This is a genomic window from Marinomonas sp. (assembly GCF_965225885.1).
Lineage (GTDB): Bacteria > Pseudomonadota > Gammaproteobacteria > Pseudomonadales > Marinomonadaceae > Marinomonas.
Map to the genome: position 1 here is coordinate 2,587,689 of NZ_OZ245329.1, position 230,686 is coordinate 2,818,374.

At 42.8% G+C, this 230,686-nt stretch carries 221 protein-coding genes, 3 tRNA genes, 4 rRNA genes and 3 pseudogenes (2 of these 231 only partly in view); 148 read left to right on the forward strand and 83 right to left on the reverse strand.

What is annotated here, in order from left to right; all coding sequences use genetic code 11:
- The 7 genes from rnd to ACO05V_RS12335 form a co-directional block, all read left to right on the forward strand.
- On the forward strand, nt 1-6 hold the end of the coding sequence (gene rnd, locus ACO05V_RS12305; RefSeq protein ID WP_421851656.1) for a ribonuclease D. It extends 1,137 nt beyond the left edge of the window; only the last 6 of its 1,143 coding nucleotides appear in the window; its start codon lies beyond the left edge, outside the window; its stop codon occupies nt 4-6.
- Between the two features lie 28 nt (nt 7-34).
- Nucleotides 35-328 (forward strand): YcgL domain-containing protein, encoded by a 294-nt coding sequence (locus tag ACO05V_RS12310; RefSeq protein ID WP_421851659.1) that lies wholly within the window; start codon nt 35-37, stop codon nt 326-328.
- A 17-nt stretch (nt 329-345) separates the two neighbouring features.
- Nucleotides 346-825, forward strand: coding sequence for a YcgN family cysteine cluster protein (locus ACO05V_RS12315; RefSeq protein WP_421851663.1), 480 nt, complete (start codon nt 346-348; stop codon nt 823-825).
- 70 nt (nt 826-895) lie between these two features.
- A complete protein-coding gene (locus ACO05V_RS12320; protein WP_421851667.1) occupies nt 896-2,767 on the forward strand; it encodes a VWA domain-containing protein in 1,872 nt (623 codons plus the stop codon).
- Entirely contained in the window at nt 2,760-3,542 is a 783-nt protein-coding gene (locus ACO05V_RS12325; protein WP_421851670.1) for a class II glutamine amidotransferase, read from the forward strand. Before ACO05V_RS12320 ends, ACO05V_RS12325 begins: the two co-directional genes overlap by 8 nt.
- 377 nt (nt 3,543-3,919) lie before the next feature.
- Complete coding sequence (locus tag ACO05V_RS12330) at nt 3,920-4,837, forward strand: hypothetical protein (RefSeq protein ID WP_421851673.1); 918 nt, start codon at nt 3,920-3,922, stop codon at nt 4,835-4,837.
- Nucleotides 4,838-5,221: 384 nt separating this feature from the next.
- Nucleotides 5,222-5,470: a hypothetical protein gene (locus ACO05V_RS12335; protein ID WP_421851676.1), complete on the forward strand. Its 249-nt coding sequence runs from the start codon at nt 5,222-5,224 to the stop codon at nt 5,468-5,470.
- A 96-nt stretch (nt 5,471-5,566) separates the two neighbouring features.
- On the opposite strand, the gene cysK is transcribed toward ACO05V_RS12335, so the two are convergent.
- Nucleotides 5,567-6,532 carry a cysteine synthase A gene (cysK, locus tag ACO05V_RS12340; RefSeq protein ID WP_421856955.1) on the reverse strand — a complete coding sequence of 322 codons (966 nt, stop codon included), beginning with the start codon at nt 6,530-6,532 and terminating at the stop codon, nt 5,567-5,569.
- 264 nt (nt 6,533-6,796) lie between these two features.
- Between cysK and hrpA the strand changes: the two genes are divergently transcribed.
- The 3 genes from hrpA (at nt 6,797) to ACO05V_RS12355 (ending at nt 12,641) form a co-directional block, all read left to right on the forward strand.
- Complete coding sequence (gene hrpA / locus ACO05V_RS12345; RefSeq protein WP_421851678.1) at nt 6,797-10,672, forward strand: ATP-dependent RNA helicase HrpA; 3,876 nt, start codon at nt 6,797-6,799, stop codon at nt 10,670-10,672.
- Between the two features lie 73 nt (nt 10,673-10,745).
- Nucleotides 10,746-11,597: an MlaA family lipoprotein gene (locus ACO05V_RS12350; protein WP_421851681.1), complete on the forward strand. Its 852-nt coding sequence runs from the start codon at nt 10,746-10,748 to the stop codon at nt 11,595-11,597.
- Between the two features lie 18 nt (nt 11,598-11,615).
- Entirely contained in the window at nt 11,616-12,641 is a 1,026-nt protein-coding gene (locus ACO05V_RS12355) for a GGDEF domain-containing protein (protein WP_421851684.1), read from the forward strand.
- Between the two features lie 19 nt (nt 12,642-12,660).
- Here the strand turns inward: ACO05V_RS12355 and ACO05V_RS12360 are convergent, their stop codons facing one another.
- The 6 genes from ACO05V_RS12360 to ACO05V_RS12385 form a co-directional block, all read right to left on the reverse strand.
- Complete coding sequence (locus ACO05V_RS12360) at nt 12,661-13,785, reverse strand: PQQ-dependent sugar dehydrogenase (protein WP_421851687.1); 1,125 nt, start codon at nt 13,783-13,785, stop codon at nt 12,661-12,663.
- Nucleotides 13,786-13,975: 190 nt separating this feature from the next.
- Nucleotides 13,976-14,497: a sugar O-acetyltransferase gene (locus ACO05V_RS12365; protein ID WP_421851690.1), complete on the reverse strand. Its 522-nt coding sequence runs from the start codon at nt 14,495-14,497 to the stop codon at nt 13,976-13,978.
- 85 nt (nt 14,498-14,582) lie between these two features.
- Complete coding sequence (gene tal / locus ACO05V_RS12370; RefSeq protein WP_421851693.1) at nt 14,583-15,533, reverse strand: transaldolase; 951 nt, start codon at nt 15,531-15,533, stop codon at nt 14,583-14,585.
- A 5-nt stretch (nt 15,534-15,538) separates the two neighbouring features.
- Nucleotides 15,539-16,564: a tRNA dihydrouridine(20/20a) synthase DusA gene (dusA, locus tag ACO05V_RS12375; RefSeq protein WP_421851696.1), complete on the reverse strand. Its 1,026-nt coding sequence runs from the start codon at nt 16,562-16,564 to the stop codon at nt 15,539-15,541.
- Between the two features lie 309 nt (nt 16,565-16,873).
- Nucleotides 16,874-17,071 carry a carbon storage regulator CsrA gene (csrA, locus tag ACO05V_RS12380; RefSeq protein WP_100188010.1) on the reverse strand — a complete coding sequence of 66 codons (198 nt, stop codon included), beginning with the start codon at nt 17,069-17,071 and terminating at the stop codon, nt 16,874-16,876.
- A gap of 142 nt (nt 17,072-17,213) precedes the next feature.
- Nucleotides 17,214-17,867, reverse strand: coding sequence for a LexA family protein (locus ACO05V_RS12385; protein WP_421851699.1), 654 nt, complete (start codon nt 17,865-17,867; stop codon nt 17,214-17,216).
- Between the two features lie 91 nt (nt 17,868-17,958).
- On the opposite strand from ACO05V_RS12385, the gene ACO05V_RS12390 reads away from it, so the two are divergent.
- The 7 genes from ACO05V_RS12390 (at nt 17,959) to ACO05V_RS12420 (ending at nt 21,969) form a co-directional block, all read left to right on the forward strand.
- Nucleotides 17,959-18,138 (forward strand): Cro/CI family transcriptional regulator, encoded by a 180-nt coding sequence (locus tag ACO05V_RS12390; RefSeq protein WP_421851702.1) that lies wholly within the window; start codon nt 17,959-17,961, stop codon nt 18,136-18,138.
- Between the two features lie 53 nt (nt 18,139-18,191).
- Nucleotides 18,192-18,515 (forward strand): hypothetical protein, encoded by a 324-nt coding sequence (locus tag ACO05V_RS12395; protein WP_421851705.1) that lies wholly within the window; start codon nt 18,192-18,194, stop codon nt 18,513-18,515.
- A gap of 80 nt (nt 18,516-18,595) precedes the next feature.
- A complete protein-coding gene (locus tag ACO05V_RS12400; RefSeq protein ID WP_421851708.1) occupies nt 18,596-19,066 on the forward strand; it encodes a hypothetical protein in 471 nt (156 codons plus the stop codon).
- A gap of 177 nt (nt 19,067-19,243) precedes the next feature.
- The gene (gene gvpU, locus ACO05V_RS12405) at nt 19,244-19,699 is read left to right on the forward strand and encodes a gas vesicle accessory protein GvpU (protein WP_421851711.1); all 456 of its coding nucleotides are present in this window, start codon (nt 19,244-19,246) and stop codon (nt 19,697-19,699) included.
- Nucleotides 19,700-20,031: 332 nt separating this feature from the next.
- Entirely contained in the window at nt 20,032-20,796 is a 765-nt protein-coding gene (locus ACO05V_RS12410) for a hypothetical protein (RefSeq protein WP_421851714.1), read from the forward strand.
- A gap of 318 nt (nt 20,797-21,114) precedes the next feature.
- Nucleotides 21,115-21,705: a Rha family transcriptional regulator gene (locus ACO05V_RS12415; protein WP_421851717.1), complete on the forward strand. Its 591-nt coding sequence runs from the start codon at nt 21,115-21,117 to the stop codon at nt 21,703-21,705.
- Nucleotides 21,706-21,843: 138 nt separating this feature from the next.
- Nucleotides 21,844-21,969 carry a hypothetical protein gene (locus ACO05V_RS12420; RefSeq protein WP_421851720.1) on the forward strand — a complete coding sequence of 42 codons (126 nt, stop codon included), beginning with the start codon at nt 21,844-21,846 and terminating at the stop codon, nt 21,967-21,969.
- 21 nt (nt 21,970-21,990) lie between these two features.
- On the opposite strand, the gene ACO05V_RS12425 is transcribed toward ACO05V_RS12420, so the two are convergent.
- Nucleotides 21,991-23,202 (reverse strand): IS256 family transposase, encoded by a 1,212-nt coding sequence (locus ACO05V_RS12425; protein WP_338269659.1) that lies wholly within the window; start codon nt 23,200-23,202, stop codon nt 21,991-21,993.
- A 754-nt stretch (nt 23,203-23,956) separates the two neighbouring features.
- Between ACO05V_RS12425 and ACO05V_RS12430 the strand changes: the two genes are divergently transcribed.
- Nucleotides 23,957-24,973, forward strand: a complete 1,017-nt coding sequence (locus ACO05V_RS12430; RefSeq protein ID WP_421851723.1) for an SMEK domain-containing protein — start codon at nt 23,957-23,959, stop codon at nt 24,971-24,973.
- Between the two features lie 590 nt (nt 24,974-25,563).
- On the opposite strand, the gene tnpC is transcribed toward ACO05V_RS12430, so the two are convergent.
- Genes tnpC through tnpA form a run of 3 tightly spaced genes read right to left on the reverse strand, consistent with a single transcriptional unit; the run spans nt 25,564 to nt 27,886 of the window.
- Nucleotides 25,564-27,165: an IS66 family transposase gene (gene tnpC, locus ACO05V_RS12435; protein ID WP_421856928.1), complete on the reverse strand. Its 1,602-nt coding sequence runs from the start codon at nt 27,163-27,165 to the stop codon at nt 25,564-25,566.
- Between the two features lie 35 nt (nt 27,166-27,200).
- Nucleotides 27,201-27,566 (reverse strand): IS66 family insertion sequence element accessory protein TnpB, encoded by a 366-nt coding sequence (gene tnpB / locus ACO05V_RS12440; RefSeq protein WP_421850368.1) that lies wholly within the window; start codon nt 27,564-27,566, stop codon nt 27,201-27,203.
- On the reverse strand, nt 27,563-27,886 hold the full coding sequence (tnpA, locus tag ACO05V_RS12445; protein WP_421850371.1) for an IS66 family insertion sequence element accessory protein TnpA: 324 nt from the start codon (nt 27,884-27,886) through the stop codon (nt 27,563-27,565). Before tnpA ends, tnpB begins: the two co-directional genes overlap by 4 nt.
- Before the next feature lie 95 nt (nt 27,887-27,981).
- On the opposite strand from tnpA, the gene ACO05V_RS12450 reads away from it, so the two are divergent.
- The 11 genes and pseudogenes from ACO05V_RS12450 (at nt 27,982) to ACO05V_RS12500 (ending at nt 35,860) form a co-directional block, all read left to right on the forward strand.
- The gene (locus ACO05V_RS12450) at nt 27,982-28,335 is read left to right on the forward strand and encodes a phage tail protein (RefSeq protein WP_421856958.1); all 354 of its coding nucleotides are present in this window, start codon (nt 27,982-27,984) and stop codon (nt 28,333-28,335) included.
- Complete coding sequence (locus ACO05V_RS12455; RefSeq protein ID WP_421851726.1) at nt 28,319-28,528, forward strand: tail protein X; 210 nt, start codon at nt 28,319-28,321, stop codon at nt 28,526-28,528. Before ACO05V_RS12450 ends, ACO05V_RS12455 begins: the two co-directional genes overlap by 17 nt.
- The gene (locus tag ACO05V_RS12460) at nt 28,519-29,538 is read left to right on the forward strand and encodes a phage late control D family protein (protein ID WP_421851729.1); all 1,020 of its coding nucleotides are present in this window, start codon (nt 28,519-28,521) and stop codon (nt 29,536-29,538) included. Before ACO05V_RS12455 ends, ACO05V_RS12460 begins: the two co-directional genes overlap by 10 nt.
- A 214-nt stretch (nt 29,539-29,752) precedes the next feature.
- Nucleotides 29,753-30,073 (forward strand): DUF1778 domain-containing protein, encoded by a 321-nt coding sequence (locus tag ACO05V_RS12465; RefSeq protein WP_421851732.1) that lies wholly within the window; start codon nt 29,753-29,755, stop codon nt 30,071-30,073.
- Nucleotides 30,027-30,530, forward strand: coding sequence for a GNAT family N-acetyltransferase (locus ACO05V_RS12470; RefSeq protein ID WP_421851735.1), 504 nt, complete (start codon nt 30,027-30,029; stop codon nt 30,528-30,530). Before ACO05V_RS12465 ends, ACO05V_RS12470 begins: the two co-directional genes overlap by 47 nt.
- A 368-nt stretch (nt 30,531-30,898) precedes the next feature.
- Nucleotides 30,899-31,783, forward strand: a complete 885-nt coding sequence (locus ACO05V_RS12475) for a hypothetical protein (RefSeq protein WP_421851738.1) — start codon at nt 30,899-30,901, stop codon at nt 31,781-31,783.
- 425 nt (nt 31,784-32,208) lie between these two features.
- Entirely contained in the window at nt 32,209-33,063 is an 855-nt protein-coding gene (locus ACO05V_RS12480; RefSeq protein WP_421851740.1) for a hypothetical protein, read from the forward strand.
- Between the two features lie 161 nt (nt 33,064-33,224).
- Nucleotides 33,225-33,479: pseudogene (locus tag ACO05V_RS12485) on the forward strand (transposase); the annotation flags it as partial.
- Nucleotides 33,480-33,486: 7 nt separating this feature from the next.
- Nucleotides 33,487-33,669: pseudogene (locus ACO05V_RS12490) on the forward strand (IS3 family transposase); the annotation flags it as partial.
- 197 nt (nt 33,670-33,866) lie between these two features.
- Nucleotides 33,867-34,637, forward strand: coding sequence for an AAA family ATPase (locus ACO05V_RS12495; protein WP_421851743.1), 771 nt, complete (start codon nt 33,867-33,869; stop codon nt 34,635-34,637).
- A 623-nt stretch (nt 34,638-35,260) separates the two neighbouring features.
- Nucleotides 35,261-35,860 (forward strand): antA/AntB antirepressor family protein, encoded by a 600-nt coding sequence (locus ACO05V_RS12500; RefSeq protein WP_421851746.1) that lies wholly within the window; start codon nt 35,261-35,263, stop codon nt 35,858-35,860.
- Between the two features lie 84 nt (nt 35,861-35,944).
- Here ACO05V_RS12500 and ACO05V_RS12505 read toward each other — a convergent pair whose 3' ends face one another.
- The 4 genes from ACO05V_RS12505 to ACO05V_RS12520 form a co-directional block, all read right to left on the reverse strand.
- Nucleotides 35,945-36,616: a hypothetical protein gene (locus ACO05V_RS12505; protein WP_421851749.1), complete on the reverse strand. Its 672-nt coding sequence runs from the start codon at nt 36,614-36,616 to the stop codon at nt 35,945-35,947.
- A gap of 113 nt (nt 36,617-36,729) precedes the next feature.
- On the reverse strand, nt 36,730-36,879 hold the full coding sequence (locus tag ACO05V_RS12510; protein ID WP_421851751.1) for a hypothetical protein: 150 nt from the start codon (nt 36,877-36,879) through the stop codon (nt 36,730-36,732).
- Nucleotides 36,880-37,165: 286 nt separating this feature from the next.
- Nucleotides 37,166-37,525 (reverse strand): hypothetical protein, encoded by a 360-nt coding sequence (locus tag ACO05V_RS12515; protein WP_421851754.1) that lies wholly within the window; start codon nt 37,523-37,525, stop codon nt 37,166-37,168.
- Between the two features lie 85 nt (nt 37,526-37,610).
- On the reverse strand, nt 37,611-38,465 hold the full coding sequence (locus ACO05V_RS12520) for an endonuclease I family protein (protein WP_421851757.1): 855 nt from the start codon (nt 38,463-38,465) through the stop codon (nt 37,611-37,613).
- 267 nt (nt 38,466-38,732) lie between these two features.
- On the opposite strand from ACO05V_RS12520, the gene ACO05V_RS12525 reads away from it, so the two are divergent.
- The 20 genes from ACO05V_RS12525 (at nt 38,733) to ACO05V_RS12620 (ending at nt 58,885) form a co-directional block, all read left to right on the forward strand.
- A complete protein-coding gene (locus tag ACO05V_RS12525; protein WP_421851761.1) occupies nt 38,733-38,957 on the forward strand; it encodes an SHOCT domain-containing protein in 225 nt (74 codons plus the stop codon).
- A gap of 25 nt (nt 38,958-38,982) precedes the next feature.
- Nucleotides 38,983-41,367: a phosphoketolase family protein gene (locus tag ACO05V_RS12530; protein ID WP_421856961.1), complete on the forward strand. Its 2,385-nt coding sequence runs from the start codon at nt 38,983-38,985 to the stop codon at nt 41,365-41,367.
- A complete protein-coding gene (locus tag ACO05V_RS12535) occupies nt 41,360-42,439 on the forward strand; it encodes a class I fructose-bisphosphate aldolase (RefSeq protein WP_421851764.1) in 1,080 nt (359 codons plus the stop codon). The genes ACO05V_RS12530 and ACO05V_RS12535 overlap by 8 nt, the downstream gene beginning before the upstream one ends.
- Nucleotides 42,439-43,155, forward strand: a complete 717-nt coding sequence (locus ACO05V_RS12540; protein WP_421851767.1) for an HAD family hydrolase — start codon at nt 42,439-42,441, stop codon at nt 43,153-43,155. Before ACO05V_RS12535 ends, ACO05V_RS12540 begins: the two co-directional genes overlap by 1 nt.
- The gene (tal, locus tag ACO05V_RS12545) at nt 43,152-44,330 is read left to right on the forward strand and encodes a transaldolase (RefSeq protein WP_421851770.1); all 1,179 of its coding nucleotides are present in this window, start codon (nt 43,152-43,154) and stop codon (nt 44,328-44,330) included. The genes ACO05V_RS12540 and tal (ACO05V_RS12545) overlap by 4 nt, the downstream gene beginning before the upstream one ends.
- A gap of 23 nt (nt 44,331-44,353) precedes the next feature.
- Nucleotides 44,354-46,516 carry a transketolase gene (gene tkt / locus ACO05V_RS12550; protein WP_421851773.1) on the forward strand — a complete coding sequence of 721 codons (2,163 nt, stop codon included), beginning with the start codon at nt 44,354-44,356 and terminating at the stop codon, nt 46,514-46,516.
- A gap of 158 nt (nt 46,517-46,674) precedes the next feature.
- Entirely contained in the window at nt 46,675-47,619 is a 945-nt protein-coding gene (locus ACO05V_RS12555; protein WP_421851776.1) for an IS1595 family transposase, read from the forward strand.
- The gene (locus ACO05V_RS12560; protein ID WP_421851779.1) at nt 47,613-48,854 is read left to right on the forward strand and encodes an efflux RND transporter periplasmic adaptor subunit; all 1,242 of its coding nucleotides are present in this window, start codon (nt 47,613-47,615) and stop codon (nt 48,852-48,854) included. The genes ACO05V_RS12555 and ACO05V_RS12560 overlap by 7 nt, the downstream gene beginning before the upstream one ends.
- The gene (locus ACO05V_RS12565; protein ID WP_421851782.1) at nt 48,851-50,116 is read left to right on the forward strand and encodes an ABC transporter permease; all 1,266 of its coding nucleotides are present in this window, start codon (nt 48,851-48,853) and stop codon (nt 50,114-50,116) included. Before ACO05V_RS12560 ends, ACO05V_RS12565 begins: the two co-directional genes overlap by 4 nt.
- Nucleotides 50,109-50,813, forward strand: a complete 705-nt coding sequence (locus ACO05V_RS12570) for an ABC transporter ATP-binding protein (RefSeq protein ID WP_421851784.1) — start codon at nt 50,109-50,111, stop codon at nt 50,811-50,813. Before ACO05V_RS12565 ends, ACO05V_RS12570 begins: the two co-directional genes overlap by 8 nt.
- Before the next feature lie 189 nt (nt 50,814-51,002).
- Nucleotides 51,003-52,475 (forward strand): F0F1 ATP synthase subunit beta, encoded by a 1,473-nt coding sequence (atpD, locus tag ACO05V_RS12575; RefSeq protein WP_421851787.1) that lies wholly within the window; start codon nt 51,003-51,005, stop codon nt 52,473-52,475.
- Nucleotides 52,450-52,866 (forward strand): F0F1 ATP synthase subunit epsilon, encoded by a 417-nt coding sequence (locus ACO05V_RS12580; protein WP_421851790.1) that lies wholly within the window; start codon nt 52,450-52,452, stop codon nt 52,864-52,866. Before atpD ends, ACO05V_RS12580 begins: the two co-directional genes overlap by 26 nt.
- Complete coding sequence (locus ACO05V_RS12585; protein ID WP_421851794.1) at nt 52,863-53,243, forward strand: AtpZ/AtpI family protein; 381 nt, start codon at nt 52,863-52,865, stop codon at nt 53,241-53,243. The genes ACO05V_RS12580 and ACO05V_RS12585 overlap by 4 nt, the downstream gene beginning before the upstream one ends.
- Entirely contained in the window at nt 53,233-53,589 is a 357-nt protein-coding gene (locus ACO05V_RS12590) for an ATP synthase subunit I (RefSeq protein WP_421851797.1), read from the forward strand. Before ACO05V_RS12585 ends, ACO05V_RS12590 begins: the two co-directional genes overlap by 11 nt.
- On the forward strand, nt 53,586-54,317 hold the full coding sequence (locus ACO05V_RS12595; protein WP_421851800.1) for a F0F1 ATP synthase subunit A: 732 nt from the start codon (nt 53,586-53,588) through the stop codon (nt 54,315-54,317). Before ACO05V_RS12590 ends, ACO05V_RS12595 begins: the two co-directional genes overlap by 4 nt.
- Before the next feature lie 17 nt (nt 54,318-54,334).
- Entirely contained in the window at nt 54,335-54,616 is a 282-nt protein-coding gene (locus tag ACO05V_RS12600) for a F0F1 ATP synthase subunit C (RefSeq protein WP_067217971.1), read from the forward strand.
- 3 nt (nt 54,617-54,619) lie between these two features.
- Nucleotides 54,620-55,432: a F0F1 ATP synthase subunit B gene (locus tag ACO05V_RS12605; protein ID WP_421851803.1), complete on the forward strand. Its 813-nt coding sequence runs from the start codon at nt 54,620-54,622 to the stop codon at nt 55,430-55,432.
- Entirely contained in the window at nt 55,429-56,961 is a 1,533-nt protein-coding gene (locus ACO05V_RS12610; protein ID WP_421851806.1) for an alternate F1F0 ATPase, F1 subunit alpha, read from the forward strand. Before ACO05V_RS12605 ends, ACO05V_RS12610 begins: the two co-directional genes overlap by 4 nt.
- A complete protein-coding gene (locus ACO05V_RS12615; protein ID WP_421851809.1) occupies nt 56,958-57,845 on the forward strand; it encodes a F0F1 ATP synthase subunit gamma in 888 nt (295 codons plus the stop codon). The genes ACO05V_RS12610 and ACO05V_RS12615 overlap by 4 nt, the downstream gene beginning before the upstream one ends.
- A 305-nt stretch (nt 57,846-58,150) precedes the next feature.
- Nucleotides 58,151-58,885, forward strand: coding sequence for a Crp/Fnr family transcriptional regulator (locus ACO05V_RS12620; protein ID WP_421851812.1), 735 nt, complete (start codon nt 58,151-58,153; stop codon nt 58,883-58,885).
- A gap of 14 nt (nt 58,886-58,899) precedes the next feature.
- Here the strand turns inward: ACO05V_RS12620 and ACO05V_RS12625 are convergent, their stop codons facing one another.
- Together ACO05V_RS12625 and ACO05V_RS12630 are read right to left on the reverse strand one after the other, a co-directional pair.
- On the reverse strand, nt 58,900-59,142 hold the full coding sequence (locus ACO05V_RS12625) for a DnaJ domain-containing protein (protein WP_421851815.1): 243 nt from the start codon (nt 59,140-59,142) through the stop codon (nt 58,900-58,902).
- A gap of 43 nt (nt 59,143-59,185) precedes the next feature.
- Nucleotides 59,186-59,389 carry a hypothetical protein gene (locus tag ACO05V_RS12630; RefSeq protein ID WP_421851818.1) on the reverse strand — a complete coding sequence of 68 codons (204 nt, stop codon included), beginning with the start codon at nt 59,387-59,389 and terminating at the stop codon, nt 59,186-59,188.
- Nucleotides 59,390-59,696: 307 nt separating this feature from the next.
- Between ACO05V_RS12630 and ACO05V_RS12635 the strand changes: the two genes are divergently transcribed.
- The 8 genes from ACO05V_RS12635 to ACO05V_RS12670 all read left to right on the forward strand — a co-directional run bounded on the left by ACO05V_RS12635 (nt 59,697) and on the right by ACO05V_RS12670 (nt 67,502).
- Nucleotides 59,697-60,113 (forward strand): DUF4398 domain-containing protein, encoded by a 417-nt coding sequence (locus ACO05V_RS12635; RefSeq protein WP_421851821.1) that lies wholly within the window; start codon nt 59,697-59,699, stop codon nt 60,111-60,113.
- Nucleotides 60,110-61,021 (forward strand): OmpA family protein, encoded by a 912-nt coding sequence (locus ACO05V_RS12640; RefSeq protein ID WP_421851824.1) that lies wholly within the window; start codon nt 60,110-60,112, stop codon nt 61,019-61,021. Before ACO05V_RS12635 ends, ACO05V_RS12640 begins: the two co-directional genes overlap by 4 nt.
- A gap of 209 nt (nt 61,022-61,230) precedes the next feature.
- A complete protein-coding gene (locus ACO05V_RS12645; RefSeq protein ID WP_421851827.1) occupies nt 61,231-62,637 on the forward strand; it encodes a YfcC family protein in 1,407 nt (468 codons plus the stop codon).
- Between the two features lie 73 nt (nt 62,638-62,710).
- Complete coding sequence (locus tag ACO05V_RS12650; protein WP_421851830.1) at nt 62,711-63,952, forward strand: arginine deiminase; 1,242 nt, start codon at nt 62,711-62,713, stop codon at nt 63,950-63,952.
- 73 nt (nt 63,953-64,025) lie between these two features.
- Nucleotides 64,026-64,970 carry an IS1595 family transposase gene (locus tag ACO05V_RS12655; RefSeq protein WP_421848107.1) on the forward strand — a complete coding sequence of 315 codons (945 nt, stop codon included), beginning with the start codon at nt 64,026-64,028 and terminating at the stop codon, nt 64,968-64,970.
- Between the two features lie 234 nt (nt 64,971-65,204).
- Nucleotides 65,205-66,203, forward strand: coding sequence for an ornithine carbamoyltransferase (gene argF, locus ACO05V_RS12660; RefSeq protein WP_421851833.1), 999 nt, complete (start codon nt 65,205-65,207; stop codon nt 66,201-66,203).
- A gap of 29 nt (nt 66,204-66,232) precedes the next feature.
- Nucleotides 66,233-67,162 (forward strand): carbamate kinase, encoded by a 930-nt coding sequence (arcC, locus tag ACO05V_RS12665; RefSeq protein WP_421851836.1) that lies wholly within the window; start codon nt 66,233-66,235, stop codon nt 67,160-67,162.
- Between the two features lie 52 nt (nt 67,163-67,214).
- The gene (locus ACO05V_RS12670; RefSeq protein ID WP_421851839.1) at nt 67,215-67,502 is read left to right on the forward strand and encodes a coiled coil domain-containing protein; all 288 of its coding nucleotides are present in this window, start codon (nt 67,215-67,217) and stop codon (nt 67,500-67,502) included.
- A 91-nt stretch (nt 67,503-67,593) separates the two neighbouring features.
- On the opposite strand, the gene ACO05V_RS12675 is transcribed toward ACO05V_RS12670, so the two are convergent.
- Together ACO05V_RS12675 and ACO05V_RS12680 are read right to left on the reverse strand one after the other, a co-directional pair.
- Nucleotides 67,594-68,928: a PQQ-dependent sugar dehydrogenase gene (locus ACO05V_RS12675; protein ID WP_421851842.1), complete on the reverse strand. Its 1,335-nt coding sequence runs from the start codon at nt 68,926-68,928 to the stop codon at nt 67,594-67,596.
- A 124-nt stretch (nt 68,929-69,052) separates the two neighbouring features.
- Nucleotides 69,053-69,946: a cation diffusion facilitator family transporter gene (locus ACO05V_RS12680; protein WP_421851845.1), complete on the reverse strand. Its 894-nt coding sequence runs from the start codon at nt 69,944-69,946 to the stop codon at nt 69,053-69,055.
- 75 nt (nt 69,947-70,021) lie between these two features.
- Here ACO05V_RS12680 and ACO05V_RS12685 point away from each other — a divergent pair, with 75 nt between their 5' ends.
- Nucleotides 70,022-70,195 (forward strand): hypothetical protein, encoded by a 174-nt coding sequence (locus ACO05V_RS12685; protein ID WP_421851848.1) that lies wholly within the window; start codon nt 70,022-70,024, stop codon nt 70,193-70,195.
- A gap of 34 nt (nt 70,196-70,229) precedes the next feature.
- On the opposite strand, the gene ACO05V_RS12690 is transcribed toward ACO05V_RS12685, so the two are convergent.
- Nucleotides 70,230-70,865 (reverse strand): hypothetical protein, encoded by a 636-nt coding sequence (locus ACO05V_RS12690; protein ID WP_421851851.1) that lies wholly within the window; start codon nt 70,863-70,865, stop codon nt 70,230-70,232.
- 255 nt (nt 70,866-71,120) lie between these two features.
- Between ACO05V_RS12690 and ACO05V_RS12695 the strand changes: the two genes are divergently transcribed.
- The 13 genes from ACO05V_RS12695 (at nt 71,121) to ACO05V_RS12755 (ending at nt 85,550) form a co-directional block, all read left to right on the forward strand.
- A complete protein-coding gene (locus ACO05V_RS12695; RefSeq protein WP_421851854.1) occupies nt 71,121-71,669 on the forward strand; it encodes a hypothetical protein in 549 nt (182 codons plus the stop codon).
- A 230-nt stretch (nt 71,670-71,899) separates the two neighbouring features.
- Nucleotides 71,900-72,346, forward strand: coding sequence for a translesion error-prone DNA polymerase V autoproteolytic subunit (umuD, locus tag ACO05V_RS12700; RefSeq protein ID WP_219702477.1), 447 nt, complete (start codon nt 71,900-71,902; stop codon nt 72,344-72,346).
- On the forward strand, nt 72,346-73,617 hold the full coding sequence (umuC, locus tag ACO05V_RS12705) for a translesion error-prone DNA polymerase V subunit UmuC (RefSeq protein WP_421851858.1): 1,272 nt from the start codon (nt 72,346-72,348) through the stop codon (nt 73,615-73,617). The genes umuD and umuC overlap by 1 nt, the downstream gene beginning before the upstream one ends.
- Nucleotides 73,618-74,023: 406 nt before the next feature.
- Nucleotides 74,024-74,491, forward strand: a complete 468-nt coding sequence (locus tag ACO05V_RS12710; RefSeq protein WP_421851861.1) for a helix-turn-helix domain-containing protein — start codon at nt 74,024-74,026, stop codon at nt 74,489-74,491.
- Nucleotides 74,492-74,577: 86 nt separating this feature from the next.
- Nucleotides 74,578-74,772, forward strand: a complete 195-nt coding sequence (locus ACO05V_RS12715; protein WP_421851864.1) for a helix-turn-helix domain-containing protein — start codon at nt 74,578-74,580, stop codon at nt 74,770-74,772.
- 144 nt (nt 74,773-74,916) lie between these two features.
- Complete coding sequence (locus ACO05V_RS12720) at nt 74,917-75,774, forward strand: 2Fe-2S iron-sulfur cluster-binding protein (protein WP_421851867.1); 858 nt, start codon at nt 74,917-74,919, stop codon at nt 75,772-75,774.
- Between the two features lie 50 nt (nt 75,775-75,824).
- Nucleotides 75,825-77,102 (forward strand): exonuclease subunit SbcD, encoded by a 1,278-nt coding sequence (gene sbcD, locus ACO05V_RS12725; protein ID WP_421851870.1) that lies wholly within the window; start codon nt 75,825-75,827, stop codon nt 77,100-77,102.
- Nucleotides 77,099-80,812 (forward strand): AAA family ATPase, encoded by a 3,714-nt coding sequence (locus ACO05V_RS12730; RefSeq protein WP_421851873.1) that lies wholly within the window; start codon nt 77,099-77,101, stop codon nt 80,810-80,812. Before sbcD ends, ACO05V_RS12730 begins: the two co-directional genes overlap by 4 nt.
- Nucleotides 80,813-81,127: 315 nt before the next feature.
- Nucleotides 81,128-81,853: a septum site-determining protein MinC gene (minC, locus tag ACO05V_RS12735; protein WP_421851877.1), complete on the forward strand. Its 726-nt coding sequence runs from the start codon at nt 81,128-81,130 to the stop codon at nt 81,851-81,853.
- A gap of 60 nt (nt 81,854-81,913) precedes the next feature.
- Entirely contained in the window at nt 81,914-82,723 is an 810-nt protein-coding gene (gene minD, locus ACO05V_RS12740) for a septum site-determining protein MinD (RefSeq protein ID WP_421851880.1), read from the forward strand.
- A gap of 1 nt (nt 82,724) precedes the next feature.
- Nucleotides 82,725-82,982 carry a cell division topological specificity factor MinE gene (gene minE / locus ACO05V_RS12745; RefSeq protein ID WP_110572897.1) on the forward strand — a complete coding sequence of 86 codons (258 nt, stop codon included), beginning with the start codon at nt 82,725-82,727 and terminating at the stop codon, nt 82,980-82,982.
- A 175-nt stretch (nt 82,983-83,157) separates the two neighbouring features.
- On the forward strand, nt 83,158-84,339 hold the full coding sequence (locus ACO05V_RS12750; protein WP_421851883.1) for a cytochrome-c peroxidase: 1,182 nt from the start codon (nt 83,158-83,160) through the stop codon (nt 84,337-84,339).
- A gap of 158 nt (nt 84,340-84,497) precedes the next feature.
- On the forward strand, nt 84,498-85,550 hold the full coding sequence (locus tag ACO05V_RS12755; RefSeq protein WP_421851886.1) for an aldo/keto reductase: 1,053 nt from the start codon (nt 84,498-84,500) through the stop codon (nt 85,548-85,550).
- Between the two features lie 119 nt (nt 85,551-85,669).
- Here the strand turns inward: ACO05V_RS12755 and ACO05V_RS12760 are convergent, their stop codons facing one another.
- From ACO05V_RS12760 to ACO05V_RS12770, 3 genes are all read right to left on the reverse strand, one after another.
- Complete coding sequence (locus ACO05V_RS12760; RefSeq protein WP_421851889.1) at nt 85,670-87,025, reverse strand: IS5 family transposase; 1,356 nt, start codon at nt 87,023-87,025, stop codon at nt 85,670-85,672.
- Nucleotides 87,026-87,229: 204 nt separating this feature from the next.
- Nucleotides 87,230-89,320: an elongation factor G gene (fusA, locus tag ACO05V_RS12765; protein WP_421851892.1), complete on the reverse strand. Its 2,091-nt coding sequence runs from the start codon at nt 89,318-89,320 to the stop codon at nt 87,230-87,232.
- A gap of 184 nt (nt 89,321-89,504) precedes the next feature.
- Nucleotides 89,505-90,674, reverse strand: coding sequence for a cation:proton antiporter (locus ACO05V_RS12770; RefSeq protein ID WP_421851895.1), 1,170 nt, complete (start codon nt 90,672-90,674; stop codon nt 89,505-89,507).
- A gap of 79 nt (nt 90,675-90,753) precedes the next feature.
- Here ACO05V_RS12770 and ACO05V_RS12775 point away from each other — a divergent pair, with 79 nt between their 5' ends.
- Nucleotides 90,754-91,965, forward strand: coding sequence for an IS256 family transposase (locus ACO05V_RS12775; protein WP_421856966.1), 1,212 nt, complete (start codon nt 90,754-90,756; stop codon nt 91,963-91,965).
- Between the two features lie 107 nt (nt 91,966-92,072).
- On the opposite strand, the gene ACO05V_RS12780 is transcribed toward ACO05V_RS12775, so the two are convergent.
- Nucleotides 92,073-93,968, reverse strand: a complete 1,896-nt coding sequence (locus ACO05V_RS12780; RefSeq protein ID WP_421851898.1) for a PhoX family protein — start codon at nt 93,966-93,968, stop codon at nt 92,073-92,075.
- A 484-nt stretch (nt 93,969-94,452) separates the two neighbouring features.
- On the opposite strand from ACO05V_RS12780, the gene ACO05V_RS12785 reads away from it, so the two are divergent.
- From ACO05V_RS12785 to cysN, 4 genes are all read left to right on the forward strand, one after another.
- On the forward strand, nt 94,453-94,695 hold the full coding sequence (locus ACO05V_RS12785; protein ID WP_421851900.1) for a hypothetical protein: 243 nt from the start codon (nt 94,453-94,455) through the stop codon (nt 94,693-94,695).
- A 15-nt stretch (nt 94,696-94,710) separates the two neighbouring features.
- The gene (locus ACO05V_RS12790; protein WP_421851903.1) at nt 94,711-94,917 is read left to right on the forward strand and encodes a hypothetical protein; all 207 of its coding nucleotides are present in this window, start codon (nt 94,711-94,713) and stop codon (nt 94,915-94,917) included.
- A gap of 237 nt (nt 94,918-95,154) precedes the next feature.
- Nucleotides 95,155-96,060 carry a sulfate adenylyltransferase subunit CysD gene (gene cysD, locus ACO05V_RS12795; protein ID WP_421851906.1) on the forward strand — a complete coding sequence of 302 codons (906 nt, stop codon included), beginning with the start codon at nt 95,155-95,157 and terminating at the stop codon, nt 96,058-96,060.
- 18 nt (nt 96,061-96,078) lie between these two features.
- On the forward strand, nt 96,079-97,692 hold the full coding sequence (gene cysN / locus ACO05V_RS12800; protein WP_421851909.1) for a sulfate adenylyltransferase subunit CysN: 1,614 nt from the start codon (nt 96,079-96,081) through the stop codon (nt 97,690-97,692).
- A 200-nt stretch (nt 97,693-97,892) separates the two neighbouring features.
- On the opposite strand, the gene ACO05V_RS12805 is transcribed toward cysN, so the two are convergent.
- Nucleotides 97,893-98,498, reverse strand: coding sequence for a siderophore-interacting protein (locus ACO05V_RS12805; protein WP_421851912.1), 606 nt, complete (start codon nt 98,496-98,498; stop codon nt 97,893-97,895).
- A 10-nt stretch (nt 98,499-98,508) separates the two neighbouring features.
- A complete protein-coding gene (locus tag ACO05V_RS12810; protein ID WP_421851915.1) occupies nt 98,509-98,955 on the reverse strand; it encodes a MarR family winged helix-turn-helix transcriptional regulator in 447 nt (148 codons plus the stop codon).
- Between the two features lie 207 nt (nt 98,956-99,162).
- Between ACO05V_RS12810 and ACO05V_RS12815 the strand changes: the two genes are divergently transcribed.
- The 14 genes from ACO05V_RS12815 (at nt 99,163) to nadA (ending at nt 110,004) form a co-directional block, all read left to right on the forward strand.
- The gene (locus tag ACO05V_RS12815; RefSeq protein WP_421851918.1) at nt 99,163-99,654 is read left to right on the forward strand and encodes a GreA/GreB family elongation factor; all 492 of its coding nucleotides are present in this window, start codon (nt 99,163-99,165) and stop codon (nt 99,652-99,654) included.
- Nucleotides 99,655-99,843: 189 nt separating this feature from the next.
- Nucleotides 99,844-101,616 (forward strand): aspartate--tRNA ligase, encoded by a 1,773-nt coding sequence (aspS, locus tag ACO05V_RS12820; RefSeq protein WP_421851921.1) that lies wholly within the window; start codon nt 99,844-99,846, stop codon nt 101,614-101,616.
- 163 nt (nt 101,617-101,779) lie between these two features.
- A complete protein-coding gene (gene ruvC / locus ACO05V_RS12825; protein ID WP_421851924.1) occupies nt 101,780-102,337 on the forward strand; it encodes a crossover junction endodeoxyribonuclease RuvC in 558 nt (185 codons plus the stop codon).
- Nucleotides 102,334-102,936 carry a Holliday junction branch migration protein RuvA gene (gene ruvA, locus ACO05V_RS12830; RefSeq protein WP_421851927.1) on the forward strand — a complete coding sequence of 201 codons (603 nt, stop codon included), beginning with the start codon at nt 102,334-102,336 and terminating at the stop codon, nt 102,934-102,936. Before ruvC ends, ruvA begins: the two co-directional genes overlap by 4 nt.
- A gap of 3 nt (nt 102,937-102,939) precedes the next feature.
- Entirely contained in the window at nt 102,940-103,953 is a 1,014-nt protein-coding gene (gene ruvB / locus ACO05V_RS12835) for a Holliday junction branch migration DNA helicase RuvB (protein WP_421851930.1), read from the forward strand.
- 9 nt (nt 103,954-103,962) lie between these two features.
- A complete protein-coding gene (gene tolQ, locus ACO05V_RS12840) occupies nt 103,963-104,643 on the forward strand; it encodes a protein TolQ (RefSeq protein WP_421851933.1) in 681 nt (226 codons plus the stop codon).
- On the forward strand, nt 104,643-105,071 hold the full coding sequence (gene tolR / locus ACO05V_RS12845; protein ID WP_421851936.1) for a protein TolR: 429 nt from the start codon (nt 104,643-104,645) through the stop codon (nt 105,069-105,071). The genes tolQ and tolR overlap by 1 nt, the downstream gene beginning before the upstream one ends.
- Nucleotides 105,071-106,009, forward strand: coding sequence for a cell envelope integrity protein TolA (gene tolA / locus ACO05V_RS12850; protein ID WP_421851939.1), 939 nt, complete (start codon nt 105,071-105,073; stop codon nt 106,007-106,009). Before tolR ends, tolA begins: the two co-directional genes overlap by 1 nt.
- Nucleotides 106,009-107,307, forward strand: a complete 1,299-nt coding sequence (tolB, locus tag ACO05V_RS12855; RefSeq protein WP_421851942.1) for a Tol-Pal system beta propeller repeat protein TolB — start codon at nt 106,009-106,011, stop codon at nt 107,305-107,307. Before tolA ends, tolB begins: the two co-directional genes overlap by 1 nt.
- A gap of 19 nt (nt 107,308-107,326) precedes the next feature.
- Nucleotides 107,327-107,905, forward strand: a complete 579-nt coding sequence (gene pal, locus ACO05V_RS12860) for a peptidoglycan-associated lipoprotein Pal (RefSeq protein WP_421851945.1) — start codon at nt 107,327-107,329, stop codon at nt 107,903-107,905.
- A complete protein-coding gene (ybgF, locus tag ACO05V_RS12865) occupies nt 107,905-108,696 on the forward strand; it encodes a tol-pal system protein YbgF (RefSeq protein ID WP_421851948.1) in 792 nt (263 codons plus the stop codon). Before pal ends, ybgF begins: the two co-directional genes overlap by 1 nt.
- Nucleotides 108,697-108,737: 41 nt before the next feature.
- Nucleotides 108,738-108,813, forward strand: a tRNA-Lys gene (locus tag ACO05V_RS12870).
- Between the two features lie 27 nt (nt 108,814-108,840).
- Nucleotides 108,841-108,916: transfer RNA gene (locus ACO05V_RS12875), tRNA-Lys, on the forward strand.
- A gap of 41 nt (nt 108,917-108,957) precedes the next feature.
- Complete coding sequence (nadA, locus tag ACO05V_RS12880) at nt 108,958-110,004, forward strand: quinolinate synthase NadA (protein WP_421851951.1); 1,047 nt, start codon at nt 108,958-108,960, stop codon at nt 110,002-110,004.
- A 22-nt stretch (nt 110,005-110,026) separates the two neighbouring features.
- Here the strand turns inward: nadA and ACO05V_RS12885 are convergent, their stop codons facing one another.
- Complete coding sequence (locus tag ACO05V_RS12885; RefSeq protein WP_421851954.1) at nt 110,027-111,544, reverse strand: hypothetical protein; 1,518 nt, start codon at nt 111,542-111,544, stop codon at nt 110,027-110,029.
- A 110-nt stretch (nt 111,545-111,654) separates the two neighbouring features.
- On the opposite strand from ACO05V_RS12885, the gene ACO05V_RS12890 reads away from it, so the two are divergent.
- Nucleotides 111,655-112,221, forward strand: a complete 567-nt coding sequence (locus ACO05V_RS12890) for a nitroreductase family protein (protein ID WP_421851957.1) — start codon at nt 111,655-111,657, stop codon at nt 112,219-112,221.
- A gap of 92 nt (nt 112,222-112,313) precedes the next feature.
- Nucleotides 112,314-112,401 (forward strand) — tRNA-Ser (locus ACO05V_RS12895).
- 64 nt (nt 112,402-112,465) lie between these two features.
- Here ACO05V_RS12895 and ACO05V_RS12900 read toward each other — a convergent pair.
- The 4 genes from ACO05V_RS12900 to yciH all read right to left on the reverse strand — a co-directional run bounded on the left by ACO05V_RS12900 (nt 112,466) and on the right by yciH (nt 116,381).
- Nucleotides 112,466-114,364, reverse strand: coding sequence for an alkaline phosphatase D family protein (locus ACO05V_RS12900; RefSeq protein ID WP_421851960.1), 1,899 nt, complete (start codon nt 114,362-114,364; stop codon nt 112,466-112,468).
- Nucleotides 114,365-114,421: 57 nt separating this feature from the next.
- Nucleotides 114,422-114,820: an acyl-CoA thioesterase gene (locus ACO05V_RS12905; RefSeq protein ID WP_421851963.1), complete on the reverse strand. Its 399-nt coding sequence runs from the start codon at nt 114,818-114,820 to the stop codon at nt 114,422-114,424.
- Nucleotides 114,821-114,843: 23 nt separating this feature from the next.
- Nucleotides 114,844-115,854, reverse strand: coding sequence for a GGDEF domain-containing protein (locus ACO05V_RS12910; protein WP_421851966.1), 1,011 nt, complete (start codon nt 115,852-115,854; stop codon nt 114,844-114,846).
- Nucleotides 115,855-116,036: 182 nt separating this feature from the next.
- The gene (yciH, locus tag ACO05V_RS12915) at nt 116,037-116,381 is read right to left on the reverse strand and encodes a stress response translation initiation inhibitor YciH (RefSeq protein WP_421851969.1); all 345 of its coding nucleotides are present in this window, start codon (nt 116,379-116,381) and stop codon (nt 116,037-116,039) included.
- 146 nt (nt 116,382-116,527) lie between these two features.
- Here yciH and ACO05V_RS12920 point away from each other — a divergent pair, with 146 nt between their 5' ends.
- Nucleotides 116,528-117,070 (forward strand): GNAT family N-acetyltransferase, encoded by a 543-nt coding sequence (locus ACO05V_RS12920; protein WP_421851972.1) that lies wholly within the window; start codon nt 116,528-116,530, stop codon nt 117,068-117,070.
- On the opposite strand, the gene ACO05V_RS12925 is transcribed toward ACO05V_RS12920, so the two are convergent.
- The 3 genes from ACO05V_RS12925 to ACO05V_RS12935 are packed head-to-tail and all read right to left on the reverse strand — an operon-like array spanning nt 117,042 to nt 119,350.
- Nucleotides 117,042-117,767 carry a pseudouridine synthase gene (locus tag ACO05V_RS12925; RefSeq protein WP_421851975.1) on the reverse strand — a complete coding sequence of 242 codons (726 nt, stop codon included), beginning with the start codon at nt 117,765-117,767 and terminating at the stop codon, nt 117,042-117,044. The genes ACO05V_RS12920 and ACO05V_RS12925 overlap by 29 nt on opposite strands.
- Complete coding sequence (locus ACO05V_RS12930) at nt 117,764-118,702, reverse strand: D-2-hydroxyacid dehydrogenase (protein WP_421851978.1); 939 nt, start codon at nt 118,700-118,702, stop codon at nt 117,764-117,766. The genes ACO05V_RS12925 and ACO05V_RS12930 overlap by 4 nt, the downstream gene beginning before the upstream one ends.
- Before the next feature lie 18 nt (nt 118,703-118,720).
- A complete protein-coding gene (locus ACO05V_RS12935; protein WP_421851980.1) occupies nt 118,721-119,350 on the reverse strand; it encodes an arylesterase in 630 nt (209 codons plus the stop codon).
- Nucleotides 119,351-119,376: 26 nt separating this feature from the next.
- On the opposite strand from ACO05V_RS12935, the gene ACO05V_RS12940 reads away from it, so the two are divergent.
- From ACO05V_RS12940 to ACO05V_RS12950, 3 genes are read left to right on the forward strand one after another with little or no spacing between them, the layout of a single operon-like run.
- Complete coding sequence (locus tag ACO05V_RS12940) at nt 119,377-120,060, forward strand: ABC transporter ATP-binding protein (protein ID WP_421851982.1); 684 nt, start codon at nt 119,377-119,379, stop codon at nt 120,058-120,060.
- Nucleotides 120,057-122,516 carry an ABC transporter permease gene (locus ACO05V_RS12945; RefSeq protein WP_421851985.1) on the forward strand — a complete coding sequence of 820 codons (2,460 nt, stop codon included), beginning with the start codon at nt 120,057-120,059 and terminating at the stop codon, nt 122,514-122,516. Before ACO05V_RS12940 ends, ACO05V_RS12945 begins: the two co-directional genes overlap by 4 nt.
- 60 nt (nt 122,517-122,576) lie before the next feature.
- The gene (locus ACO05V_RS12950) at nt 122,577-124,928 is read left to right on the forward strand and encodes a DNA polymerase II (protein WP_421851988.1); all 2,352 of its coding nucleotides are present in this window, start codon (nt 122,577-122,579) and stop codon (nt 124,926-124,928) included.
- Nucleotides 124,929-124,946: 18 nt separating this feature from the next.
- On the opposite strand, the gene ACO05V_RS12955 is transcribed toward ACO05V_RS12950, so the two are convergent.
- Nucleotides 124,947-125,723 carry a TatD family hydrolase gene (locus tag ACO05V_RS12955; protein WP_421851991.1) on the reverse strand — a complete coding sequence of 259 codons (777 nt, stop codon included), beginning with the start codon at nt 125,721-125,723 and terminating at the stop codon, nt 124,947-124,949.
- Nucleotides 125,720-126,904, reverse strand: a complete 1,185-nt coding sequence (locus ACO05V_RS12960) for an EAL and HDOD domain-containing protein (protein ID WP_421851994.1) — start codon at nt 126,902-126,904, stop codon at nt 125,720-125,722. Before ACO05V_RS12960 ends, ACO05V_RS12955 begins: the two co-directional genes overlap by 4 nt.
- A 114-nt stretch (nt 126,905-127,018) precedes the next feature.
- Between ACO05V_RS12960 and ACO05V_RS12965 the strand changes: the two genes are divergently transcribed.
- The 6 genes from ACO05V_RS12965 (at nt 127,019) to ACO05V_RS12990 (ending at nt 131,663) form a co-directional block, all read left to right on the forward strand.
- Entirely contained in the window at nt 127,019-127,954 is a 936-nt protein-coding gene (locus ACO05V_RS12965; protein ID WP_421851997.1) for a chemotaxis protein CheV, read from the forward strand.
- A 107-nt stretch (nt 127,955-128,061) separates the two neighbouring features.
- Entirely contained in the window at nt 128,062-128,865 is an 804-nt protein-coding gene (locus tag ACO05V_RS12970) for a TSUP family transporter (protein WP_421852000.1), read from the forward strand.
- A 177-nt stretch (nt 128,866-129,042) separates the two neighbouring features.
- Nucleotides 129,043-130,035 (forward strand): ferrochelatase, encoded by a 993-nt coding sequence (gene hemH / locus ACO05V_RS12975; protein ID WP_421852003.1) that lies wholly within the window; start codon nt 129,043-129,045, stop codon nt 130,033-130,035.
- Between the two features lies 1 nt (nt 130,036).
- Complete coding sequence (locus ACO05V_RS12980) at nt 130,037-130,774, forward strand: HAD family hydrolase (RefSeq protein WP_421852006.1); 738 nt, start codon at nt 130,037-130,039, stop codon at nt 130,772-130,774.
- Complete coding sequence (locus tag ACO05V_RS12985) at nt 130,771-131,142, forward strand: hypothetical protein (RefSeq protein WP_421852009.1); 372 nt, start codon at nt 130,771-130,773, stop codon at nt 131,140-131,142. Before ACO05V_RS12980 ends, ACO05V_RS12985 begins: the two co-directional genes overlap by 4 nt.
- A gap of 65 nt (nt 131,143-131,207) precedes the next feature.
- Nucleotides 131,208-131,663, forward strand: a complete 456-nt coding sequence (locus ACO05V_RS12990; RefSeq protein ID WP_421852012.1) for a topoisomerase DNA-binding C4 zinc finger domain-containing protein — start codon at nt 131,208-131,210, stop codon at nt 131,661-131,663.
- A gap of 22 nt (nt 131,664-131,685) precedes the next feature.
- Here the strand turns inward: ACO05V_RS12990 and ACO05V_RS12995 are convergent, their stop codons facing one another.
- Complete coding sequence (locus tag ACO05V_RS12995) at nt 131,686-132,567, reverse strand: TIGR01777 family oxidoreductase (RefSeq protein WP_421852015.1); 882 nt, start codon at nt 132,565-132,567, stop codon at nt 131,686-131,688.
- A gap of 168 nt (nt 132,568-132,735) precedes the next feature.
- Here ACO05V_RS12995 and ACO05V_RS13000 point away from each other — a divergent pair, with 168 nt between their 5' ends.
- From ACO05V_RS13000 to ACO05V_RS13030, 7 genes are read left to right on the forward strand one after another with little or no spacing between them, the layout of a single operon-like run.
- Nucleotides 132,736-133,143, forward strand: coding sequence for a sirohydrochlorin chelatase (locus ACO05V_RS13000; RefSeq protein ID WP_421852018.1), 408 nt, complete (start codon nt 132,736-132,738; stop codon nt 133,141-133,143).
- 39 nt (nt 133,144-133,182) lie between these two features.
- On the forward strand, nt 133,183-134,574 hold the full coding sequence (locus ACO05V_RS13005; protein WP_421852021.1) for a Wadjet anti-phage system protein JetA family protein: 1,392 nt from the start codon (nt 133,183-133,185) through the stop codon (nt 134,572-134,574).
- On the forward strand, nt 134,574-135,221 hold the full coding sequence (locus ACO05V_RS13010; RefSeq protein ID WP_421852024.1) for a DUF4194 domain-containing protein: 648 nt from the start codon (nt 134,574-134,576) through the stop codon (nt 135,219-135,221). The genes ACO05V_RS13005 and ACO05V_RS13010 overlap by 1 nt, the downstream gene beginning before the upstream one ends.
- A gap of 9 nt (nt 135,222-135,230) precedes the next feature.
- Nucleotides 135,231-138,647, forward strand: coding sequence for an SbcC/MukB-like Walker B domain-containing protein (locus ACO05V_RS13015; RefSeq protein WP_421852027.1), 3,417 nt, complete (start codon nt 135,231-135,233; stop codon nt 138,645-138,647).
- Nucleotides 138,648-138,658: 11 nt separating this feature from the next.
- Nucleotides 138,659-138,973 (forward strand): BolA family protein, encoded by a 315-nt coding sequence (locus ACO05V_RS13020; RefSeq protein ID WP_421852030.1) that lies wholly within the window; start codon nt 138,659-138,661, stop codon nt 138,971-138,973.
- 18 nt (nt 138,974-138,991) lie between these two features.
- On the forward strand, nt 138,992-139,294 hold the full coding sequence (locus tag ACO05V_RS13025; protein ID WP_421852033.1) for an STAS domain-containing protein: 303 nt from the start codon (nt 138,992-138,994) through the stop codon (nt 139,292-139,294).
- Between the two features lie 10 nt (nt 139,295-139,304).
- The gene (locus ACO05V_RS13030) at nt 139,305-140,456 is read left to right on the forward strand and encodes a SpoIIE family protein phosphatase (RefSeq protein WP_421852036.1); all 1,152 of its coding nucleotides are present in this window, start codon (nt 139,305-139,307) and stop codon (nt 140,454-140,456) included.
- A gap of 26 nt (nt 140,457-140,482) precedes the next feature.
- Here the strand turns inward: ACO05V_RS13030 and ACO05V_RS13035 are convergent, their stop codons facing one another.
- Nucleotides 140,483-141,127, reverse strand: coding sequence for a YecA family protein (locus ACO05V_RS13035; RefSeq protein ID WP_421852039.1), 645 nt, complete (start codon nt 141,125-141,127; stop codon nt 140,483-140,485).
- A 96-nt stretch (nt 141,128-141,223) separates the two neighbouring features.
- On the opposite strand from ACO05V_RS13035, the gene ACO05V_RS13040 reads away from it, so the two are divergent.
- The 4 genes from ACO05V_RS13040 to ACO05V_RS13055 all read left to right on the forward strand — a co-directional run bounded on the left by ACO05V_RS13040 (nt 141,224) and on the right by ACO05V_RS13055 (nt 145,038).
- A complete protein-coding gene (locus ACO05V_RS13040; protein ID WP_421852042.1) occupies nt 141,224-142,990 on the forward strand; it encodes a RecQ family ATP-dependent DNA helicase in 1,767 nt (588 codons plus the stop codon).
- A 35-nt stretch (nt 142,991-143,025) separates the two neighbouring features.
- Nucleotides 143,026-143,505 carry a SprT family zinc-dependent metalloprotease gene (locus tag ACO05V_RS13045; protein ID WP_421852045.1) on the forward strand — a complete coding sequence of 160 codons (480 nt, stop codon included), beginning with the start codon at nt 143,026-143,028 and terminating at the stop codon, nt 143,503-143,505.
- Between the two features lie 119 nt (nt 143,506-143,624).
- Nucleotides 143,625-144,464: a tRNA 2-thiocytidine(32) synthetase TtcA gene (ttcA, locus tag ACO05V_RS13050; protein WP_421852048.1), complete on the forward strand. Its 840-nt coding sequence runs from the start codon at nt 143,625-143,627 to the stop codon at nt 144,462-144,464.
- A gap of 10 nt (nt 144,465-144,474) precedes the next feature.
- On the forward strand, nt 144,475-145,038 hold the full coding sequence (locus tag ACO05V_RS13055) for a YfaZ family outer membrane protein (protein ID WP_421852050.1): 564 nt from the start codon (nt 144,475-144,477) through the stop codon (nt 145,036-145,038).
- 72 nt (nt 145,039-145,110) lie between these two features.
- Here ACO05V_RS13055 and ACO05V_RS13060 read toward each other — a convergent pair whose 3' ends face one another.
- Genes ACO05V_RS13060 through hemN form a run of 3 tightly spaced genes read right to left on the reverse strand, consistent with a single transcriptional unit; the run spans nt 145,111 to nt 147,831 of the window.
- Complete coding sequence (locus ACO05V_RS13060; RefSeq protein WP_421852053.1) at nt 145,111-145,653, reverse strand: adenine phosphoribosyltransferase; 543 nt, start codon at nt 145,651-145,653, stop codon at nt 145,111-145,113.
- Between the two features lie 24 nt (nt 145,654-145,677).
- Nucleotides 145,678-146,439: a fumarate/nitrate reduction transcriptional regulator Fnr gene (fnr, locus tag ACO05V_RS13065; RefSeq protein ID WP_421852056.1), complete on the reverse strand. Its 762-nt coding sequence runs from the start codon at nt 146,437-146,439 to the stop codon at nt 145,678-145,680.
- Nucleotides 146,440-146,460: 21 nt separating this feature from the next.
- Nucleotides 146,461-147,831 (reverse strand): oxygen-independent coproporphyrinogen III oxidase, encoded by a 1,371-nt coding sequence (hemN, locus tag ACO05V_RS13070; RefSeq protein ID WP_421852059.1) that lies wholly within the window; start codon nt 147,829-147,831, stop codon nt 146,461-146,463.
- A 184-nt stretch (nt 147,832-148,015) separates the two neighbouring features.
- Between hemN and ACO05V_RS13075 the strand changes: the two genes are divergently transcribed.
- Both ACO05V_RS13075 and tusA read left to right on the forward strand, forming a co-directional pair.
- Nucleotides 148,016-148,612 carry an alpha/beta family hydrolase gene (locus ACO05V_RS13075; protein WP_421852062.1) on the forward strand — a complete coding sequence of 199 codons (597 nt, stop codon included), beginning with the start codon at nt 148,016-148,018 and terminating at the stop codon, nt 148,610-148,612.
- Between the two features lie 18 nt (nt 148,613-148,630).
- Entirely contained in the window at nt 148,631-148,864 is a 234-nt protein-coding gene (gene tusA / locus ACO05V_RS13080) for a sulfurtransferase TusA (RefSeq protein ID WP_421852065.1), read from the forward strand.
- Nucleotides 148,865-148,936: 72 nt separating this feature from the next.
- Here tusA and ACO05V_RS13085 read toward each other — a convergent pair whose 3' ends face one another.
- The 3 genes from ACO05V_RS13085 to ACO05V_RS13095 all read right to left on the reverse strand — a co-directional run bounded on the left by ACO05V_RS13085 (nt 148,937) and on the right by ACO05V_RS13095 (nt 150,573).
- On the reverse strand, nt 148,937-149,530 hold the full coding sequence (locus ACO05V_RS13085) for a CBS domain-containing protein (protein WP_421852068.1): 594 nt from the start codon (nt 149,528-149,530) through the stop codon (nt 148,937-148,939).
- Nucleotides 149,531-149,579: 49 nt separating this feature from the next.
- A complete protein-coding gene (locus ACO05V_RS13090; RefSeq protein WP_421852071.1) occupies nt 149,580-149,885 on the reverse strand; it encodes a hypothetical protein in 306 nt (101 codons plus the stop codon).
- A gap of 271 nt (nt 149,886-150,156) precedes the next feature.
- The gene (locus tag ACO05V_RS13095; protein WP_421852073.1) at nt 150,157-150,573 is read right to left on the reverse strand and encodes a MaoC family dehydratase; all 417 of its coding nucleotides are present in this window, start codon (nt 150,571-150,573) and stop codon (nt 150,157-150,159) included.
- A gap of 67 nt (nt 150,574-150,640) precedes the next feature.
- Here ACO05V_RS13095 and ACO05V_RS13100 point away from each other — a divergent pair, with 67 nt between their 5' ends.
- The 7 genes from ACO05V_RS13100 (at nt 150,641) to yjjG (ending at nt 156,675) form a co-directional block, all read left to right on the forward strand.
- Nucleotides 150,641-151,285: an HAD-IA family hydrolase gene (locus tag ACO05V_RS13100; protein ID WP_421852076.1), complete on the forward strand. Its 645-nt coding sequence runs from the start codon at nt 150,641-150,643 to the stop codon at nt 151,283-151,285.
- 3 nt (nt 151,286-151,288) lie between these two features.
- A complete protein-coding gene (gene sppA, locus ACO05V_RS13105; RefSeq protein ID WP_421852079.1) occupies nt 151,289-152,311 on the forward strand; it encodes a signal peptide peptidase SppA in 1,023 nt (340 codons plus the stop codon).
- A gap of 179 nt (nt 152,312-152,490) precedes the next feature.
- Nucleotides 152,491-153,255: a hypothetical protein gene (locus ACO05V_RS13110; protein WP_421852082.1), complete on the forward strand. Its 765-nt coding sequence runs from the start codon at nt 152,491-152,493 to the stop codon at nt 153,253-153,255.
- Between the two features lie 53 nt (nt 153,256-153,308).
- Nucleotides 153,309-154,223, forward strand: coding sequence for a 50S ribosomal protein L3 N(5)-glutamine methyltransferase (prmB, locus tag ACO05V_RS13115; protein WP_421852085.1), 915 nt, complete (start codon nt 153,309-153,311; stop codon nt 154,221-154,223).
- A 3-nt stretch (nt 154,224-154,226) separates the two neighbouring features.
- The gene (gene aroC / locus ACO05V_RS13120) at nt 154,227-155,324 is read left to right on the forward strand and encodes a chorismate synthase (protein WP_421852088.1); all 1,098 of its coding nucleotides are present in this window, start codon (nt 154,227-154,229) and stop codon (nt 155,322-155,324) included.
- 82 nt (nt 155,325-155,406) lie between these two features.
- On the forward strand, nt 155,407-155,970 hold the full coding sequence (gene yjjX, locus ACO05V_RS13125; protein WP_421852091.1) for an inosine/xanthosine triphosphatase: 564 nt from the start codon (nt 155,407-155,409) through the stop codon (nt 155,968-155,970).
- A gap of 24 nt (nt 155,971-155,994) precedes the next feature.
- Complete coding sequence (yjjG, locus tag ACO05V_RS13130) at nt 155,995-156,675, forward strand: pyrimidine 5'-nucleotidase (RefSeq protein ID WP_421852094.1); 681 nt, start codon at nt 155,995-155,997, stop codon at nt 156,673-156,675.
- Nucleotides 156,676-156,895: 220 nt separating this feature from the next.
- Here the strand turns inward: yjjG and ACO05V_RS13135 are convergent, their stop codons facing one another.
- The 11 genes from ACO05V_RS13135 to ACO05V_RS13185 all read right to left on the reverse strand — a co-directional run bounded on the left by ACO05V_RS13135 (nt 156,896) and on the right by ACO05V_RS13185 (nt 169,144).
- A complete protein-coding gene (locus ACO05V_RS13135; protein ID WP_421852097.1) occupies nt 156,896-158,083 on the reverse strand; it encodes an MFS transporter in 1,188 nt (395 codons plus the stop codon).
- Between the two features lie 130 nt (nt 158,084-158,213).
- Nucleotides 158,214-158,345 carry a hypothetical protein gene (locus ACO05V_RS13140; RefSeq protein WP_421852100.1) on the reverse strand — a complete coding sequence of 44 codons (132 nt, stop codon included), beginning with the start codon at nt 158,343-158,345 and terminating at the stop codon, nt 158,214-158,216.
- Complete coding sequence (locus ACO05V_RS13145; protein ID WP_421852103.1) at nt 158,342-160,942, reverse strand: heavy metal translocating P-type ATPase; 2,601 nt, start codon at nt 160,940-160,942, stop codon at nt 158,342-158,344. Before ACO05V_RS13145 ends, ACO05V_RS13140 begins: the two co-directional genes overlap by 4 nt.
- A 32-nt stretch (nt 160,943-160,974) precedes the next feature.
- Nucleotides 160,975-161,385 carry a MerR family transcriptional regulator gene (locus ACO05V_RS13150; RefSeq protein ID WP_421852106.1) on the reverse strand — a complete coding sequence of 137 codons (411 nt, stop codon included), beginning with the start codon at nt 161,383-161,385 and terminating at the stop codon, nt 160,975-160,977.
- 159 nt (nt 161,386-161,544) lie between these two features.
- The gene (locus ACO05V_RS13155) at nt 161,545-162,834 is read right to left on the reverse strand and encodes an NAD(P)/FAD-dependent oxidoreductase (protein ID WP_421852109.1); all 1,290 of its coding nucleotides are present in this window, start codon (nt 162,832-162,834) and stop codon (nt 161,545-161,547) included.
- A 75-nt stretch (nt 162,835-162,909) separates the two neighbouring features.
- Complete coding sequence (locus tag ACO05V_RS13160; protein ID WP_421852112.1) at nt 162,910-163,359, reverse strand: YaiI/YqxD family protein; 450 nt, start codon at nt 163,357-163,359, stop codon at nt 162,910-162,912.
- Between the two features lie 117 nt (nt 163,360-163,476).
- The gene (locus ACO05V_RS13165) at nt 163,477-165,126 is read right to left on the reverse strand and encodes a 4Fe-4S dicluster domain-containing protein (RefSeq protein ID WP_421852115.1); all 1,650 of its coding nucleotides are present in this window, start codon (nt 165,124-165,126) and stop codon (nt 163,477-163,479) included.
- Between the two features lie 66 nt (nt 165,127-165,192).
- Nucleotides 165,193-166,962 carry an acyl-CoA dehydrogenase gene (locus tag ACO05V_RS13170; protein ID WP_421852118.1) on the reverse strand — a complete coding sequence of 590 codons (1,770 nt, stop codon included), beginning with the start codon at nt 166,960-166,962 and terminating at the stop codon, nt 165,193-165,195.
- 140 nt (nt 166,963-167,102) lie between these two features.
- Nucleotides 167,103-168,164: an AraC family transcriptional regulator gene (locus ACO05V_RS13175; protein ID WP_421852121.1), complete on the reverse strand. Its 1,062-nt coding sequence runs from the start codon at nt 168,162-168,164 to the stop codon at nt 167,103-167,105.
- A gap of 139 nt (nt 168,165-168,303) precedes the next feature.
- Nucleotides 168,304-168,657, reverse strand: a complete 354-nt coding sequence (locus ACO05V_RS13180) for a hypothetical protein (protein WP_421852124.1) — start codon at nt 168,655-168,657, stop codon at nt 168,304-168,306.
- Between the two features lie 61 nt (nt 168,658-168,718).
- Complete coding sequence (locus ACO05V_RS13185) at nt 168,719-169,144, reverse strand: cytochrome b562 (RefSeq protein ID WP_421852127.1); 426 nt, start codon at nt 169,142-169,144, stop codon at nt 168,719-168,721.
- 173 nt (nt 169,145-169,317) lie between these two features.
- On the opposite strand from ACO05V_RS13185, the gene ACO05V_RS13190 reads away from it, so the two are divergent.
- Nucleotides 169,318-169,557 carry a hypothetical protein gene (locus tag ACO05V_RS13190; RefSeq protein ID WP_421852130.1) on the forward strand — a complete coding sequence of 80 codons (240 nt, stop codon included), beginning with the start codon at nt 169,318-169,320 and terminating at the stop codon, nt 169,555-169,557.
- Between the two features lie 29 nt (nt 169,558-169,586).
- Here ACO05V_RS13190 and ACO05V_RS13195 read toward each other — a convergent pair whose 3' ends face one another.
- The 4 genes from ACO05V_RS13195 to ACO05V_RS13210 form a co-directional block, all read right to left on the reverse strand.
- Nucleotides 169,587-170,798 carry an IS256 family transposase gene (locus ACO05V_RS13195; protein WP_338269659.1) on the reverse strand — a complete coding sequence of 404 codons (1,212 nt, stop codon included), beginning with the start codon at nt 170,796-170,798 and terminating at the stop codon, nt 169,587-169,589.
- Nucleotides 170,799-170,921: 123 nt separating this feature from the next.
- On the reverse strand, nt 170,922-171,140 hold the full coding sequence (locus ACO05V_RS13200) for a hypothetical protein (protein WP_421852133.1): 219 nt from the start codon (nt 171,138-171,140) through the stop codon (nt 170,922-170,924).
- Complete coding sequence (locus ACO05V_RS13205) at nt 171,046-171,243, reverse strand: hypothetical protein (protein WP_421852136.1); 198 nt, start codon at nt 171,241-171,243, stop codon at nt 171,046-171,048. Before ACO05V_RS13205 ends, ACO05V_RS13200 begins: the two co-directional genes overlap by 95 nt.
- A gap of 60 nt (nt 171,244-171,303) precedes the next feature.
- The gene (locus ACO05V_RS13210; protein WP_421852139.1) at nt 171,304-171,924 is read right to left on the reverse strand and encodes a LysE family translocator; all 621 of its coding nucleotides are present in this window, start codon (nt 171,922-171,924) and stop codon (nt 171,304-171,306) included.
- Nucleotides 171,925-172,049: 125 nt separating this feature from the next.
- On the opposite strand from ACO05V_RS13210, the gene ACO05V_RS13215 reads away from it, so the two are divergent.
- Together ACO05V_RS13215 and ACO05V_RS13220 are read left to right on the forward strand one after the other, a co-directional pair.
- Nucleotides 172,050-172,889 (forward strand): AraC family ligand binding domain-containing protein, encoded by an 840-nt coding sequence (locus ACO05V_RS13215; protein ID WP_421852142.1) that lies wholly within the window; start codon nt 172,050-172,052, stop codon nt 172,887-172,889.
- A 279-nt stretch (nt 172,890-173,168) separates the two neighbouring features.
- On the forward strand, nt 173,169-175,067 hold the full coding sequence (locus tag ACO05V_RS13220; RefSeq protein ID WP_421852145.1) for a HAMP domain-containing methyl-accepting chemotaxis protein: 1,899 nt from the start codon (nt 173,169-173,171) through the stop codon (nt 175,065-175,067).
- A 97-nt stretch (nt 175,068-175,164) separates the two neighbouring features.
- On the opposite strand, the gene ACO05V_RS13225 is transcribed toward ACO05V_RS13220, so the two are convergent.
- Together ACO05V_RS13225 and rluC are read right to left on the reverse strand one after the other, a co-directional pair.
- Nucleotides 175,165-176,631 carry an anion permease gene (locus ACO05V_RS13225; RefSeq protein ID WP_421852148.1) on the reverse strand — a complete coding sequence of 489 codons (1,467 nt, stop codon included), beginning with the start codon at nt 176,629-176,631 and terminating at the stop codon, nt 175,165-175,167.
- A gap of 186 nt (nt 176,632-176,817) precedes the next feature.
- A complete protein-coding gene (gene rluC / locus ACO05V_RS13230) occupies nt 176,818-177,789 on the reverse strand; it encodes a 23S rRNA pseudouridine(955/2504/2580) synthase RluC (RefSeq protein WP_421852151.1) in 972 nt (323 codons plus the stop codon).
- 472 nt (nt 177,790-178,261) lie between these two features.
- On the opposite strand from rluC, the gene rne reads away from it, so the two are divergent.
- On the forward strand, nt 178,262-181,453 hold the full coding sequence (rne, locus tag ACO05V_RS13235; RefSeq protein WP_421852154.1) for a ribonuclease E: 3,192 nt from the start codon (nt 178,262-178,264) through the stop codon (nt 181,451-181,453).
- Between the two features lie 123 nt (nt 181,454-181,576).
- A complete protein-coding gene (locus tag ACO05V_RS13240) occupies nt 181,577-183,229 on the forward strand; it encodes a SulP family inorganic anion transporter (protein WP_421852157.1) in 1,653 nt (550 codons plus the stop codon).
- Nucleotides 183,230-183,337: 108 nt separating this feature from the next.
- Here ACO05V_RS13240 and aceF read toward each other — a convergent pair whose 3' ends face one another.
- Both aceF and aceE read right to left on the reverse strand, forming a co-directional pair.
- Nucleotides 183,338-185,260, reverse strand: coding sequence for a dihydrolipoyllysine-residue acetyltransferase (gene aceF / locus ACO05V_RS13245; RefSeq protein ID WP_421852160.1), 1,923 nt, complete (start codon nt 185,258-185,260; stop codon nt 183,338-183,340).
- A 96-nt stretch (nt 185,261-185,356) separates the two neighbouring features.
- Nucleotides 185,357-188,023: a pyruvate dehydrogenase (acetyl-transferring), homodimeric type gene (gene aceE, locus ACO05V_RS13250; RefSeq protein WP_421852163.1), complete on the reverse strand. Its 2,667-nt coding sequence runs from the start codon at nt 188,021-188,023 to the stop codon at nt 185,357-185,359.
- A 961-nt stretch (nt 188,024-188,984) separates the two neighbouring features.
- Between aceE and nadC the strand changes: the two genes are divergently transcribed.
- The 12 genes from nadC to ACO05V_RS13310 all read left to right on the forward strand — a co-directional run bounded on the left by nadC (nt 188,985) and on the right by ACO05V_RS13310 (nt 199,832).
- Nucleotides 188,985-189,833, forward strand: a complete 849-nt coding sequence (gene nadC / locus ACO05V_RS13255; protein WP_421852166.1) for a carboxylating nicotinate-nucleotide diphosphorylase — start codon at nt 188,985-188,987, stop codon at nt 189,831-189,833.
- 2 nt (nt 189,834-189,835) lie between these two features.
- Nucleotides 189,836-191,026 (forward strand): acetate/propionate family kinase, encoded by a 1,191-nt coding sequence (locus ACO05V_RS13260; protein ID WP_421852169.1) that lies wholly within the window; start codon nt 189,836-189,838, stop codon nt 191,024-191,026.
- A 46-nt stretch (nt 191,027-191,072) separates the two neighbouring features.
- Nucleotides 191,073-193,172 (forward strand): phosphate acetyltransferase, encoded by a 2,100-nt coding sequence (pta, locus tag ACO05V_RS13265; protein WP_421852172.1) that lies wholly within the window; start codon nt 191,073-191,075, stop codon nt 193,170-193,172.
- Between the two features lie 184 nt (nt 193,173-193,356).
- On the forward strand, nt 193,357-193,734 hold the full coding sequence (locus ACO05V_RS13270; protein WP_421852175.1) for a hypothetical protein: 378 nt from the start codon (nt 193,357-193,359) through the stop codon (nt 193,732-193,734).
- Nucleotides 193,735-193,805: 71 nt separating this feature from the next.
- Nucleotides 193,806-194,258, forward strand: coding sequence for a pilin (locus ACO05V_RS13275; protein WP_421852178.1), 453 nt, complete (start codon nt 193,806-193,808; stop codon nt 194,256-194,258).
- Nucleotides 194,255-195,205, forward strand: coding sequence for a GspE/PulE family protein (locus tag ACO05V_RS13280; RefSeq protein WP_421852181.1), 951 nt, complete (start codon nt 194,255-194,257; stop codon nt 195,203-195,205). The genes ACO05V_RS13275 and ACO05V_RS13280 overlap by 4 nt, the downstream gene beginning before the upstream one ends.
- Nucleotides 195,192-196,256 carry a type II secretion system F family protein gene (locus tag ACO05V_RS13285; protein ID WP_421852184.1) on the forward strand — a complete coding sequence of 355 codons (1,065 nt, stop codon included), beginning with the start codon at nt 195,192-195,194 and terminating at the stop codon, nt 196,254-196,256. The genes ACO05V_RS13280 and ACO05V_RS13285 overlap by 14 nt, the downstream gene beginning before the upstream one ends.
- The gene (locus tag ACO05V_RS13290) at nt 196,257-197,045 is read left to right on the forward strand and encodes a prepilin peptidase (RefSeq protein WP_421852187.1); all 789 of its coding nucleotides are present in this window, start codon (nt 196,257-196,259) and stop codon (nt 197,043-197,045) included.
- Between the two features lie 3 nt (nt 197,046-197,048).
- Complete coding sequence (gene coaE, locus ACO05V_RS13295; protein ID WP_421852190.1) at nt 197,049-197,660, forward strand: dephospho-CoA kinase; 612 nt, start codon at nt 197,049-197,051, stop codon at nt 197,658-197,660.
- A 26-nt stretch (nt 197,661-197,686) separates the two neighbouring features.
- A complete protein-coding gene (locus ACO05V_RS13300; protein ID WP_421852193.1) occupies nt 197,687-197,911 on the forward strand; it encodes a DNA gyrase inhibitor YacG in 225 nt (74 codons plus the stop codon).
- A 26-nt stretch (nt 197,912-197,937) separates the two neighbouring features.
- A complete protein-coding gene (locus ACO05V_RS13305) occupies nt 197,938-199,149 on the forward strand; it encodes a response regulator (protein ID WP_421852196.1) in 1,212 nt (403 codons plus the stop codon).
- Nucleotides 199,150-199,151: 2 nt separating this feature from the next.
- Nucleotides 199,152-199,832: a sensor histidine kinase gene (locus tag ACO05V_RS13310; protein ID WP_421852198.1), complete on the forward strand. Its 681-nt coding sequence runs from the start codon at nt 199,152-199,154 to the stop codon at nt 199,830-199,832.
- A 9-nt stretch (nt 199,833-199,841) separates the two neighbouring features.
- Here ACO05V_RS13310 and ACO05V_RS13315 read toward each other — a convergent pair whose 3' ends face one another.
- From ACO05V_RS13315 to ACO05V_RS13400, 18 genes and pseudogenes are all read right to left on the reverse strand, one after another.
- On the reverse strand, nt 199,842-200,465 hold the full coding sequence (locus tag ACO05V_RS13315) for a GntR family transcriptional regulator (protein ID WP_421852201.1): 624 nt from the start codon (nt 200,463-200,465) through the stop codon (nt 199,842-199,844).
- 13 nt (nt 200,466-200,478) lie between these two features.
- Complete coding sequence (locus ACO05V_RS13320; protein ID WP_421852204.1) at nt 200,479-201,624, reverse strand: benzoate/H(+) symporter BenE family transporter; 1,146 nt, start codon at nt 201,622-201,624, stop codon at nt 200,479-200,481.
- A 98-nt stretch (nt 201,625-201,722) separates the two neighbouring features.
- On the reverse strand, nt 201,723-202,439 hold the full coding sequence (locus tag ACO05V_RS13325; protein ID WP_421852207.1) for a ZIP family metal transporter: 717 nt from the start codon (nt 202,437-202,439) through the stop codon (nt 201,723-201,725).
- A gap of 123 nt (nt 202,440-202,562) precedes the next feature.
- Nucleotides 202,563-203,336, reverse strand: a complete 774-nt coding sequence (ehuA, locus tag ACO05V_RS13330) for an ectoine/hydroxyectoine ABC transporter ATP-binding protein EhuA (protein ID WP_421852210.1) — start codon at nt 203,334-203,336, stop codon at nt 202,563-202,565.
- Nucleotides 203,333-204,010, reverse strand: a complete 678-nt coding sequence (gene ehuD / locus ACO05V_RS13335) for an ectoine/hydroxyectoine ABC transporter permease subunit EhuD (RefSeq protein WP_421852213.1) — start codon at nt 204,008-204,010, stop codon at nt 203,333-203,335. The genes ehuA and ehuD overlap by 4 nt, the downstream gene beginning before the upstream one ends.
- The gene (gene ehuC / locus ACO05V_RS13340) at nt 204,007-204,669 is read right to left on the reverse strand and encodes an ectoine/hydroxyectoine ABC transporter permease subunit EhuC (RefSeq protein WP_421852216.1); all 663 of its coding nucleotides are present in this window, start codon (nt 204,667-204,669) and stop codon (nt 204,007-204,009) included. The genes ehuD and ehuC overlap by 4 nt, the downstream gene beginning before the upstream one ends.
- A gap of 18 nt (nt 204,670-204,687) precedes the next feature.
- Nucleotides 204,688-205,536 (reverse strand): ectoine/hydroxyectoine ABC transporter substrate-binding protein EhuB, encoded by an 849-nt coding sequence (ehuB, locus tag ACO05V_RS13345; RefSeq protein ID WP_421852219.1) that lies wholly within the window; start codon nt 205,534-205,536, stop codon nt 204,688-204,690.
- Between the two features lie 402 nt (nt 205,537-205,938).
- On the reverse strand, nt 205,939-207,150 hold the full coding sequence (locus tag ACO05V_RS13350; RefSeq protein ID WP_421856966.1) for an IS256 family transposase: 1,212 nt from the start codon (nt 207,148-207,150) through the stop codon (nt 205,939-205,941).
- A 217-nt stretch (nt 207,151-207,367) separates the two neighbouring features.
- Entirely contained in the window at nt 207,368-208,666 is a 1,299-nt protein-coding gene (locus tag ACO05V_RS13355; RefSeq protein ID WP_421852222.1) for an ATP-binding protein, read from the reverse strand.
- A gap of 79 nt (nt 208,667-208,745) precedes the next feature.
- The gene (locus ACO05V_RS13360) at nt 208,746-209,411 is read right to left on the reverse strand and encodes a response regulator (RefSeq protein ID WP_421852225.1); all 666 of its coding nucleotides are present in this window, start codon (nt 209,409-209,411) and stop codon (nt 208,746-208,748) included.
- Nucleotides 209,412-209,575: 164 nt separating this feature from the next.
- Nucleotides 209,576-209,734: pseudogene (locus ACO05V_RS13365) on the reverse strand (transposase); the annotation flags it as partial.
- Nucleotides 209,735-209,997: 263 nt separating this feature from the next.
- Nucleotides 209,998-210,112: ribosomal RNA gene (gene rrf / locus ACO05V_RS13370) — 5S ribosomal RNA — on the reverse strand.
- A gap of 245 nt (nt 210,113-210,357) precedes the next feature.
- Nucleotides 210,358-210,472 (reverse strand): 5S ribosomal RNA (gene rrf / locus ACO05V_RS13375).
- Nucleotides 210,473-210,918: 446 nt separating this feature from the next.
- Nucleotides 210,919-213,817: ribosomal RNA gene (locus tag ACO05V_RS13380) — 23S ribosomal RNA — on the reverse strand.
- A 413-nt stretch (nt 213,818-214,230) separates the two neighbouring features.
- Nucleotides 214,231-215,770 (reverse strand): 16S ribosomal RNA (locus tag ACO05V_RS13385).
- The 16S, 23S and 5S rRNA genes sit together here, the layout of an rRNA operon.
- A 376-nt stretch (nt 215,771-216,146) precedes the next feature.
- On the reverse strand, nt 216,147-217,664 hold the full coding sequence (locus ACO05V_RS13390; protein ID WP_421852228.1) for a fumarate hydratase: 1,518 nt from the start codon (nt 217,662-217,664) through the stop codon (nt 216,147-216,149).
- 170 nt (nt 217,665-217,834) lie between these two features.
- Nucleotides 217,835-219,538 (reverse strand): DUF2786 domain-containing protein, encoded by a 1,704-nt coding sequence (locus tag ACO05V_RS13395; protein ID WP_421852231.1) that lies wholly within the window; start codon nt 219,536-219,538, stop codon nt 217,835-217,837.
- Between the two features lie 63 nt (nt 219,539-219,601).
- On the reverse strand, nt 219,602-220,045 hold the full coding sequence (locus ACO05V_RS13400; RefSeq protein ID WP_421852234.1) for an HIT domain-containing protein: 444 nt from the start codon (nt 220,043-220,045) through the stop codon (nt 219,602-219,604).
- Between the two features lie 85 nt (nt 220,046-220,130).
- Between ACO05V_RS13400 and ACO05V_RS13405 the strand changes: the two genes are divergently transcribed.
- From ACO05V_RS13405 to wrbA, 4 genes are all read left to right on the forward strand, one after another.
- A complete protein-coding gene (locus ACO05V_RS13405) occupies nt 220,131-221,000 on the forward strand; it encodes an SMP-30/gluconolactonase/LRE family protein (protein ID WP_421852237.1) in 870 nt (289 codons plus the stop codon).
- Between the two features lie 72 nt (nt 221,001-221,072).
- The gene (locus ACO05V_RS13410; RefSeq protein WP_421852240.1) at nt 221,073-222,797 is read left to right on the forward strand and encodes a proline--tRNA ligase; all 1,725 of its coding nucleotides are present in this window, start codon (nt 221,073-221,075) and stop codon (nt 222,795-222,797) included.
- An 83-nt stretch (nt 222,798-222,880) separates the two neighbouring features.
- Nucleotides 222,881-223,225, forward strand: a complete 345-nt coding sequence (gene arsC / locus ACO05V_RS13415) for an arsenate reductase (glutaredoxin) (protein WP_421852243.1) — start codon at nt 222,881-222,883, stop codon at nt 223,223-223,225.
- 28 nt (nt 223,226-223,253) lie between these two features.
- Nucleotides 223,254-223,856: an NAD(P)H:quinone oxidoreductase gene (gene wrbA / locus ACO05V_RS13420; protein WP_421852246.1), complete on the forward strand. Its 603-nt coding sequence runs from the start codon at nt 223,254-223,256 to the stop codon at nt 223,854-223,856.
- A 122-nt stretch (nt 223,857-223,978) separates the two neighbouring features.
- Here wrbA and cysB read toward each other — a convergent pair whose 3' ends face one another.
- Entirely contained in the window at nt 223,979-224,953 is a 975-nt protein-coding gene (gene cysB, locus ACO05V_RS13425) for an HTH-type transcriptional regulator CysB (protein WP_421852249.1), read from the reverse strand.
- Nucleotides 224,954-225,061: 108 nt separating this feature from the next.
- Between cysB and ACO05V_RS13430 the strand changes: the two genes are divergently transcribed.
- Nucleotides 225,062-225,823, forward strand: coding sequence for a sulfite exporter TauE/SafE family protein (locus ACO05V_RS13430; protein WP_421852252.1), 762 nt, complete (start codon nt 225,062-225,064; stop codon nt 225,821-225,823).
- Between the two features lie 97 nt (nt 225,824-225,920).
- Entirely contained in the window at nt 225,921-226,997 is a 1,077-nt protein-coding gene (locus tag ACO05V_RS13435; protein ID WP_421852255.1) for a 3-deoxy-7-phosphoheptulonate synthase, read from the forward strand.
- 86 nt (nt 226,998-227,083) lie between these two features.
- Here the strand turns inward: ACO05V_RS13435 and nfuA are convergent, their stop codons facing one another.
- A complete protein-coding gene (gene nfuA / locus ACO05V_RS13440) occupies nt 227,084-227,665 on the reverse strand; it encodes a Fe-S biogenesis protein NfuA (RefSeq protein WP_421852258.1) in 582 nt (193 codons plus the stop codon).
- Nucleotides 227,666-227,915: 250 nt separating this feature from the next.
- Here nfuA and ACO05V_RS13445 point away from each other — a divergent pair, with 250 nt between their 5' ends.
- The 3 genes from ACO05V_RS13445 to ACO05V_RS13455 form a co-directional block, all read left to right on the forward strand.
- On the forward strand, nt 227,916-229,577 hold the full coding sequence (locus ACO05V_RS13445; RefSeq protein WP_421852261.1) for a nitrite/sulfite reductase: 1,662 nt from the start codon (nt 227,916-227,918) through the stop codon (nt 229,575-229,577).
- Nucleotides 229,561-230,037: a DUF934 domain-containing protein gene (locus tag ACO05V_RS13450; RefSeq protein WP_421852264.1), complete on the forward strand. Its 477-nt coding sequence runs from the start codon at nt 229,561-229,563 to the stop codon at nt 230,035-230,037. Before ACO05V_RS13445 ends, ACO05V_RS13450 begins: the two co-directional genes overlap by 17 nt.
- 123 nt (nt 230,038-230,160) lie before the next feature.
- Nucleotides 230,161-230,686, forward strand: the 5' portion of a protein-coding gene (locus ACO05V_RS13455) for a TIGR04211 family SH3 domain-containing protein (RefSeq protein WP_421852267.1). 143 nt of this gene lie beyond the right edge of the window; the window shows 526 of its 669 coding nt (coding positions 1-526); its start codon is at nt 230,161-230,163; the stop codon falls past the right edge of the window.

The window sequence follows — 230,686 nt, forward strand, 5'->3', positions numbered from 1 at the left end:
TCCTAAAATGGCGCAATATCGCCAAAGGTAAAATATGAAACAGCATTTAATCGTAGAAGTATTCCGCTCCAGCAAGCATGATGGAATGTACTTGTATGTGGAAAAAAGCAAAGGACTGAAGGACATTCCTGAAGAGCTTATGACTCGGTTTGGCAAAGGCATCAGTGCGATGACTATGCTATTAACCAATGAGAGTAAGTTAGCTCGAGCGACACCAGAAAACGTTACTAAAGGCATTCGTGAAAAAGGCTTTTATTTGCAATTACCGCCAGTGAAGGAAGAGTATTTGTTGGACTTATATAAAACGCCGACGCAAGCGGTTTATTAATTACTTGGATTCAAAGAATGATTGCAAAGCGTTACGAGCCTTTTTGGAAAACCACGCCGCTGGAGAAAATGTCTTCTGTTGAATGGGAGTCTATTTGTGACGGATGTGGCAAATGTTGCCTGCAAAAATTACAAGACGATGAAACCGAAGAGGTTTTTTATACTAATTTATCTTGCCATCAGCTCAATGTGGCTTCATGCCAATGTAAGGTGTATGACACTCGACAAGATAAAGTATCGACTTGTATTACGCTAACACCGGATCAGATTGATGAGTTTCACTGGTTACCTGATACCTGTAGTTATCGTGTACTGTATGAAACCAAAGACTTGCCGAATTGGCACCCTTTGGTGGTTGGTAGTGATAAAGAAATGCTTCGCCAAGGGCTAACCGTTCGCCATTATGCGGTGAATGAAAATACCGTTGATGAAGAAGAGTGGGAAACCCATGTTATTAAATGGGTGCATGGTATGCCGGAACCGTATGATGTAATTTGAGATCTCGGCTTAGTTACGGCAAATGGTCGCTAAATTCAGCAAAGTAAAGTAGTTCAAGGAGTTCGCAAACGTGAAGTGGTTGAAAATAAATACTGTGTTGTTAGTGGCTGTTTTATCCTTTTGGATGCCGTTGAGTAAAGCGGACACTCAGTTCCGTGTCATTGTTGATGCCTCTGGCAGTATGTTGATCAGTGATCCTGATAAGCTTACATCTGAGGCGTTGCGTCTTATTTCTAATCTTGCGCCTGAAGAAAAAGCCACACTAGGGATTTGGTTGTTTGGCGAGGAGCCTAGAGTGCTCTTACCTGAAGCCATCGTTAATAAAGCCAATAAAACTAAACTGGCGAGCTATGTAGATAGTTATGTGACGCAAGATGTCAAAACCGATTTAGAAGCCATTATCAAGCTTTTGTTGGAAACACCCGACTCGGGAAACCTAAAGCCTGGCTTTAATCGTCATTGGATTTTAGTTACTGATGGCATGGTAGACATCAGTTTGGAAGAGGCGGTGAACAAAGCTTCTCGTGATCGTATTCTTAATCAATTAACGTCTAAGTTAGAAGAGCGTGGTATTCATCTTCATACTATTTCTATGACGGGTTACACCGACAAAGCGTTACTTGAATCCTTGTCATTGCGCACTGATGCAACACACACTGAAGTCGCTATTCCTGAAGACTTATTGGACACATTTGACCGTATTTTCTCCCAAGCTTCACCCTCGGATGAATTACCATTCGATGGTAATCGTTTTACAGTGGACGATGCGATCCAAGAGCTTACTCTTGTTGTTTTCCACGAAAACGGTATACAGCCTCATATTGTCAAACCTGATGGAACACTGTTGTCTTTGGTGAGTAATAAAAATGTGTCGGTATCTACGTCAGATCATTACACCCTAATCACCATTCGTGCTCCATCTTCTGGTGAATGGCAAGTTAATAATGTCGATATTGATCGAAGTAGTATTCGCGTGATCACTGATTTAAGCGCCCAAGCAACGCCGGTTGCTCCCGTGATATTTCAGAATGAACCCATTTATTCCACTGTCGCTTTGTTTCAAAAAGACAAAGTGATAAAAGATGACAAAATATTGAGTTTATTGAACGTCAAGCAGACGTTAGTGCGTTTAAGTGGTGAGCAAAAAGAGACGATTTATTCTCATAAAATGGACAGAACGAACGGGCAGTTTAAGCAACACTTAGAAGGCATTACAGAAGCAGGTAACTATGAATTAGTTAGTCTAGTGGACGGAAAAACCTTCTCTCGACAATTGAGTCAATTTTTTACCGTTTATCCTGCTATCAATTTTGAAGGTGCGAATCCTAGCGGTAATTTGATTGCATTTTCAGCTAAACCAGTGAATTTGAAACTGAACATGCTGCGTTCTAATGTAAAACTTGAATTTACCTACAATAATGGCACCACAGAAATGGAAGATATGCCGCTTGTTGGGCAGGGTTATTGGGAAAAAATAATCCCAGTTTCAGCAAACGATAACGTAAAAGTTCGTGCGCAACTAATTGGCTTCACTCAAACAGGATTGCGTTTCGAATATTGGACGCCAGTTTGGCACTTTAATAGACAAGGAAATGACGCACCAACAGTTGGGCTAGGTGATGTCGCTCCAATGGGTAAGCTACTGATTCCAGTTGCCACATCCAACAAAGATGTGATGCCAATGTTGGTTCCGCCTTCTGTTTCAGTAGTCAATGAGGCAGATGAAAATTCAGACTCTCAGACTGAGGTTGCCGGAGAGACAAAAGAAGAATCGACGACGGATATGGTTTTAGATAAAGCTAATAGTCTGTCGACAACTGAATGGATTATGTACGCAGTATTAAACTTAGGTGGTATTGCGGTTATTGTTGGCGGTATATTTTTGTATCGTCGTATGAAGAAAAATCAATCCCTTAGAAGAGACGATCTAGACGATGTGTGAGTTATTAGGCATGAGCGCAAATGTGCCAACGGATATATGTTTTAGTTTTTCAGGATTGCGCGCTCGTGGCGGGCGCACTGGTCCTCATAAAGATGGCTGGGGAATGGCTATGTATCGTGATGGTGATGTGTGGGCGATTCATGACCCAAGGCCGAGTGCTGATTCGGACATGGCGGAAGTCATCAGTAACACATCGCTAAAATGCGACATTGTGATCAGTCATATTCGGCAAGCAAACGTTGGCGCTGTAAGTCTATTAAACACACACCCGTTTAATCGATTGTTGTGGGGAAAGACTTGGACTTACGCTCATAATGGTCAGTTAGAGTCGTCTGAATCTTTGCCAATAGAGCATTATCACCCATTAGGTAGTACGGACTCTGAGCGAGCATTTTGCTGGATCGTTGAACAACTCCAAGCACGTTTTTGTGATCAAGAGCCAACCCTCGCAGAAGTATCTGAGGCGCTATCAGCCTTAGCTTTGCAGCTCAAAACCATGGGAGTATTCAACATGATGCTCTCTGATGGCGTGCGTTTATATTGCTTTTGTACCACCAAATTACACTGGATCACCCGACGAGCACCGTTTAAAAAAGCCACCTTATCGGACGAAGACGTTATTATTGATTTCAAAGAAGTCACCACAGACAAAGATGTCGTCACCGTCATCGCCACACAACCATTAACCCACGACGAAACGTGGCAGCAAATGGAAGAAGGCGAATTGTGTGTATTTAAAGGTGGCGAAGTGGTTTGTCAGATTAAAGCGAACTAAAGTCTATTCCTCTTGAAGAAAGGGGAAGGTGGAAGGTGGGGGGCTACCCTTTGATGAGCTGATTTTTAGTATTAAAGCATTCACTGAAACACCTTCTAGTAATCCTAAATAACTCGCGTTATATTCGTTACTTAAAGGAATAAAACGTAAATAAATTTTCTTCTGAAATAATTTTTTTTATTTTTCTCAAAGTGCTTGAGCTCTCGTCCTACGGTAGGGCGGGTACTTTCTATTATGTGAAATGCTGTTTTTATTAGTTGAAACTGCTGGATTGATGATAATGTTCATTATTCAATAAATAAAATAGAAAAGCCAATTATTTTATATTCCTTAATTACTATAAAAAATTAAATTTATATGCCCTAATGAAGTGTCTAATGCCTAGAAAAATAAATCAAAAAATGGTTAAACTAAATTTTGTTTTTTTACCATTTCTTATTGTACTCATATTTGTTGTAGTCACTCTTACTACACTCAGGTGGGTTTTGGATGTCAAGTTAGGGGTCGTTGTAGTAAATAAATTTACTTTAGATTTTCATATTCCTGCGATTGTTACTGTGATATCGGTTCTTGTTTTTATGAGAAAACGTTTAAAGGTTCTTGATTTTAAAAAATGTTATTTGTCTGGGGGCTATATGATGTTTTTTATGATGATTGCCATATTATTTCCAGCCTGCTTTTCACAAAAAATCGTTTCATCTGCACCTTATGATTTAATAGAGTTCAATAAGGTCGACTCGATAAGCTCGGTTGACAGACAAAAATTTTTTAGGTTTAGCCAATACATAGTTGAACCTAAAAAAGCCGTTTATGGCATAGATTACAAAGTAAGCAGTAACCGTAATAATGACTTGACGATGGGTTTATACATTGCAGTACCATTTCAGTCCAAGGTAAATGCTTGGTACGGGCTTAGTTTTTATAAAAAAATTAGTAACCATTTAAACGATAAAGAAAAAAAATCTGAGCGCGATATTTTTATTCACGAAATAGAAAAGAAGTATTCAAAGCATGATTTTTACAATAAAACGTATTTTGAATTATTACCAGCGTCTAATGAACGAGATGGGTTAAAATCGATCATTAACCAAGCAAATCCTGATAGGAAGGGTCTTCCTGTTTATATATTGCGTCCTCATGAAAATGAATTTAATAACAAGGATAGCGGTACAATTAAAGATTTATTTTGGTCTACAGTAATGTCTATTTTGATAATTTACCTACTTCTCATCAAGCCTAAAGTTAGTTTTCAATATTTATCGAAAATTCGATCTAAAAATAGCCAAGTAAGTTGACCTAAAAAATCTGTAATGCAGGCCTGTCTTTTTGACTAGGAAATACTAGCGAGCTTTTGAGGGAAAACTTGCCATCAAATGAACATATTATATGAATCAAAACGGGTATTAATTATTTTAGAAATTAGACCTGCTTGTGAAAGTTGCGATAAAGACTTCGCACCAGATTCTATTGAAGCTTCTTTGCTGAAAGAGTAAATAGCAAATTTAGTATTGAAGAGTTTAAATTTTTTCAGGAAAAGCTGAACCATAAATCCAGTGACTAATAAATTCATGTGATAAGCGGTTTAAACAGATAAAAGAAAGGTTTTATAGCCAATCATTTTTCTCTCGCTTCGATTACTGTTATTCTAGCGCCATTATTGGTGTAACAGAGTAGAACGAATGATTAATGATAATGATGTAATTGAAACCTTGGATGAGCTTGAGACGTTTTTACGTTTGGTTGAGGTGGGTGGTTTAGGTCTGAACAATGTATCTGGTGTGGCGTTGGCGACGAACAATTCCAATGGTCGTCCATTTGTGGCAGTGCTCGACGATAATCAGCAGTTGGTGTTAGGGCGTTATGTGACCACCGATGTGTTTGAAAATGGTAAGGACATGGTTCGCTACGGTACGAAAAAACCGCATTAATTAGATATTCTTTCTGAGACTATTTAAGACAAAAAATCCCCGCTCAGATGCAAAGCTTGAGCGGGGATTTTTGTTTTCTAGCCGGATGGTCTTGTCTTATTGAACAAGTTCGTTATCAGTGAATTCACCTTCAAACAAAGCGGTAGATAAGTAACGCTCGCCGGAATCTGGTAATACGACGACGATTTTTTTGTCTTTAAATTCGTCTAGTTTGCTTAAGCGTTCTGCCGCAACGACAGCGGCGCCGCAAGAAATACCACACAAGATGCCTTCTTCACGCATTAGGCGTTTTGCCATAGCAATGGCGTCTTCGTTAGACACTTGCTCAACGCGATCCACGATGGAAAGGTCTAGGTTCTTCGGAATGAAACCTGCACCGATGCCTTGAATTTTATGTGGTGATGGAGTCGGATCTTCACCGTTCAGCGTTTGCGTAATAACCGGTGAGCTTGTTGGTTCAACCGCGACACTGATAATGGCTTTGCCTTGGGTGTTTTTAATGTAGCGACTCACGCCAGTGATAGTGCCACCTGTACCAACGCCAGCGACGAAGACGTCAATTTCACCATTGGTGTCTTGCCAGATTTCTGGACCAGTGGTTTTTTCATGGATTTCTGGGTTGGCTGGGTTTTCGAATTGTTGCAGCAATACGAAGTTTTCGTCTTGGGCAATTTCTTCGGCTTTGGCAATGGCGCCTTTCATGCCTTTTGCAGGTTCAGTAAGAATGATAGTTGCACCAAGGGCTTTCATGACTTGGCGACGTTCTACACTCATGCTGGACGGCATGGTGATAGTAATCGGATAGCCACGAGATGCCGCAACGAAACACAAGGCGATACCTGTGTTACCGCTTGAGGCTTCAACGATGGATTTACCTTTGCTCAGAATGCCTTTCTTTTCTGCATCCCACACCATGTTGGCGCCGATGCGGCATTTTACTGAGAAAGCTGGATTACGAGATTCGAGTTTTGCCCAAATATTTCCATTCCCGATACGGTTTAAGCGTACAAGTGGCGTGTTGCCAATGGTAAGAGAGTTATCTTCAAATACTTGATGAGACATACCATTTCCTTTTTGTTGTTGACCTGTCGTTAGTTGGTCTTTAGAAAGTAATAGCAACATCGTATTAGATGCGCCGCGAATGTTGTTCACTATAACCCTTAGGTTGGGATTGATGTTAGAATTTACAACTATATAGATAGAGGTTTTCGTACAACCACTTAGCTTCACTTGAAGCACTGTGCCAAGGCTTCTAATACAAACGGCGCTTTATTTATTGCCATTATTTTTTCCTGCGCCAAGTAAAAGGATACAAGTTTACCTATCATGCCGACAAATGCCGTAATGACGCGCGATCGTCATCTAATTGATCAAAAACAAGCGCAGCTTACCAAGCGTCAAAAGGACGGTTTACCTTTTGATCGTATGCAATCTGAAGTGAATGCGCTTATTGAAAAATCTGAGACTCTGTACCAAGCTCGTTTGTCTCGTATGCCAAAAATTACCTACGATGAAAGCTTGCCGGTTGCGGCTCGTGCTGATGAAATTATCAAGGCGATCCAAGAAAACCAAGTCATCATTATTGCGGGTGAAACGGGCTCTGGTAAAACCACGCAATTGCCTAAGATGTGTTTGCAAGCGGGTCGCGGTATTGCAGGCTTGATTGGTCATACGCAACCAAGACGAATTGCGGCGCGCAGCGTGGCAGAGCGTATCAGTGATGAGCTGCAAGTTAACCTTGGCGAGCAAGTGGGTTTTCAGGTTCGTTTCAGTGATGAAAGTAACGAAGAAACGCTAATCAAGCTGATGACCGACGGTATTTTGCTGGCCGAAATCCAACAAGACAAACGCCTTTATAAATACGACACCATCATCATCGATGAGGCTCATGAACGCAGTCTGAACATCGATTTCTTGCTTGGGTATTTAAAGCAAGTCTTGGCGGCTCGACCAGATCTAAAAGTGATTGTCACCTCGGCGACCATCGACGTTGAGCGTTTTTCTGAGCATTTTGAAAACGCACCTATCATCGAAGTATCAGGTCGAACGTATCCGGTTGAAGTGCGTTATCAGCCGTTGTTGAGCAAGTCTGACTCGGAAGAGCTGGATGAAGATCAAAGTATGGAGCAAGGCGTTTTGGATGCGGTAGAGCTGCTGATCGCCGAAGAGCGACAATCTGGTTATCGCGGCGCGGGTGACATTTTGGTGTTCTTGCCGGGTGAACGAGAAATTCGTGAAACCGCCGAGATTCTTCGTCGTGCCGAATTGCGCAGCACCGAGGTCTTGCCGCTTTATGCTCGATTGAGCGCCAGCGAACAACAACGTATTTTTAAATCCCATTCTGGTCGTCGTATTGTGTTGTCGACCAACGTGGCAGAAACCTCGTTAACGGTACCGGGGATTCGTTACGTGATTGATCCGGGCTTGGCGAGAATTAGTCGCTACAGCGTGCGTTCCAAAGTTCAACAGTTGCCGATTGAAAAAATCAGCCAAGCCAGCGCCAATCAGCGAGCAGGGCGATGTGGTCGTGTGGCGGACGGTATTTGTATTCGTTTGTATGACGAGGACGACTTTAACAATCGTGCTGAATTTACCGATCCAGAAATTTTCCGTACCAACTTGGCGTCGGTTATTTTGCAGATGGCCAATTTAAAACTGGGCGCCGTTGAAAAGTTTCCCTTCGTTGAAATGCCAGAAAAACGCATGATCAACGATGGTTATCGTGCCTTGACGGAACTTGGCGCTTTAAATAAAGAGCGACTGACGCCGATTGGACGTCAGCTGGCTAAGTTGCCAATTGATCCTAAATTAGGGCGAATTCTAATTGCCGCCGAGCAGCACAGTGTGCTCAAAGAAGTGGCGATTATTGTCAGTGCCTTGTCCATTCCTGATCCACGTGAACGGCCGCAGGATAAGAAAACTCAATCCGACCAAGCTCACGCGGTCGATAAAGACGAAGATTCAGATTTCGCTGTGTTTTTGAACTTGTGGGAACGTTTTGAAGAACAACGCCAAGCCTTGTCGCAGAATCAGTTGCGCCAATATTGCCGTAAGCAATTTTTGAACTTCATGCGCATGCGTGAATGGCGTGATATTCATCGACAAATCATGATTGCTTGTAAGCAGCTTGGCTTTAAAGAAGTGCAACACGAAGAGCGTCATTATGAGGCGATTCACCGTTCTTTGTTAGCCGGTATGTTTACGCAAGTCGCCAATAAGATGGAAGACAGCAAAGACATGCTTGGCTGTCGTTCCCGCAAGTTGTCGATCTTCCCCGGTTCTATGTTATTTAAAAAGCCACCTCAGTGGATTATGGCTGCGGAGCTGGTTGAAACCAGCAAACTCTACGCTCGTGTCACCGCGCGAATTGATCCTGCTTGGATAGAAGAATACGCCGCGCCTTTTGTGAAGCGTCAATACTTTGATCCGCATTTTGAGCGTAACCAAGGCCGCATCATGGCTCATGAGCAAGTCTCGCTTTATGGTTTGGTGATTGTGGCGAAACGCAGTATTGATTATGGCCATGTAAACCCTGAAGAAGCTCGTGAGATTTTTATTCGCTCTGGGCTGGTAGAAGGCGAGCTTCGTACTAAACAGGCGTTCTATCGTAAAAATAAAGCCTTGATGGAATCGTTAGAAACCCAAGAAGCCAAGTTGCGCAAGCGCGACATTTTGGTCGACGACGAAACGGTCTTTGCCTTCTATAATTCACGATTACCTGATCATGTGCGGAACTTAAAAAGCTTAGAGCATTTCGTTAAAACATCGCCCGATGCTTTATTGATGACTCGTGAGGATTTGATCAATCAAGATGTCAGTGTCGATGATTTTGCCTTCCCAGATTCCTTTGGATTAAATGGGGTGGCTTTACCGATTGATTATAAATTCGATCCCGGTCAAGAAGCCGACGGAGCAACCTTAAAAGTGCCTGTTGGCTTGTTACGTCAGCTGAGCTTAGAGGATTTAGGTTGGGCGGTGCCCGGTTTTATCAAAGAGCGTTGCGAAGCCTTGTTGCGTGCTTTGCCTAAGGCGTTGCGTCGTCGATTTGTGCCGATTCCACAGTTTGTTGATCGTGTTTATCCAAACTTATCGAAAGACAAAGGTGATTTATTAGAGCAGCTTAGTTTGCAAATTAAACGCGAAACGCTGATAGATATTCCGCTTAATGAGTGGAATGCCGAGAAACTTGATTCACACTTAACCTTGAACTTAGAAGTCGTGGACGAGCGCGGCAAGGTGCTTGGTGTAGGTAAAAACCTAGCACAGCTTCAAACTCAGTTTAGCGACTTGGTTGAAGAAAGCTTTGCGAAATTTGGTACCAAGCAGCATGAGCAAGAGGGTTTAACCTCTTGGCCAGAGCAGGGCATTCCTGAACGTCAAGAAATCAAGCAAGCGGGTATCAAGGTCACCGCTTTTCCGGCTTTAGTGGCGCAAGGCGATCATGTTTCATTGAAGATGTTTGATGACCAAAATACCGCGCTTGAAACTCATCGAAAAGGCGTGATCACCTTGCTTAAGCTAACCTTGAGCAAAGAAATGCGTTACTTGCAGAAGAATCTGCCGCACTTAAAAGAATCCATGCTGATTTTCTCTCCATTGGGTCAGAAAGAAACCTTGTTAGATGATTTGCTTAATGCGGTTTTAGACAAGGTTTTCTTGGATGGGCGTGCTTTGCCGCGAACGAAAGCAGAATTTGAAAGCTGTGTTATCGAGCATAAGCCACAATTAGTGAGCGTGGCGAACGATATGGCTGGACAACTTTATCGCGTATTATCGTCTTATCAAGGTGTGGCGAAAAGAATGAAAGGCAGTATTCCATTGCCTTGGACACGAATTTACGGTGATATTAAAATCCAATTAGAGCAGCTGATTTATCCGGGTTTTATTGGTAATACGCCACTGTTTTGGTTGGGGCAGTTGCCGCGTTATTTCAAAGGGATTGAAGTTCGATTAGAGCGTTTTCAAAATCATTTGAACAAAGAAAACCAATATGTGTCTGAGTTAGAAGGTCTTTGGCAAACTTACATGAGACAGAAAAAAGCCCATGACGAGAAAGCGTTGTATGATCCAGAATTGATCAAATATCGCTGGATGCTAGAAGAATACCGTATTTCTTTGTTTGCACAGTCGGTTGGCACGTTAGAGCCCATTTCAGAGAAGCGCTTGTCTAAACAATGGCAAGAAGTTAAAAAATTGGTTTGATTTTATAGCTAGGATTTTATTTTTTAGTCAGATGCTGTGTGTGAAGTAGTCTTATAAGTTAAGGATAGTGAAAATGTTTAAAGTAATGGGCACTTTTCTATTTGGCTCTATGTTATTGCTTGTGCAATCTTGTGCACAGGTGCCAGTAGAAACAAAAGAAGATCCATGGGAAGGTTTTAACCGTTCTATGTTTATCTTTAATGATGCTGTTGATGGGGCTGTTTTAAAACCTGTTGCCCAAGGATATAAGGCGATTACGCCGAATCCTGTACAAAAAGGTGTGAGTAACTTTTTCTCTAACCTTGGTGAGATCGGCAATATAGCCAATAATTTATTACAGGGTAAATGGGACGAAACAGCATCATCGACCTTTCGTTTTCTCATTAATAGTACAGCGGGTTGGTTTGGTATTTTTGATGTGGCCAGTGAAATGGGGCTAAAACAATACGATGAAGACTTTGGTCAAACCTTAGGGTATTGGGGCGTTTCATCTGGTCCTTATTTAGTTTTGCCATTCTTTGGTCCTTCTACAGTTCGTGACGGTTCCGGTTTAGTGGTTGATTACACGTACCTTGATGACAAAGAAATACTCGATCCGAATAGTGATGAAAGGCTCGGGCTGTTGGGATTAGATGTTATCGAAACGCGCGCCAGATTGCTCAGTGCTGAATCCTTGATCATAGGCGACAAATACAGCTTTATTAGAGATGTCTATCTGCAGAGTCGAGCTTACGAAGTATACGATGGCAATCCGCCACAGAAAAAGAAAGATGCCGAGGAAGTCAATCCAGCGGATGACAGTTGGGGGGATGAAGCCGCGAGTGATAGTTGGGGCGATGAGGCTACGAGTGATAGCTGGGGCGATGAAGAGGGCACTGCTTTGCCTGAAGATAATGTATCAGTTGATAGTAGCTGGTCTGAGTAATTTATTTGATGGTAGTGAATGAAAAAACAATTATCGACTTCTCATTGGTTCAAAGAAGACTCTTTTAGTAACTCATTATTAAGAGCTTTTTTACTCGTTATTGGCGTCTCTTGTTTGTTGTTGGTGGCGCTCAATATTTATGTGATGCAGTATTCTTTTGCCTTGCTTGAGTTTACTCTTTTAACTTTAACAGTCGGTGTCTGGTTTTGCCCTAAAGATTGGCGTTACTATCAATTGGCTACCTTTATTTATGTGGCTTTTATTTTCGGTTGTATCTTAGCTGGTATTGCTTTTTCTCCCTTATATTCTGGTAGGCAAGTCTGGGTATTTGTTTTCCCCATGAGTTCCTATCTTCTACTTGGTAAACGCGCAGGTTTTTGGTTTAGTAGTATTAGTTATTGCTTAGTCAGTATTATTCTCTTCGCGCGTTTTTATGAAGACTTTGGGTCTGATCTTGTTCGTATTTTTGTCAACATGACGTTTACCTATGTTTTTGTTTGGGGTTTAACATACGGTGCGGAATTAACTCATAGAAAGATGCTGCACACCTTAAAGAAAATAGCGACCACAGATCCTTTAACAGGATTAGCCAATCGACGTGGTGTTGCAACGAAATATCAAAATGAGCTTTCAAAAGCTGAAAAAAGTGGCGATGGATTGGCGTTTATTTTGATCGATTTAGATCATTTTAAAAAAGTAAATGACACCTTTGGCCATGAAGTAGGTGATGCAGTTTTAGTCGATTTTGCTAACCATTTAAGAGCTCATTTTGATGATAATGAGCATCTGTTTCGTATCGGAGGGGAGGAGTTTTGTGTGTTTATGCCAGCAGCACAGAGCAAAGATTGGGCTGAAACGTTTTGCCAATTTATTGATAACAATATTTTTCAGTTTGAAGGGCAGAGCATTCATTACACCGTGAGTATCGGCATATCGACCAGTAATAAAGAAGGTCGCGATTTTACACATTTGTATGCAATTGCCGACCAGCGTTTATATAAAGCAAAAAGTCTTGGTCGGAATTGTGTGGTCTTAACAGATTAAGGAGCATCGTAAATGCTCCTTAGCTGGCTTTCTTTAGGCTGCTATCGATAGCTAATGTGATTTTCAATAGTTTCCCTGAGTCCGTACCAATATAAAGTACGCCAGTTGAATCCTGAGCAATCGAGCGAAGGCGTTCATCTAAATGCTGAAGATAACGTGTTTCTGTTGTCTCGCCATTCTTGTCAATTTTGATTTTATTCAAATGTCTTAATGCCAGCGCAGTGGATAAAAAATCACCGCTCCAGTTCGAGAACAACATACCTTTGTAACGTATCAGGCTGCTTGGCGCGATAGAAGGAATAAACACTTTAGCAGGGTTGTTTATGCCATCTTTTGTGTTTCCTTCACCAACGCTGATTGGCCCCCAATATTCTTTGCCATAAGACACAATTGGCCAGCCATAATTTGCGCCGGGGCGAATCAGGTTTATTTCGTCACCACCTCGCGGGCCATGTTCATTCGACCAAAGTGTGTGAGTATCTGTGTCGTAAAATAGACCTTGAGGATTACGATGACCATAGCTCCAGATCTCATTGCGTATGTTTGCATGAGTGACAAAAGGGTTGTCCGCTGGAACGTGTCCATCTAAATTTAACCGAATTACGCTACCGGCATGGTTTGTTAAATCTTGAGCATTTTCACGAACGCCACGATCACCAACCGAGAAAAATACATGTTCTTGGTCGTCAAACGCAATGCGTCCGCCATAGTGTTTGGTTTCGCTGGTTGCTGAGTCTGTAACCAACAAATCGTGCCATTCGGTGAGTTTATTACCTGCCAGTTTTGCTCTGGCTAGCGTGGTTTTTGAACCGTCATCGGTTGGTTTTGAATAAGTGAAATATAACCAGCCTTGCTCTTTGAATTGAGGGGATTTTGCCACATCCAGCAAACCACCTTGGCCTCGGCTATCCACTTTGGGCAAACCCTTTAGGTCTTGCTTTTCACCAGTAATCAAATTGACTTTGTAAGCTGATCCTTTTTTGATTGTGACAATAGCTTCTTGATCATTTATTACGGCAATACCCCAAGGTATGCCATCAAATTGAGTGATTTGATTAACGTTCAGTGAATCGTCACCGATGACATCCGAGGCGCTAGCATTTAGCGCCATAAGGCTAGCTAATAATATAATCCAAGTTTTCATAGGGCGACCTCTTCTCGCTAATTTCAGTGCAGTATATAGAAAATAGACACAAGAAGAGGGCTTTGGAAGGGATTTCCTTAACTATTGCCGATTGCTTACCTAGTTGGATGAAGTATTCAGATCAGAGCTAATTAAGGCTTTAAGGAGTGATATTTGTTGGGATCGTGCAAAAAGTAGCTATCTCAACTCACTATTTAAAGTAACGTTCATTTTTAGCAACATGTCGAGTAACAACCGCATTAGCGGCAACAATCGCGTTATGACCAATCTCAATACCGGGAAGGATTTTTGCACCACCGCCGATCCAGACGTTATTGCCAATGGTAATAGGCTTGGCAAAACATTCGCCAGAGGCTCTTGCTTGGGCATCTCTTGGGTGATCGACCGTATAAAGGTGAACGCCAGGGCCGATTAACACATCATCACCAATATGAATTTTAGCGCTGTCTAAAAAGATGCATTGGAAATTAATAAAGACTCGTTCGCCAATATGAATTTGCGAACCATAATCACACTGAAAGCCCGGCTCAATCACCACGCTGCCAAACTTTGCAAACAAACGCGTAACGTGACGAAGATTGCCCTTGCTTGGGTGGGCATTGAATTTGGCACAGGCAAGGCGAGCGGCTTCGCGTCGTAATCTAAGATCAAGATCGATCCCATTAAATAGTTCACCTTGCACCATTTTTTCAAATTCCGTTGTCTCGTTCATCTTTTGTTCTTCTTGTTAAAAGTAAAAAACGCGACCTAGGCCGCGTTTTTAGTGTTCATAATACTAGCAAATGCCGTCGTTATGATTAAAGCATAGACGCCAAAGTAACTTCTAGTTTAGCCTGATCCGCTGCGAAGTTACGAATGCCTTCAGACAGTTTTTCAGTGGCCATTGCATCTTCGTTCATTGCCCAACGGAATGCTGTTTCTGTGATGGCAGCAGGAGCCGGTTTTACATCTGTCGTTGGTACCAATTTACGCTCAAGTCTGCCTTCGTCTTTTTTCAACTCTTCAAGCAGGTTAGGGCTGATGGTCAAACGGTCACAACCAGCAAGTTGTTCGATTTCGCCGATATTACGGAAGCTCGCGCCCATCACAACGGTTTTGTAACCGTGTTGTTTGTAGTAGTTGTAGATTTCAGTCACAGAAACCACGCCAGGATCAGTCTCAGCAGTGTATTCTTGGCCAGTCGATTTTTTGTACCAATCAAGGATACGACCAACGAATGGAGAGATCAGGTAAACGCCCGCTTCAGCACAGGCTTGCGCTTGAGCGAAAGAGAACAACAACGTCAGGTTACAGTTGATGCCTTCTTTTTCTAGCTCTTCTGCGGCTTTAATGCCTTCCCAAGTAGACGCAGCTTTGATAAGAACGCGGTCACGAGACACGCCAGCTTCTTCATAAAGTGCAATCAGTTTACGCGCTTTCGCTAGCGTTGCTTCTTTATCAAAAGACAAACGCGCATCTACTTCAGTAGAAATACGGCCTGGAACATATTTTAGGATTTCAGTACCAACAATAACGGCAAGCTTGTCACCAGCGTCTAAAATTTGCTGGTCTTTATCGTTGCTTTGCGTTTTTGCCCAAGCAATCGCTTGATCAAGGAAAGGGGCGTACTCTGGAATTTGTGCAGCTTTAAGCATCAAAGATGGGTTAGTTGTCGCATCTTGTGGTAAAAAGTCTTTGATTGCCGTGATATCACCGGTGTCGGCCACAATGGTCGTGAACTCTTTTAATTGAGATAACTTATTGCTCATTGCTCTTATCCTTTGCGTTGATGATTTTTGACCAATTCAATGGCCTCTAATAATACATTTACCTGTGCGTCAGCTTTGTGACCATTTTCAGACAAGTAGCGACGGAACTGTTTGCCGCCGGCTTCGCCCTGAAAAATACCCAAAATGTGTCGGGTTAGGTGCATCAAGCGTTCGCCTTCTTTCAGCTTGCGTTCAACATAAGGAACGAAAGCTTCTAGTGCCTCGTAGCGATCATTAACCAAAGCTTGACCGCCAAATAATACTTCGTCGACTTGGCTTAAAATCCATGGATTATGGTATGCCTCACGGCCAACCATAACGCCATCTACGTGCGCTAACTGTTCTTTGCATTCATCTAATGTTTTTATGCCACCGTTTAGAATGATTTCAAGGTCAGGGAAATCTTTCTTCAACTGATGCACATAGTGGTATTTCAACGGTGGTACTTCGCGATTCTCTTTTGGACTCAAGCCTTCCAAAATTGCATTACGAGCGTGGACAATAAAGGTCGTCACGCCAGTGGTGGCGACATCGCCAACAAAATCTCGTACCACGCTGTAATCTTCTTGGTCGTCTAAACCAATGCGGTGTTTGATCGTCACCGGAATATCGCAGTTATCCTGCATAGCGCGCATGGCCTCTTTTACCTTATCAGGGTAAGCCATTAAGCAAGCGCCAATTAAACTGTTTTGTACTCTATCGCTTGGGCAACCGACATTAAGGTTAACTTCATCAAAGCCAGCTTGCTGCGCCATTTTTGCGCATTTACCTAACGCAACCGCATCAGATCCACCTAACTGCAAGGCAATAGGGTGTTCGCAACCATCGTAACGTAAGAATCTTTCAGGATGATTGCCTTGCAGCAACGCGCCCGTCGTCACCATCTCGGTATAAAGCAGCGTATTTTTCGTCAATTTTCTAGCGAATACTCGGTAATCGCTGGTCGTCCAATCCATCATGGGTGCAATGGAAAATCGACGATCAAGCTCAGCGCTTGAATTTACTGGGTTAGACCCATTATCTAGTGACATTCTTCTACTATCGAATTAATTCAAAAAAGCGTCGCGACATAAGAGAGCAACTCCCTGCGACTGATGCACAACATTATGTCATAAAATTACAAGATATCTAAGAGTCTGAGGGAAACATTGAGGTTTAAAAGGCGAAAGTGAAAACAAACTTGTCGCGGCCATCAACCAACAAGCCAAGGCAAAACGTGTCTTCTTGATGACGTGATTACTACACGACTCCCGAAAAGGCGAAACCGCCTTAGCAGAATGGCGGCGCTTTTGCTTCTTTGTATTTTCCTAGGTTAGCCATGTTTCTATTTAGTAATGTCATCACGGCCAATAAGATTCAGGTTCTACTCTTTGTTTTTCTGCCGCAATGCGTTTATAAATTTCCTCGCGATGTACCGTCACATCTTTGGGTGCTGTTACACCGATTCGGACTTGTCCGCCTTTTATGCCTAAAACGGTTATTTGAATGTTATCGCCGATATTGATGGTTTCATTAGAGCGTCGAGTCAGAATTAGCACGTTATATATCCTTACATAGTTTATTTTTACAAATATAAAGTTTAGTAAAATATACTAAATTTTGTCAATAAAAATATACTGTGATTGAAATAGACAAAAACATAAATACTGGAGACGTGAAATTAAGCGGGCTGACTGCCCGCTAAAAGAGATATTTGGCTTCTACAACGACGCCAATAATTTGGCATTCATTATTAAATTCAGTGGGGCGATAATCTGGATTTAATGGTTTTAAATACGTTTGTCTGGCATCAATCACCAGTTTTTTGAAAGTGATGTCACGGGTATTGTTGAATTTTGCTACGACAAAACAATCGTTCTTAGCAGGAAGTTGTGGATCTACTAAAATCAAATGGCCTTCACCAATACTTGGGCCATTTGGAGAGATCATGCTGTCACCAACCACTTCTAGCCAAAATGCTTGCTGGCTTACAGTAGATGGGCCATGTTCCCATAGTGTGTCTTTCTCTAAAGACGAATAATTACTGTCTTTATCCCATGTTAAAGCCATTTCATGGCTAATAACGGGTATCGGTTTAGTGGTTGGTTGAGTGCTTTCGTGTGAGAGGCTCAACGCATGTGTATTTCTTGGTGTAGCGGTGATTCCTGAAAATAACCAGTTTGCATCACAATGTAGCGCCTTTGTGAGAGATACAATGTACTTTCCGCCAGGCGAAGAAATACCGTTGAGCCATTGACTGACAGACCCTTTAGTCGCACCCGTCATTCTCGCTATGTCGACGGCTTTTAGATTTTGCTCCGTCATTTTTTGTCTGATTCTATCTGAAATATCCATGTTAAGAATGCTAAACTATCTTGAGTTTATTTTTATTTACTTGTAGTGTTTATAAAAGTGAACTTTTGGTGGTTTTTCGTAAGGATTGGTTATGTATAAGGAAAAAGTGATTAAACACTTTGGGAGTCAGCGGCGTTTAGCGCAGTCATTAAACATTACTCGAAGCTCTGTTTCTCAATGGGGGTCAGTGATTCCAGAGAAGCAAGCTCTGAGAATAGAAAAGCTAACTCGTGGCGTATTGAAATACGATGCCAAGCTTTATTCGCGTTAAGCCTAGTCAATCACTGGAAAAGGTACTTTTTTGTGTTGTCAGGAAAGAAGACTGTGAGCGAGCTGCTTTTGGGCATTCAGGCTGATCCAAATATATTACGTACAGCTAAAGCCTTATCAAGATTAAGTAGCGAATACTCATCGACTATTCGTGAGTTTTACCGTGCCGGTTTACAAGAGACACCAAACTGCCGACAGCTTGTTACTACCTTGGAGCTAATAGACAACGCCATGAAGGATATAGGCACACTGAAAACGGTATCTCACATCCTTGACGCCCTCACGGCGGATATCAAATTTCACCATCTTAACTTTGATGTACAGCTTGCCATGCGCGTCCGTGAACAGTCTGTAAAACAGAAGAGCGATGCTAAATAACGAAGAAAGTGGTTTAACGCCTTAGTTGGTAGCGTAGACAAGACCCTCTTGGCTAAGCGGGCGCTTTCGTCTGGGTAAATATGGCCGACTTGCTGGCGGCAGGCGAAATAGGCGCGGCCGCAGGCGACATGGCAGGGGGCTTGGGTGGCGCAGCCGCTGGCGGCTTAGCCGGAGCCGCCATTGGTTCCGTTGTGCCCATTATCGGCACCGCCATTGGGGGAATCGTCGGCTCTATTGCTGGCGGCATGGGCGGCGGCTCTTTAGGAGAATGGTTAGGCGGCAAAATTGGAGGATGGTTTGAAGACGACAAAACCGACCAACCCGCACCCGAAGCCATCGCAAAGCAAAGCCAACAGCTACAAAACAACAACAAAAGCATCACCTTTGCGCCAACCATCCACCTAACACCCACAGGCAACCCAAGTTACGACCAACAAGTCAGTGACCAAGTGATAGAACGACTCAAAGCCGAATTTGCACAGGGAATGATGGGGAACATGGACGTCGCCGCAAGGGCCGATGGGAGCTTGACGGATAAGATAAGTTCATAATCGTGAGAATTGTAATTGGTTTGTAAGGTTTTTCTGGTGTATAAATAAAAGTCTACTAGGATCAATCAATAAGAATTCATGGCATCGAAATAAAGTTTTTTTGATAAATATGTAAATGTGCATGTGCACAAAAAAATATTTAGTTCACTTAATAGCAATTCATCATGGAGAATCGCAATGACTGAAAAATCGCAAGTAAGCGCTACCGACACAATTAAGAAACCCGATCAAACACAACCAGACTGGTACTTGCAACAGTTAGTCGATATGATAAATGGTAAAGAATATGAGCTTCCCATCACCTTATTCGTAAATGGTCTTATTGTTTCTGGTCAACTTACAAGTGGGCACAATTATTTCGAAGGGCTTGGGGAGCAACTAACGGAATTTTTTGGAGGCCCCTCTGACGATACTTCCAAAGCAGTCGCGCTCTTGACAGCACCCGCTGATATGTACACAAATGATGACGAAGATGAAGAAAAACCGTTGCCTCAATATATTCATTTAAATAAAGCAAGAGTTTTTACACCTGGACAACAACCAATTCCGTCTGAGGGTTCTTGGTGGCGTGGGCGCTTATCGAGTGTTGATGGTTTTCATTTTGGTTCTCTGTCAGCCCTAAAAGAACTGTAACAAGCCTCTAATGGTTTGGGTCAGATGGAGCTGATCTGTTTTTCATCTGATCCAAAGTTGTGAAGTGTTTTGAGGAAAATTCTTTTGGCTAGTGAGGCTAATGGACTATTTTGCATAGGGCTAACCTACTGATTTTATGTATATTATATAAATAGATGTTGACAAGGTTGTCAAATAGTTGAATATAGTCAGCATAACAGCTAAAATTCGTTTAAATTCAATTAATAGCAAAAAGTCAATCTTTGTTTTCTGCACTATCCCTTTATTTATACCTAAAGTGAGTAGTTAAGCTAAACGTAGATTTTGAATATTTGTAGCTTAGGGACTATGCTTTGACAATTGGCGTGTACAGTAAAGGGAAATTTGTTTCTGATTCGCAGATAACAGAAACAGGACCGAATAAAGAAATTATAAGAAAAATCCTAGATCCTGGCTTTACTAAAATTCAGAAAGGCATAAAGGTTAGAAAGAAAGGGAAGCCACCTATAAAAAAAACGGTACAATTTTCTGGGTCAGTTAAAGCCTACAGTTTTTTGTTAGAGGGTTTGATACACGACAGAAACCCTTTAAAGTACGAAGATAAAATTTTGACCCTTTGTCGTGGTGATGAGACTACACCGCCAATATCTTTTCAGTTCGTTTATCGTATTGATAAAGAAAAATATAGCTGGTCCTTTCTCGTAGACAAGACATTTAAAATTTATGAGACTGGTCTAATACCTGTTGATTGGAATCATATAGGAATGATTGGATCTGGTGGTGGAGCTATCTCAGTTCAAAATTCGCTTAGAGAAATCCTCAAAAAAGACGTTAACTCTAGAGGAATTGATGACTTATATTCCCTAGCTGAGATAGCGATAGGTCAAGATGATTATTGTGGAGGTAATATTATGAAGTGTGATGATATAAAGGAATTTTCAGCGGTGTATGGCGAGTCTCAGCTTAAAGCAGTAAATGATTTGTTAGGTAATGTAGCCGTTGGATGTGTAGCGGAAGCTCATATCAATACAGAATCAGCGATTCGTATTCTTCAGGATCAAGGTGTCGAGCTTAAAGTATATGAATCTCGGTTTAAACAAGCTCAAGCTCAAATCTAGGGCTTATTAATCACATTAAAACCCGCTAATGCGGGTTTTTTTACGTCTGGAAATCTTGTAATTTAAAAAATCTTGATCTAACATTCTCCTTGCACTGGCAAAATCCAGTGCCGGGATTAGTACCCCGTTTACACAGAGGCCTAAAACACGCAGAGCGTGTTTTTTTGTGGCCGAGATTTGCCTGTTATGGTGGGTCTTTGTTGGGCTAGCTTCGGCTAGGCCGTTCCTGTGGCGGTAGTACTAACCTGATTTAGATCCACCACCTTACTGAGATTAGTACCTCACGAGGTGGTTAACTTCATACACAGGAGGCCAAACATGGCTATGGACATTATCTCAAGCATTGACGCACCCGTTGTACAAATCACCAATAACCAAATCACCACGACTTCAACTGATCTCGCCAAATTCTTTGGCAAGCATCACAGAAACGTTTTACGCAAAATAGAAAGCCTTGAATGCAGTGCGGAATTTAGCGCGCTCAATTTTGAGCTGGCTGAATACAAAGATGAACAAGACAAGACTCGCCCTATGTATCGCATCACCCGCGACGGCTTCGTCTTCTTGGCCATGGGCTTCACCGGCACCAAAGCCGCCCAGTTCAAAGAAGCCTACATCAACGCCTTCAACCAGATGGAAAAACAGCTCCACGAGCAAAAACAACTTCCCGCCACCTCGGCCGACACTGCCGTACTGGAAACCGAGAAGTACAAATTGATCAACAACATCGTTACCTCTATGAAACTGGAAAGCAACCCCGTCGTCCTCCCCGCCAGCGACTTAAACGACATGGTACAAGCCATCCGCATGTACCAACAGCAAATCGCCCAACTACGCACACCAGACTGGGTAAACGACAACGTCGACCACATCAAAGAATACGCCAACCGCACCTTCCTAGACGAGTAAGCGACAAGCAACTAAAGCCCACGAAAGTGGGCTTTAGTTGTTGTTTTTATTGGGGTAAGGGAATAAGTTAAGTTAGGGGTAGATGTTGTTTAGCATCTATTGATAAACGTGACTGTTTAAGCGGACTGGGTATACAAAATGTTAGAAAAATTTGTAGGAAAAAATGTAAAAGTTGTGATGCGTGGATCTGATGGTGATTCTGTAAGTAGTTTTACAGTTCAAAGTGTTGAAGGAACATTGATATTTGTTGAGGGGACCCTGTAACAGATTCTGTGTAACTACCATTTAGTTAAGGTGCTTTTCGAGTCGCTCCTCGAACTCAATAATAAATCGACTCATCGCTTGGCGCCAGTTTTGAATGGGCATTGTCCATTTTTTACTGGCCTCTCTAATGGCAAGATAAACCATTTTCCTCGCAGAATCGTCGCTTGGGAAGACTTTACGTTTTTTAATGGCTCTACGGATGACACTGTTCAGTGATTCAATAGCGTTCGTTGTGTAGATCGCTTTGCGGATATCGTCAGGGTAACTAAACAGTGTATTAAGATTATGCCAGTGATTGCGCCACGATTTGGTGATTTGCGGGTATTGATCGTCCCAGACGCCTGCGAAACGATCTAACTCCAACAAGGCTTCTTCTTCCGTTGCAGAGCGGTAAACTTGCTTTAAGTCCGCCGTCACCGCTTTGTAGTCTTTCCATGATACATACTTCAATGAGTTGCGTACCATATGCACGATACACAGTTGAATGCTGGTTTGTGGGAAAACGGCATTGATGGCTTCTGGGAAGCCTTTTAGACCATCAACACAAGCGATGAGAATATCTTCTACACCACGCTGCTGAAGCTCAGTGAGGACGTTTAGCCAGAACTTAGCCCCTTCGTTCTCAGCAATCCACATGCCCATGAGTTCTTTATGACCGTCGGTGTTGATACCGAGTGCCAAGAAAATCGATTTATTGATAACACGCTTATCTTGGCGGATTTTCAACACAATACAATCAAGATACACAATGGGATAGATGGCATCCAAGGGGCGTGCTTGCCATTCAGTTACTTGCTCGATCACCGCGTTGGTAACACGTGATACCAGTGTCGGAGATATCTCAGCACCGTACCATTCATCGAAGGCATTGACGATGTCTCGGGTGCTCATACCTTGCGCGTAGAGCCATAGGATTTTATCGTCCATGGAAGTAAAGCGGGATTGGTGCTTTTTGACCAGCTTTGGTTCAAAAGAACCTTCGCGGTCACGAGGCGTATCCAGTTCAAACTCACCATCTTCCGTCTTAATACGCTTACTGTTCTTACCATTACGACTGTTGGTTGACGAGGATTTTTGATGTCTCTCGTAACCCAGATGCTCATCCATCTCTGCATTCAAGGCCGCCTCAACGGTAATCTTCTTCAGCATTTGGCTAAATTCGTTAAGATCCTCAGGCGTTTTAATGCCTTTGGCGGCTTCTTTTGCGAAGGCTTCCAGTTCTTTTTGGTTCATTTGCATCTACCTATCCTTAATTCTCTATAGAATATGTTGTGATAGGTAGTTACACAAAATTAGTTACAGTCTCGTTGAGGGTCCAGCGGGAGTTCTTAAGGCAATTAATACTGCTTCATCAAATTTCGTTGAGATTTCTACCAAATAAGTAGATTTTTTGGGGCTAGATATACTTTTATCAGCCCCAAACAATTCAACGAGCAAAAACAACTTCCCGCCACCTCAGCCGACACAGCCGTACTGGAAACCGAGAGCTATTCCCTTCAAGGAAAGTAACTGATCAACAACATCGTTACCTCCATGAAACTGGAAAGCAACCCCGTCGTCGTCCCCGCCAGCGACCTAAATGATATGGTACAAGCCATACGAATGTACCAACAGCAAATCGCCCAACTACGCACACCCGACTGGGTAAACGACAACATCACCCGCGTCAAAGATTTCGCCCAACGCAACTTTGTAGACTTCTAAGCGGTAAGCAACTAAAGCCTGCGAAAGTGGGCTTTAGTTGTTTTTAGGCTGGTAGGAAACGAGAAAGTCTTTTAGTATCAGTTAATAGAAATTTTCAGCGCAGACATAACGCGCTGTGGATAAATGAAATAACGCGCATACTCGTTTTTCCAGTTTTCACTTTTGTGAATAGCTTTATAAAACTTTTGCTATTCAATTGGTTATAAGGTTTTTTTGGGCAGTTTTGAAATTGTCTAAACGAGCATCCGCATTATTAAAATGTTACATTTCTAAATGGGGAATTATGTACTTATCTAAAGATAGAATTATAGATTCGATTAGTGAGCAGTTAATCAATTTATCAAAATTTGTGCTTATCAAAAACCAGATGGGCTTTACTGATATTAATAGTGGTGCCGAAGATTTCTTTTGTAATCTTTTAAATATGATTTATGGTCTTCAGTTGAGAAACATGAATGATTTGAAAAGCAATTACCCAGCTATTGATTTAGGAGATAAGCAAAGTCGAGTTTGCTTTCAAGTGACCTCTGAAAACACAAAAAATAAAGTTGAAAGAACTATTAAAAAGTTTGTAGACAATCAGCTTGATCGCGATTATGACTGGTTGGTTTTTCTTATTATTTCGGACAAAAACAAACCTAAAATTGAAAAAAAAGAAAACTTTGGGGTTGATGTAGTAGATGTAAAAGGTCTTATTTCTCAAATAAGTGGGATACAAGATATTAATTTAATAGAGAAAATCAATCAATACTTGGCTCAGAACTTGAGAACAAGCGCCCCAGTTACCAACAGCATACTTCCCACAAACATAACTCAAGCACATCTAGGGTTGAAGTACGAGAGCTTCATTGGTTCTTTTAATTTGAATCCACTTAATGAGTCTGACAACGAATATAAAAATCTACTAATCAATGCACTCGATGCTTTACAAAATATTTTTATGGGTCTGTCTCAGCCAGAAAGAGAGTATATATATTTTGTGATTTCAAATGGAAGGCTCCCTGAACGTGGAAGTGGCTTTTATAACGATACGTTATTAATACCAAGCTCGAAACTTGATCTTCATTTGTCAAAAAATACCGCCTTTGAGATTTATAAGTCGCTTAGTTTAAGCAATCTAGTTAACTACATAGCTGATTATCAGCCACATTCAGATTCTCCTTATATTCCATCTATCGAGGTGATCTTCTACGGGGAGTGTGAGACTAATTTATTTGTAAACATTAAGGATTTCTCAAAAAATAATGATTCATTACTTCGAGAAATAATTATTAGCGGAAATTTCTCTCTTTTATGCTAGCTCTGAGCTGACGAAATGTAACAAGGCAATTAAACGGAACTAAAACAGTTGGCTAAGTTTTGCTTTGCTACACTACACATTTTAGCCAACAATTTTAGTCCGCTTATTGCGGCGTTATATTCTAAAGAGAGTCCGGACTCTGACTAAAAACACCCCTTAACCCCAAACCAAACCCCCAAGCCCATCCCTGATGGGCTTTTTCGTTTCTGTCTTTCCATTTTAATTTAAGGAGTAATCATGCGTCAGATGATGTCGCTCGGTGGTTTTGTGTTTTCGCTGTAAGCGCCCTTAAATCAGCATTATTATCGTTTGTTTTGTGTCGTCGTAAATGATCCCTTAATGACCATTCATCGGTGTAAATGGATACTTGAGGTTGCATCAAGTATCAAAAAAGTTTAAGTTAAATAACAGACAGAGGGCGAACGGATTTGCCTACACCTCCAGGATGGAGGCTCTGTCTGTTTTCAGGAGGATTCAGGCTGCAAGGATGCAGCGGTAAGACCTTTCTTTTTTCTCTTCTTTATTTTGGTTGTTTCTGGTTTTCCATTTCGTTTTTTTACTGCATCCGTTTGCCGGATGGTTCTGCGTCTTTACAGCGCCGTTTTAACCTGCCAAGGCAGTAATGCTTCCAGTTTCTCAACCGTGTCGGCGCTAGCGATGTGTTGCAGAATATGCAAAATATACGCGTAAGGTTCTAGCCCGTTGGCTTTGGCCGTTTCAACGAGACTATACCAAGTCGCACTGGCATGAGCACCTTGTGAAGTGTCGGCGAATAACCAGTTCTTGCGTCCAATCGCGAAGGGGCGGATGGCGTTCTCAGCGAGAACATTACTAATGTGCAATTGCCCATCCTCACAGTACCCTGTCAGGTAGTCCGATTGGTTCAGGGTGTATTGGATGGCTTTATAAGTCAGTCCGTCTTTTAGAACGGTACCGACATTCTTGTTTAGCCATTCTTTAAAGGCGTTGAGAATAGGACGACTCTGTTCTTGACGTGCAGTTGTTTTTTCTTCGACACTCAGCCCTTTGATTTTCGTTTCAATAGCATAGAGCTTGCTGATACATCCTAAGGCCACGTCAGCTTTGGCTGGGACCGCGTTTTTACTTTTTGTCTTCGTTTTACCCGCCTTACTGGCTTCGACGAACTTTCTCCTAGCATGATCCCAACAGCCAATGCGCGTTAGGTTGTTTTCCCTACACACGGCGTTGTAACCCCCATAGCCGTCGGCTTGCAGCACGCCATTGAACCCATCGAGCAGGCGCACGGGCACTTTACCGCCACGAGACGGATCGTATTCAAAATGAATCACTGGTTTGTCCGGTGGGCCACCGCGAATGACCCACATCCATTTATCAGATTGGGCGGTTTTACCGTCTTCTTTAAGGACTTGGATGCGTGTTTCGTCACCTTGCAGGTAATTTGCCTCCAATTGCACTTCCCACAGTAAGTTCAGCAGCGGTTTAATAGGCTCATTGAGTCGGATCAGGTAATTCGCCATGTTGGTGCGATCCAGATGCGCCCCGTAGCGTTCGATCTGTTTTTCCAGGCGATACAAGGGCAAGCCATCGGCATACTTCCCCGCGATAATATAGGCTAATGAAGAAACGCTGACAGCACACTTGCCTAATGGATGAAGGGGACGTTCGGCTGAGCGGATCCGTTCCTGTTCATTCTCCTCTTGTTTGAAGACCGCCTTTTCCTGCCAGTATTCGAGGACCCTGACCTTGGCGGGAACGATATCCAACTCTTCTTTGACCTTACTGAAAAAAGTGGACGTGGCACCGACTTTTTCGTCTTCAGACAATCGCAGTTCTACCCGTACTCTAGGAAGCTTATCGGAGAAACCACGTTGGCGCTTGCGAGGTCGAAGCGTTTCTGGAAGCACCCCTTCAGGCAGTTGTTCAATGAGCGCGTCCATCGCCGCTTCGAGCTCTGCTTCATCAAACAGATCGATCTGATAAACAGATTTCTCGCTGCTGGCGGCAAACTTTTGTGCTTTGGCTAAGCGCAGTAATTCTTCTAACAGCTCGATTCGTTGCTTTCTTTCATCCAACAATTTTTCCTGATGGCGAATGACTTGATGATGGTCATCAAGAAGCTGGTCTTTCTGCGTCAGCAATTCGACCAGCTGAGTGTGGCTCAGGCCTTCATAGGAAATGGGGGTTGGGAATGGAGACGGCACTTTTTTCATGCCCAGCATTATAGCAAAACATAATTGAAAAGTGCTTATAAAACAGACTCATAATACAACTTTTTATGTCCTTTCATCCGCGATAAATCATAGCCATCCAGCAACCAATTGATCTGTTGTCCCGTCAATGACATGATCGCCTCGTCACCCTTCGACCAGCGGAACTTTTCCTCCGCTAAGGCTTTGTAATAGAGAACAAAACCGTTGTCTTCCCAGAATACGCATTTGATCTTGTTATAGCGTCGGTTGGTGAACGCGTACAATGCGCCATCGAAGGGATTGCGTCCCAGCTCTTGTTCGACAATCGCCGCCAACCCTAAAGCCGCTTTACGAAAATCCACCGGCTGGCGATAAAGATAGATCTCAGGCATCTCAACCGATGGGCGAAAATAGCGTGTCATGACGCCCATTCCAGCAACTGACGAACCAAGGCCAAATTGCCAGAATCAATGCCACGGATTTGTATCCCGCTAGGTAAAGATACCGATAAGCTGGATGGAGACTCTAGGATCGAGGGGGCTACTTTAACAAAACCAGACGCCTTGCCTTGTGACGTTGGGTTGGATTGTTTCTGGCACTTCTGCCGCCAATACATAAACTGCGAATAATTGAGATCCTGTTGTTTGCAAAACTGAGCGCCAGACAAGCCGGACTCGCCAGCGACTTTTACCTGTTCAAGCCAAAACTCAGAACGTGATTGAGAATCGGAAGGTTGATTCATAATAAACTCCTGCTAGTAAAAAAATAAACAGGCGTTAGGTTCTGAGATTATTCAATGGTCGGCAAGAATGCTGATTTAAGGGCGCTTACTTTTCGCTGAGCGAAGGCACGCCATACGAGGGTTTGCAGCGCACTAGCGACGGCGGTTGGGTCGCGGTGGCGCGATACGGTCAAAAGCCGATGAGCCAAAACACGGGCCAACAGTTGGAAAACATCACGGTCACAGGCACGTGGTTTCAAGGCGATGGCATGGCGAATCTCAACGCTTTACGCGCCTTACAAAACCAGCGAGCGCCCTTGGTGCTGGCCGATGGCTACGGCAACAATTTAGGCCAATGGACCATCAAACGCTTGCAAGAGAAGCAAGACAAGATCATCGACGACGGCACCGCCTTCGTCCTCGCGTTCACCCTAGAGCTAGAAGAGTACGCCAATGACAACCATTCGTAGCCGCGACGGCGACACCATTTCCAACATTCTGTGGATCGCCCTAAAACGCAACGACGACCAAGCGGAAGAAGCCTTGTTCGAACAAAACCCCGGCTTAGAAGCCTACGGGCCAGTGCTTCCCGCTGGCGTTGTTATTGACATCCCCACCGTGCCAAACAAAGCAGCCGAGACGGTAACCAACATATGGGACTAGACAATCCATCCAACTATTTGCCAAGAGTGCGCGTGAGCGGAGCAGGCGAGCGCATCATCAATAACCGCCTGACCTCGTGGGAGCGCATCGACGCCGCAGGTACCCAAAGCGACCAGCTCACCTTGCACATCGACACCACAGGGCAAACAGGCTTGCCGAAAGAGGGCGCGGTGCTTACGTGGCTAGAAGGCTACGGCGACAACCTCATCGACAAAGGCCAGTTCAAAATCACCCGCATCGTACCGAAGCTGTTTCCGCCCAGCGTCACCATCGTGGCCACCGCCGCGCCGTTTCAGGTAGAAGACAAGACCGGCTTTAAAGAGCGCCGCACACGCACCTTCGAAAACGTCAGCCTTGCCGACCTGTTCCGCCAAGTCGTCACGCCCCACGGATTCAGCCCACGGGTGGCCAAAGAGTTTGAAAGCGTCCTCCTCGAGCACATGGACCAAACCGACGAAACCGACAGCGCTTTCTTAACCCGCATCGCACGGGAACGGGACGCCATCGCCAAACCCGTCAACGAGCTTTACGTCCTCGCCAAACGGGGCCAAGTGAAGACCATCACAGGGCAAGCCATCCCGCCCGTGGTCGTCGGTGTACCCAGCCAGAATACACCGAGCGAGCTAGGGCAATTCATCAACTGCCAACTCGACCGACCCAGCCGCAGCGCCATCACCGGCGTCAAAGCCAACTGGACTAACAACAACACAGGGGAAGAACACACCGTACACGTCGGCACCGCACCGTATAAGAAACTACGCCAAAGCTACGACAACCCAACCACCGCCCAACAAGCCTGCCAAGACGACCTCATCAAAAGCCAACGCCAAGGCACCAGCGTCACCCTCGACTTACCAGGCAACCCCAAACTCGTCGCAGAAGGCATCCTCACCCTAAACGACACCTTCCCACCCGAAATGAAAGGCAACTGGTCCATCGACAAAGTCACCGCACGAGGCGACAGCAAAGCAGGGTACAGGTGTACCGTGGTGGCGAGTGAGGTTGTTTAAATGGTGCCATTTTGGCAACACATTGACATTGGTGTGAGTGTGGTGTCATAATGGCACCAAGCAGTACTTTTTCTGCTTTTCTTAAACTAACTAGGAGAAACGAAATGAAAAATCTAAATGTGAAAGCAGTAACTTAACAATTAATGGAGTTAATACGAAACAGAGAAAAATACAAAAATTTTGACCGAATTATAAGTAGGTCAAGGAGAAAGCGATGACTATATCTCATGTGCAAGAAAATGTGCGGCTCGTTGCTAGAGCGCCAAAAGATGTTCAAGAGATCATTACTAATGCGGCGGAGTTATCCGGTGCCTCAATGTCTCAGTTTATGATTGATGCAGCCTTAGATAAGGCAAAAGAAGTGGTAGAACGAAGTAGGCTGCTAATGTTGTCTATGGAAGGGGCTAACCGATTTTTTGAAGCATTAGACAATCCGCCAAAAATTCAACATCTAGATGACGCTTATCGAGCGCTAGAGGGTTATGAAAATGGCACTGTCACCTTTGAAAGAAAGCCACAATCGAAAACGCTTTGATTGTGGCAATGAGCGAATTAACAAATTTCTAAAAGAGTCTGCGAACAGTGCAGCAAAGCGAAATCTATCTAGAACGTTTGTTCTAGAAGGGAGTGATGAAACAGACATTGCGGGCTTCTACTCGCTCAGTAATATTGAGGTCAAAGTTCCTGTTCCTCATAAATTGTATAAGAAATACCCCAACCCATTACCCGGCGTGACATTAGCCAGAATGGGCGTGGATGAAGGTTACCAAAGGCAGGGCATCGCCAAAATCATGGTAATCGATGCAATGCGGCGAACCTTGCTGATAAACGAGAACATGGGTGTTGTTGGATTATTTGTAGACGCCAAAGATGATGATCTCGTTACATTTTATCAGAATCGCGGCTTCATCTTCCTTCAGAAGGAAGAACACACCTCCAAACTTTGGATGCCGATCGACTCCATTGTGCAATTCTTCAAAGATCGAAAATAATCATGAAGGCAGCAATCCATTGAGGGTTGCTGCCTTCATTATTTCTTGTCAAAAGCTGCCCTAAACGGCACCTTCCCACCCGAAATGAAAGGCAACTGGTCCATCGACAAAATCACCGCACGAGGCGACAGCAAAGCAGGGTATCGGTGTAGTGTTGTTGCGAGTGAGGTGGTGTGAATTTGGAGAGATTAAAAATTGCGCGCTTTATCTAAAAAAAATAGCGTCAATGCTCTTTTTTCTGGTTAAAAATAAAAAATGCTTTTAGAATCAGTCATAAGGATATTTGGTGTAAGATTAAAAATGGATTGATTTTTCATCTTACACCAAATAGCTAATTATTTTATAATGGATTTTTTGGGGTGTTTAATATGCAGTCATATTTTGATGAGGAAACTAAATCCCCTCTTTATCTTTGGTTTGGTGAGCATTTTGATATTATTGATAATAAGAAGGTTCATCTAAAAAATATACCATTGTTAAAAAACAATGAAACTGGAAAAGTATATTATCCGGATAAAACTAAACAAGTTATTGCGCATTACCTAAGTGAAGCGAAAAAATATAAAAAATCTGGTATTGATCTTTTTCCTAAAGAGTTGGGAAGCAAGAGGTATCCATACTCAGAGAGTTTTAAATTTAAATATTCTTCAATTGATTACGAGTTCATTCCCGGACTAGAACGTCCATGGAATGAAGGTTTTTTAACGCCAGTATATTTTAAGACAAGTGTGTTGAATAAGTACTCTCAGAATCCAGAGTATGAGCTAGATTTATTTTCGTCAACGTATGGGACTATTTCTTATAAGAGCGAGTGGAGTATTTCATTTGGTGTTAATAAAAACAAGCTTATAATTATGTGGCTTGGTGATATCGATGCTCTGCCAGAAGAAGAAAAGTACTATTTACGTTCTGAAAACACAGAATCAGTGCACTGTATCCATTCTGAGTTTTACAATGCTCAGATTGAAGTTGAGTGGACAGAACCAAGTATTGAAAGTCGAGTATTCGAACTGAGAAGTAAACTCTCTGCCTCAACTAATGATGCTCATGGTAAACCTCTTTATATGCTTGATGGCGAAGTGTCTGATGTGATTTCGAATCTAGACAAGCCGGTGTTTTGGGAAGATAAAAATGTTTCACCTGTTATAGAGTCCTTAAACCGAATATTTGTTGAATCAATAAACTCAAATGCGATTAAGTCTGTCCTAAAAGAAAAAAACCTGAACTTGATGTTAAAAATAAAAAAGGACTAAAAATATTCTCAGTTTATCTAGAACATATTCTAAATAAACAAAATTTCGAGCAATTAATGTGCCCATTTTTTGTACTTTATGACTTTAGAATATTAGTTTGTCACCTTCGTTCAAACGAATCGAGAGATGAGCTTTTAGCAAGAATTAATGAAAGGTTAGGGCTGCTAAAAGATAATCAATCTTATGAAAATATATACAATGCACTTTTTGTTGAAATGGAAAAGTCATATAATGAGATTGTAATGTGAATCTATTATAATTTTCTGAATTCGGAGTCATATGAAAAATATATTAGTTTTTCATCTGACCCCGAATTTATAAAGTAACTTTGATTCAGTTACTTACAGCGTCATTAGAACTTTTTTGAATCGTCTAAACGCGTATGTTCATTCTTAATTGTTATAAGTAAGTGATAAGGTTGCGAGATGAGTTTTACTGATGAAAAAATAAAAGTTCTTAAAAATCTTCTTTTTCAATACGATTTTTCAAAAGGTTTTACTAGTTACTACCCCGAAACCAAGATTACAGATGGAATGAGTGAAATAAAAGTCAATATTGGCATCGGTGGCTCTTCTTTACTTTCAAAAACAAGACTAAACGCAGAGGGACATTTAGCTCTATTTTCAATAGTTTTTGATTTTTTTGATGTTGTTGTGGATAAGAAGCTAGGAAAGAGTGATCTTTCTTTTTCCCAGAAAAACAGGTGTTTTCTTAAATTTAGCACAGGTGACACGATTGTAGATTTTATAGAAAAGAAGTCATTTGAAAGGGCTATAGAAATTAGGAATAAAATTGTACACAACAACCTAACTGTTAATGAAAATAAAGAATTAGTATTGCCAAATGGTAAAATTTATCCTGTATCATTATTTCCTGAAATTAACCGTTTACTTTTTAATGTGGCTATATATTGTTTAGATTCTAAACTTTATAGTTTGTATGATAAAAGTGCAGCGTTATCTTTATTCAAAAAAGTATTTAGTGATGAAAAAATCGTACACCTCTTGTGTGGGGACGTTGTCTCTAATATGAGTGTTTTATGTCGTTGTAAAGAGAATTATTGTGAGCAAAAAATACCAAAAGATAAGCCGCTATATGAGATTTTATCAAGAAAAATACAAGTAATGACGACTGACGAAAGTCTTATTTTCAAAGATGGTTTGTATCATGGTTATACATTTCTATTTGATTTAAATGGAGTAGAAGTTGTCTTACCAGCGGAACTGATAGATATCCATCGAGAGCGAACGTTAGAGGAGTTTTCAGAATGGACAAAGTAGTTTATTTATAACAAGGTGTTAACGCTTCCCACCGGAAATGAAAGGCAACTGGTCCATCGACAAAGTCACCGCAAGAGGAGACAGCAAAGCAGGGTACAGGTGTACGGTTGTTGCGAGTGAAGTGGTTTGAGTTTAATTTAACTCTGACCCTAATTATTCACAACGACTTCCGTAAAATGCTCACCAAAGTCACGATCGAAACCGCCCTCAATGTCGAGATGGATGATCATCTTGGTTACGATCGACATGAAAAAAACCATGCACCCAACAGTCGTAATGGGTTTACCTCCAAAACACTCAAGACCGAAGATGGCAGCTTTGTCGTCGACACGCCCCGCGACCGTAGTTTTGAACCCAAGTTAGTCCGCAAACACCAAACGCGCTTTGCGTCCATGGACGATAAAATCCTGAGGTTGTTGAGTGTTTTTTGGCAGCCTAAAACACAACTGGATATTTAAAGTACATCAGTCCACACGTCAGCATATGAGAAAAGATGCCGCAGTTTACATGAGGTATTACAACCTCGAAAGACTGCATTCGGCGAACAACGATATGTCACTGGTTGACTATGAAAATTCTCTAATAAAAGTGTCCAGTTTAGGTTGACCAGAACAGGTTTATTACAATGCTATTTTCCGAGTGCACACGTTAGCATCGAAACGGCATACCAGGTTCTACGAAGATTTATATTTAAAGACAGGCATTGAAGTCTTCTATGGAATCTGTCAAGTTGGTACGATAAGTCTTAAAGCCTTGGCTTGATTTAATAGGGTGAATCTGTGAGCTAGTTAAGTATGCATAGTATGGAACCGTTACCGTATCTAAAAGAGATAAAACTTAAAAAAAATCTGATTGAATCATTCGATCACTATCCTTTTTCAATAGCTGCTATTAAAGGGCTCCGTAGTATTGAATTTGGTAAAGATGTAACCATTTTCGTTGGTGAAAATGGTAGTGGTAAATCTACTCTTCTTGAAGCGATCGCTGTCGGCTTAGGGTTCAATGCTGAAGGTGGCTCCAAAAACTTTAGTTTTGGTACTAGGAAAACACATTCAGAATTACATAGTTATCTACGATTTTCAAGATCATTTAAGCGATACAATGATGGCTTTTTCCTGCGGGCAGAGAGTTTTTACAACGTAGCAACGCATATGGATGAACTTGATGAAGAAGTATATGATTTTGGGTACTTGCCACCGCCTCCCGAGATTAAAAACCGCTATGGTGGAAATTCTTTGCATAACCAGTCTCATGGGGAATCGTTTATTTCGTTATTATTTGAACGTTTTAGTGGGAATGGGCTATATATACTCGACGAACCTGAGTCAGCGCTTTCTCCTGCAAAACAATTAAGTGTATTGAGTCGAATGCGTCAGTTAGTTAATAACCAATCTCAATTTATTATGGCTACCCATTCCCCGATTCTCATGGCATATCCTGATGCTAAAATTTACCAAATAGATCAGTCAGGTATATATCCAATTCAATTTGAGGATACCGATCATTACCAAATTACGAAGGCATTTCTGAACAATCCTGAGCCTATGTTAAAAGAGCTATTTTTTAATGAATAGATTCACTGCTACTCCATAGATCGAAAGTTGAAAGGGTCGATAAATCGAATAGTTGGTAAAATTCAATCACGATAAAAGAGTCTTTAATCAGAAAAAATCCTGTAATTAATTCTGTGTAACTGAAAGGGTTTACAAATAGCCCACCAAGCGCTCTTCAAATTTGAGTTTGGGGTCAGATGAAAAACTATACTGTTTTTCATCTGACCCAAACCTCGATACCGATAATTTCAGTTTCTGTGGCCTACGAACCAAACATTAGTCCGTTTATTTTGAATGGTCGATTACACTGCGTTACACGAAGCGTTAAAAAAACGAGGGAGGGCAGGTAGGGAATAGATTATTGGATGTATCTCCATTGACCCCCGGCCAATCTTGATCTAGTATTTCTCTTGCACTGGCAAAATCCAGTGCCGGGAATCTCACCCCGTTTGTTACCGTAGCGGCCTAAAACACGCACCGCGTGTTTTTTTGTGGCCGGAGTCCGCCTGTTATGGTGGGTCTTTGTTGGGCCAGCTTCGGCTGGGTCGTTCCTACGGGCGGCAGTGAGATCCTGATTTAGATCCACCACCTTTGAGAATCTCACCTCAAAGTGTGGTCAAACTTTTGACCGTAGGAGGCCATAGATGGCTATGCAACTTATTACACTTCATACTCGCTCTATCAACGAGCAAACCCTCGATACCGTTAACGCTCGTGATCTTCACACCTTTCTTGAACTAGGCCGCGATTTCAATACTTGGATTAATGCTCGTATTAAACGTTATGGCTTTGAATTTGGCGTAGATTACACTTTTATTTCCCAGTCCCCCAAACGGGGGAGCGGGAATCGTGGCGCAACGAAAGAGTATTTCATCACCCTAGACATGGCAAAAGAACTGGCCATGGTCGAACGCAACGAAAAGGGCAAACAAGCCCGCCGCTACTTCATCGACTGCGAAAAACAGCTCCACGAGCAAAAACACCTTCCCGCCACCACGCCCAACACGGCAACCCTAGAAACCAGCTTCCAAGAAACAGAAAAGTACCAACTCCTCAACGACATGATTAAATCCCTGAAACTGGAAAGCAATCCCGTCGTCATCCCCTCTAAAGAACTCGTCGACCTAATCCAAGCCGTCCGCATGTACCAAGCCCAAATCGCCCAGCTCCGCACACCAGACTGGGTAAACGACAACATCACCCGCGTCAAAGACCTCGCCCAACGCAACTTCACAGACTTCTAAACGACAGGTTATTCCAATCAGTAAAAGCAAAGCCCACCGATGTGGGCTTTTTACATACCTTAGTGTTTAGAAATTAGTTTTTAGTTAGTTGAAACCAACTGAAAGCATTAGCATCCATGAGGACTCATCTCGTTTTTGATATTCAACTTGAGTGTAGCTTGCGGGGAGCGAGCTTCCTTCAGTGATGCCATATGCAAGTTCTTGTGTGCGATGCCAGACTTTTCCTATGCCAATATTAACGGATTTAAATGTATTGTCTTTAGTCGTTCCTTCTCGTCTTAACACCATCATAGCTCCTACACCGAACGCATCAAATACGTTAGAGTCTTCGCCAGCGACTCTTACACCTATATACATCCCTGGATGAGTCCAGTCCGAACCTAAAGCATCCCAAACATAGTTAGTAGTTAACCAGAGGCTTGTATTGGCACTGTATGAGTCGGTGACTACTACAATTTGGTCTGTTCCAGTTCCATGTAATACGGCATCTTTTATGTACGGGGTATTGTAGGATTCATACCCAATGCCAACGGAAAAATTAAAACCACCAATCTGAATATTGTTGATAGCTTCTTCCGTTTTTTTAGCCTCAGCAGCAGATTCAGCCGCCTCATTAGCTTTAATTTGAGCTTTCTCTAAAGTTTCATTTGCTTTCTCTAAAATAGCATTTGCTTTATCTTCAGGAGTTTCAGCAAAGCTAGTTATTACTGAGCAGCACAAGGCGGGGATTAAGAAGCGCGTTATCGTTTGCAGCATAAGAACATCCTTTTTAAGAAGTGGAGTACTCATAAGGCTTTATACTGCAAAGCCAACATTCAAAATAAAATGTAAACCATGTGTAAAGAATGATCAAATAATTTATTCGGTGACTATTCGTCGCAAACTAATGCTTCCTTTAGTACATCTTGAAGTTGCTCTAAACGCTCTGCTACGACATGCTGGCTTGGCTCTGGTATTGCTGAGATATCAGCAAGGGAAATGCATTCTAGGTCGGTGAGAAGTTGCTGTAGTTGTTCCATATTACAAGAGTTCGGGGTCAGATGAAAAATAGCACTGAATCTTCATTGACCACAAATAACTACGTCAAAGCTACGACAACCCAACCACCGCCCAACAAGACTGCCAAGACGACCTCATTAAAAGCCAACGCTAAGGTTCCAGCGTCACCCTAGACACAATTATTGGCTATATGGGCAACCTCAACTCGTCGCAGAAGGTATCCTCACCCTAAACGACACCTTCCCATCCGAAATTAAAGGCAACTGCTCCATCGACAAAACTTACTTCTTCGAAATATGATATTTGCTACCAATCTAATTTTTTATCAGCAGCCTCTACATTTTGGTTGTACATTATTTCAATCATTTGATAAGTACACATATCAACTCTGCCACAATAGTCATGAATAGCTCTATCAAGGATGTCGCGGTTCTTAGCTTTGGTTAGCCTTTTAAAAGCATCAAGATTTTCTTTCTCCATTAACCTAAGCATCACTTGCTGGCACATATCGACTGTACCGCAGTAGTCATGTTTAACTCTATTTGTGATGTAGGTAATAACTTCTTTTTTTTGTGCCTCAGACCCATCAAAATTCAAAGGGTGAACGAATTGCGCGTTTGCTAGAGAGGAAAATAATATGGTTGTTATTAGTAATATGAATTTCATTTTGCAAATCCTTCTGTAAGCATTCAGTGAACCTGAATAATCTTTGTTATATCCATTATGTCAGAAAACTGTAAGGTTGATGGTTTTAGTTTTCACATTTAGCCCCCCAAATCCCATCCACAAATTCAGGATGATCAATAAACGGATTTCGATTCCCCTGTAGCTCTTGCACTCGGTCGTTGCGGCGTTTTTCAAAGGCAGTAACGGCGAATGTATCGTTCCACGCTACGAGTGTACAAAGGTCGCCGATGCTGGGTTGGCCGCTTTGTTTGTCGTTGCCTTTGGTGATGATTAAGTCGGGCATGTTTTCTGGTGAAGCGTTGTCGCCAGTTTCGTATCGAGCCGCCATGTAAAAGACCATGCGGGCGATTTGGCCTTTGGCGCGGTCGGTTGGTTCGAAAGATTGTTTGCGTTTATCTAGGTAGGCGCCAGACAATACTTTGCTGCCGTCGGCCAGCTCATCGTATACCGGTTCGCCACCCATGCCGTAACCATAGTTACTGTGCGCACCGTTTAAATTACGATCAGCAGGGCGAAGGTGGTGCAGATCGGTGTAGCCGTCTTGGCTTTGTTTGGCAAAGCCGCGGGATTTTGGCCAAACGTGCTCTCTGTCCCACGCATCGTCTTTGCTTTTGCCTCGGTTTGCTTGGCTGATGTTTCTCACGTCATCTAGGTAAAGCATTTGTACTAGGCCGCACTTAGGTTTGTCATCTGGGCAGGCTGAATCGGTATAAACCAGTGCTTCCCACACGTCGATATTCTTGCCGTCGTACCAATCGGTATTCCCGCTTTGTGTGTATTTAAGTGGCTTTTGGCCATCGATGATGCTGTGCAGTTTTGCTTTAAGCGCATCGCCTGTTAACCCTTCTGTACCATCGTAATAACCCGCCGACGCATACGCTGAACACAACATAAGAAACACAAACAGACTGCGCCACATAATTAGCTCTCAAGATAAATAATGCAGCGGATTGTAGGGAAGTGCAGGGCGTTTAGATTCTGGGGATTTGAAAGGATTTGTTAGCAAGTGTGTGTTCTGCGTAAAGCATGATCTTAATCATATTAAATGGGCTTTTTCTTCTATCTTCGGTGCTGAATTTTTAAACGTTCGTTACCGCACAGAATCTCGTCTTCTTATCGTTATAGAGTGATCTATCGAGTTTGTTTGAAAGTCATCTGATTTTCGACGCTGAACATGGAGATTGATATGTATCACGAATATTGGAACGGCTGGGGTTGGGTATTGTGGATTGGTTTTTGGTTCTTGCTGATTTCTAGTTTTGGGCATTGGGGTTACAGCTATCGCTCGAATCGTCGTTACTTTGGGCTAGCCAATAAAACAGCGCTGGATATATTGAACGAGCGTTATGCTCGCGGTGATATCGAACAAGCCGAGTTTTCTCGTATCAAGAAAGAAATCGCCAGCAAATAAGAGGGAGCATCTCACTGTGCCAAAAATGACGATGCAAAGCGCAGCACTAGCGCCGGATCAACTGAGCTTAATAGACAGTTACTGGCGAGCGAGTAATTACTTGTCGGTTGGGCAAATTTATCTTCACGATAACCCGCTATTGGCGCGGCCTTTGGTGCTTGCCGATATCAAACGTATTTTGCTGGGTCACTGGGGCACGACGCCCGGTCAGAATTTTATCTACGTGCATTTGAATCGCATTATTAAGCAATACGATTTGAGCATGATTTACCTCTCAGGCCCCGGTCACGGTGGGCCTGCGGTAGTGGCTAATACCTATCTGGAAGGCAGTTACAGTGAGATTTATCCTGACATAAGCCAAGACACAATCGGCCTACAAAAACTGTTTAAACAGTTTTCTTTTCCCGGTGGCATTCCTAGCCATGCGTCGCCCGAATGTCCCGGTTCCATCCATGAAGGTGGAGAATTGGGTTATTCATTGAGTCACGCCTTTGGTGCTGTATTTGATAATCCAGATTTAATTGCAGCCTGTGTGGTGGGCGATGGCGAAGCCGAAACTGGGCCGCTGGCAACCGCTTGGCATTCCAACAAGTTTCTGAATCCTGTTAGCGATGGCGTGGTGTTACCAATTTTGCATTTGAATGGCTACAAGATTGCGAACCCTACGGTTTTGGCGCGCATCAGTCACCAAGAACTAGAGCAGTTATTTTGTGGTTACGGTTGGACGCCTATTTTTGTTGAAGGCAGCGATCCTGAATTGATGCATCAGATGATGGCGACGGCGCTCGACAAAGCCATTCGAGAAATCAAAGCGATTAAATTAAATGCCCAAGACAATAGTGTATTTGAACGTCCACGTTGGCCGATGATTATTTTCAAATCTCCAAAAGGTTGGACTGGCCCCAAGATAGTTGATGGCGTGCAGATAGAAGGCACTTTTCATGCTCATCAGGTTCCCATTTCTAATCCAGAGTCGAAACCGGAACATTTGCCATTAATAGAAGAATGGTTGCGCAGTTATCGTCCTCAAGAATTATTCGATAGCCTTGGCCGCTTGTTACCAGAGCTAGCTGAACTGGCTCCACAAGGTGAGCGCCGCATGGGCGCGAACCCTCATGCCAACGGCGGTTTGCTACTGAAACCCTTACAAATGCCAGATTTTCGTGACTACGCTTGCGAGGTGCCAAAACACGGTGTGCGCGGCGTTGGTGACACTCATGTGCTCGGGCCGTTTGTGCGTGATGTAGTCATGCTTAATCAAGACAATTTTCGAGTATTTGGTCCAGATGAAACCATTTCTAATGGGCTTGAGGCGGTATTCGAAACCACCAATCGACAATGGGAAGCGACCACAAATATTAATGACGAATACCTGGCGCCCACTGGTCGAGTGATGGAAATGCTCAGCGAACACCAGTGTCAGGGCTGGCTAGAAGGCTATTTACTCACGGGCCGACATGGCTTATTTAATTGCTACGAAGCCTTTATTCACATCGTAGATTCTATGTTTAACCAGCACGCGAAATGGCTAAAAGTTACCGCTGGTTTGTCTTGGCGACCTAAGATCGCTTCGTTAAATTATCTCTTGGCTTCTCATGTTTGGCGTCAGGACCACAATGGCTTTACTCACCAAGATCCGGGCTTTATCGATCACGTGGTGAATAAAAAAGCCGACATAGTGCGAGTCTATTTGCCACCCGATGCCAACTGTTTGCTTTCAGTGATGGATCATTGTTTGTGCAGCAAGCATTACGTCAATGTGGTTGTTGCCGGGAAGCATCCAGCGCCGCAATGGTTAGACATGGACGCCGCGGTCAAACATTGTGCGGCAGGTATTGGCATTTGGCAGTGGGCGAGCAACGACACAGGTTTAAATCAACATGACCAAACGGACGTGGTGATGGCCTGTTGTGGCGATGTTCCAACGCTGGAAACCTTAGCCGCGGTGTCTATTTTGCGAGAGCATTTGCCTGCGCTGAATATTCGTGTGGTGAACGTGGTGGACTTAATGAAACTTCAGCCACAAACCGAGCATCCACATGGTTTGAATGATGCCGAGTTCGACTTACTGTTTACTGAAAATAAGCCGGTTATTTTTGCCTTTCATGCTTATCCATCGCTGATTCACAAATTAACCTATCGTCGCACCAATCATCGCAATATCCATGTTCGCGGTTACAAAGAAGAAGGCACGATCACTACGGCCTTTGACATGACCGTATTGAATGACATGGATCGTTTTCACCTCGTAATGGACGTGATTGACCGACTACCGCAAACCGGCGTGAAAGGCGACGAGTTAAAACGCATGTTGAGCGAAAAACTGATAGAGCATCGTCAGTACATCAATGAATACGGTGTCGATATGCCGGAAATTCGCGATTGGAAATGGAGTAATAAGGATGAATGATTCGAGCTCATCAAGCCAGGCAATCGGCTCTACAAGTCACTTAATAGAAACCGCTAAGCGCTTGATGGCCGATGATAAAGGCCTGCTCGCGATGGACGAAAGTGTAGCGACATGCAATCGCCGCTTTGCCAAATTGGGTATCGCGCAAAGCTTAGACATGCGACGGGCTTACCGAGAATTAATAGTCACCACGCCTAGATTAAGCGATAGCGTCAGCGGCGTTATTTTGTTCGACGAAACCATTCACCAACACACTCAGGATGGTACGCCGTTCATAAATGTACTGATGGATGCCGGCATTATTCCCGGCATCAAGGTCGATGCTGGCGCTGTCGATATGGCGGGGCATCCGGGCGAAAAAGTCACCGAAGGCTTAGACGGTTTGCGCGAACGGCTGGAGGCTTATGCCCTGATGGGCGCGCGCTTCGCAAAATGGCGGGCGGTATTCAGCATTGATGTCGACGCTATTCAAACAAGGGTGATCGATAGAGTAACGCCATCTAAAGCCTGTATTGAAGCCAATGCTCATGCCCTCGCACGTTATGCGGCTTTGTGCCAAGAAGCTGGGATGGTGCCGATTGTCGAGCCTGAAGTGATGATGAATGGCAGCCATACCTTGCAACAATGTGCGCAAGTGACAGAAGCGGTCTTACATGCGGTTTTCCAACACTTAAATGAGCAAGGCGTTTTGCTAGAAGGCTTGTTGTTAAAACCCAGCATGGTGTTGCCCGGATTATGTTGTGCAGTACAGGAAAGTGTCGAAACCGTCGCTGATATGACAGTACATTGCTTGTTGCGAACTGTTCCTGCGGCGGTGCCAGGCATTGCTTTTTTATCCGGCGGACAAACGCCAGAACTGGCCTCGGCGCGTTTAAATGCCATGAATAACCGATACAAATCTCGCTTGCCTTGGGCGCTGACGTTTTCATTCTCTCGGGCGATTGAGCTGCCCGCGTTAGAAGTTTGGCTTGGGCAAGATGACAATGTTGAAGCGGCTCAAAAAGTCTTACTTCAAGGTGCGGCCAACGATAAAGCAGCGCGCCGCGGCGAATATTCCGTTGCGGCCAACTAATGGTGAATAGTAGAGCAATAGACGAGATTGTTTTTCTGCTGGATGTTGATAACACCTTGCTCGACAACGACCGCATTTTAGTGGAGTTGAGGGCGTTTTTAATTCGTGAAATTGGCGTGGAAAACAGCGTTCGTTATTGGGTGATATTCGAAACATTACGCAAAGAGCGTGGTTATGCGGATTATCTAGGCGCGCTGCAACAGTATCGCCTTGAACATCTTGATGATGCTCGCGGGCTCTTAATCGCTGAGTTCTTTCTTGATTATCCCTTTGTGGATCGACTCTACCCTAATGTATTGACACTCATTAAACATCTGCAAATCCTAGGTAAAACCGTCATTTTGACTGATGGTGAAGCCGTCCTGCAGCCGAGAAAAATCAAGCGTTCAGGGTTATGGGAGGCAGTGGATGGTCAGGTGCTGATTTATATCCATAAAGAAACCATGCTCGATGCGGTTGAGCAGCATTATCCAGCCCAGCGTTATGTGATGGTGGACGATAAATTACGTATTTTGACCGCCATGAAACGCGTTTTGGGAAGCCGGCTTACTACGGTTTTTCCAAAGCAAGGTCATTACGCCCACGATCCAGAAAAGACACATCCTTATCCAGCGGCCGATGTCACCATTGAACACATCGGCGAGCTGATTCATCACGATTTTTGCATTGGTCTTGACACTGTGAAAGCGCGTTCTGCGCCATCGGAGGCACTATGACTTTTATTAAAGACAGCGATCCATTTGAAGGCAGTAATCCTTTTGAAGGAATGGATACAACTAAGCAATTGCATATGCTCGGTCAAAGTATCTGGCTCGATAATATTACTCGCGAGCTGCTAAACAGCGGCACGCTGCAGCATTATATTGATCATCTGAATGTGACGGGGCTGACCTCGAATCCGACTATTTTTGATAAAGCGATCAAAGATGGTGATAACTATAACCAAGCCATCGCTGAAAAAGCCGCAAACGGTTTATCAGGTGAAGCGTTGTTTTTCGAACTGGCGCTAGAAGATTTAACCCGTGCGGCGGATTTGTTACGCCCCATCTTTGACAATACTGATGGTATGGATGGTTGGGTCTCGTTAGAAGTCTCGCCATTGTTGGTGAACAATACCGCTGGCACGGTTGCCGCTGCTGTGGATCTGCATAAACGTGCTCAGCGTCCAAATTTGTTTATCAAAATTCCCGGTACTCCAGCAGGCTTAGCGGCCATTGAAGAAACGATTTTTGCGGGTGTTCCCGTTAACGTGACCTTGCTGTTTTCTAGCGAGCAATATCTCGCCGCGGCTGAGGCTTATATGCGCGGTATCGAACGACGAATTGCAAAAGGACTTGATCCGAAAGTCGGCTCAGTCGCTTCGTTGTTTATCAGTCGTTGGGATGTTGCCGTCAATGACAGAGTGTCTTCTGACTTACGCAATCATCTTGGTATTGCCATCGCGCAACAAGCTTACAAAGACTATTGCGAACTACTGGCCGCGCCACATTGGCAATCGCTAAAGGCGGCTGGCGCCAACGCACAACGCTTGCTTTGGGCCAGCACGGGCAGCAAAGATCCAACGATTTCTGACTCTTATTACGTCTCAGCGCTTGCTGCGCCACACACCATTAATACGATTCCAGAAAAGACATTACTAAGCTTCTCTAAAGATGGCGCTTTGTCTAGCGTGATGTCGATTGATGGTGTTGATGCTGAAAGCAAGCTGTTGGAATTCGCCATAGAAGGCATTGATGTTGGCGCATTGGCTGATCAGCTCCAACAAGAGGGCGCAGACGCTTTTACTCAGTCTTGGAACGATTTATTGGCGGTGATTGAGCAGAAAAGTCAGCAAGTAAAAAACAGTACGTCAAAAAATAGCAAACCAGAAAACGACGAAGCGCCTTTTTAACGATTTTTTAGGAGTCAGCCAAAGTGAAACAGTTAATGCTCGACCAGCTTGCTATCAATACGCTGCGTACTCTGTCTATCGATGCCGTACAAAAAGCCAAATCGGGGCATCCCGGCACGCCAATGGATGCCGCGCCAACGGCGTATTGCTTGTGGCAGCGTTTTCTCCGTTTTGATCCAAAAGATCCTGAATGGCTGAATAGAGATCGCTTTGTGTTGTCATCCGGTCACGCCTGCGCTTTGTTGTATAGTTTATTGCACCTGACTGGTGTGAAAGCAAAGGGGGCGAGTTATCCAGCAGGCGAGCGCTTAGCGGTCACCATGGAAGATCTCAAACAGTTCCGCCAACTTGGCAGTCGTTGTACTGGTCATCCTGAACACGGCTGGACCAGCGGCGTGGAAACCACCACATGGCCGCTTGGGCAAGGCTTGGCGACCAGTGTCGGTATGTCTATCGCAGAACGCTGGCAGGCGGCGACCTATAATCGTCCTGATTATGCTTTGTTTGATCATAACGTTTATGCCTTGTGTGGCGATGGCGACATGATGGAAGGCATTAGCAGCGAAGCGGCTTCTTTGGCCGGGCATTTGAAATTATCGAATTTGTGTTGGATCTACGACGCCAATCACATCAGCATCGAAGGTTCCATTGATATCACTTTTAGTGAAGACGTGGGCGCGCGTTTCAAGGCTTACGGTTGGAATGTGGTGCGGGTGAGCGACGCCAATGATTTAACGCAACTAAGCACGGCGTATCAGGCGTTTCTTGATACAGAAGAGTGTCCGACTCTGATCATGGTGCAGAGTCATATTGGTTATGGCGCACCCCATAAACAAGATACCGCAAAAGCCCATGGCGAACCGCTTGGGACAGAAGAAGTGCGTCTTGCCAAAGAATTTTATGGTACCGACCCAGAATCCCAATTCGATGTAGCTGCCGGAGTGGTCGACCATTTCGCGGCGAATTTTGGTCAACGTGGTGAAAAAGCTCATGCTGAATGGCAAAAAACCTTTGCTGCCTATCATTATCAATATCCCGAATTAGCTGGGCAAATCACTCAGATGCAGCAAACGCATCTTCCTCAAGCTTGGGATTTTGGCTTGCCTACCTTCACGGCGGACGGTAAAGACATCTCGACACGTGAATCCTCAGGGCTGGTTCTTAATACCATTGCTCAACGAGTGCCTTGGTTGCTGGGTGGCTCGGCAGATTTGTCGCCTTCTACCAAGACGGAATTGTCTTTTGAATCCAATGGTAGCATGAGACAAATTGGAGAATTGAAGGCCGGAAAACCAACCAGTTCTGACTATTTTCAAGCGGACAATTACGCTGGACGAAACTTCCATTTTGGTGTGCGTGAACATGCCATGTGCGCCATCGGCAACGGTCTTGCCTTGTCTAAATTACGGCCTTATGTGGCGAGTTTTTTTGTCTTTACCGATTACTGTCGAGCGGCGCTTCGGCTCAGCGCAATGATGGAGTTGCCGCTAATTTCGATCTGGACACATGACTCGATCAGCATGGGCGAAGACGGCCCGACGCATCAACCCGTGGAACACCTTGCTGCCATGCGCGCCATGCCGGGAATCATGGTGATACGGCCAGCGGATGCGAATGAAGTGGTCGAAGCGTGGCGCGTTATTATGGCCAGTAATCATACGCCAGCGTGTCTGGTGTTAACTCGCCAAGCGGTGCCAACGCTGGATCGCTCTAAGTATGGCAGCGCCAGTGGTTTGGCTTTTGGCGCTTATATTGTTGCCGATGCGAAAGATGGCAAACCAGACGTCTTGTTATTGGCAACCGGCAGTGAAGTGTCGCTCTGTGTGGCGGCGTACGAACAATTAAAAATCGAAGGCATCAAAGCGCGCGTGGTCAGCATGCCATCGTGGGAATTGTTCGAAAGCCAGTTGCAGGATTATCGGGATCAAGTGTTGCCACCAGCGGTTCTCGCCCGTGTCGCCGTGGAAGAGGCGTCGACTTTTGGTTGGGAACGTTACACAGGTTGTGCAGGGGCAATCATTGGCATGCAATCCTTTGGCTTGTCGGCACCGCGAAAAGTGGTAGAACAGCATTTTGGTTTTGAGCCTGCTCATATTATCAAGGCCGCCAAAGCACAAATCGCCCGTCATGTTGGCTCATCGAGTCATCATAAAAGCAGGTTAACGTCTCTAAAGAGTTTGGAATAGATCATGACCAGCGCAAGCGATTCTAAAAAGACCAGCGAGCCGCTAATCGTTACGTCAGGCGTTACCTCAACGGTCACCTCAAAGATCTTTCTGATTACCACTCAAATTCCGCTCTTATAGACTATGCTTAAAGCCAGAACAGAACGGAGATAATCATCATGGCAAAGAATAAGGTTCAGTTTCAAAAAGGTCTTTCAATTCATGCTTTTATGTCGAAATTTGGTACTGAAGAGCAGTGCCGTAAACGACTGTTCGATATGCGATGGCCTGCTGGTTACCGCTGTGAATATTGTGGGTGTGATCAATATTGTGAGTTAACAGCAAGGCAACTCTATCAATGCAATCGCTGCCATCATCAAGGTTCACTAACATCTGGCACGTTATTTTCCTCCTCAAAATTGCCTCTTAAAGTCTGGTTTTTAGCCATTTATCTTATGACTCAAGAGAAAAATGGTATTTCTGCATTAGAGTTGTCTCGCCAGCTTGGTATTTCTTACAACGCCGCTTGGCGTATGAAGCATAAATTGATGCAAACCATGAAAGAGCGGGATGATGAAACGCCTCTAAAGGGTTGTATTCAGCTTGATGATGTTTACTGGGGCGGAGTTAGACGAGGAATACGAGGGCGTGGAGCAAAAGGAAAGCGTCCTTTTGTTGCCGCCGTCTCGATGAATGAAGAAGGGCACCCTATTGCTATGCGTTTTAGTGTTGTTACCGGGTTTAAAACAGAAGAATTAACCTGTTGGGCTAAAGAGCACCTTACTCCTCAATCGCTTGTTATTTCAGACGGTTTGGCCTGTTTTAAGGGGGTAGAAAGCGCCGATGTGTATCATCAAACCATCGTGACAGGAGGTGGATTTGAAAGTGTTGAGTTACCTTATTTTCAATGGGTAAACACAATGATTAGCAATGTAAAAAATGCGATGCACGGTACTTATCATGCGATCAACCTTAAGCATTTACCGCGTTATCTGGGCGAGTTTTGTTTTAAGTTCAATAGACGTTTTAATCTTGAAAACATGCTTGAGCAACTTATTTCCTCAAGCATCAGAACAGCACCAATGCCTGAACGGTTGCTAAAGTTAGCGGAGGTTCGATGGTAATCAAAAAGATCTTTGGTTTCACGCGTAACCACATTGGCCTTATTTTGCTGAGTATCGCTATTTTGGCCTTGGCGATAACGGTAGGGGTGCGTTTTATGTTGGGGCCAAGAGTCTTGTTAGAAACCGTGGTCCAGCGAGACTTTGTGCAAACTGTGGTTGCCAGTGGGCGAGTGGAAGCACCTCATCGAGTGGACATCGGCGTACAAATTACTGGCACAGTGCACGCCGTGCCAGTCGACGAAGGACAAAAAGTTGAGATCGATACGCCATTGATCGAATTGGAATCTAGTGAACTGCATGCGGTGGTTAGTCAGGCCGAGGCAGCTGTGAAATTGGCAACAGCACAGCTGCGTCAATTGCATGAAGTGCAAGCACCGATGGCAGAACAAGCCGTACGCGAAGGCAAGGCCAATCAAGTGGCCGCCTTGCAAAATTTGGCGCGTAGTAAAACCTTATTGAAAAAAAATCTGATTAGCCAAGCGAGTCTAGATGAAGCGGTACGTGCCGAGCAGGTGACTCGTAGCAAAGTTAGCAGTTTGCAATTGCAAATGATCAGCCTGCAAGCGAATGGTAGCCAATTCGCATTAGCCGAAGCGAGTGTTGCACAAGCTCAGGCAGGGCTTGAATTCGCTCAGGCAAAGTTGGCCTATACCATTTTAAAAGCGCCCATGGCTGGTGTGTTGATTACGCGCAATGTGGAGCTTGGCGACGTGGTGCAACCGGGCAAAATTTTGATGCAGCTTTCACCATCTGGTGAAACCGAAATGGTGGTGCAAATTGAAGAGAAAAACCTGCATTTGCTCAGGTTAAATCAATCTGCTTTGGCCTCGGCTGATGCTTATCCCGAACAGCTTTTTAGCGCCCAACTGGTGTACATCAACCCAGGAATAGACGCTGATCGAGGCTCGGTAGAAGTAAAGCTGCGCGTGGCTGAAGCACCTGATTATTTGCGCCAAGACATGACGGTCTCTGTGGATATTGAAGTGGCAAATCGCCGCGATGCTGTACTGGTTCCTAGTGATGCACTGCATGATGTCAATTCCGCCGCGCCTTGGGTGTTAAAGCTGGATGGCAATCAAGTTCATCGACAAGCCGTCACCCTTGGTTTACGCAGTGATGGCATGAGTGAAGTGCTAACAGGATTAAATGCTGGAGATCAAGTGGTGCCGATTGGTTCCGTTGCCATTTCCAATGGCGACCGTATTCGTCCACTGCAGCAAGCTGACTCGCTATGAGCGAGAAAGCATTAGAAACGAGCGAGCTAAAAAACTTACCCAGTTGGCAACCGTTTGAATGGATTGTTGCATTGCGTTTTTTAGGGGAAGGGCGCATTCAAACGGCGTTTATCATCAGCGGTGTCGCCTTGGGCGTGGCGGTGATTGTCTTTATGTCCGCCTTATTGCTTGGCTTGCAATCTAACATTACGACTCGTGTATTGACTGGACAAGCGCATATTCAGCTGTTGCCTCCCAAAGAGATAGTGCGGCCGCTACGTAGCAATGTGGATTCTGTAGAAGGCGCTATCATGCAAGCGCCGCCACAACGCACCAAAAGTATCGATCAGTGGCAAAGTATCGCGGTGCAAATTTCCAACATGGCCGATGTGACAGTGGTATCTCCCGCGGCGACGGGGTCGGCTTTTGTGGTGCGAGGCGATACCAGCCGCGCCATTTCTATAAACGGCGTGAAGCCAGATTTGTATTTTCAGATTATTGTCATGGCCGACAAAATTGTCAGCGGCACAATGAACCTGACCGGTTCAGACATTTTAATAGGCAGTGAATTAGCGAGTGATTTAGGGTTAAGCCTAGGCGACAAGCTGCGCGTAACTTCGGCAACTGGCGGTGACAACACCTTGACCATTTCGGGTATTTTTGATTTTGGTAATAAAGGCGCCAACTCACGCAGCACCTTTGTCGCCTTGCGAACAGCGCAAAGCTTATTGGGATTAGTGGGCGGTGTTTCTGTGTTGGATGTCAATGTGAAAGACATTTGTGCCGCCGAGATTATTGCCCAGCGCATTGAAGCCTCAACCGGAGTGCAAGCCGATAGTTGGATAAAAAACAACGCCCAGCTGTTCACTGCGATAGGCGCACAGCAAAGCTCAAATACCGTGATTCGTCTGTTTGTCGCGCTCTCGGTTGCCTTGGGTATTGCCAGTGTTTTGGTGGTTTCTGTGGTACAAAAATCACGAGAAATTGGCATTTTACGAGCGATGGGGATTACGCGCGGACAAATCTTGCGTATCTTTTTGCTGCAAGGCGGCTTGTTAGGTTTTGGTGGTGCGGTTATTGGTTCTTTATTGGGGGGAGGCGGATTATTAATTTGGCAACAAATGCTGCGTAACCCAGATGGTACGCCGCTTTTTCCTTTGGATTTGGAGCCGCCGTTGTTTATTAGTGCCTTATTACTGGCGACCTTAACGGGGTTGATTTCCGCCTTCGTTCCGGCCTTACGTGCCGCACGACTTGATCCAGTGGTGGCTATCCGTGGCTGAAAAAGTCAACAACAAAGACCTAGTGCTGCAAATGCAGGGTGTTCGCAAGTCGTTTAACGCAGGCTTACCGAATGAAGTGGAAATACTGCATGGTATTGATTTAACCCTAACACGCGGAGAATTTTGCGCCGTGGTTGGCCCGTCAGGTTCGGGCAAAAGTACCTTGCTGAATATTGTCGGGTTATTGGATCGACCAACCGAAGGTTCACTATCCATTTGTGATGAAGAAACTACTCACATGGATGATCACGCGCTGACTCGTATGCGCGGCCACAACATTGGCTTTGTGTTTCAATTCCATAATTTATTGGGTGCGTTTAGCGCCATTGAAAACGTCATGATGCCCTTACTGGGCGAGGCCGAATTTCCCAATCAAGCAATGACAGAGCGCGCCGCCATGTTGCTCGAAAGTGTTGGCTTAACGCCTTGGCGCGATCAACCGGCTTATCAGTTATCCGGTGGACAGCAACAACGCGTCGCTTTAGCGCGAGCACTCGCCATGAATCCCGCCTTACTACTCGCCGATGAACCCACCGGCAACCTCGACACCAAAAGCGCCGATGCGGTATTTGAACTACTGCGTAAAGTCAGCCGAGAACAAGGCATGACGGTGTTGTTTGTCACCCACGACCCGAATTTGGCGGCGCGCTGCGATAAGACCATTAAAGTGGTGGATGGCAAAGTAGTAGGTGACTAAAAGTGTTTAATGCCAAGCGAGTTAGTTAAAAATGACGTGTTAAAGAAGCGTCTTTGTTCGCTAGTGCACAGAGCCAACCGCTTGCTTCGAATAAACTTGTTACTGCCATTTCAGCGATTAGATCCTGCTATCAGATCTCTTTTATAAGATCGAAAGTATCAGATTCTAAATATAAGGTTTTTGCAGTATATGAAATCTACCACCAGGTCTCAAAATATCGGCACTGTGATTTCGATTCGCGGTAGTGTCGTGGATATCCGCTTTGACAATATATCGTCAGACAATCAACTGCCTCCGATTCGTACTTTATTACGCACTGGCAAAGACAACAGCATTGCCATTGAAGTGTTTTCCCAATTGGATGATCAGCGGGTACGCGGTATTGCGTTAACACCGACGCAAGGTCTCGCCCGAGGTATGCAAGTTGAAGATACTGGCGAGCCGCTACAAACACCCGTAGGCAAGGGGATTTTGTCGCGCATGTTTGATGTGTTCGGCAATGCCATTGACAAAAAAGACGCGCTGATCGACGTCGAATGGCGCTCGGTTCATAATGAACCACCATCGTTAGCACGACGTTCCACCAAAACCGAAGTATTCGAAACCGGCATCAAGGTGATTGATGTCTTAATGCCGCTAGAACGAGGTGGCAAAGCGGGCTTGTTCGGCGGCGCGGGCGTGGGCAAAACGGTCTTGCTGACCGAAATGATTCATAACATGGTCGGCCAACATGCTGGCGTAAGTATCTTTTGCGGTATCGGAGAGCGTTGCCGAGAAGGCGAAGAGCTTTATCGCGAGATGAAAGAAGCAGGTGTGCTGGACAACATGGTGATGATGTTTGGGCAAATGAACGAGCCACCGGGTGCGCGTTTTCGCGTCGGTCATGCCGCCTTGACCATGGCGGAATATTTTCGTGATGACGAACATCGTGATGTCTTGTTGCTGGTGGACAATATCTTTCGCTTTATTCAGGCGGGCATGGAAGTGTCTGGCTTAATGGGGCAAATGCCAGCGCGTTTGGGTTATCAACCAACCATGGGCACCGAGTTGTCTCAACTTGAAGAGCGCATTGCCAATACGGGCAGCGGCGCGATAACCTCGATTCAGGCGGTGTATGTGCCTGCCGATGATTTTACTGATCCTGCTGCCGTACATACTTTTTCTCACCTTTCTGCTTCCATCGTTTTATCCCGTAAACGCGCTAGCGAAGGGCTTTATCCCGCTATTGATCCTTTGCAGTCCAGTTCCAAAATGGCGACGCCGAGCATTATTGGCAAACGCCACTACGATCTCGCGCAAGAGATTCGTCGCACCTTGGCGCAATACAGCGAATTGAAAGACATTATCGCCATGCTCGGCATGGAGCAGCTCTCGCCCGAAGATCGCAAGGTTGTCGGACGTGCTCGCCGCTTAGAGCGGTTTCTTACTCAGCCATTTTTTACCACCGAACAATTCACTGGCATGTCTGACAAATTGGTCAGTCTTGATGATGCCTTAGATGGCTGCGAACGGATTTTGCGGGATGAGTTTGAAGACTATCCGGAAAGCGCACTTTACATGATTGGTGCGATTGACGAAGCCCATGAAAAAAGCAAACAAGCCTCAGAAGATAAACCAAAAACCGAGGAGGACGAGGATGCCACAAGCCTGCATGACGCTTAAGGTTTTATTGCCTCATAAAGTATTTAGCGAAGAACAAAAAGTGCTGCGAATCGTCGCGACCACACCGCAAGGAGCGTTTGGCATTTTACCGAATCGATTGGATTGTGTGGCGTCTTTGTCCGCAGGTATTTTAGTGGTGGAAGTGGCAGGCGAGGAAGAAGCCTACATTGCCGTAGATGAAGGCGTATTAGTGAAAGCCGGAGCGGATGTGCGGATTTCTGTGCGTAACGCCATGAATGGCATGGGATTAGAAGATTTACGCCACGCCCTAGAAGATGAGTTTATTCAGCTTGATGAGCAAGAACAAAAACTGCGTTCGGCATTGACCAAGATGGAAAGCGGTTTTGTTCAGCGTTTAGTGGCCTTTAAGCAGGATGCCAGTTTGTCATGAAAAACGATAAGGAAGACAAAAGCGCGCCCAAAACGGGCCGCAATCTAAACCGCTCTCTAAATCACAAATCGAAAAACAACTACAGCAAGCAAGTTGGCTCGGTCGCGGCGCGTAAGCTAAAAGCACAGCGACACGTGACCAAAACTGTCTGGTCTGGCTTGGGGATGATGGGGTTGGTCGGCTGGTCGATTGCGATTCCGACTGTGCTTGGTGCCGCACTGGGCATTTGGTTGGATGGTGCGTATCCCAGCGACCGTTCGTGGACGCTGGCCTTGCTAGTCGTTGGCCTGTGTTTAGGCTGCTTCAATGCGTGGCACTGGGTGCAAAAAGAAGACAAAGACATTCACCAACCGGAGGACAGCGACGATGTTAATTGATTTTGGTGACAACTTTTGGGGTGGCCTTGCCTATGCCATCTTGGTTGGCGTGCTATTAGGGATTTTTTATTTTGCAGGATTGTGGTGGACAGTGCGCCGATTGGGTTCCAGTCGCGTAGTCGCGCCGCTGTTTTTGTTCAGTATGTTGTTTCGCATCAGTGTTGTGATGGTGAGTTTTTATGTGTTTCTGGGTAATGACTGGCAGAAATTATTGTTAGCTTTACTTGGCTTTATGGTTTTGCGTTTGTTCGCGACGCGGCTGATTCGTTTGAAAGACAACCCTGTCATTATCAATCCGATTCACAGGCTTAAAGAAAAACATTCTCATACAGAAGAGCGTTTATGAACCTGACTCCAGATCTCATTGTGTATTGGCAAATGGGCTTTTTAAAGCTTAATGCCACCATAGTCTTTACTTGGTTGGTGATGTTAGTGCTGGTGGTTGGGTCGATTCTGATCACTCGAAACCTGTCTAACAATGTACAGCGTTCACGCTGGCAAAATGCGCTAGAAGTGGTGGTAATCACCATTAACAAGCAAATCGAAGAAGTAGGTTTAAGCCAGCCGCAAAAATACATCGGTTTTCTGGGAACCTTATTTTTGTTTATCGCTGTGTCTGCACTTTGCACCATTATTCCGGGTTTTGAACCACCGACAGGTTCGCTTTCCACCACGGCGGCGCTGGCATTGTGTGTGTTAATCGCTGTGCCGGTGTTTGGTATTCATGAGCAAGGCTTCGGCTCGTATCTGTCTTCCTATACCAAGCCAACCATCATTATGCTGCCGTTTAATATTATCAGCGAAGTGTCGCGAACCCTGGCGTTGGCGGTGCGATTGTTCGGCAATATGATGAGCGGTGCGATGATCATCGCGATTTTGCTGACTATTACGCCGTTCTTATTTCCCATTGTGATGACCTTGCTCGGTTTGTTAACCAGCATTGTGCAGGCTTACATCTTTTTCATTCTCGCCACCGTGTACATCGCCGCGGCGACTCGCTCCTCCAAAACACAAACGCAGAAAAAAGCAGTTCAACAACCAAAAACTCAAAAAACAAACGAATCAAAACTATGAATATTTACGGAGTAACTATGGACAGCATGACAATGATTGCAATGGTTTCGATTATTACCGCAGGGCTAACAATTGCCATCGGCGTAATCGGGCCATCATTAGGGGAAGGTAAAGCGGTAGCGACGGCGTTAACGTCATTGGCTCAACAACCGGATGCTTCGGCGACGATTACGCGAACCTTGTTTGTAGGTTTGGCGATGATCGAGTCGACGGCAATTTATTGTTTTGTCGTATCGATGATTTTGCTATTCGCCAATCCTTTTTGGAATTACGGCATTGCTCAAGCAGCAGGTCAATAAATCATGCTGATCGATTGGTTTACCGTCATTGCGCAACTGATCAATTTTCTGGTCCTCGTTTGGTTGCTTAAGCATTTCTTGTATCGTCCTATTTTGAACACGATTGACGCTCGTGAAAAACGCATTGCCGATGAACTGGCCGACGCCGATAGCAAAAGAGCCGAGGCGGAAAAACAGCGTGAAGCGTTCCAACAAAAGAACACGGAATTCGATCAACAACGTACGGCGCAGATGAACAAAATTGGCGAGGAAGCGAAAGCCGAGCGGACGCGATTGCTTGAAGAAGTGCGACAAGAGTCCGACGCGCTGCGCAGTAAGCTTGAGTTAGCGCTTAAAAACGAACAACTGAGCTTGAAAGATTCCCTAAGTCAGCGAGCACGAGAAGAAGTGTTTGCCATTGTTCGTAAAGCGCTTAGTGATCTGGCTGACACCAGTTTGGAAGCCAGTATGGCCGACGTTTTTGTGAAGCGTTTAGACGCATTAGCGGACGCTGAAAAGGCCAGTTTGCAAGCGACTTTTCAAGATTCGACTGAAGCATTAATCGTGCACACGGCATTTGACTTGCCTAAAAAACAAATCACCCAGATTACCAAGGCGTTACATGGCTTATTGGGCGATGGTGTGGCGATTGAATTTGCCACGGATGCTAATTTGATCAGCGGAATTGAGATCAATTCTCATGGCCAGAAAATTGGCTGGAGCATTGCCGATTACCTGACCACGCTGACCAAGCGAGTCAATGACGTGATGCTTTCTCATAATGCCGTTCAAGATCAAAGCCCTGAGCTTGAAAAAAGCCAAGAGCAGGCTTCATGATGTCGATGTTTGACGCGTTATTTGCTGATTTAAAACAGGCTCGGGAATCGTTCGAACCCGCTTTGTCACCACGAGAAATCGGCAAGATTACCAGTGTCGCCACGGGGATTGCCAAAGTATCTGGTTTGCCCAATGTTGGTTACGACGAGTTATTGCTTTTTCCCGGTGATATTTATGGCATCGCGTTTAATGTCGATGAAGACGAAATTGGCGTGGTGTTGCTTGGCGAATATTGGCATCTGCAAGCCGGTGATGAGGTCGAACGACTTGGTCACGTGGTCGATGTGCCGGTTGGCGATAACTTGATTGGTCGCATTATCAATCCAATCGGTAAACCTTTGGATGGCAAGGGCAATTTGGGAACTACCGAGCGTTTACCCATCGAACGACCTTCGCCAGCCATTATGGATCGATCTGGCGTGAGTGTGCCGTTGCAAACGGGCATTAAAGTGATTGATGCCTTGATACCAGTCGGGCGTGGGCAGCGAGAATTGATTCTTGGCGACCGACAAACCGGCAAGACGGCCATTGCCATGGACACGATTCTCAATCAGCGCGGCAAAAACGTTTTGTGTGTCTATTGTGCTATTGGCCAACGCGCGTCTGGTGTTGCCAAAGTTATTGCCACGTTGCGCGAACAAGGCGCGATGGAATATACGGTTGTGGTAGTGACAGAAGGCAACGAGCCACCGGGCTTGGCCTATGTTGCGCCTTATGCCGCGACCAGCATCGCGGAATATTTTATGGAGCAAGGTCGTGATGTACTGATTGTCTACGATGATTTGACGCATCACGCTCGCGCTTATCGTGAACTGTCTTTGTTGTTGCGTCGTCCACCAGGGCGAGAAGCCTTTCCCGGCGACATTTTTTATATTCATTCACGCTTGTTAGAAAGAGCGACCCATCTGAGCGAGGAACTCGGCGGCGGTTCATTGACGGCGTTGCCGATTATCGAAACCGAAGCGCAGGATATTTCGGCGTACATTCCGACCAATCTTATCTCCATTACCGATGGGCAAATTTACCTTTCGCCGGCCTTATTTGAACTGGGCATTTTACCCGCGGTTGATGTGGGGAAATCTGTGTCTCGTGTGGGTGGTAAAGCACAAAGAGCCGCGTATCGAGGTGTCACTGTGGATCTTAAATTGGCTTATGCGCAATTTGAGGAATTGGAAACCTTCGCGCGTTTTGGCGCGAGATTAGACGACGATACGTTGAAAATCATTGAACATGGTCGACGCATTCGAGCCTGCTTGAAACAGCCTGAATTTGCGCCCGTGTCCATGGCAGAACAAATCGCCGTGTTAGTCGCTTTGACCGCAGATTTGTTTGATGACATTGAGTTAGACAATATGCCCGCCGCAGAGCAAGCTGTTCGGGATGCTGCCGCGAATATCACCGATGATATTGTTGAGCGTTTAGAAAGTACCGATAAATTAAGCAAAGAAGATAAAGCCGTGATTTTAGAACTTGCACGCCAAGCGCTTGAAACCTTCAACACCGACACAGATTCAGGTGAGCCAAGATGACAGACAGTATCGCCAGTTTGCGTCACAAAATTACCAGCGCCCAAGACTTAGAATCTGTAGTGCGCAGTATGAAAACCATCGCGTCGTCGAGTATTGGGCAATACGAAAAAGCCGTGCATTCGCTCGATGATTATTATCAAAATGTGCAATTGGGATTGTCGGCGTGTTTGTCGCAAAGTACCCAATTAGAACAGCCTGCGGTAATCGTTAATCGATCTCAGAAAGACGCACCCGCCATCGGCGTGATTGTGTTTGGCTCGGATCAAGGCTTAGTCGGCCAATTCAATGAAGTTATGGTCGAGTTTGTGGTCGATTCTTTGGCAAAATTATCGGGCAATAAAATGCTCTGGGCCGTAGGCGAGCGGGTTGAGTCTCGCTTGATAGAGACAGATTTAAAGACCGAAGCAAGCTTTGAGTTACCCCATTCGATCAATACCATTACGGCATTAGTCGGCGAGATTTTAATCGAGCTGGAAGCAAAACGAGATCAAGGACTGATTGACCAAGTATTTTTGTTTCATCATAAGCCCGAAGCCAATTCGATTTCTCGTCCCGTGAGTCAGCAGCTTTTGCCTTTGGATGAAGCTTGGCAGCGAGAGCTTGTTGCTATTGATTGGCCAAGCAATAACCTTGTGGAAGTCATGCCAGATCAAGATCAAACACGTCGTGCATTTGTGCGTGAATATCTGTTTGTTAGCCTTTTTAGAGCCTGCGCGGAATCGCTTGCCAGTGAGAACGCCAGCCGACTTGCTGCCATGCAGAGAGCCGAAAAGAACATCGATGAGATACAAGAAAACCTCAATAAAACTTATCATCGTCTGCGTCAAAGTGACATCGATGAAGAATTATCCGATGTGTTATCTGGATTTAATGCGTTAAATTAGAATTTAGATCAAGATTTCAGTGAGTAAATCGTAGGTTGCGCTTTAATAAAGAGTAGTGTGTTCGCTAGCGCACAGAACTTTGAGTAATTAATCGATAGAAATGTCTTGAGATCATTGCACGATTACTGTGCTTGCCAATACTTTGTTAAAAATAGACTCAAAATGCTCATTTATAACCAATAAACTCTGCTTTTTCGTCTATTTTTGCCTCGTCTTGGCTTCGCTCGCGACTTCGTGAAACGGTCTCATTCTATCGCTTTTGTTGCGACCTGATTTTCACTTGAAAAATACTTAAGAATTATCCTATGCATGATGCAATCGATACGACTTTTTCGCCGTTACAGAATCATTTATTAGCCGCGCTTCCTGAGGAAGTGCAAACGCGAATATTTCCTTTTCTTGAGTTGGAAAAACTGGAATTAGGGCAGGTGATGTACGAAGCGGGCGACAAATTGGCTTATGTACACTTTCCTGTCGATGCCATTGTGTCTTTGCTTTACGTGATGGAAAGTGGCGCGTCTGCCGAAATTTCTGTGGTGGGCAATGAAGGTTTGGTGGGCGTCGCCTTATTTATGGGTGGCGAAAGTACGTCTAGCCGAGCGGTAGTGCAAAGCGCGGGACATGCTTATCGTTTAAAGGGCGGCATGTTAACGGAAGAATTTAATCGGCACGGCAAGCTGCTAGAGCTGATGCTGCGTTATACGCAATCCTTGATCACCCAAATGGCGCAAACCGCTGTCTGTAATCGCCATCATTCTATTGACCAACAATTGTGTCGCTGGTTGTTATTATCACTTGATCGTTTGCCCGATAACCATCTCACCATGACCCAAGAATTGATTGCTAATATGTTGGGTGTGCGTCGAGAAGGCGTCACCGAAGCCGCAGGAAAACTACAAAAGCTTGGGGTGATCGATTATCACCGAGGTCATATCACCGTGCTAGACAGATCGAAACTCGAAGAATTGAGTTGCGAATGTTACGCCGTGGTGAAGACAGAAACGGATCGTTTGTTGCCCTATGTGGTACTAAAAAAGTAAGCCTTATTCACTCATCAAAAATGGTGTTTTAACGTGATGACATCATTCATTGACGAGCTTCTGTCAGCCGATTGTTTGTTTGCTGGTTTCAGCGCCGCGTAGGCTTCAGTAATTTCTTTGAACAAGGGTTCGCAATTTGCCTGCTCAGAAATATCTGGATGGTATTTGTGGGCAAGCTTGCGGTAAGACTCCCTAATTTCTTTCGCCGATGCGGTGAGTTCAACTTCTAATGTTTCGTAATAATCATTGAATGGCATGGTCAGTTTCCTATCTATTTAGAAAGATGAACTCAAATATTTATTAAGTCGTTGCGAAATCAATAACTACTCGTGATGGAACATCACCATTTTCCAGATGCTTAAAGACATCGTTAATGGCAGGTAATGGCTGTAGCTCTATGTCGGCTTTTACTTTGCCTTCGGCGGCAAAGGCTAATGCTTCGGTCATATCTTGGCGTGTACCCACAAACGAGCCATGAATGGTGAAATCTGTTTGTTTATTCAACGTTTTTCAAAGTCTATTCCTATTAATTCACCTCGTCAGTGCGTTTGCGAACAGAGTCTATTATTAAGTGTTTTTATATTTATTTTTTTATTTGAGTTTTTTCTGGCTTATTTATTTATTTCTTTGTGTGTTGGCGTACATACAAGGTCTAAATAAGCCCTGTAGATTGACTAAGTTGTATTTAATTTAAAAAAGAGATTTTTTTAAATTAAAAGGGTGTAGATAGAGAAAGATATTTCATTGTTTTTATTTCAATGCCCTTTTTACTCATTTGAGCATATTTAAGGGATTTAAAAGGACACAAGGCATGAGTCAAATTATGCATAAATCGTCTATCTTACTGCGCCGTCATGTGCTGAAAGGCTCATCGTTGGTGGCTATGGTCGTTTTGCTGGCAGCTTGCTCGCATGACCCACAGCCCCAAATGTACAGCGCTTTACAGGCCGCAGAAACTGCCATTGCTGATGCTGACCGAAATGGTGTGAACGGTTATCCCTCACCTGAATTGGTAGAAGCACGAAATAAGCTGCAGCAAGCTCGTGTCGCGCTTGAAAAGGAAGAAATGCCTTTGGCTATGTTCTTAGCACAAGAATCAGAAGTCGATGCTGAATTGGCATCCGCTAAATCAACCTTGATCAAAGAGCAGCAGGTCAATGCTGAAATTGAAAAAGGTATTGACGCACTGAAACAAGAAATGGATCGCAATGTAGGAGCGGGCTCATGAGTGTATTAAATATTCGGTTTTATCAAGTGGCCAGTATGGCTACTTTGCTTGTACTTGCGGGTTGTGCAGGCCCTGCAGCGAAGCCAGAAGGCGTAGATACGGTTCGGGCTAAGTTGACGCACTTGCAGATGAATTCTCAGTTAATTCAGTCTGCACCGTTAGAGTTTAATGAGGCCGAACTGGCGGTTAAGGCGGCTGAAGAGCCAAGAACGGACAAAATGTTAGGTCGTCATTTAATGTTGGTTGCTGATCGCAAAGTGGATATCGCTGAAACGCGAGCAAGAAGCCGCATATTGGTTGGAGAGCGTGAGCAGCTAAGTCAACAACGTAACGAGGCTAAATTAGCGGCAAGAAATCGTGATGTTGCCATGGCGCGTGGTGATGCAATGAAGTCTAAAGCGGATGCGGAAAAGCTGCGCATGCAAGCCGATGCAGAGCGCAATCGCAGCCAAGAATATCAGCGCCAGCTTGGCGTACTCAATGCAAAAGCGACCAATCGCGGCATGATCATGACGCTAGGAGATTTATCCTTCGCGACCGGTAAAGCTCAGTTACAACCGAGTGTGTTGGTTGATCTCGACAAGTTGGTTGTCTTCCTCAATAAGTATGAAAATCGCAGCATCGTAATAGAGGGTAACACCGACAGCGTTGGCAGCGAGGCGCTTAATCTGAAATTGTCCCAACACAGAGCGACAGCAGTCAGAGATTATTTAGTCGGTAAAGGTATTAATTCTGGTCGTTTAACCGTTGTAGCGAATGGCGAGGGGAATCCATTAGATACTAACGATTCGAAGCTTGGTCGTCAGCATAATCGTCGAGTAGATATTGTCATTTCGAATACCGAAATGTCTAGACCAAAAGCGATATTGAATGATTTAGCGATTAATTCTGTCGAGTTTCCAGCTTAAATCATAAAAGAAAGTAAAGAGTGAGGCTTTTAAAAATAAGTCATTAGAAAATAGTTTAAAAATGATTTTTTTAAAGTAATTGCCTTGATGGTGCTTATTATCAAGGTGATTATTTTTATTTAATAAAAACATGATCTCGATCATATTTTTGAATGTTGTATTTGCGATTTTCATTTTGAAAATCGCCTGTTTTTCACAGGGTATTAATAATGGCATTTAAATTTCCAACCGCTTATACCATTCTGTTTTTGCTAATCGCTTTGGTAGCAGTAGGTACTTGGGTGGTGCCCGCTGGTCAATACGAACGCGTTGAAAATGTAGCGCTAGGCAAAGAAGTGCCTGTGCCGGGTACCTATCAGCAAGTGGATTCTAACCCACAAGGTGTGGTGGAAGTTTTCCTTGCGCCGATTGCCGGTTTTTATAATCCAGACAGTTACGAAGCCGCCGCCATTGATGTGGCTTTGTTCGTATTAATTATTGGCGGATTTTTAGGTGTTGTCACCAAAACCGGTGCGATTGATACGGGCATTTCCCGCGCAATGGTGAAGCTGAAAGGTCATGAAAAATGGATGATTCCGATTCTGATGGCGCTGTTTGCGATTGGTGGTAGCACTTATGGTATGGCGGAAGAATCGCTGGCGTTTTACGCCTTGTTGATTCCGGTGATGATAGCTGCCGGTTACGACTCGGTCGTGGTGGTGGGCATTATTTTGTTGGGCGCGGGCATCGGAACGCTTGGTTCCACCATTAATCCGTTTGCTACGGTGATCGCCGCTAATGCGGCTGATATTCCATTCACGCAAGGTATGTTTTTACGTTTCTTTATCTTGTTAACTGGCTGGTCGGCCTGCGTGGTGTATGTGATGCGCTACGCGGCAAAAATCAAACAAAACCCAGAACTGTCTATCGTTTCCGATCATAAAGCGGACATCGAAGCGCAATTTGGTCAAAAAGCCAATGCTGATGGGCAGACCATGCTGACGCTGAATCAGAAGTTGGTCTTGGTGATTTTCGCCTTAACCTTTGCGGTGATGATTTGGGGTGTATCAAGCCAAGGCTGGTGGATGGCAAAAATGGGCGCGCTCTTTATTGCTTCGTCTGTGTTGATTGGTTTTGTCACTTGGATGGGCGAAAAAACCTTCACCGAAGTCTTTATTAATGGCGCGCGAGATCTATTGGGTGTCGCCATCATCATTGGTATTGCTCGTGGCATTGTGGTCATCATGGACGCAGGTCACATGACAGATACCATCTTGCATTTGGGCGAAGAAAGCCTAAGCGGTTTGTCGAATGTGCTGTTTATCAATGTGATGTTTGGCATTGAAGTATTGATGTCGTTCTTTGTTCCTTCCTCGTCTGGTTTGGCGGTATTAACCATGCCAATCATGGCACCACTGGCGGATTTCTCTGGTGTGGGTCGGGAATTAGTCGTGACGGCGTATCAGTCTGCTAATGGCTTGGTGAATTTGTTTAATCCTACTTTTGCCGTGGTGATGGGCGGGCTTGCTATCGCCAAAGTACCTTACGAAAGATGGCTGCGCTTCATTTGGCCTCTGCTGTTGATTCTTTGCCTCATCATTATGGGCTCTCTCAGCGTTATCGCCTTAATCGGCTAAGCGGTTAATCAAGTAAGTAATTCAGTTCTCGATATCTCTTATCAACAGGATTTTCTCACTTTAAGGAAAAGCTATGATCGAATTTGGTGTTCACTCCGAAGTCGGCAAACTGCGTAAAGTCATCGTTTGCCGTCCAGGTCTTGCTCATTCTCGTCTCACTCCCAGTAATGCCGCAGAGTTGTTGTATGACGATGTGTTATGGGTTCAACAAGCACGTACCGACCACATGGACTTTTGCATGAAAATGGAAAGTCGTGGCATTAAAGTGTTGGAGTTTGGTCAATTATTAGAAGAAACCGTGCGCGATAAAGGCGCTCGAAATTGGATTCTTGATCGCCGTATTAACGAAAATCAAGTGGGCGTTGGCATGCTAAATGAGCTGCGTAGCTGGCTTGATGATATGTCGGCTGAGCAACTAGCTATTTATCTGATTGGCGGGATTTCCGTTCACGAATTGCCTTTTAAGCCTCATGGCATGTTTGGTAATTATCTCGGTGGTGATGGTTTTGTTATTCCTCCACTGCCTAATACTCAGTTTCCGCGTGATAACAGCAGTTGGATCTATAACGGCGTCACAGTCAATCCAATGTTTTGGCCAGCACGTCGACCAGAAACCTTGTTGGTCACGGCGGTGTATCGTTTTCATCCTGAATTTGCGCCAGCCTTTAACAATGGTGATTTCAAAATCTGGTGGGGCGATCCAGATCTGGATCATGGCCCAGCCACTGCAGAAGGCGGCGATGTCATGGCGTGGGGCAATGGCTCTGTGTTAATCGGTATGGGCGAACGTACTTCACCCCAAGCTGTTGGACAAATTGCTAAACGATTGTTTGAGCAGGGCGCAGCAACCCGCGTGATTGCCTGCCAAATGCCGCGTTCTCGATCTGCTATGCACCTTGATACTGTGTTCAGTCATTGTGATCGGGATGTTGTCACCGCCTTTACCGATGTTTGTGATGAGATCCAATGTTATACCTTGCGACCCGGTGATCACGCTGGGCAAATTGATTTCCGTAAAGAGAAGAAACATCTGTTTCAACTCGCAGCGGACTGCTTAGGCATCAAAAAACTCAACGTCGTGCAAACCGGTGGCGACCATTATCAGAAAGAGCGTGAGCAATGGGACGATGGCAACAACGTAATCGCCCTAGAGCCCGGTGTTGTTGTCGCTTATGACAGAAATACCTACACCAATACCTTACTTCGCAAAGCGGGCGTGGAAGTCATTACCGTGAGTGGGGCAGAGCTAGGCCGAGGTCGTGGCGGCGGTCATTGTATGACGTGTCCAATATGGCGTGATTCTGTTTCTTATTAATATATCTGATTACCACTCAAATTCCGCTCTTATAGACTATGCTTAAAGCCAGAACAGAACGGAGATAATCATCATGGCAAAGAATAAGGTTCAGTTTCAAAAAGGTCTTTCAATTCATGCTTTTATGTCGAAATTTGGTACTGAAGAGCAGTGCCGTAAACGACTGTTCGATATGCGATGGCCTGCTGGTTACCGCTGTGAATATTGTGGGTGTGATCAATATTGTGAGTTAACAGCAAGGCAACTCTATCAATGCAATCGCTGCCATCATCAAGGTTCACTAACATCTGGCACGTTATTTTCCTCCTCAAAATTGCCTCTTAAAGTCTGGTTTTTAGCCATTTATCTTATGACTCAAGAGAAAAATGGTATTTCTGCATTAGAGTTGTCTCGCCAGCTTGGTATTTCTTACAACGCCGCTTGGCGTATGAAGCATAAATTGATGCAAGCCATGAAAGAGCGGGATGATGAAACGCCTCTAAAGGGTTGTATTCAGCTTGATGATGTTTACTGGGGCGGAGTTAGACGAGGAATACGAGGGCGTGGAGCAAAAGGAAAGCGTCCTTTTGTTGCCGCCGTCTCGATGAATGAAGAAGGGCACCCTATTGCTATGCGTTTTAGTGTTGTTACCGGGTTTAAAACAGAAGAATTAACCTGTTGGGCTAAAGAGCACCTTACTCCTCAATCGCTTGTTATTTCAGACGGTTTGGCCTGTTTTAAGGGGGTAGAAAGCGCCGATGTGTATCATCAAACCATCGTGACAGGAGGTGGATTTGAAAGTGTTGAGTTACCTTATTTTCAATGGGTAAACACAATGATTAGCAATGTAAAAAATGCGATGCACGGTACTTATCATGCGATCAACCTTAAGCATTTACCGCGTTATCTGGGCGAGTTTTGTTTTAAGTTCAATAGACGTTTTAATCTTGAAAACATGCTTGAGCAACTTATTTCCTCAAGCATCAGAACAGCACCAATGCCTGAACGGTTGCTAAAGTTAGCGGAGGTTCGATGGTAATCAAATTAATATATGACTACTGCGCTCGTTAATACATCGTTAAAAGTAGACTCGAAATGCTCATTTATACTTATAAACTCCGCTTTCTCGTCTACTTTTGCCTTGTCTTAACTTCGCTCGCTACGTCATTGGGTTATCAGTTTAATTAAAAGGGTTATGACCCTTTTTTGAGCTGTTCGACGTGTGAGCGGTTGTGACCATTTTTTGATCAATAAGATATAAGGTGTAAATGTTTTGTTTAATTTACGAAATAAGAGTTTTTTAAAATTGTTGGATTTTAGCCAGCGAGATGTGAGTTTTTTGTTGGATTTGTCCCGCGATTTAAAGCGTGCGAAATACTCAGGCATGGAAAAACAAGGCTTGAAGGGCAAGAACATCTGTCTGATTTTTGAGAAATCCTCAACTCGTACTTTGTGTGCTTTTGAAGTGGCGTCGTTTGATCAAGGTGCTCAGATCACTTATTTGGGCCCTTCTGGTTCGCAAATCGGTAAGAAAGAATCCATGAAAGACACCGCTCGCGTGCTAGGTCGTATGTTTGATGCGATTGAATACCGTGGCTTTGGTCAGGAAGTCGTGGAAGAGTTAGCGAAATACGCTGGCGTGCCAGTTTATAACGGGTTGACCGACGAATTTCATCCAACACAAATGTTGGCGGATTTGCTCACCATGCGCGAACACAGCGGCAAACCTTTGAATAAAATCAGCTATGCTTTTGTCGGCGATGCCCATTCCAATATGGGACATTCATTGATGATTGCAGGCTGTTTAATGGGCATGGATGTGCGTATTGCTGCGCCTAAATCTTTATGGCCAAGCGACGAATTCTTAAAACCTGCCCGCGAATTAGAAAAACGTTATGGTGCGACACTGACCATTACAGAAGATGTAAACGCCGCCGTGAAAGACTGTGATTTTATTCATACGGATGTGTGGGTTTCCATGGGCGAGCCGGATTCCGTCTGGGAAGAGCGCATTAAATTGCTCACGCCTTACCGCGTAAATAGTGACTTGATGAAGGCGACGGGCAACAGCAACACTAAATTTATGCATTGCTTACCGGCTTTTCATAATCGCGATACCGACGTGGGGGAAGAGATCTTCCAAAAATTCGGTATTGAAGAAATGGAAGTATCCGACGAGGTGTTTGAATCGGAAGCGGGCATTCAGTTCGAGCAAGCGGAGAATCGCTTACATACGATTAAAGCGATGCTTGTCGCCACTTTGGGTCATTAACGTTCACGCCTAATTAAAAGGACTGGAATATGAGAATAGTAGTGGCTTTGGGTGGTAACGCCTTGTTGAAACGTGGCGAGCCGTTAACGGCGCAAGCCCAGCGCGAGAATATTAAAATCGCGGCGCAAGCTTTGGCAAAAATTGCCATCAATAATGAGTTAATTATTACTCACGGAAATGGCCCGCAAGTCGGCTTGTTGGCATTACAAGGCAACGCCTATAAGCCGGATGAGCTTTATCCGCTGGATGTTCTCGGTGCCGAAACTGAGGGTATGATCGGTTACATGATAGAACAAGAAATGGGCAATCTCGTTCCCGCAGAACGACCATTGGCGACGCTTTTAACCATGATAGAAGTCGATCCAAAAGACCCAGCGTTTAACAATCCTACCAAGTTTATTGGCCCCGTTTACGAAGAAGCGGAAGCCAATAAACTCGCCAAAGACAATAACTGGACGATTAAACCAGATGGCAAAAAATGGCGTCGAGTCGTGGCTTCACCTTTGCCAAAACGTATTTTTGAAATTCGCCCGATTCGTTGGTTATTAGAAAAAAACACCATCGTTATCGCCAGTGGCGGTGGCGGGATTCCTACCATGTATGACGCGGATCATCATCTAAAAGGCGTCGAAGCCGTCATAGATAAAGACTTATCCAGTGAACTGCTCGCGCGGGAACTGGATGCCGATTTATACATCATGGCGACCGATGTTCAGGCGGTGTATCTGGACTGGGCAATGCCACAACAGCGCGGCATTAAAAGCATTAATCCTGCTGATCTCGCCAACTATGACTTCGCCACTGGTTCCATGGGGCCAAAAGTTAACGCCGCAAGGCAGTTTGCCGAGAAGATAGGCAAAGTTGCTGCCATTGGGTCGTTAGAAGAACTAGAGCAAATCGTTAAAGGCACAGCAGGGACACGAGTAAGCAAGCTGGTTGGAGCCATGGAAAGTTATTAGCAATTTATCGTAAAAACAGTAATTAAATGTTTTTTTAAAAAGGGATCAGACAATGAACATGAAAGAAGCTTATCAAAAAAAACTCCAAGCACAATTAGACGAGTGGAGCGCAGAAATCGATTTGCTCAAAGCAAAAGCCCGCAGTTCAGAAGCTGACGTGCAAATTGAGTACTCGAAACAAATCGAGGAGCTGCAATCGATGCGAGAATCGGCCAGCCGAAAAATTACTGAATTGAAAGAAGCCAACGACGATGCATGGGAGGATCTAAAAGCAGGTATGGATAGTGCGTGGAACTCGCTCAGCAAAGCGGTTAAGTCGGCTCGCTCTAAATTTAAATAAATGAGCGGCAAGAGGAATACCGATGTTTGTTTTGTGGTCGAATGTCAGAGCAAAGTTTGTCTGACATTCGAGTGTTGATAAATATTGAGTCTTAGTTTTTACTAACTCGCCAAATTGTATTACCCACATCATCCGCTACTAATAAAGCGCCGGTTTTATCGATGGTTACGCCAACCGGTCTACCATAGGCATCGCCATCTTCACTAAGAAAACCAGTCACGACATCGATTGGATTAGCGGAAGGTTGTCCATTAGCAAAGGGAACGAAAACAACCTTATAGCCGCTCGGTGGGCGACGATTCCATGAACCATGTTCGCCAATAAACATGCCATTGCTAAACATTGAGGGTAGGCTAGTTCCGATAGACGAGGTTAAGCCGAGTGGCGCCACGTGAGAGCCTAATGCGTAATCTGGCGCAATGGCGGTCGCGACAAGATCAGGACGTTGCGGTTGAATTCGGGTATCAATATGTTGCCCGTAATAGCTGTAGGGCCAGCCATAAAATCCGCCATCGATTACCGAGGTTAAATAATCTGGCACTAGGTCATTACCCAGTTCGTCGCGCTCGTTGACTACCGTCCACAATTTCCCTGTTGTAGGCTCCCACGCCATTCCATTCGGGTTACGCAAACCGCTGGCAAAGACCCTAGAGTCGCCAGTGTTTATATCCACTTGCCAAATCGCCGCGCGCTTTGCTTCCGCTTCCATGCCGTTTTCGCCGACATTACTGTTAGAACCAACGCTGACATAAAGCTGAGTACCATCAGCACTGGCGATAATGTTTTTCGTCCAATGATGGTTGATAGAGCCCGCTGGCAAATCTATTAGCTTGTTTCCAGGTGTTGTAATTTGCTTATCGCCCGTATGATATGGAAAACCTAAAATGGCATCTGAATTAGCGACATATAAAGTATTACCCACTAAAGCGATACCAAAAGGGGAGTTAAGATTTTGCAAAAATACAGTTTGAATATCAGCAACACCATCGCCAGTGCTGTCGCGCAGTAATGTGATGCGATTAGCGCTTGGTACAGCCGCTCCAACGCGCTTCATGACCAATCCCATCACCCAACCTTTCAATCCTTTGTTGCCATCTGGTTTGGCCGGAGCGTTCGATTCGGCAACAAGCACATCGCCATTTGGTAAAACATACAACCAACGAGGGTGGTCTAGCCCTTTAGCAAACGCTTTTATCTGTGTGCCTTCAACAGTAACTGGCGTTTTATCGGCAGGCCATCCTATCGCCGGCGCAATTTTTAACGTCGGTATCAAGTCGTGCTCTGGTTCAGGTAAGGTTGGGTTTGCACCTACGCCAAAATTTTCTGGGTGGGGGGATTTTTCAGCACAGCCACTAATCGACAAAATCCCGATAGCAAGCATTGCATAAGCAGCAAATCTATTATTTATGGGTAAAAGGTTTTTCATTATTTTTTTCCTGACGAAAATGGTATGCAGGGATGGCAAACTGCAAGGGTTACGAGCGAGCCAAAGAATAAGATCAAATATACCTTTTTGCACTGGGCTCAATGTATAAATTTGAAATCATACTTCAGTGCGGACGCTCTAACGAGCAATACGCTTCGTCTGCTTCGCTTTCTATTTGGATCGTAGCATGTTCTATCGAGAACTCATCGTGTAGATGATGTTGGATTTGATGCAGGAAACCTTCCGGTGTGCTGCCTTTCACCACCAAATGCACGGTTAAGGCCACTTCTGTGGTGCTTAATGGCCAAACGTGTAGATCATGAATACGGGCGACGTCTGGCAAGTTTTCTAGGTACTTTCTTAGTGCCGACATGTCAATTTTGTCTGGTACAGCATCCAGCGTGTAGTTCATGGAGTCTTTTAGCAGATTCCATGTGCCTATGAAAATCACCGTGACAATCAGTAGACTGATAACAGGATCGACCCACAACCAGCCTTTCCACCAAATGAGTGCGCCAGCAATCACCACACCTAAGGACACCGCCGCGTCGGCCGCCATGTGCAAGAATGCGCCTTTGATGTTTAAGTCGTGCTGATGATCTCCCATAAATAAAAGCGCAGTCGCTGTATTTATCACCACACCAACGGCAGCCACTACCATCATGGTAATACTCGCAACGGGCGCAGGTTCAGAGAAGCGCGCTATCGCTTCCCAAGCAATAATCCCCAATGCCGCCAATAGCATGGCAGCACTGATCAAAGACGCCACCACAGTCACTTTACGAAGACCATAAGTACGTTTTTCGGTCGCGGCTTTTTTGGCCAACACACTTGCGCCCCAAGCGAGCACTAAACTCAGCACGTCGCTTAAGTTATGCCCGGCATCGGCAATCAGCGCGAGTGAATCGGCCGCAAAACCATAAATAAACTCGACCGTTGTAAAAAAGACATTGAGAACAATGCCAATGGCAAACGCACGATTGTAATTACTAACATGATGACTGTGATCGTGGCTCATAGATCCTCTTACTTAAAACAAATAAAACAGAATTCCTTTTCTAACCTACAGGATCGCGAGACTTGAGGGAATTGTTTGCTTATAACAGGTAACATCGTTGTTGTACTTGCCATCGACATCATGAAAATGATCCAAACCATCCGAAACTACCAACAACAAAACGCCAGACTGCAAACCAACTCCGCATGGGTCGACCAAACCATCGAACGCGTCAAAAACGCCAAGTGTCGGGACTTCGGAGAAGGTTAAGTATTAATAGCTAGCCAACAGTATTGTTGGCTAGCTATTGAATTGTTTTTCGAAGATTAAATAGCTTCTTGTACTCAACACTTGCGTCTTCAAGGTCCTTATGTTGATTATTAGAGGTAGCGCTTTGATCTATTTGAATTTTAAGGTCATGCGGTGATGGTAAGGTGGTTCTATCAATTTCTATTTTTGTGTGAAAGCAAATAACATTTAGCTGTGAAGTAATTAATTCATTCACGACTTCATATATTTCTTCTGACAGCTCATCCTGATGGTCAAATCGCTTTATCTCCTTATAAAGAAGCCAGAAATTCTTAGGTCTATCATCTGAATTTAATCTTTTAAAACCTCCCGAAGGTTTAAGAGCAAGTTTTAGTAAAAATTTAAACGTTGTCGCTCTTGCTTGTTTTAGCTCATTTATCGCTTGATCTGCTTCTTGCTTGACTTCCTTTAGTTTCACGATGTTTCCAGCAATAGAAAACTCTTGCACTTGATCTATGCATGAGACCAGTAGAGATATAACTGCAAAGGCACTTATGAGGCTGACAAATTCAGCGCCTGACAATTTTCCGGTATCCAGAAGTATTAACCCTTTGCATACTGTTCCACTAAATAGAATTAAGCCGCAGATAATGAATAGAAGTTTCTTGTATTTCGTTAGTTGAGTGAGCATGGTGTTTTCCGTGGATAAATAGTTGATCTCGCTACTTTACCCTAACGTTCGCCATTCCTGAAATCCCGCCTTATTTCTGGTCGAAAAATCGAAGCTCCACCCGGCACAGTGCATTAATGTACATAAGCATCTTAAGAAATCAGTGTTTCAAGGCTTTTAACATGTGTGTCTTATTAAATTGAATATAAACAAATGTAAGTTTATGTTATTTTTCTTTTTTTAATTATTGTGAAAATTTGATAAAAGGAATAATCAATGCATAAAGTCATGTTGAAAATAGTTACCGCTTCTTTGCTGGTAGTTGGGTTGGTTGGTTGTGGTACTGTTTATATTGATTCTAGCCCGATGATTAAGACAACGGATCAGCTATATCTTGATAATGTTTCGCTTACGCTAACCGAGTCCGTAAAGCCAGACATTGAGTATTACACGCAAGAAGAAATGCAAAAAATCTTCGAAGATATTCTTGTAGAACGTTTAAAAGAAGACAATTTATTCACTTTGGATAGCACCCAGAACTCGTTGAGTGTTGAAATAACATACCGTAGACAATTCGGTGGTGACGCTACGCCGTTTCCTTCTGACTCTCTTCGTGATCCTAGCTTTAGCTATAAAATCATCGTTAAAGATGGAAGTAAGGTTTTAACTGAAGAAGCGAAAGGCGGTTTGAATTATCTTGGAAATATGATGATGAAATTGCAGATCGCCAGTTTCTCATTGAGAGATAAATCAGATGAAGATGCGTTTATTGAAGGGGTAGCAACAATGATCGCAGAAGATATTGAAGACTTAGAAAAACCGTAGAGACCTTGTAAAAACTTACCAAATCTTTCCACCAAAAAGGCGATCATAAGGTCGTCTTTTTGATTCAAAAACATTTGTGGCTAGATGAAATAACTTACTTTTTCCCCTCTCAGATTCTGCCTCCTTTCTGGTCGCAAAATCGGAAATCCGTTCTCTTACAAAAAATTCACTTGGTCATTCGCGCTGCTTAAAACTATACTGTATATCCATACAGTATTTTGGTGTTGATCATGCGTGTTACTTATCTTGGTGTGTCTGAGTCGGCGGCGTTTATCGCGGCCAATAGTGTGCGAATCCCACTTTATGTGGATTCGGTATCGGCGGGTTTTCCTTCGCCTGCTCAGGACTTTGTTGAAAAATCTTTAGACTTAAATGAGTTCTGCGTGGCGCATCCGAACGCGACGTTTTATGTGCGTGCGCAAGGGGATTCGATGATCGATGTTGGCATTTATTCGGGTGATGTGTTGGTAGTAGATCGTTCGTTAACCGCACGTCATGGGGATATCGTCATTGCCTGCATTCATGGGGAAATGACGGTGAAGACGTTGGAGCTGAAGCCCAATGTGTTGCTTCGTCCGAAGAATAAAGCCTATAAGGCGATCCAGATTACGGAAGAGTCTGAATTGGAGATCTTCGGCGTGGTCACGGGCGTGGTTCGTAAGTACGAGCGCGGTTGATGAAGACGGTCTTTGCCTTGGTCGATTGCAATAACTTTTACGCCAGTTGCGAGAAGCTATTTAGACCAGATTTAAAACACACGCCTGTAGCGGTGTTGTCGAATAACGATGGCTGTATTGTGGCGCGTTCCAAAGAGGTCAAGGCGCTGGGCATTAAAATGGGCGTGCCGATGTTTCAGGTTCAGGGCGAGATAAGAAAGCACGGTATTGTTTGCTTTTCCTCGAATTATGCTTTGTATGCGGATATGTCGAATCGAGTGATGACCATCTTAGAAGAGGAAGCGCCACGGCTGGAAGTGTATTCCATTGATGAAGCTTTCATGGATTTAACCGGTGTGGATCATGTGACGGATTTGCTGGCATTTGGTAAACGAGTAAAAGCCAAGGTCGATCAATGGACGGGCATTACGGTAGGCGTGGGCATCGCGCCAACCAAGACGTTGGCGAAGTTGGCCAATCATGCCGCGAAGAAATACCCAGCCACCGGTTTGGTGGTAGATTTGATGGACCCAGACAGACAAAAGCGTTTATTGGCAATTGTTGATGTAAGTGAAGTGTGGGGTGTTGGCCGTCGCACCACGGCCAAGCTAAAGGCTAGGGGAATTCAAACCGCGTTGGATCTGGCGAATGCTGATCCTAAATCGATTCGGAGTGAGTTTTCTGTGGTGCTGGAGCGAACCATTCGAGAGTTGAATGGCGTGTCGTGTTTGGATCTGGAGTTGGTCAGGCCAACTAAACAGCAGATCATTTGTAGTCGGTCCTTTGGTCATAAAATCACAGATAAGCGTGAACTACGAGAAGCCATCGCCAAATACACAACCCGCGCTGCCGAGAAACTACGTGGGGAAAAACGTCTTTGCCGCGTGGTGAGTGTGTTCATTCGTACCAGTCCATTTACTCCAAACGAACCGCAATATTCGAAGACGCTGTCTGCAGAACTCCCCAACCCAACCGACGACACGAGAGATTTATTAGAAGTGGCCGACGTGTTATTTAATCGACTCTGGCGTGAAGGCTTTCGCTATATGAAAGCTGGCGTGATGCTGGCAGATTTCTACGAGCACGGCAACTTCCAACAAGATTTACTCCGAGCAGATAATACGAAAATCAACTCAAAAGCCCTAATGAACGTCGTGGATCAAATCAACCACAGCGGCCTTGGCAACGTCTTCTTCGCCTCGCAAGGCGTGTCGCCTCAATGGGCCATGAAACGAGAACACCTGTCGCCAGCCTACACGACCAATTGGGAAGAACTGCCAAAGGTTTGGTGAGAAAACAATAATTGCTATTGTTGATGAAAGCATTGAACTTTGGACTTCTCAGAGTGAGTTAGAAGTGCTTCAATTTTTTGAGCATGACGTCTTCCATAAATAAGTGGTTGATCTCGTTACTTTTAACCTAGCGTTCTCCATTTCTGAAATCTCGCCTTATTTCTGGTTATAAAATTAGAAGCCATTCTAATCTGCAGGGATAAATGAAATAACTGAATAAATCGTTAATTTTTCAGTTATTTCATTTATGTTTTGTGTCGCTGTGGTTTAAAATTAGTGACACAATTTGCAGTATTATCGAATGCCTCTAGAATCAAGGTGATTGGTAAAAATTATAACCCTCTAATATGTTTGATAGTTCATAGCTTTGGCTTGATTCAATAATGCTAAGAGGAAGGAGTTATGAATGATTAAGACCCCTTTAAATGTTGAACCGGATGTTAGTGCAATAATGAAAGCACAAAAGTATCTAACACAGCACCAAGCGGATCTAGATAAGTTAAAAATCGATGTACTTTTAAAAAATGGCCAAAAAGCTGAATTTGAAGTGCCAAAACTGACCCTTGATATTCTGGTTCAAGCGTTAGGTCAATTGGCTAAAAAAGGGAACAGTGACAACTTTGAAGTGCAACAGATTGATCCAAATAAAATGGTTAGTCCGGCTATTGCAGCTAAATACCTTGGAATGTCACGACCAAAAGTAACCGGTTATATTTTGGCTGGACAAATTCCATCGATGAAAGTTGGCACTCATCATCGAGTTAAAATGGCGGATGTGATGGTATTCAAAGATAAGCTTTTTGGCGCGAAGGAGTCGCGTGATGAACCCTTTAGTTTAATTGCTAACTTTGAACAAGAGTCAGATTCTATGTAAGGGAGCATTATGGACGATAAAGTTTTGCTGGATGCAAATACCCTATATTCACAACCATTGAGGATGATGCTGCTGAACTTAATATTTTGCCAGATGAAATTGTTAGCATTCGTGAGAAGTTTAATATGTCTCGAGGGGTATTTGCCCGTTTACTCCATACATCCTCACGTACATTAGAAAATTGGGAACAAGGACGAAGTGCTCCCAATGGGCAAGCTGTGACACTTTTAAAGCTGGTGCAACGTCATCCAGAAACCTTGTCGCATATCGCTGAGTTATAGCCAAACATTCTCAATTAAACCTTGGTCCCCAAGGCAATGTTTCCAGCAAGCATTGCCTTTTCTTTTTTTGGGAGTGCGTTTTAAGAAAGGGCGAGGGTGAGGCGTGAGAATATGTCATAATAGCCCAATCGAAGAGGAGGTTGGATGATGGATTCACAGGCGCTGACGATAGAATTAGATGATGAGCAGTTTGAGGCGGTTTTGGGTGACAATTTGTTGTCGTCGTTGCTGTCTCAAGGTGCGGATGTTCGTTACGGTTGTCGCGCTGGGGCTTGCGGTGCGTGTCGTCTTTATGATGCAAGTAATTGTGAGTCGATTCTTTCCTGCCAAACAACGGTTGCTTCGGCGATGTCTTTAACTCGGCAAACGCCGGCTGAGTCTTCTTCTTTTTCCGTTCTAAGTCATGTATCCCTTAATGAAGCTTCTATTGAACTAACTCTGTTAGGGCCAAGTGACGAATCCTTCGGTGATCGCGTTTTTGTGTCTTTCCCCTTTGAAAAATTATCTGATGAGCAAGCTCATTTCTACGAATGTATGGCATTGAATCTTGCCGGAGCGCCTTTAAAAGTCGTACTGCAAAAAAAGTATCTTTCCGATGAGGATTGGCTGCGAGCCTTGGCGCTGGCGTCTGATGATAAGCTGGATGTTCAGTTATCGACTGGGATGCGCAAAGGGCGGCTGTTGTTCGAGATGGATATTGCTGATGTGTCTGTTGTAGTGATTACCTCTCCTGATAACGCCATATTTGAATCGTATTGGCGTGAAGCTTTGTTAGATTACACGCCAACTTTTCTCGGACATTTCACTCTGTTTGCGAATAATGACCTGACGCTTAGTTTGGCGGATGATGCGCTTATTGCTTTTCTTCAAGAGGCGCTGGCGAATTCTGGAAACACTCCTCTACAACTAATTTATCACGGTCAAAACGTGTCTGCGAAGGACTGGAGTTTATTACTGCGTCCTTTGCGGATTCATATGAATCAGCTGCATTTTGTTCGGTAACTTGGCCTTTTTATTTTTATGCATATTTTGATATTCAACGGATTTTATAAATGAAAATTCTACACACCTCTGACTGGCATCTTGGTCAGCATTTCATGGGGAAATCCCGCCGCGATGAGCACAAAGCCTTTATCGATTGGCTATTGGCGCTGGTGGATAAAGAATCTATCGACGCGATGATTATTGCTGGCGATGTGTTTGATACTGGTTCGCCGCCAAGCTATGCGCGCGAAATGTACCATCAGTTGGTACTGGACATGAAGGTACTCCAATGCCAGTTGGTGATTGTCGCGGGCAATCACGATTCGGTGAGTATGCTAAATGAATCCAAGAGCTTGCTGACTTATCTCGATACGCAAGTGTCTAGCCAGGCGAATCTTGAAGACATCGACTCTCATGTTATTCCTCTTAAAGACAAAAAAGGCGAGGTTGCTGCTTGGGTTTGTGCTGTGCCATATTTGCGTCCAAAAGACGTGATGCAAAGCGTCGCTGGACAGTCAGAACAAGATAAGAAGCTCAGTTTACTGCAGATGATCGGCGATTTTTACCAGCGAGTTTATAACGCGGCTTGTGAGAAAAATAAAGCCTTGAAAACATCTGTGCCGATTATTGGTACCGGGCATTTGACTGCGGTGGGCGGGCAAGTGAGTGAGTCGGTGCGTGATCTTTATGTGGGCACCTTAGAAGCCTTGCCGACGTCTGTATTTCCTGCGTTTGATTACCTTGCCCTTGGGCATATTCATCGTGCTCAGCCGATTAGCAAAAGCGGTCGATTCCGTTACAGCGGTTCGCCGATTCCATTGAGCTTTGACGAGTTGGGACGTGACAAAACCGTGGTGATATTCGATACCACTTTGCTAGGTGAAGATACCTTTGTTGAAGATTTATTTGCTGAGCCGACCGATCCGGTTCAATTGGTGACGATACCTAATTTTCAGTCCATGGCGAGTTTGAAAGGCAATTTAAAAACGGTGATTAAACAGATCTCGGCGTTGGAATTGGCGGAGGATAAAATCCTTTGGTTGGAAGTGACGGTGATTGCTGATGAGTATTTGAGTGATGTGCATAAGCGATTGTTAGAAGTGATTGACGGCAAACCGATTGAATTGCTTCGTGTTATGCGAAGAAGTGCGGTAGAGAAAAAGAACGAAGGCTGTGAAGCACGTAAAACCTTGTCGGAATTAACTGTTGGTGATGTGTTTGAGCAGAGTCTTAAATCGAATTTAGAGCTAGATGCAGAAGAGAGCAAAACCCTGACTGAGTTGTTTCATACCTGCTTGCTGGAACTGGAAGAGCGTCAACAAGAAGGCGAGGAGAAGCAATTATGAAAATTTGCAAACTGCGCCTAAAGAATTTGAACTCCCTGAAAGGCGAATGGGAAATTGATTTTACCAAAGCACCGTTTGATGATGCTGGCGTATTTGCCATTGTTGGGCCAACGGGCGCGGGTAAGTCGACCTTGTTGGATGCGATCTGTTTGGCTTTGTACCATGAAACACCGCGTCTGAAAGTCTCACCGAGTCAGAACGATGTGATGACGCGCCATACGTCTGAATGTTTGGCGGAAGTGGAATTTGAGATTAAGGGCAAAGGTTATCGGGCTTTCTGGGGGCAACGTCGTGCCCGAGGTCAAAGCGATGGCAAGTTGCAGCCGATGACCTGTGAGCTGTGTGAACGCGACGGCACCATTATCACTACTAAGATTGACGAAAAAATCGATAAGATTGCCGAAATTACTGGTTTGGATTTTTCGCGTTTCACCAAATCTATGTTACTTGCACAAGGTGGGTTTTCGGCCTTCTTGAATGCTTCTGCTAATGATCGTGCTGAACTGTTAGAAGAACTAACAGGCACGGAGATTTACGGTGATGTGTCTAAGTGGGTGTTTGATAAGCATAAGCAAGAAAAGCAATCTATTGCAGCGCTTGAAAGCTTCAATGAGCAGACTCAATTACTAACTGACGACGTTTTTGCTGAACTAAAGCAAACCGAATTGAGTTTTGAAGCCAACGAGAAAGCCAATGCACAGGCGCTAAAAGCACATCAAAATGTACTTGAATGGCGCCGCACTGAACAAAAGCTGCAGGAGCAAGTTGCTCAGTATCAGCAACAAGTAGAAGAAGCGAATCAGGCGCTTGCTGATTTTGCGCCTCAACAGCAGCAGCTTGAGCAGGCGCTGACCGCGCAAGTTTTACAGCCGGATTTTGAAAAGCAGCAAGGTTTAAAATCTCGCTTGGATCAGAATCAAGCAGATATTGCTCAATACACTGAAACGCAACAGGCACAGCTTAAGCAAAGTCAGGTTCTCACTGAATCGGTTGAACAGGCTAAAACGAAATTAGCGAATGCTCGTGCTGAATTGGACGCGCTGAACAATAAGATTAATGATGAAATTCAGCCTATCTTGTCTCGTCAAGAAAGTGTGAAGGCGCAACATCAAGATGTTTCTGTTCGGTTAAAACAAGCGGCAGAAAAAGTTGAAAATCAGCAGTCGCAATTAAACGCGGTGACGGTAAAGCAAGCCGACATTGATAAAGCTTGTGAAGAAAGTAAAGCGATATTGAGTCGCTGGACGTCCCCGGAGAAAATCGAAAATCAGCTGGCCAGTTGGCAGCATCAAGCACAAGGCATGTCGGCGAATGCTCAAGCGATTAGCGAGCTAGAAAGTAATATCGCCTCTAATACAAAATCCTATGATGTCGCTCGTTCTTCACATGAGGTGAATCAAGCCAAGTTAGAGCAAGGTCAAGCGGTCATGCTTGAGCGTCAACAAACCTTGCAGAACACCCTTGATACTTTTATGCAGTTGTCGTCGCACCGTGATTATGCTGATTGGCAGAAAGCTTATCATCAGAATGAACGTGCTCAGTATAATGCGCAATCCCTCTGGAAGCAGTTCAATCAGTATCGAGAGCAACAAATTCAGTTAGCAGATTTAGATGCGAACCTGAATACGATGGCGACGAGTATCCATCAGCAGCAAAGTCAGTTGGAGCAGCAAAGACAAACGTACAAAGATAAGTTTCACCATCAGAAGTCGGTAGAAAAATTAGCCGAAGCTGAGCGTCATATTATCGCACTCACGCAGTTGCGTAATGAGCTGGGCGAACATGATGCTTGTCCGCTGTGTGGTTCGGCGGAGCATGATTTCGCTAACGCTTTGTACCAAGCGGATTCTGGTAGCCAGGAAGAATTTGCTCGTTTAGGCAAAGAGTTGGATAGTCTTAAAGGACAAGGCATGCAGTTGGCGGCGGATTTAGAATCCCTGCAGCGAGAGTTAACCTCTGGTCAAACTCGACGTCAGCAATTAATTGAAGGTTTGCTCGCCACAGAAAATGAGTTGAAAGAATGGCTAGCACCACTAGCTCACTATGTGAATAGCCAAGATGCCAGCTTTAATCTGTTTGATAAAGAACAAGTGTCGAGTCTGGTTCAGCGTATTGATCAAGACTGGCGTGCCTTGCAAGAAATCGCTCCTAAGCTAGAAGCGCTTCAACAATCTCGTTTGGCATTAGAAGCAGAATTACAGAGCTTGAATGCTCAGCAGCAAGCGACGCAACAGCAAGTTTCACAAGATCAGAATCAGTGTCAGTTGTTGTTGCAAGCGTTAGAAACGCATCAGCAGAATTTAACAACTAGAAAAGGCGAGCAAGAGCAAACTGTTGGACATTTACGGAACGAAATGCAGCAAGCAGGCGTTCCTGAAAGCTACTTTGGTCTGCCTTTGACCGAGGCTTTGGCGCAGTTGCAAGAAGCAATGACACAATGGCGAAACAGTAAAATCGGCTACGATGCTTTGTTGCAACAGCGTGAGCAGCTTGTTTACGAAACGAAAAATTTAGAAAGCTCGTTAAAAGAAAGTCAGCAATTACATGATGACACTCGTGAGAAAGTCTCTGAGTTTGATGAGAGCTTAAAAGCCATCGAAAAGCAGTTGTATGAGTTGTTAGGCGACAAGAGTATTAGCGGGCTTCGCCAAGATATGCAATCGCAGGTTGATGATGCTCATCAGACGCTAGAAAAAATTGAAGCTGAGCGGCAGCAAGTCGCTCAGGCGCTGGCGTCTAGTAATGCGACATTGGAAGCTCTTAATAAAACTCATGTTTCGTTAACGGCAGAGCATGAGCTTGCCTTGTCTCATTGGCACAAGTGCTTGACTGAAAAAGGTTTCGAAGATGAAAAGGCTTGGTTGAAGGCGAGTTTATCAGTAGATGAAATAAGCCAACGGCAAGCGATTTCGAAGCAACTGCTGGAAGCTGTTTCTCGGTTGCAGACATTGTTTAATCAATCAGAAGATTCTTTGCTTAAACATAATGAAAGGCGTTTAGAATTTTCGTCATTTGGCGATTCTTCTCTTGAGCAGCTGGATGAAAAATATGCTCAGCTTGATGCTGAACGCCAAGCTTTACATCGTCAATGGGGCGTAATTACTCAACAGATCCAAGAGGAAGTTCAACGTAGGGATCAGGTAGCCAAATCCAAAGAGGCATTGGAGGGTCGTCGGGAAGCGTTTGTTCATCTTGAGCGCTTGAATCATTTGATCGGTTCAGCCGATGGGGCTAAGTTCCGCCGTTTTGCGCAAAGTTTGACGCTGGATCATTTGGTGTATTTGGCCAATCAGCATTTGGATATCTTGCATCGTCGCTATCAATTAATGCGTAACGAAGACGCTTTGTCATTGCTTGTGGTAGATACTTGGCAAGCTAACGCCTCGCGAGATACTAAGACTTTATCGGGTGGCGAATCTTTCCTAGTAAGTTTGGCCTTGGCCTTGGCATTGTCTGATTTAGTGTCTCATAAAACCAGTATTGATTCGTTATTCTTGGATGAAGGCTTCGGCACTTTGGATAGCGAGACGTTGGAGTCAGCCTTAGATGCCTTGGATAATTTGCATTCATCTGGCAAAACTATCGGTATTATTAGCCATATTAACGCTCTGAAAGAACGCATTCCTGTACAGATAAAACTGACTAAACAAAGTGGTTTGGGAGTGAGTCGTCTTTCAGCTGAATTTGCCGTGCATTCGACAGAAGAGTGAAGTATTCGTCCGTATATTTACTGACTGTTATTGGTGCAAAAGTTTTCCCCAGATTTATGGGAACAAGTATGTAAGTAAGTTGTAAAATATTAATTAAATCAAATGCTTAATCTTACGTTCATTATTGCTCATTTTGCGTTATTCTTAGCACTACAAGAGAGCAATATGAGCATTTACGTGAATGTAAAGACATTGTAGTGGTGTCTTTCTTTAATCATCCAGCTTGATAGAATAGATTTTTAACGCTGATGATGAAAGTTCAGTGCGGCTTTTAGTATTTAGAGCCATTTAAGTTATTAAAAAAGGACAGTTTGCATGACAGACTCAGGCTTCCGACTTAAAGGAAGTGTCGTTACGACGGTTTTATTAGAAATTCAAACCTTTTCATTAGATGACATTGTGTTTCATTTAAAAGAGAAGATTGATCAGGTTCCGCATTTTTTTAATCAAGCGCCGATCATCATTGATATTTCGAAAATGAAACGTGGTATTAGATTAGAGGAATTTGAAGAGCTGATTCAATCAGTCAGTGCGCTTGGTCTTGGTGTCATTGGCTGGCGTTGTGACCCGGATGCATTGCCTGTTTGGAAGGCGTCGGTAACTATTCCTCTGTTACCCGCTAGTAAAGCAAGACCAATCAATATATCTCCTGCTGTTAAGGAAGAGACTAGTCCAGATGTGGTGGTCAAGACCGTGGTTGAAGAGCGCTTAGTGCCTCAAGCAACTAAGGTGATCACAAAGCCAATTCGGTCTGGTCAGCAAGTATATGCTGAAGGCGATTTGATTATTCTTAATCAGGTGAGTGCTGGTGCTGAAGTGCTTGCAGATGGAAATATCCATGTTTACGGGGCTTTGCGTGGCCGTGCATTGGCCGGTGTAAAAGGCGATGTGGATGCGCGAATTTTTTGTAAAAGCATGGAGGCTGAATTGGTTTCTATTGCTGGTAATTTTATGTTGAGTGATGCGCTGCAAAATATCGTTTGGAAAGACAGCGCTCAAGTGTTATTAGTTGACGATAGCTTAGAAATCGTACCGCTTTAAGGTTCATTATTCATTTTACTGTTTAGATAAACTCGTTTGAGGTTATCGGGGGATATAGCATTGGCAAAAATTATAGTAGTCACCTCAGGCAAGGGTGGTGTCGGAAAGACAACATCCAGTGCTGCTATTGGGACTGGTATTGCGTTAAAAGGTCATAAAACGGTCATTATCGATTTCGATGTAGGCTTACGTAATCTAGACTTGATTATGGGTTGTGAGCGTCGCGTGGTTTACGACTTTGTAAACGTTATTAATAAAGAGGCGACTTTGTCTCAGGCGTTGATCAAAGATAAGCGCACGAAAGAGTTGTTTATTTTGCCGGCGTCTCAGACACGTGACAAAGACGCTTTGACTATAGAGGGTGTTCAGTGGGTTCTTGAGGAGCTTGCTAAAGAGTTTGAATACATTATTTGTGATTCGCCTGCTGGTATCGAAAAAGGCGCTCAGATGGCGCTGTATTTCGCCGATGCAGCCATTGTTGTAACGAACCCAGAAGTGTCATCTGTACGTGACTCGGATCGTATTCTGGGTATTTTGCAAAGTAAGTCTAAACGAGCGGAAGAGGGTAAAGAGCCAATAGAAGAGCACCTTCTTTTAACTCGTTATCATCCTGGACGTGTTGCGTTGGGTGAGATGTTAAGTGTTTCTGATGTTGAGGATATTTTAGCGATTCCATTGCTTGGTGTGATTCCTGAATCTGAAGCGGTATTGAAGGCTTCGAACCAAGGTACGCCCGTTATTTTGGATACGGAATCAGAAGCTGGTCTTGCCTATATGGATGCTGTTGACCGTTTAATGGGTGAGGAGCGTCCTTTGCGTTTCTTGGAAGTCCAGAAAAAAGGTTTCATTAAACGTTTGTTAGGGGGTTAGAGTGGGAATTTTTGACTATTTTAAAAGCAAAAGCGCACCTAGCTCAGCTTCTGTTGCTAAGGATCGCTTGCAGATAATTGTTGCTCATGAGCGTAGTAAACGTCATCAGCCAGATTATCTGCCACAGATGCAGCAAGAAATTATTGATGTGATTCGTAAATATGTAAACATCGGTAGTGAAGATGTGCAGATTCAGCTTGATAATACTGATGATTGCTCTGTGTTGGAGTTGAATGTAACTTTACCAGAGCAGAACTAGATTTTTATCTAGCGTCACACGCAGAAATAAAAAAACGCCAAACAAGATGATTGATTTAGATCTTGTTTGGCGTTTTTTTATGTTTTCAATTTATTGAAAGTGATTATCATTGTGTTGTTTGATTTTAAATAGGTATTATCACAAACATTCTCTTTAAACGTTAAGGTAAAATTGCATGTTGCGTCTATCTTTTGGTGTAATTGTTATCTCTTTGCTCGTTTCTGCTTGCAGTGAGCCGAAGCAAGTTGCTTCGCAAGCCAAGCCTACAAACTTATCTCCTGAGCTTCCTATTGCCATGACAGACCCAAAAGCAATGCTGGGTGCGCAGTTATTTTTCGATACCAATTTATCGAAAGAGCGAAATCAGTCTTGTGGAACATGCCACGACATTGCAAATGGATTTGTAGATAAAAGGCAGGATGCGTTATCTGGTGCGGTTTCATTGGGGAGTGACAGATTATCAATGGGCGGGCGCAATACGCCCACGGCCAGCTATGCGGCCTTTGCTCCAGCTTTTCACCGCATGTCTAATGGTGAGTATCGTGGTGGTCAGTTTTTAGATGGTCGTGCTTCGGGCTTGGCGCAGCAGGCAGAAGGACCATTCTTGAATCCTTTGGAAATGGCGTTACCGGACGGCGCCGCTGTTGTTAGTCGAGTTAGAGAAAATGCGCGTTATGAGACTTTGTTTAATTCAATTTATGGACAAGGTGTTTTAAATGATCCGACTAAGGGATATGCCGCGATTACCGATTCCATTGCAACGTTCGAAAAAACAGCTATGTTCATGCCATTTGACTCTAGATATGATCGAGCTTTGCGTGGCGAGATAAAGCTGACCCCTCAAGAGGAGCTTGGTAAAACGTTGTTTTTCTCTCAGCAATTTACTAACTGTAATGCTTGCCATCAGCTGAATGCCTCACCGCTTAATTCTCAGGAAACCTTTAGTAATTACGAATATCGTAATATTGGTGTGCCGGCAAACCCTGATTTAATGGCTCATAATGGCAATAAAAAAGACCTTGGGTTATTAGATAATCCGTCCATAGATGACCCTAAACAATCGGGTAAATTTAAAGTGCCTTCTTTGCGCAATGTCGCTGTAACAGGGCCTTATATGCATAACGGTGTTTTTAAAGATCTTCGAACTGTGGTGCTTTTCTACGACAAATACAATAATCCAAGGCGCATTTTAAATCCTGAAACGGGCAAGCCTTGGGAAGCGCCAGAAGTGGCAGAAAATATCGACTTGATGAACTTGCAAAAAGCCCCCGCTTTGCCTGATCAAAGGGTGGACGCCATTGTTGCTTTTTTGAAGACATTAACGGACCAACGGTATGAGTCATTGCTTGATAAATAGAGCTATTTTGTCCCCGTATTTTCTTTAGGAACTTAAGTTATCTCCTTATTGTTTTCATTGATAAAACTGGCTAGTAGGTAAAAAATTTATTACATTGACCCTTTGGTTATTTTATTTCGCATCTTGTATGTGTCGCTTGAATTTAAAGGGTAAATATAATGAAATATGTTCCACTTGGCCGAACTGGCTTAGAAGTTTCTCGCGTATGTTTGGGTACCATGACTTGGGGGACTCAAAATAATCAAGCAGATGCTGATGTTCAAATTGAATATGCTTTAGCAAATGGTGTGAATTTCATTGATACCGCTGAAATGTATTCTATTCCGCCAAATGCTGAGTCTTACGGTAAAACAGAGACCATTATTGGTGATTGGCTTTCTCGCAACCCGTCTCGTCGTAAAGAGTTTATCCTTGCTACTAAGATTGCTGGCCCTGGAATGAAATACGTTCGTGACGGCAGTAACATTTCTGGAAAAACCGTTATTGAAGCGGTGGATGCTTCTCTAAAGCGCTTACAGACAGATTATATTGATCTTTATCAGCTTCATTGGCCAAATCGTTCTACACCGCATTTCGCAAAGCATTTCCCTGGTGTGATTAGTTTTACCGATGTTGACCGCGATGAGCAGTCAGCTCAAATTTTAGATATCCTTCAAGGATTAGATGCTTGTATTAAAGCAGGTAAAATTCGTCACTTTGGTTTGTCTGATGATACGACTTGGGGAATTAACGAGTTCATTCGTCTTAGTGATAAGCATGGTTTACCGCGTGTTGCTTCTATTCAAAATGAATTTAACCTTTTGCATACAAAAGATTGGCCTTATTTGGTTGAGAATTGCGTGCATGAGGATGTGGCGTACTTGCCTTGGTCGCCTTTGGCGGCGGGGGCTTTAACAGGGAAATACCTTGGAGGTGCTCGTCCTGAAGGAAGTCGCTGGACTTACTCTCAGCGTAATGGCATTTTCCGTGATACGCCTTTGGTTGAAAAAGCTGTTGCTGCTTATATGGAAGTTGCCAAGAAGTATGGCTTTACACCGGCTCAGCTTGCGTTAGCGTGGTGTGATCAAGTGGACGGTGTTAGTTCAACTATCATTGGTGCAACGTCTCTTGAACAGCTAAAAGAAGATATGGCTGCATTTGATATGACACTGTCTGAAGAGGCATTGAAAGATGTTATGGCGGTCTTCAAGGAGTATCCAGTACCGTTTTAATGGGCAGCTCATTAGCTCTGATATGAACTGAATTTAAAAAGCGCTTCGGCGCTTTTTTTATGTCTGTAAAATTAGAGTTAGGGAAGGTGGGTGTTTAGTCGTCCCTGAATAATGGCGTTTCAGGCTAGAAGCGCCATGCTATTTTTAGATCCTTCCTGTTGAAAAATTATTTTCAACCATAATCGTCTTAAAAATGGCCCAAAATATGGGGCGCAATAAAGCCACTTCAGTAGCTTACGTAAGTTCTGGCCACAGGCACTTAAAATCACGTTGATCGCATCGCCTAGTACACCTTTTAAGAAGCATCGTCTGAGTTTTCCATCCGATTTGAGATGCCCTATGATGGGCTCTACGCTATTTCTTCTTCCCATCCATGGCTTCTCTTTCTTGGGTACACCTCGTTTTTGACCTGCAACCAAGACTTTAATATCTTCCACGCCCGACCCTTTATATCCTCGGTCAACAAAACAGGTTTCCGGTTTTTTTCCTGTCAGGGTTTCAACTTGCTGAAGTTGATCTTTCAACGTATGTCCATCATACGGATTACCAGGATAGCTTCTGGCTCCCACAATGAAGGACTCTTTTGCTGTTACGGCTATGCTCGCTTTTACGCCAAACTCATAGCGTTTATGCGCTTTGCCTTTGGATATGCAGTCCACATTAGGTTCATGCAAGCTATACAGTTTGTTTTTGCTCTGGCGAGTTTGTTTTAGTAATCGATAGGCTTGGTTAAGTGTGTCTTCCTGTTTTTGGGTGAGCGTTAACCCTTGTTGTTTTACTTGCCGATCAATATCTCGCATGACTCGCCCTAAAAAGCCTTTCACTTGCTTAATCGCTTTTCTCATTCGTTTGTATTGTTTGGCGTGACCATAGCGTCCAATTTTTGGCATTAGCTCATGACAGGCTTTGTCGTAGGTTTGTCTTAACGTGATGTTTTGTTCTTTGGCGACCTGAGTCAGCTGCTGTCGAGCCTTGTTGTAGAGCTTGGCATCGGTTGGGAAGGTGATGTTTTTTTCTTGTACCGTGGTGTCTATCACGACTCGTTTTAGGCTCGCTGGTTTGATGACTTTTAGCTTTAGTCCTGCCTGTATCGTCTGGGTAAGCAGCCATTCACAACCTTCTTCTCCTAACCGTTTTCGCCATTTAACAAGACTGGTTGGATGGCACGGGAAGTCGTGCTGGAAAAAGGTTTCGCCGCAAAAGTATTGGTAATAAGGCGATTCAAGCCATTGCTCTAACACCATCTCATCAGACAAATTATGCAAGTGCTGCAAATACAGCAATCCCGCCATAAGACGCGTTGGCAACGCGGCCGCACCAACGCTTGAAAAATGGGTACTAAGCGTTGAGTCCAATTGCTTCCAATCAATGATCTTAGCCAGTCGTACTAAAGGATGATTGGGGTTAATGATGTCAACGAGCTGAGGTTGGAATAAATCCTTTTGCGGTATGGTCTTTGTCTGACGAGGTTTCATAAAACTCACCCATTCTGCAACTTTTTAGGTCTAAAAGCGTATTTATCATAAGATTTAGGTATTAACTATCTTATAAAAATACATTAGATTCAATAGGTTGAGAGTTTTTCAGGGTCGACTGTTTAGTTTGCTTTGCCTTGGCCAATAAAAAACCCGATACACATTGTGTATCGGGTTTTTTTAGAGATTAGAAAAAACTAGTAATTAGTTCTTTTCTCTTTCTTTTTTGTCTTTAACAGCAGCGATAACAGTTTCAGCTACGTTAGAAGGACATGGTAGGTAGTGAGAGAACTCCATAGAGAACTGACCACGACCAGAAGTCATTGTACGTAGAGTACTGATGTAACCAAACATTTCAGATAGAGGAACGTCTGCTTTGATGCGAACACCAGTCAAACCTTTCTCTTGGTCTTTGATCATGCCGCGACGACGGTTCAAGTCACCGATAACATCACCAACGTGGTCATCTGGAGTGAACACGTCAACTTTCATGATTGGCTCGATCAATTGTGGACCAGCTTTTGGAATTGACTGACGGAAAGCGCCTTTAGCAGCGATTTCGAAGGCAATTGCAGATGAGTCAACTGCATGGAATCCACCGTCGAACAATTCAACTTCAATGTCTAGTACAGGGAAGCCTGCTAGAACACCTTGGTCCATCATAGACTTGAAGCCTTTTTCTACAGCTGGGAAGAACTCTTTTGGTACGTTACCGCCAACAACTGAAGAAGAGAATTTGAAGCCAGAACCCACTTCACCTGGTTTGATGCGGTAGTCGATTTTACCGAACTGACCAGAACCACCAGATTGTTTCTTGTGCGTGTAAGTATCTTCAACGCCTTTCGTGATAGTTTCACGGTAAGCTACTTGTGGCTGACCAACAATTAGATCAACGCCGTAAGTACGTTTCAAGATATCTACTTTGATATCTAGGTGAAGTTCGCCCATGCCTTTAAGGATGGTTTCACCAGAATCGATGTCAGTTTCAACGCGGAATGTTGGGTCTTCTGCAACCATTTTACCGATAGCGATACCCATTTTCTCGTTACCACCTTTATCTTTAGGTGTAACAGAGATAGAGATAACTGGCTCAGGGAAAACCATTGCTTCAAGAGTACAAGGGTGCTTAGGATCACATAGAGTGTGACCAGTTTGTACGTTTTTCATGCCAACGATAGCGATGATGTCACCAGCTTGTGCTGTGCTGATTTCTTTACGGTCATCAGCTTGCATTTCTACCATGCGGCCTACACGTTCAGTTTTACCTGTGAAGCTGTTAAGGATAGTGTCGCCTTTGTTTAGTACGCCTGAATAGATACGTACGAAAGTAAGGGCGCCGAAACGGTCGTCCATGATTTTGAATGCAAGAGCTTTAAGAGGTTCGCTAGCATCAACAATTGCTTTTTCGCCATTTGGATTACCTTCTTCATCAGTAAGATCTTGAGGATCTACTTCAGTTGGGCTTGGTAGGTAATCAACAACAGCGTCAAGAAGAAGTTGCATGCCTTTGTTTTTGAAGGCAGAACCACAGTAAGTAGGGAAGAACGCAAGATCACGAGTACCTTTACGGATACAACGTTTTAGATCTTCCATAGAAGGCTCTTCGCCGTCCATGTAAGCCATCATAACGTCATCGTCTTGCTCAACAGCAGTTTCTAGAAGCTTTTCACGGTATTCTTCAACTTGATCAACCATGTCAGCAGGAACGTCTTCGATGCTGTAGTTTTCAGGCAGGCCAGTGTCATCCCATACGTAAGCTTTACGAGTAAGAAGATCTACAACACCAGAGAACTCATCTTCAGTTCCGATTGGTAGAACCATGATTAGTGGGACAGCACCTAGCACTTTTTGTACTTGCTCTGTTACACGATAAAAGCTCGCACCTAGACGGTCTAGCTTGTTTACGAAGATCAAACGTGCAACTTCAGATTCGTTGGCATAGCGCCAGTTCGTTTCTGATTGTGGTTCTACACCGCCAGAACCACAGAATACACCGATACCACCATCAAGAACTTTCAAAGAACGGTATACTTCTACTGTGAAGTCAACGTGTCCAGGTGTGTCGATAACGTTAAAGCGGTGATCTTTCCAGAAACAACTAACAGCCGCAGACTGAATGGTAATACCGCGTTCAGCTTCTTGTTCCATGAAGTCAGTAGTAGATTCACCCTCATGTACTTCACCGATTTTGTGGATCATACCGGTAAGTTTAAGAATACGTTCTGTAGTCGTAGTTTTGCCCGCGTCAACGTGAGCAAAAATACCGATGTTTCTGTATTTTGATAAGTCAGCCATTACATTACTCTAAATAAGTGAGGACGAAATTTGCGCGTTAGTATACAAGACTTTTTGTATTTGTAGTCAGGTATTTCGCGCTATTCTATTATATTTTATGCACTTAAAGAAAGAGGCAAGATAAAAGCATTTTATAAATGTGGCAGAAGTTGTTTTATTGGAGATAAAAAACAGCCGAATTGCTCTAGTCTCGTCGCAATTTATCCGAAATGGCAATGGGGTTTGGGAAGTTTAAAATGACAATGTAAGTGGATAGAGCAAAGCTAAGAATGGCAGTGGCTTGTATGACATGAGAGGCTTCTGTGCCTATTAGACCTATATTGGCGGCGAGATAGGCAATTAATAACGAAAACTCACTTACTTGTCCTAGGCGAAAGCCAACCTCCCAAGATGTACTTGCATCTTCTTTTATCCCTTTCAGTAAATAGCGGAAAACTACAGGTTTGATAAGCATTGAGCTGATGGCCAGAAGTAAAGCGGGTATAATCACGATGCCAAGTAGATCGAGATTAAAGCTTGCGCCAATAGAAAAGAAAAACAGAATTAAGAAAAAGTCTCGCAATGGTTTGAGGTGAGTGGCTATGTATTGTAAAATTGGGCTAGTTGCAAGAGCGACGCCTGCGATAAAAGCACCCATTTCAGCGGAAAGTCCTGCGGTCTCGGCAAGAACAGCCATAGATAAACACCAGCCAATAGACACTAGGAATATATATTCATGAAAACGGTCAAATCGAGTGATTAGTTTTAGCAGGATGTATTTTACGAAAATAAAGGCGCCAGCCACCAACAGTGGCAAACCTATCAGCGGTTTTAGGTATTGCATTACGCCATTGTCTTCGGTGCCAGAAATACTGTAAAGAACAAGTAGTACTGCTATTGCGATCATATCTTGTAGTAGTAATAAGCCAACTACAAGTTCGCCTGTGTGTTTATGGTGTAACACAGTGGTCGGAAGTAGCTTTATACAAACAATTGTACTGGAAAACATCATGGCGATGCCGATGATTAAGCTTTCAACACTGCTGTAGCCACAAAGTATGGCTACAGCATATCCCAGGGCTGCAAAAACGGCAGAACTGAGTAGGGCAATCCATGAGGCTTTTTTGAGCATGTTTATTAAATGACTTGGCTGCATGTCTAGGCCAAGTAAGAAGAGCAAGAAGATGATGCCAATATGGCTCATCTCATCCATTAGTTTGGGCTCATTAATAAGAGATAATGCGGAGGGGCCAAATAATACGCCAAGGGCAATGTAGGCGATAATCATAGGCTGCCTAGTGTATAAGGCGATGGAAGCAACGACGGCAGCTCCTGCAAATATTAAAAAGAAGGAGTGTACTATCGATGCTTCCATTTACTGGAGACTGTAACTAATTTTGTGTAACTACCTATCACAACATATTCTATAGAGAATTAAGGATAGGTAGATGCAAATGAACCAAAAAGAACTGGAAGCCTTCGCAAAAGAAGCCGCCAAAGGCATTAAAACGCCTGAGGATCTTAACGAATTTAGCCAAATGCTGAAGAAGATTACCGTTGAGGCGGCCTTGAATGCAGAGATGGATGAGCATCTGGGTTACGAGAGACATCAAAAATCCTCGTCAACCAACAGTCGTAATGGTAAGAACAGTAAGCGTATTAAGACGGAAGATGGTGAGTTTGAACTGGATACGCCTCGTGACCGCGAAGGTTCTTTTGAACCAAAGCTGGTCAAAAAGCACCAATCCCGCTTTACTTCCATGGACGATAAAATCCTATGGCTCTACGCGCAAGGTATGAGCACCCGAGACATCGTCAATGCCTTCGATGAATGGTACGGTGCTGAGATATCTCCGACACTGGTATCACGTGTTACCAACGCGGTGATCGAGCAAGTAACTGAATGGCAAGCACGCCCCTTGGATGCCATCTATCCCATTGTGTATCTTGATTGTATTGTGTTGAAAATCCGCCAAGATAAGCGTGTTATCAATAAATCGATTTTCTTGGCACTCGGTATCAACACCGACGGTCATAAAGAACTCATGGGCATGTGGATTGCTGAGAACGAAGGGGCTAAGTTCTGGCTAAACGTCCTCACTGAGCTTCAGCAGCGTGGTGTAGAAGATATTCTCATCGCTTGTGTTGATGGTCTAAAAGGCTTCCCAGAAGCCATCAATGCCGTTTTCCCACAAACCAGCATTCAACTGTGTATCGTGCATATGGTACGCAACTCATTGAAGTATGTATCATGGAAAGACTACAAAGCGGTGACGGCGGACTTAAAGCAAGTTTACCGCTCTGCAACGGAAGAAGAAGCCTTGTTGGAGTTAGATCGTTTCGCAGGCGTCTGGGACGATCAATACCCGCAAACCACCAAATCGTGGCGCAATCACTGGCATAATCTTAATACACTGTTTAGTTACCCTGACGATATCCGCAAAGCGATCTACACAACGAACGCTATTGAATCACTGAACAGTGTCATCCGTAGAGCCATTAAAAAACGTAAAGTCTTCCCAAGCGACGATTCTGCGAGGAAAATGGTTTATCTTGCCATTAGAGAGGCCAGTAAAAAATGGACAATGCCCATTCAAAACTGGCGCCAAGCGATGAGTCGATTTATTATTGAGTTCGAGGAGCGACTCGAAAAGCACCTTAACTAAATGGTAGTTACACAGAATCTGTTACAGGGTCCTTTTCGTTTTTACAGATTTAAGGTTTTAGCTTCAAAATATCTGTTCTTGACGCCTCACTCTTAAATTTTGAACTCTTAAACCTTAGGGATGCCTGTGATGTAACCAACAGCAGCACCGTAACGGTCTTTGTAGTTAGCGCGGATGTATGGATCTAATGTATCTTTTACTTTCGCGTGTAGTTTGTCATCCCAATCGCCAGCGTGTTGGATGTTACTCATGATGTAAGTCCAGCCGTTGATTTCATCTACTGCATGTAAGCCGGTTGATTCTGCGCCAGCAGGACAAGACATGATGCGTGATAACTCGCCGCTGTCTACGTTATAAGCCCAAAGGAAGTTGTTTACGTGGTTACCACTGTCTTCACCGATAAACAAAGTACGAAGTTTTTCAGAGAACTTGATGTTATCTGGGTTCGCAATGCGATCCGCGTGAGCCGTGTTACCAAGTGCATCAGGTGTTGCTAGGTCTTCGCCAATTAAGTTAGCAGGCGCATGCATATGAATAGATACCCACTCACTGTCAATTGCTTGCCCATTATGGTCTTTTTGACCACCTGTTAATTTATGCTCATAAACCGCACCCGCTTTAGGGCCTTCAACATGAATGTCGTTGCTGCCGTCTGTCATAGTTTTGTAGATGTAAGACATTGCAGAATAGGCTTTTTTGTCTTTAATGTTGACAGTAGTGCCTTCCATTTTTGTGAAGCCCAACGATCCGCCAACGAGTGCTGCATAACGATGAGTTTCTAGGAAAGCGGCTTCTTTCTCCATACCTGGTTTTAGTTTTACCCAGTTAGATTTACCGCCATAGCCAATTTTAGTGAAGCTAGAATCTTTAGGGTCTTTAGTATGAACTTCCATGATGTCTGTCGATTTAATGCCAGCATCTACCAAACGTTGAATTTCATCACTATTGGCTTCGCCTAATTTGATCCAAGAGATGTCGCCTGCACCTGGGCCTTTACTAGAAGTTTGAGTCCATTTAGCCACGTAAAGCTTACCAGAAGAAAGGTCGCGAGCTTTATCAGCAATGAACATGAACAAACCGCTGTTTGTCGCATCGTCACCCATGATAACGGTGCGCTCATCAGGCATAACCTGTACAAGTTCGTGAGAAATACGACCCATGCAGTAATGTTTCTTGATAGAACCCGTTCCGTCTTTGTTAACTGTTACTTCAGGCAGGTGACCATAATTGTATGGTTTGCCTTTGTTTTCATCACCAAATAGGTTTTTAGAATAGGCTTTGAATTGTTTGTCATCTGCTTTAGAAGCGTCTGGCTCATATTCTTCACTAGAAAGATGAGTTCCCCAAGGAGATAGGCTGGCACCACAAGTGATCCATAAACCACCAACGTTTGAAGTATCAACGTTGTGATATTTAACCAGTTTCAATTCACCAGTTTCAGGGTTTTGGTCTAGCGTCAAAATAGCAATAGGAGAAGGCAGTTTGCCGTACATGTTTTCGCCAGCACCATCGCGAGTTGCATATTCAAATTGAACGACTGCAAATACATGATTGCCGTAAACACCAGCAACTTTCGCGTCTTTAACCGTTAATAAGCTAGAGCCATCTGGACAGTCTGAGAAAAACTGACGATTGCCAGCACTAGGATCAAGAATTGGCTTGTTGTTGATATCGAAATAACCACCAGCAATTACTGTGTTGCCATTACCGTCAGCCACTTTGTCACCAGTCATGAAGAATGGTTGGTAGTCAAGTTTTACCATGCGGCTTGTGCCATCTTCGAACTTCAACTGCATCGCTGAGTTAATAAGATTGGTTGACATGGCTGCAGGATTGCTTAGTGATGGTGCGGCCATAGGAACAAAGCTAATAGAAGAAAGAGGGGCATCCGTCATTCCTGCAAAAGCAGTAGAGCTAAATACACCACCTGCAAGTGGTAATAATGGTGCACCAGCCATAAAGCCGAGCATTCGACGGCGATTTGAGTCGACAGAATTAGTCATGATTTTTTCCTTGATTCCTACAGGTCGCAACCTGAACTACGTGTGTAAAAAGAAAGCGAGAGAACCACTGAAATGTGGCTCTTGAAAATGATTAAATCAGCGTTTCATGAAGCTTGTGTGACAGATTGATGTTTTTATTCTTGTATTCGAAAATAAAGCTTATTAATGAGAATGCTTTTCATTTCAATGAGTTAAGCTCAGAGTAAATTCTCAGTTTGGCTTTTAAATCGAGCTTTCTTGCTGTTTGTCATTCGTAGCAATGGCATTGGTTTTATGCATTTCATGAATTCAATTGTCATGAATTGATGGAATAGGATATGTTCATGATCAAACGTGGGAGTAAATTAAATCATGAATATATCCATTTTAACTTTCGATGGCTTTAATGAGCTGGACTCATTTATAGCGCTTGGTATTTTGAACAGAGTGAAAAAATAAAGGCTGGAAGGTATCTATTGCCAGTCCAACGAAACAGGTTAAGTCGATGAATGGTGTTGTAATTGAAAGGCAGGCTTCACTTGAAAGCTTATCTTCTGCTGATGCTGTCATCATAGGAAGTGGGATAAAAACAAGAGAAGTGGTAGCTGATGCATTTATTATGGGTCAATTACAACTTGACCCAAGTCGTCAAATTATTGGCGCTCAATGTTCTGGTGCTTTAGTTTTAGCCAAGCTGGGATCATTAAATGGCGTGCCAGCTTGTACCGATTTAACAACACTGCCATAGGTAAAAGACGCAGGAGTGCAAGTTCTTAACCAAGCTTTTTTTGCAAAGGGAAATGTGGCTACGGCTGGTGGCTGCTTGGCTTCACATTATCTTGCAGCGTGGGTTATTGCTCGGTTAGATAGCATTGAAGAGGCAAAAAACGCTATCGACTATGTTGCCCCTGTTGGCGAAAATGAAGACTACGTGAGTCGTGCTATGCAAAATATAGCGCCGTATTTGTAGTCTGATATAAAGACTAGTGTCAGGTAATTGATCTCAAAAGCATCTGTCGTGTTCAAGCAACGTCTCACTCTACTCGATATTTTTAGAATTTCCCCTGCATGATTATTATAAAGGTTTTACTTATAAGGCTTTTTTAATATGCATATTCTACTAAAGTCTAAATGGGGTTGTTTTTATAACCTAAAGGCATGTTATAGTTCAAAAAATGCTGAAGCCTGACAACAGAGATGGGAAATTATGACAGAGGCAAGACTTACTCACTTAAAACAGCTAGAAGCCGAAAGTATTCATATTATACGTGAGGTAGCAGCTGAATTTGATAACCCAGTAATGCTTTATTCGATTGGTAAAGACTCAGCTGTAATGCTGCATCTTGCCATGAAAGCGTTCTATCCTGGCAAGCCACCGTTTCCACTAATGCACGTGGATACCGGTTGGAAATTTAAAGAAATGATCACCTTCCGTGATGAGTTGGTTGCCAAACTTGGCTTGGAGCTTATTGTTCATCAAAACCAAGAAGGCATTGATCAAGGTATTGGGCCTTTTACTCATGGTAGTTCAAAACATACTGATGTGATGAAAACTCAAGGTCTTAAGCAAGCTCTAGATAAATATGGCTTTGATGCAGCTTTTGGTGGTGCGCGTCGTGATGAAGAGAAATCTCGAGCGAAAGAGCGAGTTTATTCTTTCCGTGATAAACAGCATCGCTGGGATCCAAAAAATCAGCGCCCAGAGTTGTGGAACATCTACAATGGCAAAGTAAACAAAGGCGAGAGCATCCGTGTTTTCCCATTGTCTAACTGGACTGAACTGGATATTTGGCAATACATTTATTTGGAAAGCATTCCAATTGTGCCTCTTTATTTTTCTGCTAAACGCCCAGTGGTTGAACGTGATGGTACTTTGATCATGGTTGATGATGAGCGTATGCCATTAAATGGTGAAGTGCCTGAGATGAAGTCTGTTCGTTTTCGTACGCTTGGCTGTTATCCACTAACGGGAGCAGTTGAATCTGAAGCAGCATCCTTACCTGAAATTATTCAGGAAATGTTGCTGACAAAAAGTTCAGAGCGCCAAGGGCGAATGATTGACCATGATTCATCTGGGTCAATGGAAGAGAAGAAGAAACAAGGCTATTTCTAAGTTTGGAGTAAAGAAAGAATGTCTCACCAGTCAGAATTGATCAGCCAAGACATACTTGGTTATTTGAAACAACATGAAGAAAAAGACTTATTGCGCCTTCTTACTTGTGGCAACGTCGACGACGGAAAAAGCACATTAATTGGTCGTTTACTTCATGATTCAAAATTAATTTATGAAGATCACCTAGACGCCGTTAAGCGCGACAGTAAGAAGTCTGGCACGCAAGGTGAAGAAGTAGACCTAGCCTTGTTGGTTGATGGTCTACAAGCAGAACGAGAGCAGGGCATCACTATTGATGTGGCTTATCGCTATTTTTCTACTGAAAAACGTAAGTTTATCATTGCTGACACACCTGGCCATGAACAGTACACTCGTAATATGGCAACTGGGGCATCCACATGCGACCTTGCTATTATTTTGATTGATGCTCGATACGGGGTGCAAACGCAAACCCGTCGACATAGCTACATTGCTTCATTATTGGGCATTAAACACGTAGTTGTCGCGATTAATAAAATGGATTTGGTTGAGTTCTCTGAAGATAAGTTTAATCAGATAAAAAATGATTATCTTAAATTTGTCGATCAACTTGGCGATCGCAAGCCCGAAGATATTCATTTTGTACCAATGTCAGCACTACGTGGTGATAACGTCGTCAATGCTTCTGAAAGTACACCTTGGTATCAAGGTGGACCATTGATGTCGATTTTGGAAACCGTACAAATTAACCGTGATGTGAAACGCGATTCTTTCCGCTTCCCGGTGCAGTATGTTAACCGTCCTAACTTAGACTTCCGCGGTTTCTCAGGAACCATCGCCGCCGGCGCTGTAAAACCGGGCGATAAAGTTGTAGCTTTACCTTCAGGTAAAACGTCTACCGTTGAACGGATTGTGACATTTGATGGTGATTTAGACACAGCGAAAGCAGGGCAAGCTGTCACTATTACACTTGAAGACGAGATTGATATCAGTCGCGGCGATATGCTTTCACATATCGGTCAAGAGCCTCTGATTGCGACAACACTACGATCTTCTATTGTATGGATGGCTGATCATCCATTGGTTCCTGGTAAGTTGTATGACTTTAAACTAGGAACACAAACGGTTCCTGGTAAAGTTCATCACTTCAATCATCGTGTTGACGTCAATACGTTTGAGGTCAGTAAGATAGAGGCATTGGAGTTAAACGGTATCGGTGATGCGGTTATTCAATTCGATGCACCGGTTGCATTTGATGAATATACGGACAGTCGTTTTACTGGCGCTTTGATTATTATTGACCGCTTAACTAACGTAACCGTTGGTGCGGGAATGGTTGAAGAAGCGGTTGCTGAGCTTGATCAAGATACAGTGGTTAGCGCAGAAGATCGTGCGGCACGGCTTGGCCAAAAGCCTGCGGTTATTGCATTAGCTAATAACGTATTGGCACAAAGCGACGCGCTTGAGCGTTTATTATTGCGCCAAGGTGTTGTTGCATTAGTGAAGGCTGATGCGACCGCACAAGAAGCGGCATTGATTCGTCAAACTGGTGTGGCTTTCTTAGTGGCTGATGCTGCGATAGCGGATTCTCAAATTATAGAGTCATCGCTAGATGAAGTGGTCGACTTGATTGTAGAAAGTGTTCAGTTATAACGTGTTTAGATATTAAAAAGCCAGCTCAGTGAGCTGGCTTTTTTGTTCTTCTATAAAGTATTTTTTTACGCCATGGTTTCTGTATCTATTCGCTTAACTTCTTTGTGTTGATCTTCATTGCTGCCTAATTTCCAGTAGCTAGAAATATAGAAATTCTCTTTTTCAATCTTTACGTCCTTTTTGAAAAAGGAACGCAATGTTTACATACTGCTAAATTCACAAGCTACCCAAACTGAAACGCTGCCCTCAAGCCAATTCATTGACTGGATTTGATCCAACAGTAGGTTGGTATTTTCACCTGGATGAGGGGTTACAACCCATTTTAGCTCAATGCCAGCAGGGTGCTTTAAGGGCTGAATGTCTTCTTCAGAAATCACTTCAAGTATTGCATAGCCTCTTGCGTTCATAGGTAGTTTTTCAAGATTGACACTGATAGCAGGCAGTGCCGTCATGTCTCCCACGAATAATTGCCAATCAGTAGACTCTTCAATAAGTTTTTTGGGACCGGGTCCACCAACCAAAATAATGTCGTTGGGTTGGGTTTGTTTTGCCCATGTTGATGCTGGGCCACCATCCTCATGAAGTACGAAATCAATGTCTATTTCATCGGTACGTTGGTTTCGAACGGTATAAGTTCTTACTAAGGGTTTCTGATCACCTCTTGGAAAAATAAGCTTTACATAGCCGCTTTCTTGGTCTTTTGGGATGGTTTTTATATTCTCGCCGCCTAGTGTCACTCTTAGCATATTTGTCGTTATATGCGATTTTCTAATAACCGTTAATTCTCGCGGTTGTGATCTGCTCATTACAGGCTCCTTAATCTTGTAAATTGTATGATGGAGATTGGTCAAGGTTGCTTACCATTATTTCCGAAATACGTATGAAATCCTCTATTTGTTGATCTGTTAGGTTTTGCGTCATGCTCTCGGCAGCCGCTTTATCTAACATGGTAATTTTGGCCAGTAATTTTGAGCCACTGTTAGTAAGGCTTAATAGTTGGCTTCGGTGGTTATTTGGGCTACGAACTTTTTCAACGTAGCCTGAGCTAACCAACTCCTTTAACACTCGAGTAATTTGGGATTTATCGAGCGAAAGTTTATCTGCAATATCTTTTGCGTTGCAGTTTTCAATGTTATTAATGCATTTAAGAGAGCGAATATGGCTAACAGGAATGGAAATGCCTGACATTACAGCCGCTTCGCGTAATTGATGACGATAGTGGTGCATTAGCTGATGAAGTGATTCGCCAATACTGTCTTTCATTTAACCTTCCTGATGTTAACTTTCATATGAGAACGGTTATCAATCTAATATTATGAGTTGATAATGTCAACTTAGGTGTTAAGTGAATTGCAAAAATCTCAATCCTTGTCATTTTAAAGAAGGGTGGGTCGAAGGCATGTAAATGGTTTTTCTTATTGAGGCGAATCATTACAATGCGAGGATTAGAAACAAATAGATTGAGAAGTAATGGATAAATACGATGTACAAAAAGCCATTGCCAATGCTTTGCTAAGTCGTTACGAAACGGCTAAATGGGCAGCCAAACAGGCGCATGAGGCAGCGACAAACGAAGAAAGTGTGGCAGAAAATAAGTACGATACTTTTGGTCTTGAGGCATCCTATTTAGCTCATGGGCAATCACAGCGAGTGTTGGAGTGTGAAAAAGACTGGCTAGTGTTTGATAAGCAACAGCCTGTTTTATTTGATGACGAGGATGTTATCGATTTGTGGTGTCTGGTTACATTGACGGAGCTTCAAGCTTCCTCTGCTGCTAATAAGTATTTTTTCATTTCTCCTTGTGCAGGTGGACTTACTGTCGAAATAAGTGAGAAGGCGCTATATCTTGTAACGTCATCTAGTCCAGTTGGAAAGGCGTTGCTTGGTAAATACGTTGGTGATGAGCTTGAATTGCTTCAGAATGGCAAGCAAACGGCTTATGAAATAACCACTATTGAATAAAGCGAGCGTTGTAGAGGACAAATTTGGCTCAAGCTCTAGAGAGTCAGTCTCTGTTCGCATATAATGCTTTGCCTTAAAATATTCTGTTCTTCTATTCGATGTATAAAATCCAGTTCACATTACTGATCGGATAGAAAACGTTCTAAGAAAAAATCACTCTCTTACTGAGAAAGTAATAGGAAAGAAATTATGCGCAGCCATTATTGCGGCGAGTTAAATGCTTCTAACATTTCACAAGAAATTACCCTATGCGGTTGGGTTCATCGTCGTCGTGACCACGGTGGTGTTATTTTCTTAGACGTTCGTGATCGCGAAGGGATTACTCAAGTAGTTTTCGATCCAGATCGTGCCGAAAGTTTTGCCCTTGCAGACAGTGTTCGCAATGAATTTGTTGTAAAGCTTAAAGGTTTAGTTCGTGCTCGTCCTGAAGGCACAGTTAACCCAAATATGAATACTGGTGAAATCGAAGTGTTGGGGACAGAGCTAGAAATCCTTAATGCTGCAAAAACACCGCCATTTCAGCTAGATGAGCACCAATCAGTAGGCGAAGACGTTCGTTTGAAAAATCGTTTCATCGATTTGCGCCGCCCTGAAATTCAGCAAAAAATGCGTTTTCGTTCAAAAGTGACGTCTGTATTGCGTCGCTACCTAGACAGTAATGGCTTCCTAGATATCGAAACGCCTATTTTGACTCGTGCAACACCTGAAGGCGCGCGTGACTATTTGGTTCCTAGCCGAACACAGCAAGGCAGTTTTTTTGCATTGCCTCAGTCTCCGCAGCTTTTCAAGCAATTGCTTATGGTGTCTGGTTTTGATCGTTATTACCAAATCGCTAAATGTTTCCGTGATGAAGATTTGCGCGCTGATCGTCAGCCAGAATTCACTCAAGTGGACATCGAAACATCGTTTATGAGCGAACAAGATATCATGGCGATGACAGAGGATATGATTGTTAGCTTGTTTAAAGAACTAATGAATGTTGATTTGGGTGCTTTCCCACGCATGCCTTACTCTGAAGCAATGGAAACATACGGTAGCGATAAGCCAGATCTTCGTATTCCATTGACCATAGTGTCAGTATCTGACTTGATGGCCAATGTAGACTTTAAAGTGTTCTCTGGTCCAGCTACTGACCCGAAAGGTCGTGTTGCAGCGCTTAAAGTGCCAGGCGGTAATGCGTTAACTCGTAAGCAAATTGATGACTACACTAAATTTGTTTCTATCTATGGCGCGAAAGGCTTGGCTTACATCAAGGTAAACGATAAGTCCAACCTTGAAGAAGGCCTGCAATCTCCAATTGTTAAGTTCTTACCTGTTGAAGTACGTGCTACTTTGCTTGAACGTCTCGAAGCAGAAAATGGTGATTTGATATTCTTTGGTGCCGATTCTGCCAAAGTAGTTAATGAAGCGCTTGGTGCGTTACGCTGTAAGCTGGGTGAAGATTTGAATCTTTATACTTGCAAATGGGCGCCATTGTGGGTTGTAGATTTCCCAATGTTTGAAGAAACAAGTGATGGCGGTATTACGGCTATTCACCACCCATTCACTGCGCCTTCATGTTCACCTGAAGATCTAAAAGCCAGTCCATTGACGGCACTTTCTCAGGCTTATGACATGGTGTTGAATGGTACTGAGCTTGGTGGTGGTTCTATCCGTATTCACCAATCTTCTATGCAGGAAACAGTGTTTGAATTGCTGAATATCAGCAAAGAAGAGCAAGAAGAAAAATTTGGTTTCTTGTTAGATGCGCTGAAATTTGGTGCGCCACCACACGGCGGTTTGGCCTTTGGTTTAGATCGACTAGTGATGCTAATGACGGGTTCAAGCTCTATTCGTGATGTTATTGCCTTCCCTAAAACGCAAAGCGCAACGTGTCTATTGACTCAGGCGCCAGGTGAAGTAAGCGAGAAGCAACTAAAAGAATTGAATATTCGCGTCAGAAAACCGGTCGTTGAATCATAGAAATAACTCTTAAACTTATTCTAAAACAGTAAGTTATGTTAAGAGATTGAAAGAAAAACGTAAAAGGCCACTTATTAGTAGTGGCCTTTTTTGTGTTTTGGCATTGCATACTTTGTAAAGGGCTGTTGAAATATACAGTAATTATATAAGGCACAAAAAAATTATGCCCACGACCAGAATTTTAGCCATTGACCCAGGCTCACGAATAACGGGCTTTGGTATTGTTGATGTGATAAACGGTAAATCTGTATATGTTAACAGTGGTTGCATTCGATTACCGGATGAGGCGTTATCAGTTAGGCTTAAATATATTTTTCAAAATGTTTCCGCTCTCTTGGAAGAATACAGGCCGAACGAATTTGCTATAGAAGAAGTTTTTCTGGCTAAGAATGCGAATTCGGCGTTAAAACTTGGTCAAGCAAGAGGTGCAGCAATTGTAGCTGCATCTCTTCAAGAATTAGAAGTGCACGAATATGCTGCTCGCCGAGTTAAGCAATCTGTTGTCGGCAACGGGAATGCGGATAAAGCTCAAGTTCAAATGATGGTTCAGCTTTTATTAAATCTAACTACCAAACCTCAAGCTGATGCGGCTGATGCTTTAGCCATTGCTTTGTGTCATGCTAATACGAGAACTTCTGGAGGCTTGGAATATGGCGTCGGGAAGCGAGCAGGGCGCACATCTAAGCGTTGGACTGAACAAGATGTAAGGAAAACGTTGTGATCGGACGAATCGTCGGCACTTTGATAGAAAAAACACCGCCAGAACTAATGGTAGATGTTAATGGCGTCGGATACGAAGTTAGCGCTTCCATGACGACTATTTACGATTTGCCTCAAGTCGGAGGGCAGGTGACATTATTTACTCACCTGTTGGTCAAAGAAGATTCACATACGCTTTATGGCTTTATTGATAAAAACGAACGTGCTTTATTTCGAGTTCTTATAAAAGTAAATGGTATTGGTCCAAAAATGGCGTTGGCAATTTTATCCAGCATGTCATCAGAAGAACTGATTGCCAATGTTCAAGAGTCGGATGTTACAGCGCTTACTCGCATTCCCGGTGTTGGTAAGAAAACAGCTGAACGACTTATTATTGAATTAAGGGATAAACTTGGCCAGGCTGCGAAAACTGACTTGTTTTCTGCACCTGCTGTATTACGTCAGGTTCAAGCAGACCCAAGGCAAGAAGCCGAAGCGGCACTTATTTCTCTTGGCTACAAACCACAGGAAGCCGCGAAAGCAATTGCTGGTGTTCCAATGGACGCTGCTAATAGTGAAGATGTCATCAAGGCTGCTTTGAAAGGGATGCTAAGGAAATAAAACATGATTGAGCAAGATCGTATTATTTCAGCAGAACTTAAAGGAAACGATAGACAGGTAGATCGAGCGATACGTCCGCAAGCGCTTGCTGAATATATTGGTCAGCCTGTTGTCCGAGAGCAGATGGAGATTTTTATTGAAGCTGCTAGGCAGCGCTCGGAGCCTCTTGATCATACGCTAATATTCGGCCCTCCAGGCTTGGGTAAAACAACGCTAGCTCACATTATTGGTAATGAAATGGGGGCTGAAGTAAGAACGACATCAGGACCCGTTTTGGAAAGAGCTGGAGATTTAGCGGCACTGCTGACAAATTTGAATGAAGGTGACATTCTATTTATTGATGAAATACATAGATTAAGCCCTGCGATAGAAGAAGTGCTCTATCCAGCAATGGAAGATTACCAGTTGGACATAATGATTGGTGAAGGCCCTGCAGCAAGATCAATTAAAATTGAACTCCCACCGTTTACACTTGTCGGAGCAACTACGCGAGCGGGCCTGCTGACGTCACCACTGCGGGACCGTTTTGGTATTGTTCAGCGCTTAGAGTTTTATGATGTTGAATCATTGACAACCATTGTCGCTCGTTCGGCTGGAAAAATGGGAATGGAACTAGATCACTCGGGTTGCTTTGAAGTGGCGAGAAGGTCAAGAGGGACTCCGCGGATTGCAAATCGCTTACTGCGTCGAGTTAGAGATGTTGCACAAGTGAGCGGAGAGGTGCTTGTGGGGCAAAAGGTTGCTCAAAGGGCATTGGATATGTTAAGTGTAGATAGTCAAGGCTTTGACCATTTAGATAGACGTATGTTATTGACTATGATAGAAAAGTTTGACGGAAGACCAGTTGGTCTAGATAGCGTTTCTGCCGCCTTAGGTGAAGACAAAGATACTATTGAAGACGTCATAGAGCCGTTTTTAATTCAGCAAGGTTTTATAATTAGGACACCAAGAGGTCGTCAGGTTACAAAACGTGCTTATGAACATTTTAATTACCAACTACCTTCAGATTTTAAATAGAGGTTAATAATGTCAATTTGGGGACTTATCGCCAGTGCTAGTTTTGTGGTTCAGCTTGTAATGTTGATTCTGCTGGCCGCTTCTGTATTTTCATGGATTGTAATATTTCAAAGAATTCGTGTTTTAAAAGAAGCGAGAAAAGTGCGTACCGCTTTTGAAGAAAGTTTTTGGTCTGGGATAGACTTGAGCCAGCTATATCGTAAGCTCACACAAGAAGGTCGTAAAGTAGAAGGTATGGAAAATATCTTTACTTCTGGCATTAAAGAATTTACTCGTTTAAGACAAAGTCACAATGTTGATCCAGAAGCCATCATGGAAGGAGTTCAACGGGCAATGCGTGTGGCGCTTTATCGAGAAGAAGAAAAGCTTGATCAGCATCTACCATTTTTGGCAACCGTTGGCTCAACCAGTCCTTATATTGGTTTATTTGGTACTGTATGGGGGATTATGCACTCTTTTATCGGATTAGCAGAGGTGCAACAAGCAACATTAGCAACCGTTGCTCCAGGTATTGCTGAAGCGCTTATAGCAACCGCTATTGGCTTAGCTGCGGCGATTCCTGCCGTTATTGCCTATAATCGCTTCTCTTCTACTGCGGAATCTCTTGGTTCTAGCTATGAAAATTTTGCAGATGAATTTACCAGTATTTTGCATCGTAAGGTACATGTAAGAGAGGGAGGCGCTGCATAGTGGCTCGCTCAAGAAGAAGAAACAAACGTCGTCCAATGGCTGAAATCAATGTCGTTCCATACATTGATGTCATGTTAGTTTTACTTGTTATCTTTATGATTACAGCGCCGATGCTTACGCAAGGTGTTGATGTAGAACTACCAAACGCCAACGCCGCACCAATACAAGACACTGAAAATGATGTCATGATTGCTTCGGTAGATGCTAAGGGTAAATACTATTTGGATGTCGGTGGTAAGCAAGAACCCATAGTTTTATCTCAATTACAGGATAGAGTGAGAAAAGTATTGAGCCAGAACCCAAAGATGTCAGTATTAGTAAGAGGGGATAAAAATGTCTCTTACGGAGATGTTATTGGCCTTATGGTTACACTACAAGGTGCCGGTGTTCCAAATGTAGGGTTAGTGACTGAGCCGGATAAAAATTAATGAAATGGTTACGTAGTGACAATTATAGTATTCCAACATTGCTGGCCATAGGTTTGCACGTAGGTATTGTTATAGCAGGGTTAGTTGTTATCGATTTTAGTGATAATGAAGTCCCAAAACCCAAAAGACCGCCTATTGTTAATGCTACTGTCGTTGATATCTCTCAAACCACAATAGGTAAAAGGGAGTCTGATGAAAAGGCAGCCAAACAACAAGCTGCAGCATTAGCAGAAAAAAAGAAAAAAGAAGCTGAGCAAAATAGAATTAAAGAGGCTCAACGTAAGGCGTTAGAAGAAAAACAAAAGCAACTTGCCCAAGCCAAACAGGCGAAAGAAAAAGCAGAAAAACAAAGACAGGAAGCGGAAAGAAAGAAAAAAGCAGCTGAGCAAAAACGTGCAACACAAGAAGCAGAAAGTAAGCGTTTGGCCCAAGAGCAAGCAGAGAAAAAACGCTTAGCTGAAGAGGCTAATGAAAAGCAGCGTCAAGAGCTTGCCCATAAGGCAGAGGCTGACCGATTGGCAGAAGAAGAGCGCAAACGTCAAGAAGAAGCCGTCAAATTGGCAGAGAAGAAGAAAGTTGAAGAGGCCGCCGCCAAGGCTGCAGCAGAAGAGGCGAAGCAGCGAGCCGCAGATGAAGCACAAATGGTCCAGTCTATTAGTGGCTTAATAAATGACAGGGTTACTGCTGCTTGGATTCGCCCGCCAAGTGCACGAAATAATATGAAAGCTCAATTACGAATTTATTTTCTTCCTAATGGTGAAGTAAGAGATGTTCAAGTTACTAAAGGTAGTGGCGATGCTTTATTTGACCAAAGAGCAGTTGATGCTGTTTATAAGGTAAGAAGAATAGAAGAATTATCGAAAGTGGATTCGTATGTTTTTGAACGAAATTTTCGTCAGGTAGATTTAATTTTTAACCCACAAGATTTGAGAAACTAATGATGTTTAAAAAATGGTTGAGTGTAGTATTTACTTGTTTAATATTCGTGAGTTCAGCTAGAGCTCAATTAGTTATTGAAATAACGAGTGGCGCAGACCAGTTATTACCTATTGCTGTTGTGCCTTTTGGCTATGAAGGTATGGATGCACTGCCTGAAGATGTTGCTCAGATTGTAGAGGCAGATTTGGCGCGTAGTGGTTTGTTTCAACCAATACCTCGCTCTAATATGCTAAGCATGCCATCAAAAGAATCTGATGTGTTTTATAGAGATTGGCGTCTTCTTAAAAGTGACTATGTTGTTATTGGTACTGTTAAAAAGCTACCTAATAATCAATACAGAATAGGCTTTGAACTATTAAATGTTTTAAGTCAAAAAACAGTGCAAAAACACAGCTCTATTGATGTTAGCTCAAGAAACTTTCGTGATGCTGCGCATTATATTAGTGATAAAGTTTACGAGTTATTGACTGGAACTAGAGGGGCATTTAGTACCAGAATATTGTATGTTACTGCTGAGGGCGATAAAAAATCGCCATTATTTAAATTGCAGGTTGCCGATGCTGACGGGCATCGTCCACAAGTTGTTGTTGAATCAAAAGAGCCTATACTATCTCCTTCATGGAGTATGGATGGTCGAAAAATTGCTTACGTTATGTTTAGAAACCGACGTCCGAATATTTTTATTCAGGAATTAGCAACAGGTAACCGTCAGCAAATTGCACAATTCAGAGGTCTGAATGGTGCGCCAGCATGGTCACCGGATGGAAAGAAACTAGCGTTAGTATTATCTAAAGATAATAATCCTGAGATTTATACTTTAGACATCGCGACACAAAAACTGGAGCGAATGACAAACCATTATGCAATTGATACTGAACCAAGCTGGGAACCAGATGGTAAAGGAATTGTATTCACATCTGATCGAGGCGGTAATCCGCAGATATATCGATTAGATGTAAATAGTAAGCGTGTAGAGAGGGTTACCTTTGAAGGAGATCTGAATACCAGAGCAAGAATGACGCCAGATGGTCGTTATCTTGTGACCGTTCAAAAGAACGATGGTAATTATCATATTGCACTTCAGGATATGAAAACAGGTCGAGTTCAAGTTCTCACAGAGACTTATTTAGACGAATCGCCAAGCATTGCGCCAAATGGTATCATGGTGATGTATGCCACAACCTATCAAGGAAAGGGTATCTTAGCCGTAGTATCCGTTGATGGTCTTGTAAAATATAGGTTACCATCAGCAGACGGAGATGTACGAGAACCATCTTGGTCCCCGTATTTCAAATAAAGACATTGAGGAGTGAATAATGAGTGTAACAAAACTAGGTAAGTTTGCTGTAATTGGTTTGTCTGCAGCTTGGATTGCAGGTTGTAGCACAACGGCAACAGATACTGATTCTTCAACTGTTGCTGAAGATGCCAATTCAACTGAGCAAACAAATGGAGCAGTAGAAAACACTGACCAAGCATTTGGTGCAGGTCAAGATGATACAATGACAACTGTTATTGTAGATGAGAATACAGCCGCTAAAGACAACGGCATGGATTCTTTGGCTGGTGTTGAGACTGTGTTTTACTTTGATTTTGATAAATCAATTGTACGTCCAGAATCTCGTGAAGCTCTAGCTAAGCATGCTGAATATTTAGTATCGCACCCTGATGCTCGTGTTGTTCTAGAAGGTCATGCTGATGAGCGTGGTACTCGCGAATACAACATGGCTCTAGGTGAGCGTCGAGCTAAAGCCATTAGCCGTTATTTGACCATTCAGGGTGTTGCTGCTTCACAAATTGAAACAGTTAGCTTTGGTGAAGAAGTTCCTGTTGCCTTCGGTCATGATAGCAATGCTTGGCAGTTAAATCGTCGAGTTGAAGTTCGTTACGAATAATGATCTCTAAAGAATTAAAAATTCGCTCTTTTGCAATGGTGCTGTGTTTCACAGCACCATTTGCATTAGCTGAGGCTCCACAAGCGAGCGGTGGCCTTTCACCAAGTGCTGCTGCCGACCTGCTTTTTCAATTGGAAACACTGCAACAGGAGGTTCAAAGCCTTCGTGGACAATTAGAAGATCAGGGTCATGAATTAAAGCTGATGAAAGAGAGTCAGAGAGATCGTTATATTGATCTTGATAAGCGAATATCCATACTAATGTCTGCATCTGCAAATGAACCGAAGTACTCTTCAGCTCCTGTGCAAAATGTAGAGCAACCCGCTAACACTCAAGTGACGGCCGTAAAAGTCCCCGCCCCAACTAATTCATTAGTTTCTTCGCCCTTAGTGCCCGTTAATTTACCTCCACCAACGGCACAATCTCAGCAAGCCTATAATGATGCTTATAATCTAATTCCTCAGAGAAATTTTGATGAGGCAGAAATTGCATTAACAAAGTTTGTAAAAGATTACCCAAACAACACGTTAACTGGTAATGGCTATTACTGGTTAGGAGAAGTTAAGTTGGTTCAAGGAAAATCTCAAGAAGCAATAGATGCATTTTCTACTGTGATTAAGAGCTTTCCAGGGCATAGCAAAGAGCAAGACTCATTGTATAAGTTAGGTACTGTGACCGATCAACTAGGTGATACAGCAAAGGCTAAGTCTTATTTACAGGATGTGATTAGACGGTTTCCCGATAGTAAAGCAGCTAAACTAGCAGCAGGATATTTAAGCAAAATTAAATAACTTGCAATCCTCAGCGGGCTCTGTAATATACGCAACCCGTTGGGTCGTTAGCTCAGTTGGTAGAGCAGTTGACTTTTAATCAATTGGTCACTGGTTCGAATCCAGTACGACCCACCAACATTTTTTATTCCTTTTGTGATTTTTGGGTCGTTAGCTCAGTTGGTAGAGCAGTTGACTTTTAATCAATTGGTCACTGGTTCGAATCCAGTACGACCCACCAAAAACACTCATTCCGCTCCCAGTTTCTTAAGGGGTAATGATATGTCCGAACTTTTCAATAAAGCAGCACTTCGCGATACTGTCCAAAAGCATTTGTCTGAAGCTGAAAAAAGCCTTGAAATTAAATCTGTGGATGACGATCAGATTCGTGCCGAGATCAAATCCTTACTTAAGCAAAAGAATGCTGTTTTGGTTGCTCATTATTATACTGAAGATGCCATTCAGGAGCTTGCAGAAGAGACTGGCGGAATTATAGCTGACTCCTTAGAGATGGCGCGCTTTGGTGCAAACCATGACGCTAAGACACTTATTGTTGCGGGTGTTAGGTTTATGGGTGAAACCGCAAAAATACTGAGCCCTGAAAAAACAATTTTAATGCCAACACTTGAAGCAACTTGCTCGTTAGATATTGGCTGTCCAATTGAAGAGTTTTCTGCTTTTTGCGATCAGTATCCTGATCGCAAAGTAGTTGTATACGCAAATACATCTGCAGCAGTAAAAGCGCGCGCCGATTGGGTTGTAACTTCTAGTATTGCTTTAGATGTTGTTAATCACCTTGTCGAGCAGGGCGAAAAAATTATTTGGGCACCAGATCAACATCTAGGTGGTTATATTCAGCGAGAAACTGGCGCTGATATGATCCTTTGGGATGGAGCGTGCATTGTTCACGAAGAGTTCAAGGCAAAAGGCATTTTAGATTTAAAAGCCATCTATCCTGATGCCGCCGTACTGGTTCATCCAGAATCGCCTGAAGCAGTAGTTGAGGTGGCTGACGTGGTAGGCTCAACGTCGCAATTGCTAAATGCATCAAAAAATATGTTAAACGATACCTTTATTGTCGCTACTGACAGAGGGATTTTTTACAAAATGAAGCAAGCATCGCCAAATAAGCGATTCGTAGAGGCTCCTACGGCAGGTTCAGGCGCAAATTGTCGTAGTTGTGCTCATTGTCCTTGGATGGCGTTAAATAGCTTGGAAATGCTTCGTAATTCGCTCAGAGATAATTCTGGCGAGATTCATGTATCAGAAGAAACTAGAATTAAGGCTCTAGTTCCTTTACAGAGAATGCTTGATTTTCAAGTAAAATAATTTGGCCCCAATTTAGGGGCGGCTAATTGTTTAGCGTTCCTAAATATTTCATTTCCAAATCAGAAAATGCCAACTGTAGGCGATCACATTCAAGACTCTTTTTGTTATATGTCGCTCTGAGTGTTTGGTAATCTTTACTTGATACTACATCTACTAATTTCTTTTTCAGCTCTGTTGTCACCAGAACCAATTGCCTATTTTTTTCTCTTTGTTCAATAAGGGTTTTTGACTGACTTATTGAGCCATGAACATCATTCTGAACAAGTGCTTCTACTTTTTGTTTCAATTCATTGTTGGTGTTTTCTGCTGTTTTCAATTCTTGAGCCAACAAAGTGACGCAGGTTTCTGACTCATGAAGCAACCGTTCCAGCATCTTGGCATCTTTATCTTGCTCAATAAGACTGTCTGATGACATATTTTCAAGTGCACTATTCAGACCATCACGCAATGAAACTAGAGCTTCTTTTTTATTAGCGCTTAAGGCTTGAAGATTGCCAATAGCCGTTTCATTACTTTGACTTAGCTGCCTTTCTAACTCCGCAAGTTTTGCATCCTTTGCGTTAATGTCTTGACGTAATGAGGTAATAGATAAGTTTGATGCTTCAAGTTCTGTCTCTAATTGCAATATCAGAGATTGGGACTCTTTAGACATGCGCTCCATTTTGGTGATTGCAACTTTCTGTGCCTCAATAGCGGCATGTGAGTTATTGTTTTTGTAGGCCTTATCAATTTCATTTTTAAGCTGCTCTATCACCATTTTTTGCCGATCAGAAAGATTACTTAAGCTAGATATTTGTTTAAAAGAAGCGTTGCGTATAGCTGTATCTTGTTTTTGGGCTGTCGGGACTTGCAAGCTGAACTTAGAAGAAACATCTGGGTGTTCAAATTGCCTTTGCTCTAAATTTTTAATTTTTTTCCGTAAGTCTTCAATTTCAATTTGTAGGCGTTGTTGTTCTGACTTTTTTGTTTCTAATTGCTTAATGCGCTTTGTTGCTCGGTCAATATTTTTTCGTAAATCTTCATTTAACAAGGCTTGATTTTTTGATAGAGATTCTTTTGTAATTAGTATTTCTGTTGCCTGATAAAATTCATCTTCCATTTCTTTTAAATTGTGATGTAACTCATTAACATTGGTTGTTTGTAGTTTTGGGGCGGATAGCGCGTACAGTAAGCTAGATAAAAAGCGATTCAATATTGGCTTAGGCTTTTCACTTACTTGATTTAGTAAAATGGCTCTTTCGGCCTTCAGTGTTGTCCCCCAAATTTTTAATCTATTAATTTCATGTTGATCTAGCTTCTCTGAGATGATGGAGTTCGCTGCAAAATTAATCTGCAAATCCAAGTAATGAGCTAAACCTTTATAAACTTTAGAATTATCTATTTCGTAAGTGCTATCTGAAGTTTCCATAGAGGGTTTTGTGCTAGCTTGATTGTCTAGTTTTTTCTTGGTCAGAGAATGAGAAAGCCACAGAAAAAGACTGTTGACCAATAATAAAAAAGTACTTAATTCAAGCAATGTCCAGATTAACCACTTTGACATAAAAACTCCTAGACCCCAGCGCGATGTATGTGATATTCATTATCATTAAACTGTAGAAACTCATCTTTTTAACTTACAGTTTCTTTTATGTTAGTGGAATAAAATATTTTATGAGTAAAGAATTTATAACATTCATGCGTAATCGTGTATCCCAGCCTGCGCTTAACTTACCAGCGCCAACCGAGAGTGAATGGGAGTCTATTCTTAGTGCTGCAAGTCGAGCTGCAGACCATGGGAACCTTAAACCTTGGCGTTTTTGTATTTTTGAAGGAGAAGGGCGAGCAAAGCTGGGAGAGATTTATTGGCATCACGCTTTGTCTGAAGTTGACACGATGCCAGAGAGTAAAAAAGAGGCTTTTATTAAAAAGGCCTATCGAGCTCCAGCTGTTTTATTGGTTTATGCCAAAATCCAAGATCACCCTACAGTGCCTCCCATAGAGCAGGTTATGGCGGCTTCCGCTGCAGCACAGCAAGTTTTATTGGGATTAAATGCATTGGGTTATGGTGGAATGTGGCGAAGCGGTCCAGCCTGCTTTACTCAAAAAACCAAAGAGCTGTTATCGCTGCAAGACAATGATCAAATTGTTGGTCTTATCTATGCTGGTACGCCAAAAGAAAAACCAGAGAATATTCCAGGGGTTGATCTTAGTAATCATCTTGAATGGGTAAGAGGTTAATTTTTAAGGTTAATTTTATAAAAATTAGTTGCAATCTTTTTTCTGCATCACTAAAATACGCGCACAAATTACGCATGACGTAAAAAAGTTTTGGTGAGCTGTCCGAGTGGCCGAAGGAGCACGCCTGGAAAGCGTGTATGTCGAAAGGCATCAAGAGTTCGAATCTCTTGCTCACCGCCATTATTTGAAAAAAGACATCTTATGATGTCTTTTTTTTCGTCTTTAATTTAGTGAATTCGTTTTCTTATTCCCATGTGGCATCTTGTTCAGAAAGTGTGAAGTGTATGTCTTTGCCGTCCGAACACATTTGCACAACTTCAGATGGCGAGCCATCTTTATTCAGTGTTACCAAGCTAACACCTGAGGCATTAAGAAGGCGTTCACCATGCGCTGCTGTTTCAGGTTTATGGGGCATAACTTTCATACTTCGTCGTCGAGTAAACCAATTGAGTGGTGAGCGCGGCGAATAAAGCCATCGATTTAGGCGATCAAATATATCTAACAACTTCCTCGGGAACTCATTTTTAATTCCGCTACTGGTTATTTGCCATAGGTCAGATTCTCGCTTATTCCCACGTAGTTGAATGTCGTAAACGAAAGAGTAGTGAACATCTCCTGAAAGTATGACGAAGTTCTTTGGTGTCTGGTTATGCCTAAACATATTCATTAGGGCATAGGCCGAGCCGGGGTGCGCCATCCAGTTTTCAGCATCTACCATCAGTGGCTTTCCAGCCCAAGTAAATATCCGCTGAATGCTTTCTATTAGTTTAACTCCGAAAATGGGCGCGGGGGATACAAGCACAACTGCTTCTAGACCCTTCAGTTGCTGTTGGAGGTCTGTTAATGCCTCCCAGTCCATGAGTCCTGAAGGTTTTTCCAGTGATTTCTCAGAGCGCCAACGATGAGTGCGAGTGTCTAGTACTACAAGAGGGGGTGATGTCTGCCAAGTGTAGTTCCATTTCGAGAAGCGAAAGAGCTGATGTAATAATTCATCATGATTCTTATCCCCGGGATTATTAAGCACGTTTTGGACTTCGTTAATCAGTCCGGTCGAAAAATATTCAGGCGTATTTCCCCATCCTTGGCACATTAGATAGCCGAGTAAGGCGTTGCCAATGATACGAGATGAAAAGGGATGGTTATAGGCCGTTTCTTCCCAAGCCGCGGTAAGGTTCCAATCGTCTGTAATATCATGATCATCGAAGATCATCGCCACAGGAAGGTGCGCAAGTGCACGACGAACTTTAGGCAAACCTTTGGCAAATTCTTCTATTATAGGGGTTTGCTTTGAAAATATGGCTTTATGTTCATCGGATAATCCCGATGGTTGAGATATGACTCCATTCTCAAATATTAGCTCCCAGCCTTTAGGTGACCAAACAAGGGCATACATGGCGAGGACTTCCGCCAATGAAATTAAATGATTTTGGGCGGTGTCGGTTGTGAACACAGGTTTTCGTACGCCACCAAAAAATTGATCTATCATGCCACGGTTAAGCTTATTTTCTGGTAGAAGTGTTTCTCGTGCATAATAGTAAGCGGTTTCTTTATGCAGTTTATGGGCGCTATCAATCTCTACACAGGGGAGTTTTTCGTCAGGCATGCCAAGGTGAGGGATTAGCTGATGAATAGCCCATAGCATTGGCGCAGCGACGTCATCGGCATAGATTTGATCTCCACTCATCATCAAGACGCTGGGCCAATCGTTGGGAGCGGTCTTTTGCAAGAGCTCGTCAACCCGTAACAATCCATCTTTGCTTGGGTGATGCGGCTTGCGGCAAGAACCATGCAATATGTTAGTTATCATGGGCTGAATGATGAAAAATGGGAATGGCTGATTAGGATAAACAAGATCCTCGGCCCAGTGAGTCCAATCAAGATCATTAAGCCGAAGATCATAATGAATAGCTTGGGCCGTTGGTAAAGCCTTGCTTAGCTTAATATCAAGAAGCTGGATGAAAAGGTTATCACCAGCTTTTAGCTGTGTATGGTATTCAGCTATTTGAGTGGTGTTTAGCGTTGATAAAATATTGCCATTTTGGAGTAACGTCAGATCTATCGTAACAGGCTCTGTGGTCATCAACCAAAACGTTAGTCTATCCGCTGTCATCCTCCGTAATAGCGGTCCAGCTAATACCTGCATAATTTCCTCATAATAACTAGTTGAATACTGCTAAACAGTATTCAACAAGTTGTTGATTTAGGATGCAACCAAATGGTCAATAATAGGTTTGCCTTCCTTACTGGTTGATGTAACCGTCATTTTTGCACTTAATATTACTTGGTCATTGTCAGAGCGATGTACTTGCTGAATAAAATTAAGCTTGAGCTGAGATATTCGCTCGATACTTGTTTGAATGTAGAAGGCATCGCTACTCTGCAAGGATCGTTTATATTCCAGCTCAGCTTTTATTAAGACAAGATGTATTCCTTGCTTGGTAATTTCAGCGAAGTCCAGACCTCTGGATTTGATGAATTGATGTCTAGCATGCTCTAAATAGTTCTGATAAACCGCATTATTAACAATTCCCTGCATATCACACTCGTAATCGCGAACCTCAAAATAAATGCGATCTTTGTGATCCAAGTTATCCATCATAGTGTTACCTTAAACATAGTTGTTTATTCGTGATGAGCAATTCGATTTTTACCCGATCGCTTTGCGTACAGTAAGTAATGTTGTGAGCGCTGAACTAATTCACTAGGGCTCTCATCCCCAAACAAAGTAGCAACGCCTATGGAGACTGTCACTTGCCGTAGCAATACCTTGGTATTTTTATAACGAATTTTTTGGATTGACACTTCATTGCAAATAGATTCGGCCAACTGAGATGCGACACTCAGCTCAGTTTCGCTTACTAGAATCGCGAAACGACCACCATCCAGACGCGCAATAAAACCGTTTTCTGGAAGCAAGCTTAGCAATAGTTTTGCTATGTATCGAATAAGAGAGGTGCCTGCTTTAGTGCCGTACTCTTGGTTAATTTCACCTAGATTATCGATATCAATTAGTAATAAAGTTAAATCATCTTCGGCGTAAGGAACTAAGGTAAATAACGACCGTTCAAAACCTTTTTCATTAGCCAATAAGGTCATTGGGTCAAGTTCGGTGTTTTTCTTTACATCTAATAGCTCAGAGCGAAGCGTTGCTATTTCCTCTTGAGCTGAAAGTAGGGCATCACTAAATACTTCAACGGCTTGGTTGGCTTTAAAGGCGCCTTGCTCAAGAAGAAGAGCAAGTCGTTCAACTTGGCCTATTTCTTTGGCATTTTTAAGCGCCATTTTTGTACTTCGCAGTGTGTCGCTGAATTTTTCCAATTCGCCGGATATTTTGGTTGTGTTTGTTTCTAAATTTGTAGTGAGGTCTTTTAATACAAAACCTTGGCGGTGGGCATTCTGAAACTCTTCTGGCAATAAAAATTCATTAAATAGCTCTTGAGAAACGAAAGCGGGTAAGCCACCAAATCGACGTAAGGTACGATCTACGACTTGATTAAGTTGCGGATTTCTATTGGAAGCATATTCATACCATATCCCATAATTATAGGGAGTAGGTGGTATTTCCAGCTTCACCATAAGCGGTATCGCTGATCGCATTAGTTGATTAGCTTGCTTAACATTATGTTGGAACATCGGAACCTCTGCTGCCACTACTACTCACAACCAGGACGTCCCATTTCGTTGGTAGTGATTTATATTTCATAAATGAGCTCGAAAGCTCGGTAACATTACGGCTTCGATCTTATAACGTCATTGTCACGTCTTCTTACTCTTGAAAACAAGAATATAATAATTCTAAAAAATGTTAATAGCCATTAACCACCCGTAAATTTACTAGAAAAGCCTTCTTTATCAAGTAGCTCTTTGACCTTTTGTCGGTTATCGCCTTGCACTTCAATCTGGCCATCTTTCACTGCGCCACCGGTACCACACTGAGTTTTTAGCTTTTTACCCAAAGTTTTTAAGGCGTCTTCCGTAAGTGGAAGTCCGGTAATGACAGTAACCCCTTTACCTTTACGGCCTTTAGTTTCTAAGGCTATGAGAACTTTTCCATTTCCAATAATACTTTCTTTTTTGCACGCACAGTCAGCAGTTGAACGCTCGCAATTTGGACAAAGTCTACCTTGATCTGTTGAATACACTAAGTTTCGATTCTTCATGGATTTTGACAACCTCTACCATCCGTTGAAATACAGTATTTTAGCATTTCAATAAAAGTGAATCAGATAAAAATTGTATTATTCGACATTTAGCTAAAATCTGCACTAAGCTAATTCTAATACCAGTTTAAAAATGCGTGTTGAAAATGAAAAATATACTAAAAATCAGACAAGCCACCGAAGCAGACCTTAGAAGTATCTTGCTTTTTGAGTTCCGTAACAGAGGTTGGTTTTCCCAGTTTTTACCAAATCAAGTGTTATGCCAGCAAACCGAAATATACTTTAAGCGCCTTCTTAGAAGTGAATGGAAGCATCTACAGTATCTAGTTTATTTACCAAACGATGTGTTGATAGGGCGATTTAATGGGCAAATGTTAGATCACAAATCCGTAGAAGTGTCTTATCGTATTGCCAAAAATTTCACCAATCAAGGCATTGCAAAGCACGTGTTGAAACACATACTGATTGTTTGGGCAAGTGTTGGTATAACAGAGGTGTATGCACAAGTAGCAGATCACAATAAAGCTTCAATAAACGTCCTTATTTCTTGTGGCTTTGAAGTGAATGAAATTCAGAAAAATGCGATAAATTTAGATCCGAAAATCCATGATTGCTGGATTTTTCGCTGGTCAGTAACGGAAGAGTCGCATTACAAAATAGCTAAGTTCGATAACATTCAAGTTTGTTAAGGGTATTGGTGATTTTGTCACTAATATCGGCTTTCAAGGTAATGACTTGTTCGGTTATAGGGTGAGTAAATTCAAGACTTGAAGCATGTAACATTAGTCGAAAATCTTCCTTCCAGATCTCTTTGACAACTTTATTTATATGACGGCAACCATAACAAGAATCACCAACAAGCGGATTTAAATGATGCTTGAAATGTCGGCGAATTTGATGTTTTCGACCCTGTTTGGGAGTGACTTCTAGCCAACTTAAACGCATGCTGTCATAGCGACTCACAGGGATAGGAAGTAGATATTGACTTAGCCGAGTGAAACTTGTTTCAGCCTCTCTTTCAGTGCCTTCGATTTTAAAACGAGATCGACCTTTTTGCTCATTCAACTTTGCTAAAGGGTAGTCAATAACCCCCGTTTCATCGCAATAACCTCGCACTAAACAATGATAAATTTTTTGTGTTTTAGATTCAGCAAACTGAGCGGAAAGACGTCTTGCTACTTCTGGACTAAATGCCATAACCAATACACCGGAAGTTCCTCGGTCAAGCCGATGAACAGGGAAGACCCATTTCCCAGTTTGATCTCTTAACCTTTGAACGACCGCATCTTCTTCGTCTTTGGCCAAATTCGTGCGATGTACCAGCAAGCCAGCCGGTTTGTTGACGGCAACCAAGTGTTCGTCTTGAAATAAAATCTCTAACGTCATTCTGGCTTATCTATAAAAGAGGTTATTTTTTCCATCGCCATGTCGACCAAGGTTTGCATGGCTTCATCACTGGCCCAAGCAATATGTGGCGTCAGTAAAAAGTTTGGCTCTTTGGCAAGCCTTTGAAGCGGATGATCTAATGGCATAGGCTCTTGTGTTGAAACATCAAAAGCCGCACCAGCGATGGTGTTGTTTTCAAAAGCTCGTAACAGCGCATGCTCATCAACAATGCCACCACGGCTGATATTTAGTAATAAGCAGCTTGGTTTCATTAGTGCAAATTCAGCATCGCTGATTAGATCTTTTGTTTCTGGTGTTAATGGGCAATTGATACTGATGACATCCGCGATCTTTAAGGCTTCTTCAAAATCGATATAGCCAGCCCTCGTGCTCTCAGAGCCTTTTCGGTCAGCAAAAACCACCTTCATTCCAAAAGCGAGTGCAATGGCTGCGACTCTTTTGCCTAAAGTTCCGCCACCTATGATAGCCATCGTTGAGCCAGCCAAATCTTTAATCGGGTAATCAAGAAAACAAAAATACTCGGAAGAAGCCCAGCGCCCAGTTTTTACCGCGTCTAAATAAGACGACAAGTTTCTTCTGAGTGCTAATAGCATGGCAAAGGTATGTTCAGGCACACTAATCGTAGAATAATCAGCGACATTCTGAACGGTAATGTTTTTTTCTTTGCAAGCATCTAGGTCTACATTATTCATGCCTGTAGCCATCACTTGGATCAGCTTTAAATTTGCAGCGCCCTTGATAGCGTCAGCATCTACAATGGACTTATTCGTCAGTACAATTGAGGCATCTTTTATGCGTTCGGCTACCTGTTCAAGAGACGAGTTTTCGTATTCAACAACGTCTTGGATTTGTGTTGGTAGTTGAATATTAATTTGCTCTGGAAATGAACCTCTGTCTAGAAAAACCGCCTTCATCTGACTTTCCTTATTTTTTTACTGAGTGTTATCTAATAGTGGTAGTAAATATGGGAGTATATTTTGCAGTACGATAGGTTGGCCCGCTTTGTTTGGATGCAAGCCATCGTTTTGCATGAGTTCTTTGTTTAGCGCAACATTTTCCAGCATAAAGGGCAGGTAAGCGATATTGTATTTAGTAGCAATATCCTTATACAAATCAAAGAACATTTGTGTATAGCGCTTGCCATAGTTTTGTGGAATTTGGTTGCCAATCAATAAGACGGTCGAATTGACTTCGTGAGCTTGCTCAACCATTTTTTCTAAATTCAATGTGGTCTGATTGAGAGGGTAACCACGTAAAGCATCATTAGCACCAAGTTCTAATACGACCCAATTGGGCTTGTGGGTGGCTAAAAGATCATTGAAGCGAGACAAACCACCTTGTGTTGTTTCGCCGCTAACACTGGCATTTACAACCTTTATTTCTGGATGCGATTGAGAAAGTTGATTTTCGAGTAAACTAACCCAGCCATCTTGTTGTCTTAAGTTATATGCCGCGCTGAGGCTGTCTCCCATAACAAGTAAAGTAGAGGCCGACGCAAACGAACTAATAAATAGCAGTGTGATTATTGTACATAGTTGCCTTAATTGCTTTTTTAAAAACATACCAAACCTTTTTAGAGTGAATCACCATGGCTAAAAACACCGCGATTAAAGTATCTAATTTAACTCATACAGTCACATCGAATACAGGGAATTTAACCATATTGAAAGGAATCAATATGGAAATCAAGGAAAGTGAATCCGTTGCTATTGTCGGTTCATCTGGTTCAGGCAAGTCCACACTATTAGGTTTGCTCGCTGGTTTAGATGTCAATACATCCGGTGATATTTTTATTTATGATCAAGAGTTTTCTAGCCAATCAGAAGAACAAAGGGCGCTCGTTCGTGGTCAATATGTGGGGTTTGTCTTTCAATCTTTTCATCTTTTGCCGAGTTTGCAAGCTATTGAAAACGTCATGTTACCGGCCGAGCTAAAAGGCGATAAAGAGGCACGAAAAAAGGCTGAGGCGTTACTTGAGAAAGTCGGCTTGTCACATCGTTTGACCCATTACCCAAACCAACTTTCTGGTGGTGAGCAACAACGCGTAGCCATTGCTCGTGCCTTTGCTTCAAATCCTAAAATACTCTTCGCCGATGAGCCAACCGGTAATCTGGATGAAGAAAATGGTAAATTGATTATTAAATTGCTATTCGATCTTAATCAATCCCAAGGCACGACATTGGTAATGGTGACTCATGATAATGAACTTGCCAAAATGTGCGAACGTCAATTGATCATGTCTGCAGGTCAGCTAACGGAAAAATCCTTATGAGTTTTGCTTTTCGCTTAATGTTTCGAGACATTCGTAGTGGTGACCTAATCACACTTTTGTTGGCTTTGGTCATCTCAGTGAGCACAGTTACCTCAATTGGTTTGTTCATTGATCGTTTGCAATTGTCCTTCGAGCAAGAGTCCGCCAATCTATTGGCCGCTGATCGCTTAATTCGTTCAGATGACGTTATCCCTGAAGAATGGGAGACCAAAGCCAATGAGCTTTCTTTGCAAACCGCGCAAAGAACCTCTTTCACCACCATGATGTTTGCAGGTGATTCACTTCAGCTTTCTCAATTAAGTGCGGTTACCGATAGTTATCCATTAAAAGGCGCTTACCTTGTCGACGATGTTTTATTTGGCACAGGTAAAAGTTCGACAGATACGCCGAAGCAAGGCGAAGTTTGGGTGTCGTCACGTTTGGCTAGCTTGCTTAAAATTAACCTTGGTGATCAGGTTGAAGTAGGCGATGCCTCGCTTAAAGTAAGCAAATATTTAGTTCGAGATCCTGGTTCCAGTACTTCTGCGTTTGCCATTTCACCTCGTGCCGTGATGAATATGGCGGATCTTGCAGCGACCAATGTCATTATCCCCGGTAGCCGAGTACGTTACTCTCTTTTACTTGCAGGAAGTAAAAGCTCGCTTGAGAATTATGAGAATTGGGTAACGCCACAGTTAACCGAAGGCCAGCGCTGGCAAACTCCAACTCAGCGAGGAGAGCGTATCGGCGATACCATTGGTCGTGCGGAATCCTTTTTATTATTAGCTGGTACTTTAGCCGTTGTCATGTCAGGTGTCGCCATGGCGTTAGCTTCGGCTCGATTTGTAAAACGTCACTTGATGCAAGTTGCCATTTTAAAAACTATTGGTGCAACACCGAAGTTATTAGGTCGATTATTCTTCCTGCAGCTGTTCATATTATTTGCTGTTGGTGCTGTGATAGGTTTGGGCATCGGTTGGGTTTTGCAGGAAATAATCGCCTCTTTGCTGTCTGGGCTGATGTCGACCACTTTGCCAGAGCCATCTATTAGTCGTTTATGGTTAGGTGCGGCGACAGGCTTAATATCCATGGTGGTTTTTTGCCTCCCCTTGATGTCACGCCTTATCAAAATTTCACCATTATCCGTTCTACAATCTAACGCCAAAATTGAACTCAATGGCGTTGCGATTTACGTCATCGGTTTTATTGGTATGTTTGGTTTGATGTGCTTGTATACCAATGGCTTCCTACTTTCAAGTATTATGACGGCTGCCATTTTGGGGATTGCGCTGTTTGTCGCCGCCGTTGGTTGGGTTGCGTTTAAATTAGGCCGCTCATTAACATCCGGTGCAACCAGTGGTTGGCAAATAGGTCTTGCTTCTTTATACAGAAGATTGATTCCAAACCTGTTTCAACTTTTGGTCTTCACTTTAATTATTATGCTGACTCTGATCTTGATTGGCGTGAAATCAAGTTTGATTGCTGACTGGCAACAACAACTTCCAGAGGATGCCCCAAATCATTATTTATTCAATGTACAAGCAAACCAAATTGATCCGATTAATGAACAGACGACTCTATTAGGTCTCAAAAAATCCGATTGGTATCCAATGGTGCGTGGTCGTGTTACTGCAGTGAATGACACTACGATTCAGTCCCTTTATCCTGAGGAAAGAGGTGAACCAGAGCTCTATGAGCGAGAATTAAACCTCACTTGGTCAGACGCGCTTGGAAAGGGCAACGAACTTGTCGAAGGCGATTTTTCAGCTGAAGGCTTATCAGTCGAACAGAAGGCCGCTAATGAAGCTAATTTAAAAATAGGCGATGAGCTGACCATTAATATTGGTGGCACCATTGTTACCTTGCCTATTACTTCTGTTCGTACCGTTGACTGGGGCTCAATGCAGCCTAATTTTTATCTGATTTTACCGAAGAGTGCGTTAGAAGATTATCCGGCCAACTTTGTGAGTAGTTTGTTTGTTAGTGATACTGACGCGCAGTCTTTTTATCGATCCATGGCAAAATTCCCTACGGTGTCTATTTTGAATGTAGGCGATATCTTGAAACAAATTCAAACCATAATAGGGCAATTGTCCCAAGCGATTCAGTTGGTGTTGTTTTGTATTCTGAGTGCCGGCGCTTTGGTGTTGTTGGCCAGTGTACGCTCGACATTAGAAGAGCGTTTAGAGGAAGGCGCTTTATTGCGAGTATTAGGAGCACGAGGTGCGTTAGTGCGACAGGCTTTGTTAGTTGAATTTGGTGCCCTTGGATTCTTTGCCGGTCTTATTGCCGCCATAGGTGCAGAAACCTGCTTATTGGGTTTACAGGTTTTTGTATTCAATGCTGAGGCGAGCTTTCACCCACTGTTATGGCTGTTAGGACCAACTATTGGTGTTGTCGTCATTTCAACCATTGGTATATTTGCCAGTAGGACTGTGCTAAAAGTGCCGCCCATGCTTTTACTGCGTGGGTTATAATTAAAAATGTATCATAAGCGTTTTTGATTGATGTACTTTTAAAAATACTAGGCTGTTTAGATGTTTGTAGAAAAAACTGGCTATATTGTGAGCCGTCACACACGAGATGCTAGCGGCCACATTGAAATGAGCCTTTTTATAAAGACACCGGAAGGAACCGTAAAAGTCCTTCCGGATAGGCAGCTTAGTGTATTTTTTACTGATGCCCCGCTTGATTGTCTTCCTGCTGATATCACAGGCGTGCAATGTTCTGAATCCGTCTTGAAGTCATTCAATAACGAGCCAGTTGTGTTCGTTCAAAGTAACAGCCTGACACTCCACCAGCAAATGATTAACTTGGTAAAGCGTAATGGCTTCTCTGTGTTTGAAGAAGATATTAAGGCTCACAATCGATATTTGATGGAACGTAATATTCGCGGCGCTGTACGTTTTATTGGTGTGCCCGATTCAAGTCATCAGACTTTCCGCCAAGCCAGAGTCATTGCTGGTGATTGGCAGCCGGATTGGAATGTTTGGTCACTTGATATCGAAACCTCTGTTTCAAGCAACACCTTGCTTTCCATAGGTATTACGTCACGAGATCAACGAGTCGCTTTTATCGTGACGAATCAAGAAACCACCTCTCCAATTATTCGTCGTTTCAGTGATGAAAAAAGCTTATTACTGGCGTTTATTCGTTATGTAAAAAAACATTCCCCAGACATTTTTATTGGTTGGAATCTAATTGGCTTTGATTTGCAATTTATTGATCAGCGCTGTCAGATTCTAGGGATTCGTCCAGCATTTGGAGTAAACGGCGAGAGTTGGAATATTCGTTCATCCGATAACCAAGGCAAATATTTTGCCAGCATTCCCGGACGCGTAGCGTTAGACGGCATCACTTTATTGAAAGTGGGCGGTTATCATTTTGAGTCCTACAGTCTAAACAATGTCAGCAACGAGATCCTTGATGATGGCAAGCTATTACACGGCAGCGAACGCTGGCAAGAAATAGAAAGACTGCACAGGGAAGATTTAGACGCTTTTATTGCCTACAATCTTCAAGACTGCGATCTTGTAATGCGCATCTTTGAAAAGCTCAAGCTCATCGAGTTACAGCAAACGCGTGTCGACTTAACTGGGATTCCGTTCGAGCAAACTGGCGGTTCAGTTGCGGCTTTTGAAAACCTGTATTTACCTCGATTGCATACTGCCGGTTGGGTGGCACCCGCTTGGAGTGACGATGACTTTGTCGCCAGTCCCGGTGGTTTCGTTATGTCATCCATTCCAGGGTTATATCAAAATGTCTTAGTATTCGATTTCAAAAGCTTGTATCCGAGTATTATTCGTACCTTTTACGTGGATCCTTTAGCTCGTATCAGTGCTCAACACTCGGGCAACTCCTCCATTCAAGATAAAACATCAGTGCCTCAGCTTGTTCCGGGTTTTTTGGGAGCGCATTTTGATCGCCAGCAAGCTATTTTGCCATCATTAGTCGGTGAGCTTGCTCAAGCGCGAGAAGAGGCGAAAAGAGTTGGTAATGGAATTTTAAGCTACGCCATTAAAATCATTATGAATTCATTTTATGGCGTCTTGGGGTCAAACGTTTGTCGCTTTTATCACGCAGAATTGGCAAGTTCTATCACCATGCGTGGTCATGAATTGTTAGGCAGAACCCAGGCTTGGATGGAAGAACGGGGCGCTCGAGTGATATACGGCGATACCGATTCTCTTTTTGTAACACTTAACAGTGATCTAGACGATCCTCAAAAACAAGGTGAGCAGCTGCGTGACGATATCAATGTATGTTTATCAAACTGGTGTAAGGAATACGCACAACTTGACTCCCACTTAGAGCTAGAATTCGAAAGGGTTTACGAGCGTTTCTTTATGCCGACCATACGTGGTCAAGAGGAAGGTAGTAAAAAACGCTACGCAGGAAAATCAAAGGGAGAACTTGTCTTTAAAGGTTTGGAAGCCGCCCGAACTGATTGGACGCCTTTGGCAAGGCAATTTCAGCGTACCTTGTTTGAAAAAGTCTTTAATGATGAAAATCCCATTGTTTATATTCAACAGACCATCGAGAAATTGAGAGCGGGTGGCTATGACAACCAGTTAGTCTACAGCAAACAATTGAGTCGCCCTTTGTCTTCTTACACCAAAAACAAGCCGCCCCACGTCAGAGCGGCAGCAATGATTGATCAAAAAAGAGCAGAGCAGGGACTTCCCTTAGAATACAACAAAGGGAGAAAGCGCGTTTATTACCTTTATCAACGTTCTGGCGTGGTGCCTTATGAAAGCGAAGAGGATTTGATCGATTTGGATTACGAGCATTACATCGAAAAACAGATTGAGCCTATTGCCGATAGCATCCTGCCGTTTTTCAAAACTGATATGGCAAGTTTGCTCTCGCAACAAATCTCTTTACTGTAGATTTTGATCGAATAAAAGCTAGGTTTGGATTTCAAATAGGGTTTGTGTATTGCTGGTGGTTATTCTTGTCAGTTCTTCCATGGAGATGCCTTTTAGTCGGGCAACTTCTTGAGCAACCCAAGGCAAATATTTGGGGTGGTTCTTTTTCGGACGTGGTCGAATATTTCTCGGCAATAGATAAGGTGCGTCGGTTTCAAGAAGCAATTTATTCAACGGAATATGAGGTACGGAGGCTTGCAAGTCAGCTCCTCGAAGCTCATCACATACCCAACCAGTAATGCCAATAAATAATCCCAGCTCTAGATAGTTATCTAACTCCAATCGGCTTCCCGTAAAGCAATGAATGACAGACTTTCGTGCCAAATCTGGGTGCTGTTTAAGTATGTCTATCATCTCTGTATGAGCATCTCTTTCATGGAGATACAAGGGAAGTTGATGCTCTGTTGCCAATTCGATTTGCTCGTGAAAGGCATAAAATTGCTCATCCGGTGTCGAGTAGTTACGGTTAAAATCAAGCCCGGTCTCACCAATGGCAACAGGTCTTGAATCTTTAATAAGTGCAGACAGCCGAGTTTTACTCTCTGTATTCCAAGTTTTTGCTTGGTGAGGATGGCAGCCTAATGTATTCCATAGCGCCGAAAAGTGCTTACTCAAGGTCTGAATTTGCTTACTCTCTTCTAAATCAGATGCAATACAGATCATGCCTTCCACACCCATTTCTTGCATGTCTGCGAGTGTTTTATCTAAATCATCTAGAAAAAAACGGTGATTAATATTGACGCCGATATCTATCATAAGGTCCCCATTTCTCGGGCTTCTTTTAAGCTTTCTGTATATAGATCTTTCAGTGATTGTTTTGATATGCCTTTGCTTGCAAGCATGTCGAAAGGAATTTTCTCCCATCGCCCTGCTTCATATTCAACCACTATTTTTAACACGCCCCCCAAATTACCCTTATATTCTAATAAAGCAGACTTAATATTTTCTTCAAGCGGCAGGTCTTTTAAAAGTGTCGCCAGTCCGTCATCAAGAAAGCTTGGTAAGTACGAAAAAAGCCCTACTAAAAAAGCACCATCTAACTTTGGAAACAAGGTAGAGGAAAGGCTTTGGCAAAAGCAGGCACGGGAAACCGCCATGGGGAACAAACAATCAGGCTTTCCTGGTACGCTACCTAACATAACAAGTCCGACCCATTTAATCAGATCTCTAATGCCAATGATCTCGACTGCGCGTTGTGCGTTGGATACATTAAATTGACTGCGGTAGATTGAGGTATGTGTGAGTTTGATAATTCGATAAGTGAGTGTTGGATCGCGCTCAATGTAATCAGCTAGTATGCGAGGAGAAGATTCCTTGTTACTTAGTGCAATTAATAAATCCACTAAAATTCCTTTATACGCCAAGATACGCTTCCCTTTGACTGGCATGGTTTTATGGATTGCATTGCCGCTAAATTGAGCTTCGGGGAGACTTTCTTGAAGCTGATAAAATTGCTCAGCCTTTTCTACTTTATTTATCCAGATATTTTTTGGTGAAACGGAAGGGTGCTTAACTCTTTCAATTACCTCATCCATTGATAGGCAATCTAAAGGAAAAAGCACATAAGAAAAAATAGTAAATAAGTCCTTTAAAAACATCTCTGGCATAGGGTTTATAATACCGAGCTGATAGCCTTGAAGGCGAAGTTCAGATAATGTATCAAAATGCATTTCTGACAACTCAGTTGCATTTAAAAAAATAACCATGTGGACGTTAGTTTGCAGAGGAAGTGCGGAAAGTTCATCTAAACTTGTTTGAAAATATATAGTTTTTTGTTGCGTTATTTCGGTAAGATTGACATCGACAAACAGGGAACTTAAAAAACAAGCATCTTGTCCTTGTTCGACGCTACTTGGATGCAATATGTAATAAGCGATTGTTTCTGATAATTGATTTACAACAGCTTTACGGCAAAAAAGTATATCAGTGTCCTTCATTAATAGTCCTTTTGAGAAGCGTTAACACAAAAAAATACAGTATCATTTAGCCTAATAGAATATCATGGTTATAATGGATTAAAGCCTTAATTTAAAAATGTTTGGAGTAAATATATGGCAAGCATGTTAGACGCTGTTGACCAAAGAACCAAGTTGGTGGGTGAGAACCGCTTGGAACTTCTAATGTTCCGTCTTGGCGGAATGCAAATGTTTGCAATAAACGTTTTTAAAGTTCAAGAAGTGGTTATGTTACCTAAATTGAACTTAATGCCTCATAGACACCCATCTGTGGCTGGTGTGACTCACTTTCGTGGTAGAACCGTTCCGGTGATCGATTTGTCTGAATCTATCGGAATGAGACCAATTGACCGTACGCAGCCATGTAATTTAATCGTGACAGAATACAACAACACCGTACAAGGTTTTATGGTTGGTGAAGTAGATCGCATTATTAACATGAATTGGAATGAAATCTTACCACCGCCAGATGGTACAGGTCGTCAACATTATCTAACAGCAATCACTCGAGTAAATGATCGCATTGTTGAAATTATTGATGTTGAAAAAGTCTTGGCTGAAATTTCACCTTACGATAGCACTGTCAGTGATCACATTATTGATAAAGACCTTATGACGCTAGCTAAAGGTCTCGAAGTTTTAGTCGTTGATGACTCTTCTGTCGGTTTGGCTCAATGTCGGTCAACATTAGATTTCATGGGTATAACCGTTCATGAAGCCACTGATGGCAAACGAGGTCTTGAAAAGTTAAAACGCTGGGCTGATGCAGGGGAGATTGTCCCAGAAAAACTGTTGATGATGATTACAGACGCTGAAATGCCTGAAATGGATGGTTATCGCTTAACACGCGAAGTTCGTGAAGACCCTAGACTTAAAGATCTATATATTGTTTTACACACTTCTCTTAGTGGTAGTTTTAACAAAGCTATGGTGCAAAAAGTTGGCTGTGATGATTTCTTATCGAAATTTCAACCAGACAAACTTGCAACTCTTATTCAAGAAAGAATTCGTAGCGTTGTTACTCAAGAGTGATGAAAAAAATTACTGATTATTAATGCCTTAATACCGTATACAAAAAAGCAGACCTAAGTCTGCTTTTTTGTTGTCTTTCTCCATGGCTAGGAAAGGTGTTTTATCTTATGCCAAGCATTGAAATGTTTTTCTTGCTGCTCTTTATCGGTGCGGCAACAGGTTCAGTCGCATCCGTTACAAAAATAGCACCTGCGCTTATCGCCATTCCTGCCTTATACTTTTTTTTACCTGTGTTCAATTTGTCTTTTCAAAGCCTTATGCTTCCTGTGATTGCAACTTGCATTATCGCATTTATCCCAGCGCATCTACATGCGTGGATAACATCGATGAAAAAAGGGGAAGTTGACTCGCAACAGCTCATCAATTTCGCTCCAGGTGTGGCGATGGGCGGCGTGATCGGTGCGCAACTCTTGTCTCTAAGTAGTTTGCTTATATTTAAAATGGCTTTCTCATTAATAGCGCTTATCTCGGTTGTAAACATTGTCTTTCGACCACAGTTAGACAAAATGCAGGCCGTTCAAATCGGGAAATCATGGTGTTTACCTATAGGTTTGATTGTTGGCGTATTGTCTCTTCTATCTGGGAATGATGGTCGAGTGCTAGGTAATTTGCTATGCACTCTGAAAAAAATAGAGAAGACACAACATCAAGGAACATCGGATGGCTTTGTCGTTTTTGCTTCCATTGCAGCCATGATTGGTTTTATTTACCCTGCGCAAACATTTGATCATTTGGGTCTTTCCGGTTTTGCTGGAGCTGTGCATTTGCCTTTTATGATTATCTTGTCATGCAGTCATTGGTTCTTTTATTGGCTGTGTCGTAGCAAAGGGAATGAGTTAGATAAAAATGTCTTATCTATCAGCTTTGTCGTATTTATTGTTTGTTCCTTAATTCGCCTTTGGATTTCATGAAATATAGTTATGCGAGGCTCTAAGTTATATCATCTAGTTCAAAATGAAGCTGACACAAACCTTTCATTCAGATACGAAATAAAACAATACCGAGCTTAAATTAGCTTGGTATTTTCATGATTGTCCCCACTTTATTGGCTTATAATAAATTAAGAATTCAAACCCAAAAGGTATAACATGAAAAGCACGAGTAATTATGGCGTATTGATGATGAACTTGGGGACACCAGATGCTCCGCAGACACCGGAGGTCCGCCGTTACCTTAGAGAATTTCTTTCTGATTCTCGTGTTGTGGATCTAAACCCATTAATTTGGAAGCCTATTCTTAATCTCATCATCCTAACGTTACGCCCACCCAAAGTGGCTAAAATTTACCAGCAAGTTTGGATGGATGAAGGTTCTCCACTTTTGGTATTAAGTGAACGATTAAAAGAAAGCCTCAAAAAAGCCTTGTCAGATAAAATGGGACAAACTGTTCCTGTTGAACTGGCAATGACTTATGGCAACCCAAGTGTCGAGACTGCGGCAAATAAATTAAGAGAGCAGGGTGTCAAAAATATCCTTGTTATTCCTATGTACCCACAATTTTCAGCCACGACAACCGCCGCTGCATATGACAGATTGATGAAGTCACTAAAGAATTGCCCTCATTGGCCGTCCTTGCAGCTTCTTCACGACTATGCAGATCATCCTATGTATATTAAAGCACTGGCTAATTCAGTACGCGCTCAATGGGATAAGCAGGGTGAAAGACGCCATCTGGTTTTGTCTTACCATGGCATCCCAAAGCGTTATGTAACAAATGGTGACCCTTACGCTCGTCGATGTGAAACAACCAGTCGTTTAGTTGCAGAAGATTTGGAATTGGGCGACCACGAATGGACACACGTTTATCAATCTAGGTTTGGGCGTGAAGAATGGCTAAAGCCGTATGCTGATGCCACCTTGAAAGCGATGCCTTCAATGGGAATAAAAAAGATCAATATTATTAGTCCAGCTTTTTCAATTGATTGTATTGAAACGCTTGAGGAGGTCACTCTAGAACTAGGCGATGAGTTCAAAAATAATGGTGGTTTGGCATTTGACTACATTCCCGCGCTAAATGACACACCAGATCAAGTTGAGCTATATATCAACTTGATTGAAAAAAATACCAAGCAATGGGCTTAAGATGACGTTAAAGAGTTCCCAGATTCAAACCATCGCTTTTGATGCCGACGATACGCTCTGGCGTAATGAAGATATTTTCATTCATGCCCAAGACGAGTTTATTAACCTGCTTTTGTCTTATCATGATGAGGCTTATATACGTTCTCATCTAGGTGAAGTACAGATTAATAACTTAGAGCATTTTGGTTATGGCATAAAAGGCTTCACCCTGTCGATGATCGAAACCGCTATTGAGTTAACGGAAGGTCGCATCTCCGGCAGCGAAATCCATGAAATTATACAGTTAGCAAAATGCATGTTGGCTTCGCCAGTGGAGCTTTTACCAAATATTGAACAGGTATTGTCGCAATTAAAAGGACAATTCCGTTTATTGGTCATCACCAAAGGCGATTTGCTTGATCAAGAAAGTAAACTGGCACGATCAGGTGTGGCAGATTATTTTGATGCCATTGAGATAGTTAGCGATAAAGCCGCTGAAGCCTATCAACAAATACTGCAGCGCCATAAATTTTCTGCTGAGAATTTTTTAATGGTAGGAAATTCTTTGAAGTCAGATATTTTGCCGGTATTGGATATTGGAGCACAAGCACTTCATATTCCTTACCACAGCACTTGGGATCATGAAAAAGTAACAGACGAAACACTATTACGTTACCCGCAACTTACTACGTTAAACGATATTTCTGAACTTCTTGATTGGTTAAATCTTTCGCCCCTTGAAAACAAAAAGGCAGTATGATGAAACGTATTAAAGCGATTTTTTGTTCACTCATTTTTATATCTACATTGGCTCAGGCCGAAGAAAGCACACTGGATAAAGCAAAGAATGAGGCTCAGATATTATGGGAAAAAACCAAAGTAACGACGGCTGAAATAGCGGAAAGCACATCAGAAAAAGCATCAGAGCTTGGCAAGAAGGCCTCCGAACTGGGTAGCAAAGCATCAGAAAAAACCAAAGAAACGGGTGCTGTAGTCTGGGATAAAATGAAAGAGGCTGGAAATGCAACCGCAGAAGGTGCGAAAAAAGGCGCCTCCAAAATCAGAAGTCTAGTAGGCCAAGAAGAATGCAAAGAAGACAGTGCACTTTGCTATAAAAACAAAGAGTAACGCCTGTGCATGAAAAAGACAGTAAATCGCCAACGTCCCCTTCTAGTAACTGGGAACAAGAGTTCTTGGAGCAAGATGATGATGCCCATATTAAATCCGCTAAAGTTCGCTATCGTTGTCCAAAATGCGAAAGTTTATTGATTTTAAAAAATGGCGCTAATGGCGAGTTCTGGGGCTGTGAATCTTATCCTGTCTGCAATTACACAGCGAACAATGAGAATGGCAAGCCAGTTAGAGCAAAACGATATCTTTGTCCGGCTTGTCAATCCCCGCTAAGAAGAAAGACGTTCAAAGATAATACTTTTTGGGGCTGCTCCAACTATCCAGAATGCAAGGTAACGGTGGAAGATGATAACGGTGTTCCTTCAAGTACAAAAAAATACCCTTGCCGCGCTTGTGGGCATTATCTAGTCAGAAAAAAAAGTAAAAATGGCTATTTCTGGGGATGCATTACTTACCCAGCCTGCACAAACACTTTAAATGATGAAAAAGGCTTGCCCGTGCTAAAAAAGAAACGCTGAGACGGTAGGCTCAGCTAAGCAATCAAAAACGCTCCGCTATATCCAATAATGCTTCGTCTATATTGCAATATTGAAACTTAAAACCTTGTTTTTCTAATCTCTGAGGAACAATCTTTGCTCCCTCTGTTAATAAAGTGGCCATTTCTCCAAAAATAAGACTCAGTGGCCATCTAGGTGTTGGCAAAATAGCAGGGCGCTTTAATGACGCAGCGTAAGATTGCGCAAAACGTTTTTGTTCAATTGATTGCGGAGCAACTAGGTTGTAAGTACCGCTATAATCCTCATCAGAAGCAGCATCCGTAATAGCTCTTACTACATCATCAATATGCACCCAGGAAAACCATTGCTTACCGCCCGCAATTGGGCCACCTAAGCCGCATAAAAATGGTAGGCGCATCTTTGCTAAAGCCCCACCATCCCCCAAAACAACGCCCAAACGAAATATAGCTACTCGAGTGTCATCGCTCACAAAAGCATTTGCAGCGTTTTCCCAGGCGGCACAAAGATCATGAGAGAATCCAGATTTTGGTGGCGTGTTCTCATAAAAAACTTCATTTCTCGCCACACCGTAATAACCAACAGCAGACATAGAAATAACTGACTTAGGAGCAAACTTTAAGCCTTTTCTAATATTGTCGGTCAAGGATACTCGACTTTCGTATAGCGCTTTTTTGCGATTATCAGTCCACCGCTGGCCGGCAATATTTTCGCCCGCAAGATTGATAAAAACATCCATTTTTTCGTCTAAAGATTCTAACGATACTAATGTTAACTGAGTCACTCTGGAATCTAGGCGATTGTCTATTTGCCGCACAAGAGCATAAATCTGATGATTTCCTTCAAGAAGTACTTCGAGCAAATTTTGACCAATAAAGCCTGTCGCTCCCGATAATAGAATCTTCATTTCATAGTGCTCCATGTATTGCGATTATCATTGTATTACGTATAAAAAATGAAATAGGATCAATAACTTCCTAAATCTAACTCATAATCTACTTTTTGCCTGATTTGATCAGAAGATTTTTAAGGTTTTTTACTCTGCACCTTCTTTTTCTCAAATAGGATGGCTAAAATGAGGGATCGAGAAACATTAGGTATCAAAATGCTACGCAAAGAATACGATCACATCATACTTCTTGCACATGGAAGCCCTGATCCCCTTTGGAAACAGCCCTTCGAATCGCTTTATCATCAAGTGTCAGAAACTTACGGAGAAGGTAATGTGAGCTTAGCTTATATGGAGCTTACGTCACCTTCTTTAGAAGACGTTGTTGCTATTCTAGACGCAGAGGTTCGCCATGTTGCCGTATTGCCTTTATTTTTAGCCGTTGGACGTCATTTAAGACAAGATGTGCCTGCGCAAATAGAGTCATTACAAAGAGAAGACCTACGTATAGAGTTGCTGCCTCCAATTGGAGATGATGCGTTAGTAAAACAGGCCATGCAAACGGTCGTTGCCAATCATTTAGGTAAGGTTTAAACATGCCATTAGTTTTCGTTATTTCATGGAGCCGGATGAATGCTATTTAGACACTTACCTGATGAAATATTTCAGGCATTAAGCGGCTCTAATAGGGCATTAATTGAAGCGGTATTGAACGATCTTGCCGATGTTTTTTATGATCACGCAGAAGATCCAATAAAAGATAAATCGACCATCATTGAATCGATAGAAGATACGCTGCATAAATTAGACACGCTTGCCTGGCACGACGATCAAAAAGAACCTTTTGATTCACCGAAAACCATTCATGATTATGCGCTAAGAATCTATCATCGCTTAGTCAATACAGGTTGGTTGGTAGAAGAGCAGGAGCTCTATCGTGTCAGTGTGTTGATGACACCGCAAATATCCATGCTACTTCGCTCCTTGGTCGAAATCAGCCGACATGGTAAACGCAACTATGGCGCAACCGTTTTAAGTATTCTTAGTAATTTAGAATCTGTAGCGAAACATCCCAAAGAGCGAGGCGTAACATTACGCCAATCAGCAGAAGCTTCTAGAGATTTCTCAGCACATCTAAACCAGATCTTGCTTGGTATTCGCAGTTTGCAAAGAGAGCTTTTTGCAAGCCGGGATCCTAAAGCGATTGTCGCAGGTTTCTTTGATTTATTTGTTGAAGGCATATTAATTGCCGATTACAAGACGATCAAAACCAGTAACAATCCATTTCGATTTAGGCGCCAAATTCTTGAGTTAACTCAAGAGTTTCTGAGCAATCCAGAAACCATGGGGCTCGTTGCTCAATGTTATGTTGACCAGCAACTGATCACCATGGCTGAAGCACAAGCCATGGTCGAAAAAGATTGTCGCGACATTATCCAAACCTTCAGCAATATCGAACAGCGTTTAGAACGTATCGATGAATATCGTTATCGTTTAGAAAAACGAGCGGCGGACACGGCGCGCTATATGGACAGCTCACGGCCTGGCATGGCAAATAAAGTAGCAGGCATCATTACAGATGTGGCGAAATACGACAAGCTGCCGATCTTAAAAGAAGTTATTGGTTCTCGTTTTGTTGGTATGGCGTCTGCCGCACAACCAACCAAACGTCGTGAGCCACCACCACCAAGAGTCATGACGCCTTCAGAAGTTTCTGCAGATGCCATAAAAATGCGTGATCAGCAGCGTCGTTTCCATGAAGCTCGACAAGTTACGATTCCGAAGATGCAAAATTATTTAGATACACAAATCGCTGCCGGTGAAAGTAAGCACATTCTGGATTTCACCATCGAATCTGTAGAAGATTTTGTTTGTTTTGACCATTTACGTTACGTCGGATCTCTTGGCGTGAGCGCAAAGAAAATAGAAGATTTATTTGAAGTACAGTTTACCAATGAGTATTTGGATGTGCATGACTTCGTTGAATGTCGCGAATTTACTGTAGTGCGTAGGAGCAAAGCGTAATGCTTAGAGAATTAAAAAAAGTCGTTGAAGAGTCCGGCAAAGACGCTCAAGAATTCCAACAGACAGCAAACTTTGTTATTGCGAATCAATTTGCCAGCGCCTACAAACATGGCCAACGTAAGCATTATTTGTTGTTAGAGTCTTATCAGGATTACTTCGATAACCTGTTCGATGCACTCGGTATGAAACTCTACATTAACGAGAATGAGCGTCTAGCTGGTGTTTTACCTATCCAGAAAGAAGCCTTTGTCCGCTTGAAAACTGACGAGACACTATTTTTATTGGTTCTACGTCAAATTTACGAAGAGAAAATAGAGAATTTTGAAGTCGATAACGGCTTTGTCGCAACCAATACTCACACTATTTTAGATAGATTTGTGCAGCTGGTTAAGCGTGAGATTCCAAATGAAACTCGCTTCAAAGACATCTTAGCTTTGTTTAGCCGTCATGGGATTGTCATTCGTGGTAAATCCTATGAAGAGGACAGCAAGAATCAAATGATCAACATTACTCCGGTAGTCAGATTGATCGTAACCGAAGCGTATCTAAGACAGTTAGAATCTTTCAATGGCGCCGATCCAGATGAAGACGAAGTTGCCGACTCAGATGTTGAAACAGAAACAACGCAAGAAACCAATCAAGACTAGGGCCAAAATATGAAAAAGTTAAATCGAATCGTATTAGTAAATTGGTACCTACTTGGTGCAGAAGAAATTAATATTCGTGGTAATACTGCGATTATCGGACCAACAGGTTCTGGTAAATCGTCTTTACTTGATGCAATTCAAACTGTATTAACAGGTGCTAGCAAACGTCACCTTAATTACAACGCCAGTGCAAACGATGGTAAAGCCAGTGGTCGAAGCATTCGTTCTTATATTTTAGGTATGATAGATTCAGGTCAAGCCAATGCAAAAGCCTTCGGAACACAACCAAGACAAGATGCCACAAGTTACCTAGCATTGGTTTTTGAAGACAGCATAACAGGTCAAGAATCGACTGTCGGTTTGGCATTAAGCGCATCCTTAGCGTCTCCAGAAGAAGATGTACTTGGTCGTTTTGTACTTTCAAATTTTGGCGCCAGAAAGTCAGATTTTATCGACGCAATGGAAGGCAAGAGCTACAAAGCCAAGCCTTGGATTGAAGTTCGTGAAACAATGAAGAAAGTTTGTCTAGATCCTTACATTAAATCAGGCAGTGCGTCAGCGACTCAATACATCAACCGCTATCTTGAAGAGCTCAGCCCAAGCCCAGATCATTTGATCACATTGGACAGTTTCCTTAAAAACTTCAAAAACGCGTTAAAGTTTGTACCCATTGCCTCACCAACACGGTTTGTGCAAGATTTTGTTTTGGCAGAAGCGCCATTACAAGTTGGCGCTTACCAAAAATCTCTAAATGAATATCGTCACTTAGAAGCCAAAACTCTTGAGGTTTCCAAACGTATTGATGATCTAAAACTTATTCAGCAAGACTGTGAGAAAAAGCATCAGCAAGAACAAAGTGCAATCAACTATCAATGGATAGCAACCGAAGCACGCTTTGATGAACTGGGTAGCAAGCAAGACGACATTCAAGATCAATACGAGCTACAAAAAGAGCGTGAAGAAGAGATTGAAGAAGAGTTGGCGACCCAAGGCAGTCTATTAAAACAACTGCAAGGACAACTATTGCGCTTCGAACAACATTATGAACATTCTGATGTTGGTTTGAAACTACAGCAGTTAGAGCAGAATAAAAAGTTGCTCACTCTGCAAGGTCAACAAGATCAAAAAGCCATCTTGCAAGTCCGCCAATTAACCTTGTTGTTATCAGCGCTTAATTCATTTGAAGATTTGCTCTCAAAAGAAACCATTGCCTTGGTGAAAGAGTTCTCAGCTTTCAATGGCTTGATTACAGAAGAAGGGCGGGTAGAAGGCAACTTAAAACCGTTAACACAAAAATTAATTGCTCTAAATGAAATTTTAGACAAAGAAAAATCTCAGGTTTTTGGTCAGCGCTCAGAACTCAATCGTACCATTCTGAATTTAAAAGACGAGTGTAAGCAATTAGAATCGGATGTTTCTTCCTTGAAAGGTGGCGTAAGCCCACTTTCTCAAAATACAAAACGCCTGATTGCTTTGTTAAAAGACGCCAATATTACCGCAACACCATTGAGCCATTTAGCCGAAGTGACCGACAGAAAGTGGCAAGATGCCATTGAGGGTTATCTTGGCGCTCAGCGCGAAGCGTTAATTGTTGAGCCTGAAGACGCCGAAGAGTCTATTCGAATTTTTCGTGCCCATCGACGTCAACTAATGGGATGTCGCGTCATTGATACGACACAAACTCGACTTTGGTTGAATCGTGGCGACAACAATTCCGCATTGCGTTTTATTCGTTGTAACAATGATCATGCTCAAGCTTATCTAAATCGTCGTTTGGGTGGCATCAAGCCAGTAGACACGGAACGTGAATTGCTTCGAGAAGACAGCGCAATGACAGCTGACGGCATGTTAAAACTGGCCGGTACTATTTCTACAATTCGCTTTGTTCCGCACATGATGGTTGGTATCAATACCGAAGGTATGCGTGAGTCTCGTGAGAAACAACTCGCCAGTCTAAGCGGTGAGCTAATGAACTTCTTGAAAGCAGATCAACGTCTTGAGCAGGCTGATTCTTTGCTTGGCCGCGTGATGGCAAATAACCAATTTGATGCAGAAAGTATTGGTAACGCCAGTCACACAGTTACTCGTTTAACTCAAGAATTAGAGTCTGTTGAAGCTGAAATTTCGCAACTACAAAAGCATGACGATACTGAGCTACAAGAGCGCATTGAAGAGCTTAAATCGCGTATCGCAAACGTTGAACTGGATCAGAAAAAACTAGATCGCGAACGTCAGCAAATTGCTGAGCAGTTTGGCGCATTAAATACACAAAAGAGCCAGCTAAGCTCTGCATTATCTGCTCTTGATGAAGAGCGTAATCGTCTCACATCGAATTCAAAATACGATGCTGAATTTGCTAGCGAGCGTTACGCTTTATTAGAAGGCAGCATGGTAAATGGCGCGGCCATTTATAAAGAAGCCATTAGCCGAGCAGACAAAGCCAGCGAAAAAGCACGCAGCTTTGACCAAAAAGTTCGTAAGGAAGTAGCCGATCATTACGGTAAATACCATCATGCAAATTTAGACAACGATGTTCAACTGGATTATTTAGAATCTAAGTTTGAAGAGTTCGAGCATTATGTTTCTTATCAAATCGATATTTTGAGTGAAACGGAGTTGGCGAAATACGCTAAGCGTGCAGAATTGGCTCGTAAAGAAGCTGAAGAAACTTTCCGATCAGATTATGTTTCGAAACTGAAAGATTCTCTTGATCAAGTGGCGCACATTATTCGAGAGCTTAACCACAGTTTGAAGCGTCGTCCATTTAACCAAGAAATCTATCAATTCCGCTATTATCCAAATGGTGATATGAAAGACATTCTAGATCTTGTTGAGCGTTTTAGTGCGCAAGATCAAGCCAATGTGGGCGGGTTATTTGATCCACATTTAAGTGATGATCCTGATCATGTTCGAGCCATTGCATCTATTCAAGAGCTAATATCGGACGATGAGAAACAGCAAGACCTTGCCGACTATCGTAAATTCTATAATTTCGAAGTAGACATCCTAGATGCCGAAGGCAATAAGAAAACCACTTTAAGCCAGCGCATTCAGACCGGTTCAGGTGGTGAGCACCAAATTCCATTTTACTTGGCGATTGCAGCCGCTTTGTCAACGACCTATCGCTTACACGAAACAATGGAAGGTGAGATTGTTGGTGGTTTCTCTCTCGCTATGTTCGATGAAGCCTTCAATAAGATTGACATGGTAAAAACATCTACTTGTATGGGGTTTATGAAAGACATCGGCTTGCAGGTGATCGCAGCTGCACCAGATGATAAGCGTGCTGTTATGGCTGCTAATATGGATACTATTATCAGCGTGTGGCGCGAAGGTGGTGCAGTATCTATTGACGTAGCTTACCCAAAAGAAAAGGGCCAAGTTTTACTAAATGGGCAGGCTGACAGCCTAGCAACGCCAGCGTAACAGAGAATATTATGATCGTACAAAATCAGATAGACCAACGCATTAATGAAAAACTAGATGTTCATCATATGACCCTCGAAAACGAGAGTCATATGCATAATGTACCAGCAGGAAGCGAGTCTCACTTTAAACTGGTTCTAGTGAGCGATGCCTTTGAAGGTAAGAGACTGGTTCAACGACATCAGCTTGTTTATGGCGTATTACAGGATGAGATGACAAAAATTCACGCTCTTGCCATGCACCTGTACTCAATTAAAGAATGGAGCGAGCGTAATGCGCTTGCTCCTTCATCGCCAAAATGTCACGGAGGCGAGCAGGGCAAATAACCCTAACTCGATCAGCTAATGAGTATTTCAATCACAGTTAATGATGCAAAAGATATCGCAACAATCACCATTATTGGAAGTTTTGATTTTTCTCTGTTTAATGATTTTCGTGCGGCTTACTCAGATCTCACAAAACATTATAAAACCTATGTTGTTGATATGAGCATGGTTGAGTACTTAGACAGCGCAGCTTTGGGTATGTTGTTAAGCATGAGAAACGCTATCGCGTCGGAAAGTAATATTCAGCTCTCAGGAGCAAATGATTTTATTAAAAATATTCTCATGATCTCTCGTTTTGATAAACGCTTTGACATTCAATAAAGGCTAACAAATGAAATTATTATGCGTAGACAGTGAACCAGTTTACCGCGAGATTATTTCGTTATGCGCAGAGAAAGAAGGTGTTACAGTAAAAAGCGTGGCAAGTTATGAGGAGGCTATTCTTGCCTTCGAAAGCTATGCTCCCGATATAGTTACTCTTGATGTAATCGTGAAGGGTGGGAGCGGTTATGATCTGGTCCAAAAACTAAAATTCTTATCAGGCAGTCGTTTTGTTCCGATGATTTTTCTTGCTTCTCATACTGCTGATTCAGTTATGGATAAGTGTTTTAAGGCTGGTGCCGATGACTTTATCCCAAAGCCATTTAATGAGGTGCTTTTCAATATTCGACTTAAAACGCATATGCGTCATGTTGAACTTATGAAAGAAATGTACCGTAAAAACAAAGCACTAACCTTCTATCAAACAATGATAGAGCGAGAGCACGAAATGGCTCACCAGGTTCTTGATCATATCCAAACTCGCAGCGAAAAAAACTCTGAACAAGTAGCTATTACTAGGTTATCAGCTGCTAGTTTTAATGGTGACCTAGCTTTGGTCAAAACCCGCTCCGATGGTGCTCGTCTTGTCTTTGTAGGGGATTTCACAGGCCATGGCTTGCCTGCCTCTATTGGGGCGTTACCTGTCATGCAAACATTCTTTGATGCCGTGGACGATTTGATCTGCGTAAATGAACTAGCAATTCGGATCAATCGAATCCTTTTTAGTATATTGCCCGATTACATGTTTTGTGCTGGTTACTTAATGCTTATGAAGCAAGGTGGTGAAATTACTTACTGGGGCGGCGGAATGCCAAATGCGTTTATTAGGCGCTCTAATGGTTCAGTGGATTATTTGCAATCCAACCACATGCCACTGGGAATTCTTTCAGTTAATGAATTTGAAGCCGATTTACAAAGCAATAAATTAAACGCTGGAGATACTTTGATTATTGTATCCGATGGGGTTTTGGAACTTAAAAATTGTCTGGATGAGATGCTTGGGGGCGATCAAGCTAAAGCTCTCATTTCGAGAATTTATGCCGAAAGCAGCTTAATAGCAGCACAACAAAATATAGAGAGAGAATTGGCTGAGTATCAAGGAGAATCAGAGCAACTTGATGATATTACTCTTGTGGCACTAAGAAGTACCTGCTTGCAATAAAAAGGTCACAAGCAGGGCGATTTAGATTAAGACTTTTTGCCGCCTTTTTTCTTGTTGTTATTGCCTTTCGTTTTAGGTTGCGCCTTTGGAAATGGGCGTTTTTCAGGCTCTGTACGAAGCACTAGGAACAAATCAGTAACGACTTCTGGTATTTGAGCAATACACGAATTAGTGAGTTTTTCGCTTTCACGAATTTGAACCACTTCCTCATCATCAAACAAATCAGATGCCACCATAATTGGCAGTAAAAGCTCAGCAACAACTTCTTCTTTTTCAGACTCGAACCAGTGGCTTTCTGTCATGAAGACGCCTTCCATAAAGCCGGTCGCCCATTCCTGTAATTCGCTTAGTTCTTCAGGAGAGGAGCCCATTTCAAGCTCACAAGGCACCATAAAGCCATCTTCCGATTCTAGTTCTTTTTGAATATCAACAAAAAGACGCGATAGATACTGAAGGATTTGTTTTTCTTGTTTCTCATTTTCGAATTGTGGTGTGTCTTCAAAAATAATCGGCAGCCATGTATCTTCGGCTGTCAGAACCGGGCAAATAGACAATGCCGTCAAAAAGCCATGCGCCATAACAAAGTTCTGACATTCCTCATGAACTTGATCCGACTCCAAAAAACTTTCTAACGTCTCTAACTCAAGATCATCAAGAGGTTGGTGTGCCATGCAAATGTTTCCTTAATACAAATTAAGTCACTGATTCTAGCGAAAAGAAGGTGAAAAATCGATGCACAAAGTGCGGCGTTAAGGGATAATTCACAAATGAATTTAAAGAAGCACACACTTTCACGTTTAGGCTACTCTGAATATCGTCCTTTGCAAGAACAGGCGATCGATGCCTTATACGCAGGACAAGACGTTTTACTCGCTGCGCCAACTGGCGGCGGGAAATCTTTAGCTTACCAAGCCGCTGGACTGATGCGGAATGGCGTTGCCGTCATCGTCAGCCCTTTACTGTCTCTTATGTCCCAACAAGTAGCAGAATTAAATAGAAAAGGTATTCGAGCCAAGTTTCTGAATTCTACGTTGAACCCTGGCGAACAAGATGATCTTGTTTGGGCCTTACGACATCAGCATATTGATCTGTTGTATTTATCGCCAGAAAAGCTTGTTCAGCCATCGGTTATAGGATTTCTACATAGCTTTGATATTTCGTTGTTTGCCATTGATGAAGCCCATTGTATTTCTCAGTGGGGAAGTTTTTTTAGACCGGAATACAGCCAGCTTGGCCAGCTTAAAAATTCGTTTCCTGATGTTCCTATTATTGCTCTTACAGGAACAGTCGATCAAAAAACTATGCTGACGATTCAAGAGTCATTACAACTTGAAAATTGCTTGGTATTACGCAACAGTTTTGATCGAACTAATATCAAGATTCAAATAGCGCAAAAAAGAAAAGCCAAACAGCAAATCTTGTACTTTCTACACCATGAAGTGCCCGGCGAAACAGGGATTATTTATTGCCGATCTCGGAAAAAAACCGAAGAGCTTGCAAATTGGTTAAGCGGACTTGGACTGCCAAGCATGAGTTATCACGCAGCCATGTCAGAAGAAGATAAGCAAAAGCATCATAAGATTTTTTCTGCGCAACAAGGCGCAATTATGGTGGCAACCACTGCTTATGGCATGGGGATTGATATTGCTCATGTAAGATTTGTTGTTCATTTAGATTTACCAAGCAGCCCAGAGTCCTATTTTCAGGAAGTAGGACGAGCTGGACGTGATGGAAAGCCCGCAAAGGCCCTATTGCTATATGGTTTGCAAGATATGCTGCAAGCACAACAGTTGGCGGCATTACAGCCTTTGGCTGCAGAAAGAGAAATACAACATTTAGGCAGTTTATTTCGAATTTTAGAAGGGCGAGGTTGCAGACGACAAAATTTACTATCACATTTTGATGAGAGCATTCCAGCTTGTCAGCATTGTGATCGCTGCCTTTCTAACAAATCTGAACAAAACATGACGACAGCCAGTCAGAAGCTTTTATCCTTGATTTATCATACCAAAGGGCTGCAACCTTTTTCATTGCTTATCCAAATTTTACTTGGGAAAAAAACCAAGCCTGTCAGTTCAATCAATGCTGAATTTCTACCATTATTTGGCAAAGGCAAAGAACTAAGTGAGGTGCAATGGAAATCTGTCATCAGGCACTTAATTGCATATGAGTACATAACACTTGGCGCATTTAGTGTATTTACCGTACATATAAACGAAAAGTCGCGGAGCGTGCTACAGGGGAAAACTCAAATTATTATTCCCACTGAGCATTATTACCCGGCTCTCCAAGAAGAGCACCTTGCAATAGACAGTATAAATTGGCATAAAATATTGGCTTGGAAATACAGTCACGGTCAGATCAACTTAAGCGACACTCAACTTAGGTTAATTTGTTTGCATAAACCGAACTCTGTGGCGTCAATAAGTCGTTTAACTGGATTATCAAAAGAAAAAGTGGAAGGTTTTGCTGAAACACTCATCAAAATCCTCCATGAGGTGGATTCACAAGAGGCCGTTGCATTATGTCCTTAAGCTCTCGACAGACAAGCTTAATTGACGAAGAAGATGTGTTGAGCATCGTTATTCAGAAGACCAATGAGTGTTTTGATAAAGCCGATGTTTTCTTTGGCAATAGGTTTAAGCGCTCAGCTTGTAACTTAAAGCAAAGAGGCCGAGCTGCCGGTACAGCTCATTTGCATAAAAATGAATTGCGATTTAATCAATTTATGTATCAACAAAATCCTGTCGAATTCTTAGATACTGTTGTGCCGCACGAAGTCGCTCACATTATTGTTTTTCAAATTTATGGTAATACGGTAAAGCCCCATGGAAAAGAATGGCAAGCAGTTATGTTAAAAGTGTATGGTATTCGCCCCAGCCGAACGCATACATTTGATGTCCCTCCGCAAAAGCAAGCCTACGAATACCATTGCTCCTGTCAAAAGCACCAATTTACTAAACAACGCCACACCAGGGTCCAGAAAGGTGTTGAGTATATCTGCAAAAAGTGTCGCACAACATTACAATTTATAAACAAAACTAAGTGACTACCTTTAAAAATACATAGAAAGTGAATTTTTACCTACTTTTGTCTTATATTGTCCATTTTTAATGCGATAGTTGCCTCCTTATAGTAGTATAGGCGCGTTTTGTTTATAGCGTATTTATGATGGATTTATCTACTCGACCTAAAGAAAAATTAGAGCTGAATAAGCTCCAAAAACGCCTTCGCAGATTAACTGGCCAAGCTATTGCTGACTTCAATATGATTGAAGAGGGTGATAAGGTTATGGTGTGTTTATCTGGAGGAAAAGACTCTTACACTATGTTGGAGATTTTGCGAAATCTGCAAGCTAGCGCACCTATTAGCTTCAGTATCATTGCAGTAAATCTTGATCAGAAGCAACCCGGTTTTCCAGAGCATATTTTACCTGCTTATCTGGAAGAGCTAGGAGTGGATTTTCATATATTAGAACGTGATACTTACAGTATTGTAAAAGAGATCGTGCCAGAAGGAAAAACCACATGTGGCTTATGCTCTCGTTTGCGCCGAGGTTCTTTGTACGGTTTCGCAGAAGAAATTGGGGCAACTAAAATTGCGCTTGGCCACCATAGAGATGACATTCTTGAGACATTGTTCTTAAATATGTTTTTTGGTGGTAAATTAAAATCTATGCCGCCAAAGTTATTAAGCGATGATGGAAAGCATATCGTTATTCGCCCTCTAGCTTACTGTAAGGAAGAGGATATTGAAGCCTTCGCTAAAATGAAGGAATATCCAATTATTCCTTGTAACCTTTGTGGTTCACAAGAGAATCTACAGCGGCAGGTTGTAAAGGATATGTTGCAGAAGTGGGAAAAAGAATTTCCAGGAAGAACAGAGACAATGTTCTCTGCTATACAAAATGTAGTACCATCTCACTTAGCAGACACAAACTTATTCGACTTTAAAGGGTTGAAGCAGTCGCCAGCGGCTTTTGACCGATTAAATATTATTTCATTATAGGATAATAGAAATGAACTTTACTCATAAAACCCTATTACTAGCCGTCGGTATTTTAGGATCGTCAATCGTTAATGCTTCAACTGCTGATGTAGCATTAACCAATGAGACCGTGAAAGGTGGCCTGAATTTCAATATGGGAACTTTTGGAATAGGTGCAGGAATGTCCTATGATAAAGACAAAAGTGTCACTACCGCACATATAGGTTTGGGCGTTGAAGATTCAGATACCAGCGGTCCATTGCAGGTTGGTCTTGGAGTGCGATTGTACGGTGTAGATGCTGACCTAAAAGATAACGATGATGTATCTGTTGCTCTTGCTTTAGGTGGCTGGTATCGCTACACACTTCCTCAAGCAAACCGTCTAAGTATCTTTGGTTCTTTATATTACGCACCTCAGGTTTTGTCTTTCACTAACCTTGATCACATGTATGTCTACGAGCTTCGTGCAGAGTACATGACTATGCGAAATGCACGAGCCTTTATTAGTTATGGCAAAACAGAGATTATTTATGACAACGATACTCGCAAAGAAGCAAATAATGGCTTTGCTATTGGTGCAACTGTAGATTTCTAATCTGCAAAGTGTAGCAATTTGATAAATAAAAAAGGTGGCTTGAAAGCCACCTTTTTTATTTATATAACGATATTATTCACCATCATAAGCGCATAGGCTAAAAACGGGAATGTCATTATCTCTCAGCTTCTGGCTTCCACCTAGATCAGGCAGATCTATAATAGCTGCCACTTCTTTGATGTTAGCGCCTTGATTGGTCAATAGTTTAATTGCTGCCAATAGAGTGCCGCCAGTAGCGATCAAGTCATCAAATAACAATACCTCATCACCCGCCTTAACTGCGCCTTCTTGAATCTCTAGCTCGGCTTCACCATATTCCAATGCGTATTTCTGTGAAATCGTTTTACCTGGAAGCTTACCTTTTTTACGAACCAAGATAAGTGGCTTTTGTAGTTCATAAGCCAAAACAGCGGCAATCAAAAAGCCACGAGCATCGATGCATGCTATGTGAGTAATATCACTAGCTATGTAGCGATGCACATAAGCATCCACAACCATTCTCATTCCTTTAGGGTCACTAAAAATGGGGGTGATATCTCTAAAGCTAATGCCTTGCTTAGGCCAGTCTTCTATTGTTTGTATCAGTGATTTAACGTAAAAATCGTCGTAAAGCATTCCAGTAGAGCCTCATTTTATTAATTAAATGCGCGCGATTTTACCACAGTCACTGGCAACCCCAACGAGTTTTTGTATTTCAGGGAAGTCAATTATCTCTATTTCTTTACCATCAACATGTATTAATTCATTTTTTTGAAAACGAGTAATAACTCGACTAACCGTTTCAACCGCCAGACCAAGGTAATTACCAATTTCACCGCGAGACATGGATAGACGGAATGAGCTCGCTGAATAGCCACGTTTTTTGAATCGATTAGATAGATTCAATAGGAAAGAAGCGACTTTTTCATCCGCATTCTTTTTCCCCAACAAAACCATCATCTGTTGGTCGTCGGATATTTTTCGACTCATCACCTTAAATATTTGATGCTTCAAAGAAGGAATCTGTGAAGATAACTCTTCAAGATGGCTAAAAGGAATCTCGCACACTGTTGTGGTTTCCAACGCCTTTGCAGAAACAGGGTAGACGTTTGAATCAATGCCGCTCAAACCAACTAGTTCACTTGGGCAATAAAACCCCGTGATTTGCTCTTCACCAACTGAAGTGATGTTAAACGTTTTTAAAGTGCCGGAGCGAACAGCGTAAACGGAATCAAACGCATCACCTTGTCGAAATAAAAATTCGCCTTTTTTAAGTGGCTTTTTTCGCTCAATAATTTGATCTAGTCGATTGATATCTTCATCTGCCAATGCAATTGGAAGGCAAAGAGCACTTAAGCTACAGTTTTGACACTGCGAAGTAAGCGTACTATTGAATCGTGACTGTGTGTGTGTCATTGACATTTGAATCTCCCTGATCTCGATCTATATAACTTTTGAGTATTTTATGGCGCTATTAAGATATTTATCAAAAACCATACAAATACAGCGAATTAGTAATCTACCGCGTTCTGTCACTTTAATAGTGGTCTGCATTCCACTACGATTAATATCCAACATATCATCTTCCACCATGGGTGTTAGATTTTGTACCTCTTCAGCAAAATATTCAAAGAAGCGAATATTGTATTTTTGCTCAATGCTAGCAGCGTTCAACTCAAATTGTGAAGTTAACGTCATTATAACTTGATGTCGAATTCTATCATCTAGATCGCTAATATATCCTTTAGCGATTGCCAGTTGACCTTTCTCAATACTACTCCTATAAATTGATAAGTCTGTATGGTTCTGAATATAAACACCATTTAAATCACTGATAGCAGAAACTCCAAAAGCGACTAAATCGGTACCAGCATGCGTCGTATAGCCCTGAAAGTTACGCTGTAGCTTGCCTTGTTTTTGCGCTATTGCCAGACTATCTGTCGGCTTCGCAAAATGGTCCATGCCGATATATTCATAACCAGCAGAGATCAAATGCTCGATGCTCATTTTTAACAAGTCAAGCTTCATGCTTGATAATGGTAGACTTTCATCTGAAATGCGCTTTTGCGCTCTAAACCGATCCGGTAGATGAGCATAATTAAAAAGCGATATTCGCTCTGGCGATAATTCAACCACTTGATCTAGTGTCTTTTTAAAACCTTCAATTGATTGATAAGGTAGACCATAAATCAGATCGAAATTAATGGATTTAATGCCTAGTGCTCGAGCATCTACAACTAGATCCGCTACCATCTGGATAGGCTGAACCCGGTGAATAGCTTCTTGTACCTTGATGTCAAAGTCTTGCACACCAATGCTAATTCGATTAATTCCTTTTTCAGTTAACAATTTCAGCTTAGATCGACTAATTTCTCTAGGATCTATTTCGATACTATAATCTTGTGTTCCGTCGTTAATTAAATTGAAATGTTGTTGAATATTGTCAAACAGCACATCAATTAATTCTTCTGTTAAAAAAGTAGGTGTGCCGCCACCGAAATGCAACTGAGTTACCTCTCTAGTGTGATCGAGCATGAGGCTGCGTAATCTCATTTCCTCACCTAGCAACTCAACGTATTCAGCACCTTTTTCATACTTCTTAGTCACAATTTTATTGCAAGCGCAGTAATAGCAAAGATGAGCACAAAACGGAATATGAAAATATAGACTAAGAGGTGCTTCGGAAGGCATTAACATCTTATCGATAAGCGCAATTTTACTAATACTTGAGTCGAATTGTGGTGCCGTTGGGTAAGATGTGTAGCGAGGCCCAGATAGGTCGTACTTAGCAATAAGTGAAGAATCCCAAATCATGATGTGTTCCTATTAAAATTTCTAATAGGAGTTTACACTTTAGTGAAAAGCCATTTGCTGACCCAGATCAAGGATTTCCATACTGTAGATAAAACCTTTTCCTGCATTGTCGGCAATAATACCTCTAGCAAGGTTTTAACCGTCTTCCTATTCTGATCTAATAACATTTCTGACTCTTATGGACATGAATCCTCTTCCTTTTTATCTCGCTCACGGTGCTGGCGCAGGTCACAGCAGCACTTTTTTAACACTGCTTTGCAATGCTATATCCGAGCAACGACAACAGGTTGTCATACCAGTAACTTTTTCATACATGCAAGAACAAGAACGTACCGGAAAGAAAAGGCCGCCACCGAGGTTTACCACTCTTGTTCCTGAGTATGCCGAGTGCATTGCGAATGAAAAAAACTGTATTGTCGCAGGAAAATCCATGGGTGGGAGAGTCGCTACACAACTCTCGGATCTTCCTATGGTGAAGGCTATCGTCTGCTATGGTTTTCCTTTCTATCCGGCAGGAAAGCCTGAAAAACACCGTCTTGCTTTTCTTGATGAATTAAAATCGCCATGCCTTATTATTCAAGGGACTAGGGATCAACTTGGTTCCTATGAGTGGGTAAGTCAGCAATCCTTACCAGAGAATGTAGACATTATTTGGGTAGAAGGTGCAGATCATGACTTTAAAGCCTTAAAAAAATACAATACCAGTATCGAAGATACGATTTTAGAAATAGCAGCCTACACCAAAAATTGGCTAGAAAAGAATATCGAAACCGAAGCTTAACTTATTGAGAGAAATATTATGGAACACCAAGCGCTGCTTGATGCAACAAATTTACTTTGCCCCGAACCCGTTATGATGCTTCATGTAGAGATGCGAAAACTTTTGGCAAAAGATGTACTAAAGGTTATTGCAACTGATCCATCAACGACAAGAGATATCCCTAAATTCTGCCAATTTCTTGGTCACAACCTTATTAAGCGTGAGCAAGAAGGGGATATTTATTATTATTGGATCGAAAAGAAAGAAGCCTAGTTTGAGCATTAAAACCCCAAATTATATATAATTTGGGGTTTTAATGGGTTGATAAAATTAATTTTGGCTAACTTAAGCCACTTTTAGCTTTTTAGATTGATCTTTTTGACCAAGAACAGCGCTTTGGTAAGTCTGCGAAAAGCTAGAAAATGCAACGTCAATATCTAACCGTAGCTGGCGAGCAACATCATTAGACGAGATTAAGCCACGTATTGCTTTCGTGCCTTCATCAATAACAAGCAAATGTTGTAGTTTATTATTTCGTTGGCTAAACAAGAGTGACTCGATATCTGAATGTTTAAGGGATGTGTAAGATAGGGCAAGCAATGCTTCTTTCGCCCTCATCAAGTCAGCAACCATCAACTCTGAGCGTTGAAAGCCATTAGCCACTTGTTTGATAAACACATCTTCAGATAAATCTTCAAGACTAATAACGCCAACAAAGTGATTGTCAGTATCTACTACGATTTTCATGCGTACATGTTCTTTTCTCATCAACTGAACTAATTCATCAGCACGAGTATTAGATTCAATCACTCGTGGACCCGCGGTCTGGAAATCAGTAAAAACGGATAAAGCAGGAGAATAAAGATTTATGTTTTCTGTAGTGGCCGGCCAAGTAAGAGCGTTAACGTCTTTTGTAGATACGTAAGTTAATGTTTTCATGATAAATCCCCAGCGTAATAATAAAAAATATAGACAGATATTGGGTGAGTTATATCAATGAAACAGGCGGGGCTCTTGGGTTGATGTTACCACTGATTTTAGTAATAACGGGTAAGCGGTAATGTAGAAAAGGTGTAGGAGTTAAAGTAGAAACTTGGGTGCGAAACCGAATAAATATGACACAACCGCTGTCTGAACCATTGCCTTGATCTGGGACAACGACTTCGTCACATTTTTGCTCTACATTAGGTTCCAGCCAACGAAATTGATTTGCCTCTTGAGCATTGGCGCGCTGAGATATCGTCAATAAAGACGACACTATTACGGCAATGATCATTAGCAATTGAATTTTCATGGCAACACCTAGTCCTTGTTCTATCTAATAAATATAGGCTTGCTCCTGCTTAAATCCCAGTCTTTTTTACAAAATGCCGCATTTTTTCACGATCAAACACTTTGACTAACAATTGTGATGCAAATAAGGGAGCTCAATCCAAAGCACAGGTAATAGCTTATTTCATGACCTTTTTAATGAAGTGAGTGTCAGACACACATCGACAAAAAAAGAGCATTGCTGTTTAACAACAATGCTCTTTATAAATTCAGCTCTTTGTTTTGTAAGCAGTTTATGCTGGAAGCATAATCGTTGCTTCGCCTGTTACAACCACTTTTCCGTCACATTCACACACTGTTTTTAGCGTCGCTCGGCGACGGCGTTCGTTAATATCTGTAACCGTTACTGTGGTAACCACTTCTTGTCCAACAAAAACCGGAGAGCGGAATTTCAATGTTTGTTCTAAATAAATACAGCCAGGTCCTGGTAATTGAGTGCCAATGGCTGCAGAAATAAAGCCAGCGGTCAGCATGCCATGAGCAATTGGCTTACCAAAAGAAGTTGTTGCTGCGTAATCTGCATCTAAATGAACAGGGTTTGTATCGCCCGTAACGTCAGCAAAAGCCTGCACATCTGCTTGTGTTACCACCTTGCGATATTCGACACTTTGATCAATTGAAAGCTGCTCTAAAGTATAACCAGTCGTCATTACCAATCCTTATTTTGTCATTTTCGGTTATGGTACACTTTCGCCTGATTATTCTTAAGAGGTATCTATGGTTAAATTGGTGATTTTTGATTGGGACGGTACCTTGTTCGATTCCATTGACACTATATGTCACAGCATGTTGCAGGCTGGCCACTTGGCAAACGCACCAAAAAGAGTAAAAGACGATATAAAAAACATCATTGGTTTGTCCCTTGATAAAGCGGTTGATACGGTTTGGCCAGAGCTATCTTTAAATGAACAAAATGCAATCATCGAACACTACAAAACTATTTATGTAGCAGCTGATCAAACGCCACCATTAGCTTATCCCGGCGTTATTGATGTACTAAACAAACTACAAGTCACAGGCATGCAAATGGCAGTGGCGACAGGCAAAAGTCGCCGAGGGCTTGAAAGAGTATTGTCTCTAACTAATACAAGAGATTACTTTGTTGCATCCCGCTGTGCCGACGAAGCATTATCAAAACCACATCCACTAATGCTAGAGCAAATATTGACGGAGCTAAATATTTTACCTGAGCACGCCATTATGATTGGCGATACAGAATATGATCTAATCATGGCAACTAATGCAGGAATGAAAAGCATTGGAGTAACGTACGGTGCGCATCAAGAAGAGCGATTAAGAGCTTGCCAACCGCACGCGCTAATAAACGATTTTAATCAATTATCAAACATTTTAGGGTTATAGAAAATGAGCTGGACAGAAGACGAAGATCGCAAGCAGTCACTTAATGAAGAAACCTCAAGCGAGCATGTGAAGGCTGAGAAAAAAACTGAAATAGAGGTCACTGATCCAAATAAAGAGATTTGGTCATTACTAGAGAAAACACTCAGTGATAATCTTATTGAGAAGCGTCGTTCTAGACGTTGGAGAATATTTTTCCGTTTCACCACGCTAGCCATTTTCTTGGCAGTGATTGGTGGTTGGTTTGCAAAATCCAACTTTCAAGACGTCAGTATAGAAGGTGACGTCGTTGCCATGATTCCAATGCGTGGCGTTATCGGTGCCGATAACGAGATTGAATCTTCTGAGTTTGTTGGCTTGCTTGATGCCGCTTACCAAAACTCTCGTCTCAAAGGTGTGGTCATTGAAATGAACAGCCCAGGCGGAAGCCCAGTTCACTCTGGCATTATTTACGACGCTATTCGCTCCAAAGAGCAAAACTATCCAGACATTCCGGTTCTAGTGGTTGTTGAAGACATGGCCGCTTCAGGTGGCTACTACATAGCTTCCGCCGCAGATGAAATCTACGCTGATAAAGCCAGCTTAGTTGGTTCAATTGGTGTTATTTCTTCCGGTTTTGATGCTTCCAATTTGCTCGAAAAAATTGGTGTAGAACGACGCACTTTCACGGCAGGTCGTAACAAAGCATTTCTTGATCCATTTGCTCCAATGACCGAAGAAGCAAAAGTGAAATGGCAAGCAGTATTAGATGAAACTCACCAACAGTTTATCAATGCTGTAAAAGAAGGTCGTGGTGATAGACTCGTTATTACGGATGATGTCTTCTCAGGCATGGTGTTTACCGGTTCACAAGCCATCAAGATTGGCCTGATCGATGGATTGGCGAGCGTCAACGAAATATTAGATGCGCGTTTCCCTGATGCTGAGCCTGTAGTTTTTGAACCAAAGCAGGATTCATGGAAAGAGCTGGCCAAAGAGTTTGGTGTTGAAATGGCAACACGAGTTATCAACACTACCAGCATTCAATAAATATCTGCTCAAAACCTCTAAGCTCCTACGGGAGCTTTTTTATTGTCTAAAATATATCAATGAACAAAATAAAAGCGGCAAGCAGATTCGTCGTGATGTTTTATAGTTAAGATATATTTGATAATATAAATCCATTATTTATCTTATTTAGATCTTTAACGATTATTAGGATGTGAACGATGGCTCGCAAAGCAAACATAGCAAGAGAGGAAATTAACCAAGCCTGCTGGGAGTTAATCGAAAAAAACAGCTTTCCAAATATTCCTCGCTTAACTGAGTATTTTCTGCAAAAGGACGGTCGGCGCTGCTCAAACACTACCTTCCTAAATGCGATCACCGACTGGGAAGAAGCCTACAAAGAACAGCAACAACATGAGTTAAGCGAACTCAATGATGTATTGCTTCCTGTCTTTAAACGTTTCTCAAGAGAAGTAACTCAAAATCTCGGAAAATTGCTCGATGAGAAATCATCCGAAATTGAGCAACACCAAATACTCAAGCAAGAGGCGACACAAAGCGGCTATCTGTCTTTATCCTCGGCTTTGGTTGAATTGCAAAAAGCACACGATTTATTAACGGCAGAGCACAAGAAAGTAAGTGACGAAGCTGAGACGTGTAAACAGCAATTTGCCTTTAGTGAACAAAGATACCAAGAAGTGATCGCTCAAAACGCAGTACTGGCACGCCAGATTAAAGAAGAACAGAAAGAAAACGCCGAACTCAGAATTAACCTTGCCCAAAAAGAAGTGGACCTAGCCAAACAAGACAATCAACTTTCACAATTAGCACAAGAAAATCAAAAACTTGCCACCACTCTGCAAGAAATCCAAAACACCAAAGTAAAAGAAGAGGCTGACCAGTGGCAAATGGTGGCGAATAAATTCGACGAACTCACCAACTCAATGAAAACCATGCAACGCAAAGATAGAGGCTCGAAACAATAACCGTTATAATGCGTCACTCGCTATATCCGCGCATTCATAATTAAGAAGAGAAGATGAGCTACAAACAATCAGCCGTTCGAGATTTAACCACCATCAAAGACTTTATCCGTTGGACATTCAGCCGCTTTAAACAGGCAGACTTGTTTTACGGTCATGGCACAGACAACCCATGGGATGAAGCCGTTCATCTTGTTATGGGCGCGTTAAAACTTCCGCTCGACTTTGATCGTGATATGTTGGATTGCGCGCTGTCATACAATGAAAAGAAACACATTCTAAAACTAGTACAAACTCGCATTACCAAACGTGAGCCGCTTCCATACCTTTTAGGCGAAGCTTGGTTTATGGGATTGCCGTTTAAAGTCACCAAAGATACATTAATTCCGCGCTCTCCGATTATTTCTCTATTAGAAAGCGAATTTGCACCTTGGCTTAAAACCTATCCGTTGAATATTTTAGATATGTGTACCGGATCTGGCTGTCTAGGCATTGCTGCCGCATTAGTGTTTGAAGACGCAGAAGTCGATATTTCAGATATTAGTGGCGCGGCACTCTTAGTTGCCAATGAAAATATTCTGCGCCATCAAGTGGAAGACCGAGTTCATGCGATTCATTCGGATATGTTTAAAGGCTTAGTAGGCAAACAATATGACCTGATTATTTGTAATCCGCCTTATGTGGATGCCGAAGACTTTGAAAACGCTCCAGCAGAATTTCATAATGAACCTGAATTAGCCTTAACATCCGGTGAAGATGGCCTTAATTTCACCCACGAATTTTTAGCCCAAGTCGCGCATTATCTGCAAGATGACGGTATATTAATATACGAAGTAGGAAATACCGAAACAGCTTTACAAGCCGCTTACCCTAACATTCCTTTTATGTGGGTTGAATTAGAGCAGGGTGGTAATGGTGTTTTTATCCTAACTAAAGAACAACTTAGCGAACTATTACAAGAGCAGAAATAAACTATGTCTGGTAATACATTTGGAACTCTTTTTAAAGTCACCACGTTTGGTGAAAGTCATGGTCTTGCGCTTGGCGCCATTGTGGATGGTTGCCCACCAGGCATTGAAATTTGTGAAGCTGATTTACAGCGTGATTTAGATCTGCGTAAACCTGGTACATCGAAGCATACAACACAACGTCGTGAAGCTGACGAAGTCAAAATCATGTCGGGTGTTTTTGAAGGCAAAACCACGGGCACACCGATTGGTTTAATAATCGAAAACACCGATCAGCGCTCAAAAGATTACGGCAATATCGCGGAGACTTTCCGTCCTGCCCATGCTGATTATACTTATGACCAAAAATACGGCTTCCGCGATTATCGTGGTGGCGGTCGTTCATCCGCTCGTGAAACAGCAATGCGCGTGGCTGCTGGTGCTATTGCTAAGAAATACTTGAAGCAACAATTTGGCATCGAAATACAAGGTTTCTTGTCTCAACTTGGTCCAATCAAATTGGAAGTCAAAGATTTAAGTCGAGTCTACAAAAACAGTTTTTTTAGCCCTGATCCAGATGCAATCCCACAGCTTGAAGAATACATGACGGCATTGCGCCGTGAAGGCGATTCAGTGGGCGCGAAGATTACCGTTATTGCAAAGAACCTAATGCCGGGTTTAGGCGAGCCAGTATTTGACCGTCTAGATGCCGATATTGCCAAAGCGATTATGAGTATTAACGCAGTAAAAGGCGTAGAAATTGGTGATGGCTTTGATGTTGTTGAGCAAAAAGGCAGTGAGCATCGTGACGAAATGACGCCTGAAGGCTTTTTAAGCAATCACGCTGGCGGCGTGTTAGGTGGCATTTCATCTGGGCAGGACATTGTTGTTCATATGGCACTAAAACCTACATCCAGTATTACAATCCCAGGTAAAAGTATCGATCGTGCCGGCAATCCAATAGAAGTTATCACCAAAGGTCGTCATGATCCTTGTGTTGGTATTCGCGCTACGCCTATTGCTGAAGCTATGTTGGCCTTGACCATTATGGATCATTTGCTAAGGCACAGAGCGCAAAATGCCGATGTGGCCTGCCCAACACCAATCATTAAAGGGCAAGCGTAGGCTTACAATAGTCTAAATCTCAAGCCGCTATTAACAACATAGCGGCTTTTTTGTTTTTACTTTTTAACTATTGAGGCAAAAAATGACAATCAAACAAGGCTCTACTGTTATTCGAGTTTGTGTTGGCTCAACCAACCCCGTCAAAGTAAATGCCGCAAGACAGGCTTTTTCACAGGTATTTCCTAATCACACCATTCATTGTGAAGAAATGCATGCGCCGTCTGGTGTTGCCGATCAACCGATGACAGAAGCAGATACTCGCCTTGGTGCGCAAAACCGCGCCAAATATTGCTCAGAACATAACGACAGCAACGATATGGACTTTTTTGTTGCTATGGAAGGTGGTGTCGATGAATTCGAGGAGGGTGCAGCGACCTTTGCTTATGTTGCTGTTTTAAATAGTGATGGTGAACTAATGACTGGACGCTCGGCGAATTTACCTTTACCTAATAAGGTTTATCAGCGCTTACAAGCGAATGAAGAACTAGGGATAGTCATGGATGAGCTGTTTAATACCGATAACATCCGGCAAAAGGGCGGCGCTATCGGCTTATTTACAAACCATGCCGCTACCAGAGAAAGTGTCTATACCCAAGCACTGCTACTTGCACTAGCGCCCGTTCTTCATCCCGAACATTTTAAATAATCAAATTATATATAAGTAGAAACAATGAAATACCAATGGATGCTTTTTGATGCTGACGAAACACTTTTTCATTTTGACAATTTCGCAGGTCTAAAACACATGTTTGCCAAACATGGTGTCAGTTTTGAAAAAGCAGAATACGATGAGTACCAATTAGTCAATAAACAGCTTTGGGTGGAATATCAAAATAACCAAATTAGCGCTGAACAACTACAAACACGCCGTTTCAAATTATGGAGCGATAGACTGGCCATCAGCGCCAAAGAGCTTAATAAACAGTTTTTAGACTCCATGGCTGAAATTTGTAAAACATTACCTGGCGCTACAGAGCTCGTAACGCATTTGCATGAAAACAAAATAAACATGGGCATCATTACCAATGGATTTGCGCAGCTACAGCATATCCGTTTAGAGCGAACTGGATTTCTGCCATATTTCTCGCCGGTTGTTATTTCCGAGCTTGTTGGTGTTGCCAAACCTCATCCAAAAATCTTCGAACATGCTTTAGAACAAATGGGTTCGCCAAATAAAAATCACGTGCTGATGGTCGGTGACACACTGGAGTCTGACGTTCTTGGCGGCATTAATTTTGGCATAGATACTTGCTGGCTCAATCAACACAACAAAACATATCCGCAAGAGATTACGCCAACGTATCAAATTCAATCACTGACAGAGTTGTTGGCTTGGTTGAAATCTCAATAAGATAAACAATCAAAGTTTGTGACAATTAGAGTACTCGATATAGACTTGCTATTTCCGATAAATGTTATTATCGGAAATAGCGTATATTATGAAATAAGCCGTTCATTACGGCTTATTTCATTGTCAAATATGTATGATCTAACAAGGTATCTTTTCTAAGTCTTCGTCACGTTGATCATTCAACTCTGTACTGCGCGTTATTTCTACAATGATTTTTGAATTAAGCGGCCTTTTCTTCTTGCTCGTTGATTTCTTGCGTGTTGATGGCTTTGCGACGATTCAACCAAACCATAACAAGTGCAAGGAAAGACAACACTGCTGCCGCGGTTGGAATCCAATCAAAGCTGAAACCAATACTAATGACCAATCCACCCAGAGCCGCCCCTAAAGCATTTCCTAAGTTAAATGCACCAATATTTATAGAAGATGCTAAGCCTGGTGCTTGATCTGCGATTTTCATTACCTGCATTTGTAATGGCGGTCCGCTGCCAAAGATAACAACGCCCCATAACAAAGTTGTTAAGCCAGCCCCAATTAGCGACGTTGCGGTAAAACGAAACATCAACAAAACAAGCACCTGTAATCCTAAAAAAACAAACAAGGCAAGATCTGGCGATTTATCGGTCACTTTGCCACTGATGTAATTTCCTAGCGTAAAACCAATGCCGACAAGCATTAGCATGGTTGCAATGGCATTATCCGAAGCTTGTGCCAATGTCTGCATGATCGGTGCAATATAGGTATAAAGCGTAAACATTGAACCTGCACACATCACCGTAGTCGCAAAAGCTCGCAGCGCAGCAGGCTGCATGATGGCTTTAAGCTCTGTTTTCACATTAGGCTTTTCAGCTCGTGGCATAACGGGCAAGCTGCGGCTAATACCGAAGAAAGCGACAACACCTAATATTGCAGTCACTGCAAATGAAAGGCGCCAATCAAAATTTTGCCCTAACCAAGTAGTAATCGGAACACCAACAATATTGGCAATGGTTAAACCCAAAAAGATCGACGCTACCGCAGAACCCTTTTTATGAAAAGGCGCTAGATTCATGGCAACAACGGCACCAATGCCGAAAAAAGCACCATGTGACAGACTGGTGATAATTCGTGATAGCAAGAAGGTCTCGTAGTTCACAGAAATAGCAGAAAGTATGTTACCAACGACGAAAACCACCATTAACGCTAGCAAAGAGGTTTTATGGCTATAGCGCGTTAAATATAAGGTGATTAATGGCGCACCTATCATGACACCGACAGCATAAGCACTAATCAATAAACCCGCTGCTGGAATGGATGCATTCACGCCATCTGCAATAACCGGTAACAAGCCCATAGGCATGAACTCAGTTGTCCCTATTCCGAAAGTCCCAAGGGCAATGGCAAAAATACCCCATTGATAAGCCTGCATAAAAGCTCCGATATTTGATTCAAGATTAATGAACAGAATTGACTATTTAAGATTGAAAAGAAAATAAGCCAAGAGCGTGCACCCTTGGCTTATTGATCAACACAAATATTTTACAACACTTGCTGAACTATTACTTATCGAAAGATGTCTTTAGCTTATTATCGCTGTGCTTTTTAGTCTGTTTCTGGTGACTTGGCCACCAAAACCAATAGACAACAAACATGATTAAAAACACACCTAGCGCATTAATGAGTATGCTCATTTACCCTCCTCGGTACTTTCTAGATTAGAGCGAGAAATACGAAACAATCTAAGTCGATTAGCATTAGTGACAACCGTTACAGATGAGAGGGCCATTGCCGCGCCAGCAATAACTGGACTCAACAGCCATCCAGTAAACGGAAATAAAATCCCCGCAGCGATAGGAATACTTAAACTGTTATAGACGAATGCACCCCACAGATTTTGCTTGATATTCCTTAACGTAGCGGTGCTTATCTGAATAACATCTGCGACGCCGTTTAAGTCATTATGTATCAAGGTGATATCAGCGCTTTCCATAGCAACGTCGGTTCCGGCTCCCATTGCAAAACCCACATCCGCCTGAGCTAATGCTGGCGCATCATTAATACCATCACCAATCATTCCAACTACTTCACCTTGAGCCTGAAGCTTCTTAACCCAATTCAGTTTATCGTTTGGCATTAGTTGCGCATGATAATCTTCAATACCAACCATGTTTGCAACTGAAGCAGCCGTTTCTGGATTGTCGCCAGTCAGCATGACAACTTTGAGGCCTTGTTGTTTGAAGTTCGAAATAGCCGATTTAACGCCTTGTTTAATAGGATCTTCAATATAGAAAACAGCCATTAACGCAGCTTCATCTGAGAGATAGACACGAGTTGCAGCATTGTGTTGCTTATCATAAGTATTTAAATCCAGAGAAATGCCCTTTTCTTTCATCAAGCGCTCATTACCAAGGTAATAGGCTTTTCCTTCAATGCTGCCTTTCACACCTAAACCAACCAGTGACTTAAACTCATCCAGAGCAACACTTTCTTTTTCTGCTGCATCCGTCTGACAATGCTCCAATAAAGCATCCGCCAAAGGATGATTGGCTCGTGCTTCTAGAGCTGAAACGACTTGTGCCACAAAGCCTTTATGAGCTTGCTCACTTAATGTTTCATTAACGACCTTCGGTTTACCTTCTGTAATAGTGCCCGTCTTATCCAACACAACAACGGTCAATTCACTCGCTCTTTGTAAAGCGTCACCATTTCGAATAAGGCCGCCATATTCCGCCGCTTTACCAATCCCTATCATGGTAGATATTGGCGTAGCCAACCCTAAGGCACATGGACAAGCAATAATCAGTACCGAAATTGTGGTTACCAGCATGTAGGAAAAGACAGAGTCATTACCCATACCAAATACAGAAAGGTTAAACCAAGCAAGTGCCGTTAAAATAGCAATAATAATCACGCTAGGCACAAAGATAGAAGACACTTTGTCGGCTAACACGCTAATCGGTGGTTTCGAATTCTGCGCCTTACCAACCATGGTGATAATCTGCGCGAGTAATGTATCCGAACCAATGCGAGTCGCTTTGAAAAGCAAGCTACCTTGTCCGTTTACCGTTCCGGCAGATAACAAACTGCCTGCGCTTTTTTCTATTGGTGCAGCCTCGCCTGTCAACATAGATTCATTAACTGTTGAAAGACCTTCTAACACTTCTCCATCAACAGGAATCTTATCACCTGACCGAACCCGCAAAATGTCATTCACCCTGATATCTGCCACACTAACGCGAGATTCCATGTCGCCATCCACTCGCGTTGCCATTTTAGGTCGTAAATCCAAAAGCCGATGCAGGGCTTGGCTAGTTTTACGACGCGCTCTAAGCTCTAATGCTTGTCCAAGATTAATTAAGCCAATAATCATCACGGCCGCTTCAAAGTAAAGATGGCGGGCGCTATCTGGCAACCAACTGATTGGAACCAGAACTACTAACATGGAATATAACCAAGCGCTTGCTGTGCCTAAGGCGATTAATAAATCCATATTAGCCTGATGACTGGTAAAGGCTTTCCAAGCGCCACGAAAATAATGTTTACCTGCACTCACCATAATTAATAATGTGGCAACGCCAACGGCAAACCAGACGAATCTATCACTGAGCGAGCTCACTATCATATTTCCGCCAAGTAGACCATACAGCATTAAGGGAATCCCTAACCCCAAACCCAGCGCTGACGACTTACATTTATGATGATATTCGGCTAGCTCTCTTTCGCCTCTTTCTTCTTCGCTTTTTTCTGCATCAAGAATGAGACTTGCTTGATAACCTGAATCCTCTACTGCTTTGATTAATGCGTCCGAAGAACCTTTGCTGACGACTTGTGCAGTATGATTGGCGAAATTAACATCTGCAGAGATGACATCCTCAGAATTCGACAGTGCCTTTTGTACCGTATTAACGCAACCTGCACAGGTCATTCCACCAATAGAAAATTGGTAGCTGAAAGAACTATCTACTTTGTCTGTACTGATCTGCTCTTTGCTTACTGTATTTGCTTGGTCGGCTTCTTGCCTGGTATCTGGATGAGCGGGCTCACTATTATCAAATAAACCTAATGATTGGTATCCGGCTTTCTGGACACTAGCTTCAATAGCAGCTAAGTCCAAATCCGATGTAACCACTAATTTATGCTCTTTCGGTATACCTTCGATAATAGCTTCTGGACTTTTTTCTTGGATAAGTTTGCGAACTTTGGATACACAACCTTGGCAAGACATACCAGTGATGTTTAACGTTAGCCTTATCTTTTGATCTGCTGATTTTGATTCTGGATACGTCAATTCTACCCTCCTCTTATATCGCTATTGATACCCTATTTAGTCTCTTCCCAATCTTCGATCAAACAACAGATTGAATGGCCATCAGGAGCTCCATTTGGCATGCTCTCCCAAGCGGCTAATGCATTTTCCATCTTGATTAAATGCGCCTGTAGTTGAGCTATCTTCAATCTGGTTTCCGGGACTTTCTTTTGCAATAAGTCTCGAACCATAGGGCAAGGCGAATCACCACTGTCTGATTGATGAAAAATCTCTTCAATTTGTTTTAAGCTAAAACCTAAGTCGCTGGCTTGGCGAATGAAATTCAATCGCTGCAATGCGACATGGTCGTATAATTGATAACCATTGTTAGGATCACGTTCTGCGCGGATCAGCCCAAGCCTAGTGTAGTGTCGAACAGTCTCAGCCGTTACATTGGCTTTTTTGGCAAGTTCACTCACTCGCATAGAAACTCCTTTGAATTATCTAAACCGTAACCATAGTGTAAAACCTGTGTGTTGCACATAGGTCAAGCTTTACTGCAAGAAGGACTGAATAAGAATTTGAAGCAAAAAAAACCGAGCTTGTCACCGCTCGGTTTCTAAGTTGCTTGTGCTGACTAGAAATTAATGCAGCTTCAACTTTGGCTTGACGACCTTACCAATTTTTTGTGCGGCCATAATGACAGTCGCTTTAAACCAGCCATGTATCGCGATGAGATGAAGTCTGTATAGGGAAACATAAACGAAACGAGCAATACGCCCTTCTATGAACATTGAACCACCCATAAGATTCCCCATAAGGTTGCCCACTGTACTGTAACGGCTCAAATTCACTAAGGAGCCATAATCTTTATAAGTGTATTCTTTTAACGGCTCACTCAAGAAAGACGCTTTGATGTTATCAAACACTAACGAAGCCATTTGGTGGGCGGATTGTGCTCTCGGCGGAACAAAGGAACCATCTGCTTGTTTACAAGCACAACAATCACCAATTACGTAAATATTTTCAAAATTCGTCGTTTGCAAAGTGCCTTTAACTAATATTTGGTTATTGCGTGTGGTTTCAAAACCTTCAATTTTCGCCACAAAATCTGGTGCTTTTACACCTGCAGCCCAAATCATTAGATCGGCCTCAATATTTTTCTCATCCGCTGTTTGAAAACCACCATCATAAGCACGAACAACCCTTGTACTTTGACTGACGGTAACACCTAAACGGATCAGCTCTTTCGTGGCTAAGGAAGCAATTCGATCTGGTAAAGCGGCCAAAATACGCGGGCCTGCTTCGATAAGCTGAATGTTAACTCGCTTACCAGACATTTCTGGCATGCCATAAGCCTTCAACATATCAGCAACATGAAACAGCTCAGCAGACAATTCAACGCCCGTTGCGCCACCACCCACAATAGCTAGCTTCAACTTGGCATCCGTTCCTTCTTGATGAACTCGTAAGAACTGATTCAACAGAGCCTGCTGGAAACGCTCTGCTTGTTTATGAGAATCTAGAAAGTAACAATGTTCTAATACGCCAGGAGTCCCAAAATCGTTGCTTACACTACCCACCGCCATAACCAGAATGTCATAAGAAATAGTACGTTCCGGTAAAACGATATGACCCATATCATCAGAAAGGGAGTCAAGCGTCAGCGTACGCGCTTCAGGATCAACACCCATCAAGGTGCCTAATTGAAACTGATAATGGTGTTTGGCGGCATGGGCTCGGTAGTTAACGCCATCATTATTGATATCCAGAGACCCAGTGGCCACTTCGTGCAACAGAGGTTTCCAAATATGAGTCTGACTTCTATCGATCAGCACAATCTCTGCTTGGCGCTTTTTACCAAAGCTATGTCCTAACTTAGTAACCAACTCCAAACCACCGGCGCCACCGCCAACAACCACGATTTTTTTCATACAAAATCACCTATAAACATTGAATAATCTGGAAAATATTCATCAAACACTTTCCAGATTCCTCGACAAAAGCCTTTATTTGATCCTTTGGGCTAATAACTTATCTAGCGTATTAGCAAAAGCCATTCTATCTTGTTGACTGAATACTGCAGGACCGCCTGTTTGGATACCAGAGGAGCGCATCTGCTCCATGAAGTCTCGCATACCTAGACGCTGTTTAATATTTTCTTTTGTATAGAGTTCGCCACGTGGGTTAATGGCCAAAGCGCCTTTTTCAATCACATCAGAAGCCAAAGGAATATCAGCAGTGACCACCAAGTCTTCAGTATCGATATGATCAACAATGTAATTATCCGCGACATCAAAACCAGAACTTACCACACGGCGTTCAATCCATTTTGATGGTGGAATAGAGATAGCTTGGTTAGCCACTAAAATACAGGGGATTTCGAGACGTTCGGCAGCGCGAAAAAGAATGGTTTTAATAACATTTGGACAGGCGTCAGCATCGACCCACAAGCGCATAGGATTCCCCTTTTTTGTAGGGCACCATTATTGATCAGTCGAAAATTGAAATCCAGTAGTGAATAAGAACAAACGGAGCACATATAAGTGATCCGTTTGCTCCAACACTTTGTGGTGCTACATATTTGGGTAGTTTGGCCCACCAGAACCTTCTGGCGTTACCCATGTGATATTTTGTGCAGGGTCTTTGATGTCACAGGTTTTACAATGAATGCAGTTTTGTGAATTTATCTGGAAAATGGATTCATTATTGGACTCAACTACTTCATAAACACCAGCCGGACAATACCGTTGAGCGGGCTCATTGTATTTTGGTAGATTACTTTTTATTGGAATCGCCGCATCTTTTAATTTCAGATGACACGGCTGATTCTCTTCATGGTTAGTATTCGACAAAAATACGGAAGACAGTTTGTCAAAGCTCAATAAACCGTCTGGTTTTTTATATTCTGGCGCTACGTGTTTTTCAGCCAACTCCATGCAAGCATAGTCTGGTGTCATATCATTAAAAGTGAATGGCAAGCCACCTAAGAAAACATTCTGATCTAACCAGTTATAAGCGCCACCCCAGAAAGTACCCAGTTTATGCATTACTGGCACAAAGTTACGTGCTTGCTGTAATTCCTTTCCTAACCAAGAATCACGCATAGCATCATTAAATTGAACCAAGTCTGCTGTAGGAGCCTCAGATTGCAACGCATCATAAATACTTTCTGCCGCTAACATCCCGCTCTTCATTGCTGTGTGAGTGCCTTTGATTTTGGCGGGGTTTAACGTACCGGCATCACAGCCAATCACTAACCCACCAGGGAAACTCATTTTAGGCAACGACGCCCAGCCACCTTTGGCAATGGCTCTAGCGCCATAAGAAACCCGTTTTGCGCCCTTTAAATGTTCAGAGATAACAGGATGATGCTTATACTTTTGGAATTCCTCATAAGGGCTTAAGTATGGATTTTTATAGTTCAAATCGACAATTAGACCAACCACCACCTGATTGTTTTCTAAATGATATAAAAAGCCGCCACCGCCCGCTTCGTTACCTAACGGCCAACCAGCTGTATGAATGACTGTACCCGGTTTACTTTGAGACTCAGGAACATCCCATAACTCTTTTATACCTAGGCCGTAATGTTGAGGCGCTTTGTCTTTATCCAACTCAAAACGAGCAAGAAGTTCTTTACCTAAATGGCCGCGACAACCTTCAGAAAAAATGGTGTATTTAGCCTTGAGTAACATGCCCGGCATAAAACCATCTTTTTCAGAGCCATCAGCCGCTAGCCCCATATCACCGGTAATCACACCTTCCACATTGCCTTTATCATCATAAGCAATGTTGGCAGCAGAAAAGCCTGGGAAAACTTCTACGCCTAACGATTCTGCTTGATCTGCAAGCCAGCGACAAAGGTTGCCAAGGCTAATGATGTAGTTACCATCGTTGTGGAGGGTTTTTGGAACCATCCAATTGCTAAACTTTTTAGACGTTGTTTCCGAACCTAACCAATACAGTTCGTCGACATTTACTTTGGTGTTAAGAGGCGCGCCCATTTCTTGCCATTCTGGGAAAAGCTCAGTTAAAGCAGATGGTTCGACAACGGCACCAGATAGTATGTGGGCACCAATTTCAGAGCCTTTTTCAACCAAACAAACGCTGATTTCTTTTTCTTCAGCCTGCGCTTTTTGCATAATACGGCAAGAAGCAGATAACCCAGCAGGTCCACCACCGACGATTAAAACATCAAATTCCATTACTTCTCTATCTGACATATTATGTCTCCCTATACGGATACATTTTTATTATTTAGGGCATTCTTTATAGTCATAAAATACTTTTTATCGATTGAAAGCATTTTCGTTTATTTTGTCAACAGTTGTTGATCCAAACATTATTGAATGAACATGACCCAAAGCGCGTGGCAAAACATGATCACAATAAAATGCGACAGAATGCTCCCAAGAATTTTTCTGCGATTCATCCAATTTTTCATCATCCTGTGCGGCGTGTAATGCTCTTACTTGCAACCACGCGCCAATCAAATATCCCATTAGCATCATATAAGAATACGCTAAGCCTGTACCTAAGACAGGATTCTTTTCCATCGCGGCCAAACAGGTTGCTGTTGCTTGTTTAGCCTGCTCAAGTATAGATTTTACTTTATCAGCTTGGATACAAACGTTAGCTTGCTGCCAAGAATGAAGCTCAGTTTCTATATCTGCCAACAGCAAGGTCATTGACTGGCCTTTATCGGCATACAATTTACGGCCTATTAAATCAATTGCTTGTATACCGTTCGTGCCTTCATAAATCGGTAGAATTCGGGCATCGCGAGCATGTTGAGCAACGCCTGTTTCTTCAATAAAGCCCATGCCTCCATGTACCTGAATCGCCAAGGATGTGATTTCTTGAGCTTGCTCAGTGATCCAACCCTTTACAATTGGTGTATACAGAGCGGTTCGAGCGATGGCATGTTTTTGATCTTCTCCTGATGCAAAATGAGACATATCATTTTCAACCGCCGCCACATAAATAAGCGAGCGCATGGCATCGATTTGTGACTTCATTGTCATCAGCATACGAAGCACATCAGGATGCTTAATAATCGCAGCACGACCTGTTCGCTCGGCATTCATTCCTTGTTTACGCTCTTGTGCATAGGCTAATGCTTGCTGGTACGCTCGTTCTGAAATCGCCAGACCTTGTAAACCAACACCTTGTCTCGCATTGTTCATCATGGTGAACATGGCTTTAATGCCTTCATTTTCTTGACCCACAAGGTAACCAACAGCGCCTTCTTTATCACCAAAGCTCATCACACATGTTGGTGAAGCATGAATCCCCATTTTGTGTTCAACAGAAACCACCTGAACATCATTACGATGAGCGGGCTCACCTTGATCATCTAAAAGGAATTTTGGAACGATAAACAATGAAATACCTTTCACACCATCAGGCGCATTTGGTAGACGAGCTAATACCAAATGAATGATGTTGTCACTCATTTGGTGATCACCCCACGTGATAAATATTTTTTGTCCTTTGATACGAAATACATCGCCATCAGGTATGGCTTTACAGGCAATGGCAGCGAGATCAGAACCTGCTGCAGGCTCGGTAAGGTTCATTGTGCCGGCCCATTCGCCAGCCAACATTTTAGGAAGGTATAAATTCTTTAACTCAGGGCTAGCATGTAAGCTAATCGCCTCGATTGCTCCTAGACTCAACAAAGGGCACAAAGAGAAAGCTAGGTTAGCCGCTTGAACACCTTCGTTGACAGCTGTAGCGACATAAGAAGGAAGACCTTGGCCGCCGTATTCGGGATCGCCAGATAAACCGATCCAGCCTCCTTCTGAATAAGCCTTAAAGGCCTCTTTAAAGCCTTTTGCTTCGATTACCTCACCATTTTCTACCCGAGAGCCTTCTTTGTCTCCACTGGCATTGATGGGCGCGATCACTTGCTCAGCTAATTTACCCGCTTCCCCAAGAATCGCTTCTAATAGATCATTATCTACCGCGTCTTCTAAATAAGGTGTAAGGCGCTCAGTTTTAGCAACTGAACGTAAGCTGAATAGAATGTCATTGATTGGATACAGGTATTCGCTCATTTTTTATTCTCCGGTTAGTTATCCGAGCGGATTTATACCTATAGAATGGAAAAATAAAGCAAATCTCTCAATAACAATTCAGGCCTATATTTCTGACAAATACATTCACAGCATTAAATAAAAAGCGCTAAAGGTATAATTTATAGGCGTTTCATTGCTTTACCAAACTTTAAGTATTCCTCACTTTTTCGATATTCACCGGGTGTCATCCCAGTCCATTTCTTAAATGAACGGAAAAAAGCACTCGGTTCATCAAATCCCATTAAGGCTGCGATATCGTTGATGCTTAACTGAGGGGCGTTCATATAGGTAATTGCCGCTTCTTTACGGCAGTCATCTTTGATGTTTTGGTAGGAGGTTTTTTCATCATTTAGGCGTCGGCGTAGCGTCGATACACTCATATTAAGAGCACTCGCCACTTCATCTGCACTCGGCATTTCTCGTGAGAAATCCTTCCCTAGCATGGCCATGACTTGTGATTTTAAGCTGTTGTCGTTTTCTACCATTACCAATAATTGATAAGGCGCGGTTTTTAAAAAACCTCTCAAGCTGTCTTCTGTTTGAACAATTGGCATATCAAGGTAACTGGCAGGAAATACTAAAGCGTTAGCGTGTTGGTTAAACCGCACTTCAGATTGGAACAGTGTCTTGTAATATTCAACATCGTCTGGTCGCTCACTGGTGAAGTAAGCTGCCTTCAAATTTAATCGACGACCAATTAACCAACAAATAAAATGATGCCACATAGAAAGGGTTGTTCTTAGCTGTTCTTTTGACTCCGGTACAACCAGTTCGCTGATATTTTCTACTGAAGAATCCAAAGGTGCAAAGGTCACCATGGCGAATCGACCTTTTTTAATCAACACAGGTTTAACCCTTGGACCTCGGCAAATCTCATAAAAATCACTGCAACGGTACAATGCATGTGCAAGACTTCGTGCGTGTATGATACACAGACACATCATTCTGAAAGTACCATTTGGCACTTTGCCACCGCTCAGCATCCCAAAAGACTCATCTTGCATGAGCCACATTATTTTCTGATAAAGCATGCCGTAACGATAAGCAGGAAATGAGTCGCTCTGCTCTATTTCATCTTGTGTTAGTTCTAAGCTGTCTAACACTGATTGACGGTCTAACCCTTGACCTTCAACCGCTTTTAAAAGATAGCGAACACTCGACATCGGAACAGAAGCTTTCACACTTATCACCTTATTTAACAAATGATTTAAGTCAAAATTTTTATTGTATGGCGTTTTTTTAACATAAAAAAAGGCCGCATCTGCAGCCTTTTTTATTTTACATTTATTTGCTTATTTTTTTGCTTTTACTTTTACGTGCTTACTTTTGCTCAGTAAAGGCAGACAACAATTCGTCTAATGACAGATCTTCACTATCCGTATCGATGTTGTTAGCATTTACCAATGCTTCCGCTTGCTCTGCTTTTTCATCAACAGGTTTTACGAAAACAAAACGACGAGGACGTACAGGTGCAGCACCCGCTTCTTGTTCTGGAAGCAATCCTAGTCGTTCAAGTTTTTTGTGCGCTTGTTCTTTGCGTTCCTTGGATTTCTTTGTCACAAAACGACGAGTTGGTGAAGATTTACGAGCTTTATTTTGCTCTTTCATCATCTCTTTTGAACCAGTTTTTCCAAGTTTGCCACGCATACTGCGCGATTTTTTAACACGAGCCATAATATCCTCTCTTTATCGCGCGCATTGTAGCAGTGAATTCACGCTAGGTCATCCAGCAGTATTAGCAATCCTTAAAAGAACTATGACCTAAATTTCTTTGTTCACCTATTGCGCCAAGCAATTCTTTGACTTTAGAAGAATCGCCAGACTGCAAAGCACCTTCTAGATCTTTAAGCACGACAATCATTCCATCAACAACTTTTTGGTATTCAGCCGTTTGGGACTTTAACTCTGCACCTTTTAGATCATCGTGGATAAACTTATGAGTCGTTTCGTTGCGCGATTTTTCAAAATAGCCAATAAGAGAATCTACATGCTTTGCTGCAGATTGATTGTCTCCAGATTTCACATCGGAAGACATGGCGCGCATTTCATCTTTGATATTTTGCATATATCCGTGTAGCTCTGTGTCGCATGAACCATGTGCAAACACGGCAGAAGAACAAGTTATAGAAATAATTGCTGCAGATAGAAGACCTTTTTTCATAAAAACATACCTTCATAGATTAAGAATATGATTAAAATACCATGCTTTTTGAAAAAAACACCTAGTAAATGTAATCAACTCGCTTAAAGCCATTATTATCATACGTGACACTGCTGCGATCTGACGGTATCGTATAAGCATTTATTCTTACAGGCGAATGCCCTAAAAAAACAATGATGGGACTCAATATCTTTAAATTAAATCAGGTGATTTGCCTGCTTATGGGCTTGAGTATTTCTAGCCTAATATTTGCAGAATGTGGGGATTTTGATGCCAAGATGGCTGCAGATAAAAGCGCACAAAATCTGACAGGAGGAAAAACTTTTAAAAGAGCGTTGATACTAAAAAGGCATTTACCAAGTAAGCGTAAAGAAGTTGCTAGCTATATTTACGTTAAAGAAAGCAATCTTTGACCCTGTAACAGATTCTGTGTAACTACCATTTAGTTAAGGTGCTTTTCGAGTCGCTCCTCGAACTCAATAATAAATCGACTCATCGCTTGGCGCCAGTTTTGAATGGGCATTGTCCATTTTTTACTGGCCTCTCTAATGGCAAGATAAACCATTTTCCTCGCAGAATCGTCGCTTGGGAAGACTTTACGTTTTTTAATGGCTCTACGGATGACACTGTTCAGTGATTCAATAGCGTTCGTTGTGTAGATCGCTTTGCGGATATCGTCAGGGTAACTAAACAGTGTATTAAGATTATGCCAGTGATTGCGCCACGATTTGGTGATTTGCGGGTATTGATCGTCCCAGACGCCTGCGAAACGATCTAACTCCAACAAGGCTTCTTCTTCCGTTGCAGAGCGGTAAACTTGCTTTAAGTCCGCCGTCACCGCTTTGTAGTCTTTCCATGATACATACTTCAATGAGTTGCGTACCATATGCACGATACACAGTTGAATGCTGGTTTGTGGGAAAACGGCATTGATGGCTTCTGGGAAGCCTTTTAGACCATCAACACAAGCGATGAGAATATCTTCTACACCACGCTGCTGAAGCTCAGTGAGGACGTTTAGCCAGAACTTAGCCCCTTCGTTCTCAGCAATCCACATGCCCATGAGTTCTTTATGACCGTCGGTGTTGATACCGAGTGCCAAGAAAATCGATTTATTGATAACACGCTTATCTTGGCGGATTTTCAACACAATACAATCAAGATACACAATGGGATAGATGGCATCCAAGGGGCGTGCTTGCCATTCAGTTACTTGCTCGATCACCGCGTTGGTAACACGTGATACCAGTGTCGGAGATATCTCAGCACCGTACCATTCATCGAAGGCATTGACGATGTCTCGGGTGCTCATACCTTGCGCGTAGAGCCATAGGATTTTATCGTCCATGGAAGTAAAGCGGGATTGGTGCTTTTTGACCAGCTTTGGTTCAAAAGAACCTTCGCGGTCACGAGGCGTATCCAGTTCAAACTCACCATCTTCCGTCTTAATACGCTTACTGTTCTTACCATTACGACTGTTGGTTGACGAGGATTTTTGATGTCTCTCGTAACCCAGATGCTCATCCATCTCTGCATTCAAGGCCGCCTCAACGGTAATCTTCTTCAGCATTTGGCTAAATTCGTTAAGATCCTCAGGCGTTTTAATGCCTTTGGCGGCTTCTTTTGCGAAGGCTTCCAGTTCTTTTTGGTTCATTTGCATCTACCTATCCTTAATTCTCTATAGAATATGTTGTGATAGGTAGTTACACAAAATTAGTTACAGTCTCACGAAAAGGGTAACCATCTGGTTGCCCTTTTCTTTATCTATTATCTGTACTCAAACCAGATAAATTTCTACTCGCTCTTTACCTTTACCGACGTTCTTTCTTTTTAACCTAATGCTTCCAAGCTCTCTCGTGCTTTTAACATGCGTTCCACCACAAGGAACTTGCGCGAAGTTATCAATACAGAATAGACTTACCGATTTTTTCCGCCTTAACGACATCATAACCACCGATGCTACCGATATCACTTTCTTGACCGCCAGACTCAGCATAAAAAATGGTTTTAGCTAGCTGAATCTGATTGCCATCAATATGAGTAATAATTGTCGTCAATTCAGTCTGATAGGGATCGATCCAAAATTGCTTTACCGTCACAATATTACTCCTTGCTTAATTGATACAATCAACTATTTTACGCATCATAATAAATACACGTTAAGACAACAACAAAACGGCGATTGAAAAACAGACAAACATCGTACCTGTAATGGCATCCGCCCACTTCATATGTCGTACAAAGAAATCAGACACATAGCCACATAACTTGCTGTAGGTTAAATGTACAAGAAAAGTACAAAGCAATAAAATCAGCGTCAGAGTTGCAGTCTGTGAAACCACACTACTCTCCTGATGAATAAAAGCAGGAAGCAGAGCCGTGAAAAACACCAAGGTTTTTGGATTAAAAATAGACAAAACAACACCGGTTACGAATGTCATTTTTTTCTCTGGCCTTTGCGACTTCACCTCTTCTTGTTTACTGTTAAATAAAGGCCACAAAATACGAACTCCCAAATAGCCGATATACAAACCGCCAACGTACTTGATGACAGCAAAAGCTAAGGTCGAATGTAAAACTAACGCACTTAGGCCCGTTACAGTTGCCACCGCTACAACCCCCATGCCAAATACAATACCTAACATTAAAGGCAATGTTCGCCTGACCCCAAAGAACAAAGCAGAATTCAATACAGCAAGAGTTCCTGGTCCCGGCGTACCGGCCGCAATTAAACAAGTTACTATGTAATACAAAAAAGTATCGTTTCCAACATCAAACATAAACACTCCTTAAAACAGGCATCTATTATCGTCTTGGAAAAATTTGCTTATAGGATAAAATTGCGCTTTTATGATCAACGCATCAACATTAGCAATACACAGTTACGCAATTTATAGGGAATTCAATGGCAAGATCACAAGGCTCGCACTATTTTAACTTGGATTGTTACAACGGAATAGAATGCGTTCATGCTGACTTTAAAGATCAGCATTTTGCAAAACATATACACGAAGGTTACGCCATTGGCGTCATTGAACATGGCGCACAGAGCTTTTTTAGTGAAGGAGAAAACCACACTTCCGGGACTGGCAGTTTAGTGATTGTTAATGCGGATTCGGTTCATACTGGCCATTCTGCTTCAGAGAATGGCTGGGGTTATCGAGCCATGTATCCCACGCCAGAATTGTTCGATGAGCTTTTAAGTGATTTAACGCAGAAATCGAAAAGTGCACCCTATTTTCATCATCCCATTATTCACGATCAAAAACTGATCAAGCAATTTCATCAAATTTTTTTACTCTCCACCAACATGCCATCAAAGCTGATGATGGAAACATTGGTTTATAATTTTTTCGTACAATTGACTCTCAATTCGACGCTAAACAGTCCAGTCAATCAACACAAGAAAGCAACACAGGCATTAAACTATATAAAAGACTATATTCATGCCTACGCCAACCAAGAAATCAGCCTAGAAAAACTCTCTCAAATCAGCCGTATCAGCAAATACCACCTAATTCGACAATTTCAATCTTCATTTGGTATCACGCCACATCAGTATCAAATTCAGGCCAGAATATTAAGAGCCAAAACTTTACTTAAGTCCGGGCAAGACCCCGTTCAAGTAGCATTAGAAAGCGGGTTCTGTGATCAAAGCCATATGAATAGATGCTTTAAAAAATCCTTAGGCACGACCACCTATCAGTACCAAAAAAGAATTAACGAGCATTTTTTCACACGCTAAATAGAAACCATCAATATCCATACTCATACTCATACTCATACTCATACTCATGCTCATGCTCATGCTCATGCTCATGCTCATGCTCATGCTCATAAGTATCAGATCCTTCGGCAACAAACTTGCACATTCTCTTCTCATTTTTACACTGCGTTTAAATGTTGTTTTCCTTATCATACATCCGCGTAACCGTTTTCATACAAAATAAGAATAAAGTAAGATCAAAAAGATATCCCCCCCACGATATAAATCTATAGCAGGTAGACTCAAGGAAGCATCTTAATGAAAAAATTTTTAGAAAATAGGCAAATAGGAACCAAGCTAGGTCTTGGTTTTGGCACGGTGTTGATACTTCTTCTTATTGTCGGTGCAGCGGGCACATCAGGCGTCTATTCACTTTTAGACCGTGCAAAAAAAGTTAAATTAGCAAACAATCTGGATGACACTGTCGTAGATATTCAAATCGCCAGAAAAGACTTATTTGACTCAGGAACAGACGAGCATAAAGCTACAATACTGAATCTACTTAAACAACTAGACTCAATTTTACAAGATGGGCAAAGCTTGTATACAGGTAAAGATGCTATTGCTCTTGTAAAAAATACAAAAGAGGACCTTGATAGCTATAAAAAAACACTAATAGAACTCACTGAGACACAAAAAAAATGGACGGCCATTGATGTAAAAGCAGATGGTTTTCGAAACAATATCTTCGAACAATACGATATCATCATTGCGAAGCTTCGGCAGAATAGTGATAGAGAAACCTTATCCCAAGCACTCGATGTTTCTAGAAAAATGTATGCATTCATCTTTACTATTAATGAATACATCAATAGCAAACAAAATATTCCATTGGATTTAGTGCTCAAAGATTTTCAAAACATCATTGATTCCACCAAAGCGTTACAACTTCCTAGTGATCTTCAAACCAACCAGCAGAAAGTTTTGTCTTTATTAGACCAATACGCTGAACTTGGTAAAAGCAACCCTGTTATCAATTCTGCACTCACCGAAAAAAGGCAAGAGTTAATGATGTTGTCATCTAATATGAATGACAACATTGATGCACTCACCGTTCAACAAGAAAAGAAAAGCGTAGAAGACAGCCAACAAGTCATTACGGTTTTGCTCTCAGTCACTGCTATTGCTATTTTCCTTGGTATTTTCTTTGCCATGCTAATCAGGAACGTTATCGTCAAGCCTACGCATGAAGTGATGAACGCGGTTAAAAAGATTGCTGAAGGTGACTTAACACAAACATTAAAAACTGATCGTAAAGATGAACTCGGCTTACTGTACAACACAATCGGAGAAATGAGCGTTACACTGAACAAACTTATTTCCGAAGTCGTTTCTGGTGTTCTAAATCTAAGTTCAACCAGCGAACAACTAGAAGCCATTTCAAAGCAAGGTCAAAAGATGATGCTGTCCCAAAAAGATGAGACAGATCAAGTGGCCACAGCTATTAATGAAATGTTATCAACAGTCGCAGAGGTTGCTCGCAATACAGAGATAGCATCTGAAGCCACAACAGAAACCGAAAAAATGGTATCACAAGGTAATCAGATCGTTACAAATACCGTTTCATCCACAGAGTCTTTAGCAAAAAATCTAGGCATTACGAGCGAAGCCATGGCTCACCTTAAAGAACGTACTGACAATGTCGGTAATGTCCTTGAAGTTATCAAATCCGTTGCTGAACAAACCAATCTCCTCGCCCTAAACGCCGCGATCGAAGCGGCACGAGCTGGCGAAGCCGGCCGTGGATTTGCTGTTGTCGCCGATGAAGTACGTGGTCTTGCAAGCAGAACACAAAGTTCGGCAAAGGAAATTGAAGACTTAATCATCGAACTACAAAGTGGCGCTCAAGAGTCCTTAGACAATATGCTGAAAAGCCGTGATTCATCTAACGACAACGCCACAAAAGCCAAAGAGGTTTTGGACCTGTTTTCTAAAATCAGTGAGAAAATGAGCAGCATCCAAGATATGGGAATACAGATTGCAACCGCGTCGGAAGAGCAGTCTCAAGTTTCTGAAGAAATTAATAAAAATGTCGAAAACGTTCGTCAACTAGCCGACAAAACAGCGGATGACTCGATGGAATCTGTAAAAGCAGTCAGTAACTTAAGAACATTAAGCCATCAACTCAAATCATTGACAGATCGCTTTAAAATTTAGCCATCACATCACTTAGCACCAGAAATCAAATAAAAAAGAGCCAGCTATTTCTATCAGAAATAGCTGGCTCTTTCACATATAAACCTTTGATTAACGTTTACCAGTAACCCAATACCTTCCACCAAAGCCCGCCAACAATTCCCCACACTGTTAAGTTCACGATACTCATAATAAAGCCCATGATCCACCAATCTTCCATGGATACATAACCAGATCCGAAGATGATTGGCGATGTCCCAGTAGCGTAATGAGTCAATGACATCATTAAAGAAGAAGCGCCTGCGAGCAACAAACCAAGATACAAAGGTGGTGCACCTAACGCTAAACCGGCAGCATAAAAAGCCGCAAACATGGCGGTAATATGCGCTGTCGTGCTTGCAAAGAAATAATGTACATAAAAATAAATGGCTACCAAAATAACAACGGAAATAGCCCAATCAAATCCCAAATGCTCAATATTGCTTTCCACCACAGTTGAAAACCATTGCACTAAACCAAGCTTGTTTAAAAAAGTGGCCATCATCACCAAAGCAGAAAACCAAACAACCGTGTCCCATGCAGATTTTTCTTTAAGTACATCATCCCAACTTAAAACGCCTGTCACTAATAAAACAGACAAACCTAAAAAAGCCACTGCCGTTGTATTCACTGCGAAGCCCGCACCGAATAACATCGCCGGAATACCAGCCCAAAGAATCAATAAAAGAGCAAACACCGCCACCATGACTTTCTCACCATAAGACATAGGCCCCATTTCGGCGAGTTTAGACTTCGCGTAAATCCTTGCATCTGGCGTGCTTTTTATCTCAGGAGAGTAGATTGCATAAATAACCAGAGGCACAAGCGCAATACACACCAAGCCAGGCAAAAGTGCTGCTAATGCCCATGTTCCCCAAGTAATACTAATATTAGCACCAGTGGCATCAGAGATTAATTTAACAATTAAGGGGTTGGGTGCTGTTGCTGTAATGAACATGGCCGAGGTAATCGGATTGATATGGTAATTAACCAAGGCAAGGTAATGACCAATCTTTCGAGAAGTCCCCTCCTCGGGTGAAGAACCAAAACTAGTGGCAATGGATTTCATAATCGGATGAATTATACCGCCACCCCGTGCGGTATTACTTGGCGTTACCGGTGCGATAACCAATTCTGAAATAGCCAAGGCGTAGCCGATACCAATGGTTTTTTTACCAAACAAGGAAATAAAGTAGTAACCGATACGATTCCCAAGCCCTGTTTTTGCTAAACCACGCGAAATAACAATTGCAATACCGATCAACCAAATCAGAGAATTCGAAAAACCACTTAGTGCATCTTTAATCGCACCAGCAGGCGTATCGCTTGTCACGCCAGTTAGCGCCACTAAAGTAATCGCCAAAATCGCGAGTGCGCCAATTGGCATCGCCTTCCCTATAATGGCGACCACAGTACCAACAAATAAAGCCAGCAAATGCCAAGCATTAGCAGATACACCATCAGGCACAGGCACAACAAACCAGATTAACAGCGTGATAAAAATAGAAATGAGTCCCGGAATTGTCCGGATATCAGAGGCTTTCATGAAAAATCCTTTCATTTTAGAAAAAGTTTCCCTATTAAAAACAAGGGAATCACCCTGACATGTTAGGGCATTTAGCATTAGGAAAAGGTGATACACATCACAGAAGCAAGATTCACTAAAAATAAGCTAAAAAAAAGACCTGCCTCAGCAAGTCTTTTTATTTAATGATTCAAAAACGACAAAAAGTTAAGAAAAAATCCCTGTCAATTTCTCGTTCATTAGAGTTTGCCATTCTTTATCTAGCGGCGCCTCAAACAACATGCGCTCACCATTTAACATAATGTCTAATTTCGTCGCGTGCAGACATAAGCGTTTAAAGCCAAGGGCTTTTGTTTCTTTTAAAGATTCAGCCGGCGAATACTTTTCATCGCCCACAATCGGATAACCCGCATGCAGTGTATGAACTCGAATCTGATGGGTACGCCCTGTTACCGGTTCACATTCAACCAAACTATAACCTTCAAACTGTCGAACCAACTTAAATCGAGTCAAACTCTCTTTTCCGTCAGTATGCACTCTGACAATACGCTCACCAGATTGCAGCTCATTTTTTAATAAAGGCGCGTTCACTTGCAATTTTCTTTTAGGCCAGCTTCCATAAACCAAAGCAAGGTAAGTTTTTTGTACGCCTTCTTTTTCACGTAAAGCCGTATGCAATTCCTTTAGAACGGCGCGTTTCTTCGCGATCATGATCAAGCCAGAAGTATCACGGTCAAGTCGATGAACAAGCTCAATAAATTTCTCTAATGGTCGCATTTGGCGAATCACCTCAACCAAACCAAAACTCAAACCACTGCCGCCATGCACAGCCAAGCCCGACGGCTTGTTAACAACAATCAACCCTTTGTCTTCATAGACAATGCGAGATTCTATCTCGCTTTTCAAACGATCTGACAAAACAGGCTTATCTGATTCTGGTGCAATCACAATCGGCGCAATACGCACAACATCTTCATTTTGAAGGCGGTAATCAGGTTTAGTTCGCTTCTTATTAACGCGTATTTCCCCCTTCCTAAGTAAGTTGTAAATCTTGCCTTTCGGAACACCCTTTAAAAAGGTAACCAAAAAATTATCGATTCGCTGACCCGTATTATTGTCGTCAATCGTGACGTAACGAACCGCGGGACGCTCTGCTGATTTTAGTTCTGAGTCCGACATAAGCTAAGATTGGTTTCCTTTATAATTGAAGCACTTAGTTTTTACTGTTATATTCACATTCGCAAAGGGTAAGAGGCAACAAAACACCTCGAAGATAAGATGCAAGAATTGAATGACAATTGCCGAAGCGACACTTTGGCCCCCTATCTTACCTCTGTAACAGTTAATCTTAAATAATAAACCGCATGATTCGGAAAAATCCGCTTCAGTGGAAGGAACTCTCATTAAAATTGCTAGGCCACGCGTTCGCGTTGTTTCGTAAAAGCAAAGAAACGAGACCGGTTAAAGAGACTATTTAGTATTGATCACGGCAGCGACCGCACAAAAGCGTTTAAGATAAAATAAACGAATCGCGTACTCCTCTCGCCAGAGAACACTGAATGACTTGCTCTAATTCTGAGTCAGATTTATTAATGGTTACCCTATCACTGTTGTGACTCTTTCGTATCAGCTAACAGAGTTCACACATATAATGATTAGAATGCTTATCAATGCAACTCAACAAGAAGAGTTGCGCGTCGCCCTAGTAGACGGTCAACGTCTATATGATCTAGACATCGAATCCGGTTCACGCGAACAGAAGAAGTCAAATATATATAAAGGTCGCATCACTCGCATTGAGCCGAGTCTAGAAGCTGCTTTTGTTGACTTCGGCGCAGATCGCCACGGATTCCTACCTTTAAAAGAAATCTCCAAAACCTACTTTTCCAAAAAATCGAACCACGACGGCCGAATTAACATCAAAGATGTGTTAAGCGAAGGTCAAGAAGTGATCGTTCAAGTGGACAAAGAAGAACGTGGTAACAAAGGCGCAGCACTAACGACCTTCGTTAGCTTAGCGGGCCGTTATTTGGTTCTGATGCCAAACAACCCTCGCGCTGGTGGTATTTCTCGCCGCATCGACGGTGATGACAGATCGCACCTTAAAGAAGCCATGTCAGGTTTGAATACACCAGAAAATGGTGGTCTTATTGTTCGTACCGCTGGTGTTGGTCGCTCAACTGAAGAATTACAGTGGGATTTGGATTACCTTGATACTCTATGGTCATCCATTACCAAAGCCGCGTCTGAAAAACCTGCTCCTTTCTTAATCTATCAAGAAAGCAACATCGTCATCCGCGCCATTCGCGATTACTTACGTGAAGACATTGGCGAAGTACTGATTGATGAGAAAAGCGCCTACCAAGACGCGATCAACTTCGTCATGCAAGTAATGCCGCACTTTAAGTCGCGCATTAAAATGTATACCGACTCAACTCCTCTGTTTAACCGTTTCCAGATCGAAACTCAGATCGAAACGGCTTTCCAGCGTGAAGTTCGCCTACCTTCTGGCGGCTCTATCGTTATTGATCCTACAGAAGCATTAGTTTCTATCGATATCAACTCAGCCCGCGCCACAAAAGGCGGAGACATCGAAGAAACAGCACTGCAAACCAACGTAGAAGCGGCAGATGAAATTGCTCGTCAGCTACGTCTTCGCGACATTGGTGGCTTGGTTGTAATCGACTTCATCGATATGACACCCGTGCGTAACCAAAAAGAAGTTGAAACCCGCATGAAGAACGCACTAGAAGCGGATCGTGCTCGTGTTCAACTCGGTCGTATTTCTCGCTTCGGCTTGTTAGAAATGTCACGTCAGCGTTTACGCCCCTCTCTTGGTGAAACCAGTGGCATCGTATGTCCTCGCTGTAATGGCCAAGGATTCATCCGTGACGTCGAATCTCTAGCACTTTCTGTACTTCGCTTAATCGAAGAAGAATGCTCCAAAGAGCGCACCGCTCAAATCCGTGCTGTTTTACCAGTATCTGTTGCCACCTTCTTGCTAAACGAGAAACGTACCAACATTGCTAAAATTGAAAAACGCAATAACGTTCATATCATCCTTGTGCCAAATCCTCATATGGAAACACCGCACTTTGAAGTAGAGCGCATTCGCGATGACAGCACTGTTGTGATGCAAAACGAAAACAGCTACTCCTTGGTAGAAACGCCAGAGCAACCACCTTACGAGCCTCGCAAAGCGAATGAAAACGTTCGTCCACAAGCTGCCGTAACAAGTATTGCTCCTAAAGCTCCAGCGCCTGAGCACACTGCACCATCAGCCGCGACACCAAAAGCAGCTAAAAGCACAAGCACACAAGCTAAACCAAGCCTGCTTAAACGTATCATGACAGCCTTGTTTGGCGAACCCCAAAGCAAGCCAAAATCAAAAACGGTGAGTAAAACCAGTCCAGTTGCAACACCAGCGCCAAAAGATCGCGATACGTCAAGCAAGCCTAATGGCAATCGTGTAAACAGAAACAAACGTAACGTTAAGCATCAAAATGCAGATCGTGACGACAACAATACAGCTGAAAAGAATCGCTCAACCCGCCAATCGCGCCGAGAGCAAGCTGAAGCTGGCACGAAAGGCAGTAACAATAACCGCCGCAACAACCGTAGTAATAAGCAAGAAACTCAAGAGCCAAGAGTGGAAAAGCAAGAAGCGGCTGTAAAAGCAGCGCCACGCCAACCTCAGAAAGAAGTTCCTGAAGTTAAAGAGCGTAAACGTGATCGTAATGACAACCGTCGTCGCAATGGCAAATTAAAAGACGAAGCATTAGAAGCAACAAAACTACAAGAGCAAGAAGATGCAGCTCTAGTAGAAGCGGCTCAAAATACTGAAGTCGAAAGCAACGAAAACGGTGATGAACCTCAACGCCGTTCACGTCGCTCACGTCGTTCACGTCGCCCACAAAAAGAAGAAAACAACGCACAGCAAGAAAATGTTGAATCTACAACCGATGAAACACAATCTACTGACGTTGCAGCAGCTCAAACGGAAGAAGCAAAATCAACCACTTCCGAAGTTAAGCATGCAGAAACAGAAGTTGAATCAAAATCAGAAGAAAGCGCGACAACAGAATCAGCCTCTGAGGATAAAGTTGAGACTATAGAAACAGAGAAAACTGAAGCTATTGAAGCTGAAGAAGTACCATCTATTGATACCCAGCAAGCAACAGAAGAAGCTAAAGACGAAACCCCTAAAGCCAAACCTGCAAAACCTAAGATGTCAGTAAAAGCTCAAATGCGTAAAATTGAGCAAGAGACACCTGAGACTGCATCTGAGGCAACAGAGCCAGCTAAGACTGAGCAAAAAACAGTTACGACACCAGAAGCAAATCAAGTAGAGCAACCTGAAGCAGACGCTGCAATCAAATCAGGCGAAGCTCAACCTGAAACAACTACGGTTGCGCCAACAGAAGAGGCAAGTGTAACGGATGAAACAAAAGCCGAAGCACAGGAAGTCAAGACAGTTGAAGTAGAAGCTAAACAGGAAGCGACTCCGCCAGCTGAAACCACAGTAAAAACAGCAGAAGTGGATTCAGCAACCGAAGAGACAACAGAAGAGAAACCAGAGAACACTGGCCGCTCAACTCGAACTCCTCGTCGTGGACGCGGCAAACCAGCAACTAAACAAGCAAACACAGAAGCCAAAGCTCCAGTAGAATTACCAGCTGCTATTTTGGCTCAGCAAGAAAAGCTTCGTTTAGAGCAAGAAGAAAAACGCAACGCTACCTCTTCACGCCGACGCGCATCAGTAGGTCGTGTAAAAAATGACCCTAGGATTGCGCGAGAAGAAGAAAATGGCTCTGAATCAACTTCAGAAGCCAATGTAGAATAAACACTACAACCTCTCTAAGAAAATACAAAGAGCCCGCATAACGCGGGCTCTTTTGCAAACAAAGCATTATGGAATATTTCAAAGGATTGATTTGAACATAAATAACGGACAGGTAAATATACAATGATAATTGATTTCTCTCGCTTTAAAGACTGGACTCTAGTGGGCGATTTATTTGGCGGGGCAACCACCGCTATTGTTTCACTACCTCTAGCATTGGCATTTGGCGTTGCATCAGGCGCTGGAGCAGAAGCAGGACTCTGGGGTGCCATACTCGTTGGCCTTTTTGCTGCAGTATTTGGCGGTTCAACCAGCCTCATTTCAGAGCCAACTGGACCAATGACTGTCATCATGACAGCTGTACTCACAAGCATGATGGCTAGCAGCCCAGAAGGCGGTGTGGCTATGGCCTTTACCGTGGTGATGATCGCAGGCCTATTTCAAATTACACTAGGTTATCTCAAACTAGGCAAATACATCACACTAATGCCGTACAGCGTTATATCAGGCTTTATGTCTGGCATTGGTATTATATTGATTATCTTGCAAATCGCCCCATTTCTAGGACACCCATCTCCATCCGGCGGCGTAATGGGAACATTAAGCGCACTACCAAACCTTATAATGAATTTGAAGTTTTCAGAATTATTTTTAGGGCTGTTAACGTTAGGTGTCCTTTTTTATCTTCCTAAACACTGGCGTCGCTACGTCCCTCCTCAACTTGTTGCCTTAGTCGCAATAACACTTGTTTCTGTTGTGCTATTTAGCGACTCGGATGTTCGTCGCATTGGCGTTATTCCATCTGGTTTGCCATCCATTCACTGGCCTACTTTTGAACGTTCTGTATTTATAGAGATGATCATCAATGGTTTGGTGCTTGGCACCCTAGGCTGCATTGACACTTTATTAACTGCTGTTATTGCTGACAGTCTAACGCGTAAAGAGCATGATTCGAATCGAGAGCTTATCGGCCAAGGCACAGCCAATTTCTTCTCTGGGCTACTCGGCGGCCTTCCTGGCGCCGGTGCAACTATGGGAACTGTGGTTAATATACAGTCTGGTGGCAAATCACCACTTGCAGGTATTACCAGAGCCTTAATTCTACTATTGGTTGTACTTGGAGCATCCGAACTAATCAGCCCAATTCCAATGGCTGTGCTTGCTGGTATCGCTCTGTATGTAGGGATCAACATTCTCGACTGGAGTTTTTTGAAACGCGCTCACAAAATCGCCCTATCGCCAACTATCATTATGTATGGCGTTATGGCGTTAACTGTATCTGTTGATCTTATGGTTGCGGTGGGAATCGGCGTTTTCATTGCCAATATCATGACCATAGAGAAACTCAGCCGACTACAATCAGGAAATGTAAAAGCGATAAGCGATGCTGATGATGACATCCCACTATCTGAAGATGAAAAAGCATTACTAGATCAAGCAGACGGAAAAGTACTGCTTTTCTACTTGTCCGGCCCAATGATCTTTGGTGCAAGTAAGGCCATTGCAAAACACCACAATCGAATACATAACTACAAGGCCGTAGTATTGGATCTAAGTGCAGTCCCTATGATGGACCTAACGATAGGCCTTGCATTAGAGAACGCCATCAAAGACGCGATAGAAGCAGACTGCGCCGTTTTTATCTTTAGCCCCAACGGACAAACCACCGAACGACTTGAAAAACTGGGCGTATTAAGCCGATTACCGCACAATGCATTCTGCGACTCTCGGAAATCCGCCTTAATTCAGGCCGTTGCCAGCTTAACAAACACATAACGTATGTCGCTTAACTAGATTTATATTAAACCAAAAGCAATAGACCAAAAAAAGCCGCTTATATAAGCGGCTTTTTTATTTACTTAGCTATTAATCAATAGTGGCTCATTAAAGAGATAAGCGACGAACATCACTTAACAATGAGTTCAAGAAGGTCATAAATCGACCAGCATCACCACCGTTCACAGCTCTGTGATCATAAGACAAACACAATGGCAACATTGTGCGAGGCTCAAACTCTTTACCATTCCATCGTGGCTCAATGTCTGCTTTAGAAACACCAAGAATACCCACTTCAGGACAGTTAACGATAGGAGTAAATCCTGTACCGCCAATTGCACCCAAACTAGAAATAGTAAAACAACCACCCTGCATGTCAGCAGGCTTAAGCTGCTTATCAAGCGCTTTCTTAATCAATTCGCTCGCTTCTTTTGCGATTTGAATAACTGATTTCTTATCAGCATCACGCAAAACAGGAACAACCAACCCAGCAGGAGAGTCCACAGCGATACCAATGTGTACGTATTGCTTCTGAACGTAGCTTTCGCCATCGGCCATTAGCGATACATTGAAGCTAGGATTCGCCACCATAGCTTGTGCAACCGCTTTAATCAGGAATGGAAGAGGCGTCAATTTAACACCTTGTTTCTCCATTTCCCCTTTTAAGCCTTTACGGAACTCTTCAAGATCAGAGATATCAGCCTTGTCAAACTGAGTAACTTGAGGCACAACAAGCGAGTTGCGAACCATGTTCTGTGCAGTTAGACGCTGAATCTTACTCATTTTAACAACTTCAATATCACCGAACTTGCTAAAGTCTTGATCAGGCACAGTCGGTAAACCAGAACCTGTTGCAACACCCGCTGGAACTGATGAAGCTTTTTGTACAGCCGCTTTAACGTAGGCATGTAAATCTTCTTTCGTAATACGACCACGAGGACCAGTCGGACGAACAAGAGATAGATCAACACCTAACTCACGAGCAAGCATACGCACTGCTGGACCCGCATGAACCTTCTTCGAAGGTTCAGTCAAGACAGCAGATTGATCCGCTGCAGGGGCCGCCGCTTTTGCACCATTCGCTTTAGGCGCTTCAGCAGACGCAGGAGCCGATTTTTCAGCAACAGGTTCAGGCGCCGCAGCTTCAGAACCACCTTCCACTTCAAGCTCAAGGACAAGATATCCTTCAGAAACCTTGTCACCAACCTTAATAGAAACAGATTTTACCGTTCCAGATTTAGGGGCAGGGATTTCCATAGAAGCTTTGTCAGTTTCAAGAACGATTATAGAATCGCCCTCTTTAACTTTATCTCCAGCTTCTACAGCAACCTCGATAACTTCAACGCCTTCAGCACCACCAATATCAGGCACCTTAACAGACTCAACACCACCAGATGTAGGTGCTGAAGCAGCAGGAGCTGATGGTTTTGGTACTTCCGCTTTCTCTTCTGAAGCCGCCGGCTCGGATGACTCAGTTGTTAACATAAGGATGTCAGCACCTTCAGAAACCGTGTCACCGACTTTGATCGAAATTTTATCGATCTTGCCTGTAAATGGCGAAGGTATATCCATAGATGCCTTATCAGTTTCCAAAACGATCAAAGAGTCACCTTCTTCAACCATATCGCCTTCAGCAACACAAACTTCAATAACTTCTACATCAGTTGCACCACCAATATCAGGCACAGACACTTTTTCTTCACTAGAAGATGATGAAGCCGGAGCCGTCTGCTCAGCAGGTTTTTCTGATGCCGCCTCTTCGATTGGTGCTTCAGAAGCAGATTCTTCTGCGCCTTCAATCTCAATAACAAGAAGCTCATCACCTTCAGAAACTTTATCGCCTTCTTTCACAGAAATGCTTTTTACTTTACCAGCCATAGAAGATGGAACATCCATGGAAGCTTTATCTGTTTCTAAAACAATAATAGATTGGTCCACTTCAATAGTGTCACCAACCGCAATACTGATCTCGATAATTTCGACATCAGTCGCACCACCAATATCCGGTACTCGAATGATTTCAGTACTCACAGAAATCTCCTTTGTCTTATAGACGCATCAAACTTAAAAACTTATCTAGCTTAGGCATAAACATACACTAAGCCAGATACCTAGCTTGTCAGGTAATTAGCAAGTTACAGGATTTGGCTTCTCAGGATCTAAACCAAACTTAGCAATCGCCCCACTAACTACAGATGCATCAATCACACCGTCTTTTGCCAGTGCATTCAAGGCAGAAACTACTACCCAATAGCGGTTAACTTCAAAGAAGTGACGCAATTGAGCACGAGTATCACTGCGACCAAAACCATCTGTACCAAGTACGTTGTATATACCTTTTACGAATGGACGAATTTGATCAGCGAACAATTTAATATGGTCGGTAGATGCAATCACTGGGCCATTGCCATTCAAGCAAGATTCAACATGAGATACGCGGGCTTCAGACTCAGGGTGAAGCATATTCCAACGACTCACATCAAGACCTTCACGACGTAATTCATTGAAAGACGTTACACTCCATATATCAGAGTTAACGCCGAAATCATTAAAGAGGATCTCTGCAGCCGCTTCCACTTCACGAAGAATAACGCCAGAACCAAGTAATTGAACTTGTTTCTTATTCGTTTTCTTAGCATGAGATTTAAGCTTGTACATGCCTTTAATAATGCCTTCTTCAACACCTTCAGGCATATCTTCGTGCGTGTAGTTTTCATTCATTACTGTTAGGTAATAGAAAACACTTTCTTTCTCTTTATACATACGACGCAAGCCATCTTGCATGATAACTGCAACTTCGTATGAATAAGTAGGATCGTAAGACACGCAGTTAGGAATAAGACCAGCCTGAATATGGGAATGACCATCTTCGTGCTGTAAACCTTCACCGTTTAGTGTAGTACGACCTGCTGTAGCACCGATCAAGAAACCACGAGCTTGCGAATCACCTGCTGCCCAAGCCAAGTCACCAATACGTTGGAAACCAAACATTGAGTAGTATATGTAAACAGGAATCATTGGAAGAGCACTGTTTGCATAAGACGTAGCTAGTGCCAACCATGCAGAGAATGCACCTGGCTCATTAATCCCTTCTTGAAGGATTTGGCCATCAGCAGACTCTTTGTAATACATAATCTGAGTATGGTCATGAGGCGTATAACGCTGACCTTCAGATGAGTATATGCCTAGCTGACGGAACATACCTTCCATACCAAAGGTACGAGCTTCATCGGCAACGATTGGAACAACGCGCTTACCAATTGCTTTATCTTTAACCATAACGTTTAGTGCACGCACAAACGCCATAGTAGTAGAAATTTCACGCCCATTTGTTCCCGCGATCTGAGACTTGAATGCTTCCAAAGAAGGCACTTCAAGCGCTTCGCAATCATGATTACGAATAGGGAAAGCACCATGCAACTCTTTACGACGCGAGCGCATATATTGCATTTCAGGACTGTCTTCAGCCGGCTTGTAATACGGTAAGTCTTTTAGCTCTTCATCGCTAATAGGGATGCCGAATTTATCGCGGAACTGAGCAAGGGATTCTTCATCCAACTTCTTCGTTTGGTGCGCAGTGTTTTGCGCTTCAGCCGCTTTAAACATGCCGTAACCTTTAACGGTTTGCGCCAAGATAACGGTCGGCTGACCTTTATGAGAAGTTGCTTCGGAATACGCTGCGTAAACTTTGTAAGGATCATGGCCGCCGCGATTAAGATTCATGATCTCATCGTCAGTCATATCTTTAACCATTTCTAGCAATTCTGGATATTTGCCGAAGAAATGTTCACGAGTATAAGCACCACCATTTGCTTTGTAGTTCTGAAGCTCACCATCGCAAACTTCATTCATACGTTTAACAAGCAAACCGTTGTGATCTTTCGCGAAAAGAGGATCCCAATGACGACCCCATAGACACTTAATGACATTCCAGCCAGCGCCACGGAATACACCTTCAAGTTCCTGAACAATTTTGCTGTTACCACGTACAGGGCCATCAAGACGCTGAAGGTTACAGTTGATCACGAAAATAAGGTTGTCTAGGTTTTCACGTCCCGCAAGCGCGATTGCACCTAAAGATTCTGGTTCATCACACTCACCATCACCAAGGAACGCCCATACTTTACGGTCACCTTGATCAATCAGACCACGGCTGTGTTGGTACTTCATTACGTGTGCTTGATAAATAGCCTGTAAAGGCCCCAATCCCATAGACACAGTTGGGAACTGCCAATAATCTGGCATCAACCAAGGATGTGGGTAAGAAGAGATACCTTTGCCATCTACTTCGCGACGGAAGTTATCAAGCTGCTCGTCTGTCAGACGCCCTTCAATGTATGAACGCGCGTAGATACCTGGAGAAATATGGCCTTGAAAAAAGACCATATCCGCTTGCTGTTTACCGTCATTACCACGGAAAAAGTGGTTAAAACCGATATCATAAAGCGTTGCCGCAGAAGAGAAGCTGGTAATGTGGCCACCAAGTGTTGAATCAACACGGTTTGCTTTCATTACCATAGCCAATGCGTTCCAACGAATTATAGAGCGTATACGACGCTCCATAAATACATCACCCGGCAACGGCTTCTCATCTTCAGGAGCGATTGTGTTTCGGTATGCTGTCGTGATAGACGACGGTAAAGACGAACCAGCTTTTGAAGCTTCATTCGTCAAACGATTTAAAATATATTGCGCGCGATCAGGACCTTCTTCGCGAAGGACAGACTCAAGCGCATCGACCCACTCTTTTGTTTCAATTGGATCGATGTCTTCGAGAATATGCTGCTCAGTCATCGTGTTAATAACTCCCGCTATTAGAACAGATACTAACCTACCAAGGACATTATGTGTATTTAAGCCTTGGAGGCTACTTAAACGAACCGTCGGAACTCACATGAATAGCCATTAAGTTCCAGCCGACCTAGGATAAAACGACGCCCTACTAAATTACGTTTTAAAGCGTCGTTTTATCCGTTCCAATGGTAATTATTATTGTTTTAGTTTTATTTCCATTGCATCGACCACCAATAAATCTGGTCGGTTCGCTTCCAATTTGGGTTTGGTTCATCAAACCCAACATTAAATTTCTACATGCAAATAGCCTTACTAAATACATGTAAAAAATCAAAGCTGTTTACTTAGAAGTGCATAGATAGCGCACTTCTAATGCTTTTGCACCCGAAAAATTTTACGTTAAACAAGGTTTTCTTTAACGTCAGATGCATCTAATTCGGGCGTTAGATTAACACCTAATCAAGAGATCGCCTAGCCACCCACATCAAGATTGAAGCACCAAAGGCACTTTTGAAGCTTTTAAATACCCTCAATTCCCCTAGAAAAACAACAAAAAGACCATGTCAGACTGCGAAAACACAAGACAATCACATCAAAATTCACAGTAAATATAAGGTACATAAACACCATAAATCTTAGGTTTTTATTAGCCAAACCAGAGGAGAAACAATGTATAAGCCAGAACACCACAACAAAACCGATATTATTCATCAAGTTATTAGTTGGATTCAGCTCCCATCAATACCCGCAATAAAAGACAAGCTGATACCCGAAGCTTAAAAAAAGCGACATACCAAGAATGAAGAGCATACAAAAATCTTCTATGTTAAGAGATTCCACAATCACTCTTTTTGTACGGAAAGGCTTGGCAAATCAATGAATACAAAAAAATCAACACTGACGCCTTGCCAATATCAGGCTACAATGCTTATTTATTTATTTGGCATAATTAGGATAGTACATGACTCTTTTGAACGCTCTATTAACTGAGCACATTCAATCGCAAGTTGCTTTTGCATTAGAAGAAGACATAGGTTCAGGGGATATAACCGCTCAGCTCATCCCTAATGATCAAAAAATTACCGCAAAGGTGATCAGTCGAGAACCAGCTGTCCTGTGTGGTCAAGCTTGGGTGAACGAAGTTTTTTCTCAGTTAGGAAGTAAAGCAACCCTCACTTGGCATAATAAAGAAGGTGACTTATTACAGCCCAACAAGCCCTTTCTGACAATTAAAGGCCACGCAAGAACCATTTTAACAGGTGAACGCACCGCTTTAAATTTCTTACAAACACTGTCTTATACAGCCACTGTGACTCGCCAATACAGTGACATAGTATCTAGTACCCAACTAACCATCTTAGATACACGAAAAACCTTACCAGGCATGCGCCAAGCACAGAAGTATGCGGTAACTGTTGGCGGTGGAAAAAATCACCGAATGGGGTTGTATGATGCATTTTTGATAAAAGAAAATCACATCATGGCTGCTGGCTCGATTGCTAATGCCGTCAATATGGCGAAAAAAATCGCACCGGGTAAAACCATTGAAGTGGAAACAGAAAATTTAGAAGAAGTTGCTATGGCCGTTGCTGCTGGCGCCGACATCATCATGCTGGATAATTTTTCCTATGATGATATGAACAAAGCGGTTTTAGACTTTAAAGGCCAAGTAAAATTTGAAGCATCAGGAAACATGGAAAAAGATCGCCTATTAAAGGTAGCAGAAACAGGCGTTGATTTTGTTTCTATTGGCGCCTTAACGAAACATATCCAAGCAATAGACCTGTCTTTGCGCGTATCTCAGGAATAACTATGAAAGATAGTATTTTAGTCATCAACTGCGGAAGCTCTTCTTTAAAGTTTGCGGTACTAGCTAATGCTGGACAAGACACTTTGGTTGAAGGTATCGCCGACAGACTCGGCGCAAATGGAAGTAGTATTACTTTTAAGTTCGAAGGACAAAAAAACGTTATAGAACTAGAAGATGGCAGCCACAAAAATGCCGTCTCTCATATCAAAAATTGGCTAAGCCGTCACCCCAACATAGAATCTTCTCTTGCTGGAATTGGTCATCGTGTTGTGCACGGCGGTGAAACCTTCAGTAAGTCTGTATTAATTAATCAAGACGTTATTGATGGCATTAATGAATGCGCACAGTTCGCGCCGCTACATAACCCAGCTCATGCTAAGGGGATTGAGGTTGCTTTTGAACTTTTTCCTGGGTTACCTCAAGTGGCTGTTTTTGATACTGCGTTTCATCAAACTCTGGCTCCTGAACAATACCTGTACCCTATTCCAATGCACTTTTATAGAGAGCATCATTTTCGCAAGTATGGCTTCCATGGCACCAGCTATCGCTATATTAGCCAACGTCTAGAAGAAATTGCATCAGGCAGTGATCAACAGGGTGTACTTGTTGCTCACCTTGGTAATGGTGCCAGTACCTGTGCGATTAACAAAGGTCAGTCTTCTGATACCAGTATGGGTATCACGCCGCTAGAAGGTCTGATGATGGGAACTCGCTCTGGTAGTTTAGACCCAAGCCTGCTGTCTTTTATTAGCAAAGCAGAAAACATATCCGCTGACGAAGCGCTTGATATTTTAAACAAAAAAAGTGGCCTGCTTGGTGTATCTGAAATTTCTAACGACTGTCGAACACTAGAAGAAGCAATGGAATCTGGTGATCAAAGAGCCAAACTGGCGTTAGATATGTTTGCAGCACGCACTGCAAAACATCTAGCCAGTGTGGCAACTACTTTAGAAAGTATTGATCATTTGGTTTTTACTGGTGGTATCGGTGAAAATTCGAGCTATTTGCGTCAAGTCATTTGCAATCATTTGAAAGCGCTGAATATCAGTATAGACTCGACATTAAATGAGAACGCTCCTCGTGGTGAATCACTAAACATTAGTTCAAAAAACAGCAACACTAATGTTTGGATTATACCCACCAACGAAGAGCTAATGATTGCACTAGATACCATCAGCTTAATTCAGCACTGATCGACACAATGCTAACCATAATGGACTAATTTAGGATTCATCAGATATGTCAATAAATGTACTCATGACCGTTCCTACAGGCCCAGGCGTCGGCCTAACATCAGTCTCTGTAGGTCTTGTCCGCGCACTTGAACAGCAAGGTTTAAAAGCCAGCTTTTTCAAACCAATTGCCCAGCCTCAGCCTGGAGACAAAGGGCCTGACAAGTCGACGGCAATGGTTGCTCAGGGTTCAACCCTTACTCCAGCAGAGCCTATTCCACTGCATGAAGCGGAACGTTATTTGTATAACGACAATATCGACGAACTCATGGAAGAAATTGTAGGGCGTTTCCAAGCTAGCGTAGAACCAGACTCAACCGTGATTGTAGAAGGTCTTGCTCAAATCGCAGGACACCCGTACGCCACGCGGCTTAACAAAGCTATCGCTAGAACACTTGATGCAGGATTGGTACTGGTCACAGCACCTAACAATATGCGAGTCAATGAGTTTGAACACCATGTCGAAATTGCCGCAGGCTCTTATGGCGGCATTAAGGTCAATGATGTGATCGGCTGTATTTTAAACAAAACCACACCTGGATCATTGGGCGTGAAGTCCTACGGTGACTTGTTTGCTCAAAGAGGCATTTTCAAGCGCAACTTTAGTCTGCTCGGTCAAATACCGAAAGCGGACGAGCTAACCTACCCTCGCGTTAAAGATGTGGCGGATTTTCTTGGCGCTCGCATTATCAATGCCGGTGAAATCGAATCTCGTCGAGTGCAATCTTATACGCTTTGCGCACGCGGCGTTGAAAATATGCTTGAAGCTTTGCGTCCAGGCGTGTTGGTTTTCACTCCTGGTGATCGTACTGACATCATCATGGCGACAGCCATTGCAGCACTTAATGATATCAAAATTGCAGCATTAGTCGTTACTGGTGGATATCAGCCAAGTGAAGCACTTATGGCGCTCTGCGGTAAAGCTATGGCGAAAGGATTGCCTATTCTTTCCGTTGAATCGAACAGCTGGGAAACGGTCATTAACATGCAGTCTTTCAACCAAGAAATTCCGCTTGACGATAAAGAGCGAGTCCTGATGGTGAAAGAGCATATCGCTCGCTGTATCGATCATGACTGGATCAATTCTTTTGCCTTGAACCAAGAGGAGAGAAAACTGTCTCCTCCTGCGTTCCGATTCCGCCTGATTGAACTTGCTCGCTCATTAAACAAGCGTATCATTCTTCCTGAAGGTGAAGAGATTCGTACCATTCAGGCGGCGTCTATTTGTGCTGAACGCGGCATCGCTCGCTGTACATTATTAGGCAGCGAAACAGAAATCCTTCGTATTGCTCAAAACAATGGTATTGAATTAAGTCATGGTGTTGAAATACTCGATCCAAACAGCATTCGTGAACGCTACGTGGCTCCAATGGTTGAGTTAAGAAAAAGTCGAGGACTGACTGACATTGTTGCCCGTGAACAGCTCGAAGACAATGTGGTATTAGGCACAATGATGCTGCAAGTTGGTGATGTAGATGGGCTGGTTTCTGGTGCTGTACACACTACAGCAAACACCATTCGCCCAGCTCTTCAATTGATCAAAACATCAGCAAACGCTAGTCTTGTCTCATCGGTTTTCTTCATGTGTTTACCGGATCAGGTTTTGGTCTATGGTGATTGCGCTATAAATCCAGACCCTAGCGCTGAACAGCTTGCAGAAATTGCGATTCAAAGTGCTGACTCTGCAGCGGCGTTTGGCATTACCCCTAAAGTGGCTATGATCAGTTACAGTACCGGTGGTTCTGGCACAGGCAACGACGTCGATAAAGTTCGAGAAGCAACAGCGATAGCGCAACAACTTCGTCCTGATCTATTGATTGATGGACCTCTGCAATACGACGCTGCCATTATGGAAAAAGTAGCCAAGCAAAAAGCGCCAAACAGCAAGGTAGCAGGTAAAGCGACTGTCTTTATTTTCCCAGACTTAAATACAGGCAACACCACCTACAAAGCTGTGCAGAGAAGCGCCGATGTGGTTAGTATCGGACCTATGCTACAAGGTATTCGTAAACCGGTTAATGACTTATCTCGTGGTGCGTTGGTCGACGATATTGTTTACACCATTGCGATTACAGCCATTCAAGCTGGAAAGCTCAAAGGCGAGTAAAAAATATCAGCTAATTCACTTTCTAACTCGCCTTCACATTTCAATAAGTGAAGGCGAGTTGATAATGAAAGATGAGAGTTTTCTCAACTGAATTTGATTAGAAAGTAGACATATTACACAATGCGACCTAATATCTATTAACAATTGTTAACAATTGTTAACAAACATTAAGTTGGTGATCAATATGTCTGGTAGCCTTCCTCATTCTATAGCGCTTTCAAATCATACTTTAACGAGTGCAGCCACTCCCGGCTATACGACATATGATTTACGCTCTGATGAAGATACTAATATGGCCGCGCTTAATGCTCGAAACGCCAAAGCATCAAGTGATCTTGTTGTCACCATTTCAGAGCAAGGCCAAGCATTATCCCAAAAAAATAAAAAGACACCTGAAGAAATCGAAGCAAGAAAAAAACAAGATCTATTACAGAAAATACTTGATGAAGAGTTCATCGAAGACGATTTAGAACCCATTGCCCACACATCAATCAAAGAAAGCAAAACAGACAGTTATCAAGAAAAATTACCAACAGGAGACTTTCTTGATCAAATTGTTTAAGCTATAAAAACTCAATAAATTGAGCTTGTCGGCAGGATGCCAATTATTACAAAATCTTCAAGGAGTGAAGAATGTTACTTTCTCGTCTCACCACACGAGGTTTTACGCTATTAGAGTTAATGGTTGTTATTGCTATTATTTCTATCATAGCAAGCCTTTCAGCCCCTACATTTACTCGTCAAATTGCCAAAGCAAAACTAATAGAGGCACAAAACCTCGCTACCCAACATCAATCATTGGTTGAAGAATTTATTCTTCTTCATGGCTCCTTTCCAAGTGAAGCAGAGTTCAATCTCATAAAACAAACCCTAGCAGATGATTCCATCGCTAAAGCTATTTCTGTCGATAGCCAAAACAAAAGCATGGGCAACATCCTAATCACACTAAACGACAGTACGGGCATTACGGAAAACCAATATCTAAAATACTCTCGTGATGCCAGCCGGAACTGGCAATGCCTCTCCGACTTGGATAATAATATCCTTCCACTACAATGTGAAAGCGTAGCAGGTGAAAATCAATGACCCTAGAAGAAATCATCTCCAATGCTGTTGGCAATCATGCAACCGACGTTCACATAGAGCATTCAACTTTTGGCGTACAAATATATCAACGTAGCTACGGATTACTTCAAAAAGTCACTGAATTAGCTCAGGGTAATAACTTAATAAATCGTATAAAAATGCGCGCCAATCTAGATTTATCAGAAACAAGGCGAACTCAAGAAGGCCAATTTCTCTTTGAAGAAAGAAATAGAAGCACCTTCATTCGAGTCAGTATTATTGCCACCGTTAAGGGCGAAAAAATTGCCCTGCGCCTACTTCCTGAAAAGAACCGCTTAGCGTTAGACGCTATTGGCATACAGCCTCCTCTACTTGCGACATTAAGCTCGATACTGAATCAACCCAGCGGCTTAATTTTAGTTTGTGGTGCGACTGGAGCAGGCAAAAGCACTACGCTTTATTCATGCCTTGATGTACTAAACAACGGACAAAAGACGATTTTCACGATAGAAGACCCTGTCGAGTACGAAATTCCCGGCTTGTTTCAATGTGAACCTAATTCAGCCATTAGCTTAGATTCAGCGGCACTTTTAAAATCATTTTTACGACAAGATCCTGATGTCATTATGGTAGGAGAAGTCCGTGATGCCGTAACAGCCAATCTTGCCGTCAATGCAGCACTGACAGGACATCTTGTACTGGCAACATTACACACAAACTCAGCGCTTGACGCCATGCACCGCTGCCATGGCTGGCAAGTAGACTTTTTTTCTTTGGTTAGCTCATTAAAACTCATTATCCATCAATCTATGTTCTATAAAACAGCTTCCCAGCAACCCGCTTTTAATGGTTTACGCCCCTTGTGGGATGAGTCTTTGCCAAGAGATTACGACACGCTTATTTCATCCCCGTCCCTATGGGAAGCCTTTCCATTTCAGAGCTACGAGGTGACAAATGCCCTGGTATAAAATCAAACATCTCAATGGCACGATTGATTATCGACACGAGTTATCTGAAAGCAAAGTGGTATTTGATTATATAAACCGAGGATACTGGCAAATATCAATCTCTGAATGGAGACCTAAGAAATTAGATTACAAATCACTGCAAACCTTTTATGAAGAAATACAAAGCGCCTTACACTCTGGGCTACAACTCAACCAAGCCGTTTCTCATTTCGCGCTATCGTCAACCCACCCGACCATAGCCAATACCAGCAAGGCAATATTAAGCGAATTAGAAAACGGCACGCTTTTTAACGAAGCCTTAAGCAAGCTAACTCAAGCATCCGTTACGCCATATTGCCAACTCCTGAATTCGCAGGGTTCAAGAGAGGACTGCGAAAAAAGCCTAAGTATGTCCATCACCCAACTAAAATCCCTACTTGATTGGTCTCAGCGCTTATTAAAAGCCATCATCTATCCCTTTAGCATTATTCAGATTGCCCTAATCATTCTTATAACGAATCGAACACTGCAACAAAAATCCGAAGATCATTACTTTTTTGATCTAATGAGTGATTTGATCGTTTATATATTCTGTAGCGTCATCCAATTAATAATCATACGAAGCCTTTATCAAGGTCAGGCTTGCTATTGGCTTGAAAAATATAGTGGCAACTTTCGGTTAACTAAACTGTTTTCATTATTAAGCACAACAAGAAAAACAGGCATTACCTTGCAACACGCTCTAAAAAATATGCCCGAATACTTCCAACACCCGCCAATTAAAGAAGAGATTTATCACGTGTTTTACACTCTTCGACTTGGCAAAAACTATGCAACAAGCTTTCCTGCTCATTGGTTTCCTCGTGAATCAGCCATTGCTCTTCATTCTGCAGAACAGGATGGAGACATAGAGAGAGCACTTATTCTTGCGGCAAAAGAACACGAAAAGCGTTGGCAAAAAAACATATCCCTACTTGAAAAGCTGATCCCTGCTGCTTGCCTCTTAATTGCAGGGGGATTTGTCGCTTCAGCATTAGTCACTTTATACGCACCGCTTATCGAGATGTCATAAATGAATCTGATCACAATAAACTGTTTCTTGTATGCATTTATCGTCTTGAGCATTGGCAGTTATGCAGCCGCATTTACAGCTAGATGGCCGATCAAAAATATCTATTTATGGGAAAAAGAGGCTCATTTGTTACTTTCACTGCCTTTTAGCAAATCACCACCAGATAAAATAGGCAAAAAGCGCTCTCACTGCTTTCAATGCAATCATCCTCTTGCGTGGCAAGACCTTATTCCTCTGCTTAGTTATTTAATGCTCAAAGGAAGCTGCCGTTATTGTAAAACAGCTATTTCTTATCGTTATCCTGCTATCGAACTCCTTCATCTTGCTTGCTGCCTACCTTTGCTCTGGATATTCAGTGGTGACATCTATCAACTTACACTACACACCCTTCTCGTAAGCGCTTTGATAACAGCTGCTGCGATTGATCTAGAGCATCAATTAATACCAGATGAATGCAGTACAATAGCACTAGCTTGCGCGCTATTAATTAATCTACCTACCAACATGCTAGAAACCAGTGTCCTCGGCATGACCATCGGTTACGGGCTTATCTATATACTACGGTGGATCTATTTAACATTCAGAGGTCAGGAAGGTATTGGATTAGGCGATGCCAAAGTTATTGCAGCTATTGGTGCTTGGTTAGGACTTTCAGGTTTAACTCCCTTGTTACTTTGTGCAAGTTTAAGCGGAATCCTATACACTGTATTGATGAATAGAAATGGTTCTAAGTACATGGCATTTGGCCCATTTTTAATATTCTCAGCCATGTTGGTATTTTATTTCTAGCCTATGACAATCCATACTCCTACGATAATCGGTCTTGCTGGTGGCATAGGCTCCGGCAAAAGCACTATTACAAAATATTTCAATGAACTAGGCATCCAAAGTGTGGATGCCGACGATGTTGCTAGACTTGTTGTTGAACCCGGTTCAGATTGTTTAAATGAAATCCATCAGCGTTATGGTGATGATATATTGTTAAGCAATGGTTCCTTGAATCGCAGATTTCTTCGCGACATTATTTTCGATAATCCCGAAGAAAAAATCTGGCTCGAAGCATTAACACACCCGGCAATTCGACAAGAGATCACTGCACAGCTAAGTGCCATCACATCCCAATACGCACTGCTTGTTCATCCTCTATTATTTGAAACAAAACAAGATGCAATATGCAAATGGGTAATAGCAATTGATGTAACTGCTGATATCCAACTTCAGCGAGTCATGAACAGAGATCAAATAAGTAAAGAAAGTGCCGAAAAAATCCTGGCAGCACAATTAAGCAACAGCGAACGCATTGATAGAGCTGACCTCGTCTTGGAAAACTCTGGTAATATTGCTGAAATGAATGCTAAAGTCTTAAAATTGCACCAAAAAATTTTAGAATCGCTATACATTTAGAGCCCAATAATTTTAGAGTCACAATCATGTTAAATAGCAATACCGCAACCTTAGTTGCCTGCCCTACCTGCCAAAAGAAATCGCCTTGGTCTAAAGAAAATCCAGACCGACCTTTTTGCAGCCCAAGATGCAAGCTGATTGACTTAGGAGCATGGGCAAGTGAATCCTATTCTATTCCACAGCAAACCTCTGAAGAGGATGAATTTTTTTCAGAAGATCTCGTTATTGATCCGAATAAATCCTTTTTATAATTGCTAGATACGGAATGTAATTATTTATGGCACAACAAGACTTCTCAAAGAAAAAAGCACTACTCATAGAGGATATGGCTGAAGCACGAATCATGCAGCGAAAAATGCTAACTGACTTCGGGTTCACATCCATTGAAATCGCTATGAAGGCCGAAACCGCCATTGAACTTCTGAGAAACAAATCCTTTGATGTCATTTTGTCCGATTACAATCTAGGCAACGGCAAAGATGGCCAGCAGCTATTGGAAGAAATCAGGCACTCTAAACTCATTCCAAATACTGCAACTTATCTGATGGTTACAGCAGAAACATCCATTGAAATGGTAATGGGAGCTATTGAATATCAACCAGACGGCTACATTACTAAACCTTTTTCTCAAGCTGTTTTACAAAGACGCCTCAGTAAACTTTTAGAAACAAAAGAAAGGTTATACGAAGTAAACATCGCCCTTGATGTAAACAATTTTGAAGAGGCAATAGCTGCCACCAAAAGGGTCATGAAAAAACACCCCTCTTTGTTAGGTAAATGCGAGAGAATAATTGGTGAGAGCCTATTAGAAATAAAAGAATACAAAAAAGCCTTATCGTTATTCAACAAGACTCTCAAGAGTAGAAAAATGCCTTGGGCATTATTTGGTAAAGCAAAATCCTATTTTTTAATGGGAGACCTTGAAAAAGCAGAACAAAACTTCCGACAACTAATGCTTGATAACCGATTTTTCGTTAGTGCCTATGACTGGCTTGCTAAAATTCAAGTCGTACAAGGAAAACCGGAAGAAGCCCAAGCTACATTGATAGAAGCCGTAGGAAGATCCCCTAAAAACATCTTACGCCAAATGGAGTTGGGTAATATTAGCTTATCCATAAACGATAATTTAACCGCTGAAATGTCTTTTCGCAGAGCAGTATTCTTAGCTAAATATTCCTGTTACAACACAGCCGATGTGTATTTAAAACATTTAGAGTCTCTCGCAAAAATTTCTGAAAGTGGCCCTCTATTACCGAGACAAAAAGATAACTTCGATAGCACGCTTAAAAAAGTACACGAATCTTTCTTCGAAGACTCAGACAATAAAGCAAAAGCCTATAGCTACGAAATAGACATTTATTTAGCAAATAATGATAAATCAACAGCCCAGCAAATTTTTGAAGCTTGGCTGAGTGAAGTAAAATCCGGTAGCGCAACGGCACCAACCAAACAACAAAGCTCTGCCTACACAAAATCTTTTGGAAGTTAAAGATGAAAAAAATCGATATCAGCACTATCTTGGCCAGTGCAATCCATGAAAGTAAAAATCAGGTAGGAACACTACTTTATCAATTACAAGGCCTTAAAGATTCAATGAGTAAAAACGACTTGAATCAAAAAAAAATAATCTCGATTGAAGAGTCTCTAAAAAAAATCAACGACGAATGGGTTGAATACTTATACCTTTATAAACTTGCCTCTGATGGCTACGATTTGCATGTCGACACCTTTCTACTTGATGAGTTTTTAGATGATCAAGTCTTTGCCTTACAACCATCAGCTATTGCTAAAAATTTAGAGCTTGAATACACATGTGACTCTACATTAACAGGCGTTTTCGATGAGCGACTCATGACAGCCGTGGTGAGCACTGCCGTTTATAACGCGTTTCGTTTTGCACAATCAAAAATTATTATCAGTGCAAAAAAGGAAAATGGCTTTCTTATTATTTCGATAGAGGACAATGGTAAAGGCTTCAATCCAATTGACGACGAACAAGCTGATGAGTTTCTAGAGGGAAATACGGGGTTAGGTTTGTACTTTGCAGAATTGTCCGCCACAGCGCATATTACGAATGACGTTCAAGGATTCATCAAAAAAGAATCTTCAGCTACCCTTGGTGGCGCATGTCTAACTGTATATCTACCTCAACCTATTGATGAAGGCTTTTAATTACCTTCATCACATATTCAATTTTTTCAAATACTTAGTTAACAAGATCCCTGCATTTTCTATGTGCTGCCTCAAAAAAATGAGCGCAGCCTTTTTATTTTTTGATTCAATCAATGACAACAGCTCTTCATGCTGATCCTGACTTTTGACCTTATATCCCAATGGACCATACTGAAAACCGAGGTAACGCACAGCCTGCTTATTAAGCCCTTCTACTACCCGTTGTAACGTTGGCCTCTCAGCTGATCTATACAGAGCTTGATGGAATAGCCAATTAAGTTCACCCTTATAGACTAAGGTTAAATTCTCTTTATTCAATTCCTCTAAGAAGTGCCTCGCCTCTATAAGATCATCTTTATTGATGTGATCAAACACCATACCAAACAACAAGCACTCTAACTCCGATCGCATCAAATACAGGTCTTCCGCTTCCTTCCAGTTTAAATCGGGAATCATCACACCTGCTTTGCCATTCGGAACAAGCCAACCCTCGGCTTTCAGTGATAACAACGCATCCCTAATAGGAATTCTACTAACAGAATACCGGTTCGAAAGAGTCGCTTGCCGAAGAGGAACACCTCTTGGCAGCAAGTTTTTCAAGATATCCTCTTTAATACTTTGGCTAATATCCATTTAAAGAACCTTTTTATTTGAGCTTAATATTGGATATCAGTAAACAAATAACACCGAATAAAATCCCCCAAAAAGCCGACGCGATACCGCCAAATGTCACTCCCGAGACAGTCACTAAAAAAGTAATCAATGCAGCTTCTCGGTTAGAGTCATCCGCCATCGCATTTTTTAAATTCATGCCGATAGTACCCAGCAAAGCAATTCCCGCTAATGCAGCAATCATGGTTGCAGGAAAAACTGAAAACAAAGCCACCACAGAAGTACCCGCCAAACCAGCAAGCCAATAAAACACACCAGCTGATAATCCGGCAATATAACGGCGTTTAGGGTCTTTGTGACATTCATCTCCAGAGCAAATAGCCGCAGTAATCGCCGCTAAGTTGAAGGCAAAGCCGCCCAATGGCGCTAAAACAATTGAAGCAAACCCAGTCCAGCTAATTAGTGGAGAAACAGGCGTTTGATAACCACTGCTACGCATCACGGCAACACCGGGAATATTCTGTGATGTCATCGTCACAATATATAAGGGAATGCCAATGCCAATTAACGCTCCGATATTCCATTCAGGCCAAACCCATACCAGAGAGCCAAGAGTAAAAGGAATAGTGGACATAAGCTGCCCTTCGGATCTCGCAAGGACAAACACAACACCAGCCACTAATACAAACAGCACCGCATAGCGAGGGACTAGGCGTTTACTCACCAAATAAGTAATCAACATAATCCCTACTAGGAAAACATCACTTATCATGGAGTCAAATATAGAAAGGCCAAACTTGAAAAGTACACCAGCTAACATGGCACAAGCCAGAGGCAAAGGAACCAAACGCATGACCTTATCAAATAGACCTGAAACACCGGTTAGTAGAGAGAGTATGCCAGCAAAAACGAATACACCAATTGCTTCAGCATAACTGATCGTTCCTAAGCTCGTCGCTAGCAATGCAGCGCCAGGTGTTGACCAAGCCGTAATAACAGGTGATCGATACCATAAAGACAGAAAAAAGCAGGTTGCCCCCATACCAAAACCCAGCGCCATAATCCAAGATACAATGGCATTAGAATCGGCTCCAGCGGCTTGAGCCGCCTGAAATACAATGGCAACGGAGCTTGCAAACCCAATCAGCACTGCCACAAAACCTGCGACAAGTGCACTCAAACTAACATCTTTTAATATTCTGAGCACAACCCTACTACCTGTATGGCTTAAAAGGAGTACTTACTATATTTCATAGAAACCATTTTTGTATACATTTTTTATTCATGTACCAACATATAACCAACCAAGCCAAGCACAAATCCCATTACCGCGCCCATCGGCGGCATCCAGTGTTTCTCTAAAGTAACCTGCGGTGCAATGTCTTGAAACACCGCATACAAAATACCACCCGATGCAAACAACATAATTCCAGACACAATAGCCGGCCACTCGGCAAGCCAAACATGCGCAATAACGCCTGCTATCGGCCCACATAATGCCAGCAACACAAAACAAAAAATGATAGTAAAAGCACTGTAGTGGGATGAAGATTTTAATTCTCGAAAAGCATTAAAACCTTCTGGAAGATTTTGCATAGCAATAAGTGCCGCAAGCAATACGCCATTGATAGTACCCAAAGTGAATGCCGCTCCCAATGCTAAAGACTCAGGAATGAAATCGGCTAACATAGCCACCAGCTGGCTCATAGAGGTTTCTTGTTTAGATAACCAAATATCAAGCCACATAAAGCCCGTACCACCTAATAGAAACAACAGCGCGGCAGACCAAGGAACAAAGTGCTGAACACCTTCAGGCACCAGAACCAAAGCAATAGCGGATAACAGAGCACCACCACCAAACGCAGTAATACCATGCATCAACTCAGTTTCTAACCATTCTGGTTTTATACGTTCAAAATTGGCAATCATTGCTCCCAATGGCATTGCTAAACCAGCGGCTAAGGTTAAAAAGATAACGCTATACAAAGGTGCCATTTAACCGATACTCCATAAAATATATCTTTATTATCCTTGGAGACTAGGTAACTTGTCACGACTAAAAAATAAGGCGCCGTTCAGGCGCCTTATTCACATGTATTAAATGATACTTATTAGAAGCTACTGTCCAATGTAGGCATTGAGGAAAGCCTTAGTGCGCTCTTCCTTTGGCTGAGTAAAGATGGCTTCTGGCTCGCCCTCTTCCACTATGGCGCCTTTATCGAAAAAACATACTCGATCACTTATCTCACGAGCAAAATACATTTCATGTGTCACCAGCAGCATTGTAAAGCTTTCTTCTTTTACAAGATTACGAATAACGTCTAGTACTTCGTCAACCAACTCTGGATCTAAAGCCGAGGTAATCTCGTCTAGCAATAAAATAGATGGCTTCATTGCAAGTGCTCGAGCAATGCCTACTCGCTGCTTTTGGCCACCAGATAGGTCATTTGGATAACTATCTGCTTTATCTGCTAAGCCAACTAATTGCAGTAACTTTTCCGCAAACTCTTCTGCTTCAGCACGTGGCACACCTTTTACTCGCATTGGTGCTTCTGTGATGTTGCGCTTCACCGTCATATGAGGAAACAAATTAAAATGCTGAAAAACCATACCAAGATGATTTCGCATTTTATGTAGATGTTTATTATTCGCTGGAACATATTGTCCCTGCCAAGGCATATGCCAAAGCGATTCCCCAGCTACGTTGATGTAACCGCCATCGATACCTTCTAATGTCATCAAAATGCGCAATAAGGTACTTTTGCCTGAACCACTTGGTCCGATGATGGAAACAATCTCGTTTTCTTCCACTTTGAAGTTAAAATCACTAAAAATGACCGTCTCACCAAAGCACTTTTTCACATTTTTGAATTCAATAATTGGCGTACTCATTTCAAACTAAATCCTTCTTTTGGAAAGCGTCTCTCAACCTGATGTATCCCGTAGGCTGCTAAAAGACTAAACACGAGATACAAAATCCCAACTAAGGTAAAGGGTTCTAGATAGCGAAAATTCTCGGAGCCAATAATCTTTGCCATCTGCAACATTTCCAACAAAGTAATGGCAGAAAGCTGAGGTGTTTCTTTAAACATCGCAATGATGTAATTACCTGTCGCAGGGATCATTGGACGAATAGCCTGAGGAAGCACAATGTCTTTGTAAGTATCAATTAATGTTAAATTCAGCGCTCTGGCTGCTTCCCATTGACCTTTTTCAATGCCATCGATACCACTACGAAACACTTCAGATAAATAAGCACCATAGTGAAGCCCTAAAGCAAATACACCAGTAGCCAACGGTGACATACTGATTCCAAATTCTGGCATCACATAATACAGAAAGAAAATCTGTACTAACAAAGGCGTACTACGAATAAACTCAACAATCCAGTAAGTAGATACGCGCAGCGTTCGACTATTACTACGACGCAGTAAGGCAAACACCAACCCCATCACTATCGCAAAAATACTACCCAGCAAGGTCGCCAATAAGGTCACTTTTGCTGCGGACAAAATCATCGGGAGTACTTCCCAAGTGAACGCCCAGTCCCAATGAAATCCATTCATGAATGAAGCCCTCCACGACCCAAGCCTTTACTAAGGTGTGTTTCTAAACGTCTAATAAAGAAGACTAAAAATTGAGCCATCACAAAATAAAATAACAACACAACACCAAATATCTCACCAACCTGTAAGGTTGTGTCTGCTAGCATTTTGGCTTTAAAAGTCAAATCACCAATAGTAATAAGAGATACCAGCGAGGTTGCCTTGACTAACTCGATGGCTAAATTACCAAAAGGTGGAATCATATTAACTAATGCTTGCGGCATGATAATTCGCCACAATCGCTGAGAGGACGTGAAGTTTAATGCGATAGACGCCTCATATTGACCTTTCGGAACAGATTGAATTGCGCCACGTACAACTTCCGTACCATAAGCACCAATATTAAGACCCAACGCTGCGACAGCCGCGGTCATTGCATCTATGGTTATCCCAAAGAATGGCAAAACAAAATAAATCCAATACAGCTGAATCAGAGCCGACGTTCCGCGGAAGAACTCTATGTAGATAATGGCAATTTGTTTGAAGGGTGCAGGAGCGTACAGGCGAATCAATCCAAAACTGAAGGCCATTAACACGGCGAGAGGTAATGCCATTGCCACAATTTCTATTGTGACAATGGCCCCCTGGAGTAATACGGAGACAATTTCTCCAAATTCCATGAGTCTAATTCCCCAGTGTTATTTACACAGTTTCGCAGCAGTCATGCCACCTGGAGAAGTATGCTTACCAAAACCGTAAGGCTCTACCATTGCTATATGCTCTTTCGTATCAATGAAACCTTTCAATTCTGTATTAAAGGCATCACGCAAAGCCGTATCAGCTGGACGGAAGCCAAAGCCACCGTAACCTTTAACAGACTTACCTTTGATCATCAGAGGGGTAAAAGGCTGCGCTAATTCAACACGATTATCTTTTTGAGCCAAAGACGCCATCGTCAAGCTTGTACCCGCTAGTGCATCAATACGACCCGATTTAAGAGCGGCAACACCGGATGGATAATCTGGAAGAGTGACGATTTTGCTTAAATCAATACCAAAATCACGAGCATAACCGTATTCCACAGAACCAGACATCACACCTAACTTCACAGCTTTAGCATCAATATTATCGTAACCATTCAGCTCTTTTGGATTACCATTTTGAACCAAAAAGCCTTCACCAATACTGTATGTTGGATTCGAGAACAAAATTTGCTTACAACGTTTTGGCGTAATGTACATACCCGCTGCAATCACATCAAAACGTCCTGCACGCAAACCAGGAATCAAAGAACCAAACTCAGTGACAACCACTTTCACATTGTCTACGCCTAAATCGTTTAGAACTTTAACCGCAATACTTGGTGCTTCACCAGCAGGCTCGCCATCTGGCGTGGTATAGCCATACGGCACTTCGTTAGCGACACCTATAGTCACTGTACCCTCATCTTTTATCTTATCTAATGTCGTTGCAGCTACAGATACTGAGAAAAGAGCAACAGCAAAACTCATTAGAGATATAAGATATTTTCTGAGTATTTTTTTCATAATAAACCTCATGTTCCTTAGAAAAATGGAGAAGAAATAGCAATAAGTCCATTTACACTAAATAAAACGAACCAAATGATCAAGAACTATTTAGATCTGTAATCATTAGTTCACTTACAATATTACCTCAATCTAGCCACCCACCACAGAATACAAAGCAAAGATTTAAAAGAGAATTAAATGACGAAAAATGACAATAACTAAAAATTGAAAGACAAAATATAGGTAAAAAAATACCAGACAATGTCTGGTATGTACTTCATCGAGCGGATGTAGAATCTATGTTGACCCAAGCATCCCAGCCTTGCCATTCTTCCTGAATTTCTGTTTCAATTTTGGAGTCAGCCTTCTGAACCCCAACCACCTTATAGGACCCTGTAACAGATTCTGTGTAACTACCATTTAGTTAAGGTGCTTTTCGAGTCGCTCCTCGAACTCAATAATAAATCGACTCATCGCTTGGCGCCAGTTTTGAATGGGCATTGTCCATTTTTTACTGGCCTCTCTAATGGCAAGATAAACCATTTTCCTCGCAGAATCGTCGCTTGGGAAGACTTTACGTTTTTTAATGGCTCTACGGATGACACTGTTCAGTGATTCAATAGCGTTCGTTGTGTAGATCGCTTTGCGGATATCGTCAGGGTAACTAAACAGTGTATTAAGATTATGCCAGTGATTGCGCCACGATTTGGTGGTTTGCGGGTATTGATCGTCCCAGACGCCTGCGAAACGATCTAACTCCAACAAGGCTTCTTCTTCCGTTGCAGAGCGGTAAACTTGCTTTAAGTCCGCCGTCACCGCTTTGTAGTCTTTCCATGATACATACTTCAATGAGTTGCGTACCATATGCACGATACACAGTTGAATGCTGGTTTGTGGGAAAACGGCATTGATGGCTTCTGGGAAGCCTTTTAGACCATCAACACAAGCGATGAGAATATCTTCTACACCACGCTGCTGAAGCTCAGTGAGGACGTTTAGCCAGAACTTAGCCCCTTCGTTCTCAGCAATCCACATGCCCATGAGTTCTTTATGACCGTCGGTGTTGATACCGAGTGCCAAGAAAATCGATTTATTGATAACACGCTTATCTTGGCGGATTTTCAACACAATACAATCAAGATACACAATGGGATAGATGGCATCCAAGGGGCGTGCTTGCCATTCAGTTACTTGCTCGATCACCGCGTTGGTAACACGTGATACCAGTGTCGGAGATATCTCAGCACCGTACCATTCATCGAAGGCATTGACGATGTCTCGGGTGCTCATACCTTGCGCGTAGAGCCATAGGATTTTATCGTCCATGGAAGTAAAGCGGGATTGGTGCTTTTTGACCAGCTTTGGTTCAAAAGAACCTTCGCGGTCACGAGGCGTATCCAGTTCAAACTCACCATCTTCCGTCTTAATACGCTTACTGTTCTTACCATTACGACTGTTGGTTGACGAGGATTTTTGATGTCTCTCGTAACCCAGATGCTCATCCATCTCTGCATTCAAGGCCGCCTCAACGGTAATCTTCTTCAGCATTTGGCTAAATTCGTTAAGATCCTCAGGCGTTTTAATGCCTTTGGCGGCTTCTTTTGCGAAGGCTTCCAGTTCTTTTTGGTTCATTTGCATCTACCTATCCTTAATTCTCTATAGAATATGTTGTGATAGGTAGTTACACAAAATTAGTTACAGTCTCCCTTATAGATAGTATCAATAAGTCGTTTCATGATATTTGCCTCTGTTTAAGTTGATACAGAAAGCATAATCACTCGAAGGACATTTATAAAATCGCCATTAGCTAACGACGTAATATCTAAAAGCTATTCCTAGAAAGAAGTACTTATTTTACAGCCAATATGGAAAGCTTAACCTGAACAGTTAAGCCGTGAGGAAGCGAATCCTCAAAAGAAAGTGCGCCTTGATATTTGTCGACAATATTTTTGACTATAGATAACCCGAGACCGGCACCTTCCACTTCGCCAGACCGAAAAAATCGCTCACTAAGTCTTTGTTTTTCCTCTTTGCTGACACCTTTGCCGACATCTATTACTTTTAATTCAACTTGATTTTCAGACTGAGCCCAAACCACTCGTATAACCGTGCCTTGAGGTGAAAATTTAATGGCATTACTAATTAAATTTTGCAGCAATATCTCAATATGATTAGGCTCAACATGACAACACCAAGGCAAGCAATCATCAACATCTAGACTAATTTCAACATTTCTTTTCCAAGCCAAAGGCAGGATTTCGGCAATAATTGATCGAGTCACCGCGAGCACATCGACCTTATCTTTTACAATCTGATTTTGATGCTCAAGACGAGCCAAAGCTAATAACTGAGACACAATTCGAGTCGACCGATCAACACCCATGGTTAATTGCTTTAAAGATTGATTACGTTCTTGATCATCTTCTGCCAAGGCAGCATTCTCTGCATGCACTTTGAGGATACTTAAAGGTGTTCTTAGCTCGTGGGCAGCATCGGCAATCCAACGTTTTTCCCTAGCCATCAGCACATCAATTTCAGCTAATAGTCCGTTTAATGCTTTCTTAACTGGACTCAGCTCCTCAGGAACATAAGACAATTTCACTGGTTCTAATTTTGTTGGTGAAATTTTCCTAATTTGTTTAGCCAGTTGTTGAAGTGGCTCAAGCCCAAACCCTACAGCAGCCCAAACCAAAAAAGCCAATATTGGCCAAGCTAATAACTCAGGAAAAAGCGTCTGGAAAACAATTTGATTCGAGATTTCACTGCGAACATCAGATCGCTCCGCGACAACAATGTTAATATCACCACTTAATTGTTTAAGCGTAAAAGTACGCCAATGGTAGTGATCGCCAATCGCATAGCCGTAACCAAATCCGTCTTCCTCTTGTTGAGTTAACTTTAGAGAATCTGATGCGATTCTTAATTCGCCATCAATCCAAATCTGATAAAAGATTTTGCTTTCGTATTTATGGCCTAATGAAGAATCAGTTGGCGCGTCATTGATTAAAAGAGATGAAATCGCATGAAGATCGGTATCAAACTTCTCTATATTTTTAGACAAAGTAAGCAGTAATCTAGCTTGTTGCGCTAAACGAGCATCGAATAACTCTTCCACTTCGTGGTTTGCAAAAAGTAGTCCGATCATCATAATCACCATGCTCGTTATCATGAAAAGACACATAACGAAAAAGAGTGTTCTACGACGAATGGAACTCAGGAGCTTTGCATTAGCCCACTTCTTGATCGACCACATAACCAATGCCTCGAATGGTACGAATTAACTCTGGAAACAGCTTTTTACGAAGATGATGAATATGCACTTCTAATGCGTTACTTTCCACGTCATCGCCCCATCCGTACATCAATTGCTGCAATACATCTCGAGTAAAAACATAACCCGGCTGACTAACAAGTTCGTGCAGCAAAGAGTATTCCCTTCGTGTTAGATTGACGTCTTTATCTTGGTAGGTCACTTTATGACTCGCTGGAAACAACACAAGCCCTTTATAGTGAATCTCACTGATTGTACGACCATAACTGCGACGCAGCAAAGCTCGTGCTCGTGCCTTCAACTCAATCACATCAAAGGGTTTCACCAAATAATCATCCGCCCCAAGGTCCAAGCCAGTGACTCTGTCTTCCAAGGCATCTCTGGCGGTAAGAATCAATACAGGGACGCCATTACTGTTAGCACGTAATTGCTTCAGAACAGCCAAACCATCTAGCCTTGGCAAGCCTAAATCCAGCACCACCAAATCAAATACTTCATTAGCCAATGCCTCCAATGCATGAATGCCATCATGAAGCAAATCAACCGTGTAACCTTCGCGTTTTAAAGCCGTAACAAGCCCATCCGCTAACGAAAGATCATCTTCGACTACTAGTATTCGCAAATCTCTTCTTCTTTCATAAATTTGCCAAAGTTGATTGCAACTTGTTTGTAAACTGTTCCAAATTCAATTCACCTTTGCCAGCGTTAATCAAATCACCATTAGAGGAAAAGAATAACAGAGACGGCGGCCCGAATACGCCATTGATCTTGATCCGTACCAATTTAAAGGAATTTAATTTGATACCTCTTCTCTATCTCCAAGCAAACAGCTTTTAGTTCTTGGTCTACTGTCACATCAAATACCACTTTTCTATACTTGGCAGGAAAAACCAAATAGTACAAAAGTACAGTGACATTGTGTCTTTTGTGAATAAATTCGTTCATGTACTCAGTTTAGTGATTTACGCCACAAGCGGCGAGGAATTAAACCCGAATCCACCTGTTTCATTAACGGTTAATGGAGAAGAGAAATGGCTTTAATGAAAGAAGACACACTTTATGGGACGGTACCGTTTAAATTCGTGGGGACACCTCAGGGACGGCACCTCATTCTCATAGAGGTTTACTCGCCCATTGTTATTTTCTGACTTTTCTTAAGGCGAAAAAAAGCCCTGACAGCATCAGCAATCAGGGCTTCCTTAAATAAATCTTGATAACGACCTACTCTCACATGGGATCTCCCACACTACCATCGGCGATGGCGCTTTTCACTTCTGAGTTCGGGATGGGATCAGGTGGTTCAACGCCTCTGTGATCATCAAGAAAACTGGTTTGTTTTATTAGCAATCGTCTAATAAAACCAAATTTTCAAGTGCCTAAATACTTATTAGGCCTTCTTAATATAAAGCTTGACGACGACCTACTCTCACATGACTCTTTAATTCAGCCAAGCCCACACTACCATCGGCGATGGTTAGCTCCTGCGGCAAATAAAATACACTTCTGAGAACGTCTGTGACGTTTATCAGGTGGTTCAACGCCTCTATTATCGTCAAGCAATAAATAAATCTTGATAACGACCTACTCTCACATGGGATCTCCCACACTACCATCGGCGATGGCGCTTTTCACTTCTGAGTTCGGGATGGGATCAGGTGGTTCAACGCCTCTATGATCATCAAGAAAACTGGTTTGTCTTACTAGAAACTCTCTAATAAAACCAAATTCTCAAGTGCCTGATAATACTATCAGGGCTTTCTTAACGTAAAGCTTAACGACGACCTATGCTTATCCCCTTGCGGGACTCTCACATGACTCTTTAATTCAAGCAAGCCCACACTACCATCAGCGATGGTGAGCGCCTGCGGCAAATAAAAGCCACTTCTGAGAAGTGTCCGTGACGTTTATCAGGTGGTTCAACGCCTCTATGATCGTCAAGCAATTCTGTTGCGTTTGTTCTGAGGTGCACTGTGTTGTGCGCTGACTTTTTATCGTTAGCTTGTCTCAAAACACGCGAATACGTGCTTGGATCTTTAACAATTCTGTTTTGAAATAACGTGTATCAAGTATTAAACCGGATCGTATTATGTGTCTTTTTAACGTTTTCGTTAAAACCACTTTGGTGTTATATGGTCAAGCCTCACGAGCAATTAGTATTGGTTAGCTCAATGCCTCACAGCACTTACACACCCAACCTATCAACGTCCTAGTCTCGAACGGCTCTTTAGGGAACTTAAGTTCCAGTGAGATCTTATCTTAAGGGAGGCTTCCCGCTTAGATGCTTTCAGCGGTTATCCCGTCCGAACATAGCTACCCGGCAATGCCACTGGCGTGACAACCGGAACACCAGAGGTTCGTCCACTCCGGTCCTCTCGTACTAGGAGCAGCTCCTCTCAAATCTCAAACGTCCACGGCAGATAGGGACCGAACTGTCTCACGACGTTCTAAACCCAGCTCGCGTACCACTTTAAATGGCGAACAGCCATACCCTTGGGACCGGCTTCAGCCCCAGGATGTGATGAGCCGACATCGAGGTGCCAAACACCGCCGTCGATGTGAACTCTTGGGCGGTATCAGCCTGTTATCCCCGGAGTACCTTTTATCCGTTGAGCGATGGCCCTTCCATACAGAACCACCGGATCACTAAGACCTACTTTCGTACCTGCTCGACGTGTCTGTCTCGCAGTTAAGCGTGCTTTTGCCTTTACACTCTATGCATGATTTCCGACCATGCTGAGCACACCTTCGTGCTCCTCCGTTACTCTTTGGGAGGAGACCGCCCCAGTCAAACTACCCACCACACAGTGTCCTCGATCCCGATTAGGGACCTGAGTTAGAACCTCAAACATACCAGGGTGGTATTTCAAGAGTGGCTCCACGCAAACTAGCGTCTGCGCTTCAAAGCCTCCCACCTATCCTACACAAGTAGGTTCAAAGTTCACTGTGAAGCTATAGTAAAGGTTCACGGGGTCTTTCCGTCTAGCCGCGGATACACAGCATCTTCACTGCGATTTCAATTTCACTGAGTCTCGGGTGGAGACAGTGTGGCCATCGTTACGCCATTCGTGCAGGTCGGAACTTACCCGACAAGGAATTTCGCTACCTTAGGACCGTTATAGTTACGGCCGCCGTTTACTTGGGCTTCGATCAAGAGCTTCGCTTGCGCTAACCCCATCAATTAACCTTCAAGCACCGGGCAGGCGTCACACCCTATACGTCCACTTTCGTGTTTGCAGAGTGCTGTGTTTTTAATAAACAGTCGCAGCCACCTGGTATCTTCGACCGACTAGTGCTTACGGAGCAAGTCCTTCACACCGGCCGGCGTACCTTCTCCCGAAGTTACGGTACCATTTTGCCTAGTTCCTTCACCCGAGTTCTCTCAAGCGCCTTGGTATTCTCTACCTGACCACCTGTGTCGGTTTGGGGTACGGTCAATGTATATCTGAAGCTTAGAAGTTTTTCCTGGAAGCATGGCATCAACCACTTCGCCCAAAAGAGGGTTCGTCATCAGTTCTCGGCATTCTCTCTTAAAGAGTGACCCGGATTTGCCTAAGTCACTTGCCTACCGCCTTAAACACAGACAACCATCGCTGTGCTGGCCTAGCCTTCTCCGTCTCTCCATCGCAATATACATCGGTACAGGAATATTAACCTGTTTCCCATCGACTACGCATTTCTGCCTCGCCTTAGGGGCCGACTCACCCTGCCCTGATTAACATGGGACAGGAAACCTTGGTCTTCCGGCGGGGGAGTTTTTCACTTCCCTTATCGTTACTCATGTCAACATTCGCACTTCTGATACCTCCAGCCTGCCTTACAGCTTGACCTTCAACGGCTTACAGAACGCTCCTCTACCATGCCTAATAAATTAAGCATCCGTAGCTTCGGTGTACAGTTTGAGCCCCGTTATATCTTCCGCGCAGGCCGACTCGACTAGTGAGCTATTACGCTTTCTTTAAAGGATGGCTGCTTCTAAGCCAACCTCCTAGCTGTCTAAGCCTTCCCACATCGTTTCCCACTTAACTGGTACTTTGGGACCTTAGCTGACGGTCTGGGTTGTTTCCCTTTCCACGACGGACGTTAGCACCCGCCGTGTGTCTCCCGTAATTGCACTCATTGGTATTCGGAGTTTGCATGGGGTTGGTAAGTCGGGATGACCCCCTAGCCCAAACAGTGCTCTACCCCCAATGGTGAGATACGAGGCGCTACCTAAATAGCTTTCGAGGAGAACCAGCTATCTCCGAGCTTGATTAGCCTTTCACTCCTATCCACAAGTCATCCCCAGCCTTTTCAACGGATGTGGGTTCGGTCCTCCAGTTGATGTTACTCAACCTTCAACCTGCTCATGGATAGATCGCCCGGTTTCGGGTCTATTCCCAGCAACTAAACGCCCTATTAAGACTCGGTTTCCCTACGGCTCCACTACATGCTTAACCTTGCTACTGAAAATAAGTCGTTGACCCATTATACAAAAGGTACGCAGTCACGGAACAAGTCCGCTCCCACTGCTTGTACGTACACGGTTTCAGGATCTATTTCACTCCCCTCACAGGGGTTCTTTTCGCCTTTCCCTCACGGTACTGGTTCACTATCGGTCAGTCAGGAGTATTTAGCCTTGGAGGATGGTCCCCCCATATTCAGACAGGATAACACGTGTCCCGTCCTACTCGTTTTCATGATTAGGGTGTTTTCGTATACGGGGCTATCACCCTCTATCGCGGCACTTTCCAGAGCCTTCTACTAACACCAAAACCACTTAAGGGCTAATCCCCTTTCGCTCGCCGCTACTTAGGGAATCTCGGTTGATTTCTTTTCCTCCGGGTACTTAGATGTTTCAGTTCCCCGGGTTCGCCTCCACACAGCTATGTATTCACTGTGGGATACTCTACAAGTAGAGTGGGTTTCCCCATTCGGACATGTTCGGATCAAAGTCTGTTTATCGACTCCCCGAACCTTTTCGCAGATTACCACGTCCTTCATCGCCTCTGACTGCCAAGGCATCCACCGTGCACGCTTGGTCACTTGACCATATAACCCAAAATAGTTTCCTATTCAAAGTCACATACCAAAGAGCTTTTGTGTCTCTTTGGATTTACGATAATAGAAGTCACTAGGTTAAAGTGAGCTTCCACCGGTTTAACGCTTGATTCATCGTTATTTCAAAATTCGAATTGTTAAAGAGCAAGTTTAAACATTACGTTTAAAACTGAAAAAAGCTTTTATTTAAGCTTCCCTCAAATCGTGGAGGCGTATTATAGAGATAACTACAATAAGGTCAACACAATTATTCTATTTATTTAAAACTTTTCATATTTAGCTCTAAGGCTAAAAAGTAGAAAGTTAAAAACAAAAAAACCGCTTAAAAGCGGCTTTTTAAGCTCTCTTTATAAAGAGATACATCAGATAATTTGTGTGAACGCTCACCAGAGGTTTCTATCGTTTAAGGAGGTGATCCAGCCCCAGGTTCCCCTAGGGCTACCTTGTTACGACTTCACCCCAGTCATTGACCACTCCGTGGTAACCGCCATCCCCGAAGGGTTAAGCTAGCTACTTCTGGAGCAATCAACTCCCATGGTGTGACGGGCGGTGTGTACAAGGCCCGGGAACGTATTCACCGTGGCATTCTGATCCACGATTACTAGCGATTCCGACTTCATGGAGTCGAGTTGCAGACTCCAATCCGGACTACGACGTACTTTCTGGGATTCGCTCACTATCGCTAGCTCGCAGCCCTCTGTATACGCCATTGTAGCACGTGTGTAGCCCTACTCGTAAGGGCCATGATGACTTGACGTCGTCCCCACCTTCCTCCGGTTTGTCACCGGCAGTCTCCTTAAAGTTCCCACCCGAAGTGCTGGCAAATAAGGATAAGGGTTGCGCTCGTTACGGGACTTAACCCAACATTTCACAACACGAGCTGACGACAGCCATGCAGCACCTGTCTCAGTGTTCCCGAAGGCACTCCAAAATCTCTTCTGGATTCACTGGATGTCAAGAGTAGGTAAGGTTCTTCGCGTTGCGTCGAATTAAACCACATGCTCCACCGCTTGTGCGGGCCCCCGTCAATTCATTTGAGTTTTAACCTTGCGGCCGTACTCCCCAGGCGGTCTACTTATTGCGTTAGCTGCGCCACTAAGTCATTACAACCCAACGGCTAGTAGACATCGTTTACGGCGTGGACTACCAGGGTATCTAATCCTGTTTGCTCCCCACGCTTTCGCACCTCAGTGTCAGTATTAGTCCAGGGTGTCGCCTTCGCCACTGATGTTCCTTCCTATATCTACGCATTTCACCGCTACACAGGAAATTCCACACCCCTCTACCATACTCTAGCCTGCCAGTATCGGGTGCCATTCCAAGGTTGAGCCCTGGGATTTCACATCCGACTTAACAAACCACCTACGCGCGCTTTACGCCCAGTAATTCCGATTAACGCTTGCACCCTCTGTATTACCGCGGCTGCTGGCACAGAGTTAGCCGGTGCTTCTTCTGGGGCTAACGTCAAGATAACTAGGTATTAACTAGCTACCCTTCCTCACCCCTGAAAGTGCTTTACAACCCTAAGGCCTTCTTCACACACGCGGCATGGCTGGATCAGGCTTGCGCCCATTGTCCAATATTCCCCACTGCTGCCTCCCGTAGGAGTCTGGGCCGTGTCTCAGTCCCAGTGTGACTGGCCATCCTCTCAGACCAGTTAAAGATCGTCGCCTTGGTAGGCATTTACCCTACCAACTAGCTAATCTTACGCAGGCTCATCTAATAGCGGAAGGCTCCGAAGAGTCCCCTCCTTTCCCCCTTAGGGCGTATGCGGTATTAGCATGCGTTTCCACATGTTGTCCCCCTCTACTAGGCAGATTCCTACGCGTTACTCACCCGTCCGCCGCTCGTCAGCAGGAGCAAGCTCCCCTGTTACCGCTCGACTTGCATGTGTTAAGCCTGCCGCCAGCGTTCAATCTGAGCCATGATCAAACTCTTCAGTTTAATTTTTAAACTCATACTTAAAAGTAAAAGTTTGCCTGCTCAAAATCTATTACACTAACAATAACTTAATCATTTCATCACCCCGAAAGATAACAAAACAACATAAAGCGAATTGACGTGTTAGACGTTTCGCAAGACTTCAATTTTTTTGATCATCTCGAATCAGTTAAAAACCAATCCGGACAATCTTCTGAAGCCTCCAGCGAGCGCCCACACAAATTATCTGATTATCTATTTTAAAGAGCTTGCCACACATGCTGTGCGGCTGAGGTCGTGTATAATACAGACTATTTTTATCCATGCAACCGTTTTTCAAACAAAAAAGTCACTACACCGTTAAATGCAGTGACTTTTTTTAAAAACAGATAAAGATCAACTATTTGATTTCGAGCGTTTGCGCTTCAATTTTAGCTTTCCACTCGGCAGGCCCTGTAATGTGAACTGACGTACCTAGCGTATCAACAGCAACTGTTACCGGCATATCAACAACATCAAATTCGTAGATAGCCTCCATCCCCAATTCTGGAAAGGCAACAACATCTGCTTTTTTAATTGCTTTAGAAACTAAATAAGCCGCACCACCTACCGCCATTAAGTAGACAGCACCAAATTCCTTGATGGCCTCAATGGCAACAGGACCACGCTCGGATTTACCAATCATGCCAAGCAGACCCGTTTTATCTAGAATTGTACGAGTAAACTTATCCATTCGAGTGGCAGTGGTTGGGCCAGCAGGTCCTACCGCTTCATCTCTCACAGGATCAACAGGCCCAACGTAATAAATAAAGCGACCTTTAAGATCAACAGGAAGCTCTTCGCCGTTAGCCATCATCTCAACCATTTTCTTATGAGCCGCATCACGACCAGTCAACATTTTGCCGCTTAACAAAACCGTTTCGCCAGGCTGCCATTCTTTAACCTGTTCAGGTGTAATGGTATTCAAATCCACTCGACGAACACTCTCTCCCACTTCCCAAGTAATTTGCGGCCAATCATCTAACGAAGGCGGTACCAAATCAGCAGGGCCTGAACCATCAAGTACAAAGTGGGCATGACGAGTCGCGGCACAGTTAGGAATCATAGCAACAGGCAAAGACGCCACATGCGTTGGGTAATCCATGATTTTCACATCAAGAACCGTTGTTAAACCACCAAGACCTTGCGCACCAACACCTAAATTATTAACCGCATCAAAAATAGCCAAGCGAAGCTCTTCAACACGATTCTGCGGCCCACGAGCCTTCAGTTCATGAATATCAATTGGCTCCATCAAAGACTCTTTCGCCATAACCATGGCCTTTTCAGCTGTTCCACCAATCCCTATACCAAGCATTCCAGGAGGACACCAGCCCGCACCCATGGTAGGAACTGTTTTCTTAACCCACTCCACAATATCGTCAGAAGGATTAAGCATCGCTAACTTAGATTTGTTCTCGGAGCCACCGCCTTTAGCAGCAACATGAATTTCAACCGTATCACCAGGCACAACCTCCATATGAATTACGGCAGGCGTATTATCTTTGGTATTTTTACGAGCGCCAGCAGGATCAGCAAGAATAGAAGCACGCAATACATTATCTGGTTGAAGATAAGCACGACGCACACCCTCGTTGATCATATCAGTAACACTTCTCGTGCTTTGCCATTGAACGTTCATACCAATTTTGACAAAAACGGTAACAATACCCGTATCCTGACAAATTGGACGCTTACCTTCGGCACACATACGTGAATTAATAAGAATTTGTGCCATCGCATCTTTCGCAGCTTTACTTTCTTCTCGTTCGTACGCTTCATGTACTGCTTTTACAAAATCCAGAGGGTGGTAATAAGAGATAAACTGCAATGCGTCTGCAACGCTATCAATCAGATCATCTTCTTTAATAATGCTCATGCTTCTCTCCTGCTGAGTATTACGATTGAATCGAAAACGAAATGGTAAAAGATGCAGCCCTGCAAAGAAAGCATTAAGGTGGATTTTAAAGAAATATACCCCTCATCAATGAAATGAATGAGGGGTATAAAATAGGAAAAGATTAGTACTTTCTGCGAAACCAGTTTAGCTTAACGGCTCGCTTTATGCTCTTTATCAGGCTTTGGCTTTTGCACTGAGTGCTGAATATACTCTTCTAAAATTTGAGTCGTAAACTTTTCTCGCTCTGGCAAAGATGAGATACGCTCAGCCTCCCAGTTAATCAAACGAATAAAAACAGAATATTTTTTGATGAAACCATAACCAATATCTCTAACTCCAATATCATTAGCTTCCATCAAGTAAATCACTTGCTCTAGATTTTTTTGAGTTTCAAACTGACCACCTTCACTCGCCGCAATAAGCAAACGCTGAACATGTTGAATTGGATTTTCAGAGGCACGCGACTCTTTTTTAGCCAGACTAGAAGTTAGGAACTTATCCAACATCTCTTCAGTATGAGCTTCTCTTTCATGCACATCTGAAATAAGAGCAGATTCGCGCTCCAACAAACGAATAAACAAACTCTTATTTTTGATATCGGAGAATTCTAAATCTTTAAGAGAAAGGCCATTCTCAGACATAATATCAATAACTTTTTCATAAGATGCGATAGCATCTTCGCCAACTGATACAGCAAGAACAAGGTGCCTACGCAGCTCGTGCATAATCTTAGCCGCTCGGTAGTCTTCTTTTCTCTGCAAATGCTGCTTAAAAGACTCTTTATTCTTTGCCAGCGCATGACTAACGGCGTCATATCCCTGAACAGCCTCCTGCTCATCCCTTAAACGAGCCATACGAATTTTGGTACAGCTCTCTTCCCAAGCCTCGTAGGATTTCGCTCTTGCCTGAAACGCTCGCTCAATAGCCTCTTCAAAACTTTGTTCAATTCGAGCTCGCTCAGCACGCTCCTGCAGTTCACCCTGCTCATGTTCATAACGCTTCTGTTTTTGCAGCTGTAAATTCTCTTGCGCCAATAAAAGCTGCTTATCTAGATCCTCTATTTCAGTCTGAACTTTGACCTCATCAAAATCTGCAAGCTTTTCATATACTTTAGACCAGTAGCCATCATCTACAAATGGCACACTTGGATCACTGGTTGCATATTGAGTTTTTAATGTTTCTGTAAATTCATTGCCATTTGGGCGAAAGGCTTTTGTCGCATTAATAACATTATCGCTGGATGTATATACCGCAGAACTATCTTGTCCATTTTCATTAACAACAGACTCTGCTGTCATATTAGTATCTTCCAATACATTTTCCGCTGCCATGTAATCTTCACCAATGCTATCGCCATCTAATTCAAAATTTACCTCAACACCTTCATCTTGAGCATCAATATCGCAAATAACTTGATCCTTATCGTCGACAGATTCATTTTCGTCATTTACATTTTTACCATCAGGCAAGATTGAATCACTAAATGACAGCTCAGCATCATAAAAACCAGAAAGGTCCATATCATCAAGAATAGTTCGAGCAGATTCATATGCTCGACTAGGATCATTATCTTTTTCACTGAAACGACGCTGATAGACAGACCCTTCAGAAGAGGGTTTTACAACCGCTTCTTTTTGATATCGAGGAGCTGCGCCCCCCCAACTTACACGGTAAAGCATAGAGCGATCACACAATTGCAAAATCGGCAACTCTCTTTGAGCGACCTGATACCGCCTAATCAATGATTCAGCATGACGCAACGCCATTACAGACTCACTTGAATTAGAGGAAGTTGCTAAATTCAATAATTTAACAACCTTCTGTATGGCCTTCTTCCTTTTGCTAATGCTCATAAAACATGCTTTCCAAATTGGCTAATTTTCACTCAGTATAGAATACAAAATTAAAGCTTTTTCTCAATAGTAAAGTTCATCCCCATCACTAGGTAACGTTAAATCATCACTCAGTAATGAATGAACCTTTTGCAAAATTTCAGCCAAGTCTTCTTTTGAGTAAGGAATAGCCTCGAATTTTCCCCACACAGGACCAGGCCAGCAGGGATCTGTCTTATAACGAACAATATGGTGTATGTGCAATTGAGGCACTTGGTTGCCAATAGCGGCAATATTCAACTTGGTTGCGGAAAAAGCATCGTGAAGAGTTTCCGCCAAAAGGCAACTTTCTGCCATCAGTTGCTGACGATCTTCTTCTACAAGCTGATATATTTCGGTGATGTCATTTCGCTGTGGCACAAGTATAAACCAAGGAAACTGAGCATCATTTATAAGACGTAATTGACACAATGAAAAGTGCCCAACAAGAATAGAATCACGACCTAACACTGGATTTAACTCAAACATCTTTACATCTTCCTATTTACAAAAAAGGCTTTCATAAGCACTATAGCACCCTATTTTTAAAAACTCTTAGAGACTTGGAGCCCGCATGACTGATATGCAATGTGCCGTGGATGCACAAGCAAAATTAGCCGAATGTCCTCGTTGGGACGAACGTACTCAAACGCTCTATTTTGTCGATATCGATTCTTTCATACTATACGCTTACGACACAAAATCAAAAAACCTGACGAGTCGCGAATTCGATGAAGAAATCGGTTGTTTTTCATTAGCAGAAAACGGCGGCTTCATTGCCGCCTTTCGTTCTGGAGTCTATACATTCGAACAACTTGATGCTGACTTAAAACCTTATTGGCTTGCCACTTACGATCAAAAAACAACACGATTTAATGATGGTCGCTGTGATGCAAAAGGTCGCTTCTTAGCAGGCACTATGTACTCACCAAAAGATGCTTTCAAGGGTGCCTTACATCAATTCAGCGGTGGTCAAGAGAATCTGATTGATCAAGCTGCTTGGACATCTAATGGCTTAGCATTCTCTCCTGATAACACCATTATGTATTATTCAGATACCCCAAATCATGTGGTTTATCAGTTCGATTATGACTTAGAAAGCGGTGCGGCAACCAATAAACGCGTTTTCATTCAATTTCCACACGGTAACGGCCGCCCCGATGGTGCTGCGGTTGATAGCGAAGGAAATTACTGGTCTGCTCTTTATCAAGGACAGCGCGTTGTAAAAATCAGCCCTCAGGGTGATATTCTAGAAGAACATCCAGTTCCTGCAACCTACCCAACCATGGTTGCCTTTGGTGGACCAGAAATGAAAACCCTCTTTGTGAGCACTTGCCGTGGCGCACAAACAGATGAAGAGCTAAAGCGATTCCCCCAAGCAGGCGGAATCTTTGCCCTTGAAACGAATGTAAAAGGCCAAATTGAGCCGCGATTCGCAGGCTAAGGCTTTTTTTTGTAATTTGATATTTTTTGCAATTTAACTTTAATCACTCAACTTTAAAGTACCAATATTATTATGCGCGCAAGCAACTATTTATTCTCTACCCTACGTGATGCACCAACTGACGCCGTCGTCACCAGCCACCAGCTAATGGTTCGAGCTGGTATGATTCGCCAAATTTCAAAAGGCTTATACACTTGGCTACCAACAGGCCTTAAAGTTTTCCGCAAAGTCGAAAGCATTGTCCGAGATGAAATGGAAAAAGCAGGCTCTCTTGAAGTCATGATGCCAGGCGTTCAACCTGCGGAATTATGGCAAGAAACAGGACGCTGGCAGAAATACGGCCCTGAATTGCTTCGCCTGCAAGACCGTCACGGTCGCGAGTATTGCCTCGGCCCAACCCATGAAGAAGTCATCACAGAACTTGCGCGTAACGAATTGACGAGCTACAAACAGCTACCAATGAATTTCTTTCAAATTCAAACTAAATTCCGTGATGAAGTTCGCCCTCGATTTGGCGTAATGCGTTCACGCGAATTTTGCATGAAAGACGCTTACTCATTTCACGTTGGCGCAGAATCATTGCAAGAAACCTATGACGTCATGCATCAAGCTTACTGCAATGTATTTGATCGTATCGGCCTTGATTACCGCCCAGTTCGCGCAGACACCGGCAGCATCGGCGGCGCTTACTCACATGAATTTCACGTATTGGCTGACTCTGGTGAAGATGATATAGCTTTCAGCGATTCATCTGATTTTGCGGCAAACATCGAGCTCGCCGAAGCCGTTTGCCTAAAAGAAAAAGCCGACGCACCAACACAAGACATTGCAGAAGTATTTACTCCTGACTGCAAAACAATTCAAAAAGTTGCTGAGTTTTTGAAATTAGATGTCACCAGCACAGTAAAAACCATGCTTGTCAAAGCCATTGACGCAAATGATCAACCAACAATCGTAGCACTTGTGTTACGTGGCGATCACAACATCAACGAAATCAAAGTGGAAAAACTATCTGGCGTCGTTTCTCCATTTGAATTCGCCGATGAAGCCGACATCATCGCAAAAATTGGTTGTGCACCTGGCTCTATCGGGCCAAAAGGGCTAGCAGAAAAAGGCGTTCGCGTTATTGCCGATCGCTCAGCGGCCGTCATGTCTGACTTTTGCGCCGGCGCAAACAAAGATGACTATCACTTCACTGGCCTCAACTGGGAACGTGACTGTGCTGCATTTGAAATTGCTGATATCCGCAATGTTGTTGAAGGAGACCCCTCTCCAGACGGACAAGGCACCATCGTTATCAAGCGTGGTATCGAAGTGGGTCATATTTTCCAACTTGGCCAACAATATGCGGAAGCTCTTAAAGCCACCGTTTTAGATGAAAACGGTAAGGCACAAGTCATGCACATGGGCTGTTATGGCATTGGTGTTTCTCGTATCGTCGCGGCAGCCATCGAACAAAACTTCGATGAAAAAGGTATTTTGTGGCCAGAAAGCATCGCGCCATTCGATATTGCTATTGTTGCGATGAACTATGACAAGTCAGAAGCGGTTCGTACCGAATGTGATCGCCTATACGACGAACTTAAAGCAAAAGGTTTAGACGTTTTGTTAGATGATCGCAAAGAACGCCCAGGCGTTAAATTCGCTGATTGCGAGTTGCTAGGTATTCCGCATCGCTTGGTTGTAGGTGATAAAGGCCTAGAAAAAGGCACATTAGAATACAAATACCGCAAAGCTGGCGAGAACGAAGACATCGCCATTGCCGACGCAATCGATTTTATTTTAAGCAAAAAATAAAACCTTCAAGCCTAACGGAAGCAATCACTTCCGTTAGGCTTTTCTATATTTATAGAGACCTCCAATCGTAAAAAGGGGCAAACATGACCACCATTTACCATAACCCTCGTTGCTCAAAATCTCGTCAAACCCTACAACTTCTAGAAGACAACAATATACAAGCTGAGATTCGTCTGTATCTGCAAGATACGCCAAGCATCGAAGAAATCCAGACATTACTTACACAGCTAGATATAACACCACTAGAACTCATGCGCACCAAAGAAGCCATCTATAAAGAACTTGGCTTAAGCAAAGACTCTACCGACGAAGAACACCTACAAGCCATGCAAGCAAACCCAAGCTTAATAGAACGCCCTATTGTCATCCACAACGACAAAGCAAAAATTGGCCGCCCACCGGAAGATGTCTTAGCTTTATTTGAATAATTGAGAGCAATTAAATAGGAACTATTGAATGACCCAGTCACCTTACGTGTTGGTTTTGTTTTACAGCCGTCATGGCTCTGTCTCGGAAATGGCAAAGTACATTGCCCGCGGCATCAACAAAACTAACGGCATGGAAGCAAAAATACGCCAAGTACCAGAAGTGTCAAACACAACAAAAGTCGCCTCGCCCGCCTTACCGGACGATGGCGCGCCTTATTGCACTTTGGAAGAATTAGCTGACTGCTCAGGTCTTGCCATTGGGTCGCCTTCTTATTTCGGCAGTATGGCGGCACCTCTAAAGCATTTCATCGATCAAACATCCACTCTCTGGCTGACCGGCCAACTGATCGACAAACCCGCGTGCGGTTTCACCAGTGCGAGCACAATGCATGGCGGCCAAGAACAATGCATTTTTAGCATGATGACTCCGTTGATACATCACGGCATGGTCTGGCTTGGATTACCGTATAAAAACAAAGAACTCATCAGCACTCAAGCTGGCGGGACGCCTTATGGCGCAAGCCATCTAGCAAATAGCACACATGAGACAGCCTTGACTGATGATGAAAAAGCACTCTGCGAAGCGCAAGGCAAACGCATTGCCGAAATGGCCATCAAACTAAAAAAATAAATTTTCTAGGCAGTTTCAAACAGACCATATGAAACGAAAAAGCCGCAGCATAAAATTTTTATGTTGCGGCTTTTTCTATTCTATTGATTTCTATCTTTCTAATTTATGCCGAGCAGCAAAGATTAATGTCTTGGTAACTCAATTCCTTTAAATAGCGCTTCAACATCTTGCCTGTTACCAGCCTCCATTGCTGCCATCACAATCTCTTTTGTCAGATGAGGTGCAAAAGATTCGATAAATTTATACATGTAGCCACGAATAAAGGTATTACTGCGAATGCCTATTTTTGTACAGCTATCAGCAAAAAGATGCGACGCATCCAGAGCAACTAAATCAGCATCCTGCATTTCGTCATGCGCCATTGAAGCGACAATCCCCACACCAAGCCCTAGACGAACATAAGTTTTAATTACATCAGAATCTGCAGCTGTAAACACAACGTTAGGTTGCAACTCAGCCTCTTGAAACGCTTGATCCAACTGGGACCGGCCTGTAAAACCAAAAACATAGGTGACAATAGGATATTCAGCCAAAGCCTGCAAAGTCAGTTTAGTCACTTTTGCCAAAGGATGGTCTTTTGGCACAACTACGGAACGGTTCCAAGTATAGCAAGGCAACATAACCAAATTACCAAACAACTCCAGTGCTTCTGTTGCAATCGCAAAATCAACCAACCCATCATTGGCCATTTCAGCAATTTGCATTGGTGTTCCTTGATGCATGTGCAAACTTACTTCAGGGTAACCTTCAATGAATTGATTAATCACTTTAGGCAAAGCATATCGAGCCTGAGTGTGAGTTGTTGCGATATCAAGCGACCCTTTACGCTCATCACTAAACTCTTTGGCAACACGCTTAATATTTTGCGTCTGACTAAGCACTTCACCCGCTAAAGCAATAATTTTTTCGCCAGCAGGTGTCACATGCGTTAAATGCTTTCCACTACGCGCAAAGACCTCTACACCAAGCTCATCTTCCAAAAGACGAATCTGTTTACTAACGCCCGGCTGTGACGTATACAAACTTTGCGCCGTGGCCGAAACGTTCAAGTCATGACGTGCCACTTCCCATATGTATCTAAGCTGCTGTAATTTCATCGTCGGCCTTATTCGAAAAAGAGTTAAAAACATAATAAAATATTACTTTATAGAATAGTAAAAAACCTCTAGTGTTGCCAGCTTAAATAACTTCAATGTGGCTTACTAATGGATTTTCTTTGGTATATTTCTGCCGGTGCGGCAGTTGGTTTGGCTGTTGGCATCACAGGCGTTGGTGGCGGCTCACTTATGACACCACTTTTATTAATGTTTGGCTTCCCTCCTCACATCGCCATTGGCACAGATCTTATGTATGCTGGCATTGCTAAAAGTACCGGCGTTGTCATGCATGCTAAACGTGGCAATGTTAATTGGAAGATCGTTTTTGCCATGGCAGCAGGAAGCATACCAGCGTCCCTTATAACGGTATGGGCGCTATCACGTTTTGAAAAACCTGACCACTATCAAGAGGTTTTGACTGGAACTTTGGGCATGATGCTCGTTCTCACAGCCGTGGTTATATTATTCAGAGCGAAGTTAACCAAAGCACTGAGCTTTGACATATCAGAAGACCAAAGCACCAAAGTCATCTTTGTTTGCGGGTTTATTTTAGGCATACTCGTCACCCTCACTTCGGTAGGTGCTGGCGCCCTAGGAACCGCCATCATGATGATATTATTTCCAGTCATGAGAGCAAAAAACATTGTAGGTACGGATCTGGCTCATGCCGTCCCGCTTACGCTCGTTGCTGGCACAGGGCACATTTTCTTAGGCAACGTTGACTATTCGCTACTAGCCGCCCTTTTAATCGGATCCATTCCAACCATATACGTTGGCACTCGTATCGCTAGCCATGTACCCAATCATGTTTTACAGCCTGTTTTAGCAACCGCTCTGCTCTCTTTTGGCGTGAAGTATCTTTTCTTCTAAAAAGTTAAAAAATGATAACCTAGCGGTTCATTCAGAGATAAAAACACGATATTGTAAGCGGCTATAACTAAAAGCAAAAAAAGCAGGAAACCCCGCAATGAGTAACAAACGTCTTGAAGACTTAAATATTGCCTCCTTTACCCCTCTGGTAACGCCGAGCCAATTAAAGAAAGAGCTGCCGGTTAGCGAAAGCGTTAGCAGCCATGTAGCAGAATCCCGCGACATCATCAAAAACATCATGGATGGCAAAGACCACCGCCTAGCTATCGTTATTGGGCCATGCTCTATTCATGATCCAAAAGCCGCACTAGATTATGCTGCACGCTTAAAAGCGCTAGCCGAAAAACTGGATGACACGTTATATATCATCATGCGCGCTTATTTTGAAAAGCCACGCACAACCGTTGGCTGGAAAGGTTTAATTAACGATCCAAATCTGGATGGAACCTTTGATATCAATAAAGGCATCCGCATTGGTCGCAAGCTGCTTATTGATTTATCTGAGCTTGGTCTTCCGCTTGCTACTGAAGCGTTGGATCCTATTTCTCCACAGTACATTCAAGACCTTATTAGTTGGTCTGCTATCGGCGCGCGCACAACAGAGTCGCAAACTCACCGCGAAATGGCATCTGGTTTATCCGGCCCAGTTGGCTTTAAAAATGGTACAGATGGTGGCTTAACCGTTGCTATTAATGCAATGCAATCTGTCTCGCACCCTCATTCTTTCTTAGGCATTAATGAAGAAGGCCAAGTTACCGTTGTAAATACCAAGGGGAACGATTATGGTCACGTTGTTCTTCGCGGTGGTGGCGGCAAACCTAACTATGAAGCACAATTTGTTGCGGAAGCGGAACAAGAGCTAGTAAAAGCCAACCTTAAAGTGAATATCATGGTCGACACATCCCATGAAAACTCCAGTAAAAAACCAGAACGCCAAGTAACCGTTGCAGAAGACTCGACTCAGCAAATCCTTGATGGCAACCAATCCATTATGGGCCTAATGATCGAAAGCAACATCGGCTGGGGCAACCAAAAGGTACCGGCTAATTTAAGCGATCTAGAGTACGGCGTTTCCATTACCGATGCCTGCATTGACTGGGAAACGACAGAAAAAGCGCTTACAGAAATGGCTAATGCACTACGTGACGTACTGCCAAAACGTCAACGCGGATAAGCTATACCGACAGGGAGCGTGACAAAAAAAGGGGAATCGCAATTTAGTGATTCCCCTTTTTTATTAACGACTTTAGCAATATAAACCTACATGAAAGCGTTGTCTGTCACAGTATGATCCGTTGAATCTTTCACTGCAGTAAGACCCGGAACTTTTTCCATCAAGGTTTTCTCAACACCCTCTTTTAGCGTCAAATCAACTGCACTACAACCTTGGCAGCCGCCGCCGAATTTTAATACAGCAACTTGGCCATCAAGCACTTCAAGCAAGCTTACTTCGCCACCATGAGCCGCTAAGCCTGGATTGATATCAGAATAAAGTACGTAATTAATTTGATCTTCAATTGGACTATCTGCCGTAACTTTCGGCATTTTTGCATTAGGCGCCTTAATTGTTAACTGACCACCCATTTTCTCGGTAGCGTAATCAACAAACGCCTCATCCAAGAAGTTGACAGAATTCTTTTCAATATACACTTTTAGCTTTGGCAGATTCAAAATTTCGTCCGTCTCATTTACCTCATCTGGACGACAATAAGCAAGACAGGTTTCAGCATAAGGCGTGCCCGGTTGCTGGATAAAAATTCGCACAGCAATACCTTCTACTCCTTGTTTTTCCAGCAAAGAAGAAAGATATTCTTGGGCACCATCGGTAATTGTAATATTCATAATAACCCTTTCAAAATCTATATAACGATCAATAAGCGTTATATTACAGGAGATGAAGAGCAAAGCCAAAGACCTAGTAAAAAAGTAGGGTATTTTTCCTCTTTCTATTTTTACCTTTTTCTAATAACAAGATTCCGAATAAGCCTTATTATGAAAACCACTAAAGATATAGATAAATATTCATTTTTAGAATAAAGGATATTTGCTAACATGAGTCAACTTACACTTATTAACCACGGTTCATTTCACTATGTATCAATACGACGCCATTGACCAACAGCTTGTTGAAGAGCGTGTAGCACAATTCCGCGACCAAACACGCCGCTATTTAAATCAAGAATTGAGCGAGCAAGAATTTCTACCATTACGCCTTCAAAACGGCCTTTATGTACAACGCTACGCACCAATGTTGCGTATTGCTATTCCATACGGAATGCTTTCTAGCGCGCAATTACGTAAATTGGCTGATATTAGCTGTCGCTATGACAGATCATACGGGCATTTTAGTACTCGCCAGAACTTACAATTAAATTGGCCCAAAATAGAAGATGTTCCAGACATTTTGGCTGAACTGGCTGAAGTACAGATGCATGCAACTCAAACAAGTGGTAACTGTATTCGTAACACAACGACAGACCAATACGCTGGCGTCATCTCAGATGAAATTGTTGATCCGCGCCCTTATTGCGAATTGATTCGTCAGTGGTCTACCTTCCACCCTGAGTTTGCATTCCTACCGCGTAAATTCAAAATTGCGGTAAACGCTACTGAGTCTGCTGATCGCGCCGCCGTTCAAGTTCATGACATTGGCCTGCAAATCCGGAAAAATGACGCTGGTGAGATTGGCTTTAAGGTTATGGTTGGTGGCGGTCTAGGCAGAACACCAATGGTTGGCGTAACCATTAGTGAATTTATTCCACGTGTAGACTTACTCACTTATTTAGATGCCATTATTCGTGTCTACAACCAGCAGGGTCGTCGCGACAACAAGTATAAAGCCCGCATCAAAATACTCGTCAAAGCACTGGGCATCGAAGAATTCCGCAGCCGAGTTGAAGCCGAATGGCAACACCTAAGAGGCAAAGAAAGCACAGTTCCAATGAGTGAATTTGAACGCCTTCAAGGTTTCTTTAGCGAGCCTAATTACGACGTTTTAGAAAACAACCCTGCAAACTTAACCAGTAAGCTCTCTGAAAGTGCGGGCTTTGCTCGTTGGTTTGAACGCAACACGTTCGAGCACAAAAAAGCGGGCTACCGCATTGTAACGCTAACACTTAAAAAAGCCGGTCAAGCACCTGGCGACGCTACTGCTGAACAAATGCACAAAGCTGCAGACCTTGCAGATCAATTCAGTTTTGGCGAACTACGCGTAAGCCATGAGCAAAATCTCGTGCTTGCTGATGTTTGCCAAGAACAGCTCGTTGATCTTTGGGAAGCAGCAAAAGAAGCTGGCTTCGCCACCCCCACTCTTGGCTTGTTGACGGATATGATCTGCTGCCCTGGCGGAGACTTTTGTGCATTAGCAAACGCAAAATCCATTCCGATTGCTGAACAAATCCAAGAAACATTTAATGACCTTGACTACCTTTATGACCTTGGCAATATTGATTTGAATATTTCAGGCTGCATGAATGCCTGTGGTCATCACCATGTTGGTAACATCGGCATTCTAGGTGTCGACAAGAAAGGTGAAGAGTTCTATCAAATTTCCATCGGTGGGGCTTCTGGCCATGATGCAAGCATTGGTAAGATACTTGGCCCTTCATTTGCTCAAGAAGAAATCAGCTGCGTCATTCAAAAGCTGATGAACGTTTATGTTGATAATCGTACAGAAGAAGAACGTTTCATCGACACTTACCGCCGCGTTGGCATCACACCATTTAAAGAGGCCGCTTATGCCAAAGCTAATTAAGAACGGCGAGATAATCGACAACACTTACCACTGGCACCAAGACGTTGAGCAAGAAGTGACGTCAAACAGCATCGTTGCTGCGCAGAAATGGCTATCTGAAAAAGACACTATGGGTAATATAGCTGGGATTTGGTTAGAAGCAGGAGATGGAATCGAATTCCTCAAAGACCTAGACCTAAGCAAATTCGATGTGATTGGCATTCATTTCCCAGCGTTCACTGATGGAAGAGGTTTTAGCTATGCTCGCCTTTTAAGAGAGAGATTAAATTACCAAGGTGAAATTCGAGCCCTTGGCAGCTTCATTCCAGATCAATTGGGCTACCTTTTACGAGTTGGATTTAACAGCTTTCAGTTCAACGAAGAAGTCGATTTAGAAAAAGCTCTGGCCTTGCATAAGCCCTTCTCAATCGCTTATCAAGGCGATGTTTCAGACCCTAGACCTCTATTCTTGCGTCGCTAGACAGAATTTTTTCAATAAACTAACAAGAAAAGGCCATTACGATGGCCTTTTCTATTGCGTATTGGACGCCTCATCATTATCGTACTAAACAGATAAAGTGATTGATTGTTAAAGGAACTAAACGTGTCTAAAAAACGCATTACCAGCCTAATTATTGGCGCATTACTCTCTGCCACTGCGCATTCTGCGACAGTATACATTTCCGACATTCAATTTGTCGCTATCCGTGAAGGACTAGATAACAGCACACGAGCAGTAGAAAGAGGCTTAAAAAGCGGGACGCCATTAGAAGTTCTAGAACAAAATGATGGCTATACAAAAGTTCGCACTCCTAGTGGAAATGAAGGATGGGTTGCCGATTATTTTCTAAGTGAAGATATGGTAACAAGAGATGAGTTAGAAACACTACAAACTCAACTCAATAAAAACATGGAAAGCAGAGCTGAAGTTGCCAACGCACTAAAAGTTAGCCAGCAAAAAATTCAAGAACTAAATAACACAAACTCTGCACTTCAAGATGAAAATGAGTCACTAAAACAACAACTGCAAGACGCTGCTGAATTATCCGATAAGGCGCAAGCTATTGTTTCTCAAAACGAAGATGTAAGCTACCAAATAGCAACCCTAAAACAGCAGGCGAATATTGCAA

Excerpts from the sequence above, each read along its gene's own strand:
- ACO05V_RS12310 (WP_421851659.1), top strand. The coding sequence starts at position 35 with ATGAAACAGCATTTAATCGTAGAAGTATTCCGCTCCAGCAAGCATGAT.
- ACO05V_RS12315 (WP_421851663.1), top strand. The coding sequence starts at position 346 with ATGATTGCAAAGCGTTACGAGCCTTTTTGGAAAACCACGCCGCTGGAG.
- ACO05V_RS12325 (WP_421851670.1), top strand. The coding sequence starts at position 2,760 with ATGTGTGAGTTATTAGGCATGAGCGCAAATGTGCCAACGGATATATGT.
- ACO05V_RS12330 (WP_421851673.1), top strand. The coding sequence starts at position 3,920 with ATGCCTAGAAAAATAAATCAAAAAATGGTTAAACTAAATTTTGTTTTT.
- ACO05V_RS12335 (WP_421851676.1), top strand. The coding sequence starts at position 5,222 with ATGATTAATGATAATGATGTAATTGAAACCTTGGATGAGCTTGAGACG.
- cysK (WP_421856955.1), bottom strand. The coding sequence starts at position 6,532 with ATGTCTCATCAAGTATTTGAAGATAACTCTCTTACCATTGGCAACACG.
- hrpA (WP_421851678.1), top strand. The coding sequence starts at position 6,797 with ATGCCGACAAATGCCGTAATGACGCGCGATCGTCATCTAATTGATCAA.
- ACO05V_RS12350 (WP_421851681.1), top strand. The coding sequence starts at position 10,746 with ATGTTTAAAGTAATGGGCACTTTTCTATTTGGCTCTATGTTATTGCTT.
- ACO05V_RS12355 (WP_421851684.1), top strand. The coding sequence starts at position 11,616 with ATGAAAAAACAATTATCGACTTCTCATTGGTTCAAAGAAGACTCTTTT.
- ACO05V_RS12360 (WP_421851687.1), bottom strand. The coding sequence starts at position 13,785 with ATGAAAACTTGGATTATATTATTAGCTAGCCTTATGGCGCTAAATGCT.
- ACO05V_RS12365 (WP_421851690.1), bottom strand. The coding sequence starts at position 14,497 with ATGAACGAGACAACGGAATTTGAAAAAATGGTGCAAGGTGAACTATTT.
- tal (WP_421851693.1), bottom strand. The coding sequence starts at position 15,533 with ATGAGCAATAAGTTATCTCAATTAAAAGAGTTCACGACCATTGTGGCC.
- dusA (WP_421851696.1), bottom strand. The coding sequence starts at position 16,564 with ATGTCACTAGATAATGGGTCTAACCCAGTAAATTCAAGCGCTGAGCTT.
- ACO05V_RS12385 (WP_421851699.1), bottom strand. The coding sequence starts at position 17,867 with ATGGATATTTCAGATAGAATCAGACAAAAAATGACGGAGCAAAATCTA.
- ACO05V_RS12390 (WP_421851702.1), top strand. The coding sequence starts at position 17,959 with ATGTATAAGGAAAAAGTGATTAAACACTTTGGGAGTCAGCGGCGTTTA.
- ACO05V_RS12400 (WP_421851708.1), top strand. The coding sequence starts at position 18,596 with ATGGCCGACTTGCTGGCGGCAGGCGAAATAGGCGCGGCCGCAGGCGAC.
- gvpU (WP_421851711.1), top strand. The coding sequence starts at position 19,244 with ATGACTGAAAAATCGCAAGTAAGCGCTACCGACACAATTAAGAAACCC.
- ACO05V_RS12415 (WP_421851717.1), top strand. The coding sequence starts at position 21,115 with ATGGCTATGGACATTATCTCAAGCATTGACGCACCCGTTGTACAAATC.
- ACO05V_RS12420 (WP_421851720.1), top strand. The coding sequence starts at position 21,844 with ATGTTAGAAAAATTTGTAGGAAAAAATGTAAAAGTTGTGATGCGTGGA.
- ACO05V_RS12425 (WP_338269659.1), bottom strand. The coding sequence starts at position 23,202 with ATGAACCAAAAAGAACTGGAAGCCTTCGCAAAAGAAGCCGCCAAAGGC.
- ACO05V_RS12430 (WP_421851723.1), top strand. The coding sequence starts at position 23,957 with ATGTACTTATCTAAAGATAGAATTATAGATTCGATTAGTGAGCAGTTA.
- tnpC (WP_421856928.1), bottom strand. The coding sequence starts at position 27,165 with ATGAAAAAAGTGCCGTCTCCATTCCCAACCCCCATTTCCTATGAAGGC.
- tnpB (WP_421850368.1), bottom strand. The coding sequence starts at position 27,566 with ATGACACGCTATTTTCGCCCATCGGTTGAGATGCCTGAGATCTATCTT.
- tnpA (WP_421850371.1), bottom strand. The coding sequence starts at position 27,886 with ATGAATCAACCTTCCGATTCTCAATCACGTTCTGAGTTTTGGCTTGAA.
- ACO05V_RS12455 (WP_421851726.1), top strand. The coding sequence starts at position 28,319 with ATGACAACCATTCGTAGCCGCGACGGCGACACCATTTCCAACATTCTG.
- ACO05V_RS12460 (WP_421851729.1), top strand. The coding sequence starts at position 28,519 with ATGGGACTAGACAATCCATCCAACTATTTGCCAAGAGTGCGCGTGAGC.
- ACO05V_RS12465 (WP_421851732.1), top strand. The coding sequence starts at position 29,753 with ATGACTATATCTCATGTGCAAGAAAATGTGCGGCTCGTTGCTAGAGCG.
- ACO05V_RS12470 (WP_421851735.1), top strand. The coding sequence starts at position 30,027 with ATGGCACTGTCACCTTTGAAAGAAAGCCACAATCGAAAACGCTTTGAT.
- ACO05V_RS12475 (WP_421851738.1), top strand. The coding sequence starts at position 30,899 with ATGCAGTCATATTTTGATGAGGAAACTAAATCCCCTCTTTATCTTTGG.
- ACO05V_RS12480 (WP_421851740.1), top strand. The coding sequence starts at position 32,209 with ATGAGTTTTACTGATGAAAAAATAAAAGTTCTTAAAAATCTTCTTTTT.
- ACO05V_RS12495 (WP_421851743.1), top strand. The coding sequence starts at position 33,867 with ATGGAACCGTTACCGTATCTAAAAGAGATAAAACTTAAAAAAAATCTG.
- ACO05V_RS12500 (WP_421851746.1), top strand. The coding sequence starts at position 35,261 with ATGGCTATGCAACTTATTACACTTCATACTCGCTCTATCAACGAGCAA.
- ACO05V_RS12505 (WP_421851749.1), bottom strand. The coding sequence starts at position 36,616 with ATGCTGCAAACGATAACGCGCTTCTTAATCCCCGCCTTGTGCTGCTCA.
- ACO05V_RS12510 (WP_421851751.1), bottom strand. The coding sequence starts at position 36,879 with ATGGAACAACTACAGCAACTTCTCACCGACCTAGAATGCATTTCCCTT.
- ACO05V_RS12515 (WP_421851754.1), bottom strand. The coding sequence starts at position 37,525 with ATGAAATTCATATTACTAATAACAACCATATTATTTTCCTCTCTAGCA.
- ACO05V_RS12520 (WP_421851757.1), bottom strand. The coding sequence starts at position 38,465 with ATGTGGCGCAGTCTGTTTGTGTTTCTTATGTTGTGTTCAGCGTATGCG.
- ACO05V_RS12525 (WP_421851761.1), top strand. The coding sequence starts at position 38,733 with ATGTATCACGAATATTGGAACGGCTGGGGTTGGGTATTGTGGATTGGT.
- ACO05V_RS12530 (WP_421856961.1), top strand. The coding sequence starts at position 38,983 with ATGACGATGCAAAGCGCAGCACTAGCGCCGGATCAACTGAGCTTAATA.
- ACO05V_RS12535 (WP_421851764.1), top strand. The coding sequence starts at position 41,360 with ATGAATGATTCGAGCTCATCAAGCCAGGCAATCGGCTCTACAAGTCAC.
- ACO05V_RS12540 (WP_421851767.1), top strand. The coding sequence starts at position 42,439 with ATGGTGAATAGTAGAGCAATAGACGAGATTGTTTTTCTGCTGGATGTT.
- tal (WP_421851770.1), top strand. The coding sequence starts at position 43,152 with ATGACTTTTATTAAAGACAGCGATCCATTTGAAGGCAGTAATCCTTTT.
- ACO05V_RS12555 (WP_421851776.1), top strand. The coding sequence starts at position 46,675 with ATGGCAAAGAATAAGGTTCAGTTTCAAAAAGGTCTTTCAATTCATGCT.
- ACO05V_RS12560 (WP_421851779.1), top strand. The coding sequence starts at position 47,613 with ATGGTAATCAAAAAGATCTTTGGTTTCACGCGTAACCACATTGGCCTT.
- ACO05V_RS12565 (WP_421851782.1), top strand. The coding sequence starts at position 48,851 with ATGAGCGAGAAAGCATTAGAAACGAGCGAGCTAAAAAACTTACCCAGT.
- atpD (WP_421851787.1), top strand. The coding sequence starts at position 51,003 with ATGAAATCTACCACCAGGTCTCAAAATATCGGCACTGTGATTTCGATT.
- ACO05V_RS12580 (WP_421851790.1), top strand. The coding sequence starts at position 52,450 with ATGCCACAAGCCTGCATGACGCTTAAGGTTTTATTGCCTCATAAAGTA.
- ACO05V_RS12585 (WP_421851794.1), top strand. The coding sequence starts at position 52,863 with ATGAAAAACGATAAGGAAGACAAAAGCGCGCCCAAAACGGGCCGCAAT.
- ACO05V_RS12590 (WP_421851797.1), top strand. The coding sequence starts at position 53,233 with ATGTTAATTGATTTTGGTGACAACTTTTGGGGTGGCCTTGCCTATGCC.
- ACO05V_RS12595 (WP_421851800.1), top strand. The coding sequence starts at position 53,586 with ATGAACCTGACTCCAGATCTCATTGTGTATTGGCAAATGGGCTTTTTA.
- ACO05V_RS12600 (WP_067217971.1), top strand. The coding sequence starts at position 54,335 with ATGGACAGCATGACAATGATTGCAATGGTTTCGATTATTACCGCAGGG.
- ACO05V_RS12605 (WP_421851803.1), top strand. The coding sequence starts at position 54,620 with ATGCTGATCGATTGGTTTACCGTCATTGCGCAACTGATCAATTTTCTG.
- ACO05V_RS12610 (WP_421851806.1), top strand. The coding sequence starts at position 55,429 with ATGATGTCGATGTTTGACGCGTTATTTGCTGATTTAAAACAGGCTCGG.
- ACO05V_RS12615 (WP_421851809.1), top strand. The coding sequence starts at position 56,958 with ATGACAGACAGTATCGCCAGTTTGCGTCACAAAATTACCAGCGCCCAA.
- ACO05V_RS12620 (WP_421851812.1), top strand. The coding sequence starts at position 58,151 with ATGCATGATGCAATCGATACGACTTTTTCGCCGTTACAGAATCATTTA.
- ACO05V_RS12625 (WP_421851815.1), bottom strand. The coding sequence starts at position 59,142 with ATGCCATTCAATGATTATTACGAAACATTAGAAGTTGAACTCACCGCA.
- ACO05V_RS12635 (WP_421851821.1), top strand. The coding sequence starts at position 59,697 with ATGAGTCAAATTATGCATAAATCGTCTATCTTACTGCGCCGTCATGTG.
- ACO05V_RS12640 (WP_421851824.1), top strand. The coding sequence starts at position 60,110 with ATGAGTGTATTAAATATTCGGTTTTATCAAGTGGCCAGTATGGCTACT.
- ACO05V_RS12645 (WP_421851827.1), top strand. The coding sequence starts at position 61,231 with ATGGCATTTAAATTTCCAACCGCTTATACCATTCTGTTTTTGCTAATC.
- ACO05V_RS12650 (WP_421851830.1), top strand. The coding sequence starts at position 62,711 with ATGATCGAATTTGGTGTTCACTCCGAAGTCGGCAAACTGCGTAAAGTC.
- ACO05V_RS12655 (WP_421848107.1), top strand. The coding sequence starts at position 64,026 with ATGGCAAAGAATAAGGTTCAGTTTCAAAAAGGTCTTTCAATTCATGCT.
- arcC (WP_421851836.1), top strand. The coding sequence starts at position 66,233 with ATGAGAATAGTAGTGGCTTTGGGTGGTAACGCCTTGTTGAAACGTGGC.
- ACO05V_RS12670 (WP_421851839.1), top strand. The coding sequence starts at position 67,215 with ATGAACATGAAAGAAGCTTATCAAAAAAAACTCCAAGCACAATTAGAC.
- ACO05V_RS12675 (WP_421851842.1), bottom strand. The coding sequence starts at position 68,928 with ATGAAAAACCTTTTACCCATAAATAATAGATTTGCTGCTTATGCAATG.
- ACO05V_RS12680 (WP_421851845.1), bottom strand. The coding sequence starts at position 69,946 with ATGAGCCACGATCACAGTCATCATGTTAGTAATTACAATCGTGCGTTT.
- ACO05V_RS12690 (WP_421851851.1), bottom strand. The coding sequence starts at position 70,865 with ATGCTCACTCAACTAACGAAATACAAGAAACTTCTATTCATTATCTGC.
- ACO05V_RS12695 (WP_421851854.1), top strand. The coding sequence starts at position 71,121 with ATGCATAAAGTCATGTTGAAAATAGTTACCGCTTCTTTGCTGGTAGTT.
- umuD (WP_219702477.1), top strand. The coding sequence starts at position 71,900 with ATGCGTGTTACTTATCTTGGTGTGTCTGAGTCGGCGGCGTTTATCGCG.
- umuC (WP_421851858.1), top strand. The coding sequence starts at position 72,346 with ATGAAGACGGTCTTTGCCTTGGTCGATTGCAATAACTTTTACGCCAGT.
- ACO05V_RS12710 (WP_421851861.1), top strand. The coding sequence starts at position 74,024 with ATGATTAAGACCCCTTTAAATGTTGAACCGGATGTTAGTGCAATAATG.
- ACO05V_RS12720 (WP_421851867.1), top strand. The coding sequence starts at position 74,917 with ATGATGGATTCACAGGCGCTGACGATAGAATTAGATGATGAGCAGTTT.
- sbcD (WP_421851870.1), top strand. The coding sequence starts at position 75,825 with ATGAAAATTCTACACACCTCTGACTGGCATCTTGGTCAGCATTTCATG.
- ACO05V_RS12730 (WP_421851873.1), top strand. The coding sequence starts at position 77,099 with ATGAAAATTTGCAAACTGCGCCTAAAGAATTTGAACTCCCTGAAAGGC.
- minC (WP_421851877.1), top strand. The coding sequence starts at position 81,128 with ATGACAGACTCAGGCTTCCGACTTAAAGGAAGTGTCGTTACGACGGTT.
- ACO05V_RS12750 (WP_421851883.1), top strand. The coding sequence starts at position 83,158 with ATGTTGCGTCTATCTTTTGGTGTAATTGTTATCTCTTTGCTCGTTTCT.
- ACO05V_RS12755 (WP_421851886.1), top strand. The coding sequence starts at position 84,498 with ATGAAATATGTTCCACTTGGCCGAACTGGCTTAGAAGTTTCTCGCGTA.
- ACO05V_RS12760 (WP_421851889.1), bottom strand. The coding sequence starts at position 87,025 with ATGAAACCTCGTCAGACAAAGACCATACCGCAAAAGGATTTATTCCAA.
- fusA (WP_421851892.1), bottom strand. The coding sequence starts at position 89,320 with ATGGCTGACTTATCAAAATACAGAAACATCGGTATTTTTGCTCACGTT.
- ACO05V_RS12770 (WP_421851895.1), bottom strand. The coding sequence starts at position 90,674 with ATGGAAGCATCGATAGTACACTCCTTCTTTTTAATATTTGCAGGAGCT.
- ACO05V_RS12775 (WP_421856966.1), top strand. The coding sequence starts at position 90,754 with ATGAACCAAAAAGAACTGGAAGCCTTCGCAAAAGAAGCCGCCAAAGGC.
- ACO05V_RS12780 (WP_421851898.1), bottom strand. The coding sequence starts at position 93,968 with ATGACTAATTCTGTCGACTCAAATCGCCGTCGAATGCTCGGCTTTATG.
- ACO05V_RS12785 (WP_421851900.1), top strand. The coding sequence starts at position 94,453 with ATGAATGGTGTTGTAATTGAAAGGCAGGCTTCACTTGAAAGCTTATCT.
- cysD (WP_421851906.1), top strand. The coding sequence starts at position 95,155 with ATGACAGAGGCAAGACTTACTCACTTAAAACAGCTAGAAGCCGAAAGT.
- cysN (WP_421851909.1), top strand. The coding sequence starts at position 96,079 with ATGTCTCACCAGTCAGAATTGATCAGCCAAGACATACTTGGTTATTTG.
- ACO05V_RS12805 (WP_421851912.1), bottom strand. The coding sequence starts at position 98,498 with ATGAGCAGATCACAACCGCGAGAATTAACGGTTATTAGAAAATCGCAT.
- ACO05V_RS12810 (WP_421851915.1), bottom strand. The coding sequence starts at position 98,955 with ATGAAAGACAGTATTGGCGAATCACTTCATCAGCTAATGCACCACTAT.
- ACO05V_RS12815 (WP_421851918.1), top strand. The coding sequence starts at position 99,163 with ATGGATAAATACGATGTACAAAAAGCCATTGCCAATGCTTTGCTAAGT.
- aspS (WP_421851921.1), top strand. The coding sequence starts at position 99,844 with ATGCGCAGCCATTATTGCGGCGAGTTAAATGCTTCTAACATTTCACAA.
- ruvC (WP_421851924.1), top strand. The coding sequence starts at position 101,780 with ATGCCCACGACCAGAATTTTAGCCATTGACCCAGGCTCACGAATAACG.
- ruvB (WP_421851930.1), top strand. The coding sequence starts at position 102,940 with ATGATTGAGCAAGATCGTATTATTTCAGCAGAACTTAAAGGAAACGAT.
- tolQ (WP_421851933.1), top strand. The coding sequence starts at position 103,963 with ATGTCAATTTGGGGACTTATCGCCAGTGCTAGTTTTGTGGTTCAGCTT.
- tolA (WP_421851939.1), top strand. The coding sequence starts at position 105,071 with ATGAAATGGTTACGTAGTGACAATTATAGTATTCCAACATTGCTGGCC.
- tolB (WP_421851942.1), top strand. The coding sequence starts at position 106,009 with ATGATGTTTAAAAAATGGTTGAGTGTAGTATTTACTTGTTTAATATTC.
- pal (WP_421851945.1), top strand. The coding sequence starts at position 107,327 with ATGAGTGTAACAAAACTAGGTAAGTTTGCTGTAATTGGTTTGTCTGCA.
- ybgF (WP_421851948.1), top strand. The coding sequence starts at position 107,905 with ATGATCTCTAAAGAATTAAAAATTCGCTCTTTTGCAATGGTGCTGTGT.
- nadA (WP_421851951.1), top strand. The coding sequence starts at position 108,958 with ATGTCCGAACTTTTCAATAAAGCAGCACTTCGCGATACTGTCCAAAAG.
- ACO05V_RS12885 (WP_421851954.1), bottom strand. The coding sequence starts at position 111,544 with ATGTCAAAGTGGTTAATCTGGACATTGCTTGAATTAAGTACTTTTTTA.
- ACO05V_RS12890 (WP_421851957.1), top strand. The coding sequence starts at position 111,655 with ATGAGTAAAGAATTTATAACATTCATGCGTAATCGTGTATCCCAGCCT.
- ACO05V_RS12900 (WP_421851960.1), bottom strand. The coding sequence starts at position 114,364 with ATGCAGGTATTAGCTGGACCGCTATTACGGAGGATGACAGCGGATAGA.
- ACO05V_RS12905 (WP_421851963.1), bottom strand. The coding sequence starts at position 114,820 with ATGATGGATAACTTGGATCACAAAGATCGCATTTATTTTGAGGTTCGC.
- ACO05V_RS12910 (WP_421851966.1), bottom strand. The coding sequence starts at position 115,854 with ATGTTCCAACATAATGTTAAGCAAGCTAATCAACTAATGCGATCAGCG.
- yciH (WP_421851969.1), bottom strand. The coding sequence starts at position 116,381 with ATGAAGAATCGAAACTTAGTGTATTCAACAGATCAAGGTAGACTTTGT.
- ACO05V_RS12920 (WP_421851972.1), top strand. The coding sequence starts at position 116,528 with ATGAAAAATATACTAAAAATCAGACAAGCCACCGAAGCAGACCTTAGA.
- ACO05V_RS12925 (WP_421851975.1), bottom strand. The coding sequence starts at position 117,767 with ATGACGTTAGAGATTTTATTTCAAGACGAACACTTGGTTGCCGTCAAC.
- ACO05V_RS12930 (WP_421851978.1), bottom strand. The coding sequence starts at position 118,702 with ATGAAGGCGGTTTTTCTAGACAGAGGTTCATTTCCAGAGCAAATTAAT.
- ACO05V_RS12935 (WP_421851980.1), bottom strand. The coding sequence starts at position 119,350 with ATGTTTTTAAAAAAGCAATTAAGGCAACTATGTACAATAATCACACTG.
- ACO05V_RS12940 (WP_421851982.1), top strand. The coding sequence starts at position 119,377 with ATGGCTAAAAACACCGCGATTAAAGTATCTAATTTAACTCATACAGTC.
- ACO05V_RS12945 (WP_421851985.1), top strand. The coding sequence starts at position 120,057 with ATGAGTTTTGCTTTTCGCTTAATGTTTCGAGACATTCGTAGTGGTGAC.
- ACO05V_RS12950 (WP_421851988.1), top strand. The coding sequence starts at position 122,577 with ATGTTTGTAGAAAAAACTGGCTATATTGTGAGCCGTCACACACGAGAT.
- ACO05V_RS12955 (WP_421851991.1), bottom strand. The coding sequence starts at position 125,723 with ATGATAGATATCGGCGTCAATATTAATCACCGTTTTTTTCTAGATGAT.
- ACO05V_RS12960 (WP_421851994.1), bottom strand. The coding sequence starts at position 126,904 with ATGAAGGACACTGATATACTTTTTTGCCGTAAAGCTGTTGTAAATCAA.
- ACO05V_RS12965 (WP_421851997.1), top strand. The coding sequence starts at position 127,019 with ATGGCAAGCATGTTAGACGCTGTTGACCAAAGAACCAAGTTGGTGGGT.
- ACO05V_RS12970 (WP_421852000.1), top strand. The coding sequence starts at position 128,062 with ATGCCAAGCATTGAAATGTTTTTCTTGCTGCTCTTTATCGGTGCGGCA.
- hemH (WP_421852003.1), top strand. The coding sequence starts at position 129,043 with ATGAAAAGCACGAGTAATTATGGCGTATTGATGATGAACTTGGGGACA.
- ACO05V_RS12980 (WP_421852006.1), top strand. The coding sequence starts at position 130,037 with ATGACGTTAAAGAGTTCCCAGATTCAAACCATCGCTTTTGATGCCGAC.
- ACO05V_RS12985 (WP_421852009.1), top strand. The coding sequence starts at position 130,771 with ATGATGAAACGTATTAAAGCGATTTTTTGTTCACTCATTTTTATATCT.
- ACO05V_RS12995 (WP_421852015.1), bottom strand. The coding sequence starts at position 132,567 with ATGAAGATTCTATTATCGGGAGCGACAGGCTTTATTGGTCAAAATTTG.
- ACO05V_RS13000 (WP_421852018.1), top strand. The coding sequence starts at position 132,736 with ATGAGGGATCGAGAAACATTAGGTATCAAAATGCTACGCAAAGAATAC.
- ACO05V_RS13005 (WP_421852021.1), top strand. The coding sequence starts at position 133,183 with ATGCTATTTAGACACTTACCTGATGAAATATTTCAGGCATTAAGCGGC.
- ACO05V_RS13010 (WP_421852024.1), top strand. The coding sequence starts at position 134,574 with ATGCTTAGAGAATTAAAAAAAGTCGTTGAAGAGTCCGGCAAAGACGCT.
- ACO05V_RS13015 (WP_421852027.1), top strand. The coding sequence starts at position 135,231 with ATGAAAAAGTTAAATCGAATCGTATTAGTAAATTGGTACCTACTTGGT.
- ACO05V_RS13020 (WP_421852030.1), top strand. The coding sequence starts at position 138,659 with ATGATCGTACAAAATCAGATAGACCAACGCATTAATGAAAAACTAGAT.
- ACO05V_RS13025 (WP_421852033.1), top strand. The coding sequence starts at position 138,992 with ATGAGTATTTCAATCACAGTTAATGATGCAAAAGATATCGCAACAATC.
- ACO05V_RS13030 (WP_421852036.1), top strand. The coding sequence starts at position 139,305 with ATGAAATTATTATGCGTAGACAGTGAACCAGTTTACCGCGAGATTATT.
- ACO05V_RS13035 (WP_421852039.1), bottom strand. The coding sequence starts at position 141,127 with ATGGCACACCAACCTCTTGATGATCTTGAGTTAGAGACGTTAGAAAGT.
- ACO05V_RS13040 (WP_421852042.1), top strand. The coding sequence starts at position 141,224 with ATGAATTTAAAGAAGCACACACTTTCACGTTTAGGCTACTCTGAATAT.
- ttcA (WP_421852048.1), top strand. The coding sequence starts at position 143,625 with ATGATGGATTTATCTACTCGACCTAAAGAAAAATTAGAGCTGAATAAG.
- ACO05V_RS13055 (WP_421852050.1), top strand. The coding sequence starts at position 144,475 with ATGAACTTTACTCATAAAACCCTATTACTAGCCGTCGGTATTTTAGGA.
- ACO05V_RS13060 (WP_421852053.1), bottom strand. The coding sequence starts at position 145,653 with ATGCTTTACGACGATTTTTACGTTAAATCACTGATACAAACAATAGAA.
- fnr (WP_421852056.1), bottom strand. The coding sequence starts at position 146,439 with ATGTCAATGACACACACACAGTCACGATTCAATAGTACGCTTACTTCG.
- hemN (WP_421852059.1), bottom strand. The coding sequence starts at position 147,831 with ATGATTTGGGATTCTTCACTTATTGCTAAGTACGACCTATCTGGGCCT.
- ACO05V_RS13075 (WP_421852062.1), top strand. The coding sequence starts at position 148,016 with ATGAATCCTCTTCCTTTTTATCTCGCTCACGGTGCTGGCGCAGGTCAC.
- tusA (WP_421852065.1), top strand. The coding sequence starts at position 148,631 with ATGGAACACCAAGCGCTGCTTGATGCAACAAATTTACTTTGCCCCGAA.
- ACO05V_RS13085 (WP_421852068.1), bottom strand. The coding sequence starts at position 149,530 with ATGAAAACATTAACTTACGTATCTACAAAAGACGTTAACGCTCTTACT.
- ACO05V_RS13090 (WP_421852071.1), bottom strand. The coding sequence starts at position 149,885 with ATGAAAATTCAATTGCTAATGATCATTGCCGTAATAGTGTCGTCTTTA.
- ACO05V_RS13095 (WP_421852073.1), bottom strand. The coding sequence starts at position 150,573 with ATGACGACTGGTTATACTTTAGAGCAGCTTTCAATTGATCAAAGTGTC.
- ACO05V_RS13100 (WP_421852076.1), top strand. The coding sequence starts at position 150,641 with ATGGTTAAATTGGTGATTTTTGATTGGGACGGTACCTTGTTCGATTCC.
- sppA (WP_421852079.1), top strand. The coding sequence starts at position 151,289 with ATGAGCTGGACAGAAGACGAAGATCGCAAGCAGTCACTTAATGAAGAA.
- ACO05V_RS13110 (WP_421852082.1), top strand. The coding sequence starts at position 152,491 with ATGGCTCGCAAAGCAAACATAGCAAGAGAGGAAATTAACCAAGCCTGC.
- prmB (WP_421852085.1), top strand. The coding sequence starts at position 153,309 with ATGAGCTACAAACAATCAGCCGTTCGAGATTTAACCACCATCAAAGAC.
- aroC (WP_421852088.1), top strand. The coding sequence starts at position 154,227 with ATGTCTGGTAATACATTTGGAACTCTTTTTAAAGTCACCACGTTTGGT.
- yjjX (WP_421852091.1), top strand. The coding sequence starts at position 155,407 with ATGACAATCAAACAAGGCTCTACTGTTATTCGAGTTTGTGTTGGCTCA.
- yjjG (WP_421852094.1), top strand. The coding sequence starts at position 155,995 with ATGAAATACCAATGGATGCTTTTTGATGCTGACGAAACACTTTTTCAT.
- ACO05V_RS13135 (WP_421852097.1), bottom strand. The coding sequence starts at position 158,083 with ATGCAGGCTTATCAATGGGGTATTTTTGCCATTGCCCTTGGGACTTTC.
- ACO05V_RS13140 (WP_421852100.1), bottom strand. The coding sequence starts at position 158,345 with ATGAGCATACTCATTAATGCGCTAGGTGTGTTTTTAATCATGTTTGTT.
- ACO05V_RS13150 (WP_421852106.1), bottom strand. The coding sequence starts at position 161,385 with ATGCGAGTGAGTGAACTTGCCAAAAAAGCCAATGTAACGGCTGAGACT.
- ACO05V_RS13155 (WP_421852109.1), bottom strand. The coding sequence starts at position 162,834 with ATGAAAAAAATCGTGGTTGTTGGCGGTGGCGCCGGTGGTTTGGAGTTG.
- ACO05V_RS13160 (WP_421852112.1), bottom strand. The coding sequence starts at position 163,359 with ATGCGCTTGTGGGTCGATGCTGACGCCTGTCCAAATGTTATTAAAACC.
- ACO05V_RS13165 (WP_421852115.1), bottom strand. The coding sequence starts at position 165,126 with ATGTCAGATAGAGAAGTAATGGAATTTGATGTTTTAATCGTCGGTGGT.
- ACO05V_RS13170 (WP_421852118.1), bottom strand. The coding sequence starts at position 166,962 with ATGAGCGAATACCTGTATCCAATCAATGACATTCTATTCAGCTTACGT.
- ACO05V_RS13180 (WP_421852124.1), bottom strand. The coding sequence starts at position 168,657 with ATGGCTCGTGTTAAAAAATCGCGCAGTATGCGTGGCAAACTTGGAAAA.
- ACO05V_RS13185 (WP_421852127.1), bottom strand. The coding sequence starts at position 169,144 with ATGAAAAAAGGTCTTCTATCTGCAGCAATTATTTCTATAACTTGTTCT.
- ACO05V_RS13190 (WP_421852130.1), top strand. The coding sequence starts at position 169,318 with ATGATGGGACTCAATATCTTTAAATTAAATCAGGTGATTTGCCTGCTT.
- ACO05V_RS13195 (WP_338269659.1), bottom strand. The coding sequence starts at position 170,798 with ATGAACCAAAAAGAACTGGAAGCCTTCGCAAAAGAAGCCGCCAAAGGC.
- ACO05V_RS13200 (WP_421852133.1), bottom strand. The coding sequence starts at position 171,140 with ATGCTGAGTCTGGCGGTCAAGAAAGTGATATCGGTAGCATCGGTGGTT.
- ACO05V_RS13210 (WP_421852139.1), bottom strand. The coding sequence starts at position 171,924 with ATGTTTGATGTTGGAAACGATACTTTTTTGTATTACATAGTAACTTGT.
- ACO05V_RS13215 (WP_421852142.1), top strand. The coding sequence starts at position 172,050 with ATGGCAAGATCACAAGGCTCGCACTATTTTAACTTGGATTGTTACAAC.
- ACO05V_RS13220 (WP_421852145.1), top strand. The coding sequence starts at position 173,169 with ATGAAAAAATTTTTAGAAAATAGGCAAATAGGAACCAAGCTAGGTCTT.
- ACO05V_RS13225 (WP_421852148.1), bottom strand. The coding sequence starts at position 176,631 with ATGAAAGCCTCTGATATCCGGACAATTCCGGGACTCATTTCTATTTTT.
- rluC (WP_421852151.1), bottom strand. The coding sequence starts at position 177,789 with ATGTCGGACTCAGAACTAAAATCAGCAGAGCGTCCCGCGGTTCGTTAC.
- rne (WP_421852154.1), top strand. The coding sequence starts at position 178,262 with ATGATTAGAATGCTTATCAATGCAACTCAACAAGAAGAGTTGCGCGTC.
- ACO05V_RS13240 (WP_421852157.1), top strand. The coding sequence starts at position 181,577 with ATGATAATTGATTTCTCTCGCTTTAAAGACTGGACTCTAGTGGGCGAT.
- aceE (WP_421852163.1), bottom strand. The coding sequence starts at position 188,023 with ATGACTGAGCAGCATATTCTCGAAGACATCGATCCAATTGAAACAAAA.
- nadC (WP_421852166.1), top strand. The coding sequence starts at position 188,985 with ATGACTCTTTTGAACGCTCTATTAACTGAGCACATTCAATCGCAAGTT.
- ACO05V_RS13260 (WP_421852169.1), top strand. The coding sequence starts at position 189,836 with ATGAAAGATAGTATTTTAGTCATCAACTGCGGAAGCTCTTCTTTAAAG.
- pta (WP_421852172.1), top strand. The coding sequence starts at position 191,073 with ATGTCAATAAATGTACTCATGACCGTTCCTACAGGCCCAGGCGTCGGC.
- ACO05V_RS13270 (WP_421852175.1), top strand. The coding sequence starts at position 193,357 with ATGTCTGGTAGCCTTCCTCATTCTATAGCGCTTTCAAATCATACTTTA.
- ACO05V_RS13275 (WP_421852178.1), top strand. The coding sequence starts at position 193,806 with ATGTTACTTTCTCGTCTCACCACACGAGGTTTTACGCTATTAGAGTTA.
- ACO05V_RS13280 (WP_421852181.1), top strand. The coding sequence starts at position 194,255 with ATGACCCTAGAAGAAATCATCTCCAATGCTGTTGGCAATCATGCAACC.
- ACO05V_RS13285 (WP_421852184.1), top strand. The coding sequence starts at position 195,192 with ATGCCCTGGTATAAAATCAAACATCTCAATGGCACGATTGATTATCGA.
- ACO05V_RS13290 (WP_421852187.1), top strand. The coding sequence starts at position 196,257 with ATGAATCTGATCACAATAAACTGTTTCTTGTATGCATTTATCGTCTTG.
- coaE (WP_421852190.1), top strand. The coding sequence starts at position 197,049 with ATGACAATCCATACTCCTACGATAATCGGTCTTGCTGGTGGCATAGGC.
- ACO05V_RS13300 (WP_421852193.1), top strand. The coding sequence starts at position 197,687 with ATGTTAAATAGCAATACCGCAACCTTAGTTGCCTGCCCTACCTGCCAA.
- ACO05V_RS13305 (WP_421852196.1), top strand. The coding sequence starts at position 197,938 with ATGGCACAACAAGACTTCTCAAAGAAAAAAGCACTACTCATAGAGGAT.
- ACO05V_RS13310 (WP_421852198.1), top strand. The coding sequence starts at position 199,152 with ATGAAAAAAATCGATATCAGCACTATCTTGGCCAGTGCAATCCATGAA.
- ACO05V_RS13315 (WP_421852201.1), bottom strand. The coding sequence starts at position 200,465 with ATGGATATTAGCCAAAGTATTAAAGAGGATATCTTGAAAAACTTGCTG.
- ACO05V_RS13325 (WP_421852207.1), bottom strand. The coding sequence starts at position 202,439 with ATGGCACCTTTGTATAGCGTTATCTTTTTAACCTTAGCCGCTGGTTTA.
- ehuA (WP_421852210.1), bottom strand. The coding sequence starts at position 203,336 with ATGAGTACGCCAATTATTGAATTCAAAAATGTGAAAAAGTGCTTTGGT.
- ehuD (WP_421852213.1), bottom strand. The coding sequence starts at position 204,010 with ATGAATGGATTTCATTGGGACTGGGCGTTCACTTGGGAAGTACTCCCG.
- ehuC (WP_421852216.1), bottom strand. The coding sequence starts at position 204,669 with ATGGAATTTGGAGAAATTGTCTCCGTATTACTCCAGGGGGCCATTGTC.
- ehuB (WP_421852219.1), bottom strand. The coding sequence starts at position 205,536 with ATGAAAAAAATACTCAGAAAATATCTTATATCTCTAATGAGTTTTGCT.
- ACO05V_RS13350 (WP_421856966.1), bottom strand. The coding sequence starts at position 207,150 with ATGAACCAAAAAGAACTGGAAGCCTTCGCAAAAGAAGCCGCCAAAGGC.
- ACO05V_RS13355 (WP_421852222.1), bottom strand. The coding sequence starts at position 208,666 with ATGATGATCGGACTACTTTTTGCAAACCACGAAGTGGAAGAGTTATTC.
- ACO05V_RS13390 (WP_421852228.1), bottom strand. The coding sequence starts at position 217,664 with ATGAGCATTATTAAAGAAGATGATCTGATTGATAGCGTTGCAGACGCA.
- ACO05V_RS13395 (WP_421852231.1), bottom strand. The coding sequence starts at position 219,538 with ATGAGCATTAGCAAAAGGAAGAAGGCCATACAGAAGGTTGTTAAATTA.
- ACO05V_RS13400 (WP_421852234.1), bottom strand. The coding sequence starts at position 220,045 with ATGTTTGAGTTAAATCCAGTGTTAGGTCGTGATTCTATTCTTGTTGGG.
- ACO05V_RS13405 (WP_421852237.1), top strand. The coding sequence starts at position 220,131 with ATGACTGATATGCAATGTGCCGTGGATGCACAAGCAAAATTAGCCGAA.
- ACO05V_RS13410 (WP_421852240.1), top strand. The coding sequence starts at position 221,073 with ATGCGCGCAAGCAACTATTTATTCTCTACCCTACGTGATGCACCAACT.
- arsC (WP_421852243.1), top strand. The coding sequence starts at position 222,881 with ATGACCACCATTTACCATAACCCTCGTTGCTCAAAATCTCGTCAAACC.
- wrbA (WP_421852246.1), top strand. The coding sequence starts at position 223,254 with ATGACCCAGTCACCTTACGTGTTGGTTTTGTTTTACAGCCGTCATGGC.
- cysB (WP_421852249.1), bottom strand. The coding sequence starts at position 224,953 with ATGAAATTACAGCAGCTTAGATACATATGGGAAGTGGCACGTCATGAC.
- ACO05V_RS13430 (WP_421852252.1), top strand. The coding sequence starts at position 225,062 with ATGGATTTTCTTTGGTATATTTCTGCCGGTGCGGCAGTTGGTTTGGCT.
- ACO05V_RS13435 (WP_421852255.1), top strand. The coding sequence starts at position 225,921 with ATGAGTAACAAACGTCTTGAAGACTTAAATATTGCCTCCTTTACCCCT.
- nfuA (WP_421852258.1), bottom strand. The coding sequence starts at position 227,665 with ATGAATATTACAATTACCGATGGTGCCCAAGAATATCTTTCTTCTTTG.
- ACO05V_RS13445 (WP_421852261.1), top strand. The coding sequence starts at position 227,916 with ATGTATCAATACGACGCCATTGACCAACAGCTTGTTGAAGAGCGTGTA.
- ACO05V_RS13450 (WP_421852264.1), top strand. The coding sequence starts at position 229,561 with ATGCCAAAGCTAATTAAGAACGGCGAGATAATCGACAACACTTACCAC.